General features: G+C 56.7%; 203 protein-coding genes, 5 tRNA genes, 1 pseudogene and 1 riboswitch (1 of these 210 running past the window's edge). Of the genes and pseudogenes, 104 read left to right on the top strand and 105 right to left on the bottom strand.

Translation table 11 applies throughout. The features are described from left to right. The 6 genes in view from gloA to glyQ are tightly spaced (at most 29 nt apart) and all read right to left on the bottom strand, a layout consistent with a single transcriptional unit that may run on beyond the window. On the bottom strand, positions 1-135 hold the 5' end (the start) of the coding sequence (gloA, locus tag D0C27_RS17460) for a lactoylglutathione lyase (protein ID WP_035271035.1). Its footprint begins 261 nt before the window's first position; 135 of the gene's 396 nt are visible here — the first part of the coding sequence; the start codon lies at positions 133-135; its stop codon lies off the left edge, out of view. 29 nt (positions 136-164) lie between these two features. Next, on the bottom strand, positions 165-1,046 hold the full coding sequence (locus D0C27_RS17455) for a M48 family metallopeptidase (protein ID WP_060185621.1): 882 nt from the start codon (positions 1,044-1,046) through the stop codon (positions 165-167). After that, complete coding sequence (locus D0C27_RS17450; protein WP_009454973.1) at positions 1,012-1,761, bottom strand: lysophospholipid acyltransferase family protein; 750 nt, start codon at positions 1,759-1,761, stop codon at positions 1,012-1,014. Before D0C27_RS17450 ends, D0C27_RS17455 begins: the two co-directional genes overlap by 35 nt. A gap of 1 nt (position 1,762) precedes the next feature. Beyond that, positions 1,763-2,302 carry a D-glycero-beta-D-manno-heptose 1,7-bisphosphate 7-phosphatase gene (gene gmhB, locus D0C27_RS17445; RefSeq protein WP_026485199.1) on the bottom strand — a complete coding sequence of 180 codons (540 nt, stop codon included), beginning with the start codon at positions 2,300-2,302 and terminating at the stop codon, positions 1,763-1,765. Next, entirely contained in the window at positions 2,302-4,434 is a 2,133-nt protein-coding gene (glyS, locus tag D0C27_RS17440) for a glycine--tRNA ligase subunit beta (protein WP_137431390.1), read from the bottom strand. The genes gmhB and glyS overlap by 1 nt, the downstream gene beginning before the upstream one ends. Beyond that, positions 4,434-5,339 (bottom strand): glycine--tRNA ligase subunit alpha, encoded by a 906-nt coding sequence (gene glyQ, locus D0C27_RS17435; RefSeq protein ID WP_137431389.1) that lies wholly within the window; start codon positions 5,337-5,339, stop codon positions 4,434-4,436. Before glyQ ends, glyS begins: the two co-directional genes overlap by 1 nt. Here glyQ and D0C27_RS19330 point away from each other — a divergent pair. The 3 genes from D0C27_RS19330 to D0C27_RS17425 are packed head-to-tail and all read left to right on the top strand — an operon-like array spanning position 5,286 to position 7,909. Beyond that, on the top strand, positions 5,286-5,531 hold the full coding sequence (locus D0C27_RS19330; protein WP_162473396.1) for a hypothetical protein: 246 nt from the start codon (positions 5,286-5,288) through the stop codon (positions 5,529-5,531). The two genes, glyQ and D0C27_RS19330, sit on opposite strands and share 54 nt — an antisense overlap. 50 nt (positions 5,532-5,581) lie before the next feature. Continuing rightward, the gene (locus D0C27_RS17430) at positions 5,582-6,349 is read left to right on the top strand and encodes a crotonase/enoyl-CoA hydratase family protein (RefSeq protein ID WP_115634197.1); all 768 of its coding nucleotides are present in this window, start codon (positions 5,582-5,584) and stop codon (positions 6,347-6,349) included. 39 nt (positions 6,350-6,388) lie between these two features. Continuing rightward, entirely contained in the window at positions 6,389-7,909 is a 1,521-nt protein-coding gene (locus D0C27_RS17425; protein ID WP_022983469.1) for a fumarate hydratase, read from the top strand. A 325-nt stretch (positions 7,910-8,234) separates the two neighbouring features. Here the strand turns inward: D0C27_RS17425 and D0C27_RS17420 are convergent, their stop codons facing one another. Then, positions 8,235-8,822 carry a TetR/AcrR family transcriptional regulator gene (locus tag D0C27_RS17420; protein ID WP_035271028.1) on the bottom strand — a complete coding sequence of 196 codons (588 nt, stop codon included), beginning with the start codon at positions 8,820-8,822 and terminating at the stop codon, positions 8,235-8,237. 133 nt (positions 8,823-8,955) lie between these two features. Here D0C27_RS17420 and D0C27_RS17415 point away from each other — a divergent pair, with 133 nt between their 5' ends. The 5 genes from D0C27_RS17415 (at position 8,956) to D0C27_RS17395 (ending at position 14,786) form a co-directional block, all read left to right on the top strand. After that, complete coding sequence (locus tag D0C27_RS17415; protein ID WP_137431388.1) at positions 8,956-10,158, top strand: MFS transporter; 1,203 nt, start codon at positions 8,956-8,958, stop codon at positions 10,156-10,158. A gap of 24 nt (positions 10,159-10,182) precedes the next feature. Next, the gene (locus D0C27_RS17410; protein ID WP_137431387.1) at positions 10,183-11,370 is read left to right on the top strand and encodes an MFS transporter; all 1,188 of its coding nucleotides are present in this window, start codon (positions 10,183-10,185) and stop codon (positions 11,368-11,370) included. A 219-nt stretch (positions 11,371-11,589) separates the two neighbouring features. After that, on the top strand, positions 11,590-11,868 hold the full coding sequence (locus tag D0C27_RS17405) for a hypothetical protein (RefSeq protein WP_022983473.1): 279 nt from the start codon (positions 11,590-11,592) through the stop codon (positions 11,866-11,868). A 139-nt stretch (positions 11,869-12,007) separates the two neighbouring features. Beyond that, positions 12,008-13,213, top strand: coding sequence for a putative DNA modification/repair radical SAM protein (locus tag D0C27_RS17400; protein WP_009461276.1), 1,206 nt, complete (start codon positions 12,008-12,010; stop codon positions 13,211-13,213). Positions 13,214-13,265: 52 nt separating this feature from the next. Continuing rightward, a complete protein-coding gene (locus D0C27_RS17395) occupies positions 13,266-14,786 on the top strand; it encodes a UdgX family uracil-DNA binding protein (protein ID WP_137431386.1) in 1,521 nt (506 codons plus the stop codon). Here D0C27_RS17395 and folK read toward each other — a convergent pair. The 4 genes from folK to hda are packed head-to-tail and all read right to left on the bottom strand — an operon-like array spanning position 14,770 to position 18,045. After that, positions 14,770-15,222: a 2-amino-4-hydroxy-6-hydroxymethyldihydropteridine diphosphokinase gene (gene folK / locus D0C27_RS17390; protein ID WP_035271452.1), complete on the bottom strand. Its 453-nt coding sequence runs from the start codon at positions 15,220-15,222 to the stop codon at positions 14,770-14,772. The genes D0C27_RS17395 and folK overlap by 17 nt on opposite strands. A 29-nt stretch (positions 15,223-15,251) precedes the next feature. Continuing rightward, entirely contained in the window at positions 15,252-16,631 is a 1,380-nt protein-coding gene (gene pcnB / locus D0C27_RS17385) for a polynucleotide adenylyltransferase PcnB (protein WP_009461279.1), read from the bottom strand. Positions 16,632-16,641: 10 nt separating this feature from the next. Continuing rightward, positions 16,642-17,343, bottom strand: coding sequence for an HAD family hydrolase (locus tag D0C27_RS17380; RefSeq protein WP_009461280.1), 702 nt, complete (start codon positions 17,341-17,343; stop codon positions 16,642-16,644). Positions 17,344-17,346: 3 nt separating this feature from the next. Further along, the gene (hda, locus tag D0C27_RS17375; RefSeq protein WP_137431384.1) at positions 17,347-18,045 is read right to left on the bottom strand and encodes a DnaA regulatory inactivator Hda; all 699 of its coding nucleotides are present in this window, start codon (positions 18,043-18,045) and stop codon (positions 17,347-17,349) included. Positions 18,046-18,099: 54 nt separating this feature from the next. Here hda and purM point away from each other — a divergent pair, with 54 nt between their 5' ends. Next, complete coding sequence (purM, locus tag D0C27_RS17370; protein ID WP_022983476.1) at positions 18,100-19,149, top strand: phosphoribosylformylglycinamidine cyclo-ligase; 1,050 nt, start codon at positions 18,100-18,102, stop codon at positions 19,147-19,149. 285 nt (positions 19,150-19,434) lie between these two features. Further along, a complete protein-coding gene (locus tag D0C27_RS17360; protein WP_137431383.1) occupies positions 19,435-20,895 on the top strand; it encodes an NCS1 family nucleobase:cation symporter-1 in 1,461 nt (486 codons plus the stop codon). 100 nt (positions 20,896-20,995) lie between these two features. On the opposite strand, the gene miaA is transcribed toward D0C27_RS17360, so the two are convergent. Both miaA and mutL read right to left on the bottom strand, forming a co-directional pair. Continuing rightward, positions 20,996-21,934 (bottom strand): tRNA (adenosine(37)-N6)-dimethylallyltransferase MiaA, encoded by a 939-nt coding sequence (gene miaA / locus D0C27_RS17355; protein ID WP_115634191.1) that lies wholly within the window; start codon positions 21,932-21,934, stop codon positions 20,996-20,998. Beyond that, entirely contained in the window at positions 21,931-23,802 is a 1,872-nt protein-coding gene (gene mutL, locus D0C27_RS17350; RefSeq protein ID WP_115634190.1) for a DNA mismatch repair endonuclease MutL, read from the bottom strand. The genes miaA and mutL overlap by 4 nt, the downstream gene beginning before the upstream one ends. A gap of 145 nt (positions 23,803-23,947) precedes the next feature. Here mutL and D0C27_RS17345 point away from each other — a divergent pair, with 145 nt between their 5' ends. Further along, entirely contained in the window at positions 23,948-24,598 is a 651-nt protein-coding gene (locus D0C27_RS17345) for a VTT domain-containing protein (RefSeq protein WP_026485215.1), read from the top strand. A gap of 635 nt (positions 24,599-25,233) precedes the next feature. Here the strand turns inward: D0C27_RS17345 and D0C27_RS17340 are convergent. The 3 genes from D0C27_RS17340 to D0C27_RS17330 are packed head-to-tail and all read right to left on the bottom strand — an operon-like array spanning position 25,234 to position 27,971. Then, positions 25,234-26,601: an N-acetylmuramoyl-L-alanine amidase gene (locus D0C27_RS17340; RefSeq protein WP_009461284.1), complete on the bottom strand. Its 1,368-nt coding sequence runs from the start codon at positions 26,599-26,601 to the stop codon at positions 25,234-25,236. Continuing rightward, a complete protein-coding gene (locus tag D0C27_RS17335) occupies positions 26,565-27,065 on the bottom strand; it encodes a bifunctional alanine racemase/tRNA (adenosine(37)-N6)-threonylcarbamoyltransferase complex ATPase subunit type 1 TsaE (protein ID WP_009461285.1) in 501 nt (166 codons plus the stop codon). The genes D0C27_RS17340 and D0C27_RS17335 overlap by 37 nt, the downstream gene beginning before the upstream one ends. Before the next feature lie 9 nt (positions 27,066-27,074). After that, a complete protein-coding gene (locus D0C27_RS17330) occupies positions 27,075-27,971 on the bottom strand; it encodes an AEC family transporter (protein ID WP_081055357.1) in 897 nt (298 codons plus the stop codon). A 208-nt stretch (positions 27,972-28,179) separates the two neighbouring features. Here D0C27_RS17330 and D0C27_RS17325 point away from each other — a divergent pair, with 208 nt between their 5' ends. Further along, the gene (locus D0C27_RS17325) at positions 28,180-29,118 is read left to right on the top strand and encodes a tripartite tricarboxylate transporter substrate binding protein BugE (protein ID WP_022983479.1); all 939 of its coding nucleotides are present in this window, start codon (positions 28,180-28,182) and stop codon (positions 29,116-29,118) included. A gap of 81 nt (positions 29,119-29,199) precedes the next feature. Here D0C27_RS17325 and D0C27_RS17320 read toward each other — a convergent pair whose 3' ends face one another. From D0C27_RS17320 to D0C27_RS17285, 8 genes are all read right to left on the bottom strand, one after another. Further along, complete coding sequence (locus tag D0C27_RS17320) at positions 29,200-30,015, bottom strand: glycosyltransferase family 2 protein (RefSeq protein ID WP_115634189.1); 816 nt, start codon at positions 30,013-30,015, stop codon at positions 29,200-29,202. After that, the gene (locus D0C27_RS17315) at positions 30,012-30,368 is read right to left on the bottom strand and encodes a DMT family transporter (protein ID WP_115634188.1); all 357 of its coding nucleotides are present in this window, start codon (positions 30,366-30,368) and stop codon (positions 30,012-30,014) included. Before D0C27_RS17315 ends, D0C27_RS17320 begins: the two co-directional genes overlap by 4 nt. Further along, complete coding sequence (locus D0C27_RS17310) at positions 30,365-31,201, bottom strand: sugar phosphate isomerase/epimerase family protein (protein WP_115634187.1); 837 nt, start codon at positions 31,199-31,201, stop codon at positions 30,365-30,367. Before D0C27_RS17310 ends, D0C27_RS17315 begins: the two co-directional genes overlap by 4 nt. Positions 31,202-31,203: 2 nt before the next feature. After that, positions 31,204-31,992, bottom strand: coding sequence for an NAD-dependent epimerase/dehydratase family protein (locus D0C27_RS17305; protein WP_137431382.1), 789 nt, complete (start codon positions 31,990-31,992; stop codon positions 31,204-31,206). Then, a complete protein-coding gene (locus D0C27_RS17300; RefSeq protein WP_137431381.1) occupies positions 31,985-33,631 on the bottom strand; it encodes a hypothetical protein in 1,647 nt (548 codons plus the stop codon). The genes D0C27_RS17305 and D0C27_RS17300 overlap by 8 nt, the downstream gene beginning before the upstream one ends. Then, a complete protein-coding gene (locus tag D0C27_RS17295; RefSeq protein ID WP_137431380.1) occupies positions 33,618-34,748 on the bottom strand; it encodes an FAD-dependent oxidoreductase in 1,131 nt (376 codons plus the stop codon). The genes D0C27_RS17300 and D0C27_RS17295 overlap by 14 nt, the downstream gene beginning before the upstream one ends. Positions 34,749-34,750: 2 nt before the next feature. After that, on the bottom strand, positions 34,751-35,764 hold the full coding sequence (locus tag D0C27_RS17290) for a glycosyltransferase (protein WP_137431379.1): 1,014 nt from the start codon (positions 35,762-35,764) through the stop codon (positions 34,751-34,753). 160 nt (positions 35,765-35,924) lie between these two features. Then, positions 35,925-38,213: an NADP-dependent malic enzyme gene (locus D0C27_RS17285; protein ID WP_035271015.1), complete on the bottom strand. Its 2,289-nt coding sequence runs from the start codon at positions 38,211-38,213 to the stop codon at positions 35,925-35,927. A gap of 143 nt (positions 38,214-38,356) precedes the next feature. On the opposite strand from D0C27_RS17285, the gene D0C27_RS17280 reads away from it, so the two are divergent. Next, positions 38,357-39,358: a LysR substrate-binding domain-containing protein gene (locus tag D0C27_RS17280; protein ID WP_083054089.1), complete on the top strand. Its 1,002-nt coding sequence runs from the start codon at positions 38,357-38,359 to the stop codon at positions 39,356-39,358. A 219-nt stretch (positions 39,359-39,577) separates the two neighbouring features. On the opposite strand, the gene D0C27_RS17275 is transcribed toward D0C27_RS17280, so the two are convergent. The 6 genes from D0C27_RS17275 to dctP (D0C27_RS17250) are packed head-to-tail and all read right to left on the bottom strand — an operon-like array spanning position 39,578 to position 45,583. After that, complete coding sequence (locus tag D0C27_RS17275; RefSeq protein ID WP_137431378.1) at positions 39,578-41,062, bottom strand: aldehyde dehydrogenase; 1,485 nt, start codon at positions 41,060-41,062, stop codon at positions 39,578-39,580. After that, the gene (gene dapA, locus D0C27_RS17270) at positions 41,063-41,950 is read right to left on the bottom strand and encodes a 4-hydroxy-tetrahydrodipicolinate synthase (RefSeq protein WP_009461293.1); all 888 of its coding nucleotides are present in this window, start codon (positions 41,948-41,950) and stop codon (positions 41,063-41,065) included. It abuts the gene before it with no gap. A gap of 35 nt (positions 41,951-41,985) precedes the next feature. Further along, on the bottom strand, positions 41,986-42,636 hold the full coding sequence (locus D0C27_RS17265) for a GntR family transcriptional regulator (protein ID WP_035271006.1): 651 nt from the start codon (positions 42,634-42,636) through the stop codon (positions 41,986-41,988). A gap of 24 nt (positions 42,637-42,660) precedes the next feature. Next, positions 42,661-43,980 carry a TRAP transporter large permease gene (locus D0C27_RS17260; protein ID WP_045930984.1) on the bottom strand — a complete coding sequence of 440 codons (1,320 nt, stop codon included), beginning with the start codon at positions 43,978-43,980 and terminating at the stop codon, positions 42,661-42,663. Next, positions 43,977-44,498: a TRAP transporter small permease subunit gene (locus D0C27_RS17255; protein ID WP_009461299.1), complete on the bottom strand. Its 522-nt coding sequence runs from the start codon at positions 44,496-44,498 to the stop codon at positions 43,977-43,979. The genes D0C27_RS17260 and D0C27_RS17255 overlap by 4 nt, the downstream gene beginning before the upstream one ends. Positions 44,499-44,524: 26 nt before the next feature. Next, positions 44,525-45,583: a TRAP transporter substrate-binding protein DctP gene (gene dctP / locus D0C27_RS17250; RefSeq protein WP_137431377.1), complete on the bottom strand. Its 1,059-nt coding sequence runs from the start codon at positions 45,581-45,583 to the stop codon at positions 44,525-44,527. Between the two features lie 552 nt (positions 45,584-46,135). On the opposite strand from dctP (D0C27_RS17250), the gene D0C27_RS17245 reads away from it, so the two are divergent. Together D0C27_RS17245 and D0C27_RS17240 are read left to right on the top strand one after the other, a co-directional pair. Then, positions 46,136-46,210: transfer RNA gene (locus D0C27_RS17245), tRNA-Arg, on the top strand. Positions 46,211-47,177: 967 nt separating this feature from the next. After that, positions 47,178-47,657, top strand: coding sequence for a low affinity iron permease family protein (locus D0C27_RS17240; RefSeq protein WP_026485221.1), 480 nt, complete (start codon positions 47,178-47,180; stop codon positions 47,655-47,657). 27 nt (positions 47,658-47,684) lie between these two features. Here D0C27_RS17240 and D0C27_RS17235 read toward each other — a convergent pair whose 3' ends face one another. Next, positions 47,685-48,296, bottom strand: coding sequence for a hypothetical protein (locus D0C27_RS17235; protein WP_137431376.1), 612 nt, complete (start codon positions 48,294-48,296; stop codon positions 47,685-47,687). Between the two features lie 325 nt (positions 48,297-48,621). Between D0C27_RS17235 and D0C27_RS17230 the strand changes: the two genes are divergently transcribed. Continuing rightward, positions 48,622-49,047: a PACE efflux transporter gene (locus tag D0C27_RS17230; RefSeq protein ID WP_009461311.1), complete on the top strand. Its 426-nt coding sequence runs from the start codon at positions 48,622-48,624 to the stop codon at positions 49,045-49,047. A 65-nt stretch (positions 49,048-49,112) separates the two neighbouring features. On the opposite strand, the gene D0C27_RS17225 is transcribed toward D0C27_RS17230, so the two are convergent. Next, positions 49,113-49,502 (bottom strand): winged helix-turn-helix transcriptional regulator, encoded by a 390-nt coding sequence (locus D0C27_RS17225; RefSeq protein WP_137431375.1) that lies wholly within the window; start codon positions 49,500-49,502, stop codon positions 49,113-49,115. A gap of 151 nt (positions 49,503-49,653) precedes the next feature. Here D0C27_RS17225 and D0C27_RS17220 point away from each other — a divergent pair, with 151 nt between their 5' ends. Both D0C27_RS17220 and D0C27_RS17215 read left to right on the top strand, forming a co-directional pair. Next, positions 49,654-50,265: an NAD(P)-dependent oxidoreductase gene (locus D0C27_RS17220; protein ID WP_009461315.1), complete on the top strand. Its 612-nt coding sequence runs from the start codon at positions 49,654-49,656 to the stop codon at positions 50,263-50,265. A 16-nt stretch (positions 50,266-50,281) separates the two neighbouring features. Beyond that, positions 50,282-50,761 (top strand): nuclear transport factor 2 family protein, encoded by a 480-nt coding sequence (locus tag D0C27_RS17215; RefSeq protein ID WP_137431374.1) that lies wholly within the window; start codon positions 50,282-50,284, stop codon positions 50,759-50,761. A 221-nt stretch (positions 50,762-50,982) separates the two neighbouring features. On the opposite strand, the gene D0C27_RS17210 is transcribed toward D0C27_RS17215, so the two are convergent. Further along, on the bottom strand, positions 50,983-52,206 hold the full coding sequence (locus D0C27_RS17210; protein WP_137431373.1) for an MFS transporter: 1,224 nt from the start codon (positions 52,204-52,206) through the stop codon (positions 50,983-50,985). An 853-nt stretch (positions 52,207-53,059) separates the two neighbouring features. Between D0C27_RS17210 and D0C27_RS17200 the strand changes: the two genes are divergently transcribed. Beyond that, positions 53,060-54,640 (top strand): phytoene desaturase family protein, encoded by a 1,581-nt coding sequence (locus tag D0C27_RS17200; protein ID WP_137431372.1) that lies wholly within the window; start codon positions 53,060-53,062, stop codon positions 54,638-54,640. Between the two features lie 9 nt (positions 54,641-54,649). Here the strand turns inward: D0C27_RS17200 and glcC are convergent, their stop codons facing one another. Continuing rightward, positions 54,650-55,414 (bottom strand): transcriptional regulator GlcC, encoded by a 765-nt coding sequence (glcC, locus tag D0C27_RS17195; RefSeq protein ID WP_051316371.1) that lies wholly within the window; start codon positions 55,412-55,414, stop codon positions 54,650-54,652. A gap of 195 nt (positions 55,415-55,609) precedes the next feature. Here glcC and glcD point away from each other — a divergent pair, with 195 nt between their 5' ends. Genes glcD through glcF form a run of 3 tightly spaced genes read left to right on the top strand, consistent with a single transcriptional unit; the run spans position 55,610 to position 59,399 of the window. After that, a complete protein-coding gene (glcD, locus tag D0C27_RS17190; protein WP_035268958.1) occupies positions 55,610-57,109 on the top strand; it encodes a glycolate oxidase subunit GlcD in 1,500 nt (499 codons plus the stop codon). Beyond that, the gene (gene glcE, locus D0C27_RS17185) at positions 57,109-58,194 is read left to right on the top strand and encodes a glycolate oxidase subunit GlcE (protein WP_137431371.1); all 1,086 of its coding nucleotides are present in this window, start codon (positions 57,109-57,111) and stop codon (positions 58,192-58,194) included. Before glcD ends, glcE begins: the two co-directional genes overlap by 1 nt. Beyond that, positions 58,179-59,399 (top strand): glycolate oxidase subunit GlcF, encoded by a 1,221-nt coding sequence (glcF, locus tag D0C27_RS17180; protein ID WP_137431370.1) that lies wholly within the window; start codon positions 58,179-58,181, stop codon positions 59,397-59,399. Before glcE ends, glcF begins: the two co-directional genes overlap by 16 nt. A 315-nt stretch (positions 59,400-59,714) precedes the next feature. On the opposite strand, the gene D0C27_RS17175 is transcribed toward glcF, so the two are convergent. Then, positions 59,715-60,149 carry a hypothetical protein gene (locus D0C27_RS17175; protein WP_060186829.1) on the bottom strand — a complete coding sequence of 145 codons (435 nt, stop codon included), beginning with the start codon at positions 60,147-60,149 and terminating at the stop codon, positions 59,715-59,717. Positions 60,150-60,454: 305 nt separating this feature from the next. Between D0C27_RS17175 and D0C27_RS17170 the strand changes: the two genes are divergently transcribed. After that, entirely contained in the window at positions 60,455-61,513 is a 1,059-nt protein-coding gene (locus tag D0C27_RS17170) for a DUF1176 domain-containing protein (RefSeq protein WP_170978595.1), read from the top strand. 327 nt (positions 61,514-61,840) lie between these two features. Here D0C27_RS17170 and D0C27_RS17165 read toward each other — a convergent pair. Beyond that, positions 61,841-61,916, bottom strand: a tRNA-Thr gene (locus D0C27_RS17165). A gap of 111 nt (positions 61,917-62,027) precedes the next feature. On the opposite strand from D0C27_RS17165, the gene D0C27_RS17160 reads away from it, so the two are divergent. Next, positions 62,028-62,411, top strand: coding sequence for an MAPEG family protein (locus tag D0C27_RS17160; RefSeq protein WP_021446846.1), 384 nt, complete (start codon positions 62,028-62,030; stop codon positions 62,409-62,411). Positions 62,412-62,515: 104 nt separating this feature from the next. Here the strand turns inward: D0C27_RS17160 and D0C27_RS17155 are convergent, their stop codons facing one another. Together D0C27_RS17155 and D0C27_RS17150 are read right to left on the bottom strand one after the other, a co-directional pair. Further along, entirely contained in the window at positions 62,516-63,604 is a 1,089-nt protein-coding gene (locus D0C27_RS17155) for an AI-2E family transporter (protein ID WP_035268966.1), read from the bottom strand. Between the two features lie 243 nt (positions 63,605-63,847). After that, complete coding sequence (locus D0C27_RS17150; RefSeq protein WP_170978594.1) at positions 63,848-65,425, bottom strand: Na/Pi cotransporter family protein; 1,578 nt, start codon at positions 65,423-65,425, stop codon at positions 63,848-63,850. 217 nt (positions 65,426-65,642) lie between these two features. Between D0C27_RS17150 and D0C27_RS17145 the strand changes: the two genes are divergently transcribed. Then, the gene (locus D0C27_RS17145; protein ID WP_035268971.1) at positions 65,643-66,089 is read left to right on the top strand and encodes an IrmA family protein; all 447 of its coding nucleotides are present in this window, start codon (positions 65,643-65,645) and stop codon (positions 66,087-66,089) included. Between the two features lie 114 nt (positions 66,090-66,203). Here D0C27_RS17145 and D0C27_RS17140 read toward each other — a convergent pair. Next, a tRNA-Asn gene (locus D0C27_RS17140) sits at positions 66,204-66,279 on the bottom strand. A gap of 546 nt (positions 66,280-66,825) precedes the next feature. On the opposite strand from D0C27_RS17140, the gene D0C27_RS17135 reads away from it, so the two are divergent. Next, a complete protein-coding gene (locus D0C27_RS17135; RefSeq protein WP_035268974.1) occupies positions 66,826-67,968 on the top strand; it encodes a porin in 1,143 nt (380 codons plus the stop codon). Between the two features lie 260 nt (positions 67,969-68,228). Here D0C27_RS17135 and D0C27_RS17130 read toward each other — a convergent pair. Further along, positions 68,229-68,304 (bottom strand) — tRNA-Asn (locus D0C27_RS17130). Positions 68,305-68,634: 330 nt separating this feature from the next. Here D0C27_RS17130 and D0C27_RS17125 point away from each other — a divergent pair. Then, complete coding sequence (locus D0C27_RS17125) at positions 68,635-69,555, top strand: DMT family transporter (RefSeq protein WP_026484585.1); 921 nt, start codon at positions 68,635-68,637, stop codon at positions 69,553-69,555. Positions 69,556-69,573: 18 nt separating this feature from the next. Here the strand turns inward: D0C27_RS17125 and D0C27_RS17120 are convergent, their stop codons facing one another. Both D0C27_RS17120 and D0C27_RS17115 read right to left on the bottom strand, forming a co-directional pair. Beyond that, a complete protein-coding gene (locus D0C27_RS17120; protein ID WP_137431369.1) occupies positions 69,574-70,797 on the bottom strand; it encodes a DUF3734 domain-containing protein in 1,224 nt (407 codons plus the stop codon). A 122-nt stretch (positions 70,798-70,919) separates the two neighbouring features. Further along, positions 70,920-71,825 (bottom strand): LysR family transcriptional regulator, encoded by a 906-nt coding sequence (locus D0C27_RS17115; protein ID WP_009456071.1) that lies wholly within the window; start codon positions 71,823-71,825, stop codon positions 70,920-70,922. A gap of 100 nt (positions 71,826-71,925) precedes the next feature. On the opposite strand from D0C27_RS17115, the gene D0C27_RS17110 reads away from it, so the two are divergent. Then, the gene (locus D0C27_RS17110) at positions 71,926-72,981 is read left to right on the top strand and encodes a YeiH family protein (RefSeq protein ID WP_026484582.1); all 1,056 of its coding nucleotides are present in this window, start codon (positions 71,926-71,928) and stop codon (positions 72,979-72,981) included. A gap of 230 nt (positions 72,982-73,211) precedes the next feature. Here D0C27_RS17110 and D0C27_RS17105 read toward each other — a convergent pair whose 3' ends face one another. Beyond that, positions 73,212-73,592, bottom strand: a complete 381-nt coding sequence (locus tag D0C27_RS17105; RefSeq protein ID WP_060186835.1) for a SirB2 family protein — start codon at positions 73,590-73,592, stop codon at positions 73,212-73,214. Between the two features lie 117 nt (positions 73,593-73,709). After that, positions 73,710-74,576, bottom strand: a complete 867-nt coding sequence (locus tag D0C27_RS17100; protein WP_137431368.1) for an MBL fold metallo-hydrolase — start codon at positions 74,574-74,576, stop codon at positions 73,710-73,712. A 74-nt stretch (positions 74,577-74,650) separates the two neighbouring features. Here D0C27_RS17100 and D0C27_RS17095 point away from each other — a divergent pair, with 74 nt between their 5' ends. The 3 genes from D0C27_RS17095 to D0C27_RS17085 are packed head-to-tail and all read left to right on the top strand — an operon-like array spanning position 74,651 to position 75,816. After that, on the top strand, positions 74,651-74,977 hold the full coding sequence (locus D0C27_RS17095) for an ArsR/SmtB family transcription factor (protein WP_009456065.1): 327 nt from the start codon (positions 74,651-74,653) through the stop codon (positions 74,975-74,977). After that, the gene (locus tag D0C27_RS17090; protein WP_371477493.1) at positions 74,964-75,395 is read left to right on the top strand and encodes a YeeE/YedE family protein; all 432 of its coding nucleotides are present in this window, start codon (positions 74,964-74,966) and stop codon (positions 75,393-75,395) included. The genes D0C27_RS17095 and D0C27_RS17090 overlap by 14 nt, the downstream gene beginning before the upstream one ends. A gap of 10 nt (positions 75,396-75,405) precedes the next feature. Further along, positions 75,406-75,816 carry a DUF6691 family protein gene (locus D0C27_RS17085; protein ID WP_115634896.1) on the top strand — a complete coding sequence of 137 codons (411 nt, stop codon included), beginning with the start codon at positions 75,406-75,408 and terminating at the stop codon, positions 75,814-75,816. 18 nt (positions 75,817-75,834) lie between these two features. Here the strand turns inward: D0C27_RS17085 and cadR are convergent, their stop codons facing one another. Beyond that, the gene (cadR, locus tag D0C27_RS17080) at positions 75,835-76,266 is read right to left on the bottom strand and encodes a Cd(II)/Pb(II)-responsive transcriptional regulator (protein WP_021446839.1); all 432 of its coding nucleotides are present in this window, start codon (positions 76,264-76,266) and stop codon (positions 75,835-75,837) included. Positions 76,267-76,344: 78 nt separating this feature from the next. On the opposite strand from cadR, the gene D0C27_RS17075 reads away from it, so the two are divergent. Then, a complete protein-coding gene (locus D0C27_RS17075; protein ID WP_230940664.1) occupies positions 76,345-78,666 on the top strand; it encodes a heavy metal translocating P-type ATPase in 2,322 nt (773 codons plus the stop codon). A gap of 353 nt (positions 78,667-79,019) precedes the next feature. Next, on the top strand, positions 79,020-80,720 hold the full coding sequence (locus D0C27_RS17070) for a SulP family inorganic anion transporter (RefSeq protein WP_115634898.1): 1,701 nt from the start codon (positions 79,020-79,022) through the stop codon (positions 80,718-80,720). 118 nt (positions 80,721-80,838) lie between these two features. Here the strand turns inward: D0C27_RS17070 and D0C27_RS17065 are convergent, their stop codons facing one another. From D0C27_RS17065 to glpK, 4 genes are all read right to left on the bottom strand, one after another. Next, the gene (locus tag D0C27_RS17065; RefSeq protein WP_115634900.1) at positions 80,839-81,948 is read right to left on the bottom strand and encodes a formylglycine-generating enzyme family protein; all 1,110 of its coding nucleotides are present in this window, start codon (positions 81,946-81,948) and stop codon (positions 80,839-80,841) included. Then, positions 81,935-83,656 carry an arylsulfatase gene (locus tag D0C27_RS17060; RefSeq protein WP_205717080.1) on the bottom strand — a complete coding sequence of 574 codons (1,722 nt, stop codon included), beginning with the start codon at positions 83,654-83,656 and terminating at the stop codon, positions 81,935-81,937. Before D0C27_RS17060 ends, D0C27_RS17065 begins: the two co-directional genes overlap by 14 nt. Before the next feature lie 506 nt (positions 83,657-84,162). Then, entirely contained in the window at positions 84,163-84,615 is a 453-nt protein-coding gene (locus D0C27_RS17055) for a TM2 domain-containing protein (RefSeq protein WP_035269009.1), read from the bottom strand. A gap of 27 nt (positions 84,616-84,642) precedes the next feature. Beyond that, positions 84,643-86,136, bottom strand: coding sequence for a glycerol kinase GlpK (gene glpK / locus D0C27_RS17050; RefSeq protein WP_035269011.1), 1,494 nt, complete (start codon positions 86,134-86,136; stop codon positions 84,643-84,645). 200 nt (positions 86,137-86,336) lie between these two features. Between glpK and D0C27_RS17045 the strand changes: the two genes are divergently transcribed. After that, positions 86,337-87,935, top strand: coding sequence for a glycerol-3-phosphate dehydrogenase/oxidase (locus D0C27_RS17045; protein ID WP_137431367.1), 1,599 nt, complete (start codon positions 86,337-86,339; stop codon positions 87,933-87,935). A gap of 124 nt (positions 87,936-88,059) precedes the next feature. On the opposite strand, the gene D0C27_RS17040 is transcribed toward D0C27_RS17045, so the two are convergent. Beyond that, positions 88,060-88,557 (bottom strand): C40 family peptidase, encoded by a 498-nt coding sequence (locus D0C27_RS17040; RefSeq protein ID WP_137431366.1) that lies wholly within the window; start codon positions 88,555-88,557, stop codon positions 88,060-88,062. Positions 88,558-88,994: 437 nt separating this feature from the next. On the opposite strand from D0C27_RS17040, the gene flhD reads away from it, so the two are divergent. From flhD to flhF, 14 genes are all read left to right on the top strand, one after another. Then, entirely contained in the window at positions 88,995-89,321 is a 327-nt protein-coding gene (gene flhD / locus D0C27_RS17035) for a flagellar transcriptional regulator FlhD (protein WP_009455187.1), read from the top strand. A gap of 30 nt (positions 89,322-89,351) precedes the next feature. Continuing rightward, the gene (gene flhC / locus D0C27_RS17030) at positions 89,352-90,002 is read left to right on the top strand and encodes a flagellar transcriptional regulator FlhC (RefSeq protein ID WP_035269018.1); all 651 of its coding nucleotides are present in this window, start codon (positions 89,352-89,354) and stop codon (positions 90,000-90,002) included. A gap of 191 nt (positions 90,003-90,193) precedes the next feature. After that, positions 90,194-91,069 (top strand): flagellar motor stator protein MotA, encoded by an 876-nt coding sequence (gene motA / locus D0C27_RS17025; RefSeq protein ID WP_026484570.1) that lies wholly within the window; start codon positions 90,194-90,196, stop codon positions 91,067-91,069. 12 nt (positions 91,070-91,081) lie between these two features. Beyond that, positions 91,082-92,020 (top strand): flagellar motor protein MotB, encoded by a 939-nt coding sequence (motB, locus tag D0C27_RS17020; RefSeq protein WP_009455181.1) that lies wholly within the window; start codon positions 91,082-91,084, stop codon positions 92,018-92,020. An 86-nt stretch (positions 92,021-92,106) separates the two neighbouring features. Then, the gene (gene cheA / locus D0C27_RS17015; RefSeq protein WP_137431365.1) at positions 92,107-94,206 is read left to right on the top strand and encodes a chemotaxis protein CheA; all 2,100 of its coding nucleotides are present in this window, start codon (positions 92,107-92,109) and stop codon (positions 94,204-94,206) included. A 16-nt stretch (positions 94,207-94,222) separates the two neighbouring features. Next, complete coding sequence (locus D0C27_RS17010) at positions 94,223-94,723, top strand: chemotaxis protein CheW (protein WP_009455177.1); 501 nt, start codon at positions 94,223-94,225, stop codon at positions 94,721-94,723. 127 nt (positions 94,724-94,850) lie between these two features. Further along, complete coding sequence (locus D0C27_RS17005) at positions 94,851-96,587, top strand: methyl-accepting chemotaxis protein (protein WP_035269028.1); 1,737 nt, start codon at positions 94,851-94,853, stop codon at positions 96,585-96,587. A gap of 4 nt (positions 96,588-96,591) precedes the next feature. Next, positions 96,592-97,434 carry a CheR family methyltransferase gene (locus D0C27_RS17000; protein ID WP_026484567.1) on the top strand — a complete coding sequence of 281 codons (843 nt, stop codon included), beginning with the start codon at positions 96,592-96,594 and terminating at the stop codon, positions 97,432-97,434. Positions 97,435-97,496: 62 nt separating this feature from the next. Next, positions 97,497-98,555, top strand: coding sequence for a protein-glutamate methylesterase/protein-glutamine glutaminase (locus D0C27_RS16995; protein WP_021446831.1), 1,059 nt, complete (start codon positions 97,497-97,499; stop codon positions 98,553-98,555). A 44-nt stretch (positions 98,556-98,599) separates the two neighbouring features. Next, positions 98,600-98,989 carry a chemotaxis response regulator CheY gene (gene cheY, locus D0C27_RS16990; RefSeq protein ID WP_009458133.1) on the top strand — a complete coding sequence of 130 codons (390 nt, stop codon included), beginning with the start codon at positions 98,600-98,602 and terminating at the stop codon, positions 98,987-98,989. 13 nt (positions 98,990-99,002) lie between these two features. Beyond that, entirely contained in the window at positions 99,003-99,644 is a 642-nt protein-coding gene (gene cheZ, locus D0C27_RS16985; RefSeq protein WP_021446830.1) for a protein phosphatase CheZ, read from the top strand. Between the two features lie 215 nt (positions 99,645-99,859). Then, on the top strand, positions 99,860-101,011 hold the full coding sequence (flhB, locus tag D0C27_RS16980; protein WP_021446829.1) for a flagellar biosynthesis protein FlhB: 1,152 nt from the start codon (positions 99,860-99,862) through the stop codon (positions 101,009-101,011). A 5-nt stretch (positions 101,012-101,016) separates the two neighbouring features. After that, positions 101,017-103,128, top strand: a complete 2,112-nt coding sequence (gene flhA, locus D0C27_RS16975; RefSeq protein WP_035269032.1) for a flagellar biosynthesis protein FlhA — start codon at positions 101,017-101,019, stop codon at positions 103,126-103,128. Beyond that, on the top strand, positions 103,125-105,473 hold the full coding sequence (gene flhF, locus D0C27_RS16970) for a flagellar biosynthesis protein FlhF (RefSeq protein ID WP_137431364.1): 2,349 nt from the start codon (positions 103,125-103,127) through the stop codon (positions 105,471-105,473). The genes flhA and flhF overlap by 4 nt, the downstream gene beginning before the upstream one ends. Positions 105,474-105,776: 303 nt before the next feature. Here the strand turns inward: flhF and flgN are convergent, their stop codons facing one another. From flgN to flgA, 3 genes are all read right to left on the bottom strand, one after another. Then, positions 105,777-106,226, bottom strand: coding sequence for a flagellar export chaperone FlgN (gene flgN / locus D0C27_RS16965; protein WP_060186847.1), 450 nt, complete (start codon positions 106,224-106,226; stop codon positions 105,777-105,779). A 16-nt stretch (positions 106,227-106,242) separates the two neighbouring features. After that, a complete protein-coding gene (gene flgM, locus D0C27_RS16960) occupies positions 106,243-106,533 on the bottom strand; it encodes a flagellar biosynthesis anti-sigma factor FlgM (protein ID WP_035269036.1) in 291 nt (96 codons plus the stop codon). 84 nt (positions 106,534-106,617) lie between these two features. Next, a complete protein-coding gene (gene flgA / locus D0C27_RS16955; protein WP_115634906.1) occupies positions 106,618-107,322 on the bottom strand; it encodes a flagellar basal body P-ring formation chaperone FlgA in 705 nt (234 codons plus the stop codon). Positions 107,323-107,497: 175 nt separating this feature from the next. On the opposite strand from flgA, the gene flgB reads away from it, so the two are divergent. The 16 genes from flgB (at position 107,498) to D0C27_RS16875 (ending at position 124,352) form a co-directional block, all read left to right on the top strand. After that, positions 107,498-107,914 carry a flagellar basal body rod protein FlgB gene (flgB, locus tag D0C27_RS16950; protein WP_009458122.1) on the top strand — a complete coding sequence of 139 codons (417 nt, stop codon included), beginning with the start codon at positions 107,498-107,500 and terminating at the stop codon, positions 107,912-107,914. 12 nt (positions 107,915-107,926) lie between these two features. Next, positions 107,927-108,331: a flagellar basal body rod protein FlgC gene (gene flgC / locus D0C27_RS16945; protein ID WP_009458120.1), complete on the top strand. Its 405-nt coding sequence runs from the start codon at positions 107,927-107,929 to the stop codon at positions 108,329-108,331. Positions 108,332-108,353: 22 nt separating this feature from the next. Further along, complete coding sequence (locus D0C27_RS16940) at positions 108,354-109,046, top strand: flagellar hook capping FlgD N-terminal domain-containing protein (protein WP_035269042.1); 693 nt, start codon at positions 108,354-108,356, stop codon at positions 109,044-109,046. Between the two features lie 54 nt (positions 109,047-109,100). Then, positions 109,101-110,489: a flagellar hook protein FlgE gene (locus D0C27_RS16935; RefSeq protein WP_060186850.1), complete on the top strand. Its 1,389-nt coding sequence runs from the start codon at positions 109,101-109,103 to the stop codon at positions 110,487-110,489. A gap of 8 nt (positions 110,490-110,497) precedes the next feature. Continuing rightward, positions 110,498-111,247 (top strand): flagellar basal-body rod protein FlgF, encoded by a 750-nt coding sequence (gene flgF, locus D0C27_RS16930; RefSeq protein WP_035269047.1) that lies wholly within the window; start codon positions 110,498-110,500, stop codon positions 111,245-111,247. Between the two features lie 44 nt (positions 111,248-111,291). Next, positions 111,292-112,077: a flagellar basal-body rod protein FlgG gene (gene flgG, locus D0C27_RS16925; protein ID WP_021446824.1), complete on the top strand. Its 786-nt coding sequence runs from the start codon at positions 111,292-111,294 to the stop codon at positions 112,075-112,077. A 19-nt stretch (positions 112,078-112,096) separates the two neighbouring features. Next, entirely contained in the window at positions 112,097-112,783 is a 687-nt protein-coding gene (locus tag D0C27_RS16920; protein ID WP_009458110.1) for a flagellar basal body L-ring protein FlgH, read from the top strand. Positions 112,784-112,809: 26 nt separating this feature from the next. Next, positions 112,810-113,940 (top strand): flagellar basal body P-ring protein FlgI, encoded by a 1,131-nt coding sequence (locus tag D0C27_RS16915; RefSeq protein ID WP_009458108.1) that lies wholly within the window; start codon positions 112,810-112,812, stop codon positions 113,938-113,940. Beyond that, positions 113,940-114,905 carry a flagellar assembly peptidoglycan hydrolase FlgJ gene (gene flgJ, locus D0C27_RS16910; RefSeq protein WP_137431363.1) on the top strand — a complete coding sequence of 322 codons (966 nt, stop codon included), beginning with the start codon at positions 113,940-113,942 and terminating at the stop codon, positions 114,903-114,905. Before D0C27_RS16915 ends, flgJ begins: the two co-directional genes overlap by 1 nt. A gap of 105 nt (positions 114,906-115,010) precedes the next feature. Then, complete coding sequence (gene flgK / locus D0C27_RS16905) at positions 115,011-116,726, top strand: flagellar hook-associated protein FlgK (RefSeq protein WP_009458104.1); 1,716 nt, start codon at positions 115,011-115,013, stop codon at positions 116,724-116,726. Positions 116,727-116,761: 35 nt separating this feature from the next. Further along, entirely contained in the window at positions 116,762-117,979 is a 1,218-nt protein-coding gene (gene flgL / locus D0C27_RS16900) for a flagellar hook-associated protein FlgL (RefSeq protein WP_137431362.1), read from the top strand. Between the two features lie 67 nt (positions 117,980-118,046). After that, positions 118,047-119,471, top strand: a complete 1,425-nt coding sequence (locus tag D0C27_RS16895) for a methyl-accepting chemotaxis protein (RefSeq protein ID WP_269508703.1) — start codon at positions 118,047-118,049, stop codon at positions 119,469-119,471. Further along, complete coding sequence (locus tag D0C27_RS16890; protein ID WP_137431361.1) at positions 119,471-119,908, top strand: hypothetical protein; 438 nt, start codon at positions 119,471-119,473, stop codon at positions 119,906-119,908. The genes D0C27_RS16895 and D0C27_RS16890 overlap by 1 nt, the downstream gene beginning before the upstream one ends. A gap of 21 nt (positions 119,909-119,929) precedes the next feature. Next, positions 119,930-121,636 carry a methyl-accepting chemotaxis protein gene (locus D0C27_RS16885; RefSeq protein ID WP_137431360.1) on the top strand — a complete coding sequence of 569 codons (1,707 nt, stop codon included), beginning with the start codon at positions 119,930-119,932 and terminating at the stop codon, positions 121,634-121,636. Positions 121,637-121,755: 119 nt separating this feature from the next. Next, positions 121,756-123,666, top strand: a complete 1,911-nt coding sequence (locus D0C27_RS16880; RefSeq protein ID WP_137431359.1) for a DUF294 nucleotidyltransferase-like domain-containing protein — start codon at positions 121,756-121,758, stop codon at positions 123,664-123,666. After that, positions 123,663-124,352, top strand: coding sequence for a 3'-5' exonuclease (locus tag D0C27_RS16875; RefSeq protein WP_026484548.1), 690 nt, complete (start codon positions 123,663-123,665; stop codon positions 124,350-124,352). Before D0C27_RS16880 ends, D0C27_RS16875 begins: the two co-directional genes overlap by 4 nt. On the opposite strand, the gene fliR is transcribed toward D0C27_RS16875, so the two are convergent. The 20 genes from fliR to D0C27_RS19325 all read right to left on the bottom strand — a co-directional run bounded on the left by fliR (position 124,349) and on the right by D0C27_RS19325 (position 140,515). Further along, the gene (gene fliR / locus D0C27_RS16870) at positions 124,349-125,134 is read right to left on the bottom strand and encodes a flagellar biosynthetic protein FliR (RefSeq protein WP_137431358.1); all 786 of its coding nucleotides are present in this window, start codon (positions 125,132-125,134) and stop codon (positions 124,349-124,351) included. The genes D0C27_RS16875 and fliR overlap by 4 nt on opposite strands. A gap of 95 nt (positions 125,135-125,229) precedes the next feature. Then, positions 125,230-125,499: a flagellar biosynthesis protein FliQ gene (fliQ, locus tag D0C27_RS16865; protein ID WP_003804652.1), complete on the bottom strand. Its 270-nt coding sequence runs from the start codon at positions 125,497-125,499 to the stop codon at positions 125,230-125,232. A 9-nt stretch (positions 125,500-125,508) separates the two neighbouring features. Next, positions 125,509-126,276, bottom strand: a complete 768-nt coding sequence (gene fliP, locus D0C27_RS16860; protein ID WP_240688273.1) for a flagellar type III secretion system pore protein FliP — start codon at positions 126,274-126,276, stop codon at positions 125,509-125,511. 7 nt (positions 126,277-126,283) lie between these two features. Beyond that, positions 126,284-126,586 carry a flagellar biosynthetic protein FliO gene (gene fliO / locus D0C27_RS16855; protein WP_235484243.1) on the bottom strand — a complete coding sequence of 101 codons (303 nt, stop codon included), beginning with the start codon at positions 126,584-126,586 and terminating at the stop codon, positions 126,284-126,286. A 3-nt stretch (positions 126,587-126,589) separates the two neighbouring features. After that, positions 126,590-127,093: a flagellar motor switch protein FliN gene (gene fliN, locus D0C27_RS16850; protein ID WP_035269079.1), complete on the bottom strand. Its 504-nt coding sequence runs from the start codon at positions 127,091-127,093 to the stop codon at positions 126,590-126,592. Then, on the bottom strand, positions 127,090-128,097 hold the full coding sequence (gene fliM, locus D0C27_RS16845; protein ID WP_009458081.1) for a flagellar motor switch protein FliM: 1,008 nt from the start codon (positions 128,095-128,097) through the stop codon (positions 127,090-127,092). Before fliM ends, fliN begins: the two co-directional genes overlap by 4 nt. Next, positions 128,098-128,583, bottom strand: a complete 486-nt coding sequence (locus D0C27_RS16840; protein ID WP_226349333.1) for a flagellar basal body-associated FliL family protein — start codon at positions 128,581-128,583, stop codon at positions 128,098-128,100. Between the two features lie 212 nt (positions 128,584-128,795). Continuing rightward, a complete protein-coding gene (locus tag D0C27_RS16835) occupies positions 128,796-130,142 on the bottom strand; it encodes a flagellar hook-length control protein FliK (RefSeq protein ID WP_240688272.1) in 1,347 nt (448 codons plus the stop codon). Positions 130,143-130,154: 12 nt separating this feature from the next. Next, complete coding sequence (gene fliJ / locus D0C27_RS16830; RefSeq protein ID WP_137431356.1) at positions 130,155-130,604, bottom strand: flagellar export protein FliJ; 450 nt, start codon at positions 130,602-130,604, stop codon at positions 130,155-130,157. Positions 130,605-130,606: 2 nt separating this feature from the next. Then, positions 130,607-132,049, bottom strand: coding sequence for a flagellar protein export ATPase FliI (fliI, locus tag D0C27_RS16825; protein WP_021446820.1), 1,443 nt, complete (start codon positions 132,047-132,049; stop codon positions 130,607-130,609). Further along, the gene (fliH, locus tag D0C27_RS16820; RefSeq protein ID WP_021446819.1) at positions 132,049-132,789 is read right to left on the bottom strand and encodes a flagellar assembly protein FliH; all 741 of its coding nucleotides are present in this window, start codon (positions 132,787-132,789) and stop codon (positions 132,049-132,051) included. The genes fliI and fliH overlap by 1 nt, the downstream gene beginning before the upstream one ends. 85 nt (positions 132,790-132,874) lie before the next feature. Then, positions 132,875-133,885, bottom strand: a complete 1,011-nt coding sequence (gene fliG / locus D0C27_RS16815; RefSeq protein WP_026484542.1) for a flagellar motor switch protein FliG — start codon at positions 133,883-133,885, stop codon at positions 132,875-132,877. Beyond that, entirely contained in the window at positions 133,872-135,605 is a 1,734-nt protein-coding gene (fliF, locus tag D0C27_RS16810) for a flagellar basal-body MS-ring/collar protein FliF (RefSeq protein WP_137431355.1), read from the bottom strand. Before fliF ends, fliG begins: the two co-directional genes overlap by 14 nt. A gap of 104 nt (positions 135,606-135,709) precedes the next feature. Further along, on the bottom strand, positions 135,710-136,045 hold the full coding sequence (fliE, locus tag D0C27_RS16805; protein WP_009458068.1) for a flagellar hook-basal body complex protein FliE: 336 nt from the start codon (positions 136,043-136,045) through the stop codon (positions 135,710-135,712). Between the two features lie 142 nt (positions 136,046-136,187). Beyond that, positions 136,188-136,508: an EscU/YscU/HrcU family type III secretion system export apparatus switch protein gene (locus D0C27_RS16800; RefSeq protein ID WP_035269091.1), complete on the bottom strand. Its 321-nt coding sequence runs from the start codon at positions 136,506-136,508 to the stop codon at positions 136,188-136,190. Continuing rightward, complete coding sequence (locus D0C27_RS16795) at positions 136,498-137,787, bottom strand: flagellar hook-length control protein FliK (protein ID WP_137431354.1); 1,290 nt, start codon at positions 137,785-137,787, stop codon at positions 136,498-136,500. Before D0C27_RS16795 ends, D0C27_RS16800 begins: the two co-directional genes overlap by 11 nt. Next, entirely contained in the window at positions 137,784-138,119 is a 336-nt protein-coding gene (locus tag D0C27_RS16790) for a flagellar protein FliT (RefSeq protein WP_137431353.1), read from the bottom strand. The genes D0C27_RS16795 and D0C27_RS16790 overlap by 4 nt, the downstream gene beginning before the upstream one ends. Positions 138,120-138,197: 78 nt before the next feature. After that, positions 138,198-138,629, bottom strand: a complete 432-nt coding sequence (gene fliS / locus D0C27_RS16785) for a flagellar export chaperone FliS (RefSeq protein ID WP_026484537.1) — start codon at positions 138,627-138,629, stop codon at positions 138,198-138,200. Between the two features lie 6 nt (positions 138,630-138,635). Continuing rightward, positions 138,636-140,024: a flagellar filament capping protein FliD gene (gene fliD / locus D0C27_RS16780; protein ID WP_137431352.1), complete on the bottom strand. Its 1,389-nt coding sequence runs from the start codon at positions 140,022-140,024 to the stop codon at positions 138,636-138,638. A gap of 89 nt (positions 140,025-140,113) precedes the next feature. Further along, entirely contained in the window at positions 140,114-140,515 is a 402-nt protein-coding gene (locus D0C27_RS19325) for a flagellar protein FlaG (RefSeq protein WP_170978593.1), read from the bottom strand. A 236-nt stretch (positions 140,516-140,751) separates the two neighbouring features. Here D0C27_RS19325 and D0C27_RS16770 point away from each other — a divergent pair, with 236 nt between their 5' ends. Further along, positions 140,752-141,513, top strand: a complete 762-nt coding sequence (locus D0C27_RS16770) for an RNA polymerase sigma factor FliA (RefSeq protein WP_083053875.1) — start codon at positions 140,752-140,754, stop codon at positions 141,511-141,513. A 121-nt stretch (positions 141,514-141,634) separates the two neighbouring features. On the opposite strand, the gene D0C27_RS16765 is transcribed toward D0C27_RS16770, so the two are convergent. The 3 genes from D0C27_RS16765 to D0C27_RS16755 all read right to left on the bottom strand — a co-directional run bounded on the left by D0C27_RS16765 (position 141,635) and on the right by D0C27_RS16755 (position 149,199). Next, positions 141,635-145,420: a sulfotransferase gene (locus tag D0C27_RS16765; RefSeq protein WP_170978592.1), complete on the bottom strand. Its 3,786-nt coding sequence runs from the start codon at positions 145,418-145,420 to the stop codon at positions 141,635-141,637. A 127-nt stretch (positions 145,421-145,547) separates the two neighbouring features. Beyond that, positions 145,548-146,645 carry a FliC/FljB family flagellin gene (locus tag D0C27_RS16760; protein WP_137431350.1) on the bottom strand — a complete coding sequence of 366 codons (1,098 nt, stop codon included), beginning with the start codon at positions 146,643-146,645 and terminating at the stop codon, positions 145,548-145,550. A 460-nt stretch (positions 146,646-147,105) separates the two neighbouring features. Continuing rightward, the gene (locus D0C27_RS16755) at positions 147,106-149,199 is read right to left on the bottom strand and encodes a PhoX family protein (RefSeq protein ID WP_137431349.1); all 2,094 of its coding nucleotides are present in this window, start codon (positions 149,197-149,199) and stop codon (positions 147,106-147,108) included. Positions 149,200-149,698: 499 nt separating this feature from the next. Between D0C27_RS16755 and D0C27_RS16750 the strand changes: the two genes are divergently transcribed. The 12 genes from D0C27_RS16750 to D0C27_RS16695 all read left to right on the top strand — a co-directional run bounded on the left by D0C27_RS16750 (position 149,699) and on the right by D0C27_RS16695 (position 167,979). Further along, positions 149,699-151,180 carry an SrfA family protein gene (locus D0C27_RS16750; RefSeq protein WP_137431348.1) on the top strand — a complete coding sequence of 494 codons (1,482 nt, stop codon included), beginning with the start codon at positions 149,699-149,701 and terminating at the stop codon, positions 151,178-151,180. A 16-nt stretch (positions 151,181-151,196) separates the two neighbouring features. After that, positions 151,197-154,415 carry a virulence factor SrfB gene (locus tag D0C27_RS16745; protein ID WP_137431347.1) on the top strand — a complete coding sequence of 1,073 codons (3,219 nt, stop codon included), beginning with the start codon at positions 151,197-151,199 and terminating at the stop codon, positions 154,413-154,415. Between the two features lie 5 nt (positions 154,416-154,420). Next, a complete protein-coding gene (locus tag D0C27_RS16740) occupies positions 154,421-156,991 on the top strand; it encodes a virulence factor SrfC family protein (RefSeq protein WP_170978591.1) in 2,571 nt (856 codons plus the stop codon). After that, positions 156,988-158,040, top strand: a complete 1,053-nt coding sequence (locus tag D0C27_RS16735; protein WP_137431345.1) for a hypothetical protein — start codon at positions 156,988-156,990, stop codon at positions 158,038-158,040. Before D0C27_RS16740 ends, D0C27_RS16735 begins: the two co-directional genes overlap by 4 nt. Further along, on the top strand, positions 158,037-160,031 hold the full coding sequence (locus D0C27_RS16730; RefSeq protein WP_088452407.1) for a vWA domain-containing protein: 1,995 nt from the start codon (positions 158,037-158,039) through the stop codon (positions 160,029-160,031). The genes D0C27_RS16735 and D0C27_RS16730 overlap by 4 nt, the downstream gene beginning before the upstream one ends. Before the next feature lies 1 nt (position 160,032). Next, a complete protein-coding gene (locus D0C27_RS16725) occupies positions 160,033-160,746 on the top strand; it encodes an ABC transporter ATP-binding protein (RefSeq protein ID WP_115634964.1) in 714 nt (237 codons plus the stop codon). Next, on the top strand, positions 160,737-161,945 hold the full coding sequence (locus D0C27_RS16720; protein ID WP_137431344.1) for an ABC transporter permease: 1,209 nt from the start codon (positions 160,737-160,739) through the stop codon (positions 161,943-161,945). Before D0C27_RS16725 ends, D0C27_RS16720 begins: the two co-directional genes overlap by 10 nt. Next, positions 161,935-163,491, top strand: coding sequence for a formylglycine-generating enzyme family protein (locus D0C27_RS16715; RefSeq protein WP_035269131.1), 1,557 nt, complete (start codon positions 161,935-161,937; stop codon positions 163,489-163,491). Before D0C27_RS16720 ends, D0C27_RS16715 begins: the two co-directional genes overlap by 11 nt. A gap of 47 nt (positions 163,492-163,538) precedes the next feature. Next, entirely contained in the window at positions 163,539-164,270 is a 732-nt protein-coding gene (locus D0C27_RS16710; RefSeq protein WP_035269133.1) for a hypothetical protein, read from the top strand. A 5-nt stretch (positions 164,271-164,275) separates the two neighbouring features. After that, positions 164,276-164,782: a hypothetical protein gene (locus D0C27_RS16705; RefSeq protein WP_137431343.1), complete on the top strand. Its 507-nt coding sequence runs from the start codon at positions 164,276-164,278 to the stop codon at positions 164,780-164,782. Between the two features lie 6 nt (positions 164,783-164,788). Continuing rightward, positions 164,789-166,375, top strand: coding sequence for a vWA domain-containing protein (locus D0C27_RS16700; protein ID WP_137431342.1), 1,587 nt, complete (start codon positions 164,789-164,791; stop codon positions 166,373-166,375). A gap of 287 nt (positions 166,376-166,662) precedes the next feature. Beyond that, positions 166,663-167,979: a DUF445 domain-containing protein gene (locus tag D0C27_RS16695; protein ID WP_137431341.1), complete on the top strand. Its 1,317-nt coding sequence runs from the start codon at positions 166,663-166,665 to the stop codon at positions 167,977-167,979. A gap of 164 nt (positions 167,980-168,143) precedes the next feature. Here the strand turns inward: D0C27_RS16695 and D0C27_RS16690 are convergent, their stop codons facing one another. Beyond that, on the bottom strand, positions 168,144-169,799 hold the full coding sequence (locus tag D0C27_RS16690; protein WP_021446811.1) for a methyl-accepting chemotaxis protein: 1,656 nt from the start codon (positions 169,797-169,799) through the stop codon (positions 168,144-168,146). A gap of 286 nt (positions 169,800-170,085) precedes the next feature. Beyond that, positions 170,086-171,816 (bottom strand): methyl-accepting chemotaxis protein, encoded by a 1,731-nt coding sequence (locus tag D0C27_RS16685; protein WP_137431340.1) that lies wholly within the window; start codon positions 171,814-171,816, stop codon positions 170,086-170,088. A 405-nt stretch (positions 171,817-172,221) separates the two neighbouring features. Between D0C27_RS16685 and D0C27_RS16680 the strand changes: the two genes are divergently transcribed. The 3 genes from D0C27_RS16680 (at position 172,222) to D0C27_RS16670 (ending at position 175,202) form a co-directional block, all read left to right on the top strand. Continuing rightward, positions 172,222-173,166 carry an NUDIX hydrolase gene (locus D0C27_RS16680; protein WP_035269142.1) on the top strand — a complete coding sequence of 315 codons (945 nt, stop codon included), beginning with the start codon at positions 172,222-172,224 and terminating at the stop codon, positions 173,164-173,166. A 94-nt stretch (positions 173,167-173,260) separates the two neighbouring features. Continuing rightward, positions 173,261-174,160, top strand: a complete 900-nt coding sequence (nadC, locus tag D0C27_RS16675; RefSeq protein WP_088452421.1) for a carboxylating nicotinate-nucleotide diphosphorylase — start codon at positions 173,261-173,263, stop codon at positions 174,158-174,160. Positions 174,161-174,182: 22 nt separating this feature from the next. Beyond that, entirely contained in the window at positions 174,183-175,202 is a 1,020-nt protein-coding gene (locus D0C27_RS16670) for a tripartite tricarboxylate transporter substrate binding protein (protein WP_137431649.1), read from the top strand. Positions 175,203-175,482: 280 nt separating this feature from the next. Here the strand turns inward: D0C27_RS16670 and D0C27_RS16665 are convergent, their stop codons facing one another. Together D0C27_RS16665 and D0C27_RS16660 are read right to left on the bottom strand one after the other, a co-directional pair. Continuing rightward, positions 175,483-175,755 (bottom strand): hypothetical protein, encoded by a 273-nt coding sequence (locus tag D0C27_RS16665; protein WP_060186879.1) that lies wholly within the window; start codon positions 175,753-175,755, stop codon positions 175,483-175,485. A gap of 203 nt (positions 175,756-175,958) precedes the next feature. Next, on the bottom strand, positions 175,959-177,362 hold the full coding sequence (locus D0C27_RS16660) for a GntP family permease (protein ID WP_115634980.1): 1,404 nt from the start codon (positions 177,360-177,362) through the stop codon (positions 175,959-175,961). A 316-nt stretch (positions 177,363-177,678) separates the two neighbouring features. On the opposite strand from D0C27_RS16660, the gene D0C27_RS16655 reads away from it, so the two are divergent. After that, positions 177,679-177,755 (top strand) — tRNA-Met (locus D0C27_RS16655). Positions 177,756-177,872: 117 nt separating this feature from the next. On the opposite strand, the pseudogene D0C27_RS19630 reads toward D0C27_RS16655, so the two are convergent. Then, positions 177,873-178,052 (bottom strand): annotated as a pseudogene (locus tag D0C27_RS19630) (tyrosine-type recombinase/integrase); the annotation flags it as partial. A gap of 475 nt (positions 178,053-178,527) precedes the next feature. Between D0C27_RS19630 and D0C27_RS16640 the strand changes: the two are divergent. Genes D0C27_RS16640 through D0C27_RS16630 form a run of 3 tightly spaced genes read left to right on the top strand, consistent with a single transcriptional unit; the run spans position 178,528 to position 181,791 of the window. Beyond that, positions 178,528-179,481, top strand: coding sequence for a Bug family tripartite tricarboxylate transporter substrate binding protein (locus D0C27_RS16640; protein ID WP_115634982.1), 954 nt, complete (start codon positions 178,528-178,530; stop codon positions 179,479-179,481). Positions 179,482-179,509: 28 nt separating this feature from the next. After that, entirely contained in the window at positions 179,510-180,478 is a 969-nt protein-coding gene (locus tag D0C27_RS16635; protein WP_115633534.1) for a Bug family tripartite tricarboxylate transporter substrate binding protein, read from the top strand. A gap of 11 nt (positions 180,479-180,489) precedes the next feature. Further along, positions 180,490-181,791, top strand: a complete 1,302-nt coding sequence (locus D0C27_RS16630) for a sulfatase family protein (RefSeq protein ID WP_137431339.1) — start codon at positions 180,490-180,492, stop codon at positions 181,789-181,791. A gap of 465 nt (positions 181,792-182,256) precedes the next feature. Here the strand turns inward: D0C27_RS16630 and D0C27_RS16625 are convergent, their stop codons facing one another. Next, positions 182,257-183,306, bottom strand: coding sequence for a LysR family transcriptional regulator (locus D0C27_RS16625; RefSeq protein WP_060186930.1), 1,050 nt, complete (start codon positions 183,304-183,306; stop codon positions 182,257-182,259). Positions 183,307-183,802: 496 nt separating this feature from the next. On the opposite strand from D0C27_RS16625, the gene D0C27_RS16620 reads away from it, so the two are divergent. The 6 genes from D0C27_RS16620 to tauC all read left to right on the top strand — a co-directional run bounded on the left by D0C27_RS16620 (position 183,803) and on the right by tauC (position 192,722). Continuing rightward, positions 183,803-185,029, top strand: coding sequence for an efflux RND transporter periplasmic adaptor subunit (locus D0C27_RS16620; RefSeq protein WP_060186931.1), 1,227 nt, complete (start codon positions 183,803-183,805; stop codon positions 185,027-185,029). A gap of 61 nt (positions 185,030-185,090) precedes the next feature. Further along, positions 185,091-188,258 carry an efflux RND transporter permease subunit gene (locus D0C27_RS16615; RefSeq protein ID WP_042489177.1) on the top strand — a complete coding sequence of 1,056 codons (3,168 nt, stop codon included), beginning with the start codon at positions 185,091-185,093 and terminating at the stop codon, positions 188,256-188,258. Between the two features lie 82 nt (positions 188,259-188,340). After that, positions 188,341-189,777, top strand: coding sequence for an efflux transporter outer membrane subunit (locus D0C27_RS16610; RefSeq protein WP_240688271.1), 1,437 nt, complete (start codon positions 188,341-188,343; stop codon positions 189,775-189,777). A gap of 248 nt (positions 189,778-190,025) precedes the next feature. Continuing rightward, on the top strand, positions 190,026-191,024 hold the full coding sequence (tauA, locus tag D0C27_RS16605; protein ID WP_115634986.1) for a taurine ABC transporter substrate-binding protein: 999 nt from the start codon (positions 190,026-190,028) through the stop codon (positions 191,022-191,024). Between the two features lie 5 nt (positions 191,025-191,029). Further along, entirely contained in the window at positions 191,030-191,815 is a 786-nt protein-coding gene (gene tauB / locus D0C27_RS16600) for a taurine ABC transporter ATP-binding subunit (RefSeq protein ID WP_137431338.1), read from the top strand. Between the two features lie 142 nt (positions 191,816-191,957). Beyond that, positions 191,958-192,722 carry a taurine ABC transporter permease TauC gene (gene tauC, locus D0C27_RS16595; RefSeq protein WP_137431648.1) on the top strand — a complete coding sequence of 255 codons (765 nt, stop codon included), beginning with the start codon at positions 191,958-191,960 and terminating at the stop codon, positions 192,720-192,722. Positions 192,723-192,980: 258 nt separating this feature from the next. Here the strand turns inward: tauC and D0C27_RS16590 are convergent, their stop codons facing one another. Beyond that, complete coding sequence (locus tag D0C27_RS16590) at positions 192,981-193,685, bottom strand: SDR family oxidoreductase (RefSeq protein WP_060186934.1); 705 nt, start codon at positions 193,683-193,685, stop codon at positions 192,981-192,983. 104 nt (positions 193,686-193,789) lie between these two features. On the opposite strand from D0C27_RS16590, the gene D0C27_RS16585 reads away from it, so the two are divergent. The 7 genes from D0C27_RS16585 (at position 193,790) to D0C27_RS16555 (ending at position 200,855) form a co-directional block, all read left to right on the top strand. Next, positions 193,790-194,662, top strand: a complete 873-nt coding sequence (locus tag D0C27_RS16585) for a LysR substrate-binding domain-containing protein (RefSeq protein ID WP_137431337.1) — start codon at positions 193,790-193,792, stop codon at positions 194,660-194,662. A gap of 4 nt (positions 194,663-194,666) precedes the next feature. Beyond that, entirely contained in the window at positions 194,667-194,849 is a 183-nt protein-coding gene (locus D0C27_RS16580) for a hypothetical protein (RefSeq protein WP_035269160.1), read from the top strand. Next, positions 194,846-195,190 carry a zinc ribbon domain-containing protein YjdM gene (locus tag D0C27_RS16575; RefSeq protein WP_009458410.1) on the top strand — a complete coding sequence of 115 codons (345 nt, stop codon included), beginning with the start codon at positions 194,846-194,848 and terminating at the stop codon, positions 195,188-195,190. Before D0C27_RS16580 ends, D0C27_RS16575 begins: the two co-directional genes overlap by 4 nt. A gap of 196 nt (positions 195,191-195,386) precedes the next feature. Further along, a complete protein-coding gene (locus D0C27_RS16570; RefSeq protein ID WP_009458412.1) occupies positions 195,387-195,881 on the top strand; it encodes an RNA polymerase sigma factor in 495 nt (164 codons plus the stop codon). After that, entirely contained in the window at positions 195,878-196,822 is a 945-nt protein-coding gene (locus D0C27_RS16565; RefSeq protein ID WP_137431336.1) for a FecR family protein, read from the top strand. Before D0C27_RS16570 ends, D0C27_RS16565 begins: the two co-directional genes overlap by 4 nt. Positions 196,823-196,923: 101 nt before the next feature. Continuing rightward, positions 196,924-199,641, top strand: coding sequence for a TonB-dependent receptor (locus tag D0C27_RS16560; protein ID WP_137431335.1), 2,718 nt, complete (start codon positions 196,924-196,926; stop codon positions 199,639-199,641). 191 nt (positions 199,642-199,832) lie between these two features. Further along, positions 199,833-200,855, top strand: coding sequence for a cytochrome-c peroxidase (locus D0C27_RS16555; RefSeq protein ID WP_240688269.1), 1,023 nt, complete (start codon positions 199,833-199,835; stop codon positions 200,853-200,855). Between the two features lie 92 nt (positions 200,856-200,947). Here the strand turns inward: D0C27_RS16555 and dctP (D0C27_RS16550) are convergent, their stop codons facing one another. The 4 genes from dctP (D0C27_RS16550) to D0C27_RS16535 all read right to left on the bottom strand — a co-directional run bounded on the left by dctP (D0C27_RS16550) (position 200,948) and on the right by D0C27_RS16535 (position 205,667). Then, complete coding sequence (gene dctP, locus D0C27_RS16550) at positions 200,948-202,045, bottom strand: TRAP transporter substrate-binding protein DctP (protein ID WP_137431333.1); 1,098 nt, start codon at positions 202,043-202,045, stop codon at positions 200,948-200,950. Positions 202,046-202,063: 18 nt separating this feature from the next. Further along, positions 202,064-203,386 carry a TRAP transporter large permease gene (locus D0C27_RS16545; RefSeq protein ID WP_035269167.1) on the bottom strand — a complete coding sequence of 441 codons (1,323 nt, stop codon included), beginning with the start codon at positions 203,384-203,386 and terminating at the stop codon, positions 202,064-202,066. After that, a complete protein-coding gene (locus D0C27_RS16540; RefSeq protein WP_009458438.1) occupies positions 203,376-203,876 on the bottom strand; it encodes a TRAP transporter small permease subunit in 501 nt (166 codons plus the stop codon). The genes D0C27_RS16545 and D0C27_RS16540 overlap by 11 nt, the downstream gene beginning before the upstream one ends. Before the next feature lie 384 nt (positions 203,877-204,260). Then, positions 204,261-205,667, bottom strand: coding sequence for an amino acid permease (locus tag D0C27_RS16535; RefSeq protein WP_088452440.1), 1,407 nt, complete (start codon positions 205,665-205,667; stop codon positions 204,261-204,263). A 378-nt stretch (positions 205,668-206,045) separates the two neighbouring features. After that, positions 206,046-206,135: riboswitch (glycine riboswitch) on the bottom strand. Positions 206,136-206,425: 290 nt separating this feature from the next. Here D0C27_RS16535 and D0C27_RS16530 point away from each other — a divergent pair. Beyond that, entirely contained in the window at positions 206,426-207,370 is a 945-nt protein-coding gene (locus D0C27_RS16530; protein WP_060186948.1) for a rhodanese-like domain-containing protein, read from the top strand. Between the two features lie 63 nt (positions 207,371-207,433). Here the strand turns inward: D0C27_RS16530 and D0C27_RS16525 are convergent, their stop codons facing one another. The 5 genes from D0C27_RS16525 to aqpZ form a co-directional block, all read right to left on the bottom strand. Further along, on the bottom strand, positions 207,434-207,850 hold the full coding sequence (locus D0C27_RS16525; RefSeq protein WP_083053841.1) for a DoxX family protein: 417 nt from the start codon (positions 207,848-207,850) through the stop codon (positions 207,434-207,436). A gap of 25 nt (positions 207,851-207,875) precedes the next feature. After that, positions 207,876-208,751, bottom strand: coding sequence for a DMT family transporter (locus tag D0C27_RS16520; protein ID WP_137431332.1), 876 nt, complete (start codon positions 208,749-208,751; stop codon positions 207,876-207,878). Between the two features lie 145 nt (positions 208,752-208,896). Further along, positions 208,897-209,835, bottom strand: a complete 939-nt coding sequence (locus D0C27_RS16515) for a LysR substrate-binding domain-containing protein (RefSeq protein ID WP_060186951.1) — start codon at positions 209,833-209,835, stop codon at positions 208,897-208,899. A 4-nt stretch (positions 209,836-209,839) separates the two neighbouring features. Further along, positions 209,840-210,259 (bottom strand): lysozyme inhibitor LprI family protein, encoded by a 420-nt coding sequence (locus D0C27_RS16510; protein ID WP_137431331.1) that lies wholly within the window; start codon positions 210,257-210,259, stop codon positions 209,840-209,842. 246 nt (positions 210,260-210,505) lie between these two features. Beyond that, positions 210,506-211,204, bottom strand: coding sequence for an aquaporin Z (aqpZ, locus tag D0C27_RS16505; RefSeq protein WP_060186952.1), 699 nt, complete (start codon positions 211,202-211,204; stop codon positions 210,506-210,508). A 243-nt stretch (positions 211,205-211,447) separates the two neighbouring features. Here aqpZ and D0C27_RS16500 point away from each other — a divergent pair, with 243 nt between their 5' ends. Further along, a complete protein-coding gene (locus D0C27_RS16500; protein ID WP_137431330.1) occupies positions 211,448-211,813 on the top strand; it encodes a DUF4440 domain-containing protein in 366 nt (121 codons plus the stop codon). Positions 211,814-211,908: 95 nt separating this feature from the next. Here the strand turns inward: D0C27_RS16500 and D0C27_RS16495 are convergent, their stop codons facing one another. From D0C27_RS16495 to D0C27_RS16445, 11 genes are all read right to left on the bottom strand, one after another. Further along, the gene (locus tag D0C27_RS16495; protein ID WP_137431329.1) at positions 211,909-212,874 is read right to left on the bottom strand and encodes a DUF3325 domain-containing protein; all 966 of its coding nucleotides are present in this window, start codon (positions 212,872-212,874) and stop codon (positions 211,909-211,911) included. Next, positions 212,871-213,167 (bottom strand): DUF3649 domain-containing protein, encoded by a 297-nt coding sequence (locus D0C27_RS16490; protein ID WP_137431328.1) that lies wholly within the window; start codon positions 213,165-213,167, stop codon positions 212,871-212,873. The genes D0C27_RS16495 and D0C27_RS16490 overlap by 4 nt, the downstream gene beginning before the upstream one ends. After that, complete coding sequence (locus tag D0C27_RS16485; RefSeq protein WP_240688268.1) at positions 213,164-214,825, bottom strand: PepSY-associated TM helix domain-containing protein; 1,662 nt, start codon at positions 214,823-214,825, stop codon at positions 213,164-213,166. The genes D0C27_RS16490 and D0C27_RS16485 overlap by 4 nt, the downstream gene beginning before the upstream one ends. A gap of 581 nt (positions 214,826-215,406) precedes the next feature. Next, positions 215,407-216,768 (bottom strand): SLC13 family permease, encoded by a 1,362-nt coding sequence (locus tag D0C27_RS16480; RefSeq protein WP_137431327.1) that lies wholly within the window; start codon positions 216,766-216,768, stop codon positions 215,407-215,409. A gap of 285 nt (positions 216,769-217,053) precedes the next feature. Next, on the bottom strand, positions 217,054-217,536 hold the full coding sequence (locus D0C27_RS16475; RefSeq protein ID WP_035269181.1) for an isochorismatase family protein: 483 nt from the start codon (positions 217,534-217,536) through the stop codon (positions 217,054-217,056). Between the two features lie 98 nt (positions 217,537-217,634). Further along, complete coding sequence (locus tag D0C27_RS16470; protein WP_060186968.1) at positions 217,635-218,639, bottom strand: YeeE/YedE family protein; 1,005 nt, start codon at positions 218,637-218,639, stop codon at positions 217,635-217,637. A 36-nt stretch (positions 218,640-218,675) separates the two neighbouring features. Next, positions 218,676-219,971, bottom strand: a complete 1,296-nt coding sequence (locus tag D0C27_RS16465; protein ID WP_170978590.1) for an NAD(P)/FAD-dependent oxidoreductase — start codon at positions 219,969-219,971, stop codon at positions 218,676-218,678. Between the two features lie 2 nt (positions 219,972-219,973). Beyond that, complete coding sequence (locus D0C27_RS16460) at positions 219,974-220,327, bottom strand: c-type cytochrome (RefSeq protein WP_052159242.1); 354 nt, start codon at positions 220,325-220,327, stop codon at positions 219,974-219,976. 165 nt (positions 220,328-220,492) lie between these two features. Beyond that, positions 220,493-220,819 carry a thiosulfate oxidation carrier complex protein SoxZ gene (gene soxZ, locus D0C27_RS16455; protein ID WP_137431326.1) on the bottom strand — a complete coding sequence of 109 codons (327 nt, stop codon included), beginning with the start codon at positions 220,817-220,819 and terminating at the stop codon, positions 220,493-220,495. 13 nt (positions 220,820-220,832) lie between these two features. Then, positions 220,833-221,336, bottom strand: a complete 504-nt coding sequence (locus D0C27_RS16450; RefSeq protein ID WP_088452464.1) for a thiosulfate oxidation carrier protein SoxY — start codon at positions 221,334-221,336, stop codon at positions 220,833-220,835. Then, positions 221,323-222,651 (bottom strand): FAD-dependent oxidoreductase, encoded by a 1,329-nt coding sequence (locus tag D0C27_RS16445; RefSeq protein WP_060186958.1) that lies wholly within the window; start codon positions 222,649-222,651, stop codon positions 221,323-221,325. Before D0C27_RS16445 ends, D0C27_RS16450 begins: the two co-directional genes overlap by 14 nt. A gap of 404 nt (positions 222,652-223,055) precedes the next feature. Between D0C27_RS16445 and D0C27_RS16440 the strand changes: the two genes are divergently transcribed. Next, entirely contained in the window at positions 223,056-223,265 is a 210-nt protein-coding gene (locus D0C27_RS16440; protein WP_009461028.1) for a cold-shock protein, read from the top strand. 93 nt (positions 223,266-223,358) lie between these two features. On the opposite strand, the gene D0C27_RS16435 is transcribed toward D0C27_RS16440, so the two are convergent. Next, positions 223,359-224,711: an ATP-binding protein gene (locus D0C27_RS16435; RefSeq protein ID WP_060186959.1), complete on the bottom strand. Its 1,353-nt coding sequence runs from the start codon at positions 224,709-224,711 to the stop codon at positions 223,359-223,361. A 12-nt stretch (positions 224,712-224,723) separates the two neighbouring features. Then, on the bottom strand, positions 224,724-225,386 hold the full coding sequence (locus D0C27_RS16430; protein ID WP_021446792.1) for a response regulator: 663 nt from the start codon (positions 225,384-225,386) through the stop codon (positions 224,724-224,726). Positions 225,387-225,638: 252 nt separating this feature from the next. Here D0C27_RS16430 and D0C27_RS16425 point away from each other — a divergent pair, with 252 nt between their 5' ends. Genes D0C27_RS16425 through D0C27_RS16410 form a run of 4 tightly spaced genes read left to right on the top strand, consistent with a single transcriptional unit; the run spans position 225,639 to position 229,815 of the window. Next, positions 225,639-227,234 (top strand): cbb3-type cytochrome c oxidase subunit I, encoded by a 1,596-nt coding sequence (locus tag D0C27_RS16425; protein WP_031232271.1) that lies wholly within the window; start codon positions 225,639-225,641, stop codon positions 227,232-227,234. Beyond that, on the top strand, positions 227,231-227,881 hold the full coding sequence (locus D0C27_RS16420) for a cbb3-type cytochrome c oxidase subunit II (protein ID WP_009461016.1): 651 nt from the start codon (positions 227,231-227,233) through the stop codon (positions 227,879-227,881). Before D0C27_RS16425 ends, D0C27_RS16420 begins: the two co-directional genes overlap by 4 nt. A gap of 8 nt (positions 227,882-227,889) precedes the next feature. Continuing rightward, entirely contained in the window at positions 227,890-228,705 is an 816-nt protein-coding gene (locus tag D0C27_RS16415) for a c-type cytochrome (protein WP_035269192.1), read from the top strand. A 21-nt stretch (positions 228,706-228,726) separates the two neighbouring features. Next, positions 228,727-229,815: a c-type cytochrome gene (locus D0C27_RS16410; protein WP_060186960.1), complete on the top strand. Its 1,089-nt coding sequence runs from the start codon at positions 228,727-228,729 to the stop codon at positions 229,813-229,815. Positions 229,816-230,063 lie beyond the last annotated feature (248 nt).

Here is a 230,063-nt window from a genome sequence, read left to right as displayed (position 1 = left end):
GCCAACAAAAGCCAGGGTGAAGCGGCCGTCCGGGTAGTCGGACTGGCGCAGCAATTTCATGCCCAGCACTTCGGTGTAAAAGGCCAGAGAACGGTCCAGATTGCCGACACGCAGCATGGTGTGCAGGATACGCATAAGGTAGAGCTCCTAGAGTTCAACCTGCCTTAAAGCAGGGGCAGGGTGCCTGGATCATATTGTCGTAACTGATTGCGCGCATTGACAAAATCAGGGTAGAGCGTTTCGACCAAGGCCCAGAAACGTGGGCCGTGATTCATCTCTTGCAGATGCGCGACCTCGTGAGCGACGACGTAATCAATGATGGATGGGTGAAAGTGTATCAGGCGCCAGTTCAGCATAATCGTGCCGTCACTGTTGCAGGAGCCCCAGCGTTTGGCAGGGGCCGCCAGCCGCAATTTGCTGGCACTCAAGCCCGACAGGTTCAAATAATGTTGCAGCCGCTGCTCAAACCACTGTTTGGCTTGTTTTTGCAGCCAGGCCTGAGTCAGTTCCTGAACACGTTGTGGTTCGGCATCGACGGGCAGGGGGAGTGACAGGCGTTGACCTCCTTGAACCTGACCGGCTCGTCCGTCGAAATGTACCTGCTGAATCTGCGGGTTCAGGCTAAGGCGGATGGGCTCACCCATAAAGGGCAGGGTGTCGCCATCGACCCATTGCAGGCTTTGCAAGGCCAGTTGTTCACGACGCTGCTGGTATTCGCGCAGCTTGCGCAGTATCCAGGCGCTTTTGCTGTGCAGCACCTGCTCGGCCTGACTGATCTTGACCCAGGAGGGCAGGGCAACGGTCAGGCCACTGTCGTTGATGGTCAGGCCCAGGGTACGGCGGCGGGAGCGTTTGAGCTGATAGCCAATGGTGTGGCCATCCAGCTGCACCTGCTGCCATTGCACGCCTTCCGGCAAGCTTTCGGGCCGGACAGTCAGGGCACTTTTGGGGGGCAGAGCAGAACCGGCGGGCGGCTTTTCTTGCCGCTGCGCCGGGTGGGGAAAGGCCGTGTCAGGAAACAGAGCCAGTTGTGGGGGGACCGTCATAGCGTTCCGGATTCAAGACGCGCATTTCGGTTTCAATCCATGTCTGTACGCGTTGGTTTACTTCTTCAGGGGTCAGCCCGGCAGGATCAATGGGAGGACCAAAAGAGATAGTAACCAAGCCCGGCGTCTTGATAAAGGCATTGCGACGCCAGCATTCGCCCGCATTATGCGCCACGGGAATAATGGGCGTGCCAGTACGGCTGGCCAGCAAGGCGCCACCCATCTTGTAGCGGCCGGTAGAGCCTGGGGCGGTACGGGTGCCTTCGGGAAACAACAAGGGCCAGCGGCCTTCGTCAATGCGCTGCTGCCCGATCTTGATCACCTGTTCAAAGGCATCCCGGCCTTTGGCACGATCAATAGGAATCATGCGCAGCAAAGCCAGCCCCCAGCCAAAGAAAGGGACTTTGTGCAGTTCACGCTTGTACACAAAGCACACCTGACGCGGCATGTAAGAAGGAAAGAACAGCGTTTCCCAGGCCGACTGGTGCTTGGACAGGATGATGGCCTTGCCATCGGGCAGGTTTTCCCAGCCCTTGGTTTGCCAGCGTATGCCCAGGATCGTGCGCGCACCCCAGACAGCCAGACGTGGCCAGCCAGTGGTAAAGCGGTAGCGTATATCCAGGGGCAGTGGCGCAATAATCAGGCAGGCAAAGGCGTAGGGGATAACGGTAATCAACAAAAAGAGTTGATAGAGTGAAGCGCGGATAATGCCCATATCAGTTTCCGTGGAGCCATTTGTCGACAACAGCGGCCAGATCGGCCTCGACGCGCGTGCCTTCGGGCAAGCCGCCTTTCTCTAGGGTACGCATGCCTTTGCCGGTCTGGACCAGCCAGGGGGCACAACCGGCTTGGCTGGCCGCTTGCAGATCGCGCAAGGAATCGCCCACCGAGGGTACGGCTTGCAGGTTCACTTCATAGCGATGTGCAATGTCGCGAAACATGCCGGGGGCCGGTTTGCGACAGGTGCAGCCATCATCCGGGCCGTGCGGGCAAATAAAGATGGCGTCGATAAAGCCACCCAGCAAGGCCAGTTCACGGCGCATCTTGGCATGGATGGCATTGAGCGTGGTCATGGAAAACAAACCACGCGCCAGACCGGACTGGTTGGTGGCAATGACCACCTTCCAGCCGTTTTCGGTCAGGCGGGCCAAGGCCTCCAGGCTGCCTGGAATGGCCTCCCACTCTTGTGGGCTTTTGATAAAGGCATCGCTGTCATGGTTGATGACACCGTCCCGATCAATGATGGCAAGTTTCACTAGTTAGCCAGCCTGGAAAGATCCGCAACCTGGTTCATCAGTGCATGCAGCTTGGCCAGCAAGGCCAGGCGATTGGCACGGACGGCAGGGTCTTCGGCCATGACCATGACGTCCTGGAAGAAGTTGTCCACGGCACCACGGGCCTGGGCCAGCGTGGCCAGGGAAGCATCAAATTCACCGGCTTCAAACTGGGCCTGGGCAACGGGCTGCAATTCCTGAATCTTGGTAGCCAGCTCACGCTCGGCGGGCTCGACCAGCAGTTGGTCGTCCAGTGTTGCCAGTTCGCCTTCGGCTTTCTTGAGCAGATTGCTGACGCGCTTGTTGGCGGCAGCCAGGCTCTCGGCTTCAGGGCGTTGGGCAAAAGAGGCGCAAGCCTGAATGCGGGCGTGAACCTGTTCCAGCGGTGGGTGCAGGGCCAGCACGGCATCGACCACGCTGCGCTCGTAATCGTTGCTGAGCTGATTGCGGTAACGCTCGTAGATGAAGGTCTGAACCGCATCGACCGTGTCATCGGCCAGAACCCCGTCCTTGAAGAAGGAAGCGGTGGTGTTCAGCAGCGTATCCAGATTCAGGCTATTGGCCTTCAATTGGGCACCGGCTTGCAGTTGTTCGTAGGCGCTGATCAGGCCCAGCGCCGCACGGCGCAGGGCGTAGGGGTCGCGTTCGCCAGTTGGAGCCAGACCAATGCCCCAGATACCGACCAGAACTTCGGCACGCTCGGCCAGGAACAGAATGGCTTGGGTCAGGCTGGCTTCTGTGACAGGCTGGTCCAGACGGTGACGGTATTGCTCGCGAATAGCCAGCACGATGTCCTCGGGCTCGCCATCGCCTTGGGCGTAGTAAGCGCCCATCACGCCTTGCAGCTCGGGGAATTCGCCCACCATATTGGAGTTCAAGTCCGCCTTGGCCAGCAAAGCGGCACGACGGGCGTGCTCTTCATTCGCGCCCAGTTGCTTGGCAATGTAGCCAGCCACGGATTGCAGGCGCTCGATGCGGTCCAGCTGCGAACCCAGCTTGTTGTGGTACACGCTGCCGGCCAGCGTAGGAACACGCTCGGCCAGAGTTTGCTTGCGATCGGTTTCAAAGAAGAACTGAGCGTCCGCCAGACGGGGGCGCACCACACGCTCGTTACCTTCGATGATGTTGCTGGGATCATCCACCTTCATATTGCTGACGATCAGGAAGCGATTGGTCAGCTTTTGTGTGGCGGGGTCAAACAGCGGGAAATACTTTTGATTCAGACGCATGGTCAGAATCAGACATTCGGATGGCACTTGCAGGAACTGCTCGTCAAACTGGCCCACGTACACGGTGGGGTATTCGACCAGAGCGGTGACTTCGTTCAGCAGGGCTTCCACTTCGGGATCGTTGCCCAAGGTGGAGTTCAGGCGTTTGGCTTCAGCTTCCAGGTCGGTGCGAATCTGCTCGCGACGAACTTCGAAGGAAGGAACTACCCAGCCTTGCTCCTGGACTTGTGCGGCCCAGCTGTCGGCATCACGGATGTCGAAGGGGGCATCGCACATGAAGCGGTGACCGTGTGTCTGGCGACCGGCTTGCAGGCCCAGGGCGCTGACGGGAACGATGTCCGACCCCCACAGGGCGACCAGGCCGTGAGCAGGGCGTACAAAGCGCACGCTGCTGACACCATCGGCCAACTGATAGCGCATCACTTTAGGGATGGGCAGGTGCGTAATGGACCATTCCAGAGCTTCTTGCAGCCCGTCTTTCAGGGCGGCGCCAGTGGCAATGCCGCTGGCGTACAGGTAATCCTGCTTGCCATCGGATTCGCGCAGCAGGTCGCTGGCCTTCAGATGCTCCAGGCCTTTGGCAGCCAGGCGCTTGGCTAGTGCCGGAGCGATCTCACCATTGGCATCCAGGCCAATATGGGCGGGCATCAGCTTTTCGGTATAAGGCTGGTCTTCGGCTTGCTGGTACGCAGCGCTGAACCAGGCCGCCAGACGGCGAGGCGTAGCATAGGCGCGCACTTCACAGTTCGGGGCCAGCAGGGCTTGCTCGCCCAATACTTTTTGCAGACCTTCGCTAAAGGCTTGCCCCAGCTGTTGCAGCGCTTTGGGGGGGAGTTCTTCGGTGAACAGTTCAATCAGCAAAGGCTGTGTCGTGGAGGCATTCATTACTTGGCCTCCGAGGATTTGTTGCTCAGCATGGGGAAACCTAGGCGTTCGCGGGAGTCGTAGTAAGCCTGTGCGACAGCGCGGGACAGATTGCGGATACGGCCAATATAGGCAGCGCGCTCGGTCACACTGATGGCGCCGCGGGCATCCAGCATATTGAAGGTGTGGGCAGCTTTCAGCGTTTGCTCGTAAGCGGGCAGGGCCAGCGGCACGTCAATGATGCGCTTGGCTTCGGCTTCGTAGTCGTTGAAGTGTGCAAACAGCACATCGGTGCTGGCGTGCTCGAAGTTGTAGGTGGATTGCTCCACTTCGTTCTGGTGGAACACGTCGCGGTAGTAAATGCGCTGGCCGTTGTGACCTTCGGTCCAGACCAGATCGTAGACGCTTTCCACACCTTGCAAGTACATGGCCAGACGCTCCAGACCGTAGGTGATCTCGCCCGTGGTTGGCGTGCAGTCCAGACCGCCTACTTGCTGGAAGTAGGTGAACTGGGTGACTTCCATACCATTGAGCCAGACTTCCCAGCCCAGACCCCAGGCGCCCAGTGTCGGGTTTTCCCAGTCGTCTTCAACAAAACGGATGTCGTGCGCTTTGGGGTTGATGCCCAAGGCTTCCAGCGAGCCGGTATACAAGTCCAGAATGTTTTCAGGTGCGGGCTTGAGCACGACCTGAAACTGGTAGTAGTGTTGCAGGCGGTTGGGGTTGTCCCCGTAACGCCCGTCTTTGGGGCGGCGCGAAGGCTGCACATAGGCAGCGCGCCACGGTTCAGGGCCGATGGCCCGCAAAAAGGTTGCCGTATGAGAGGTTCCGGCACCGACTTCCATATCGTAGGGCTGAAGCAGAGCGCATCCGTGCTTGTCCCAGTATTGCTGGAGCGTAAGTATGATTTGCTGAAAGGTGAGCATGAGCAATGGCCAGTAAAGCGAGAATCTGCAAAATTTTTCTATTTTAGCGTGAACTGCGCCCTTGCAGCAGAAAAGCGCCCGCAATGGGCTATTTTGGCCGTCCGGGCCATGGGCAAGGCCGCTGTGTACCGGGCGGTCAAGTTGTTTTTAGACGTATCATATGCGTTTGTCCAAATACTGCTTATTTGCTGACCTGATCTTGAAACAGAATCTCGGGCGGCAGTCTAAAGGAGGCTAGGTCCATGAGTGAACTTGTCACGCTTGAACGTATCGGCAAGGTGTTGTTGATTACTTTGAACCGTCCCGAGGCACGCAATGCCATCAACCTGGAAACCGCGCAGGCGCTGGCCCAGGCTCTGGATGAGTTCGATGCCGACCCCAGCATTGCCGTAGGCGTGCTGACAGGGGCCAACAATACCTTCTGCGCCGGTATGGATTTGAAAGCCTTTGCCAAGACTGGCCAGCGCCCTTATGTAGGCGACCGCGGCTTTGCCGGTATTTGCGAGCGTCCACCTGCCAAACCTCTGATTGCTGCTGTGGAAGGCTACTGCCTGGCCGGTGGTTTTGAAATTGCCCTGTCCTGCGATTTGATTGTGGCGGCCAATAGCGCCAACTTTGGCCTGCCTGAAGTGAAACGCGGCATTGTCCCCGGATCGGGCGGCATGGTGCGCTTGCCTAGCCGTATTCCTTACCACATGGCCATGGAAATGGTGCTGACCGGTGGTATGTACCCTGCAGCCCGCATGGCCGAACTGGGTCTGGTCAGCCGTCTGGCCGAACCCGGCAAAACTACCGAGCAGGCGCTGGCACTGGCCGAGCAGATCGCCGCCAACGGTCCTTTGGCCGTGCAAACCGCCAAGAGCATCATTTCCCAGTCGCGCGACTGGCGTCAGTCGGATCTGTTCGATCTGCAGCGTCCCCGTATCGCCGGCATTTTTACCTCTGCAGACGCCAAGGAAGGCGCGACGGCTTTTGCCGAGAAGCGCGAACCTGTCTGGCAGGGCAAATAGTTTTCCCTTGTTCATCCCGTTTTTTATATAGACGCCACCATGACCACGATCAAAGAAGACGATCTGATTCAGTCCATCGCTGATGCGGTGCAGTTCATCAGTTACTACCATCCCACCGACTATCTGGAACATCTGGCCCGCGCTTATGAGCGCGAACAGAACCCGGCGGCCAAAGATGCCATCGCCCAGATCCTGACCAACTCGCGCATGTGTGCCGAGGGCCATCGCCCCATCTGTCAGGACACCGGGGTGGTGAACGTATTCCTGAAAGTGGGCATGGGTGTGCGCTTTGATACCAAGCGCTCCTTGCAGGAGCTCTGTGACGAGGGGGTGCGTCGCGGTTATCTGAATCCGGATAATCCACTGCGTGCCTCCATCCTGAACGACCCCTTGTTCACCCGTAAAAACACGCGCGATAACACACCCTGTATTGTGAATGTGGAACTGGTCGCTGGGGATCAGGTTCACATTCAAGTGGCCGCCAAGGGCGGTGGTTCGGAAAACAAGAGCAAGTTCGTGATGCTCAACCCCAGCGATTCTCTGGTGGATTGGGTGCTCAAAACCGTTCCTACGATGGGCGCTGGCTGGTGTCCTCCGGGCATGCTGGGTATTGGCGTGGGCGGTACGGCTGAAAAAGCCATGCTGATGGCCAAGGAAGCCCTGATGGAAGATATCGATATGTACGAGCTGCTGCAACGCGGCCCGCAAAGCAAGCTGGAAGAGCTGCGTATCGAACTGTATGAGAAGGTCAATGCTCTGGGTATTGGCGCTCAAGGGCTGGGCGGTTTGACGACCGTGCTGGACGTGAAGATCAATACCTTCCCGACTCATGCCGCTTCCAAGCCTGTGGCCATGATTCCCAACTGTGCGGCAACCCGTCACGTGCATTTCTCGCTGGACGGCAATGGCCCAGCCGAGCTGGCACCTCCACCACTGTCGGCCTGGCCTGACATTCACTGGGCGCCGGACTACAACAAGTCCCGCCAGGTGAACCTGGACGAGCTGACTCCTGAAGAAGTGGCTTCCTGGACGCCAGGTCAGACCTTGCTGCTGTCGGGCAAGATGTTGACTGGCCGTGACGCCGCTCACAAGCGTATTCAGGACATGCTGGAAAAAGGCGAGTCCCTGCCTGTGGACTTCACCAACCGCGTGATTTACTACGTGGGCCCGGTTGATCCTGTGCGCGACGAGGCCGTTGGTCCAGCAGGCCCGACCACCGCCACTCGCATGGACAAGTTCACCGAGATGATGCTGGCCAAAACTGGCCTGATCTCCATGATCGGCAAGGCCGAGCGTGGCCCAACCGCGATTGAAGCGATTCGTGCTCACAAATCGGCTTACCTGATGGCTGTGGGCGGTTCCGCGTACCTGGTTTCCAAGGCCATTCGCAATGCGAAAGTGGTGGCTTTTGAGGACCTGGGTATGGAAGCCATTTACGAGTTCGAAGTTCAGGACATGCCCGTGACCGTGGCTGTGGACTCGCAAGGCGTATCCGTGCATAACACCGGTCCTGCCGAGTGGCGCAAGCGTATCGCAGAGATCTCGTTGGTCGCTGTGTAAGACGTCAAACGGGAAGCTTGGGCTTCCCGGCGCTATCGATACAAAACCCGCCTGAGTGTTTCTGGTCTGCTTGTAATAGCAGCGTCAGCACAACATTCAATGCGGGTTTTTTTATGTCTGTCGTTTGTATGAGCTTTGCTTGGCTGCCTGAATGTTCGGGTTTTAGGAGAGGTTCATTACCGCTATAGATGCCAGGGCCGTATATTTCTGGTGGCTCAAGAGGTCGCGTAAAAAAGAATTCGATCTGTTGATCTGCCTGCCGTTAGAAGCAGATGATCCCAGACCCGCTCTTTGCCTGGGTACTGGCTTTTTCAGCATCGCCCGTTTAGGACTTGATCAGCAAGCCGCGCAGTAATAAATCCAGTGCAGCCAGCCCTTTTACCAAGCGGGCATCCCCATCCTCTCCCTGCGCAATCCAGAAGGCGGCTTCGGCCAGACTGCCGTAAATCAGGGAAGCCAGGGCGTGGGGATCTGCCTGTTCAATCCGACCTTGATCCATCAGTGCCTGAATCAAGCCTTCCATGGAACCCACGCAATACTGATGCGATTCGGGTGATGCGCCCCCCAGCACGGCCTTGGCATCGCACAAGACAATGCGCTGCATTTCCGGTTCCAGCGCCATTTCCAGATAGGCATGGCAGCGGCGTACAAACCCGTCCCATGCGTCCTCGGCATTGTTGGAAATAGCCTGCAGGCGCTCGTCCATTTCCGCATCGATCTGGTCGACCACCGCCGCCAGCAAACCCTTTTTGTCACCGAAATGATGGTAGAGCGCACCACGTGTCAGGCCCGCTTGCGCTGTCAACTCGTCCATGGATGTGTCGGCATAGCCACGTTCCGCAAAGAACGTGCGAGCGGTGGCGAGCAGGGTGGCGCGGGTTTCTTCCATCTCGGCGCGGGTACGGCGTGCCATAGTTTCTCCTTACATACGAGCTGAATGTATATTTACATGCGCAGCGTATGTATATATCATTTTAAACATACGCCCTGTATGTATTGTCGACGCATCACCGTGTCGTGGCAAGCGGGCGCTCACGGAGAATGTAATGGCTCAGCCTTATCGAGAACTTTTTGCCGCGCCTGGCACACGGGGATTCGCCCTGGCCGGGCTGCTGGCCCGGATTCCGCTGCCCATGATAGGGATAGGAATCATCACCATGCTGTCGCAACTGCGGGGCAGCTATGCCTTGGCGGGGGCGGTGTCCGCCTCCTTTGTATTGAGCTATGCGCTGCTATCGCCACAAGTGTCCCGTTGGGTGGACCGGCGTGGGCAAAGCCGTGTTCTGCCGCTAGCAACAGCCATTAGTGTTCTGGGCCTGCTGCTCTTGTTGGGGGCGACCTGGTGGCAAGCGCCTGATTGGATCTTGTTTGCAGGCGCGGTGCTGGCCGGTTTCATGCCCAGCATGTCGGCCATGGTACGTGCCCGCTGGACGGCGATTTACCGTGGTCAGGATCGGTTGCAAACGGCTTATTCGCTGGAAACCGTGCTGGATGAAGTCACCTTTATTGCCGGGCCGCCTGTGTCGGTGGGTTTGGCAGTCCTGGTGTTTCCGCAAGCCGGTGTGCTGGCTGCTGCGCTATTGCTGATTGCCGGTGTGTCGGCTCTGTTGTTGCAAAAGGGGACTGAGCCGCCGATCCAAGCACAGGAGCAGGGCAGCCGCCCTTCGGTCCTGCGTCTGAATAGTGTGCGTTTGCTGGCATTGCTGATGGTCGCCATGGGTGTGATTGTGGGCACCGTGGATATTGTCAGCGTGGCCTTTGCCCAGCAAATGGGGCAGCCGGGGGCGGCCAGCCTGGTGCTGTCGGCTTACGCCCTGGGTTCTTGCGCAGCAGGTCTGGTGTTTGGTGGTTTGAAGCTGAACATCCCTTTGCATCGCCTGCTGCTGTTGGGCGGTTTGGCTACCGCCGCCACGACCTTGCCTTTATTACTGGTGGCCAGCGTGGCACAGCTGGCAGGGGCGGTTTTGCTGGCTGGTCTGTTTTTCGCCCCCACCATGATTGTGGCCATGTCGCTGGTCGAGCGTGTGGTGCCGGAGCAGCAATTAACCGAGGGCATGACCTGGCTGCTGGCTGGTCTGAATATTGGTGTGGCTATGGGGGCTGCCGCTTCGGGGCGGATGGTGGATCAGGGCGGAGCCAGCTCCGGCTTTATGGTTGCGCTCTATGCCGCTGCCCTGATCGTCTTGCTTGCCTTGTGCAGCTATCAAAGTTTGCGCGCACCCGTAGTAGCCCGCTCCTGCGCTGTTTAGCCTTCTTTTTTTGAGCATGTAGCGATGAATACCTCTTCTCTATCCATGACCGGGCAGCCCAGCAAGCGGCAGTCCTGGCTGGCCGTTATCGCCGTTGGCCTAGCCACTTTTTCTGTGGTCACGACGGAAATGCTGCCCGTAGGTTTACTGACTCCCATTGCAGACAGTTTGCAGACTTCCACGGGGACGGCTGCTTTGCTGATTTCCTTGCCTGCCTTGTTGGCAGCCCTGTTTGCGCCTCTGGTGGTGCTGGCCTCTGGTGGCGTGGACAGACGCCGCATTCTGTGCGGTTTGCTGGCCTTGCTGGTGATGGCCAATATAGCCTCCGCCCTGGCTCCCAGCATCGCCTGGATGCTTGCCGCCCGTGTTCTGGTTGGTTTTTGTATGGGAGGCATCTGGGCCATTGCAGGTGGCTTGGCATCCCGTCTGGTTCCGGCTCAGTCTGTAGGTTTGGCAACCTCGATCATCTTCGGTGGGGTTGCCGCCGCTTCTGTGTTGGGCGTGCCATTGGGCGCATTGATGGGTGAACTGGCTGGATGGCGCTGGGCGTTTGGCGGCATGGCGCTGCTGAGCGCTTTGGTGTTGATCTTCCATCTGGCCGTGATTCCGCCCCTGTCCGTGTCGCGCTCGACCACATGGCGTCAGTTCGCTGAGCAGTTTGGCAATCGGCAGTTATGGTTTGGTTTGCTCTTGACCCTGATTCTGGTCGCGGGGCATTTCAGCGCATTTACCTTTGTGCGTCCGCTTTTGCTGGCTGTTTCCGGCATAGGTGCTCAATGGATAGGAGCCTTGTTGTTTGCTTATGGAGTGGCCGGGATTGTGGGCAATTTCCTGATCGGGATGTCGGCGGCCAAACGCACTGAAGCCAGCTTGATGACCATAGCGTTGGGTCTAAGCATCACTGCTTTGCTTTTCTTGACAGTGGGTAGATCACCGCTGAGTGGAGGTGCGATTTTGCTGCTTTGGGGCCTGGCGTATGGCGGGGTGTCGGTAGGGCTGATGAGCTGGATGATGAAGGCCGCTGCCAATGCTGTTGAGGTGGCTACGGCGTTGTACGTGGCTGTGTTCAATATCGGCATAGCGCTTGGCTCCTGGCTGGGCGGGCAGACTGTGGATGCCTACGGTTTAAGCGCGAATCTGGGGTTGGCTGGAGCCGGATCGTTTGTTGTGTTTTTGCTGCTTTTCGGAACAATTTTGCATCAAAAAAAATGAGCAGAAAAAACGGGCCCGGACTGATTTTTCCGGGTTTGCCAGGGCGCAAGCGCGGGTTATTGCTTATTGGAGTCTTGGAGGAGCGCTGCGACGATGTCTGTCAGAACTCCTTGAAATATTCTGTACATCGTTATGTTGTACGGTATAGGGATGCTTTCTGGCTGACCTCCCTTATGGGCACACAACGTCGGTATGGGTGGTCTTAATTAAGGGCCTTGTATGACGCAACTTCAGCGCTCCATCACTATTCCGCAGCTCAACCCCACAATCTGGAACACTCTTGAGCTCGTGCGCTTACGCCAAACCCCCTGGCACAAGAAACAAGCAGTTTTTGAACAATTACAGTCGCTGGGATTAGTCCAAGCCATCCCGCAAACGACGCAGACTCCTTCCCCTTTCCCCGCTCCCCTGATAGCCATGTTGACCGAAGAAGGGCGGCAATTGCTGGAAGCTCGATCCAATCATCAAGAGGCCTTGATCAAGCTTTTGGACGCGTGATCCTTTAGCTTGAGCTAGTTTGGCTGGCTTGTCCTTTGCCGGACAGGCCAGGCCGCTTGCCCTCTTTGAACGTTTTCTGGATAAGTGACGCCTTGAGCGAAAACTGTATAATACTGTTTTTATATACAGTATTTCGATCATGGAGCTATCGCGCAAACTCGAAATTCTGGCCGACGCGGCAAAGTACGATGCCTCTTGCGCCAGCAGTGCCGCGCCCAAACGGGATTCCCGTGGGCGTACGGGTCTTGGGGCCAGTACGGGGGCCGGCATCTGTCATAGCTTTACGCCTGACGGGCGCTGCGTATCGCTGCTCAAAATACTGCTGACCAATTTTTGTCAGTATGACTGCCTGTATTGCGTGAACCGGCGCTCCAGCAACGTGCCACGCGCGCGTTTTCGGCCTGCCGAAGTGGTTGATCTGACGCTGGATTTTTATCGGCGTAACTATATAGATGGTCTGTTTCTGAGCTCGGGCATCATACGAAGTTCGGACTACACCATGGAGAGCCTGGTCGAGGTGGCGCGCTCCTTGCGCGAAGATCACCATTTTCGCGGCTATATCCACCTTAAAACCATTCCTGATGCTGATCCCCAACTGATTACGTTGGCTGGTCTTTATGCAGACCGCCTCAGCGTCAACATCGAGCTTCCTACAGACGCTGGCCTGAGTCGTCTTGCGCCCGAGAAAAGTGGGCATACGATCAAGCGCGCCATGGGCGTCATTCGTCTGTCCCAGGAACAGGCTCAGGAGGAGAAGCGGCCTAAAGTGCCTGCCGGGCAAAGTACACAAATGATTGTCGGTGCGGATGCAGCGGATGACCGCAATATCTTGCAAACGGCGCAGACCTTGTACGGAGCCTACAAGCTCAAGCGGGTGTATTACTCGGCATTCAGCCCCATCCCGGACAGTTCGTCGGCGCTGCCAGCCCAGCCGCCGCCGCTCTTGCGGGAGCATCGTCTATATCAGGCCGATTTCCTGCTGCGTAGCTACGGTTTCCGGGCCGAGGAGCTGTTTCAGGATAAGGGCGATTTACCCTTGGATATTGATCCCAAGCTGTCTTGGGCCTTGTCCAATCGAGCGGTTTTTCCGGTAGATCTGAATCGGGCGCCCGAGCGTCTGATTGCGCGTGTTCCGGGTATAGGCATACGCAATGCCAAGCGCCTGGTCGAGCTTCGTCAGATGCGGGCGATCCGATATCAGGACTTGATTCGCTTGCGGTGTTCCATCAAGACATTGCAGCCGTTTGTAGTGGTCCAGGATTACCGTCCCGGCCTTGCTGAGGCTGCGTCAGACAAGCTGCGACGCATGCTCTCGAGCAATCCGCAGCAACTGAGCTTGCTATGAATCCTCCTTGTGTGACGACCTTGCTTCTTTCTGGCAGCAGGAGCCAACAGTCATGATGACTCTGATGGTGAACGGCGGTTATCTGGCCTGGCGCGAGCAGGCATTACGCGCTTTGGCCGAGGGCTGGTCGCCGGAGGAGCTTTGTTGGGCAGAAGCAAGCCCGGATTTAGGGCGGCAAGGGCAGCAAATCGGGTTGGAGTATGAAGCGTCCCATGCGCCGCTTCCCTCTCCTGTTTCCTTGCAAGAGCCCCAGGCGCAGCAGCCCGTTTCCAGTGTGTCTGTGCGTATTTCCAAAGGGCTGGCTGCCTTGCTGCAGGATGCGGCCCTGTGTCGTGCGCCGGCGCGTTGGGCTTTACTTTACCGTGTCCTGTGGCGCTGGCATCAGGGTGATCGCAGTGTGGAGTCTGTAGCAGACGAAGATGGTGCCCGTTTGTACGAGATGGCCAAAGCGGTGCGTAAGGAAAAACACGACATGATGGCTTATGTACGGTTCCGCCATTGTGGCAAGGGCATGCAGCCCGAGTACTGGGCCTGGTTTGAACCCGAGCACGATGTGCTGGAGTGGATTGCAGACTATTTCTCCAAACGCATGGGGGGCACGTCGTGGTGTATCGCGACGCCGCAAGGGCTTGCACTGTGGGATGGTCGGAATCTGCAGCTGCAGGATGCCCCCGACAATATAGAGGCGTTACGGGCTGGCCCGGCCGATGATCAGGTGGAGGCCTTGTGGTTGCGCTATTACCAAAGCATTTTCAATCCCGCGCGGCTGAATGAAACCGCTTTGCAGCAGAGCATGCCAGTGCGATTCTGGAAAGGCCTGCCCGAAGCCAGCTTGATTCCCGCCATGATTAGCGAGGCCCGTAATGGCGCCCGGCGAGTGGGGCAGTTTAGTGCGGTAGCCCGGATGCCGGGCAAGTCAGTCGCGGTGGAGGCCCACAGCGCACAGCCTCACCGCAGTGAACCGTCTGTACTGGAAGCCTGTCGTCGCTGCGGCCTATGGGAGCACGCTACGCAAGCCGTGCCGGGAGAAGGCCCGGCAACAGCGCGCATGATGTTGCTGGGCGAGCAACCCGGTGATTACGAGGATTTGGCAGGGCGTGTCTTTGTCGGTCCTGCAGGGCGGGTTCTGGATCAGGCTTTGCAGCGTGCCGGTATTGAACGCAATGCGCTGTATCTGAGCAATGCCGTCAAGCATTTCAAATGGAAAGGGCGAGGCAAGCAGCGTTTGCATGTCAGCCCCTCTCAAGCCGAAGTGCAGGCATGTGGGCACTGGTTGCAGGAAGAACTGGCGCGCCTTGAACCTGCTGTCATCGTTACTTTTGGGGTGACGGCCTTATCTGCTTTGCTGGGAACCCAAGTGCCGCTTGCTCAGTATTTGGCCAAGCCGTTTCTTTTAGGGCAGACGTGGGTAATTGCAGCTTGGCATCCTTCGTATGCGCTGCGTGTGGACTCTGCGGCCCGCCGCGAGGAAATTGTCAGCAGTATTACCCAGGTCTTGCAAATGGGATGGCGGCTGGCGACAGGCTCCGCTACGGACGAGGGCCTGGCCGCGGGTATCAACTCAGCCGCTTGATTTCCTGATCTTGCACGTTGACCAGTAACTCCCTGATGTGGCCTTGAGCCAGTTCAAGTTCAGGAGCCAGATCAGCCAGCGGTACCAGCACAAAAGCACGTTCATGCATGCGGGGGTGGGGGACGATCAGCCGCTCCGTGTTGATCTGCTCTTGCCCGTAAAGCAGCAAGTCCAGATCCAGAGTACGGGGTGCATTACGGTACAGGCGCGTGCGGCCGTGCTCTTGCTCGATGTGTTGCAGACGGTCCAGCAAGGTCTCGGGAGCCAGGGTGCAGGTGAAGCGAACGACTGTATTGACGTAATCCGGGCCACTGGAATCGACGGGAGCCGTGCTGTAGAAATGGGCCAGCGTCAGATCCTGGATGCCAGCAGTAGCGGCCAGTTCAGCCGCTGCTGTTTCCAGAGTTTGTCGTGCTTCGCCCAGATTCGCGCCCATGGCGACGAAAACGGTGGTGCTGCCTGGAATCACGATTCGCTTCCACCCGTTGCGTTGCTGCGCTTGGCGTTGGAGCGACGGCGGCGGGTACGGCGCTGGCCGCTGCGCGAGCCGGTAGCGGCGGTGCCAGCAGGTTTGCGCACGGCAATCATATTGCTGCGTTCTTCGTCACCGGCATCGGCCAGATCCATCCACCACTGTGCCTGCACGCTATCCACCTCTTTGGCTTCGGCGCGTAGTTGTAAAAAATCCACAGCGGCACGGAAACGAGGTTGTTCCGTCATGCGCCAGATAGCGCGATTGGCGATGCGCTCAAAACGGGGCTGCATGAACCAGATTTCGCGCATATCCGACTGGAAGCGCTTTTGAATCGGCATGATGCGGCTTTGTTTTTCCAGGATCAGGTCGGCGGCTTCCAGCAAGGCTTGCTGGGGATGCATGTCCTGGGCACTGCGTCGTTCCCATTCTTGCTTGACCAGCTTCCAGAGCAGGCAGGCATAGATAAAGCTGGGGCTGACCGATTTGCCAGCACGAACGCGGGTGTCGGTGCGGGCCAGGGCCATATCCAGGAATTCAGAGCCACCGGGCAGGCGTTGAACCGGCTCGACCATAGGCAAGAGCTTGCTGTGCAGACCCAGCGCCTGCAGGCGCTGGATGCAGTCCATGGCGTGGCCGCAGTTCAGCAGCTTGAGTGTTTCGTCAGCCAGACGGGACTCGGGTACGTTCTCGATCAGACGCGACAAGGAACGAATGGGCGCATCCGTTGCCGGTTCGATGGTGGCATCCAGCTTGGAGGCAAAGCGCACGGCACGCAGCATGCGCACCGGGTCTTCGCGATAGCGGGTTTCCGCATCACCAATAATGCGTACCTGGCGGTCTTTCAGATCGGCTACCCCGTTGTGGTAGTCGATGACGGTTTCAGTCAGGGGATCGTAGTACAGCGCGTTCAGTGTGAAGTCGCGGCGTGCGGCATCGTCTTCGATGGTGCCGTACTCGTTGTCGCGCAGGATGCGGCCATGTTCGTCCGTTTGCTTGCCGCTATCATCGGCCCGGAAGGTCGAGGTTTCGATGATTTCCTGGCCAAACACCACGTGAACCAGGCGGAAGCGGCGGCCAATGATGCGGGCACGACGGAACAGGGGGCGGATTTGCTCGGGTGTGGCGTTGGTTGCCACGTCAAAGTCCTTGGGCTCCAGGCCCACCAGCAAATCGCGCACTGCGCCGCCCACGACATAGGCTTGATAGCCTTCGTGGTTCAGGACCTCGCACACTTTGATGGCATGACGCGAGACCAGACGCCGGTCTATGCCATGTTCTTCTCGTGTGTAGCGGCGCGGCCCTTTGGGACGCGCGCTTTTGGCTGGTTTGAGCAGCCGGTCGACAAATGTTTTTATTGTTCGCTTGAGCATGCGTCTGATTTTACGATTTGCTGTCCATCATGTCAGCGAACAAATCGATGACGACCCAATTGCGTTCGGTGGCCACGGCACGCAGCTTGTCGCTGGGGTTGGTTGCCACGGGGTCGGTCACCACTTCCATCAGGGGCAGATCGTTGGGCGAATCGCTGTAAAACCAGCTGCGCTCGAAGTCGGCCAAAGTTTTGCCCATGGTTTGCAGCCACTGTTCTACACGGGTGATCTTGCCAGCCTGAAAGCTGGGCACGCCGCTGATCTTGCCGGTGTAGCGGCCGTCTTTCATTTCGGGGGTGGTGGCGATCAGGTGGTCTACGCCCAATGCCGCAGCAATGGGGCGTGTCACAAATTCGTTGGTAGCGGTCACGATCGCCACCAGATGGCCCTGGTCCTGATGCTGGGCCAACAGTTCGCGTGCAGCGGGGCTGATCGAGGGCAGGATCACGGCCTGCATGAATTCGTCCTGCCAGGCCAGCAACTCTTCCTGGCTGGCATTGGTGAGCAGGCCCAACATGAATTCGGCCGATTCCTCGGCCGTCAGCAATCCCTGGTTATAGCGTTCCATCAGGTCTTCATTCAGACGAATGGCTTCAGCGGGGTCACCGACGCGGCCGGTACGGGCCAGGAAGTCAGCCCACTGGTAATCGCTATCTAAAGGAAGCAGAGTGTGGTCCAGATCAAACAGGGCAATAAAAGAAGAAGCAGTCATGACTCAACTAGAAGATTGGGTCTGGCTGTTGGCCAGAAGTTCTTTGAGCAGGGGTAAAGTGATGGGGCGTTTCTTTACCAGTGAATAATTGTCCAGCGCATCGATCAGTGCGCTCAAGCGGTTCATATCGCGATCGTAGTGAGTCAGTATCCAGCTGAGCACTTCCGCTTGCAGCTGCAGACCGCGGGCAGCGGCTCGCTGTTGCATGGCTTCGGCCCGGTGGGCGTCCGACAGGTATTCCAGCCTGAATACCAGGTCCCAGCCCAGGCGTGTGCGCAAGTCCTCGCGCACGGACATGGTTTTGGGAGCCCGGTCGCCGGAGACCAGCAGCGTGAAGGCGTCTGGCCGGGTGGCCGACTCGCGCCAGCGATTGTACAGTGCAAATACGGCAGCCTGACCGTGCTCGTCAAAACGTTCGATATCGTCGATGGCCAAGAGGCTGGGGGGGGCTTTGTCATCGGTAGCGATGTCAAAGATGGGCTGGAAGGGTGTATCTGAACTAAAATAGCGGCTGTCGTCTTGACTGGCCATCGCCCGCAGCAGATGTGTTCGACCTGCGCCGGGCGGTCCCCACAGGTAAACCGCGCGTCCTGGACTGCATTGACGCAGAGCCTGCAACGCAGCCTGATTCGCTCCGGCAACAAAGTTGTCCAAAGAGGCAGGCGGTGCTGGAGATATATCCAGAATCAGTTGCTCGGTCATGTGTCGTACAATTTCGTCCAACTCGCAATTTTCACATATCCCACGGCTTTTCCCATGAAAAACACTACTTCTGTTTCCTTGACCTACCGCGATGCAGGCGTGGATATCGACGCGGGCGATGCCCTGGTCGATCGTATTAAACCACTGGCTGCCAAAACCATGCGTGCAGGCGTCATGGCTGGAATCGGAGGCTTTGGCGCTTTGTTTGAAGTGCCTACCCACCTTAAAGAGCCCGTTCTGGTGTCCGGCACCGACGGTGTTGGTACCAAACTACGCCTGGCATTTGACTGGCAGCGCCACGACACTGTGGGTATAGACCTGGTGGCCATGAGTGTCAACGACATTCTAGTCCAGGGCGCAGAACCCTTGTACTTTCTGGATTACTTTGCCTGCGGCAAGCTGTCGGTCGACACGGCTGCTCAAGTAGTTGGCGGCATTGCCAAGGGTTGTGAACTGTCCGCTTGTGCCCTGATCGGTGGTGAAACGGCAGAGATGCCCGGCATGTACCCCGAAGGCGAGTACGACCTGGCCGGTTTTGCAGTGGGAGCGGTAGAAAAATCGCGCATTATCGATGGCAAGTCCATTGTTCCTGGTGACGTGGTTCTGGGTCTGGCTTCCAGCGGTGCCCACTCCAACGGTTACTCCCTGATTCGCAAGATTCTCAAGCACGCCAACGCCAAGCCTACCGACGAGCTCGATGGCCGTCCTTTGGCTGACGTGGTCATGGAACCCACCCGCATCTACGTGAAATCCGTGCTGGCTGCCTTGGCTGCCCACGGTGCGGACATCAAGGGCCTGGCTCACATCACGGGCGGCGGCTTGCTGGAAAACGTGCCACGCATTCTGCAAAAGCACCTGACTGCCCGTCTGAAGCGTGATTCCTGGACCATGCCTGCCTTGTTCCAGTGGTTGCAAAGCAACGGTAACGTGGCCGACGAAGAAATGTACCGTGTGTTCAACTGCGGTATCGGCATGATCATCATTGTTCCTGCAGACAAGGCAGACGCCATCAGCGCCACTTTGTCCGAGCAAGGCGAAACCGTTTACCAATTGGGCGAAATCCTGGAGCGTCAGGAAGGTCAGGCACAGACTGAAGTGGTCTAAACACCTCTGATCTTTCCGTCAGTAAAAAAGCCAGCTCATCAAGCTGGCTTTTTTTATTCCTGCATCCTGCTTTGAATTGCCCTGTATTACCGCATCGAATCTGATGTATTTGATTTTCAAATAAATATTATATGGATTTGATTATGTCGTTTTTCGAGCTAATCCGAATTTAGGTATTACTCGTACATTCCATAATGTTCCCCGATCAGCAAGGCTCCTACAGTAGCGGCAAGCACATAGAAATTTCAGCTGAAATGTTAGAAGCAATTTCTTAGGGGGAAGAAAATGGAGCACAGCGATTTATCTTTGAAAGACCCGCATCCTGCTTTGCACAACGAAGACTTGGCGCCTTTGCCACGACAAAAACGCTTGTGGGGCTGGTTCGAGATTTTCAACGTCTGGTCTAACGATATTCAAAGTCTGTTTGGCTACACCTTGGCCGCCACCTTGTTCATTTCTTATGGTTTGAATGGTTGGGCCGTATTTGCTGGCATCTTGCTGGCCGGTTTTATTGTGATGGGGCTGGTGAATCTGAGCGGTAAACCCAGCGTGCTGTATGGCGTTCCCTATCCTGTGATTGCCCGTATCAGTATGGGGGTGAAGGGCGCCAAGTTTCCTGCTCTGGTGCGCGGGATTGTGGCCATTTTCTGGTATGGCGTGCAGACCTACTTTGCCTCCACGGCCTTGGCGCTGTTGTTCAATGCCTTGCTGGATCATCCCGGCGGAGCCTTGTTCCTGGGGCTGGATTGGGTGGGCTGGGTGTCTTACGTGGTGGTTTGCATCCTGCAGCTGGGTATTTTCCTGATGGGCATGAAGTGGATTACGCGCTTCCTGAACTGGGCGGGCCCGTTGGTGTATCTGGTGATGTTCGCCTTGCTGGCCGTGATCTGGTACAAGGCTGGCGGTGGTTTGCTCGATAAAGTGGGTGAGATCTTTGCCGGTAAAGGCTCTTACGAAGGCGGACCCTTGATGGCCTTTGGTGCGGTGGTGGGCACTATGGTGGCGTACTTTGCTGCCGTTGTGATCAACTACGGCGACTTCTCGCGCTTTGTGAAAGACGAGCGCAGCATGCGTATCGGTAACTTCATGGGCTTGCCTGTCAGCCTGGCCGTGTTCTCCTTCCTGGCCTTGTTCATTACCGCCGGTACAGCTGTGTTGTTTGGCGAAACCTTGACCAACCCTACCGATATTGTGGATCGCGTCGATAGTCTGGCTTTAACGGTGATCGCGGCTTTGACCTTCTTTGCCGCAACCGTGGGTATCAACCTGGTGGCGAACTTTATTCCACCGGCCTTTGATTTGGCCAACCTCAAGCCCGAGCTGATCTCTGCCAAGATGGGCGGCATTCTGACAGCCGTAATTGCTTTCTTTATCGGTGCCTTGTGGCTGCCCTTGATCAGCGCTATCGGCATTACGGGTTTTGTGGATACCTTGGGCGCTTTGCTGGCTCCCTTGTACGGCATCATGATTGTGGACTTCTACTTGATCCGCAAACAGCGTGTCGTGGTGTCGGATCTGTTCAGCCTGGCAGAAAGCGGTACCTACTACTTCCAGAACGGCTGGAACAAGCGTGCAATGGCCGCTTTCTTCCTGGCGGCGGTGTTCTCGGTAGCGACTGTTTGGGTGCCTGCGCTGGCGAATATGGCGGGTTACGGCTGGCTGATTGGTGCCTTGTTGGGTGGCGCGTTCCAATACGTGGCCATGCGCACCAAAGTTTTGCCCAAGCTGAGCGGCGCTTCGGTGTAAGAGGCGTTTCGGGTAAAAAAACGGTCTCTTTGAACGGCCCCTTGGCAGTCGGATACTATCCGGCCGTCAAGGGGCCGTTCCTACGAGCGAGCCTGGTGTATCAGGCTGGCCAGATCTGGCGTGCCGCTTGCACAATCTGCTCGGCGGCTTGCGGGCTCTGGCAGTTGAATTGCAGACGCTCGGGTTCGGAGCGTAGCCAGGTCAATTGACGTTTGGCTAGCTGGCGAGTCGCGGCAATCGCCTGTTCGATCGCCACGTCCAGGCTGACTTCGCCGTCCAGATACGACCACAGTTGCCGATAGCCCACACAGCGAATGGAGGGCAGACCGGGATGTAAATCAGGGCGCTGGTACAGCTTCTCCACTTCCTGCAGCAGCCCTTGCGCGATCATGTCGTGATAGCGAGCCGCAATGCGCTTATGCAGCCAGGATCTATCTTCTGGCTCCAGGCTCATGGTGACGTACTGGTGGCTCTCTTCTTGCGGCTGGGCTTTGTCCTTGAGCCAGTCACTCATGGTCTTGCCACTGATATGGAAAATCTCCAGCGCACGTTGAATGCGCTGGCTGTCGCGGGGAGCCAGTCGGGCAGCTGTCACCGGGTCGATGCGGGTCAGTTCCTCGTGCATGCCGGGCCAGCCAATCTCCTGGGCACGCTCATCCAGTTGCTGGCGAATGGCAGGGTCTGCCTGCGGTAAATCGTTCAAGCCTTCGCGCAAGGCTTTGTAATACAGCATGGTGCCGCCACACAGCACAGGGTAATGCCCGCGCGTCCGGATTTCTTGAATAAGACGGGTCGCGTCGGTGGCGAACTCTGCGGCTGAGTAACTCTCTACCGGGTCGCGTATATCCAGCAAGTGGTGGGGGATAGCGGCTTGTTCTTCGGCGCTGGGTTTGGCGGTGCCAATGTCCATGTCACGGTAAATCGTGGCCGAATCCATCACAATCACTTCAATCGGCCAGTGTTGCGCCAGGATATGCGTGCTTGCGCTTTTGCCGCTGGCCGTCGGGCCAGCCAGGCACAGAATGGGTAAATCGTTCATTGTCCACGCATAAAAAGTTTGTCCAGCTCGCTGAGCTTCCATTGGAACCAGGTGGGGCGGCCGTGATTACACAGGTCGGCCCGGTCAGTTTGTTCCATCTTGCGAAGCAGGGCGTTCATCTCGGGGATGCTCAGGCGACGATTGGCGCGTACGGCGCCGTGGCAGGCCATGGTGGAGAGCAGTTCGTTGCGTTGCTCATCCAGGTGGCGTGACGAGCCTACCTGGGCCAGATCGCGCAGTACGGCACGGGCCAGCGATTCGATATCGCCTTGGGCCAGGAGGGCGGGGACGGCACGCACGGCCATGGTGGTGGGGCCTGCCGGATTCATGCTCAGGCCCAGATCGGCCAGGGTTTCCTGATGCTCATCCAGCAAGGCGATATCACTTTCCGAGCAGCTGAATACAACCGGCACCAGCAGATCCTGACGGGGCAGTTCGCGGCCATCCAGAGCCTGCTTTAATTGTTCGTAGACCACGCGTTCATGTGCGGCGTGCATGTCCACCAGAATCATGCCCTGACGGGTTTCGGACAGAATATAGATGCCGTGCAACTGCCCCAGGGCCATGCCCAAAGGAAATTCGTCCGTTGTGCTGTCTGTCTCGCTTTGGTAGCTGGTGACTGGCGTGTTGCTGGGAGCAGGCTCAATCGGGCGATATATGCTTTTCCAGTCGACATTGCCACCTCCAGAGGGCTCGCGCAGGCTGAAACTGGATTGCCAACCTTGACGGGCCGGATGGCTATACGGCATGGCGGGTTCGCTGCTGGTGTAGGAGCTGCTGGGTGCGCCAGGCGTGGCCGAAGGGTAGGGGGTGCCCGTTATAGGAGGCTGGGTAGCGCCTTCAGGTAAAGGCATGGCGGCAACTGGCGTTTCCCCGGCCATGCTGCCTTGCGCCAAGGTTTGTCCGACAGACTGCAGCACAAAGCGGTAGACGGCACCGCTGTCACGGAAGCGAACCTCGTGCTTGGCGGGGTGTACGTTCACATCCAGCGTGGATGGGGCAATGTCCAGAAACAAGGCATAGGCAGGCTGGCGATCTCCATGCAGTACATCGGCATAAGCACTGCGTATAGCATGTGACACAGTACGATCACGCACAAAACGGCCATTCACGAACAAGAACTGTTTGTCTGCACTGGGGCGAGCATGGGCGGGGTGAATCACCAGACCACGCAAGCTGATCAGGCCTTGTTCCTGGGCGACAGGCAGGCTTTGCTCAATAAACTCTTTGCCCAAAATATCCAGCAGGCGTTGCTCCAGTGTGCCGCTGCGCCAGTGGCGTTGGGGCTTGTCATTGTGAAACAGTCGGAAAGCGATCTGCGGCTGTGCCAGGGCAATGCGCTCCAGCGCGGTCACGCAATGGCCGTACTCCGTGCCTTCCGTACGCAGGAACTTGCGACGGGCAGGGATTTCGTCAAATAGCTGACGTACATCCACATGCGTGCCAATCTGCCCGGAGGCGGGCTGGGGTTCGCTTTGACCCAGTGAGTACTCCCAGGCGTGCGGGTCGTCCTGAGTGCGCGAGTTAATCGTCAGGCGGGCTACCGAGGCAATTGAGGGCAGGGCTTCACCCCGAAAGCCCATGGAGGCCACGGACTCCAGTTCTTCCAGCGAGCGAATCTTGCTGGTGGCATGTTGCAGCAGCGCCAGGGGCAATTCTTCCTGGGTGATGCCGTGGCCATCGTCGCTGACAGAGATGCGGCGTATGCCGCCGCCGTCCAGGCGAATCTCGATGGCACTGGCTCCGGCGTCAATCGCGTTTTCCAGCAATTCCTTCAGGACAGATGCCGGGCGCTCGATAACTTCACCGGCTGCAATTTGGCTTACAAGCAAGTCCGGGAGTGGGATAATACGGCGTCTTGATGACATAGGGCGGCTGGCCTTGTGTGTATTCAGGGTTGAACATTACACGTTCAACGGGTTTCAAACGGTAGCGGCTTATTTTAACCGCTTGCTCTATGGTGTCGGTCTGACCAGTATCGGACTGGCTGGATTGTTATTTTGGTGTGGAACTATGCCCGATTTACTCAGCATGATCCTTCATATTGACCAGTACCTGGGTGTGTGGGTCGAGCAGTATGGAGCCTGGATTTATCTTGTTCTGTTCTTGATTATATTTGGCGAGACCGGGCTTGTGGTTTTGCCCTTCCTGCCGGGCGATTCCCTGTTGTTTATTGCTGGAGCCTTTGGCGCTTCGGGCATGCTGGACCCGGTCATGCTGGGTGGCCTGCTGATCGTGGCAGCCGTGCTGGGTAATACCGTGAACTATCACGTGGGTCGGTATATAGGCCCGAAAGTCTTTACCCAGGAATCCCGATTCCTGGATCGTCGTGCGTTGGTCAAAACCCATGCTTTCTATGAAAAGCATGGTGGCAAGACCATCGTCATTTCCCGCTTTTTGCCTCTGTTTCGCACCTTCGCGCCTTTTGTGGCCGGGGTGGGCCATATGAATGCCATGCGCTTTCAGATGTATAACATTACCGGCGCGGTGCTGTGGATTTGCAGCTTGATTACCCTGGGCTACTTCTTTGGTAATGTGCCTTTCATCAAGGCGCATTTGAACACCATTGTGCTGATTGGTATTGCGGCAGCGGCAGTGCCTGTTGTGGCTGGGGCCTTGTGGAAGATCTTCAAGCGCAAGAGCAAGGGTGATGCGACTTTGTAGGATTTGAGATCGGATTGTTTGCTTGTTAAAGGTTAAGGAAAGGACGCCAGTAGGCGTCCTTTTTTATTTCGGGAACCTGTCAGATATCGCTGTTGTTGGCGAGGGGGTAAAAGCCGTCGCAAAATCTGGGTTCAAGTGTTCAAGTGTTCAAGTGTTCAAGTGTTCAAGTGTTCAAGTGTTCAAGTGTTCAAGTGTTCAAGGTAACTATTGGCACTCTCGGTATTTTTGAAAAAGCTGCCTCTGTTTCAGCCTTTAGCGAAGAATGCCTCAGTTTTCTTGAGGGGGAGCCGCTAGTCTGCAGGCGGGGCCCTGGCCCGTGCTGCGCACGGGTACCCTTGTCTCTTGAGCTATCCAGGCGCCCCGTGAACTCGCGCGATAGCTCGTCCCCCGGACGAGCTATAAGCGTCGCGCTCAAACAGCACGGGGCTTGTATCCTGGATAGCTCAAGAGCCTGCGGCCAGCACCCTGACTCGCCTGCAGACTAGCGGCTCCCCCTCAAGAAAAGGCCATGCCGATTCAGGTTCAAACAGGTTCTTGCCCAAAGATGCTCTCTTTTCTGAACAGCCTCAGACTCTACGGAAACAAAAAAAGCGCAGCAAAAATGCTGCGCTTTTTTCATCGAACCAAGCAGATAGTTAGCTACGGCTGGCCAGTGCCGGAAACTCGGCAAAATATCCCCGGATGCCGGTCAGAATGGCTTGGGCAATTTTGTCCTGATGCGAAGAACTACGTAGCAGACGCTCTTCTTCCGGATTACTGATAAATGCCGTTTCGATCAGAATCGATGGAATATCGGGTGCTTTCAACACAGCAAAACCAGCGCGTTCAACATTGCGCTTGTGCAGGCGGTTGATCTTGCCGATCTCGCCCAGCAGGCGCGAGCCCACTTTCACCGAGTCGTTAATCTGTGCGGCTGTGGACAGGTCCAGCAGAATCTGTGCGACCTGACGGTTGTGGGAACCCAGGTTCAGACCACCGATCAAGTCAGCATCGTTCTCTTTCTTGGCCAGCCAACGGGCCGCCGAGCTGGTTGCACCGTTCTGGGACAGGGCGTAGATGGACGAGCCACGCGCACTGGGCTTGATCCAGGCGTCAGCGTGAATGCTGATGAACAGGTCAGCTTTCACCCGACGGGCTTTTTGCACACGCACTTGCAGCGGCACGAAGAAGTCCGAGTCGCGCGTCAAATAGGTACGCATATTGGGCTGCGCATCAATCAGGCGCTTCAAGCGACGGGCAATGTTCAGCACCACATCTTTTTCACGGGTACCACCGGGGCCGATGGCACCGGGGTCCTCACCTCCATGGCCAGGGTCCAGTGCGATTAGCAAAGGACGATTGGGTGTACCAGGCGTGGCCGCAGGCGAAGGAGAGCGCGGTGGAGTTGTAACGGGAGGCGGCGTACGAGCGACGGGCGGCAAGGTCTGCCCCTGTACTGTAGGCACAGGAGCGTCAGGCGAGTTTTGAGCCAGGCTTTCCAGGACGGAAGCCAAGGGGTCGTTATCGTCCTGAATTTGCAAAGCCAGCAGCGGGTCTTGCGCCACGCGCGGGTACAAGTCCAGCACCAGACGGTACTTGTATTCGCCAACGGGCTTAAGGGTAAAGATCTGGGGAGCGACGGCCTGTTTCAGATCCAGCACCAGACGCACGACGTCGGGGCGGTTCTGGCCCACGCGCACGGAGCGAATGTAGGGGTCATTGGGGCGGACCTTGGAAACCAGCTCCTCGATGGTGCGGTTCATGGTCAGGCCCTGGATGTCCACCACCATGCGATGGGGGTTTTCCAGTGTGAAGTGCTCGGCCTTGAGCTCGCTATCCATTTCCAGGGTGACGCGGGTGTATTCGTCTGCCGGCCAGGTACGGACGGCCACGATGGTGCTGGCGTTCGCCAGCCGCGGTATGACGGGAAGCAGGAACAGGGTGGTGGCCGTGGCGACGAATCGGCGACGGGCCTTGCCGGCTGGGGCTACTTCTGCAGGCTGGGGGCGAGTGTCGTAATCCATAGCGTTCCTTTGGCGCTGCGTGCATCCAGGGTGGCCAAACGACCGTCACCGCAATAATCCAGGTGTAAATCCAGATCGGGCTCGGGCAATAAATCCCCTGCTTTTTCGGGCCATTCGATCAGCACAACAGCATTGTCTTGCAAAATATCGCGAAAACCTGCGTCGACCCATTCTCGTGGATCGCTAAATCTATAAAAATCAAGATGATAGAAGTATAAGCTAGAAACTTTATAACTTTCAAGCAAAGCGTAGCTAGGACTTTTGATACGACCGGTAACGCCACAAGCCCGTAACAGGGCCCGAACAAAGTGGGTTTTACCGGCGCCCAGGTCACCATGAAGATGAATTCGGCCACCCACAGGCACACCGGGAACCTGACCGCTTAGCAGCGGGGCAAGGCGCTCGGCCAAGGCGGTGGTAGCGTCCTCGTCAGGCAAGGACAGGGTTAAAGCTTGCGGATTCATAGGCTTGGATCAGGTAGCGAGGGATAACCACAATGGAATGGTCAAGCCCGCTAGTATAGTGCCGATCGACATGGTCAGCGCGACCAGACGGCTATCGGCCCCCATGCGGGCAGCCAGTACGTGGGCAGAAGAGGCCGTAGGCAGGGCAGCAAATACCAGTAACATCTGGCGCTCCAATGTGCTCATATCCAACACCCAGGCAATCGCCAGCGCCGCCAAGGGCAAAGCCAGCAGCTTGATGGCCGTAATCCAGCCGATCAAGGCCCCGGCACGCCGCGAGCCTTGCAGGGACAAGGTGGCGCCTACACACAACAAACCAATCCCCAGGGCACAAGCCCCCAAGCGGCTAAAGGCCAATTGAACCGGGCCTGGTACGGACAAACCAGCCAGATTCCAGGCCAGTGCAGCAACAGTAGACAGAATCAGGGGATTTTTAAGCAGCTCGATGGCGATACGGCCTTGCTGCCCCCGCGCCAGCACGGTCACTGCCACCATATTGGCCATGGGAACAGAAAAGCCCACCAGCAAAGCCATGACAGCGACACCCGATGGCCCGGCAATCGCACTGGCCAGAGACATCCCCAAATAGGTATTGAAGCGAAAGGCGCATTGAGTCAGGGCCGCGTGCTGCAAATGTTCGGGTTTCAGAATGGGCAGGGCCAGCCAGGCCAGAACCGTGCCTACGGCAATTAAAACAGCCGCAGCGACCAATAAAGGCCAGGTATCGCCCAGATTGAGCGGAATGCGGGTAATGGAATCAAACAGCAGGGCTGGAAACAGGACGTAATAGACTAGCTTCTCCGCACCCTGGAAAAAATCCCGGCTGAAATGAAAGTGATGCAGCAGTAAAGCCCCCAGTGCAATTAACAGGAAATCGGGCAGAATCAGCGGGAATATTGTGGCCATGATGAGGGTAAATAGAAGCAGATATAGGTATATCCCCTGTAGGTATCTGCTTTCAGAATTAACAATTGATGGGGATTAGCTGCGCTATTATTGGTTAGTTCCCCTTACCCAGGGGATGGATCTACAAAAAGACTAAAGAGGAGATGTTCCCATGATAGAGAAGTTTCCCAAGAAATTTGCGCTGCTATCCCTTTGTGCAAGTTTGTCCATGATCGGCACGGCTAATGTCGCTCATGCTCAAGCGGATTATCCTAATCAAGCGATTCGCGTCATTGTTCCTTTTGCGCCAGGCGGCTCCACCGATATTGTGGCGCGCATTGTGACCAAGGGCATGAGCGAAGTGCTGGGCCAGTCCATGGTGGTAGAAAACAAGGGTGGTGCCGGTGGCGCTATTGGAGCGGCAGAAGCGGCTCGCGCCAAACCTGACGGCTATACCTTGTCAATTGCCACCATTTCGACTTTGGCTGTGAATCCCGCTTGCCGCCCTAATGATTTGCCTTACGACCCCTTGAAAGACTTTGTGCCGGTCAGCAACTTTGCCAACCTGCCCAACGTGATCGAGGTCAACCCCAAATTCCCGGCACAGAACTTCAAGGAGTTCGTGCAGCAACTGAAAGACAATCCAGGTAAGTATTCTTACGGCAGCTCGGGCACTTGCTCGGTGCTGCACTTGTTTGGCGAAGCCTTCAAGCTGGAAACTGGCACCGACATCGTGCACGTTCCTTACCGTGGTGCCGGCCCGGCTGTAACGGATGCGGTCGGTGGCCAGATCAATGCCATGTTTGATAACCTGCCTTCGTCCATGGCCCAGATCCAGGCTGGCAACTTGCGCGCATTGGCTATTGCCTGGCCCGAGCGCCTGCCTGCTCTGAAAGATGTGCCGACCTTGGCCGAAGAAGGTTACCCGCAGCTGAACAGCCCGGCCTGGTATGGTCTGCTGGCTCCCAAGGGTACGCCGCCTGAAATCGTTGCCAAGCTGCATGCCGCTGCTGCGGAAGCCTTGAAGAAACCCGAAATTATTTCGGCTCTGGAAAAGCAGGGGGCAACACCGTCGGGTAATTCGCCTGAAGAGTTCGCCAAGGAAATCAAGGAGCAGTACGACTGGGCCCACGACGTGGTCAAGAAAGGTAATATCAAGCTGGAATAAGCTCGTCTCAGTCTTTTCTCGCCGACTGGCAAGGAACAGCACCCCAAGTGCCAAGCTCATTTTGGTGCTTGGGGTATTTTTTTATGGCTCCGTCTTATCCGGGTTATAGCGACCTAGACATGCCTGTATCAAAACGGTCAGGAGTCCCAGGTTTCCGCGTACGCTGCTGATTTTCGTTGGGACCTGTCCTTTGGGGTAAAGTCGGCTGGTGGGTAATTCAACACAGGTATAGCCAAGCTTGGGTATCCGATAGGACAGGTAGGCCAGTAGTTCGTAATTAGCAAAAATATCGCGGAAAGGAGCGACACGAGGGTCTAGCAAGATACGTCGGCTATAGGCTCGAAAGCCTTGCGTGGTGTCGGTCCAGCGGAATCCAGAAAACAGGCTCAACATGGGCGCATGGATTAGACGTATCGCCAAATCGCGAGACAGAGGCGTGTTTTTTGCAAACCCACCCGCAATGTAGCGAGAGGCCTGAACGAAATCGGTTCCTTGTTTTAAGGATTGAATAAATTCGGGGATGGCTTGCGGGTCGTCCTTGTCGTTCCCGTCAATAGTGATGATGCCTTCATAGCCGCTTGTCAGACAAAAGGCATAGGCGCAACGCAATTGAGCACTCAGTTTTCCGCTACCCGTTTTGACAAGCAGGCCGCGTACTCCCAGTTGCTGTAATAGCATGGGTTCCAGTGAGCCGTCAGTACTGCCCCCGTCAATAAGAATGATGTCAGCGTGCTTTTCGATTTGAGCATCTGCCATGCGTTGCAGAAGGCTATGTATGCGAGCCCCTTCATTGATTACGGGGATAACGACGCAATAGTCATGTCGTTTTCCTTGCCAGAAGGTACATTCGTAAGCAGGCACTTGCCAGTTTGCGGGCGCGGGTGAAATGGGGCTCATGTGCTTCGGAAAGTGATGAAAATAACACCGACAATGACCAATACGATGCCGATGAGTGTGGTGGTGGGGAATGCTTCACGAAAGAGCAGGTGAGACATGATTGCAACGCTCGCAATGGCCCCAGAGGTCAAAATGGGGTGCGCAACATTCAGGGGCAGTCTTGTCAGGGCGGCGGCATAAAGCAGAAAAGCTATTCCATAGAGAACTAGTCCTAGCCAAAATGGCCAGTTGCTCAAGGCGGCCATGGGGTCGGAGAGCGATGGAAAGCGGCGGGGGGGCATCATGGCCAATTTGACGAGCACACTGGCGCTGGCGTTCGCTGCAATACCCAAGAAAAGAATCAGCCATTTCATAGCGGCTGCTCAAGTGCGGGGTTGCGATAAGCCTGAATGGCAACGTGCAAGGCTCGTGAAATGCTTTGCAAGGCAGGTTCTGTTTCGGTAGCCAACATTTCTATGGTGACGATGGCTTTGGGCAGGGATTGGGCCAGGGCTGATGCCATTTTCCCATGGTCTGTTCCGTTATCGCCTAATGGCACCAATTGTGGTTCGCTTGCATGGACATGGCCGATCAGCGCTGCGTAAGAGTTCAGCACCTGGGCTACATCCTCCTGGTTGATGGTAATAGCCCCTGTGTCCAGTTGCATGCGTAAAGCCGGGTGGTTGACGGCTTTGACCACTAAGGCTGTTTCCTGACTGTTAGTCATGAAGTTGGCACCATAGCAGACTGGATTAGGCTCCAGGCATAGCAGAACGCCCTCATCGGCGGCGTAGTTGGCTGCTTGCTGGAAAAACTGGATTGCGCTGTCTGTGGCCTCTTGGTCGCTTAGACTATGACGATCCCGGTTGCGGGGGGAACCAAAGACCAGACGTGTTGCGCCCAGTATGCCTGCAATCCGAAAAATGGCCTGGAGGCGGGTAAGCAGCCCTGAGCGAGATGCTTTATCGCCAAAGACATTCAGGCCAGTGGTGCCAAACAACAAGGACTGCATGCCGATGATGCTGATACCACGTTCATGCCACCACTGTTTCACTGCCATGATTTCGGCTTTGGTCGCCAGCTCAGGGGATGAGAAGTATTTGCCCGGCGCAATATCGATGGCGTCAATCTGATGCTGTTCAAGCAATGTGGCGATACGCTGATCTTCTTCAGGCTGCCAGGCGATATTGGAAATGGACAGTCGCATAGTTAGCCCTTCTCCTGAGATAGCGTGACAGGCTCGGTTTGGACATAAGCCCGTATAGCTTGGATGGACTCTTTGCGACTGTATTGGTAGGCACCATGAGCCTCATACAGTTTGGTGTGCAAGCTTCGGATGTCGTAGTGGGCAGGAGGGTGGTCCGTCACGTTTTCAAAGAACTGGTTAAAGCCGTGTGTGGCAACCTCTGCGACGCTCACGGGCTCAGCACATAAATGCAGTAGCTCCAAATCTGCTTTTAGTGCCGTTTGCAAGTCATACCAAAGGTTGATCATAGGGTAAAACTGGAACAGCGCCCGGCTATCAATCGCTTGTAGATTATTGTTGTTTAGAAAATCGAACAGGATATTTTTACTAAGGCCAGGCCCAACCAGACCAGGAAGACGGACAATCAGGTGATTCTCGAATCGTTGGGTAACGAATTTCTCCAGCATGCGACGGTGCAGGCCGTAAGGGTGCAGATTGCTTTCATCGACTTCGCTGGACTCATCGACATGAATCGGGCTTTTGAATACATCTACCGTGCTGATGAGTACAAATTTTTTGCAGGTAATCCGGTCCAGATGCGCAATCAGTTGTTCAATGACTTCTTTGTCATGGGCAGGCTCCTTGTTGGCCAGCCATTTTTTGGCGGGAGCAGCGCAGCAATAGACGGTGTCATATGGTTGAGTGCCGATTTGATCGGCATTGGTGCTACGAAAGTTGTGCCCGAAAGCACGCTGACGACTGAGTGTCTGGCCTACAAAACCGGAGTATCCGATCAGGGCATCTTCATTCATGGTCTCTGAGTCCTTCTTGGTAGCGTAAGCAGAGCGTGGCTCTGCATGTCTCTATGGGGTAGTGCTGGATGATAAAAGCATCCAAGGCAGGAAAGCGCTGTTTCATTGAACGGCCATCAATGTTGTAGGACCAAAAGGTAGAGGAGTAAATCAACACCGGCACATTGCTGAGCTTTACGTCATTGATCAGCTCGTCTTCATAGTCCGCTGATGCATAGACGGGGTAGGTAAAGCGGCTGCAGGCGGGTAAACGGGTAAGGCCGTTGATCAGACCATGATTGGCAAGATCAAACACGCAGTTAGCTTTGTGGCGCTGCAATTCGGCACTCGCCCACTGTATGTCGGGTGCAACGGTATCTTGATCCAGCTGTTTTTTGACCAGGGGGGTGACCCATCCATATCGGCTTTGCGTAAGTTCAGGGTCAACGTCCTGGCTCAGGGCAAATATATAAACTGAAAATAGCAGTGAGGCGCACAAGGCCAGATTGGCGACGAAGCGCTGCCCGGTGTAACGAGGCGTGTTCGCCTGCAGCAGGCAGGCGGCAGCAAGAGCTGGGACGAAAGTAGTGTGTTCTAGTCCGATCAGGAAGCTTTGCCACAGCAGCCAGATTGCTGCTGCCCCAAACAGCCATTGCATTCTGGATTGGATGCAGGGGGTTCGAATCGCCAGCAGCATCGGAATCCATAACGCGTAATGAATATGCTCCGGATCTGCCCGGTTTGTCCCTATTTTGGTGAAGAGTGCCGCAAGCAAGGACAGAGCAATCAGTTCCGACAAGGCTTTTTTCAGACTATGGGCGCGCCAGTGCGAGAACCAGCAGCCGAGTACGGCCAGTATATTGAGTTGTACGGCAAACTCGATGAGAGGTGTGGTTTGTGGCCCGGCGGCCAGGCGCCATTGCGCTGATGTGCGCATTAGTACCAGAATATTTTCCAGTAGCGAAGCAGGGGAAAGAATAGGATGTATCAGGCCCGCCAAAGCAAGGGTCAGCACGAACATAGCCAACGCGATCAGGTAGTCTCGCTGACGAGGTAAGAGAACGAGGGTTGCCGTACCCAGAGCCAGGCAAGCCGCGATACCACGGTCAAAGCTCCAGACCAGCCCCAGGGCCATGCTCAGACCGAATGCCACTTGCTGTGCTCTCCGTATTTGTCGGCTGTATCCTGGTTTGATCAGCAAGTAGAAAAGCAGGAGGCAGAGCAAAAGAAACAGATCTCGGTAGCCGACAGTAAAGGCCGCTGACAAAGCCAGGCACAGTGCGGGTAATCCTGGACGTGGCTGGTCTGATAGGCGAATTCCTAAAATAGAGACCAGCAAGCAGGCTATCAAGCCTAAAAGACAATACAGAAAGAAGGTAGGCAGAAAGCTGTAATGGGTGTCGCTCAGGCTGGAGACGAGTAAATACGGGATGTAATCCAGGGCCCCATGAATGGATAGTGCGGGAAAGGGGGAACCGGCTGTGTCCGACAAAGACTGTGCAACGGCGAAATACTCCCCTTGGTGAAAAGGGTCCTGGAAGAAATAGTTTGAGCCCTGGACAGTGAAGCGGCCGGAGAATTTTTCAATTAGGGCAGCGGGCAGACACAAGGCAAGAATGGCTGGTGCAGTGATGCGGTGTTGGAGGTCAACGGATTTCATCTTCTATTTTTTCCAGGACATCATAGATGTTGTCGACTTTTCCACCCAGTATTGACCAGCAGCCCGGCAAAGTATGGTGGCGCTCGAACAAGATGGGACGGCCATCGTCTGTCTCATTACGGCTGAGTACGGTCTTTACTTCGAACAAAGACTCTTTATATTGGGCTTTGGCCATCGCTGGCATATAGCGTTGTACGTCCCGAATCATACGATCAAAGCGAGACTGGTAATCATAGGTGCGCAAGCGTTGATAAGGGTCTAACGTAGGTTGATCCTGCCAGTGAAGGTGCGGTGTGTAGCGTACATGCGATAGCGTGTGGAGTTGGCGAGCGGGAAAGGGCATGACCGAGAAAAAGGGGCCGTCCATGACGGTGATGCCCAGTGAAGCCAGTTCTGAAGGCATTTGAATCAGTGCCATCTCCGTGATTTCATGTTTGAGTTTGCTTTGGATAGGCGGAAAGTCTCCCCCTAATTGGTTCAAGCCGCTGTAGGTGCAGTTCAGAATGCGTTGCGTTTGAATATTTTTTGGGGTGGCGTCCTGATCGGTGATCTGTAGGCTCAGGCGGCCAGGATTATCTTGGCTAACAGTGCTTGCTTTAACTCCGCAAAGGACGGTGACTCCAGCATCGCTCAGGGCCTGCCTGGCCCAGGAGGCTAATGTGGTGCTATCAAACGCATACTCATCCACCAGAAAAACGTTTTCGATGAGTTTGGGATTAAATAGGGCAAGCAAGGTAGGGGGGGCATTTTCGATGCGGGCGTCAATTTGTTGGCAAAATTTGATAAATTGCCTGGCGGTGACTTTCGAATTGCGACGAGCAATGGCGTAGAGCTTGACATGCTCTTTGTAGATGGCTTGCGGCCATTCTTGCAGAAAACGGGGCAGATTGATTCTGCTTCTATAGGCAGTGACGAAACTGCGTGGATAGTGGTAACCATTATGTACTCGAGCCTGGTTGTTGTATGAGGCCCGCGTCATTAACGCTTTTTCTTGTTCTACCAAGCATACCCGCCAGTTTCGTTGACGAGCCAGGAAGACGGCAATGGCACATCCATAAAAACCGCCCCCAATCACCACCGCATCCCACGATGAATTGTCCCCGGTCGTTCTTTCCATGGTCACGACTGCCCGCTTGAGCGCGCTGTGCTGGATTCTTGTTCCTGGATGTTGAGTTTTTCGCGGCGGCTTATGCGGGCGCTGGTGAACTCTTGGGCAATATGATAAAGCGGTCCTTCGTTGGATAGGCTGGCCATGTTCAGTATGTACTCGCCCAGTACAAGCAGTACCAGGGAAATTAAGAAGAACATGCCTGATTGTTGCAGCGAAAGGCTGATCCAGCCTTCGGCAATATTGTCTTTGTAAAACGCAATAAACAAGACATACAGGGAATACAGCAGATTGGCCACCGCACCGAACAGGGACAGTGTAGTAACCAGGCGCATAGGGGCGCGGGTGGTTGAAACCAGCAGGCGCATGCCTCGGTCTACGCTGTGGCCCAGTCGTCTTGGCTTGGCGGTTCCGGCTAATACGCTTTTGTAATGCAATGTGGTTTTGGCAAAGCCCCCGGTAGCGGGCAAGTGGCGGTATGTGATTGCAGGTTGGGGGTGCTGCAATATGAAGTTCACGACTCGTTTACTGAGCACGCGATATGGTGGCGCCTCATTTGCCAGATTGATTCCACTAAGACGTTTGTACAGAACGTTGAACGTGGTAAAGGCCAAGCGGTAAGCCAAGGTTCTTGGGTAGGGGTGCTGGTTCAGGGCGAAGACGACATCGGAGCCACTGACGGCATGCGCTAACATTTCAGGCAGGAAATCGAGGTCATCAACGACAGGATTGAATACAGCCACAAAATCACCCAGGGCGTTTTCAAGTCCCACCCATGACGCCGTGTCAGTATCCACTTCTTTGGTTAGTGCATAAACCTGCAAGTTCGGCAAACCTTGTTCGCTGGCAAGAGCCTGAAGCGTGCTGATGCTGTTATCAGTAGATGCATTGTCAACCACGATGAGCTCGTAGTCGCTGACCAAGGGGGACAGTTTTTCCGAGATATGGGTCAGCATAGGTTCAAGTTGCTCTGCTTGATTGCGTACTACACAGACCAATGACAAGAAAACAGGATAAAAGATCATGTGGCTCCCGGCAGATCTGTGACGGAGGTAAAAACCAGAAATGCAAGACAAGGACGGAAGGAATAGGCTGAATGTAGCATTTTATGTCCAAGTCTAATTGGGAGAGTAGATATAAAAAAACCGGCCTGCACAGGCCGGTTTTTCATTTCAGCCCTCAGGCCTAGCCACGATTGGCTTGCAGCACGGTCAAGGCCGTCATATTAATGATGCGGCGTACGGTCGAGCTGTAAGTCAGGATGTGTACAGGAGCATTGGCGCCCATCAGGAAAGGACCGATGGCCACGTTGCTGCCAGCAGCGGTTTTCAGCAGGTTGTAGCTGATATTGCCAGCGTCCACGTTCGGGCAGACCAGCAGGTTGGCCGAGCCTTTCAGCGAAGAGTTAGGCAAGGTGCGGCTGCGCAGGGCTTCGTCCAGCGCGCAGTCGGCGTGCATTTCGCCGTCCACTTGCAGTTCGGGAGCCTGTTCCTGAATCAGCTTCAGGGCCTCGCGCATCTTGGGACCGGAAGCAGCCGAGTCCGAACCGAAGTTGGAGCGCGACAGCAGGGCGACCTTGGGTTCCAGGCTCAGCGTGCTCAACATGCGGGCGGCTTCAATCGTGTATTCCGCAATTTCCTGTGCGTTCGGGTCGTCGTTGACGTGCGTGTCAGTCAGGGCAACGGTGCGCTCGCCCAGCAGCAGGATGTTCATGGCGGCGTACACGCTGGAGTCGGGTTTGCGACCGATCATCTCGTCGATGTAGCGCAGGTGGTTGTGGTAGGAACCGATCGTGCCGCAGATCATGCCGTCGGCATCACCCAGGTGCACCATGGTCGAGCCAATCAGGGTCAGGCGGCGACGCATTTCCACGCGAGCCATTTCCTTGCTGATACCGCGACGGCACATTTTTTCCCAGTACGTGGTCCAGTACTGGTGGAAACGGTCGTCAGACTCGGGGTTGGTCACTTCCACATCCACGCCCAAGCGCAGGCGCAGACCAAATTTCTTGATGCGGGACAGCAGCACGGCAGGGCGGCCAACCAGAATCGGGTGGGCCAGCTTCTCGTCCACAATCACTTGCACGGCACGCAGCACACGTTCTTCTTCACCTTCGGTAAAGACGATACGAGCCTTGCCGCCTTCGCGCACCAATTGCTTGGCTACGGCAAACACGGGCTTCATGAATGCGCCGGAGTGGTAGACAAACTGTTGCAGCTTGGCGATGTAGCCTTCCAGGTCAGCGATAGGGCGGGTTGCCACGCCTTCTTCCATGGCGGCCTGGGCCACAGCGGGGGCGATGCGCACGATCAGACGTGGGTCGAATGGCTTGGGGATCAGGTAGTCGGGGCCAAAGCTCAGGCCGTAACCACCGTAGGCAGCGGCCACGGCTTCGTCTTGCTCTTCTTCAGCCAGAGCCGCAATCGCGCGGGCAGCAGCTTTTTCCATGCCACGGGTAATCGTGGTGGCGCCCACATCCAGCGCACCGCGGAAGATGTAGGGGAAGCACAGCACGTTATTGACCTGGTTCGGGAAGTCCGAACGGCCGGTTGCCATGATCACGTCATCGCGAGCGGCTTTGGCCACTTCAGGCAAAATTTCGGGGGTGGGGTTGGCCAGCGCCATCACGAAGGGACGGTCTGCCATTTTCTGCAGCATTTCAGCTTTCAGTACGCCACCGGCGGACAGGCCTACGAACACGTCAGCATTTTCGATGACATCAGCCAGCTTGCGTGCTTCGGTTTCTTTGGCGAAACGGGCCAGTTCAGGAACCTGGTGACCAGGGCGGCCTTTGTAAACCACGCCGTCAATGTCGGTGACCCAGACATTTTCTTCGGGCAGGCCCATGTCCACCATCAAGTCCAGGCAAGCCAGTGCGGCCGCACCGGCACCGGAGGTCACAACCTTGATCTTCTTGATATCTTTGCCGACCACTTTCAGGCCGTTCAGGAAAGCCGCCGTCACGCAAATGGCGGTACCGTGCTGGTCGTCGTGAAAGACGGGGATGTTCATGCGTTCGCGCAGCTTGCGCTCAACTTCAAAACACTCGGGTGCCTTGATGTCTTCCAGGTTGATGCCACCGAAGGTGGGCTCCAGACCGGCGATGATATCCACCAGCTTGTCGGGATCGGTTTCGTTGATCTCGATGTCAAACACGTCCAGGCCAGCAAATTTCTTGAACAGAACGGCCTTGCCTTCCATCACGGGCTTGGAAGCCAGGGCACCAATATTGCCCAGACCCAGCACAGCGGTACCGTTGGAGATCACGCCCACCAGATTGCCCCGGCCGGTGTAGCGGAAGGCGTTTTTCGGGTCGACCACGATTTCTTCGCAGGCGGCAGCAACACCAGGGGAATAGGCCAGGCCCAGGTCACGTTGGCTGACCAGGGGTTTGGTCGCGGCAATGGTGACTTTGCCGGGAATGGGGAACTCGTGGTAATCCAGGGCGGCTTGTCGATCTACAGGTGAACTCATCGTGTCCTCTTGCTCAGGCGCCAAACAGGTGTTTGGTGAAATCCAGGGAAGGCGTGGCGAATAGTGCGCCAGCGCCGGCTTTCAACAAGTGTAGATAATTAAACAGTCCGCAGTATTAGGGCTTATTATTGCCCTATTAGTAAATGCTTATAGATAGGGGTAAAGGCTTGGAAACAAACGATATCGCCCATCGCCTGGTACAACGACTCAGGTTGCGTCACCTGGCTCTGCTGATCGAAATCGACCGCTTGGGCTCGCTGACCAAAGTGGCGGATTTAATGGCGATGACTCAGCCTGCGGTCACTCAAGCCTTGGCCGAGGTGGAGCAAGTCTTTGGCACACCGCTATTCCTGCGTTCATCGCGTGGTATGGAGGCAACAGCGCAAGGGCAGATCGTGATTTCACGTGCTCGGGCCATGGTGCAGGACATGGAGTTGTTGAGTCTGGACTTGCAGGCGCACAGCATGGGGCGGCAAGCACATTTGCGGCTGGGGGTGATTCCCCTGGTGTCCGGCAAGCTGGTTTCCACGGCCTTGCGGGCAACTCGCCCTCAAGGGCAGGTCGTGTCCGTCAGCATCACCGAAGGGCTAACGGAAACGCTGCTGGAACAACTGCGTGATCACGCTTTGGATGCAGTGGTGGCGCGCAGTTCTCCGGACTTGAATATGAAAGGGCTGCGCCATGAAGCCTTGTACGCGCAGCAACCACGCTTGATTGCCAGCCGGGAACTGGCGGGGCGATTGGGCCGACGCAAGTTGGATTGGGCGCAATTGCAGGATCTGGACTGGATTCTGGGACCGCGCAATACCCCGATGCGGCGGCAGGTGGCGAATCTGTTTTTGCGGGCAGGCTTGTTGGAGCCGGTGCCTAGTGTGGAAACCTCTTCACCCAAGCTGATCGGTGAACTGATCGTGAATCACTCCCGTGCCGTGTCTGTGGTCCCGACCGAAATTGCTGAAGAACTGGTGCGCGTGTCCGGCGTGGCGATTGTGCCGTACTCCTTTGAGTGGGGCTTGTCGCCTATTGCGCTCTTTACGCGGGTGGCCGGCCAGCAGCGTCCGGTAGACAAGCTGTTCGCGCAGGAGCTGAAACGGGTGTGTACTGATAAGACGGTGCCTTTGGAGCGGGGGGCTTTTTTCTACTAATGTCGTTCTGTCTGCTGCGGGCTGATTGCTAGTGTTACACCGTGAGCGCCCTATGTTGAGCTTGCCGGGCAAGAGCTGGAAGCAGGATGTCATACCTGCTCAAAAAACCGGAGCAGCTCAGTGGTAAGAACCACCCCCCGCTTGTATGCCCAGGAGTCTGGAAGGGGGGGCGGTGTGCAGCGCCCGGTTTATTGATGCCGGGGCTATGCAAGCAGTGGCTTACTGGTTCACATACCAGATGGCCTTGGTTTGCTGGTACTGATCCAGGGCTTCCATTCCCTTGTCCTTGCCGCCAAAACCGGACAGTTTGAAGCCGCCAAAGGGCGCGGTGATATCACCTTCGGAAAAGCCATTTACCGAAACGGTGCCTGCCTTGATTTTGCGCGAGACACGCTGCGCCCGCCGTACATCAAGCGTGTAGAGGGAGGCGGCCAGGCCATATTGGGTATCGTTTGCCAAGGCGATGGCTTGCTCTTCTGTCTCGAAGGTCGTGATGGCCAGAACGGGGCCGAACACTTCCTCCTGGAACAGGCGGTCTTCCGGGGTGATGTGATCGAAGATGGTGGGCTCGATATACCAACCACTGCCCAGGTTACTGTGAATGCGCCCCCCATGAACCAACTTGGCGTTTTTGCCGGGGTTCTGCAGAAAGCTGGCCACTTTTTCAAAGTGCGCTTGTTCTACCATCGGCCCGATAGACACATCCGGGTCCGTAGGCAGACCTACTTTCCAGGAGCTTAGCCCCTGTTTGAGTTTTTGCAGTAGCGTATCTTTCAGGCTGCTGTGTACGATCAGGCGGGAGCCGCAGCTGCAGTTTTCGCTCATGTTCCAGAATGCGGCCGCCAGGATGGACGGAACTGCTTCGTCCAGCAGGGCATCCTCAAAAACGACCTGGGGGCTTTTCCCGCCGCATTCCAGCACGACCTCCTTCAGATTGCTTTCTGCGGAATACTTCAGAAACAGGCGACCCACTTCGGTGGAGCCGGTAAACGACACAATGTCCACGTCCCCGTGGCGTCCCAAAGGCTCTCCGACTTCCTCGCCTGTGCCTGTGATCAAGATCAGGGCTCCTGCGGGAACGCCTGCCTGATGTGCCAGCTGTGTCATGCGGTAGGCGCTCAGGCTGGTTAGCTCGGACGGTTTCACAATGACTGAATTGCCGCACACCAGCGCAGGGGCAACTTTCCAGGCGTACATTTGAGCCGGGAAATTCCAGGGCAGGACGGCCGCCACCACACCAATGGGCTCCTTGGTGATCAAACCCAGTGCTTCGGAGCCGGTTGGGGAAATTCGACCAAAGCATTTATCGGCCGTCTCTGCATACCAGCTGAAGGTATCGATGGTGGCGGGCATGTCGGTATTCAGACATTCGGTGATGGGCTTGCCTGCATCCACGCAATCGAGTGCGGCCAGTTCCTCGGCGTGTTGCTCCAGCAAGGCTACCCATTTGAGCATGATCTTTTTGCGTTCTGCCGGAGACAGTTCAGACCACTCGCCGGACTCAAAGCTTGTGCGCGCGGCAGCCACCGCCGCTTCTACATCCGAGGCTTGGCCGGCAGCGATTTTGCCAATTACGGCCAAGTCGATAGGGCTGACGTTATCGAGCAGGGCCGAAGCCGTGGTTTGATAGCCAGGAATTAAATGGGAAGCGTGCAGCTTTCCGGCGCGGGCCAACTCAAAGACAGTCTCTTGTTGCGTGGGCATTCAAGCCTCCTGTTCTACTTGATAAGCGTTGATCTGGGCCAGGAAGTCATCTCGTTCCTGCGCGTCGACTGGCAGCAGAGGCAAGCGTACCGAACCGACATCAATGCCGTGACGCACGCAGCCCAGTTTGGCTTTCTGGTTGTAGTTGCCAGACTCCATGGCGGCAATGGCGGGCAACATGGCGGCCATCATGCGACGTACCGTGTCCCAGTCTCCTTGCTCGGCGGCTTTCAGCATTTGGACCTGCTCGGCAGGAAACACATTGGCCCCGCCACTGATCCAGCTACGCACTCCCCAGAACAGGAAATCGGCTGCCTGGTCATCGCAACCACAAACAACCTGAAAATCGGGCAGATTGGCATTGACCATGGCAACCACCCGGCTGAAGTTGCCGCTGCTCTCCTTGATGCCCACAATGTTCTTGACCTTGGCTAGTTCGTAAACGGATTCAAGCTCGATCTGGATGCCAATGCGTGCCGGGAAGTTGTACATGACGATGGGCAGTTCAGTGGCCGCGGCGACCTCCTTGAAATACGCCACCACTTCATTCTGGCCGGGCAGGCTGTAAGGGGTGGGAGAGAGCATCAGTGCCTCATACCCTAGCTCTTCCGCTTCACGGATTCGGCTGATGGCTTCGGCAGGCGACATGGAGTTCACGCCGGCAATCAGTGTTGTGCGGCCACGGCCAGTTCTGGCAACAATCTCCAGCACGCGGCGACGCTCCTGTGCACTGAGCGCGTAGTATTCGCCCGTGGTTCCACAAGCCACGATACCGCCTACTCCGGCTTCAATAAAGCACTCAACCAGACGCTCCAGCGCAGCTTCGTTTAACTGGTTGTTGGCGTCAAACGGGGTAACGATGGGAACGAGGATTCCGTTCAGATTCATGATGTCTCCAGATTATTAATAGTTGATCTATCGGTTTATTCAATGACTTTGCGGGTGAAGGCGCTGAGGTAGGCCATCAGCGTCTCGGAGCCCTGCAAGGCCTGTTCGGGGTTTCCATCCTGGATGCCTTCGGCCAGGGTCAAATGAGCTTGGGCTCCGGCCTCCAGGTCCCCTTCATATTGATAGGCGTACCAGAACCGTCGGCACTGAACGATCATGGGTGTGACCGCTTGCACAGCAAAGGTGTTGCGACAGGCCTGGTGGATGACTTCGTCCAGATGCTGGTCGGCCAGCATGTAGGCGTCGATATCCTTGGCGTCGGCAGCATCCACCATGGCCTGGGCGTGACCGAGCAAGGCGCTGCGCTGGGCTGGAGTCGCCCAGCGGGCGGCGCCCTGCACAATCAGGCGCTCCAGGACACGGCGCGTTTCAATCAGAGTCAGATGTTCAGCCACACGGATTTCACTGACACGCAGACCGCGGCGGGGCTGTTGCTCGATCAATCCCAAGGCCACCATGCGCATCAGGGCTTCACGCAAGGGGGTGCGTCCCAAACCTGTCATTTCCACCAAATCACTTTCTACAATGGCCTGACCAGGCTCCAGTTTGAGAGTGGCAATTAACTGCTCAATCGCTTGATAGGCGATTTCAGCGGCACGAGAAGAGGGGGTGGGGGCGCTACTCACGGAGACTCCAATATAAAAATTGCGTTAAAAGCCGGATACTTGCTGGGGTAGCCAGGTGGCAATCGCCGGAAACAGGGCGACGATCAGCAAGGTCAGCAATTGAGCAAGAATAAACGGCACTACACCTCGACAAACTTGTCCGTAGGTCATGTCTTTCGGGGCAATGGACAGCAGGTAAAAAATGGAAGAGGCCAGGGGCGGTGTCAGATAGCTGGTCTGAATGACAACGATCACCATCACGCCAAACCATAAGGGGTCCAGCCCGGTAGCCACAATAAAGGGCAGGAAAAGCGGAACGCAAATCAGCACGTTCGCTGTCCAGTCCAGTACAAAGCCCAGCAGAAAGACGATGCCCAGGAACAGAATGATCGTACCTGTACTGCCCAGTCCCAAGTCGCTGGTCAGCATCTGTACCAGCTTGGCACCACCATTGGCCGCGAAGGCGCCGGTAAACATGGTGCCTCCCGCCACGATCAGCATGATCATTGCCGTAATGCGTACCGTGATTCGCAAGGCTCCACTGAAAACTTCCCAGTTGAACTGACGGTAGAAGATGCACAGAACAGCGGCGGCAGCAGCGCCCAAGGCGGCGGCCTCGGTGGGTGATGCGATGCCTTTCATCAAGGAACCCAGAACAGCGATGATCAGCAGCATCATGGGAACCAGACCACGCATCGTGATACTGATTTTTTCTCCCAAAGGTCGGCGCATATCCTCGTCATCTGCCCGTGGGCCCAGCTCCGGCTTGAGCGTGGTGGCGATCAGGATGTAGGCCACAAAGAGCGTGGTCATCAACAGGCCCGGAAAGAGCATGGCAGCAAACAGCTCGCCAACCGGAACCTGTGCCAGAGAGGCATAGACGACCGCGACCACCGAGGGAGGAATCATGGTGCCCAGGGAGCCCCCGGCGCAGATCGTGCCCGCGATCAGCGAGTTGTTGTAGCGAAAGCGCTTCATGGCCGGGATGGCCATCAGCCCCACCATGATTTCTACCGCGCCAACCACGCCTGCTGCAGCGGCAAAGGTCGCCGCCATGGCGATGGTTGCAATGGCCAGCCCGCCTGGCAGGCCGCCCAGCCATAACTGCATGGTGCGAAACAGGCGTGCTGCAATGCCTGAGCGCTCCAGCAGAGCTCCCATCAGCACAAACATGGGAATCGCTGACAGGATATGGTTGGTAGCCGCTCCGTACAAAGCACCATACATCTGGTCAAAGACCATGGGGCCAAAGGCGTACCAACCGGCCAGAAAGGCGGGCAGGATCAGCGCAAAAGCCACGGGCATGCCCTGAAAAATCAGCAGGAACAGAGCAGGGAACATCAGTCCGGCGATCCATAAATTCATGGGCTCACCTCGACGTCAGCAGTGTTCTGTTCTTTGACCGCACAGCGCAAGCCATGGGCCAGCAGTTGCAAGGTAAAGGCGATCAGGCCAATGGCAATGCAGGCGTAGAAGGGCCACATCACCGGGGCCCAGGGGCTGACCATTTCGACTTCGTTCAGCTTCCAGGCCATCCAGGCTTTCTGTATCCCGACTTTGCTCAAGATGGCAAACAGCGGAAACAGCACCAGCAGGTACAGGAGCACGTCAGACATACGGGCCAGGGACTTGGGCAAGTGCTTGCGAACCACATCAATACTGATGTGTTCGTTCTGACGCATCACCCAGGCCATGCCCAGCAGAAAAATAGCCCCATTCATCATGTACGCCACATCAAAGGCCCAGACGGTGGGGGCATGCAGAACATAACGGGCAAACACTTCCCATACCATGGCGGTGACCAGGATTGCCGCCGCCATTTCCGCCAGCCGAGCGCTTGCAAGAGCGATAAAGTCGATCAGTTTTGAAATAGGCTGCAGCATGGCAGCTCTCCTTCAGAAAGTGGGACTTAGTCTCGGATCAGGTAATTGCTTTCACTGCGCCAACGGTTCAGGAATCCGTCGTAATCAGTCAGCAAATTCTTCATGTAGTCGTTGCCCGATTGCGCTTGCGCTTCGGCTTTCTTGTATACCCAGTCATTGCCAGCATCCGCTAACTGCTTGATGAAGGCAGGGTCCAGAGTGATGACTTCATTGCGGCCCTGGCGGTACTTCTCCATGGCTTTGATGTCGGCGTTGTAGAAGTAGTCCAGGGACTGGTGGGTGGTCAGTTCGGCAGCGGCCTCGATCAGTTGCTGCAAATCGGCCGGCACTTTGTCCCAGGTTTCCTGCTTCAGGACGACTTCCCACATAAAGGTGGGCTGATGCACGCCAGGGACCACAATGTATTTGGCGGCTTGATGAAAACCTTCGGGGGTATTGGAGGAGGGGGTAGCCCATTCCACGGCATCGACCCCTTTGCGTTGCAGCAGGGTGTATGTGTCGCCGGGTGGAACCACGGTGGGAACGGCTCCGAAATAGTCTTTCATTACGTCCGCCCAGGCACCGGAAGTGCGATATTTCAGGCCTTTCAAGTCCTCTGCAGTTCGGATGGGGGTGTTGGAGTGGGCCAGCACTTCCGTCGAACCCAAACCGACAATCATGGTTTTGAGACCGTTTTTGGAACGCAGCTCCTGCAGTTTTTCCTTGCCGCCGCCTTCATACAGCCAGACGCGATAAGCATCAGGTCCCATGCCACCGGGGTAGCCAGCAAAAATGGCATTGGCCGGGTCCTGGTTGACCAGGTAGCTGGAGGTGGAGTGCCCCGCCTCTACCACGCCGGTCTCTACCGCTTCAAAAACTTTAAGGGCGGGAACAATAACACCTGCTCCAAAGGGCTGAATCTCGACACGATCCCCCGTCATGAGCTTCACGTTCTTTGCAAAACGCTCCAGAAAATTCTGATAAAACGGGGAGCCTTCGGGTACGGAAGTTGGTACGCGCCAACTGATTTCGGCCGCTTGCGCCGAGGCCATGCTGCCCAGCAGAAACAGGCCGGCCAGGGTGGATGCAACAAGTTTGGATTTCATGTTTGTCTCCGGTGGTTTTTTTATAGTCCAGCTCCGTCGCAGGCTGGCGGCCAGCGTCAAAGCATGGGATGGATCTTAATATTTTCTAAATATATTAACAACATATTTAGATTGGGGTTTGTCCTAGAAAGAGCCGGAGGTGGCTTGCTGATTGGGTTACGGTGTTCGTTTTGGATGGTGGAAGGACAGGGTAAGGGCGTTCCAGACCTGGTTTTGACGCGGATTTTCAGCGGTGAAATCATTCGTGATGCGGATTTTTTCATGCTTGTTTGAAGCACTGCGGGGCAGCCTTGTTGAGCTGTTTCAATCCTTTCGTCTCCGCGGTCTAGCTGGTACACTTTGCGACTGCTTTTTTAGAAGCGCACGGCGGCAGGACAGGGTCTTTGGACCGTTCTTTTGCTGTAGCACTTTCGGTAGCAGCAGGCAGGAAAATAGCTGGTTTTTTACGAACAAGAGAGGGCGTCGAATCTACTCTTGCGTGTTGTAAAGCCTGGATTCCTGCGGTGCATGTAGTGTCTGGCCCGCCTGGGCCCACTGCGCAGACAAGCCACCGGGCCCATAGTTAAATGGATATAACTTTCCCCTCCTAAGGGAAGATTGCAGGTTCGATTCCTGCTGGGCCCGCCATTCTTATGCATGACGCCTGCCCGGCTTCATGGTCCTGAAGGCTCGTTCTGATAGGCCGAGCTTTGATATCCCACTTGATGATTAGCATCCTGTGCTTTTTGCGCAGGGCTGTTCGTGCCCGCTCGTTTTCTTTTTTCGAGCCAGCCCTGTTTTGAGCAACAAGGCTGGCTTGAGCACCTGACTAATCGTTCATGATGACAATTCAAGAGTCATGCGCGCTATGGAATGCGGGAGGCGCTAATGGAACGGTCGATTGTCAAAACCCGGAGATGAGCTTCTGGGGTTCTGTTGCTGTCCCCATGCTTTGCCGGGATTTCTTGTTGAGGACAGATAGTCATCTACATTCCCGGTCCAGAGCTTGAATCCCAGACAACTTTTCCATTTGTCTTGTTGATAAAGCCAGTGAGTTTGGCAAACGGAGCAGCGAAACAGGCTCTGTGCTCCCTGGTCTCCATAGTCCTCTGTTTTGGTGACGCGTTCCATATAAGCATGCTTAGGTGTATGCGCTTTGGAAAGCGGCAGAGTCTGGCACAAAATACACATGGTTTTATGGTCAATCTTGCCCACTTCTTGCTCCTTTTTAAATAAAGGCTATGGGAAATAGCGTGTTTTAAAAAAAGACAGCAATGTACTTTCTACAAAAACTATCAAACTGAAAGCAAGATAGTCAGCCCGCATCTTACAAATCTTGTTGGGGCTTGGGTAGTGTCAGCTGTAAAAGGATATTTCGTTCGGAAATACCCGTAAAAAAAACAGAGGAGTTCTTGGCTATCCTTGCATCAGACAAGGGGATAAGGCTGGGTCAAATCGTTTGGCTGGCTTGTCGTCGGTGTGACTCAAGTCGGTGGCAGGAAAATCAGGTGTGTCCTTGATCGAGCTCTGTTTGAGTTTTGCCCAGTTTCGTTTTTATTTGAAATATATGAGGCGGGCTCCCGACTAAACTGCTTTTATTTATAAGGAATTTGCCATGAAAAACGACAAGCGTTCCTTGGAAAAAGATCCGTTTTCCTCCTCTGCGTGCAGGCAGGAGGAGCCACCCGTGGTCAAGCCTTGCAAGCCAGATTCTGTAGACAGTTTGTTTGACTGCTTTGCCAAGACCGTGACCCGCTTTGCGGGCTCGCCCATCATGTTCTCTGTTGCTGTTTTAGCCGTGCTGGTCTGGGCCTTGTCGGGTCCTTATTTCAATTATTCGGAGACCTGGCAGTTAATTATCAATACCGGAACCACGATTATTACTTTCTTGATGGTGTTTTTAATTCAGCAAAATCAGAATAAAGATAGCAAGGCACTGCATATAAAACTTGATGAGCTGATTATTTCACTGACCGATGCCAATGAGCGCTTGATTGATGTTGAGGAACTGGATGAAAAGCAGCTCAAGAAATTGGAGGCCTATTATTCCTCCATCGCGTTGAAAGCACGCCGACGTCTGGACGGCGATACATAAAGATAAAAGGGCCTTGCGGCCCTTTTTTTACAGCATCTTGTTGCGTTGCTGCTCGGCCCGCGAGGCCCCGATCGGCGTTTCGACTTGCTTTTGCTCTTCTGGCGGGGGCAGCACGGCAGGAAATCCCAAGGATTGAATCCACAGCTCGCGAGACCAACCCTGGGTATGGTACAGGTGATGGCCCTCATCGGGAGCGACGGCGTCATGAGCCTGTTTGAGTAAAGTCGCCAGTTTCTTGTCTTTGCTCTGCTCGCCAACCAGGCCAATCAACTGCCAATTCAGATGGTCTTTGGTTTCGGCCAGAATGACACATTCGGATGCGACCAGCTCTGCCGCTTTCGGATCCCCTGCCTGTTTGGCCAACTCCATGGCCTTGACCAGAGCCGAGGCGATTTGTTTCAGTACTTGTCGGCCGGGTGTTTGTTTGGCGGGGTCCAGTGCCAGCTCCTCAAAGATACTTTTCAGCACCTGTTGGTGTGTCAGTGTTTCTTCCAGGTAGCCTTCCCATTCTTTTTTCAGGTCCGCGTTATTGGCACAGGAAATGGCTGCTTTATAGACTTGCTCCCCACCCAATTCAGTTTCCAGGGCTTGATACAAGAGTTCATGCAGCTGTTCGGTGTTGGCTTTATGTAATGTCATTGTTCGCTCCAGTCCAGAGGTTGAGGGTTGGAACTGACACCATAAATGCTGCGGGGCGTACAGATTATGCGATTTGATGAGGAGTGATACGGGCTGTGAATGGCGTAAGGCTTGGGTAACAATATTGCCCGATCGGGTTTGAAAAGGGTTATTGGAGCTGCCCTGCAAACCGTCTGCTTGCCTGTGGTAGGATTGTGCGCTTTATCGCAGCTTCGATGCGGGCTGAGGGCCTGTGCATCGGATTTGCCACTCCATTTTTGAACGCATCGTCTCGTCCGGCTGAATCTCTTTCAGTGCCAGGCTGATGCACCGCAGCAGGGTAGTCATGACACTCCAGGGTTGGAAACGCCGCGTTTTTTACGTGGGTTTGTTCGAGTTTTTTGCCATTGTTTTTTCTTCTTTCTTGCTGGCGTACTTTGCCGGTGGGGAGGCTTCAGAGTCCGCGCCCATTGCTGTGGCGATCTCGGTGATTGCGATTGTTTGGAACTACGTGTTCAACACGGCGTTCGAACATTGGGAATCCCGCCAAGCTGTCAAAGGCCGCAGTCTGTTGCGCCGCAGTGTGCATGCCATCAGCTTTGAGGCTGGTCTGGTGATTGCTATCGTGCCTTTGTATATGTGGTGGTATCAGGTCGGCTTGCTGGAAGCCTTGCGTATGGAAGTGGCCATTCTGGTGTTCTTCCTGATCTATTCCTTTATCTTCAGCTGGACCTTTGACCGGGTGTTTGGTTTGCCTGCCAGCGCAGCCTGAACCCCAGCGTTCAATAAAAAAAGCCGCGTAATGCGGCTTTTTTTGTTTCTGCTGGATTGGCTTTATCACTCCACCTGAGCTTCCCGCCGCGCCTGATAGATACGGGCGTGGTGTACGTCTGCCCACTTCACCAGTTCTCGCATAGGTACCAGAAAAGACTGCCCCAATTCGGTCAGCGTGTATTCCACGCGGGGCGGTACTTCGGCGTATAAGGTCCGTTGTACAAACCCATCGGTTTCCAGCCTTTTGAGCGTACGCGAGAGCATTTGACGGGAAATATCACCGATTTCCCGACCCAGCTCATTAAAGCGCAGGGTGCCCGGTGCCAGCGATTCCAGGATCAGCAGGCTCCATTGGTCGCCAATCCGATCCAGTACATCCCGGATGGGACAAGGTTGTTCAAATTCTTCCTGAATGGGGCTGGAAGCCAATGTGGCTGCGCTTGATGAGGACATGGCGGCTTGCTTTCCTGTGTTCAATAGTCACTTCCGTGTGACCTGGTATGGCCTGCGTGACTTCTTGTGGACTGTCAAAAAACTGTCTAGCATCACGCTTAATGGTCTACTTTATAGACCAGGTCTTTATTTGAGCACACAAGGAGCTGTTATGTCTCGTATTGCATTGATAGGTGCTTCTGGCGAAGTCGGTTCGCGCCTTTTGAAAGAACTCTCGGATCGCGGTCATACGGTGACAGCGATTGCTCGCCACACTGAAAAAATTGCCAGCCTGCCCAATGTCACCGCGGTTCAGGGCGATGTGAATGATCTGGATGGTTTGATTGCGCTATTGAAAGGGCACGATATTGCAATTAGCGCGGTTCGTTTTGCGTCGTCAGATCCCTCCAAGCTGATTACGGCGGTTCGTGCGGCCGGTGTGCCGCGTTATCTGGTGGTAGGCGGTGCCGCCAGCCTTGAAGTGGCCCCCGGTCAGCGATTGATTGATCAGCCTGCGTTCCCGGACGCTTACCGGACCGAGGCCTTGGGTGGCATTGCCTTTCTGGATCAGTTGCGTCAGGAAAAAGAACTGGATTGGACTTTCCTGTCGCCCTCGGCAGAGTTTGGCCCCGGTCAGCGCACAGGCAAATTCCGTATCGGCAAAGACAGCCTTTTGGTCTCCGACCAAGGCAGCAAGATTTCTTATGAGGATTACGCCATCGCTTTGGTGGACGAGATTGAACGTCCTGCCCATTCGCGCCAGCGCTTCACCGTAGGTTATTGAATAGGGAGTGGGACTGATGAAAGGTTTAATCCGATGGGTATCTCCAGTTTTATTAGCGGGCTCTTTCTTGTTGAGCACAAATGCAGCGTTGGCTGCCAATTCGCCGACTCGTAATGTGGCTCAGGAAGAGAGCAATCGCAAGCTGGTGATCGATTTTTACGACAGCTTCTTTAATAAGCATCAGGTGCAGGAAGCGGCGGCGGTCGTAGCTGAGGACTATATCCAGCACAACCCGGAGGTGCCGGACGGAAAAGCGCCTTTCGTGGGGTATTTTGATGGCTATTTCAAAGAGAACCCGCAGTCTCGCGCACGGATTGTGCGTAGTGCCGCAGACGGCGATCTGGTTTATCTGCATGTGCATTCGACCAATGGCAAGGCCGATCGCGGGCAGGCTGTGATGGATATTTTCCGGGTGCAAGACGGCAAGATTGTGGAGCACTGGGATGTGATTCAGGCCGTGCCCGAGCAGGCGGCCAACAGCAATACCATGTTCTAAGCTCACTATTCGGGCAACCCGTTCTTTACCACCGATAAGGCAGCAGCCTTGCGCGGCTCCGTAAGGGGGCAAGACTTTGCCCCGTTATAACGAGGACTTATGCTTACACCAAATAAAAGACCCGCCAGCCATGGCGGGTCTTTTTGATAAGGGGGTAAGCGGAGTTCTTCTTTGGGCAACCGTTTGTGCTGTTGCTTGGTGAAGTTTCGATTGCGAGTTGTCTAAGCCGCCTGCATCTTGATCTTGGCTTCGCGAATTGGCAGATTGACGATGGCCGCCAGTACGGCCAAGACAATATCAGCCCACCACATCCAGCTGTAGTCACCAAAGCGGGTCAAGGCGATCCCCCCCAGCCATGCGCCCAGAAAGCCGCCGATCTGGTGCGAGAACAAGGCCAGACCAAACAGGGTTGCCAGATAGCGCGTGCCAAACAGCTTGGCGACGATATTGGCGGTAGGGGGCACGGTAGCCAGCCAGGTCAGCCCCAGGCCGATGGCAAAGACGTAAAACACCAGATCGGTTTTAGGCATCATCAAGTACCACAGGATCAGCACGGCGCGCGAGGCATACATCAGGGCCAGCACGTATTTGCTGCGCCAGCGGGCAATGCAGGAGCCGGCGGCAATACTGCCAAAGATATTGGCCAGGCCGATCAAGGCCAGCGACCAGCTTGCTACCGAAGGTGGCAGCCCGCACAGGTCAATTTCCCCCGGTAAGTGGGTGACCAGAAAAGCAATGTGAAAACCGCAGGTGAAAAAGCCCAGACTCAGCAGCAAGTAGCTGCGATCCTTCATGGCGCTTTTCAGTGTCTCGGCCAGACCGGGACCGCTGACAACAGGAGCTGGGGTGGCTGCGGCTTTTTCGGGCTTGCTGCCCGGACTTAGCTTGCGAATCAGAGGCAGGGTCAGCAGGGCGGTCAGGGCCAGAACCCAAAAGGTCGACATCCAGCCGACCCAGCCGATCAGCTTTTGCACCACGGGGGCAAAGACGAACTGCCCGAAGGAGCCGCCGGCATTGATCAGGCCCGAGGCCTGACCGCGGGCGTGATCCGGAATACGTTGGGCGGCAGCGCCAATCAAGGTGGAGAAACTGGCCGCGCCCGAACCAATATTGGCCAGCAGGCCCAGCGTCAGGGTCAGCCCTAGCCCGGTACCAATAAACGGCGTTACCGCACAGCCCAGTGCCAGAATCAGAAGGCCCGCGATCAGAACCCGGTCCGGGCCCCAGCGGTCGGAGCAGGCACCGGCAATAGGCTGGATGGCCCCCCAGGCAAGTTGGCCCACGGCCATGGCAAAGCTGATGGACATGATGCCCATGCCGGTAGCCTTATCAATGGGGCCAACGAACAGGCCAAAGGATTGGCGTATCCCCATGGTAACCATCAGGATGCCAGCAGCCGCCAAAGTCACCGTCATGACGGCGGGCTGGCGCAAGGATTGAAACATGGGGTCCCCTCTTATTATTCAGGTTTGAATTATCTGGCGAAATGTCAAAGAGGTGCAATCACCTGCTTTTGTGAAGAGCGATGGAGCGGACAGTGTTGTAGTCCGCTGCTATCCAGGTCCAGTTGCGGGAGGAGGAGGAGGAGGAGGAGGAGGAGGGGCTACCGGCCTGTCTCGGATTGCTCGAAGGCCTGACCCTGGACCGCCCGGTTCAGGCGTACCGCCCCCCCTCCTGGCCCGTTCTGGGCTGCGTGTATTCCTTATTCTTACCGACGCCGTTTGGCCTAAGCCTAGTAGGTCGGCCATGGCATTCTGTCCCTGCACCAGAGGATTGACGTTCAATGCGTTGCTGCTTATCTGCAGGGTGGTCGGTCGCTCCACTCTTGCTGTGCCGACTGTTTGTTGTTGAGACGCGGCGACAGACCACTTCTTCTCCTTCTTCTTCTTCTTCTTCTTCTTCTTCTTCTTCGTCTGCTGCTGCTGCTGCTGCTGCTGCTGCTGCTGCTGATTGCCCCGGGTAGTGACTCTGATCGACATGAGGGGAGGCCTGCTCTATGATTGGTGCGCATAGCGCGTTTAATGCTTTAGTTGCAGACAACGTGGCTGGATCATCGCTGCAGAGTGGCCGCTCTACTCTTCGCGCTTGTAGCATTAGCAGCTGAGCTTTTCGCACCAATCAGCTTTGTCTACCAAGATTGGCGCCTGCAACTGCCAACATCTGTCTCCTTAGCTTAGGGCTGTAGCGTACTTAGTCACTGCCTGTATTCGTCCCCCCTGATCCTCCTGAAATTCCTACTCAGTTTTCTCTTTGCGCCGTAGAATACGGGTAAATACTTTAGAGCTAAAGGAGTTGCCCGTGGGTGCAGAGACAGTAGTAGACGCGATTGTGGTTGGGGCAGGGCACAACGGCTTGGCAGCAGCGGTTGAACTGGCCAGTAAAGGCTGGAAAGTTCAGGTTGTGGAAGCCAAAAGCTCGGCAGGTGGTGCGGTCAGCACTCAGGAGTTGACCTTGCCAGGCTTCAAGCATGATGTGTGCGCCATGAACTTGTCCTCCTTCGCAGGCTCTGCGTTCTTCCAGCGCCATAAAGAAGCTTTGGCTCGCCATGGCTTGGCATTCGTCCCTGCAGAGCATTGCTTTGCCAGCGTGTTCCGGGATCAAAGTTATTTGGGCGTCAGTACAGACCTGGAAACGACCTTAAAGCGTATTCGAGCTGTTTCTGAGAAGGACGCTCAGGCTTGGCAAGCCATGCTAGATGACTTCCAGAGCAAGGCTCCCCATCTGTTTGCTGTGCTCGGTAGCCCTATGCCTTCGTGGGGCCTGATGAAAAGCGCCTGGAAGAGCTGGCGGGAGCTGGGCAAGGATGGCGTTGCAGAGCTGATGCAATTGCTGCTGGCGACGCCTCGTGACTTTCTGGACCGCCATTTCGAGAGCGACTCAGTGAAAGCCATGATGGCAGCCTGGGGGCTGCATGTGGATTTCACACCAGACACAGCAGGCGGTGCCTTGTTTCCTTATCTGGAGTCCATGGCCAACCAAGCCTTCGGCATGGTGATCGGGCAGGGCGGTGCTGACACGATTATCCGTGCCATGACGAGCTTGCTGCAGGAGTTGGGCGGTGAGCTGCTGTTGAATGCCCCCGTGCAGACAATTGAACAAGAGAATGGTCGCGCCAGTGGTGTTGTTTTGGCCGATGGTCGCCGCTTGAAGGCACGCAAGGCGGTCATCGCGAATCTGAATCCTCAGCTCGTCTTTGGTCGTCTGGTGCAGTCTGCTACCGTTCCCAAAGATTATCAGAAGAAAGTCGATGCCTTCCGCCCCGGATTGGGCACCATGATGATCCATTTGGCTCTGGATGGCTTGCCTGATTGGACAGCTGGCACCGAGCTGCAGCGTTTCTCCTACGTCCATCTGGCACCCGATATGGCCATGATGAGCCGCGTCTATGCCGAAGCAGCTGCAGGTTTATTGCCTGCCGAGCCAGTTCTTGTGGTTGGACAAGGTACAGCACTGGATCCTTCGCGCGCCCCGGAGGGGAAACATACTTTGTGGATTCAAGTGCGTGTGCTGCCCGCCCAAGTCAAAGGCGACGCTTCTGGCAAGATTGCCGCTGGCGATTGGTCGCAGCTTAAGGATGCATATGCAGAGCGCGTCCTGGATCTGCTTGAAAGTTATGCGCCGGGCCTGCGTAGCAAGATCCTAGCCCGCCATATCATGTCGCCCCAGGATCTGGAGCAGTTCAATGCGAACTTGATTGGCGGTGATAACCTCTCGGGCAGCCACCATCTAGATCAGAACTTCTTCTTCCGTCCAGTGGCCGGTTACTCCAAATACAAAACGCCGATCAAGGATCTGTATTTGTGCGGCGCCTCGACCTGGCCCGGTGCAGGGACGGGGGCCGGATCAGGTTATATGCTGGCCAATCTGTTGGCGAAGTAAGTCAAAGAACTAAAGGCCATTCAGACGTTGCCGGGCATGTTCCAGGCGCAGCTGTTTGGCCTCCATCTCCTGTAGTTGTCGTCGTATCCCATCGATATGTTCTTTGGCGGCGCGTCGGGCCAAGTCAGCTTGGCCTTGCGTGACGGCATTGCATAAACGCGCATGTTGTCTGTCCAACCTGCGTTTGGAGTCATGGTCGGGATACAGGTGCTGCACGGACACGCGCACCGTAGATAACATCAAATCGTTGAACAGGCTGATCATATGTACCAGCACCGGGTTGTGCGAGGCCTCACAGATTGCCGCATGAAAAGCATGATCTGCCCGCGCAACCTGTTCAGGCGCTGCATCCTGCATTTGCAGATCCTCCAGTTCCTGAAAGCGTCGTCGTATCATGATGTGATCGGCTTCCGTCCCCCTGGAGGCGGCTAGTTGAGCCGCCTCGCTTTCCAGCAGTTCACGCACTTCCAGCAAGTCATATAGAGTGCGCCCTTGCGCTTGAAGCAGGTGCTCCAGCGGCTTGCTGACGGCTGAATCAATGAGGTTGGCGACAAAGGAACCTTTGCCATGCCGGGTTTCAATCAAGCCGCGCACGCGCAGGATTTGTAGCCCTTCGCGCAGGGCCGATCGGGACACCGCCAGCCTTTGCGTCAGTTGCCGCTCGGAGGGCAGGACTTGTCCCGGTTTCAGGACGCCATCCATAATAAAAGTTTCGATGCGTTGGGCGACCAGCTCGGCGGTGACTTCCAAACGCTTGGGTTCCTGCATTTTCATTCGTGGTCAGACCAGTTTTATACCTGTGGAAATGATAACAAGCTGATTATCTATCTGTCTGATTTATAAGTATAAAGATAAACCCTAATACTCTCTTAGGGTAAAAACTGGTCGGACCAGTAGCCTGACGGCTGGACAAGCCAGCCCGCATCAAAGACCATCCGTTTCAGGAGACTTTAAAAGACAGGAGGCGTCATGAGCTTGCGCTACGACGAAAAACTGGACGGTGTGCTGCCCCGCGTGGACAGGATGCAGCTGCTTAGCCGTTTGCGTGATGATATTCCCGGCCTGGATGTGCTGCACACTGATGAGCAACTGCATCCTTACGAGTGTGATGGACTGAGTGTTTATCGCGCCAAACCCTTGCTGGTCGTTTTGCCCCGTAATGTGGAGCAGGTTCAGGCCGTGATGCGCTTGGCTCACGAAGTCGGCGTGCCGGTGGTGGCCCGTGGTGCGGGTACCGGCTTGTCGGGCGGTGCCATGCCTTTGGAGCAGGGTATTTTGCTGGTGATGGCGCGCTTGAACCAGATTCTGGATCTGGACCCTGTAGCCGGTATTGCTCGCGTTCAGCCCGGCGTGCGTAATATCGCGATCTCTCAGGCGGCCCAACCCTTTGGCTTGTATTACGCGCCGGACCCGTCTTCGCAGATTGCCTGTTCAATTGGTGGCAACGTAGCGGAAAACGCGGGCGGTGTGCACTGCCTGAAATATGGTCTGACCGTACACAATATCCTGCGCCTGGAAGTGATTACCGTCACAGGCGAACGATTGATTTTGGGCTCCGAAGCTCTGGATACGCCCGGCTTTGATTTGATGGCCCTGTTTACGGGTTCCGAAGGAATGCTGGGGGTAGTCACGGAAATTACTGTCAAGTTGCTGGCACGTCCCCCCTGTACGGTAGTGCTGCTGGCCAGCTTTGACGAAGTGGAAAAAGCAGCTGATGCCGTGGCGCAGATTATTGCCCAAGGCATTGTGCCGGCAGGGCTGGAGATGATGGATCAAATGTCCATCCGCGCAGCCGAGGACTTTATCCACGCTGGCTATCCCGTTGATGCACAAGCGATCTTGCTTTGCGAGATTGATGGCGCTTTGGAAGACGTGCAGGACGATGTGGCTCGTGTTGAGCAGGTTCTTTTCAAGGCCGGCGCGCAAGAAGTGCGGGTTGCGCGGGACGAGCAGGAGCGACAACGCTTCTGGGCCGGTCGTAAAAACGCCTTTCCCGCTGTAGGCCGGATTTCTCCCGACTATTACTGCATGGACGGCACCATTCCGCGTCGTCAGTTGGCTTATGTGCTGAAGAAAACTGCGGAGCTTTCCGAAGAGTACGGCCTGCGTGTCGCCAACGTGTTTCATGCAGGCGATGGCAATATGCACCCGCTGATTCTGTTCGATGCCAATCAACCTGGCGAGCTGGAGCGAGCCGAAGCCTTGGGCGGCAAGATTCTGGAATTGTGTGTGGAAGTCGGCGGCACAATTACGGGCGAGCACGGCGTAGGCAGAGAAAAAATCAATCAGATGTGTGTGCAGTTCAATGAAGACGAGCTGCAGTTTTTCCATGCGATTAAAGCTGCCTTTGATCCCAAAACCATGCTGAATCCCGGCAAGAACATTCCCACTTTGCATCGCTGTGCAGAAATGGGCGGCATGCACATCCATCACGGGCAATTGCCTTTCCCAGAGTTGGAGCGTTTCTGATGAGTACCGTAGAACATAAAAATCAGGATCGCAGCGCTGAATTGCTGGAGCAGGTCCAGCAAGCCTTGGCCACTAAAACCCCCTTGCGTTTGCAAGGCGGCAATACCAAAGCTTTTTTAGGCAAAGCCGTGCAGGGGCAAGAGCTGAGCCTGGCAGGCCATGATGGGGTGGTCGATTACGATCCGGCGGAATTGGTCGTCACGGTGCGTGCCGGGACTTCCGTGCAAGCGCTGGAAACGATCTTGAACGAGCAAGGCCAATGCCTGCCTTTTGAGCCGCCTCTGTTTGATGGCCGCGCCACTGTTGGTGGAGCCACCGCCTGTGGTCTGTCGGGACCGCGTCGTCCCTGGGTGGGCTCATTACGAGATTATGTACTGGGCTGCCGTTTGATCAGTGGCATGGGCACACATATGCGTTTTGGAGGCCAGGTCATGAAGAACGTCGCTGGTTATGACGTATCGCGACTGATGGTCGGCGCACAGGGTTCTTTGGGTGTGATTACCGAGGTGTCTTTCAAAGTCTTGCCTCGCCCACGTAGCCGTGCCAGCCTGGTTCTGGAGGTAGCCCAGCAGGAAATCGCCGGTTTATTACGCAGTTGGCGTGACCAAAGCCGTCCCATTACGGGCGCAGCTTGGCAGGACGGACGTTTGCATTTGCGTCTGGAAGGTGGCGACAGCTCGGTGCAATTGGCTCAAGAGCAAATCGGTGGGGAGGCTTTGGACTTGTCCTATTGGGACGATTTGTGCGAGCAGCGCCTGGAGTTCTTCAAGCAACCCGGCACCTTGTGGCGGATCGCCTTGCCAGTCGATGCCCCAGTGCACACATGGCCCGGCCAGGTTCTGGTGGATTGGGGTGGGACACAGCTGTGGCTGAAGTCCGATGCTGCTGCCGAGCAGATTCACGCGCAGGCTCAAGCTTTGAAAGGGCATGCCCGTTGCTGGTCCGGATCAGGTGCAGGGCAGGATGTCTTGCCCGAGTCCTTGTTGATATGGCATCAGCGTTTGAAACAACAGCTGGATCCTGCTGCCATTTTTAATCCAGGTCGTCTCTTTCCTTCGGCGGAGTCCACATGCAAACACAACTGACACCATGGGCTCAGCAACTACCGCAAGCCGAGCAAGCTGAAGCTATTTTGCGCTCCTGTGTGCATTGTGGGTTTTGCAATGCCACCTGTCCGACTTATCTGGACCAGGGCAACGAGCTGGACGGCCCCCGTGGCCGGATATACCTGATCAAGATGTTCCTGGAAGGCAAAGCGACCTCGGAGCTGACCCAGCATCACCTGGATCGTTGCCTGAGCTGCCGCAATTGTGAAACCACCTGTCCTTCGGGGGTGAAGTATCACAACTTGCTGGATATAGGTCGGGCCGCACTGGAGCCCAAAGTAAAGCGTCCCTTGAAGGACCGTGCCATGCGAGTCGCACTGACGCAGATTCTGCCAGAGCCTGCTCGAGTCAGTGCCTTGCTGGGGGTAGCGCGAACCATGCGTCCCTTGCTGCCATCTTCTTTACAGGAAAAAATCCCGCCCAAGCAAAATGCGGATTTGACACGACCCGCACAGCGGCACAGCAAGCGTGTCCTGATGCTGGAAGGCTGTGTTCAGCCAGCCATGGCGCCTTCCATTAATGCTGCGACGGCCCGGGTGTTGGATCGCTTGGGCATCAGCGTGACGCCCATCGCTCAGGCAGGCTGCTGTGGCGCTTCGTCTTTTCACTTGGGTGCGCAAGAACAGGGCCTGGAGCAGGCGCGTCGCAATATCGACGCCTGGTGGCCGCAGATCGAGCAGGGAGCTGTGGCGATTGTGCAGACCTCCAGCGGTTGCGGCGCTTTTGTGAAAGAGTACGTGGACCTGTTCAGGAACGATCCGGCCTACGCCGAGCGCGCTCGCCGCGTCAGTGAACTGGCCAAGGATCTGGTCGAAGTGCTGGAAGAGCAGCCTTTGGAAGAATGCCTGAACACGCAAACCCGTCCACGCCTGGCTTTCCATTGTCCGTGTACTTTGCAGCATGCGCAAAAACTGGGGGGGCGAGTTGAGGCCGTGTTGACTCGCCTGGGTTTTGATCTGGGCGCGGTGCCGGATAGCCATTTGTGCTGCGGTTCGGCGGGCACCTATTCATTGACTCAGCCCGAGATCGCAGGACGCCTGCGGGATCGCAAGATGGATGCGCTGGAAAGCAGCAAGCCTGACCTGATTGTCACGGCCAATATGGCCTGCGGGAATCATTTGAATGGAGCGGGTCGGACTGCGGTCAAGCATTGGATTGAGTTGGTGGATGAGTTTTTGAGCTGAGTTCGTTGGTCCGTCAGTGCTTATGTTCGTACGGGCTTCCAGTTAGACCAAACAGCATAGAGGGGGCGAATGCCCCCTCTGTTCGTTTGAATCCAAGATACAGGAAAACCATGGCATAGACACGCTGTTCTGACCTGTAATGGTCTTCAGTTCTACGTGCTTATATTCGGCACGAGCGCGATAGCGGATGAGCTTGTTGTCACCGCCCTGGATGCGTATCTAGGCTTATACCTCTGGCTAGTCTATCAACCATGACACGCAATCAAGGCTTGCCCCTGAAAGTAGCGTGCGAATTACAGGCTTGGACTGGGGGGGCTACTTCAGCTCACGTACCTTGCAACGAGTCTTTCCTAGCTCGTCCTCTCGGCAAGAGGTAGCCGCGGTGCCGTCGGCATCAAAATAAATTCCCATATTTTCTTTCTTGTTGTTGGGCGGGCCGAAGCGATTGGCCGGGTTTCTATTCTGCTCAAGCTGGGGCAGGCGGTTGCGCTCCAGTTGCTGTTCTCGTGCTGCTTGGCGAGCCTTTTCCTCATTGTTCATCGCCTTCTGGAAGTTTCTGCTGAACTCCGAGTCCTTGGCCGGATCTTTGGGTGTGGCTGCCGAGGGATTCGCTTCGCGCGGCATGACGGAGGTCGAGCGCAGCTTTTTAAGATCTTCAGTCGTGACGGAAAAGTCCGGAGAAGCCGCATGGCTGGCAACGGCGAGGAGACTGAGCAAGCCAACTGCAATAGGGTTCAGATATTTGCGCATCAGAATTTACTCGACGTGGATGAGGTTTGATTATCTATCGTTTAATGGACATTGCATGTTTTTTCGTCTGCATTCTATACAGAGGATTGATACGAGCACAAACGGAAACAGGGTGAGCCAGGTGCCTGTGGCTTAGCTAGATAGCACCATGCCTTGCAAGAGGCGATTGAACAGAATAATGTCACGAACGCACGCGGTCAGACGTTTAATGTGGTTTTCTGACATGGGCTTGGGAAAACGCATTTAGCCTTGCCGCGACGTAATATGTGCTGTGTATCCAGATAACACTTTAGGGAGGAGAGAAAATGAGCGGGCAAAAACAAGATCACAGTGCGTTTTTTTTAGTACGAACAGCCGCCATATCGCTAGTGCTTTGTATCGGAGGTGCAGCGGCTAATGCGGCGCCAGTGACGTTTTCTCATAAAGATTGGGATCTACGTTGCGATAACACGCTAGCCTGCCGCGCTGCCGGTTATGCGGCTGATGGTGAGGAGCTGGGTTCAACGGTGTTATTGACGCGTAAAGCGGGCAGTGGAGAGCCGGTGGCAAATAGAGTCATGCTTGCACACTACGACGATCCCGAGTGGCCAAAAGACTCATTGCCAGAACTTGTTATTGCGGGCCGTAAAGCCGGTTCACTGAGTGTTGCGGGTGACGAGTCTTGGCAAATGAGTGAGGCGCAGTTAGCCCAGTTTTTGGCAGCCTTGAAAAAAGACGCCGTAATTTCCTTTCGTGGGAATGGCAGCACTTATGCATTCTCGGGGGCTGGTTCAAGTGCCGTCTTGTTGAAAATGGATGACGTTCAAGGACGTGTCAATACGCCGGGGGCTATTCTGCGTAAGGGGAAGGGCAGCGAGTCTACGGTCAAGGCACCTATTGCTGCGCCAGTCATCAACCGTGCCCCGGTAGTGGATAAAAGCTTGCGCCCCATGACAGCGCAAGAGGACGCCCTGATAAGGCCTGTGCTGTTGAAGGTACTTGCCGCTGATGAAGAGCAATCCTGTAGTGCTGACATGCTGTCCGAGCCATGGGAAATCGCACGATTGAATCAGCAGTTCTCCCTGGTTGGCGCGCCTTGCTGGTTAGCCGCTTATAACGGTGGGGCAGCCTATTTTGTGATCAATAACAATATGCAGTCTGCTCCGGTGTTAGTGAGTACCAGCGCCACTGATTACGATAATGGAATGATCTCGTCCAGCATGAAGGGGCGGGGTTTGGGCGATTGCTGGAGTTACGAGGCATCGGTCTGGGATGGAACCGACTTTGTTGAAAGTGAACGCGGCGACACCGGGCGCTGTGCTCTGATTCGCGCTGGGGGTGCCTGGAATATTCCGGAGCATGTCAGCCAAGTGGTCGGGCCGTGAAGTTATAAAAACGTCACCGATGTGGCCTTGGAGTACTGATCCCCCCAGCTTTCGAGCCTGGGGGTTTATTTTTTTTTGTTCTCAGCTCGGCAATGGTATGTTGGTGAGCGGAGAAACCTAACGGTTTCTGGGCTGGCTTGCTATGGCCGCTGCATGTTTGGCATTGCTTGCTATATGCCAATTTTCATGAGGCCAGTCGTGGGGCTTTTTGGGGCCGTCTATGTGGAATAGCTGAAAGCGGGCGATTAATTGCTTCGGATGTCAGGAAGCTAAACCATTGATTCGATTAAATTATTGATTATTTTATTTCAATGGTTTTAGATTAGCTGGTGCCGATGAAAGGAATCGAACCCTCGACCTTCTCATTACGAATGAGCTGCTCTACCGACTGAGCTACATCGGCTAACCTAAGACGATAAGTATATCCTGTTTTTTTCGGGTTTGTAAATTCTGCGCACGCATTTGGGCTGCGGCGTGCTATGTTGGGCGTTTTCAGCCTGTGAAGGGGACGATGATGCTGGGGATCAAGATCAGTTTGGTGGTAGCGGCTTTCTTGCCTTGGTTGGCGGCGATTTGTGCCAAAGCCGGTGGGGCGGGCTTTACGAATCATGAGCCTCGTCCGTGGCTGGCCAGCCTGTCGGGCTGGCGTGGTCGGGCCAATGCAGCGCAGGCCAATGCGTTTGAGGCCTTACCGTTCTTTTACGCGGCTGTCTTGCTGGCCTTGTGGTCGGGGGCGGACGCTTTGCGCGTGCAAAACCTGATGATTTCCTGGATTGTGCTGCGCGTGCTGTATTTGCTGATGTACATAATGGACAAGGCCACCTTGCGTTCGCTGGTGTGGTTCCTGGCCTTGGCCGTCAATATATGGATTGTGTTCCTGCCCGTGCTGCGGACTTGATGAAATGAAGAAGGGCCTGTTCTGTGCTTTTGATCAAGCATGGAACAGGCCCTGGGATTGTTTGCTTGGACTATTGGCAGGCCAGCCGCAAAGCTGGCCTGTTTTTATTTGCCGTTGCTTTCTTGCTCTTCCGCTTCCACGCGGGCGCTGACGGCCGAAGGGAACAGGTCCCAGCAGGCAATGAACATGGCGGCGATCAGCGGGCCAATCACAAAGCCGTTCAGGCCGAAAATCGACAAGCCGCCCAGGGTGGAGATCAGGATCACGTAGTCCGGGATCTTGGTGTCTTTACCCACCAGCAGGGGGCGCAGCAGGTTGTCTACCAGGCCGATTACCAAAATACCAAAGGCGGTCAGGATGATGCCGGGAACGTAGTGGCCCGAGACAAAGAAGTAGATGGCAACCGGAGCCCAGATCAGCGAGGCGCCCACGGCAGGCAGCAAGGACAGCACGGCCATCAGCACACCCCAGAACAGTGCGCCTTGAATGTCCAGGAACCAGAACATGACCCCGCCCAGCGCACCTTGGGTGGCTGCCACAGCGATATTGCCTTTGACGGTAGCGCGTACCACAGTGGTGAATTTGCGGAACAGATGGGTTTTCTGGCCTTCGCTCAGTGGGATCAACTGGCGGTAATGACGACCCAGCTCCACGCCATCGCGCAGCAGGAAGAACAGCATGTACAGCATGATGCCCAGGCTGACCAGGAACTGGAAGGTGTTCTGGCCAACGTTCAGGGCTTGTTTCGTCAGGAACTGGCCGCCTTGCACGGCAAACTCAGAGAACTTCTCTTGCAGGGATGCAAAGTCATGCAGACCAAAACGAGCGGCAAAATCCGTCACGCTAGGGGGCAGGGCATTCAGTATTTTTTGCAGGTAGGCGCCCGGATTGAGCTGACCGCTATTCATCAAATCGTACAAAGAGGCGATTTGTTGAACCAGGGAAATGGAAATCAGGATGACCGGAATAATGACGATCAAAATGATGACCAGCAAACTGATCAGGGCAGATAGAGACCGCCGGCCTTTGGTTTTAGCCAGCAGTTTGCGTTGCAAAGGGGTAAACAAGATAGCCAGAACGGCACCCCAGAATACGGCCCCATAAAAGGGAAGAAGTATCCAGACAAAGGCAGCGGATACAGCGGCCAGCAAAAGCAAAAAGGTATGGAATTGTAGATTTGGCCGGGTGGACATGGAGTTTTTCCATTAGCGTGAATTTGAGCCGATTGTAAGGGGGAATCCTTACTATGAGCGTGAATCTTGGTATCTGTTTATTGGGTTTCTGTGGGCTTTAAAACACGCTTGTTTTGCATATTCTTGTCATATGAGTTTTGCGCGGCAGGAGAGCCCCAAAAGCTGCTTTAAGTATGAAGGGTAAGCTGGGGGCGCCTGCTTGCGGGTAGCGGCGCCAGCCGGGTTGATGCATGGGCTTGGGGCTTATTGCTCCGGTTGGCGAGCCAGCTGCAAGTAATAGCTGCTGCGCCAGACATGCTGGCTGCTGCGTTCGAACCAGCGATGGGTGTCTGTGATGCGCAAGGTGCGTGAGACATCATCATGGCTTTGTGGCGCGGCTAGAAGCTGACTGCGAACGGCGCTTAACAAATCAGCCAGGGCCTGGGCTCTGGCTTGTACTTGCTCCAGCCAATCACCAGGGGCTTGTCCGTGCAGGCCTTGCTGCGCCAGGGTATTTAGCTCTGTTGCCAGGGTTTGGGCTTGCTGGTAACGATTGTCCTGCAGGTCCGTGCTGGGCGGATGTTGCAGCCGGCTGCGCAGGCGCTGCATGTGGTCAATGGTGTGCAAGAGCGCGCTGATACGGGCGGCAACGGCGGGATCATCGGCAGCGCTGGGGATGCGTAATACAAATTCGTAGGCTTGATCCAGGACTGTCTCGATTTGCTGCAGGTCGGCAGTGGCGGTGCTGGGGGGGCTCATGTTCAGACTGTGCTGATACAGGTTCAGCAGGCGCTGGGCCAACTCTTCCAGGGTGCGTTGTGTGGTTTCCAGGGCCAGGGCCGGTACTTGCAGCAAGCTGTCGTCCAGATGGTGCTGGGGGCGGGCAGCCCGATCGGGTACCAGGCCTTGTACCCAGCGAGCAAACTGCTGGGTAAAGGGCAGGCACAAGGCAGCCCCCAGGCCGATGAACAGGCTGTGAAAGGCCGCCAGTCCCAATGCACCGGGAGGAACGTTGATATAGGAGCCTGTGGCGTACATGGCTTTCAGGAACAAGGGCAGGATCAGCAGCCCCAATAGACCGGCAATAACGTTGAACAGAATGTAGGCGATGGCCGTGCGTTTGGCGTAAATGGTGCCACCGATCGCAACCAGTACGCCGGTCAGGGTGGTGCCTATGGAGGCGCCCACGACAATGGCGGCGGCCTGGTCAAAGCTGACGGCACCGGCATCCAATGCGGTCAAGGTCATGGCGATTGCGGCGGTCGAGGATTGCAGCACGGCGGTTAGAGCCAGGCCAGTCAGCATGATCAACAAGTGTGCGCCATAGCCTCCTGTCGGCATATGGGCCAGGCTGAAGCTGGCTGCCAGCCCTTGCATGCCGTCTTGCAGCATGCCCAATCCAAGAAACAGAGTGCCAAAGCCTGCCAGTGCCCGACCCAGCTCTTTATAGCGACCGGGGGCGAGCAGTTTGAGCAGGGCACCCAAGCCGATCAACGGCAGGGTGTAAAAGCCCAGATTCACTTTCAGCCCCAGACCGGAGATGATCCAGCCGGTAGCGGTATTGCCCAGACTGGCGCCGATGACTACGCCTATGGCTTGTGTAAAGGAGATCAGGCCCGCACTGACAAAACCAATCAGTGTGACGGTGGTGGCGGTGGAGGATTGGGCCAGTGCGGTAATCAGGGCGCCGGAAACAAAGGCCTTGATGGGCCTGCCGGTAAACGCCAGCAGGATCTGCTTGAGAGAACCACCCGCAAAAGCCACCAGTCCTTCGGACAGCAGCATCATGCCAATCAGGAAAAGGCCAAGCCCCCCTAAAAAGGGGAAAAGAGTATCAAGCATAAAAGAGTGCAAGCAGCGAAATAATCGGCAGGTTCCGGCGCGACAGAGCGGGATAGAAATCAGGATGCTGCATTATCGCCAGTTACGCAGCCTATGGAGTGAAATACTTCAGTGTTGCAAACTGGACGTTTCTGGAAGCGTATGTTGCAAACACAGCGGTCATTCTCTTTTTTGTGTATAAGAGCGCTTGGGCTTCTATTGCAAAAGAGAGGGCAATGTGGATTTTCGTAAAAGTGTGAAGCTGGCTGCAGGGGCCATGCTGCTGGGTAGTTTGATGGCTGGCCAGGCACAGGCGGTGCAGATGTGGCATTCCGATACGGTCTTTGCGAATCAGGGAATGTGCGCTGCGAACTTTACTTTTGATTCCCAAATGGAGCCGGTGCAGCAGCTGAGGGTTCATATTCAGGTGCTAAGCAAGAAGAACAATAAGCTGGTGGCCGAGGATGTGATCGAGGTGGACGATTTTGGAAGTTCCAGTGCCGATCGCTATGCCACTGGTTATTGGTATAACGAAATCGCTTGCGATCAGAATTTGCGGGTGGTGGTGACGGGGGCGACTGCAGTGATGAATGGCGAGCGTGTTGATTTGTTGGCCAAGGATCTGCTGGAAGTGGAGAACTTCGTGCCGTATGAGATCAGCATTACACCCGCAGGAGCCAAGTAAGCGATTCTGGATAGTGATCTTGCAGACAAGGCCTCTTGAGCAATCAAGAGGCTTTTTTCATGAGGCCAGACGTAGAAAAGCCCAGCTACTTGCGTAGCTGGGCTTTTGTATTTTTGGCTCCCCGACCAGGGCTCGAACCTGGGACCTGCGGATTAACAGTCCGTCGCTCTACCGACTGAGCTATCGGGGACCAGCAAAGAAAATGATTATAGGGTAGGGCTACCGAGATTGTAAAGAGGTATTTTTTGAGAAATGTATTTTCATATACGCAAAACCGGATATGGCCTTGGCAATAGGCGTAAATCCTGATTTTTTCATTGGGAACATACCGTCTGGTCAATAAGGCTCATGAGCCCGTTTTGTAGCAAATGGTTGCAAGCCTTTTGTTTATTGGCTTTGCGACCGTTTAGCCCATTTTTTGCTGAATTCTCTGTAGGTGAAAAACTAGGGAAAATGCGTATGAAACCCAGTAAACACGCTGGATTCGGTTTATTGACACCAATATTGTTTATGTCTGAAATATAAATGCTTGCAGTATATGTGTCTCAACTATCAAGCCCCTTTCATCCCTGTCTCAGGGCTGATCTGTTGAGCAGTTTTGCTTCAAGAAATAGGAGGGGGTGCAGGGGATTGACGTCGGGAAATCAGCTTTTCAGGCGGTGGGACCCAGCACTTGATCAAGAGCCGGACAACGATAAGAAATCCGGCATTCAGACGTTTACAGAGAACAGAGAACATGAAAAAAACTATCTTGGCAGCCATGTTGATGCCTGTGTTGGCGGTTCCCGCATACGCCGCATCGAACGTGACCTTGTACGGCGTGGTGGATACAGGCCTGGGCTACGAGCAGTGGAAAGGGAGCGACCTGAAAGGCGGCGCAGAAAAACAAAGTCGTTTTGGTCTGTACGATCAGGGCTGGATGGGTAACCGCTGGGGCCTGATGGGCAGTGAAGATCTGGGTGGCGGTCTGAAAGCCAACTTCATGCTGGAGAGCGGCTTTGATCTGAGCGATGGCAATATGCGCCAGAACCGCTTGTTTGGTCGTCAAGCCACCTTGGGCCTGAGCGGCGAATCCTGGGGTCGTGTGGATCTGGGTCGTCAAACCACTGTGACTTCCCTGTACGTTGCCGGTGTAGCCAGTCCCTTTGGTGGCAACGGCTACCAGTACGGCGTGGGTGCTGCATTTGATGCGGCCAACACGGTTCGTTACGACAATATGGTCGCCTACCAGAGCCCCGAGTTCTCCGGCTTCCAGTTCGGTGCTGGCTATTCTTTCAACACCAACGGTGCACAAAAGTGGGATCGTAGCGGTTTGACTGGCAATGCCATCAACAGCGATGACGCTAACGTGAAAGCCTTTAGCGTGGCCATGCGTTACACCAATGGTCCTTTGAAAGCGGCCTTGAGCTTTGACCAGGCCCGTTATGGTTCGGCTCGTGAGCAAGGCGGCAACCTGGTTGCGGCTGAAAGCGGCAATGTCAGCGCCTGGAACCTGGCTGCCAGCTACAAATTCAGCTTTGCTACCTTGCACGCTGCTTTTGGCCAAAGCCGTAATGGTTACATCGGTGGCTCGCTGCAAACCGAACAGTTTGGTCCCGGACTGCACAAAGACCTGAAGGTTAACTCCTACGCGCTGGGCGTGACTGTTCCTGCAGGCAAGGCCGGCTCGGTTCTGGCTTCCTGGACCATGGCTGATCCACGCTCGACTCCACGCAGTACTGATGATGCCAAGACCCAGCACGTATTTAGCGCTGGCTACCTGCACAACCTGTCCAAGCGCACCAATCTGTACGCGATTGGCTCGTACGCTCGCAACATCGGCTACTACAGCGATCTGAAGAGCACGGTTGCCACGGTCGGTATCACGCACCGTTTCTGATCTTTCTGACTGATTCTGCCAGCTCCGGGTCGACGTAGTGCGTTAGCAGCGGCGGCATCGTCCCGGGCAGGGGCTAGGTCAGGGGAAAAGAGCCACAGCGGGGCTGCATCAACATGCAGTCCCGCTGTCTTTTTGGCTGAAGGATTTTGTTTGTCCAAATGTTAATGGCGCCGTTGCTTCGTGATGGGATAGACGCGTTTTGCAGGGACAAAAAAAATCAGCCCAAAGCAAATGCTATGGGCTGATTTCAATGGTTTTCTTGGCTCCCCGACCAGGGCTCGAACCTGGGACCTGCGGATTAACAGTCCGTCGCTCTACCGACTGAGCTATCGGGGACCAGAGAAAAAGAATATAGCATGTATTTTGCGAAATGTGCAAGTTTTCATGGAGGGGCAGCACAAAAGTTTTGGCATGTTGGTGCTGTTTTCACGGGCGGGCAGGCTAAGTCCTTGTCTTTATTGGGGAGTTGGCTCGACATCGTGTCATTCGCGATATTCGGTTTTGGAGACTCGTGCACTCTAGTGGGCCATTGGCTGCAATAGTGGCAGGGTCAACGTGGCCGCTGCCAGAAGCAAAGAGTAGAATCGACGGCTTGTTGACTCTTTTTTTCGCTGGGGCCAGCAGCTCTTGTGCTGACGGTGTCGCCCTGCAAAGTGATGAATTCCCATGCAAGCTAGTCAAAGCTCCAGTGCGCAGCGCAGTTCCTTTTTAATTGGACTGGCCCTGTCGGGGGGCGGCTCTATTCTTTTTTCCGCCAAAGCGGTGGTTGCCAAGCTGACCTACCAATACGATGTCAACGCCCTGACCGTTATTGGCTTTCGAATGCTCTTGTCGCTGCCTTTCTTTCTGGCTATTGCCCTTTGGCAAGTGAAGAAAGTACGGCAGGGCAAGCTGGCCGCACTGACTGGTCGTCAGAAGCTGGAGCTGGTGGTGCTGGGCTTTCTGGGCTATTACCTGGCCAGTTTGCTGGACTTTATCGGCCTTGAATATATTTCGGCAGGGCTGGAGCGGCTGATTCTGTTTTTGTCGCCTACCTTTGTGCTGATGTTCTCCGCCATCTTTCTGAAACGACGCATTCTGCCCAAACAATGGCTGGCTTTGGCGCTGGCCTATTTAGGGGTAGGGCTGGTCTTTGTGCAGGACTTGAGCCTGACCGGCGATGATGTGCTGCTGGGTGCGCTTTGCGTGTTGGGTTCGGCCATTTCCTATGCCATCTACCTGATTGGTTCGGGCGAGCTGCTCAAGGCCATTGGTTCTACACGGCTGGTGGCGTATGCCATGTCCTTCTCGGCGGTCTACACCCTGATTCACTTTTTTGCCGTGCTGGGCTGGCAGGGGCTGGTGCAGCCTGCGCCGGTCTATGGCCTGTCCATGATTCACGCCGTCTGCAATACGGTTTTGCCGACCTTTATGACAATGTGGGCGGTGGAGCGCATAGGCGCACCCATGAGTGCTCAAATGGGGCTGATCGGCCCAGTTTCGGTTCTGTTTCTGGCGAACTGGTTTCTGGGGGAACCGATTACGCTCATGCAATTGCTGGGTACGGCCTTTGTACTTAGCGGCGCGATGGTCTTGAGCCGCCGCTAAGTCCCGGCACAGGCTGGCTTACTTGCCGTTGCTGGCCAGCCGTTTTTCGATTTCGTCGCGGTGCACGTCGTAGGTGGTGAAGCCGGCCAAGTTCTCCGGCATGTTCAGCTTGTCTCGATGGATCAGCGTCTGGCGAATATCATCCAGACCGCTACGCCAGTGCTCGCGCATGGTCATGCGACCAAACTGATAGTCCTTGTAGTGCTGCTCGTAGGGCTGGTTGCGGTAAATCAGGTGCACCACGTTGTAGCGCTTGTTGCTGGCCAGCTCTTCGGCCAGGCGGCACGGCAACAGGTCTTTGCGTTGATCTTCGGGGATCAGGGTGAGCAGCTCTGACAGGATATGACGCATGTACTGCGAATGACGCATGTCCTCGGTCACCATACGGGTACGGCTGGAGTAGCGGATCTCGTTCAAGCGGTCGCTGACTTCACCCATATTGTTGGGTACCGGGCCACGCGCACTCCACAAATCCACTTGAAACACCAGGGTGTCTCGGCGGGGTGACTGATCCAGCACATAAGAGAGCGGCGTATTGGAAACCAGACCGCCGTCCCAGTAATACTGACCATCAATTTCCACGGGGGCGAAAGCCGGAGGCAGGGCACCCGAGGCCATGAAGTGTTCGGCTCGCAAGGTGATGCGATGGTTGTCAAAGTAAACAAAGTTGCCCGTGCCTACATTGACCGCACCTACCGAGATGCGCTGACGCTTGTCGTTGATGCGATCAAAGTCACATAAACGTTCCAGCGTGTCTTTCAGGGCGCTGGTGTCGTAATAGCTGGCACCTTCGGGCACGCCCGGTGTGGCTTGCATTGGAGGGGGGAAACGGGGGCGGAAAAAGCCACGCTGTCCCAAGACCAGGGCGTTGCTGGCATTGAAGGCGCTGATGGCCTCACGCATGACATCGTTGATACCAAAGAGGGCACGCTCCAGGCAGGCTGGGCTGGACCAGCCATAGTAGGGCTCGCAAATGGTATTCCAGAACTCCCGCAGGCGTTCTACCTGCCGCTCGGGGGGATTGCCCGCAATAATCGCGGTGTTCAAGGCCCCAATTGAAATCCCGGATAAACAGTCTGGCTCGATTCCTGCTTCCAGCAAACCTTCATATACACCGGCTTGATAGGCTCCCAAAGCGCCGCCGCCTTGCAATACCAGGGCTACCGTTTCGTAGGGTGGCAAATAAGAGGGGCGGGCAAAAGCGGGGACATCTTGCGCTTGTGGCGTAGGAACAGTGTTCATGGCATCACTCGGTTCAAGAGGTGGGCAGGAGAGCGGGACTTATGGTCCCTTCTGTTTGTGCTGCGCTGCAGCAAGAATAGCATTGCTGCGGGTGTCAACCATCATCAGAATGCAAACTTGCGTCAAGTTTCCGATGCGTTTGAACCGGACTCCGGGCTGTGTACATGTTCCGCAAAAGCGCTTAACACCTGGCTACGGTAGCGTTCTTTATGCAGGACCAGGGACAGGCGGCGCTTCAAATCCAGAAAAGGGGTGTCCAGGATGCGTAGTCGCTGATTGGCAACAGCATCCAGGGTAGCTGCCTGTGGCAGGCAAGCCAGGCCCAGTCCGGCGATGACCGCCTGTTTGATGGCTTCTACCTGACCCAGCTCCATCAGCACATGGCCGCCGGGCAGCACATTCAAGGCTTGTTCGGTCAGCGCTCGGGAGGCCGAGCCACGTTCGCGCATGATCCAGCTCATGCCCGCAAAGTCCTGTTTTTCCAAGGTGGCCTTGGTAGCCAGCGGGTGATCGGGGGCGGCGCAGACGACCAGCGCATCTTCGCGCCAGATCCAGGTTTCCAACTGAGGGTGATTGACCGGGCCTTCCACGCAGGCAATGTCGCAGCCATGTTCCAGCAATTGATTGATGATGTTGGCCGTGTTGTCCACGGACACATGCAGGGACACGCGCGGGTGCTGGCGCACAAACTGCCCCACCAGATCCCCAATCAGATAGTTGCCGACGGTATTGCTGGCCCCGATGCGGATTTCACCACGCAACTCGCTTTCTTCCTGCTGGCTTTGCATCTCCCGCAGGCGCTCCAGAATTTCGCGAGCGTGCGGCAGCAATTGCTTGCCGCGGCTGGTCAGTTGCATGCGCCCCGGCGTGCGTTCAAACAGGGGACAGTCCAGCTGCTTTTCCAGTTCGGCCAAGGCCATGCTGGCGGCGGGTTGGGACAAGTGAATCTGGGCTGCGCAAGCACGCACGGTGCCCAAGGTGGCAATGCCTACGAACACTTCCAGTTGTCTGATGCTGATCGCATTCATGATAAATAAAATTGATACTTACGATAAGTAATAATGAATTTTTTAATACTCGGGGTCAACCTAAAATTACTTTTACTTATTACATATCTGGAATGACGAGATGAGCAGTGTGACCGATTTACCAGCAGGAAGCACGACCCTGAAGGCACAGGGCAAATCGGGTTTCTCTCTGAAGCCGTCGCGTTGGTGGGGTTTTTTACTGGCGGTGGCCGTAGGTGTTGCGGCTATGGGCCTGGGCAAAGTGTGGCCTTTGATTGGCGGTCCGGTTTTTGCGATTGTCTTGGGCATGGTACTGCGTAACAGCATGGGCGTGGCTACGGTGTTTCAGCCCGGTTTGCGCTTTTCGTCCAAGGTGTTGTTGCAGTGGTCGATTATTGGTCTGGGTTTTGGTTTGAGCCTGCCGCAAGTGATGCGTACCGGTATGGATTCGCTGGCGGTGACCCTGGTGACCTTGACGGTGGCGTTTGTGACGGCGCTGGTGCTGGGCCGAGCCTTGGGGATTCCTTCCAAGCTGCGCACCTTGATTGGGGTGGGGACAGCGATTTGTGGTGGCTCGGCCATTGCAGCGGTCACACCTATTCTGAAGCCTGAGGAACATGAAACCGCACTGGCGATTTCCACCATCTTTATCTTCAATATTGTGGCCGTGCTGATTTTCCCCTTGGCCGGTCACATGATGAATATGTCGGACGCAGGTTTTGGGGTGTGGGCGGGAACTGCCATCAACGATACGTCTTCGGTAGTGGCAGCAGGCTATAGCTACAGCCGTCAGGCGGGTGACCACGCCACTATCGTCAAGTTGACTCGGGCAACCTTGATCATCCCGATTTGCCTGATTCTGGCGGGTCTGGAAGTGTGGCGCTCACGTCAGGCTGGTCGGGACTTTGACTTGATGCGTGTGTTTCCCTGGTTCATCGTCTGGTTCATGGTGGCCTCGGCTCTGCGCTCGCTGGGTTGGGTGCCGGTGGAGTGGCTGGAACCGCTGCGTTTTCTGGCTGAGTTCCTGATGGTGCTGGCCCTGGCTGCTATTGGTTTGTGTTCGGACTTGCGTGTGATGGCCCGAGCTGGCGTGCGGCCTGCCTTGCTGGGCTTGGGAGTCTGGATCGCGGTGGCGGTCAGCAGTTTGCTGGTACAGCGTTGGATAGGTGTCTGGTAAGACAGGTATGTAAAAAGCCCCTGTCAGTGGAAGATAACTTTCACTGACAGGGGCTTTTTTGTCGCCGGGCCGTCCCGAGACAAAAACTCCCCCTCGGGGGGCAGCAAGCCGAAGGCGTAGCGTGGGGGCTTTTTTTGTCGCCGGGCCGTCCCAAGACAAAAAGCTCCCCCTCGGGGGGCAGCAAGCCGTAGGCGTAGCGTGGGGGCTTTTTTTGTATGTGGGCTACTGGTTTAGACGAACCAGGACGCCGGGCTGCGATTCAGCGCCACGCCTACGATATAGGCAAAGATGGCAATCGCAATCAGGGCTGCCACGCCGCGGCTAAAGGCGGTTTTACCGCGCTTGATGGCATAGCTGCCTACCACGATGTAGACCACCAGCAGCACAATCTTGGTCAGCAGCCAGGGCTGGTTGGCGGCTGCGCCCAACATGCCGGCCAGCGCCAGACCACAGACCAGCAAGACGGTATCGATGACATGCGGGGCAATGCGCACAAAGCGATTCTGCAAACAGGATGATCCGCTGACTGACCAGAAGGCCCGAATAATGAAAAACAAAATGCTCAGCCCGGCGGCTGTCATGTGCAAGTGTTTGATGGCCACGTAAGTCATGCCTGTTATTTCCTTCTGAAGTTCAGGGTGCAGAAAAGGGCAGTATACGCAGGCTGAGCCTTAAAAGTTTTTCTACGTCCGAGCCAGTGTCTGTTCGGACGCAAAAAACAGTTGTATTTAAAGTTGATTGACGGGCAGTTTCAGATAGACCTGACCATTGCTTTCTGGTTCGGGAAAGTGTCCGGCGCGGATATTGACTTGAATGGAAGGCAGGATCAGGCGCGGCATGCCCAGGGTTTTATCGCGTGCGCGGCGGCGCTCGCAAAACTGTTCCTGGCTGATGCCGTCGTGTACGTGGATGTTGCCGTCCTTCTGCTCCTGAACCGTGCAGTGGAACTGGGGCTCCCGTCCTTCAGGCGGATAGTCGTGGCACATGAACAAGACCGTATCTGCGGGCAGGGCTAGCAGGCGCTGGATGGATTCATAAAGCTGGCTGGCGCTGCCGCCCGGAAAGTCGCAACGGGCGGTACCGACATCGGGCAGGAACAAGGTGTCGCCCACAAATACGCCCAGACCTTGAACGTGATAGGCCATATCTGCCGGTGTATGACCGGGCACGTGCAAAGCCTGCACCTGAATGGCGCCGATCTGGAACGGTTCCTGATCCTTGAACAGCGTATCGAAGGGTGTGCCGTTGGCCTGAATTTCGGCCTCTATATTAAAGATGCGGCTGAACGTGGACTGCACTTGCTTGATGTGTTCGCCAATGGCTATTTTCCCGCCCACCTGTTCTTGCAGCCAGACCGCAGCGGACAGGTGGTCGGCATGGGCATGGGTTTCCAGAATCCATTGCACCTCCAGCTGATGCTGGCGCACAAAGTCCACGACCTTCTGGGCAGACACGGTGCTGCTGCGGCCGGAGGCGGCGTCGTAGTCCAGCACCGAGTCAATGATGGCGCATTCGCGTTGATCTTCGGCATAAACCACGTAGGTGAACGTGGACGTGTCCGTATGAAAGAAGCTGGCGACCTGGGCTTGGAGCATGTCAGACCTCTTGTTGCTTATAAAATATGAAAAGATATTATATAATAATATATATTGTATTTTTGTAGAACGTTATGAATCAAACCGAACTGGAAGCCCTGCGACAGGTAGCGGGCCGAGCCAGCAGCTTGCTGGGCAGCCTGGCCAACCCCGACCGCCTGATGATTCTGTGCACGTTGGTGCAGGGCGAATGCAATGTGGGGGAGCTGGCGCAGCGCAGTGGAATTTCACAACCTACTTTATCCCAGCAATTGACGGTTTTGCGGCGCGAAGAGCTGATTGCCAGCCGCAAAGAGGGCAAGTACGTCTATTACCGCCTGGAAAACCCGGCGGTGTTGGCTGTCATGCAAACTTTATATGGAATTTTTTGTGCCCCAGGAGGCATTGATGATCGCAATTGACTGGAGTTCCTTTACCCCGTGGAGCGCCTTGTTTGGCGGCGCTTTGATTGGTTTGGCGGCCGCTGTGCTGGTGCTGTTCAATGGTCGGGTGTTTGGCATATCCGGCCTGCTGTCGGGCACCTGGAGCGGGGAGGCGGGTGACAAGGGCTGGCGCTGGATGGCCTTGTTGGGTCTGGCGGCGGCGCCCTGGCTGTATCGCCTGGCCGGGGAAACCGTACCTGTCGTGCAGCCGCAGCCCTGGATGTGGGTGGTGGTAGCCGGTTTGCTGGTGGGGTTCGGAACCCGTTTGGGTTCGGGGTGCACCAGTGGTCATGGTGTGTGTGGTTTGTCGCGTTTGTCGCCCCGTTCTTTGGTGGCAACGCTGATGTTTATGGCCAGCGGCTTTCTGACCGTGTTTGTCTTGCGTCATCTGATCTAAGGGGCCCGCCATGCATTATTTCATCGCTTTAGTTTCCGGCCTGATTTTTGGCTTGGGTTTGTTGATTTCCGGCTTGGCCAACCCCAGCAAGGTGCTGGCGTTTCTGGATCTGGCCGGAGCCTGGGACCCGTCTTTGGCCTTGGTAATGGCCGCGGCAATTGCGGTGGCGATTGTGCCGTTCAGTCTGGCACGCCGTCGTCCTTGTGCTTTTGTGACTGGCCAGCCCATGGATCTGCCCAAGCAGCGTCAAATAGACCGTCCCTTGGTGTTGGGTGCTTTGATTTTCGGCGCTGGTTGGGGTGTGGCAGGTTTCTGCCCTGGACCGGCCATTGTGCTGGCTGCGTCGGGCGCACCGTTGGCTATTTTGTTTCTGGTCGCGATGCTGATCGGAATGTGGGCGGCAGGGCGGGTGCGTGGCTAAGGACCACGTCACACCGCCTTAGCCCAAATGGGTAGTGGGAGCCGGGACTTGATCCGGCTCCATATTCACCAATCCCTGCAAAATGCCGCAATGCTCCAGGCCACCGGCCTGTCCGCAGCGGTGACGCAGTTCAATCAGTTGTTTTTGCAGGTGTTCCAGCTCGGCAATGCGTACGGCCACATGCTCGATGTGTTCATCCAGCAAATCGTTGACCGGGGCGCAGTCTTGCGCTGGGCCGTCCATGAATGCCAGCAGGCCGCGAATTTCTTCGTGCGTCATATCCAGGCTGCGGCAGTTGCGAATAAAACGTAGCCGTTCCAGGTGGATACTGCGGTACAGGCGGTAGTTGCCCTCGCTGCGCTCCGGCTCGGGCAGCAGCCCAACTTTCTCGTAATAGCGGATGGTTTCCGTGTTGCAGTGGCTTTTTTCCGCCAACTCACCAATTTTCATTGCTTGGCCTCCAAAGGGCTTGACCTTGTAGTTACTTTAGGCTTTCTACTGGTCCCATGCAAGAAGCGAGGAACTGCTATGACATCAGCTAACAACACATCAAAGCTCGGCGTGGGGCAGTGCACAACATCAGCCTGCCAGACCGAGCACGTACATGACCATAGTCATGATCACGACCATGCGGCGGGCGATCACAGCCACGAGCATAGCCATGATCACGATCACAGCCATGCAGAACAAGCGTCGCACTCCCACGAGGGGGCGTGCTGCTCGGCACCCGCATTTGGCCCATCGGTGACCTTGGCGGCCAGTACCTCCACTCGTCTGGTCGTGCATATTGCTGATATGGACTGCCCGGCGGAAGAGAACATGATTCGCTCCGGCCTGAAAAAGCTGGATCAGGTGCAGAACCTGGGTTTTGACCTGATGCAACGTGTGTTGACCGTAGACCACGTGGATGGTGCCCGTGACAAGGTGCTGGGCGCGTTGCGCGGCCTGGGCTTTGAACCCCGCATGGCCGATGAAGAGCCTGTGAAGCAGGTATCGCCCAAGCAAGGTCTGATTCGCATTGCCGGCGCTGTGGTGCTGGCTTTGGCCGCCGAGATCAGCCACTGGCTGGCGGCCCCCGAGTGGCTGGTGATTGTTCTGGCTCTGGCCGCGATTCTGTCCGGCGGCGTGCAGGTCTACAAGAAGGGCTGGATTGCGCTGCGTAATGGTCAACTCAATATCAATGCCTTGATGAGTATTGCCGTTACCGGCGCGGTACTACTGGCCCAATGGCCTGAAGCCGCCATGGTGATGTCCTTGTTCAGCCTGGCTGAGTGGATTGAGGCTCGTTCCCTGGACCGCGCCCGTAATGCGGTGGACAGCCTGCTCAAGCTGGTTCCGGATGAAGTGCTGGTCAGTGCCGATGGCAAGGATTGGCAGCGTGTACCGGCCAATCAGGTGCAGGCAGGCTGGCAAGTGCGTGTGGCCCCTGGGGAGCGTTTTGGCCTGGATGGCAAAGTTCTGCAAGGGCTAAGCACGGTTAACCAGGCTCCTATCACGGGTGAAAGTGCCCCCGTGGACAAAGCGCCCGGTGACGAGGTTTTTGCAGGCACCATCAATGGCATGGGCGAACTGGTGTATCAGGTCCAGGCCGCGCATGATGAAACCTTGCTGGCCCGTATCACACGTTCGGTTCAGGAGGCCCAAGCCAACAAGGCTCCGATTCAGCGCTTTGTCGACCAGTTCTCCCGCATCTACACCCCGCTGGTTGTGGTGGCAGCGGCCTTGATGGCTGTGGCCTTGCCCTTGATCTGGGGTGTGAGCTGGTCGGAGTCCGTGTACCGTGCTCTGGTTCTGCTGGTGATTGCTTGCCCTTGCGCCCTGGTGATTTCCACGCCTGTGGCCGTAGTCAGTGCCCTGGCCAGTGCCGCACGTGCCGGTATTTTGATTAAAGGTGGCGTGTATCTGGAGCGGGCTCGTCAGTTGCGGTACTTGGCCGTGGACAAGACCGGCACCCTGACCTTGGGCGAGCCTTCCTTGAGCGAATATGGCAGCCTGCGTCCAAGCCTGTCGGATAGCGAAGTGCTGGACATGGCCGTTGCTCTGGCCGAGCGTTCGGATCATCCTGCCTCGCAAGCGATTGCCCGTGGCCGTGTGGCATCGGGTCTGGTGCGCCTGGATCAATTCGAAGCTTTGGCGGGTAATGGTGTGCAAGCACAAGGCACGACTGGCCAATTGCGTCTGGGCAAGCGTAGCTGGGTGCTGGGGCAGAACAAGGCTGAGTCCAGCCAGGCCGAGCAGCAAGCGGTAGAGAGCGGTGCCACCATGGTGTATCTGGGTGACGAGCACGGTCTGCTGGCCTGGTTCGCCATGATGGATACGCTGCGTCCCACCACCAGCCAGGCGATTCGCGATCTGCAAGCGCAGGGTGTTCAGGTGGAAGTGCTTTCGGGCGACCACGAGCAAGCCGTGCGTCATGTCGCCCAGCAAGCCGGAATCAAGGATTTCCGAGGTGGTTTGCTGCCACAGGACAAGCTGGACCGTATCGAGGAAAAACTGGGTAACGGTTTGGTGGCGATGGTGGGTGATGGCATCAATGATGCACCCGCCCTGGCTCGTGCCGATGTGGGTATCGCGATGGGAGCTTTGGGTTCGGACATTGCGATCGAGACCGCTGACGTGGCCTTGATGGACGATGATCTGGGCAAGATTGCCTTGCTGATGCGTCAGTCCCGAGCCTTGCATGCCGTGTTGTGGCAGAACATCAGCCTGGCTTTGGGTATCAAGGCCGTGTTCCTGGTGATGGCCCTGACCGGACAAGCCACCATGTGGATGGCCGTGTTTGCCGACGTGGGTGCCAGCTTGCTGGTGGTGCTGAACAGTTTGCGTTTGCTGCGCGCCCGCAACCCTTGAACTCCGTGTTCGTTGTCACTGAGCCCCACCTCAAAGAGGTGGGGTTTTTTTTCGCCGGGCCGTCCCAAGGCTCGGCGCCCCCGGTAAAAAGCGCCCCCTCGGGGATGAGCCTGGACACACAGTAGTCCATTGCGGACTGCTGTGTGCCTGGCGAATCCGAGCGGCATGCAGGCCGCGAGGTGGAGCGCAAGCCGCAGGCGCAGCGTGGGGCCTTTTTTATGCCGCATCAAATAAGCCCATCACTAACGTGAAGTTTTTTTGACACGCAGTAGTATCATTAAGGCTTCATTTGGGTTGAGGCCCTGCTTGTTTCTCATCTGTGTCGAGCAGGCTGGGCATGACAAGGACGCGCGATGATTGCACTGCTGGAAGCGGGTCGAGCCGGACTCCTGGGGCGAAAACACTGGCTAAATAACCTGTTGGCTGGTTTGGTGGTGGGGGTGGTGGCCTTGCCGTTGGCCATGGCCTTCGCCATTGCCTCCGGGGTCAAGCCCGAGCAGGGTTTGTATACCGCCATTATTGCCGGTTTGGCGGTGTCTTTATTTGGCGGCAGCCGGGTGCAGATTGCCGGCCCGACGGGGGCCTTCATTGTCATTCTGTCCGGGGTGGTGGCCCAACATGGGGTGGCGGGCCTGCAAATTGCCACGCTGATGGCCGGGGTGATCTTGCTGCTGCTGGGCCTGCTGCGCCTGGGAGCCGTGATCCGCTTTATTCCCGATCCGGTCATCGTGGGTTTTACCGCCGGTATCGGGGTGATCATCTGGGTGGGCCAATGGCGGGACTTTTTTGGCCTTCCCGTCGTCGAGGGCCAGCACTTTCACGAGAAACTCTGGTTCTTGCTGCAGAACCTGCCGTCCCTGGATTGGGCAACCACACTGCTGGGGATTTTGTCTCTAGCGATTCTGATTGTCGTGCCCAAGATCCCAAGTCTGGCGCGTTTGCCCGGACCGCTGGTGGCCCTGGTGGTCATCACGCTTATCCAGGCGATTTTCCGTTTTGAGTCGGTGGCCACTATCGGCTCCAGCTTCGGTGCCTTGCCCAGTGGTTTGCCGTCGTTTCAATGGCCGGAAATTACGCTGACTCGCGTGGTGGAGCTGATCGGGCCTGCGTTTGCAATTGCCATGCTGGGTGCGATCGAGTCCTTGCTGTCCGCTGTCGTGGCCGACTCCATGACAGGGACCCGTCACGACTCCAATCAGGAATTGGTGGGCCAAGGGATTGCCAACGTGCTCTCGCCCTTGTTTGGCGGGATTGCGGCTACCGGGGCCATTGCCCGTACCGCTACCAATATCCGTAATGGCGGTGACAGCCCCATTGCCGGCGTGGTGCATGTCATTTTCCTGGTGCTGGTTCTGCTGTTGCTGGCCCCGCTGGCGGCTTATATCCCGCTGACGGTGTTGGCGGCCATTCTGTTCATGGTGGCCTGGAATATGAGTCAGGCCAAGCTGGTCGTTCGCCTGCAGCGCCGTATGCCTACCGCTGACTTGTTCATTTTGTGGGTGACTTTCGCCCTGACGGTATTTGCGGATCTGGTCGTGGCCGTCAATATTGGGGTGATTCTGGCCATGCTGTATGTGCTCAAACGCACCTCGGATGGGGTGCAAGTGCGGGCCTTGGAAGGCCGCCGTTTACAGCGGGCACTGGATTTGTCCTTCAGCCAGGAGTTGCGCCAGGATATTTCGGTGCTGACTCTGGAAGGACCATACTTCTTTGCCAGTGTGGAAGCGGTGAATCGTTCCTTGCTGACGGTGCCGGAGCAGGTTCGGGCCGTGGTCTTGCGCCTGAATTACGTGCCTTTTGTGGATGCGACGGCCATGCAGGCTTTGGAGACTGCCTTGGCGGAGCTGGAACAGCGCAATGTCATGGTGGCGCTGTGCGAGGCGAACGAGAAAGTGGGTCGCAAGCTGATTCGCATGGGTCTGTTCAAGCAGATTCACGCGCATCGCGTTTTTGATAGCTTGCAGAATGCGTGGGAAAGCGTCAGCGAGACCCTGGACCATCAGGCCGTCAAGCAAAAAGAAACGGCCACGCCTGAAACGGGAATGGCATCGTAGGCCTTGATGCCTTGCTTGTCTGCCCTGAAAGAACTTGATAGTGAACAATCCTCTCGTCAAAAGCGAGGGGATTGTTGTTTGGTGCCGGGCTTGGCAAGGGTGAGCCCGGCTTTTGAGCTTAGTTTTTTATTTCATTAAGCACCGTACGAAAGCCCACATGCTGGGTAGACATGGTGGTTTCCTGGGGTTGCCGTGAAGCTGGGCGATAGCGTACGCAGAAGTTCGCCGCACACAGAAACGAGCCGCCCTTGATGACGCCTGTTGCCGGATTTCCGTTGGCATCCGTTGCTGCCACGAGAAGGGGTTTGGGCGCCAGGGGGCGATGCTGGGGCTGCCATGCACTGCGTGTCCATTCCCAGACATTGCCGACCGAATCCCACAGGCCATAGTTATTGGCCGGGAAGCAGCCTACGGGGGCGGTGCCTTCGTAGCCATCGCGCAGCAGGTTCTGGGCGGGGAAATTACCTTGCCAGGTGTTGGCCATCAAGCGGCCGCGCACTTCAGGCGTATTGCCCCAAGGGTAGGTAGCGCCTTCCAGTCCGCCGCGCGCTGCAAACTCCCATTGCTCTTCGGTGGGCAGATCGCGTCCCAACCAGCGGGCGTAAGCCAGCGCATCCTCGTAGGCGATATGGACGACGGGATGATTGTCACGGCCGTTCAGATTGGTATCGGGACCACCGGGATGCCGCCAGTTGGCACCCGGCACCCATACCCACCAGTTGTAATTGCCGGAAGGGGCGTGCTGATTGTGTCCTTCGTGGTGATCGTGATCATGCGTTGCTGCTGGTGGTGTGAAGACGGCAGATCCGGGCTGACGATACTGCTCGGGAACCTGAACATGCGGCGGAAATTCCGGCACCCGTTCCGCCTGGGTGACATAGCCTGTGGCCGCCACAAATTGTGCGAATTGGGCATTGGTGACTTCGTGCTGGTCTATCTGAAAAGCCTGGACCTCCACGGGATGTACCGGCTTTTCTTCCGGATAGCCTTCGTCGGACCCCATCAGAAAGCGCCCCCCCGGAATGGTGACCAAACCAGCCTGATTGGCGGCTCCTTGCCTGGCCGGGCCGAAGCCTGTTGGTATGCCGTTATAGGCTTGGCAATCGTGGGCCGGAACCGGAGGAGGGAGGGTATCGGAGCCGTCTGCCGTTGCAGGCAGCGGGGCTGCTGTCAGCAGCCCGCATACCGTCAGCAGTGCCTTGGCTCGGGAGAGCTTAAAGGACTTCATCCAGATCCTTGTAGTAGTTCAGGCTGTTGCTGTAGCCAGGGCGCGAAGCCAGACCTTCAAAATCCTCCACCCCGTTGCGCTTGGCATATTGCTCGTACTCGGCAATCAGCTCTTTCAGCTTTTCAGGATGTTTTTCGGACAGGTCATTCAGCTCGGAGCGGTCTTCGACCACATTGAACAGTTCCCAGCGGTCTTTGCCCCACGGTGCATTGGCGTACACGATTTTCCAGTCACCCACGCGCATGGCGCGGCGGCCATTCAGCTCCCAGCCTTGGCGGAAGGTTTCATGGACCTGATCGCTGCGACCGGTCAGCACATCGACCATGGAGTTGCCTTGCATGGGGATGACCTGGCGGCCGCGGTACTCGCCCTTGGGCTGTTCGATCTGGGCCAAGGCCAGAATGGTGGGGGCGATGTCGGTTACATGGGCCGGAGCGCGCACAAATTCGCCCTGACGCTTGCCACCGGGTACGCGCATGATGCTAGGTACCGAGATACCGCCTTCATACATGAAGGCTTTGTACAGATTGAAGGGCGTGGAGCCAACTTGCGCCCAGCCTGGGCCGTATTCCACAAAGGAGCCGGGACGGCCCGTGTTTTCATAGCTGTTATCACGATGCTTGTGGGCCCAGGCGCGGGTTTCACCTTCATCCAGCACGGTATTGCCGTCGGCACCGTTATCGGACATGAAGATCACAACGGTGTTGTCGTACTGGCCGGTTTGCTTCAGGTGCTCGATGACACGGCCAATCTGTGCATCCATGGCTTCCACCATCGCGGCGTAGACGGCCATACGTTTGCTTTCAACACGTTGCTGTTCAGGACTCAGCTCTTTCCAGCGTGGCCAGGCCGGATTGCCCACATAGCCTTGCATATCCTGGGGCACCAGACCCAGCTTCTTCATGCGCTCCAGACGCTCCTCACGCAGCACGTCATAGCCTGCGTCATAGCGGCCTTCATATTTGCGTATGTATTCCTCGGGTGCGTGCAAGGGCCAATGGGGAGCCGTAAAGGCCAGGTAGGCGAAGAAAGGCTGGTCCTTGCGCTTGTCCGCATCGATATAAGACATCAGGCGCGAGGCAAAAAACTCGCTGGAGTAGAAGTCTTTGGGCAGTTGCACTTCCTTGCCGTTCTCGCGGTACAGGGCAACCGGTGCTTTATTGGCATCAAAGGTGATGATGCCGCTTTGGTCAAAGTGGCTGGCGCCGCCGTGCATCAAGGCGTAGGACTGGTCAAAGCCGCGATTGGGTGGGGCGACTTCCTCTTTCACGCCCAGATGCCACTTGCCCGCCATATAGGTGCGGTAGCCATTGTCTTGCAGGACCAAGGGGAAGGGCAGGGCCTGGTCGCTCAGAAAGCCTTCGTAGCCGGGCAGGGCGCGCTGCTGGGGCGTCATCAGTTCGGCCATGCCACCAAAGCCAACCTGGTGGTTGTCCGCGCCTGACATCAGCATGGCGCGGGTGGGGGAACAGAAGGGGGACGCGTAAAAGTCGGTCAGTGCTACGCCGTCTTTGACCAGGGCATCCAGGTTAGGGGTGGAAATTTCCCCGCCAAACGCGCCAATGTCTGAATATCCCAGATCATCGGCCACGATCAGCAAAATATTGGGGCGTTGTTTCTCTGTGGCTGCGTGACTGCTTAGCGTACAGGCGGCCAAAGCCAGGCCCAGCAAGCTGCGCAGTAAATAGCTAGTTTTAGTGCGTCGCATTTTCTTGTGTCTCAATCTAGTTATGTTTGTAGTGACCCTCGTCGTCTGCAGGCCTCCGATGCAAGTCGGAGATGTGTCTCTACATAAAGCCGTGGACGCGAGTGCCATAGGGCGTATTGATGGGTTTTTATACGTAAAACCATCGGGTAACGGATGTGTAGACAGAGCCAGCAACAATGGCCTCACACTTTTGATCTGAGCCGCCGCTGCCAGTCTTTTAGAGGCTTGGCGTGTCTCCCCCAATTCGATTGAACACGAAGCCGCTTGGGGATTTCCAAGACTAAAAAGGTTTGCTTGCATACCTGGAAGGTATGGTGGCTAATATAAGCATTGGAAATCAAGGAACTAGGCTTGCAAGCGGCATGGGCTGTGGTTTTCCCTGATAAGTCCACAAAACGCCCTGAGTGGAGCCTGTTTATTTGACGTAGCCAGGCTTCTGGCATGCGTGAAGGGGGCAGCCATAAAAAAAGCCCCAGCAAGTGGGGCTTTGGTGAGCAGTCTGGAAATTAACGGGCCAGCTTGAACTCGTCGTCGCCCATGAAGGCGTAACGCAAGGCGTCGATCAAGGCCAGGAAATAGGCCAGCGGCGACCAGATGGCAAACAGCACTAGGAATAACAAGCCCATGCCGATCTGGCCCAGGTAAAAGCGGTGCACGCCCAGCCAGCCCAGGAATATCGCCAGCACAATCGCGATCTTGCGGTGGCTGTTGGGCTTGGACATTTCGTCTTTCTTGTTCTTGGAAATCCAGATCACCAGCGGGATGGTAATGATCAAGGCGATCAGCGCCTTGCCCCAATGTACGGTCAGGTAGCGCTGAACTTGCTGCATCAATTCGATGAAGTCATGGAACAGGAATCCCAGGTACGAGGAAATGTAGTGGAAAATGGCCTCGCCAAAGGTCAGGCCCAACATCACGATCAGGAAGATGGCAATGCCCAGAATGATTTTTTGCAGCATGGTGTTTCCGTCAAAAAAACAGCAAGTTCAATAAGTGCGTGCCTGACGCACGGCTTGTTCCCAACTGAGCATCAGGTTTTGGGCTTCATCGCGCGACATGATGGGCTCGAAAACCCGGTCGCATTGCCATAGCGCCGCAATCTCAGGCAGACCTGAATACAGACCGCTGCCCAAGCCCGCCAGATAGGCGGCGCCCAGCGCGGTCGTCTCAATAGTAACGGGACGCACGACAGGCAGGCCCAACAAGTCTGCTTGAAATTGCATCAGAAGATTATTGGCGCAGGCCCCACCGTCCACACGCAGCTCGTGCAAGGCCGGGCCGCCGTTGGCCTGTACATCCCGATTCATGGCTTGCAGCACGGCGGCGCTTTGGTAGGCAATGCTGTCCAGAGCAGCGCGGGCGATGTGGGCCATGGTGGAGGCGCGTGTCAGGCCGGTAATGGTGCCGCGGGCTTGGGCATCCCAATAGGGGGCGCCCAGGCCGGTGAAGGCAGGGACCAGTCGTACGCCTTGTGCATCCGGTACGCTGCGAGCCAGCTCTTCGACTTGCGCGCTATGTTCCAGTGCGCCCAGACCATCGCGCAGCCATTGGACCACCGCCCCCCCAATAAAGACGCTGCCTTCCAGCGCATAGGCGGGAGCATCGCCATGATGGGCGGCGCTGGTTGCGATCAGGCCGTTATGGGATTGGGGGACTTGCGAGCCACAGTGCATCAACAGGAAGCAGCCTGTGCCATAGGTATTCTTGGCCATGCCGGGTGTTGTGCAAGCCTGGCCGAACAGGGCGCTTTGTTGGTCGCCCGCCACACCACAAATGGGAATGGGGCTACCCAGAATTTCGGGGCTGCAATGGCCAAACTCGGAGGCGGAGCTCTGTACCTGGGGCAAGACGCTGGCCGGGATGTTGAACAGGGCCAGCAACTCATCGTCCCATTGCTGGCTATGAATGTTGTAGAGCAGAGTGCGCGAGGCATTGCTGACATCGGTGGCGTGAACTTTGCCGCCACTTAAATGCCAGATCAGCCAGCTATCAATGGTGCCGAAAGCCAGTTCACCACGCGCTGCACGTTCACGGGCGCCGGGTACGGAGTCCAGCAGCCAACGCAGCTTGGAGGCCGAAAAATAGGCATCAATAGGCAGGCCGGTCTTGCCGGTAATGGTGGCTTCGTGCCCTTGTTCGCGCAACTGGGCGCAGAAGTCCTCGGCGCGTCTGTCTTGCCAGACGATGGCCTTGTGCAGAGCCTGCCCGGTTTGCCGATCCCATAGCACTGTGGTTTCACGCTGATTGGTAATGCCAATGGCGTGTATGTCCTGAGGGCGTAGCCCTGCCTGCTCAATCGCTTGCCGGGCGGTCCGGAACTGGGTGTCCAGGATTTCCTGGGGATCATGCTCCACCCAGTCTGTACGCGGGTAGTATTGCTGAGTTTCCTGCTGCGCCTTGGCCAGAATGCGGCCGTCTGCCGCTACCACAAGGCTGCGCGAGCTGGAGGTTCCCTGATCAAGAGCAAGTATGAATGTCATGCGAATGAGGCAGTAAAAGCGGAGCAGACCACAGTGTACTGGCTCTGTGTGCTCTGTGTCCGGTCGCAGAAGGGGACTTGATACGCGAGCAAACAAGTTTCACTGGACGGTAAAAGTTCAGGGGCTAAAATCAGGGTAAATCCCGAGCCAGTCAGTGTTTTTTTCGGGTGTCTGCTAATTTCAGGTCCAAAGCTCATCTTATGACTACATTAAGTTCCCCCTTATTGACCGACAGAGCCCAGATGCTGGGCGCCTTGGCGCGCACCACGCAGGTGGATATGGTCGTGGTGGGTGGTGGCGCTACCGGCTTGGGCGTGGCTCTGGACGCGGCCTTGCGGGGCTTGAGTGTGGTTGTGCTGGAAGCCTGGGACTTTGCCAAAGGCACGTCCTCGCGGGCGACCAAGCTGGTACACGGCGGGGTGCGATACCTGGCCCAGGGTAATGTCAGTCTGGTGCGTGAAGCCTTGCGCGAGCGTATGCATTTGCTCAGCAATGCGCCCCATCTGGCGCAGCGCCTGCCTTTTGTCATGCCCAGCTACAAGTGCTGGGAGACTCCGTTTTACGGGGTGGGCCTGATGGCCTATGACGGTTTGGCGGGGCGCGAGGGGTTGGGTCATACCCAATTTTTGAGTGCTTCCAAGATCCGGCAGCTTCTGCCCGGTGCGCGGCAAAGTGGCCTGAAAGGTGGTGTGAAATATTGGGACGGCCAGTTTGATGATGCCCGTCTGGCCTTGGCCCTGGCCCGTACGGCGGCACTGAATGGGGCCTTGCTCATCAATTACTGTCCGGTTGTGGATGTGATGCACAGCGAGGGCAAGGTCTGCGGGGTGCGCTGCCAGGACAAGGAAAGCGGTCAGACCTACGAGATCCAGAGCACATGCGTGGTCAATGCCACGGGCGTGTGGGTGGATCAGGTGCGACAACTGGATGCGCAGGAAGCCGGGCGTGAACTGCGCCCTATGGTTTCGCCCAGCCAGGGTGTGCACTTGGTGGTTGATCAGGAATTCCTGCCCGGTGAACACGCCTTGCTTGTGCCACGGACCAAGGATGGCCGGGTCTTGTTTGCCGTGCCTTGGTTGGGCAAGCTGATTTTGGGCACGACGGATACTCCCCGAGACGATATTCCGCTGGAGCCGCACCCCTTGGCCCAGGAAGTGGATTTCATTCTGAAAGAGTCCGCGAATTATCTGCAAAAAGCGCCCACGGTGCAGGATGTGCGCAGTATCTGGGTGGGGCTGCGACCGCTGGTGCGCCCTGCAGCCGAGTCGGCCGCGGGGCAGACGCAATCCATCAGCCGGGAACATAGCATTACGGTTAGTGCGAATGGTTTGCTGACAGTCACTGGCGGCAAATGGACGACGTATCGTGCCATGGCCGAAGATGTGCTGGAACGCTGCCAGCAGTCCGGCTTGCTGGGGCCTTTGCCAGCCTGTCGGACTCAGGAGCAACGTTTGGTCGGTGCTTCTTATGTAGGTGACCGGCGTTCTCTGGGGCGTACAGCCGGTCTGGATGCGTATGGCAGCGAGGCCGATTGGGTGCAGACCTTGCCGGGAGCGGATCAGGAATTGGCGCCGGGCTTGAGTGTGGCCATGGTGCGCTTTGCTTGCCGCTTTGAATATGCCCGTACCGTTGAAGATATGCTGGCCCGTCGTTCGCGCCTTTTGTTCCTTGATGCGCGTCTGGCGCAATCGCTTGCCCCAGCGGTGGCGGCAATTATGGAAGAAGAAACCGGGCGCTCGCCCGAGCTGGAGGCCTTTCTGGAACTGGCCGAGCAATACGCCACCGTGCCTACGCGTTAAACGTATGGCAATAAGAAAGGGCCCGTTCATCACGGGCCTTTTTGCTTTTTGCGCTCAATGAAATTGGGCCTGGTGAAAGACCAGACCTGCTTTCTTTCAATGCCTGCGCTGGTTTGCCGATGAGTCAATCAAAGAAAGTGCGAGCTGTTTCAAAGCGTTTGGCGAAATAGGGATTGTCCAGTGAATCAATCCGCACGCGTCCACCACTGGAGGGAGCGTTGATGAATTGTTGCTTGCCTATATAGATGCCTACATGCGAGTTCGGGGTACCCAGCGTATTGAAAAACACCAGATCACCCGGGCGCAGCTGTGAACGACTGACACGCCGGGCCGCGCTGGCCTGGTCGCCGGTGCGGCGTGGAATGGGGGAACTGGATTCCTGGCTGAATACATAGTGCACCAGGCCGCTGCAATCAAAGCCGGTAGACGGTTCGCGTCCGCCGTAGCGGTAAGGCGTATCCAGCAAGGTCAGGGCAGACAGGACTACGGCTGAGCGGCGTTGTTCATCCACACCAATGGGTTTGCCGGCGGGTAGGTGGGACGAGGGCGTGTGCGCACAAGCCGCCAGGATCAGTGTCAGGCACAAGGCAAACAGACGTTGCGTAAAAGCAGCAGGAACCATGGGCTGTTACAAAACGGATGTGGGGGCGGCGGGGAAAGCTGTTACCAGAAGATTATCCGATATTTCGACGCTTTTTAGGCAGCGCGTGAGATGGATCGTCGAAATATGCATTAATTAATGGCTAATGTATGCAACAAAACATAATTTTGATACAGACGCTTTGATCTTTGTCATGTTACATCTCGTTTATAACTACAACATTAAGTGAGCATCTGATAATATTCTGCTGTGTCTTGATACGTTTATTGCATATATTTGATGTTTTCCATGTTTTTAGGGCATTAAAAGAGGGTATGTGTCGGAAACATCGAGAATGTAAAAATTATATTCATGCAATAGATTGCAAGGCATGATACATATTTATGTAACTTTATATATTTTAAATGTGTTTTGTTACAAGAAACTGGCTGATTAACAGATTTACAAGGATGGCTGACATGCCCGTATCGGAAAATTCGCTGCTGAATGATATTCAGGAAGTCAATTTGTCGTACTTGTTACTCGCGCAGCGCCTGCTGCGGGAGAATTTTTCGGCAGGTATGTTCCGTTTGGGCTTCGATACCGATGTGGCAGAGACCTTGTTGCGTCTGTCGCCGGCCCAATTGGTCAAGCTGGCCAGCTCCAGCTCGTTGATTTGCGGCTTTCGCTTCAATGACTACGACCTGCTCACCACCTTGACGCAGGATGTGCTGGGAGGGGTATTGCAGCAGGCCCACTCCACCATTCTTCTGTCACAGCGCGCGACGGCAGAACAAGCCGGTTAAACCGGCTGCGAATTTATTACATCAAGAACTATGGCTATAAAAAGCGTCGCCAAAGAAGCTCAGGAAATTGGGCTTGCTTCCGACATGATTGAGCTGGGGGCGCGTTTGCAGGTCCTGCAAGCAGAAACATCATTAAGCTACGACCGGCTGGCCCGTTTGTACCGTGAAGTCAAAGGCTGCTCGCCACCCAAAGGGATGCTGCCTTTTTCTGTCGACTGGTTCATGACCTGGCTGCCCAATATTCATTCCAGCCTGTTCTACAGCATTTACCAGTTCATGGCCGTGCATACGCCGTGCGATAAAAGCCGTGCACTGGTCGAGGCTTATCGCCTTTACCTGGAGCAATCGTCGGCCGGGCGTCTGGACGTGGGGCCGGATGAAGAGCCCGTGCTGAGTTTTACTCGTGCCTGGATGCTGCTGCGCTTTTTTGATAGCGGTTTGTTGCAGCTGTCCCAGTGCGAGCGCTGCAAGGGGGGCTTTGTGGCCCATGCGCACGATCCTGAATCAGGCTTTATTTGTGCCATTTGCCGTCCGCCACCACGGGCTGGCAAGACCCGTGCCAGCAAGGCACGCAGTACACCTAAATCTCCGGGCGGCAAAAGTCGAAAATCAGAGCCGGTCAAGGAGCCGCAAGCCAGGGTCACGGGGCACGTCAACGCACAGGTAGACGTGCCCATCTAGCAATAGCTTTTGTCGTCAGTGTGCAGCAAAGCCGGATAGATGCTGGTTTTTGATGTGGATCTGATAAGAATCTGAAAGTGTCAAGGTAACTGGAAGCGTCGATCTAGGCTGGAAAAAGGCCATTAACGCGTCGTTTTAGCCCGGTTGCTTGCCGCCATCATTAGCAGCGTGTATTTGAAGAAGGCGTATCCGTGCTTATTATCCTTGGATATATCATTGTTTTCGTCTCCGTTTTCGGGAGCTTTGTGGGGTTGGGCGGGCACTTGGGTGCGCTATACCAGCCTTTTGAATTACTGCTGATTGGTGGCGCGGCCCTGGGGGCCTATTTTGCGTCCAACAGCGGCAAGTCCATCAAGCTGCTGGCCAAAGCGTTGCCGATTGCATTTCGCAGCAGCCCCTACAACAAGCAGTTGTACATGCAGTTGATGGGCATGTTGTCTGTGCTGCTGAACAAGGCTCGACGCGATGGCATGATGTCCATCGAAGCGGATATCGAAAACCCCGAACAAAGTCCCATCTTTGCCGATTACCCCAATGTGGTGAAAGATCCGGCTTTGATGAACTTTGTGTCCGACTACCTGCGTTTGATGATCAGCGGCAATATGAGCTCGTTTGAAATCGAAACGCTGATGGACCAGGATATCGAGACCCACCAGCACGAACGCAACGTGCCGGCACGCGCCTTGCGTGAAGTGGCTGACGCCTTGCCCGCTTTCGGGATTGTGGCGGCGGTGCTGGGTGTGGTGAAAGCGCTGGCCTCCGTAGACCAGCCGCCTGCCGTGCTGGCAGACCTGATTTCCAAGGCCATGGTTGGTACCTTCCTGGGTATCTTGCTAGCCTACGGCTTTGTCGCTCCCTTGGCCGCTACCATCGAACGCCGTACCTCGGATTCGGTCAAGGTGCTGGAGTGCATCAAGGTCACTTTGCTGGCCAATCTGAATGGTTACCCGCCCCAGCTTGCCGTGGAATTTGGTCGTAAAGTGCTGTTTTCCTCCGATCGCCCTTCGTTCCAGGAGCTGGAAGAGCATGTACGTCAGGCCCGCTCGGGTGCTGGTCGCAAAGCCTAAGCGGATGCGTTCATGAGCAATCATAAAGATCGCGTGGTCATCCGTCGCAAGAAGACGGCCCATGCCGAGCATCATGGTGGTAGCTGGAAAATTGCCTACGCTGACTTCATGACGGCGATGATGGCTTTTTTCCTGGTGATGTGGATTCTTTCCCTGGTTCCCAAGCAGGACTTGAAGGAAATTGCCGATTACTTCCGCATGCCCTTGATGGACGCCGTTTCGGGCGGCTATCAGGCCGACTATTCGCGCAGCGTCATTCCTGGTGGCCAGCCCAGCCTGGTTCCCAATCCCCATCCCGGCACGAACAGCAGCCAGGCGGCCGATGATCGCCAGGATGTGGAGCGTCTGGAAGATTTGAAATCGGCTCTGGAAGAACTGATCCGTATCGATCCCGTGCTGAAAGAATTCCGTCCGCAACTACTGCTGGACATGACTCAGGACGGTTTGCGCATCCAGATTATCGACCGTCAAAGCCGCCCCATGTTCTCCACGGGCAGCGCACAGGTGCAGATTTACATGCGGGCCATTTTGCGCTCGCTAAGCGCCCCCTTGAACGAGATGCCTAACCGTATTCTGATTTCCGGCCACACCGACTCGCTGCAGTACGCCAGTGGCGAGCGTTTGTACAGTAACTGGGAGCTGTCAGCCGATCGTGCCAATGCGGCTCGACAGGAGCTGGTGGCTGGTGGTCTGGCCGAGGCCAAGGTCAAGCAGGTCGTGGGTTTGGCCGATAGTGTCAGCCTGGTTAAAGATAACCCCGCCGCAGCCGTAAATCGACGTATCAGCCTGCTCGTGCTCAATAGCCGGGCCGAACGACGCATGGACGAGCAAGCCGCAAGCGGTTCGGAAGAGTTTGATTTGCGCGAAGCCATGCAGGAGACCGAGGGGCCAATCAGTATTCATATTCCCGGTCTGCCTGAAATGCCTTCTGCCTTGCCAGTGGTGCCCTAGCGCTTGTTAACAGGCCCGACGGCCCAGGTGTTTGGGCTGTGCTTTTTGTTTTGTTGTTCTAAGCCATAACCAGGAAGGAAGTGTTCATGAGCTCCGGCGTAGATCTGAGTCAGTTTTACGAAACCTTTTTCGATGAAGCCGATGAGTTGCTGGCGGACATGGAGCGCTTGCTGCTGGAGCTGGATCTGGACGAGCCTGATCGCGATCAGCTCAATGCCATCTTCCGGGCCGCGCACTCGATCAAGGGCGGTGCAGGCACGTTTGGTTGCTTCGGTCAGCTGGCTGAAACTACCCACTTACTCGAAAATCTGCTCGATCTGGTCCGTAATGGCGAGATGCAATTGCGCAAGGACATGATTGACCTCTTTCTGGAAACCAAGGACGTGCTAACCGGACAAGTCAATGCCTACCGCGAGGAACAGGAGCCTGACGAGGAAGCCTATACCCGTATCTGCGCGCAATTGAGGCAACTGGCCCTGGAGCAAAAGGGCATTCTGGCAACGGACGCCAAAGGAACCGAAGCGATTCTGCAAGCCGAAGCGGAACCCGAGCCGGAACCGGCCGCCAATACGGATGGCTTGCCACTGTGGGTGTCCATGGGACCGGTATCGGATAAAGATGCGGAGGCGCTGCAACAAGAAATGGAGTTGATGGGAACCATCGTCCATCAAACCCGTGAAGGCGATCGCCTGGATATCTGGGTGGAAACCACAGGTTCAGCGGACGACATCCTGGCCGTTTGCTGCTTTATTCTGAATGCCGATCAGGTGTCGGTAAAACCGGCCGCAGCCCCAGGACAAGCGGCGGCTCCAGCCGCTGCCGCAGCAGCCTCGGCCTCAGTTCCCGCCGCAGTGGCTGCCGAGCCTGCAGCCCCCGTCGCTGCACCGGCTGCTCCGGCTCCCGCAACGGCCTCTGTTGCCGCTGAACTAGAAAAAACCGAAACGCCTGCTCCTGCTGCTGCCCCTAAAGCTGCCGACAAACCCGCCAAGGCCGCGGCTCCCAAAGAGTCCGGCACGATCCGTGTGGGCGTGGAAAAAGTTGACCAGATCATCAACCTGGTGGGCGAGCTGGTGATTACGCAAGCCATGCTGGTGCAAACCGCCTCGACGCTGGACCCGGTCGTGCATGATCGTCTTTTGAATGGCATCGAACAGTTGGAGCGCAATGCGCGCGACCTGCAAGAGTCCGTGATGTCCATTCGCATGATGCCGATGGATTACGTGTTCAGCCGCTTTCCGCGTGTGGTGCGTGAAAGCGCGGCCCGCATGAACAAGAAGATTCGTCTGGTCACCAAAGGGCAGGCCACCGAGCTGGACAAGAGCCTGATCGAACGCATTATTGATCCGCTCACGCACCTGGTGCGCAACAGTATCGATCACGGCATTGAAATGCCCGAGGATCGTCTGGCTGCGGGCAAGGAAGAAGAGGGCGTGCTGACCTTGTCGGCCCAGCACCAGGGCGGCCATATCATCATTGAAGTGGTGGACGATGGCGCTGGTCTGAACCGCGAACGTATTTTGAAGAAAGCCATGTCTTCGGGCCTGCCGGTCACCGAGACCATGCCGGACGACGAAGTGTGGCAACTGATTTTTGCCCCCGGCTTTTCCACCGCCGACAAAGTCACGGAAATTTCCGGACGTGGTGTGGGCATGGACGTGGTGCGACGCAATATCCAAAGCATGGGCGGCCATGTGCAGCTGTACTCGCGCGCAGGCAAGGGAACGACCACCCGTATTGTTTTGCCGCTGACGCTGGCGATTCTGGACGGCATGTCGGTCCAGGTGGGCAATGAGGTGTTCATCCTGCCGCTGGCTCACGTAACCGAATCCATGCAGCCCACTGAAGAACAGTTGCGCAGCGTCACCGATACCGATCACGTCATGTTTGTACGTGGCGAGTATCTGCCCCTGATTTCCCTGCGTGACATCTTCTCGGTTGAAGGGGCCGAGACCGATGTGACTCGTGCGATTGCCGTTATCTTGCAGGCCGAAGACATGCGCTTTGCCTTGCTGGTCGATCACCTGATTGGTCAGCATCAAGTCGTGGTCAAGAACCTGGAAGCCAACTATAGAAAAATTCCGGGTATTTCCGCTGCCACCATTTTGGGCGATGGCAGCGTAGCCCTGATTGTTGATGTTTTTGCCTTGCAACGTCTGGCGCGGGACCCCGCCTCGACGTGGGCCTGATTATTCGGAGATCTTTATGTCCAACGACTTTACTTCCCACTCCGAAGCTGCCGAGGCTGGCGGCAAGGAGTATCTGGTATTTACTCTGGGCGACCAGGAATACGGCATCGATATTCTGAAAGTTCAGGAGATCCGGGGCTACGACTCCCAGACCGTCACTCGTATCGCCAACGTGCCCAATTTCATCAAGGGCGTTACCAATCTGCGTGGCGTGATTGTTCCTATCGCAGACTTGCGGGTGCGTTTCAACATGGAACGGGTGGAGTACGACCACCAGACCGTCGTGGTGATTCTGAACTTACACGACCGCGTAGTGGGTGTGGTGGTGGATGGTGTCTCGGATGTACTGGTGCTGCAATCGTCCCAGATCAGCGCTGCCCCCAGCTTCGGCACCGCCTTCTCGACCGAGTACCTGACCGGTATCGGTACGCTGGGCGAACGTATGCTGATTTTGGTGGATATTGAAAAACTGATGACCAGTGAAGAGATGGCTCTGGTTGACAGCGCAGTGGCCTGATCGCCCGAGTCTGCAAAGACTTGCCAGGCGGGGACTTGTTTAACGGGTCCTTCAAGGAATGTTCGGGCCGGGGGAGGCGTCACAAGCGCCTCTGATGTTCGGATCTACTCTAGACAAGGTGCTTGCAATGCTGGATGGATTACGTTTAGCCAATCTGAAGGTGCGGACCAGTCTGATTCTGGTACTGGTGTTTTTTTTAGCAATGCTGGTGGCAGGCGCCGCTCTGGGGATTTTGTCCCTGCGCGCCAATAACGGTGCGCTGCAAAGCATCGTGGTCAATCAGCGTGTAGGCTCGGCCATGTATCAGGCCATCGAGCGCTACAAAGAGACTCAAACCCTGATTGGACGAGCGGCCATCAGCTATGTGGTCAGCAATGATCTGCAAAACCAGGACTTGATGGCCGAGTGGAGCGATGTGGCTCCCAAAACCTCGGCGATCAGCTCGGCAACCCGGGATGCCCTGGATGCCACGCGCAAGCAGTTTGAACTGGCCCAGGAAGCCTTCTTTGAATACCAGGGTGTTGCCACCCAGCTGGAAGGCACCAACGATTACTACCAGCGTGTCGATGCGGCGTTCATGTCCCTGATGCAAGGTGGCGTGCTGCCCTTGATCGCCTATCTGGAGCAAGGTGATATTGCGGGTTTCCGCAGCTATGTGGCGACTACCACCAAGTTCCTGGAAGAGGATCTGTACAGCGCCTTGAACACCTTGCAGGAAGCTCAGCAGCGTTCTATCGACTCGCAATACCAGAAAGAAAACGACCAGTACAACATGGTGATCCGCCTGGTGGGTCTGGCCATGGTGCTTTGTCTGTTTATCTCCTTGGCCGTGTATGTGTTCTTGAATCGCATGGTGTTGCGCCCCTTGCGTCAGGCCGGTGCGCACTTTGATCGCATCGCCAGCGGGGATCTGACCCAGCGCGTGGAAGTGAAGTCCACCAATGAAATTGGTGTGCTGTATGACGCCGTGCGTCGCATGCAGGGCAGCTTGCAGTCCATGGTGCAGACCGTGCGCCAGGGCGTGGAAGAGATCACTTTTGGCTCGCATGAAATCTATGTGGGCAATACGGACTTGAGCAGTCGTACGGAAGAGCAGGCCGCCTCCTTGCAGCAGACTGCGGCCAGCATGGAGCAGTTGGCCAGTACGGTTCGTCAGAACTCGGACAATGCCCAGCAAGCGGATCAGGTTGCCAAGAATGCTTCCGAAGTGGCTCTGCGCGGTGGCCAGGCGGTCTCTACCGTGGTGCAAACCATGGAAGACTTGTCGGCCAGTTCGGGACAGATTGCCCAGATCGTGAACGTGATCGACGGCATTGCCTTCCAGACCAATATTCTGGCCTTGAACGCCGCGGTGGAAGCCGCCCGTGCAGGCGAGCAGGGCAAGGGTTTTGCGGTGGTGGCCGGTGAAGTACGCAGTCTGGCCCAGCGCAGTGCGCAAGCGGCGCGCGAGATCAAGGGCTTGATCGAGCAGTCGCTGGCCAAAGTGAAAGAAGGGACTCGACAGGTGGATGAGGCGGGCAAGGTGGTCATGGAAGTGGTCAGCTCGGTACAGAGCGTAACGACCATCATGGCGGAAATCTCCTCGGCTTCAAACGAGCAGTCCGAAGGAATTGAGCAGGTGAACCGGGCGGTTGCGCAAATGGATGTGGTTGTGCAGCAGAACGCGGCCCTGGTCGAGCAGGCTACCGCTGCGGCGGGCTCCTTGCAGGATCAGGCGACCCGTTTGTCCGATGCGGTGTCGGCGTTCAAAGTCAGTGCGCAAGACATTATTGATGATCCGTTTGAAGCGCCCGAGCCGGAACGATTACGTTCTACCGAGCGTCTGTCGGCGGGGCCTTTTAGCGGGACCTTGGCCAGCCTGTAGTTATATGAGCACATCTGTGGAACCTTTTGTTTATACATTGCCCTCGATCCCGCAAGCCTCGAGGGCCGACTGTGAGCGAGCCGCGCGCTTGCTCAAGTCGTATGCGGGCATCATCTTAGGTACCCACAAAGAAGATATGGTGGCCCGCACGCTGGGTATGCGCAGTCAGAACGCGGGCATGCGCGAGGTACGCCAGTACCTGGATATTCTGGAACAGGACACGCATAGCCAGGAGTGGCAGGACTTCGTCAACGCTTTCACCATCAATCACACCGCGTTTTTTCGGGAGCAACATCACTTCGATATTCTGGGCAAGTTTGTCAGTACACGCGGCAAACCCCTGGATATCTGGTGCAGCGCCGCCTCTACGGGCGAGGAAGCGTATTCCATTGCCATGACGGTGCGCGAACACTGCCCTTCACCGGATGTGAACGTATCCATTCTGGCTAGCGATATTGACTCGGCAGCTTTGGACAAGGCCCGTCAGGGCGTGTATACCCTGGAGCGCATTCAGCCCGTGCCCGATTTGTGGCTGCCGCGTTACTTTCAGCGTGGCGTGGGCGCTCGCAAGGGGCTGGCACGCGTCAAGCCCGTGTTGCGCAATATGGTGGAGTTCGAGGAGTTCAATCTGGTGGGGCCGGCCTGGCCGTCTTCCAGCCGTTTTGATGTGATCTTCTGTAGAAACACCATGATTTATTTTGACCGGGACGATCAGACACGCATCCTGGAGCGATTCGCCGCCGTCACCAAGCCTGGCGGACTGCTGTTTGTGGGGCATTCCGAGAACTTCTCCTATCTGACCAAGGCCTTTCGTTTGCTGGGTCAGACGGTGTATGTCCGGAACTAGGGCCCATTAGTTTCACCCCGCCCCAAGCTCTGTTGGCGTTTGAAATCGGGATTATGAGTAGCATGAAGAAAATTCGAGTTTTGTGTGTAGACGATTCCGCCCTGGTGCGCAGCCTGATGGTGGAAATTATCAACAGTCATGCGGATATGGAAGTGGTGGCCGTGGCCCCCGATCCGCTGGTGGCGCGCGAGCTGATCAAAGAACACAATCCGGATGTGCTGACGCTGGACGTCGAGATGCCGCGCATGGACGGGCTGGACTTTCTGGAGCGACTGATGCGCTTGCGTCCCATGCCCGTGGTGATGGTGTCCTCGCTGACCGAGCGCAATTCGGACGTGACCTTGCGTGCCCTGGAGCTGGGCGCGGTGGACTTTGTGACCAAGCCCAAGCTGGGCCTGCGAGATGGCTTGCTGGATTACTCGGACCTGATTGCCGACAAGATCCGCGCCGCTTCCATTGCGCGTCCACGTCGTGCGACCCCGGCCCCGGCAGGGTCCGCCCCGGCTCGTCGCCTGACGCACAACTTTTCGACCACTGAAAAACTGATCATGATCGGTGCATCCACAGGCGGCACCGAGGCCATTCGCCAGGTGCTGGAGCCTTTGCCGGCTAATTGTCCGGCCATCATGATTACCCAACATATGCCAGCCGGTTTCACGCGCTCGTTCGTGAACCGTCTGGATGGACTGTGCTCCATGCAGGTGCACGAGGCCGAAGATGGTCAGCGCGTGTTGCCCGGCCATGTGTATCTGGCTCCCGGTGGCGTGGCGCACATGAAGCTGGCCCGCTCGGGTGCCAACTATGTGGTCAAGCTGGTGGACAGTGAACCTGTCAACCGCCACCGGCCCTCGGTTGATGTGCTGTTTCACTCTGCCGCCGAGCTGGCCGGACGCAATGCCGTGGGTGTCATTCTGACCGGCATGGGCAAGGACGGCGCGCAAGGTTTGCTGGCCATGAAACAGGCCGGTGCCATGACTTTTGCCCAGGACGAAGCCACCAGCGTGGTCTTTGGCATGCCGCGTGAAGCCCTGCAAATTGGCGCGGCGGACATCGCCTTGCCCTTGGGGCAGATCAGCGAACGAATTCTGGCCAGTGTGGGGGCCTTTGGGCACCGTGTATAAACGGTCCTGAACGCACTGGCATGCTACTCATTTGGAGAATGTAAATGGTACAAAAAAATATAAAAATTCTCGTCGTCGATGACTTTCCCACCATGCGCCGGATCATCAAGAACCTGCTCAAGGATCTGGGATACGAGAATGTAGACGAAGCAGAAGATGGTCAGATGGGCCTGGAAAAACTGCGCAACGGCAATTTCGAGTTTGTGGTCTCTGACTGGAATATGCCGAATCTGGATGGGCTGGAAATGCTCAAGCAGATTCGTGCCGATGCCAACCTGTCCTCTTTGCCTGTGCTGATGGTGACCGCCGAAGCCAAGAAAGAGAACATTATTGCCGCCGCCCAGGCGGGCGCCAATGGCTACGTCGTCAAACCCTTTACCGCCGCAACTCTGGAAGAGAAGCTGAACAAGATCTTCGAGAAAATGGCCGGTTAATACGGAGTACGTCATGGATCCACAGCAAACACCGAATCATCCCGACCCCCAAAGCGTACCGGTTGATCTGGTCTACCGCATCGCCAATCTGACCCGCCTGCTGCGGGAAAGCATGCGCGAACTGGGTCTGGATCAGGCCATTAAAGATGCCGCGCACGCGATTCCGGATGCCCGTGATCGTCTGCACTATGTGGCTCGCATGACTGAGCAGGCCGCCAACCGGGTACTGAACGCGGCCGAGCAGGTGCGTCCTTTGCAGGAGTCCTTGCAAGAGGACGCCCAGGCCCTGGATGCCGAATGGGAACAGTGGTTTGAACAGCCTCTGGACCAGGACCAGGCCCGCGAACTGGTCAAGCGTACCCGCGGCTTCTTGCGCGATGTGCCCGTCAAGGCCCAGCAGACGCAGGACAATCTGCTGGAAATCATCATGGCCCAGGACTTTCAGGATCTGACCGGGCAGGTGATCACGCGCATGCTGGGTGTGGTTGGCACCATCGAGACCGAACTGGTCCAGGTGCTGGTCGATAATGTCCCCACAGAAAAACGCGAAGAAACTCAAAGTCTTATCAACGGTCCGGTGGTCTCGCCGGTAGCTTCGGAAGTGGTCACCAGCCAGGACCAGGTGGACGACTTGCTGGCGAATCTGGGCTTTTAATCCCCGCCCAAATTCGATCATCGCGTTCGCTTCAGAAAGGCGCTGCACCTTGCAGCGCCTTTTTGCTTGTGGGGAACAGCCTGCTTTTATCGGGCTTTCTCCGCGCTATCAGAGCCGCGGTGCTCTTTTAGAATGACCCCGCGGCCTGCAGTGCGAACGCGACATTCGTGCTGGGCGCGTGATTCATTCTTTCAATTCCTGCGTCTTGGCAGTCCATGGCAGAAGACAGCGATCTCGAAAAAACGGAACCGGCCTCACCCCGGCGCCTGGAAAAGGCGCGGGAAGAAGGGCAGGTGGCGCGTTCCAGAGAGCTGACGACATTCCTGATGCTGCTGGCCGGGATTGGCGGAATCTGGGCCGGGGCCAGCTATTTGTACGAGACTTTTGGCGGCATTGTGCGTCGCAGCGTCTGGTTTGATCCGCGCGTAGCGCACGATCCCAGCGCCATGGTTGTGCAGGCGGCCGGTCTGGCAGGCGAAGCATTAAAAGGTCTGGCACCGCTGTTCCTGCTGCTGGTTGTGGTCGCGATCTTTGCCTCGATCGCGCTGGGCGGCATGAGCTTTAGCGGCAAGGCCTTGCAGCCCAAGTTCGAGCGCATGAATCCGGCCAAGGGCATCAAGCGCATGTTTTCCATGCAGACCGTGATCGAGCTGATCAAGACCCTGGCCAAAGCCGGTCTGGTGGGTTCGGTGGCGGTGTATGTGATCTGGACCGAGCGCGAGCAGATGACGGCCTTGATGTATGTGCATCCCACGGCGGCCATTGCCACGGGGATGACACTGATCATCAAGTGTTGTGCCCTGATCGCCGCCAGCTTGCTGGTGATTGTCTTGATTGATGCGCCCTGGCAGTTGTGGAGCTTTTACAAAAAGCTGCGCATGTCGCGCCAGGATGTGAAAGAAGAACATAAGGAAAGCGAGGGTGACCCGCATGTGAAAGGGCGCATCCGGCAGCAGCAACGGTCCATGGCCCGTTCGCGCATGATGTCCCAGGTGCCGGGGGCCGATGTGGTGGTTACCAACCCTACGCATTATGCGGTGGCCTTGAAGTATCAGGACGGCAAGGGCGGTGCCCCCCGTGTGGTTGCCAAAGGCACGGGGCTGATTGCTGCCAAGATTCGCGGGCTGGCCGCCGAGCATAAGGTGGCCATGCTGGAGGCGCCAGCGCTGGCACGGGCCTTGTACTTCAACGTGGAGCTGGAGCGCGAGATTCCTGTGGACTTGTACTCGGCCGTGGCCGAAGTGCTGGCCTGGGTTTATCAGCTTCGTAACTGGAACAAGGGGCAGGGCGAGCGCCCGATCATGCCCACCCGATTGAAAGTGCCGACAGGCATGGATGAAGGGCCACTGCGTTCGCGCAAACACTAAAAGCAATGAACAATTTTTTTGCCTTACTGAAACAAAACGGTGGTCAACACGCCCGGCTATTAGCCGGTCCGGTGCTGATCCTCATGGTCATGGCCATGATGATTCTGCCCTTGCCACCGTTTCTGCTGGACCTGCTGTTTACCTTTAACATCGCCCTGGCCGTCATGATTCTGCTGGTGGCCATGTTCACCAAAAAGCCGCTGGACTTTGCCGCTTTCCCGGCAGTGCTGCTGTTTGCGACCTTGTTACGTCTGGCCCTGAACGTGGCCTCTACCCGAGTGGTACTGATGAACGGCCACAAAGGCCCGGACGCTGCTGGTCAGGTGATTGAGGCTTTTGGTCACTTTCTGGTGGGCGGTAACTTTGCCGTTGGTCTGATCGTGTTCGTGATTCTGGTCATCATCAACTTTGTGGTGATTACCAAGGGTGCAGGTCGTATTGCGGAAGTGGGAGCACGCTTTACCCTGGACGCCTTGCCGGGCAAGCAGATGGCGATTGACGCCGACTTGAACGCCGGCCTGATTGGCGAAGACGATGCCCGTCGTCGCCGTACCGAGGTTTCGCAGGAAGCCGAGTTCTACGGCTCCATGGACGGTGCCAGCAAGTTCGTGCGCGGGGACGCGGTGGCGGGCTTGTTGATCATGGTCATCAACGTGATTGGTGGTCTGATTATTGGTGTCCTGCAGCATGACTTGTCTTTCTCGGAAGCCGGTCGCGTTTACACCTTGTTGACCATTGGTGACGGACTGGTCGCCCAGATTCCAGCCCTGATCATTTCTACTGCCGCTGGTGTGGTAGTGTCGCGTGTGGCGACGGATGAAGACGTGGGCCAGCAAATGGTCAGCCAGCTTTTCCGTAATCCCATGGTGCTGTATATCACCGCCGGGATTCTGGGTTTGATGGGTTTGATTCCCGGCATGCCCAATCTGGTGTTCCTGCTGCTGGCCGCGATATTGGGTGCTGGAGCCTGGATGATGCAAAAGCATCAGCTCGAACAGCAGCAGCAAGCCAGCGAACCCAATGATGAAGTGCTGGCCGCAGCCGATTCTGCCGCCAGTGAAGCCAGCTGGAATGATGTGTCCATGGTGGACCCGCTGGGTCTGGAAGTGGGTTATCGCCTGATCTCTTTGGTGGACCATGCGCAAAACGGCGAGCTGCTGCATCGTATCCGCAGCTTGCGTAAAAAGTTCGCACAGGAAGTGGGCTTTTTGCCGCCTGTGGTTCATATTCGGGACAATCTGGAGCTCAAGCCCAACGACTATCGCATCCTGTTGGCCGGGGTGGAAATTGGCCGGGGCACCGCCACGCCAGGGCAGTGGCTGGCCATTGATCCCGGTGGCGTCACCATGAAGCTGCCCGGCACACCTACTACGGACCCAGCCTTTGGCCTGCCCGCCGTCTGGGTGGATGTCAGCATGCGCGAGCAGGCCCAGATTGCGGGCTACACCGTGGTGGATGCCAGCACGGTAATTGCCACGCATATCAACCACTTGCTGCATCGCCACGGGGCCGATTTGCTGGGCCGTCAGGAAGTGCAGCAATTGCTGGATCACGTGGGCCGCGAAGCGCCCAAGCTGGTCGAAGATTTCGTACCGCAAACCTTGTCCCTCAGCCTCTTGCTCAAGGTCTTGCGTGGTCTGTTGGCTGAAGATGTGCCGATTCGCGATATGCGCAGCATTGTGGAAACGCTGGCTGAACATGCGCCGCGCATTCTGGCTCCCGGTGCGGTTCAGCCCGGCCAGGAGGCAGGCGAATTGCTTGCGGTTCTGCGCGTGGCCTTGGGGCGCGCTATTGTGCAGCAGTGGTTCCCTGGCGAGGGCGAGTTGCGTGTGATTGGTCTGGATGCCCGTCTGGAGCGGGTCATGACGCAGGCGCTGACCAGCAGTGGTGCACTGGAACCAGGTCTGGCCGAGTCGGTACTGACTGATGCCATGCGTGCGGCCCAGTTCCAGGAGGAACATGGGGATCCGCCCGTGCTGGTTGTGCCGCCTGTTTTGCGGGCCACCTTGTCGCGTTTCTTGCGTCACCACATCCCACAACTGGGTGTCTTGTCCAACGCTGAAATTCCTGAAGAACGCATCCTTCGGGTCACCACCATTATTGGTCAGTCTGAATGAATATAAGTCGCTTTTTTGGTAGTACCAGCCGTGAAGCCATGCGCCAGGTGCGTATCGCTTTGGGCCCCGATGCCTTGATTGTGTCCAACCGTCGCGTGAATGGCGGGGTGGAGATTCTCGCTACCGATTCCAGCTCCGTTCCCGGTGGTGCCACTGAACGTGCACCCATGCCCAGCAGCACACCGCATCAAGCCGCGGGGATACGTCAGCAGGAAATGGCACCACCGCCCGCTGCCGACAATGTGATGGGTGCGATTGGGGCATTGCGTGGTGCCCTGGAAGGCCGCATGGACGATCTGGTCTGGAGTCATCAGATGCGGCGCTCGCCTGTAGCGGTCAATCTATTTCAGAGTCTTTTATCGCAAGGCTTCAGTACTGCCTTGTTGCGTGCCATGCTCAAGCGCTTGCCCGAAGAACTGGGCGCGCGGGCGGCCTTGCAATGGGTGCGGACCGAGCTGGAAACCCATTTGCCGGTACTGCGTTCCGAGGACTCCTTGTGGCAGCCCGGCTTGGCCTTGGCTCTGGTGGGCCCCACGGGTGTGGGCAAGACCACCACGCTGGCCAAACTGGCTGCGCGTGCTGTGCGCCGTTTTGGTCCCGATAAGGTCGTTTTGCTGACGACTGACACCTATCGGATCGGTGCGCACGAGCAACTGAAAATTTATGGCGATCTGATGCGGGTAGCCGTGCATATTGTTCAGGACGTGGCGCAACTGCGTAGCGTGATGCTGGGGGTGCGGCCCGATCAGGTGATCCTGATCGACAATATGGGCATCAGCCAGCGCGACCGTTATGTGCGAGAACAAGCTGCATTGCTGGCCAGTGCCGGACGCCGGGTGCAACGCTTGCTGGTCCTGAACGCTGCCAGCCAGGGCGATACCTTGGATGAGGTCGCCCGCAGCTACACGCAAGATGGTGGCACACCGCTAAGCGGTTGCATCATCTCCAAAGTGGACGAGGCGATCAAGCTGGGTGGGCCGCTGGATACGGCCATTCGCTTCAAGCTGCCTATTCATTACGTGTCCAACGGCCAGAAAGTGCCCGAGGATTTGCGTTTCATGAGTGCCGCCGAACTGGTCGACTCTGCCTTGCAGGTGCGCGAGAACCAGCGCCCCTTGTACGCGCCCAGTTCCGGTGATCTGGCTGCCTTGCTGGAAAGCGGTGGCCAGTCCGCCCAGGAGCAACAGGCTGAAGAAGAACGCCGTGCGCGTGTCTTGCCGCGTTTGTTGTCGGCTGCCTCTGCGGGTGGCCCTATCGCCCTGGAGCAGGCACGCCGTGCAGCCGCCGATCTGGACGAGCGTCTGGCCTGCGCGGAAGCCTACGACTTCTGGCGCGATCTGCATGCGCAAAATGCCCCTGTTCAGGATGGGGCGGCGGCACAGCGTGCCGAAGGCCTGATGCGTGCCGCGTGTCAGGAAGTCAGTGAGGGCAATGTGTCCCGCTTGCTGGTGATCCATGCCGATCATCAGCTTGCCGGTAGCCAGGAGCAATGCTCGTTCAGTTTCCTGTTCAGTCCTAAAGGTCAGGCCTTGAGCGTGCCGTATTATCAACGCCAAACGCCCTCCCAATGGTCGGATGTACGGGGCGTGCGCTGCATGGAACGGCCGGGCCCGACACAGGCACTGAACCAGGCCATGCAGGTCTTGAATGCCCAGGCCCAACCGGTAAACTTGCTGCATATTTTTGAAGGTGGTTCGCCCACCATGTGGCGTCAATGGGCTGATATGGAAGCCGACTGGCTGGCCCTGATTCCGGGTGCGACTTCCTTGTGGCACAAGGACGGCAAGACCACGCCTAATGCCCTTGGCAAACAGCTGGCATTCCACGCGATTCCCGATCTGGCAGCACGCTTGCATCTGGAAACGTTGGGCCGCGCCAAGCAGGGTGAAATCGCCCTGTGGTACGCCGTCGAGCCGGTGCAGTTGCGACAACGCAATGCCGAGCCTGTGCATCTGGACCTGATCATCCTGCGCACCGTGCGTCGTCACGACGGCAAAGTGTTGAAAACCCGTTTTGCCTTGATGCACCAACGCGCAGGCTCCGAGGCCATCGCCCCGGCCAGTCTGGCCTGCTACATGATGCTGCGTAGCGAAGTGCAGGAAATGGCGCGCTTGCTAAGCACTGTGCGTGGCATTTTGCCTACCAGCAATTCCGAGTTTGAAGAAGAACTCAACTTGCTGGCCGCCGCCCAATTGACGCTAGCCGCCTGGGATTTGCTGCAGGCACCGGACAATCTGGGTGTGCGACAACTCAGCGCACGCTTGCTGGGCAAACCGGGGCTGAAGTCCAGCCACGCGGTTGATGCGCTGGTGAAGATGCTGGTGTTGAAGGAAGCGATGAGCTAAATTCAGCAAGATTGAAAAAGCCTGCCGTGTGGCAGGCTTTTTTTATATCTGTCAGAGCGGGAATTGGTTTGTGGTTTTGTCAGTTTCTGAATGGCAGGGCATCCCGAATTGGGGATTACAACAAATATCGTGTATTCGCCAAATACATCGTATTTGTTGTGAGTTTCTCGCTGTGAGCGGTTCAGGCTTGTGGTTCGGTTCTGCAGACGAATTATCAATAGCCTTTGATCAGACAAAAAAAGCGCCAACTAAATAGTTGGCGCTTTCAATCTCCAGCATGACGCTACTGGCGTCTGCTCGGTTCTAAACCTTCAAGCTCAAGGAAGACTGCGTATTCTGTGTTTTGCCGGACGCGTCGTAAAAGGTATTGCGACCCGTGAAAGCTTCCAGGGCATCCAGGTTTTGTTGGGTGTCGACCAAAAAGGTATCCACCAGAATGCGGTTGTTGTCGCTGGCGTTGCGTACTTTCTCGCTCAGTTCGATCAGTTGGTCCAGCTCGTGTTCCAGTTCGTCTTCTTCGGCGGCGTAGCGCAGGCCCTGGATGTTGTTTTCCAGTTCGCGCTCTTGCAGGAGCTGGGCGCGAGCCTGGTCCTGTTGCTCGATACGTTCAACCAGCTGATATTTGCGCAGGGTGATCTGGGCCAGTTCTTGTGGCTCGAAGCTGCGCAGCAGCAGGGTGTTTTCTTCTGCCAGTAGCTGCTCGAAGTCCAGCAGGGTTTGGCGTTGATCGGCAAGACAGGTTTGCAAAGACATGGCCGTTTCAGGTGAGTTACTTGAGAAGATCGCGCACAGAGGCAATCAGGGAGTCGGCGATCCGACTGGTGTCAATTTTGAGCTCGCCGGCTGCAATGGCCTCGCGCAAGGCCTCGACTTTTTTCATGTCGACATCGGCACTGCTGTCTTGCAGGGAATTGAGCTGGCGGGCTGCAGCGCTGAAGTCCACTTCGTTGGTGCTGCTGCTGTTGTTGTACGCGTGGCGCGCACGAGGGGATGCCGTGCTGCGTTCTGCGGCAGACGTTTCAGCAAGGGGTGTCTTGAGGGGGGAGGGGCTGATCTTCACGTGTTTCTCCGTGCGGCCTGTTCTTTGCGTTGATCTTGTAACGGCGCTCTGGACGCAAACTTTAGCATGCTCATCCGATTTAGTTTAGAGAACGACCTGAACCGTGGATGCATCCAGTACCGTGGCGGAAATCACTTGCCCCGAACTGGCCTTGATCTGAATCTGGGTGCCTGGTGAGCCGCTTTGCAGTGCCTGGCCCTCGCCGGTAGCCACAAACCCCATACCGCGCGCAATGGTGCGTACCATCTGGCCGCGTGTCACCGACTGCGGATCGCGCAGGGCCGAAGCTCGTATCGCATTGCCCAAAGGAATGCGCTGGCTGGCGACGTAACCAATGATCTGGTTGGGATCAATCACCACGCCATTGGCCAGAGCCAGCAAATCCCCCTCGCGCTCGAGCAGATCGTCCTGATTGATGGTCTCACCCGGATTGATGCGGCGGTTGGTGACGTAATAGTGTCCCTGAATAGAGAGTGTGGCACCAATGGAGGTGCTCCAGCTTTGTGGGCTCAGGCAGCGTACGCCAATACTCATGCGCGATCGCAGGCGTTGACCGCTGGGCAGAAATATCTGGTTCTGGGTGCAGGCAGGCATGGCGTTCAGGCGCGCGCTGTCCAGGGTGATCGTGGCGATACCGGGATACATCTGCGCCAGCTTGAGCAGATAGTCCTGCGCCTGGTCCTGCATGGCTTGCACGCTCAGCGCCTGAACGCTCTCTTGAGCGCGCACGTTCGCTGTTGCACCCAGGGCGAACAGGCATACGCAGATCAGGAGTCTATATAAGGTCATGACTGAATTTTACGGACTCAGTCGCCAGGTCAAGAGCTGAACTGGCCGATAAATTGCGTTTTGTTCCCTGATTTGTGAAGCAGTGCCTCTGGCTACCATTCTGTTATGGCGGTGAAAAGGCGTGCGCGCGTTCACCTGGATCTCAAACTTGAACACAGAATATTGGCTTGACTCCATGATTGATCGCATCGGTGAGCACCTGAAGTTTTACCAGACGGCCCTGGCTGTGCGCCAGGAGCGCCAGGAGGTGCTGGCCTCCAATATTGCCAATGCCGACACGCCTAACTACAAGGCCAGGGATATGGACTTTACGGCCACCTTGAAGGCCGCTTTAGGGGGGCAGGGCCAGATGGCTTTGCCCAATACCAGTTTGTCCTTGACCTCGGCCCGTCATATTCCCGCCCAGGCAACCCGTCCGCCCAGCACGGACGAGTTGCTCTATCGCGTTCCTGTACAACCTTCTCTGGACGGCAACACGGTCGAGATGGATGTGGAGCGCATGCAATTTGCCGATAACACCTTGCACTATCAAAGCACGATCAACCTGGCTTCCCAGCGCTTGAAAGGCTTGATGGCGGCCTTGCAACAGTAATAGCGAGTCTTCATGTCCAGTTTCAGTATTTTCCAGATTGCCGGTTCTGCTCTGACGGCACAATCGCAGCGCTTGAACGTGTCGGCCAGCAACCTGGCTAACGCCGATAGCGTGGTTGGACCCGATGGCCAGCCCTACAAGGCCCGCCAAGTGGTGTTTCAAATGACTCCTCAGGGCAACAGCCCCGTGGGTGGCGTGCAAGTGGTGGGCGTGCAGGAAAGTGATGCGCCCGGCCGTTTGCAATATGACCCCGGCAATCCCTACGCCGACGAACAAGGCTATGTGACTCTGCCCAATGTGGATGTGGTGGCCGAGACCGTCAATATGCTGGCTGCGTCGCGCTCCTATCAGGCCAATGTGGAAGTGGTGAACACCTCCAAGAATCTGATGTTGCGCACCTTGACCATTGGCCAGTAAGCCGGTTTACGGAAGATAGAACATGAGCACAGTCAATAATGATCGCACCGCCCTGGACCCCACTGCAGGGACCATGGCTGGTGTGGATGCCCGCAACAAAAGCGCCATGGCGGAAACGGAAGACCGCTTTCTGACCATGCTGATTACGCAGCTGCGTAATCAGGACCCGCTCAACCCCATGGATAACGCCCAGGTCACGACCCAGATGGCGCAAATGTCCACGGTGGCGGGGATTCAGCAATTGAATAACACCTTGCTGGCTGTGGCCGGGCAAATGGACGTCAGTCAGTCCATGCAGGCCGCCAATCTGATCGGCAAGCAAGTGCTGGTGCCGGGCTCGAAAGTGTCCCTGGGGACCAGCCAGGATGGCGAGAAAGTGGCCATGCCCTACGGCATTGATCTGGTCAGCGGAGCGACTTCGACCGTGGTTCAGATCAAGGATAGCAGCGGCAAAGTGGTTCGTGAATACGATCTGGGCGCCAAAGACGCGGGCGTGTACTCGTTGGAGTGGGACGGCCTGGATAACGATGGTTCACCGCTGGCCGACGGTTCGTACACCGTCAGTGTCTTGGCCAGTAATGACGGCACGGCCGTCACAGCCAGCCCATTGACGCATGGCAAGGTCGATAGCGTGGCTTACACCTCCAGCGGTTTGATGCTGGACCTTGGCCTGGCGGGTTCGTTCTCCCTGCTGGATATACGCAAAATCATGTAAGCGCCGCTTGCCCCAACAGCGGGCTGGGCCAACACGACATTAAAAGGAAAGTTCATGAGCTTCGGACAAGGATTGAGTGGCTTGAACGCCGCCTCCCAAAACCTGGATTCTATTGGTAATAACATCGCCAACTCGGGCACGGTGGGCTACAAGGCCTCGACCGTGCAGTTTGCGGACGTGTATGCCAACTCGCGCATCGGTCTGGGTGTGCAGGTATCGCGGGTCAGCCAGCGTTTCTCGGTAGGTAACGTCAGCAACTCGGGTAACCAGTTCGACATGGCGATTGACGGTGCAAACGGTTTGTTCCGCCTGGAGCAAAGTAACGGCGCTGTCCTGTTCTCGCGCAATGGCCAGTTCTATCCGGACAAGGCGGGCTATCTGGTTAACGCCCAAGGTCATTACCTGACCGGTTACGGCCCAGGTGGTAGCCAGCTGGAGCGCTTGCAAGTGCCTTCGGCCAACGTGCCTCCCAAAGCCACGACAGCCCTGGATTTCAAGCCCAACCTGCCCGGCGGTGCCGAAGCAATTCCAACGACCAAAACACAGCAAAAAGTGGATGCCAACGGTGATCTGGTATTCAAGCCCAAACTGGATGCCAACGGTAATCCTGAAATGACTCCCAAGCTGGACGGTAATGGTGATCCCGTTCTGGATGGCAGCGGTAACCCCGTCATGGAGCCCGTGATGGAACCAGACATGGAAACCGTTGCGGTCAATGTGTTTGATCCCAAAGACCCCACCACTTACAGCAACGCATTCAGCTACTCCGTCTACGATTCGCTGGGTAACAGCCACGAGGTTTCCCAATACTTCGTCAAGCGCCCCGCCAATGCGGCCGGTGAGAGTGTGTGGGACGTGTATTACATGGAAGGCAGCACGCCCTTGTCGCCTGCCAGCGCGACCCTGACCTTTAACGGTTCAGGCGTGATGACCAGCCCCAATCCGGCTACCGTCAATCTGACACTGGCCAATCCCGGTGGCAATGCGTCGCCAGCGGATGATCTGGTGTTTGATGTGCGTTACACCGGCACCACCCAGTTCGGTGGCGAGTTTGCCAAGGGCAAGCCTTACCAGGATGGTTACGCCACGGGTGAGTACGCTGGCATGAGCATCGACAAGGACGGCACCATGGTGGCTTCCTACACCAACGGTGTAACGCAGCGTCTGGGTTCCCTTGTTCTGGCTGATTTCAGCAACCTGCAAGGTCTGAGCCCTGTAGGTGGTAATGCCTGGGCTGAAACCGGCGCATCGGGCCAGCCTATCCTGGGTCGCCCCGGCGAGAACGGCTTGGCCACGATCAAGGGTCAGGCGGTGGAAGATTCCAACGTGGATATGGGTCAGGAACTGGTCAATATGATTATTGCCCAGCGTACCTACCAGGCGAATGCCCAGACCATCAAGACGCAGGATCAGGTTCTGCAAACCCTGGTCAACCTGCGTTAAGAGCTGTCATGGATCGCCTGATTTACACCGCCATGAATGGCGCCCAGCGCACGCTGGAGCAACAAGACGTCATTACCAACAACCTGGCCAACGTGAACACGTCCGGTTTTCGCCAGCAGTTGGCGTATTACCGTTCCGTGCCCGTCACAAGCGATGTGGGTTCGCAAACCCGCGTAGGCACGGCCACAGTGACGCCTGGCAGCCGTTTTCAACCTGGCGCCATGGCCGAGACCGGCAATGCGCTGGATGTGGCCATTGCGGGCGAGGGCTGGTTTGCCGTCCGTGCGCTGGATGGTCAGGAAGCCTATACGCGGGCAGGCGATCTGGTGGTCAATGCCCAGAACCAGCTGGTGACACAAGGTGGCTTGCCCGTGCTCAGCGCCGATGGGCAGGTCATTGAAATCCCGGATCGCGGATCGATCACGTTCTCCAGCGACGGTCAGTTGACCGCGCTGGGTGCGGGTGACAACCCACGCGATATCCAGGTGATGGGGCAATTGAAGATGGTCAATCCCCCTTCTGCTGATTTGTTGCGGGGGCAGGATGGTTTGTTTCGCATGAGCAATGGCGCGCCGGCCCCGGTTGATCCGTCGGTACGCATGGTTTCGGGCTTTATCGAGAAAAGCAATGTGAACCCGGCTGAAGCGATGGTGGCCATGATTGCCAATGCGCGCCGCTTTGAAACCCAGATGAAGGTCATCCAGGACGCCAGCGCACGCGAAGATCGGGCCAACTCCCTACTTTCTTTTAATGGCTAAGCCGCGCTGATTGCGCAGGCGCTAGCTGCAAGGATTACACACACATGATTCGCTCTCTGTGGATTGCCAAGACCGGTCTGGAAGCCCAGCAGACCAATATGGACGTTATCTCCAATAACTTGGCCAACGTGAATACCACCGGCTTCAAACGTACCCGCGCGGTGTTTGAAGACCTGATGTACCAAACCATCCGTCAGCCCGGCGCTCAAGTCGGTGCCGCCAACCAGCTGCCTACCGGCTTGCAGGTTGGTACCGGTGTGCGCACCGTGGCGACCGAGCGTATCCATACCCAAGGTGACATGAAGCACACGGGCCACAATATGGATATCGCCATTCAGGGCAGCGGTTTCCTGCAAGTGGAAATGCCGGACGGCACGTTTGCCTACACGCGCGACGGTAGCTTGCAGCGTGACCAGAATGGTCAGCTGGTGACTGCTGGCGGTTACCCCATTCAGCCCCCCATCAATATTCCCGACAACGCGCTGGAACTGACGATTGGCCGTGATGGCACCGTGTCGGTGACTCAGCCTGGTGCAGCCGGTACCAGTGTGGAAGTGGGCCAGTTGCAACTGAGCACCTTCGTGAATCCGGCCGGCCTGCAAAGCATGGGCGAGAACCTGTACATCGAAACCGATGCCTCGGGTGCCGCCAACTTTCTGCAACCCGGTATGGACGGTGCAGGTCTGGTCATGCACAAGTACAACGAAACCTCCAACGTCAATGTGGCCGAAGAACTGGTCAATATGATCAGCACCCAGCGCGCCTACGAAATTAACAGTAAGGCCGTTTCCACGGCTGACCAGATGCTGGCTCGCCTGACACAGCTGTAAATCTAAAGAGATCGTGACAATGTTCCAAGCTCTGATGAGCCGTCTTGCCTTGTGTGCGCTTGTAGCCCTGTCCGGTTGTGCGCTGGTGCCCCCTGAAGATGTGGTAACCGGCCCCCTGACGGCCGCCCCGCCACCGGCGGTGCCTGCCGCCGTGGTGGCCAATGGCTCTATCTACCAGCCCTCGGCTTACGGTAACTATCCGCTGTTTGAAGACAGACGACCACGTAATGTGGGCGACATTGTCACGATCATGATCCAGGAGCGGACCAACGCGGCCAAGAATGTCTCGACCAATACGGATCGGACCGGAAGCGGTGGTCTGGACTTTACCGGCGTTCCAGCTTTCCTGCCTAACGAAGTGGGTAGCAAGCAGAACTTTGAAGTCAGTGGCTCGAACAAGGCTCAGGGCAAGGGTTCCAGCCGTGCCGACAATACTTTTAGCGGCACCTTGACGACCACCGTGGTCGGCGTTTTGCCTAACGGCAATTTGCAGGTGGCCGGTGAGAAGCAGATCGCCATTAACCGTGGCAGCGAGCACATCCGCTTTTCTGGTGTGGTGGACCCACGCTCCATTACTGGCAGCAATACGGTGTCTTCCACCCAGGTGGCTGATGCCCGTATCGAGTTTCGTAGCAAAGGGGTTATGGACGAAGTCCAGACCATGGGTTGGCTACAGCGTTTTTTCCTGAATATTTCTCCGTTCTGAGCCTTTTGCTTGCTATGGCGTTTTCCATGAGTCGTACTCGTTTTTCTTCTTGTCGCCATGTGCTGCAAGCCGCCATGTTGGCGGCGGGCCTGTTGCTGGCTCCGGTCAGCCAGGCCGAGCGTATCAAGGATCTGGCATCCATTCAGGGCGTGCGAGACAACCCGCTGATCGGCTACGGTCTGGTCGTGGGTCTGGATGGCAGCGGTGACCAGGTGCGTCAGGCTCCCTTCACTCAGCAAAGCTTGACCAATATGCTGTCCCAGTTGGGGGTGACCATTCCCCAGGGCAGCAATATGCAGCTCAAGAACGTGGCGGCTGTCATGGTGACGGCCCGTCTGCCCGCCTTTGCCCGTCCTGGTCAGGCCGTGGATGTGGTCGTGTCCTCCATGGGTAATGCCAAGAGTTTGCGTGGCGGGACCTTGTTGATGACGCCCTTGAAAGGTGCGAACGGTCAGGTCTATGCCATTGCCCAAGGCAACTTGCTGGTGGGTGGGGCAGGGGCCGAAGCAGGTGGTTCCAGCGTACAGGTCAACCAGCTCAATGGCGGCACCATTCCAGGCGGCGCAACGGTCGAGCAAAGCGTACCCACGACTTACGCTCGGGATGGCGTGATCAATCTGGAAATGAATTCCTCGGATTTCGGTACAGCCCAGAACGTGGTGGCGGCCTTGAACAAGCAGTTCGGCCCATCCACCGCAACAGCGCTGGATGGTCGCTTGATTCAGGTGCGCGGTCCCTTGGACCCCCAGGCTCAAACCGCCTTTATTTCGCATGTTGAAAACCTGCAAGTGAATCTGCCACCGGCACGTGCTCGCGTGGTGATCAATGCTCGTACCGGCTCGGTGGTCATGAACCGCACGGTCACGATTGATGAAGCCGCCATTGCCTACGGCAATCTGTCCGTGGTCATCAGCCGTCAACCGCAGGTCAGCCAGCCGGATACTCCTTTTGGTGGTGGTCAGACCGTAGTGGCTGACAGCACCCAGATTGAAATGCGCAGTGATAGCGGCTCCCTGCAACGCGTAAAGACCAGTGCCAACCTGGCCGATGTGGTGCGCGCTTTGAACGCTTTGGGTGCCACCCCTCAAGACTTGTTGTCCATCTTGCAGAACCTGAAAAGCGCGGGCGCTTTGCGGGCCGATTTGGAGATCATCTAATGACGGTGCAGTACTTCCCACGTCCGGGCACGGGAACGCAGGTTTCGATGTTTGACCCCCAGCAACTGGCTCAACTGCGTCGGCAAGCCGGGCAGGACGGTCAGAATCAGGCCACTCAGCTGCAAGTGGCGCGTCAGTTCGAGTCCCTGTTCATTCAAAATATTTTGAAGCAGGCACGGGCTGCCAATCCCGAAGGCGGCCTGTTTGATACGCAGTCGGTGCGCATGGCGCAAAGTCTGGGTGATGAGCAACTGGCCATGCAGTTGGCTGACCCCGGCATTGGTTTGGCCAAAGCCTTGCAGGCCCAGATGAGCGGGCAGAACAGCGAGCCATTTGGTGTCGCGTCCCATGATCCGGAAGCGGCCCCTTCGCGTCGGGCGGATTTGCGTTCGCGCATGCCTAATGACCGTTCCATTGATGCAGCATCGATTGCCGAGCTGATCGACAAGCTCAGCAATAACAGTACGGTGCAGCGTGTGTACTCGTCGATTCAGGGCGCGCCCAATCATATTCGCCAGTTTGTGGACCGCATGAACACGGCCGCCAAATTGGCTGCCGAGGACAGTGGCGTTCCGGCCCAACTGATCTTGAGCCAGGCGGCGCTGGAGTCGGGCTGGGGCAAGCGTGAAATCATGCACGCAGATGGCTCCACCAGCCATAACCTGTTTGGTATCAAGGCTACGCCGTCCTGGAAGGGCAAAACGGTGGACGTCATGACGACGGAGTATCAGAACGGCGTGGCGCGCAAAATGACGCAGACCTTCCGTGCTTATGACTCCTATGCCGAGTCGTTTGCGGACTACGCGCGCCTGATCGGTAATAACAAACGCTATGAAGGCGTAAAACAAGCGGCTTCGCCTCAAGAAGCGGCGCAACGCATTCAGGAAGCGGGCTACGCCACCGACCCCTCCTACGCCAAAAAGCTGATCTCCATCATGGCCTACTTTGATGGCGGCAAGTCTTAATTATTGATACAGGTCTAAATATTGCACCAAGGTGGTCGTTAAAAAGCAGCATGTTCATTTTTCGCCTTGGACACTACGGGCCGGGCAGGACAGAAAGGATTTGATATGAATCTCGCCAACCTTGGTATTACCGGCTTGTTTGCCGCTCAAAAGCGCATGCAGGTGACGGGCCACAATATTAATAATATCGATACCGCTGGCTATAACCGCCAATCGGTCCTGGTTGAGACGGCTGGCTCGGTAGGAAGCGGCAATGGCTATTACGGCCGTGGCGTGCAGGTGGTTACCGTTCAGCGCTCCTACGACAACTTTCTGTATCAGCAGTTGGTGCGCTCGCAAACTACCGGTGCGGCTCTGGTTAGCTACGGTACGGAAATTGCCCAGCTGGACAATCTGTTCTCGGACCGCACGGTCGGCGTCAGTCCCGCCTTGCAAAACTTTTTCAATGGTCTGGAAGCCGTGGCATCGCAACCTGCGGATCCTTCGGCTCGCCAGGAACTGCTGGGCCGTGCAGAAAGCCTGGCTACCCAGATTCGTGACGCGACATCCTACATGAACCGTGTCAACGAGAACATCAATACCCAGGTGGGTACCACCGTTACCCAGATCAACAGCTATCTGGAACGGATTGATAACGTCAACAAACAGATCGTGGCTGCCAAAGGCACCACGCCCGGTCACGAACCCAATGATTTGCTGGACCAGCGCGAACAACTGGTGTCCGAGCTGGGGCAACTGATTGATGTGCGTACCGTCGAGCAGGATGGACGGATGAGCATCACCACCGCTGGCGGCCAGATGCTGCTGGGTGGCGAAAGTATTTACCCCTTGCACGCCGTGCGTTCGGCTGAAAACCCTGAGCGTATGGTGGTCGGCTTTACCTCCGCACTGAATGTGGACGGCAAGATGGTGGTGTCCGAGTTCCGCGAGGGCACCATTAAAGGCGGCACCTTGGGGGGTTTGTTGCAGTTCCGTCAGGAAAGCCTGGAGCCGGCTATCAATGCGCTGGGGCGCTTGGCTGTGGGTCTGGCTCACACGGTGAACGATATTCACCGTCAAGGTGTGGACCTGAAGGGTGAGGCGGGCAAAGACATGTTCAGCGTCAGCGGCCCGAAAGTGATTGCCAATGGCAATAACCCGGTCAGCAGCGGTGTGCCTGGTGTGTCTTTCTACAAAGACCCTGTTGATCCGGCTGATCCCAGCAAGGGCTACACCCAGCCAGTCGACAAGCTGACGGGCGACAACTACCGCATCGAGCGCGTGGATGGTCGTTTCCAGCTGCGTAACTTGAGCAGCAACGACGTTACCCCCTTGAACGGTCCGGACAAGAACGGTGGCATTACCCGGGTGGATGGTCTGGAAATTGATGTCTCTGGCTTGAAGACCCAATCTCAGGATGGCGACTCCTGGTTGCTGCAGCCCACCGTCAATGCAGGCAGCAGCTTGCAGGTGGAGATCAAGCGTCCACAGGATATTGCTGCAGCCGACAAAGACACCGGTTCGGCTAACGGTGCCATCGCCCAGAAACTGGCGGACTTGCGCAATAGCAAGGTGCTGGCCGACGGCTCCTTGAGCCTGAACGATTCTTTTGGTCAGATCGTGAACCGTATTGCGGTGCAAACGCAGCAAAACGGCACGGCGGCCAAAGCCCAGTTAAAGCTGATCGAGCAAAACTATGCCGCTCAGCAAACCTTGTCCGGCGTGAACAAGGACGAGGAATACATCATGCTCCAGCGTTATCAGGAGCAGTATCAGGCCGCTGCCCGTCTGATTGACGTCAGCTCCCAGATGTTTGACACCCTTTTAGGCCTGCGTAGTTGAGTACGGCTCTTTAGTCTTGAAATTGGAACCTTGCTATGCGTATCAGTTCTTCTCTTTTCTTTCAGACGGGCCTGACTTCGATCAACAAGCAGCAGTCCGATCTGATGCGGGTTTTTCAGCAAATGGGCTCGCAAAAGCGCATGATCACCCCATCGGATGATCCGCTGGCCTCGGCCCAGACCATTAATCTGGCCCAGTCCCAGGCCATGGACAAGCGTTACGGTGAAAACCGTGAAGTGGCCATGCGTGCCCTGGGTGAGGAAGAAAACCTGCTCAATGCCGTCAACCTGCAGTTGCAAGGCGTGCAGACCCGTCTGGTGGAAGCCTCTACCGGAACCATGTCCGATGCGGATCGCAGCACCTTGGCCACGGTGGTGGAAAGTGCGCTGGATACTCTGTTTGGCTTTGCCAATACCAAGGATGGTTCGGGGCAATACCTGTTCTCCGGTGCCAAGGGCACGACACAGGCCTTCGAGCGTACGGGCAATACCTTCAGCTACACGGGCGACACCAACAGCCGCAATATTCAGGTTGAGCAAACTCGTCAAATGGATTCGGCCGATCATGGCCGCACCATTTTCGAGCGCGCCAATCCCGGCTCGACCGCCTATTTCACCCAGGCCAATGCCAATACGGGCTCGGCTGTAGTCAGTGCTCCGAATGGCAATTCCTCGCTGGCCGGTGCCGAAGCCCATTACACCATTCGCTTTACTTCGGAAACCGAGTACGACATCGAAGTGAATGGCGCGGTTGTCAGCCAGGGCGTACTGGACGAGAACGAGCGTCAACGCATTAATTTGCCCGGTGGCGTCAGCGTCCAGATCGAAGGCAAGCCTGCCGTCGGTGACAGTTTCGAGGTCAGCTCGGTAGACAGCACCAGCTCGGCAGACATGAACATGTTCAACACCTTGCAATCGGTGGTTGAGGCCCTGCGTAAACCTGTCAGTGGCGATCCCGCTGGGCAGGCAGAGTTCCGCAACACGATGAACTCGGCCATGCAACGTATCGGGGAAAACTTCGATAACGTGCAGACCGTGATTTCCTCGGTGGGTACGCGCATGAACGAGATTGATGCCTTGAGCGCCAACGGCGCGGCTCGTGCCTTGAACTACACCAATGAGCTCTCGCGTCTGGAAGATCTGAATATTTTTCAGGCTTCCACGGATCTGGAGTTGCGCAAGGCCGCGCTGGAAATGTCGGCCATGGCGTTTCAGACGATTCAGAGCATGAGCTTGTTCAATCTGAATCGCTAAGTCTGCGTTCCTTTTTTGGGTGGTTTTTCCTTAACCGGCAGTCAAGCACCACGTGCGGGAATCTTCTATGCTTTTTAAGAATTTGAGTCTGAAGGTCGGCATGACCTTTTGTATTGCTGCTCTGATGGCATTGACAGTGGCCATGGCAGGTTGGGCACTGTATTACTTTCATGGCCTGTTGGCCCTGGGCTCGGGCGACAAGGTATTGCGCACCCTGCAAGAGCAACAGAGCACGTTCAATATCGTCCTGACCGTTGTGCTGGTGCTGGCCGTGTTGTTGGGTCTGGCTGCGGTCAGCTACTTCTTCCGTCGTGTGGTGCGTCCTTTGGGTGACTTTGCCGCGTACTTTGATGCGATTGCCAAAGGCGATCTGACTCAACGTATTCGCGTGCTGACCGCCAATGAGATCGGTGATCTGTTCGAGTCCTTGGGCCGCATGCAGGAATCCCTGGTCAAGACCACCACGACGGTACGTCTGGGCCTGGAAGAGATCCATGCCGGTGCGCAGGAAATTGCCCAGGGCAATACCAATATCAGCAGCCGTACCGAAGAGCAGGCCGCTTCCTTGCAGCAGACCGCTGCCAGCATGGAGCAGTTGGCCGGCACTGTTCGCCAGAACGCGGACAACGCCCAGCAAGCCAACCAGTTGGCCGCCACAGCATCGGATGTGGCTCATCGTGGTGGTAGTGCCGTCAATGAAGTGGTTGCAACCATGCAAGGCATTTCGGCCAGCTCCAACAAGATTTCCGACATTGTGGGCGTGATCGACAGCATTGCGTTCCAGACCAATATTCTGGCTTTGAACGCGGCTGTGGAAGCCGCTCGCGCAGGGGAACAGGGCAAGGGTTTTGCGGTGGTGGCCGCTGAGGTGCGAGCCCTGGCTCAGCGCAGTGCCCAGGCCGCGCGTGAAATTACCGCCTTGATCGAAGACTCGGTGCGCAAAGTGACGGAAGGTTCCTCGCAAGTGGAGCGTGCCGGCGCCACCATGCAGGAAATTGTGGATTCCGTGCGTCGCGTGACCGACATCATGGGTGAGATTACCGCTGCCACGATTGAACAGTCCTCCGGGATTGATCAGGTGAATCGCGCAGTCTCGCAAATGGATGAAACAACGCAGTACAACGCCCGTCTGGTGGAGCAGGCCGCTCTGGCATCCTCTGGCCTGAGCGAGCAGGTGACCAAGGTCAACCAGGCCATCGCTTTCTTCCGTTCGCCCGGTACGGAAGTCATTGACGTCAGCGCGCGCCGTGTGGCCAACCGCCGCAGTGTGGCCGCTGCCTCCTCTGAAACAGAACACCGTCGCAGCCCCGCCTTGAACGGCAGTGCCGCGGCAACCAAAGCCAGCCCCGCCACCAAAGGCTTGTCGGCGCCTGCCAAGGCTGCACCGGCCGCCAAGGCTACCGCTGCCCAGGATGATAGCCAGCGCCTGCTGCGCCCGGACCTGAGCAAAAGCAGCAGCGCTGCTTCGGATGATGATTGGGAGGAGTTTTAATGTCTCGCTCCCGACTGAGTACCTGGGTCGGGCTGGGACGTAAGACGCTGATAGGCTTGTGCTTGCTTACCCTGGTGGCGTGTGCCACCCAGGGTTCCTCCTTCAAGGCCTCGGGGTTGAATGATCTGATCCTGGGCCAAAGTACTCGTGCCGATGCCGAGCTGTCCTTGCAAGGTCGTCCTCATCAGGTCTACCGACAGCTCGATGGCAGTGAAATGGCCGTGTGGTTCCAGGGCACAAGCCTGGCAACGGATGCGGTCTATTTTCGACAGGAGCTGTGGCTTCAATTTGATGCCCAGGGGCGTTTCCAGCAAGTGGTCAAACGCAGTCATATTCCTTCCATGTATCGCGAGCAAGCGCGTAGTACCACGACAGGCTCGGTCACGATTGAGCACCCTGGCACGGACATGATCACCATCTTGCCGGTCAGCCACTAGAGTTTTCTTTGGATTTAGCAAATGCTGGGTATTGAAAGCAGTCTTCCGTCCGCGTCCCGCGCTTCTAAACGTCGTTCCTCAAAATCGTTTCGCCCCAGTCTGAAGTCCGCTTCGGGTCTGAAGATCAGCACCATGCTGATGATCTGCATGGGCTTGTTCATGGTTCTGATTGTGGCCGTGGGTGGCCTGGCGGTTTACTTCCTGCAGCAAAGCGGTGATGCCTTGCGCACCATTAATGGCCAAAGTGACCGTTCAGTGCAAATTCTGCAGCTGAACAACAATATGATGGAGGCGCGTCTTAGCTTGATGAGCGCTGCTCGCTTTTATCAGGAAGCTGGCATCGATAACGACGCCAATATGCTGCAAAGCGCAGACAACCTGGTGATTATGGCCAACCAGAAGCTCGATGAAGTCCGCAAGGCCTTTGCTGATATTCGTGCCAATATGCCCACGGAGCCCGAGCTGCGCCGTCTGGCCATGGGCTTGGTGGCCTCCTATCAGGCCTATCTGGATGACGGCATCGAACCGATGGTGCAGGCCCTGGAAACCCGCGACTACAGCACTTTTTACTTCGTCAGCGAGGGCTTTGGCGTGCTGCGTGCCGCCACCTTCCAGTTCCGTATTGAGGAGCTGAGCAAGTTCTATAACGATCAGACAGACTTTTTGCTGGAGCAATCCGAATTGCAAACCAGCGTTGCCATTAGCGCGATTGGTTTTGGCTTGCTGATTGGCCTGATCATTATTGTGGTGCTGCGCTTGGTACTGGGTCGTACCGCTTTGACTCCCCTGCGTGAAGCCGGTATGCACTTTGACCATATTGCCAATGGCGATCTGACCAAGAAGATTACCTACCGTTCGGCCAATGAAGTCGGTGTTTTGTACGACGCCATGCGCCGCATGCAGCAAAGCTTGCAAGGCATTGTGCTGACCGTGCGTCAAGGGGTGGACGAGATTGCTTCGGGTTCCTCGCAGATTTTTGCAGGCAATACCGATTTGAGTTCCCGTACCGAACAACAAGCGGCGGCCTTGCAGGAAACGGCGGCCAGTCTGGAAGAGTTGGCCAGCACAGTGCGCCAGAACGCGGACAATGCTCATCAGGCAGACCAGTTGGCTCATAATGCTGCCAAGGTTGCGCGCCAGGGGGGGGAGTCAGTTGGTGCCGTAGTCAACACCATGAACCAGATTTCTGCCCGTTCCGGACAGGTGGCTGACATCGTCAATGTGATTGACGGCATTGCCTTCCAAACCAATATTCTGGCTTTGAACGCCGCCGTGGAAGCCGCCCGGGCCGGTGAGCAGGGCAAGGGCTTTGCGGTGGTAGCGGGCGAAGTACGCAGCCTGGCGCAGCGCAGCGCGCAAGCGGCCAAGGAAATCAAGGGCCTGATTGAAGCCTCGCAAAATGAAGTCCAGACCGGTACACAGCAAGTGGCCAGCGCGGGCGACATTATTCAGGAAGTGGTGCGCGCGGTAAATAGCGTGACCACCTTGATGAGCGAGATTTCCTCGGCCTCTCAAGAGCAAACGGCGGGTATCGAGCAGATCAATACTGCCGTGGCACAAATGGATGCTGTGGTGCAGCAAAATGCCTCGCTGGTGGAAGAGGCTGCTGCGGCAGCAGGCTCTTTGCAGTCTCAATCCGAGACCCTGGCCGAGGCGGTTTCCCAATTCAAGGTTCAGGAAGGCGATGTCATCGATATGGCCGAGCGCGACTACGATCGTTTGCGTTAAGCGCTTTGAGGGGAAAAAAAGGCGCATGCCTATAGTTGAAATCCCCTAGAAAAACAGGGTCCGCGAGGGCCATGCTGCATGGCACAATAATTCTTTGCCTATAGCCAGCAGAGACGCCCATGTCCTTCGCGATTCCCGGTGAATCCGTGGCCAAGACGGCGGTGCGCCAAAAGGCGCCCGGCATCTTGGCCTGGTTGATTGCTTACCCGCCTTTCGATCAGATGCAGGCGCAGCACTGCGATTACCTGATCGAGCATAGCGAGCTACGGTTTTTTTCAGCCGGACAGGTGCTGTTGGAAGAAGGCGCGCGTGTTGACCAGCTCTATCTTGTTCGCCAAGGTCAGATCTCCAGCCAGGAACACGGTGAAACTCACGAGTATGTGGAAGGGGATCTTCTGCCCGTGCGTGAACTGGTCTCGGGTCAGGCTCTGGACAGTGATTACCTGGTGCAGGAAGACTGTTTTACCTTGTGCGTGGCTGGTGAAGCCGTTGCCCATCTGCTGACCATCAGCGAGCCTTTTCGGGATTACTGCTTGCGTGGTGCCAGCAGCCTGCTGGCCTCGGTCTGGCGCAGTGCCCAGAAAAGTGCCAGCGCCGACCTGGGTGCCAGCTACACGCTGGACATGAGTCTGCAAGCCCTGACAGAACGCGGTTTGCTCAGCTGTTTGCCGGATTGTCCGGTCGAGCAGGCGGTCAAGGACATGCACGAGCGTCAGGTCAGCAGCATGGTGGTGGTCAATCCGGACCAGCATTTGCTGGGCATCTTCACCTTGCGAGACTTGCGCCGTTTGGTAGCCGGTGGTCAATACGATCCGACCCAGGCCATGTCTCAAGTCATGACACCGGACCCGGTCTGGCTGGCTCCCCAATCCTCGGCCTTTGATGCGGCTTTGCTGATGGTAGAGCATCAGATTGGCCATATCTGTCTGGTTCAAGACCATAAAGTCGTGGGCATGGTGTCCGAGCGCGATGTGTTCTCCTTGCAGCGCGTGGACCTGGTGCATTTGTCGCGTGCCTTGCGCTGTGCCCAGGACGTGTCCGTGCTGGTACGTCTGCAGTCCGATATTGGTCGGCTGGTGGACGCCATGCTGGCTCACGGTGCGCGTTCTGAACAGCTGACTGCGGTGATTACGCGTTTGAATGATCACACGGTTCAGCGCACGATTGAACTGAGCTTGCCCGGCTCCGGGCTGGATGGCATCGAGTTCTGCTGGTTGGCTTTTGGTAGTCAGGCCCGTGGCGAGCAAACCCGTCATACCGATCAGGACAATGGCATTTTGTTTGCCGCCCATTCGCCCGAACAGGCCCAAGCCCATCGCGCCTTGCTCCTGCCTTTTGCGCGTCGGGTGAATGAGGCTCTGGACCGCTGCGGGATGGCGTGGTGCACCGGCAATATCATGGCCAGCAATCCTGACCTCTGCCTGTCTGAAGCCGAATGGCTGCATCGTTTCCAGATCATGATTGAACGGCCTGCGCCCGAGCAATTGCTGGAGTCCACGATTTACTTTGACTGCCGCGCCATCTGGGGCCAGAGCAGTATGCTGCAACGCATGCAGCGCCGGGTATTGGGCATGGTGAACGATAACCCTGTGTTCCAGCGCATGCTGGCTCAAAGTACCTGTCAGACCCGTATTCCCAGTGGTAAAAAGCGCAGTCGTCTGGAAGCGCTGATGGGGCAGGGCGATGACAAGCTGGACATCAAGAAACAGGCCTTGGCACCGATGGTGGATGTGCTGCGGGTGCTGGCCCTGGCGCATGGTTGCGAACTGGCCTCGTCCATGGACAGGCTGGCCGTGCTGACTCAGCGCGGTGTCTTCACAGACGAGGAGTCAGAGGGCCTGTGCGAGGCCTACCGCTATTTGCAATTGCTGCGCTTGCAACATCACCAAACCCAGTTGCAGCAGGGGCAGGAGCCCAACAATCTGGTGCGTTTGAGTACTTTAGGTGCACTGGATGCACGTGTCTTGCGTGAAGCCTTGTCGCAAGTGCGCCGTGCCCAACGTATTCTGGCTTTCCGGTATCGCTTATGAAACTGCTTTCCTGGCTTCCTTGGCGTAAATCCTCTTTTGCCGCACGCAGTCCCTCCTTGTCCTGGAGCGGGGTGGACGAACTGGCTTTGGACGAAGCGGCCTTTACGGTGCTGGATCTGGAAACCAGTGGTCTGGAACCCAAGCGCCACCATATCGTTCAGATGGGTGCGGTCCGCCTGGAAAACGGTTCGATTGCCTTGGGCAATATCTGGTCCGGTCTGGTTCGGTCCCAGGGTGAGCGCAGTCATGAAAGTCTGCTGATTCATGAGATCAGCCCGCAACAACAGGAAGAAGGCGAGCCACTACCCCAGCTGATGCGGGACTTTGCCCGCTATTCCGAAAACACGGTATGGGTCGCCTGGGATGCTGACTTTGATCTGGCGTTTCTGGATCGTGCCTGGCCGAAGGCGGGCCTGGAACAGGCCCGGCCTTTGGCTCTGGATTTGGCTGAACTGGCTGCCTGTGTATTGCCCGACTGGCGTGGTCGTCGTCTGGGCCTGGACGATTGCCTGAAATATTGTGGCCTGCCCGTAAGTGACCGCCATGATGCGTTGGGAGATGCCCTGGTCAGTGCACAGTTGATGCAATTACTGATTGGGCGCGCCAAGCAAAAAGGCATCCTGACCATAGGCCAGGCTCGGCGCTTGATGCAATCGCACAAGCAGCGGCAGGCGCACGCGTTTTAAGAGCCTGCCAGCCCCAGCGCGACCCGCATCATGGCTTCGTAGCCGGAGTTGAATAGCTGGGTCAGGAAGGGCGTAGTCTGAGGAATGACCACGGTCAGCAAGGTCAGGCCGACTGTCAGCGTAATTGGGAAACCCACAGCAAAAATCGTCAATTGCTGGGCGGTACGGTTCAAGATCCCGAAGGCCAGGTTAATGGTCAGCAGCACAATAATCAGTGGCAGGGCCAGCAACATGCCTGATACCCACAATTCGCTGCTCCAATCAAGCAAGGCACCCCAGCCATTGATGTGCAGGTCCGCGCCGATGGGCAGCACATGGAAGGTGCGCACCAGCACACCCAGCAAGAGCAGGTGGCCGTTCAGGGCCAGAAAGGTCAGCACCGCAATCACGTTCAACAGCCGCGACAGCACGGCGGTATTCGCGCCGGTAGCGGGGTCAAAGAATGAGGCAAAAGACAGGCCCATTTGCAGGCCGATAAACTCGCCCGCTGTCTGTACCGCTGCAAACACGATGCGCATGGTCAGACCCAACGCGACACCGATGAACACTTGCTGCGCGGCAATCAGCAGGGCCTCGTAAGAGGCCGTAGGTAGATCGGGTAGAGGCGGTAGCGAGGGCGCGACAATCAGGGTCAGGACAAAGCCCAGACCCACTTTGGCCCGCTTGGGGATGGCCGATTCGCTGAAAAAGGGGACCGTGGCCAGAGTGGCCAGAATACGGATGAAGGGCCACAGGAAAGCATTGAGCCAGGCATAGAGCTGGGCGGAGTTCAGGTCGAGCACGGCAAGCCTAGGGCCTGTTCAGTGGGCAAGGCATTGCACTTTGCCAGTCACGGATTTGCGTACTCACGGAAGGCTCCTTGTCGCGCTGGTCAGTCTTAGTTGACCAGCCCGGGAATGCCACGCAACAGGCCCTGCATGTAGTCGACCATATTGTTGATCAACCAGGGGCCCAGCAGCACCACCGTAATGCCCATGGCCAGTAGCTTGGGGATGAAAGACAGCGTCATCTCGTTGATCTGGGTGGCTGCCTGGAAAATACTGATGCCCAGACCGACCACCAGCACCACGATCAACATGGGACCGGCCATGGACAGGGCCAGTTTCAGGGCGGTATAGGTCATGGACATGACGGTTTCGGGAGTCATGACAGTCCTTTATTGGTAGAAGCTGCGGGCGAGGGAACCCAGCAGCAGATGCCAGCCATCGGCCAGCACAAACAGCATGAGCTTGAAGGGCAGCGAGATGGTCACGGGTGGGACCATCATCATCCCCAGGGACATCAGGACGCTGGCAATCACCAGGTCAATGATCAGAAAGGGGATAAAAATCGTAAAGCCGATCTGGAAGGCGGTTTTCAGCTCGCTGGTTACAAAAGCCGGCACCAGTACGCGCAAGGGGACATCTTCCGGGGATTCCAGTTCTGCCACGCCCGCCATATCGCCAAACAGCTTCAAGTCCGCTTCGCGGGTCTGGTGCAGCATGAAGGTTTTCAGGGGTTGGGCACCTTGCTCCAGCGCGGTTTCAAAGCTGATCTTGTTTTCCGACAAGGGCTTGTAGGCGTCCTGATACACCTGATCAAACACCGGTGACATCACAAAGAAAGTCAGAAACAGGGCCAGACCCACCAGCACGGTATTGGGCGGCGCTGTACCGGTACCCATGGCATTGCGCAGCAGCCCCAGCACAATGATGACGCGGGTAAAGCCGGTCATCATCAGCAAGGCCGCTGGCAGGAAGGACATCATGGTCAGCATGGCCAGTGTCTGGATGCTGAGTGACCAGGTTTGCGAGCCGTTCGGGCCTGCTGTGCTGGTAATGGCCGGAACAGCCTGGGCCCAGGCCTCGGAAGGCAGGAGCAGGCTGATCAGGGCCAGAAGCAGCATCAGGCCGATGCGCTGGGCGGGAGAGAAGAGTGCGGTCATGATGCGGTCAGCGGGGCGCACGGTGCTGGTCCAGATGGGCCTGGAAGTCCGGCTCGGAGCTAGCGGGCGTTGTGGTGTGCAGCAGGCTGATCTGCTGAGGGGTGATGCCAATCAGAATTTCGCGGTCATCAATCTGGACCAAGGCCACGCTGCTGCGCGGCCCCAGGCGTTGATTGTCCAGAATCTTGATGCGTTGCTGGTTTTTGTTTTTCAGCAGCCCGCCTCGGCGGGCAACCCAGGCTGCCGCCAGAATCAGGCCTACAACCAGCAGCAGGCTGAGCATGATTCTGACGAGCTGGGCTTGTTCCATGTTCTAGCGGCGGCCGTTCAGGCGTTGGATACGATCCGATGGAGTCACGATGTCGGTGACGCGAATACCGTATTTATCGTCCACCACGACCACTTCGCCTTGGGCGATCAGGTAGCCGTTCACGTAAATATCCAGCGGTTCGCCCGCCAGACCGTCCAGCTCCACCACGGAGCCCTGGCCCAGTTGCAGAATGTTCTTGATGGTCAGACGTGTGCGACCCAGCTCCACCGACAGCTGGACCGGGATGTCCATAATCATGTCGATATCGGTGGTGGCGTTCGCCTCGGCGTGCTCCATGGGCGGGAACAGATTGCTGGCCGGGCTGGGTTCGTGCACAGGCGCGGCTGCGCTTTGCTCGGCCAGTGCCGAGGCCCAGTCATCCTCCAGGGGCTGTTCCAGTCCTTGGGCTTGGGTGCTGCTTTGGCTGCCAGCCTGTTGCTCAGCCATCGCGGCTGCCCAGTCGTCCTCGGGCGCAGACCGGTCGTTAGGGTTGTGAGGGTCGCTCATAGGGACTTACCTTTAGTCAAATCGCTGTCGTTGGTGGCCAAGATGTTTTCTACCCGCAAGGAGTAGCGGCCACCGGAGGTGCCGTAGCGGCATTCCAGAACCGGCACGCCATCCACGTGGGCTTCAATAAGAGTGGGGATTTCAATCGGCAAGACATCATTGGCCTTTAACTGGGTCAGCTCGGCAATGGTCATGTCTATATTGACGAAGTTGGCAATCAGTTCAACTTCGGCGCTGCGCACTTGTCGTGACAATTGCTGGGTCCAGCGCTGGTCGATATCGTTGGTGCCTTTGTCCTGCAAGGGGCGGGTCAGCAGATCGCGCAGCGGCTCGATCATGGAGTAGGGCAGGCAGATATTCAGATTGCCACCCTGGGCACCAAATTCAATATTGAAAGAGGTCACCACCACGATGTCATTGCTGCTGCTGATGCTGGCAAACTTGGTATGCATCTCCGAGCGCATGTACTCCGCTTCCAGCGGGTAGATGGACTCCCAGGCACCGCAGTAGCTCTCCAGCGTCAGGGTCAGCAAACGCTGGATGATGCGCTGCTCGGTCGTGGTGAAATCCCGGCCTTCGACGCGGGTGTTGTAGCGGCCATGGCCACCAAACAGGCTGTCGATAATCAGGAAGACCAGGTTCGGGTCGAAGGTAAACAGCGACACGCCCCGCAAGGGCTTTAAGGCAACCATGTTCAGGTTGCTGGGCACGGGCAGGTTGCGCTCGAAATCCGAGTACTTCTGAATACGAATGGAACCGACGGTGATGTCTGCGTTGCGGCGCATGAAGCTGAGCATGGTCGAGCGCAAACGACGGGCAAAGCGCTCGTTGATCAGCTCCAGGGTCTGCATGCGGTGACGCACTACCCGGTCTGGCGAGGTCAGGTCATAGGCCCGTACGCCAGTCAGGTTTTCGTTCAAGGGCTTGGTGTCAGCGCCTTCGCCGGTAACACCGGCCAGCAGTGCATCGACTTCGTCTTGGGATAGGAAGCTCTGATACGACATTTATTGGATGACAAAGGCGGTGAACAGGACATCATTGATGTTCGGTACAGCGGTGTTGGGCGCGTAGGGCTCTTTCAGGCCGGCGCTCAGCTGTGCAACCAGGGCTTGACGCCCTTCGGAGGTCTGGATGTAGGTGGGGCGCTGTTCAGCCAGAATCTTGAGCACGCGATCACGCACCATGGGCATGTACTCCACCAGCATGGAGCGCGAACCATCGTCCTGGACACGCAAGGTGATGCCTACGTACAAGATGCGCGAGCGGCCATTCTCGTTCAGGGTGACGGTAAAGGGGTCCAGCGGCGCAAAAATGGGTTTGGCATTGACCTTGACCACCGGCGGTTCGTCCGGGGCAGGGGCCGCTTCAACCGATTGGCCTTTTTCTGCCCAGGCCAACCAGGCAGGCGTGCTGCTTTGTTGCAGGGAGTAGTACAGCGTTGCGCCCACGCTAGCGGCGATAATAAACAGAACCAGCAGACCGGTTTTCATCAGGCGTGCAAGTTTGGTGGGTGCTTTTCGGGCCATGTGATGTGAGCGATGTATTTTCTAGCGTATTACAAACAGACAAACGCATGTCGGGCCTGAGCCTGACTGCATGCCTGAGCTATTGTGCCGGAGGACAGACAGGACAGGCCCGGCGAATAGACGCTGCTTTTCGAGCTTAATCATGCTTTTTGCCGGGCTGTCTGTGGGACTGTGAATCAGGCGAAGGTATCAACCAGCGCGTCGGGGTTCAGCGAGCGTGTGGCGCTGCTGTTCACCAAGGGGCTGCTTTCGTCAGTGGAAGCCACGCCGTTCAGGCTGAGGGCGGGTTGATCGCCTTGATTGCCCTTGGCGGCCAGTTGCTCGTGAAAGGCCTGGTGCGAGGCGTGCTGGTCGCCTACGTCAGCCTGTCCCAAGGTCAGCCCGTTTTCTGCAAACTGCTGTTGCAGCTGCTGCAAGGATTGTTCCAGGGCGTGGCGGACTTGAGCATGGGGCGAGGTGATCATGGCGTGGGCCATCCCATCCTGCATTTGCAAGGTAATGCGCAAGGGGCCCAGTTCGGGTGGGTCCAGACGAATGTCGGCGCTTTGAACGCCGCTTTGAGCCTGCTGGGCCAAGGTAATCATTTGACGACCCATGGCCGCCCCCCATTCGGGGGACTGGACCGGTGTGGCAATGGCCAGCGTCAGGGGGCTGGGCAAGGAGGCCGGGCTGTTGGCCTGGACTGCGCTGGGTGCGGCGCCAAGTTGCGCTAGCAGGGAAGCATCCAGAGCGGGCAGGTTCAGATTCACGCCGGCACGGGCATCGTCAGCAATTTGTCGGCCAAAGCTAGCCAAGGAAGCTGACGCTTCATCCATCAAACGTGTCTGGGATGAGGGCACATTAGCGGCGATGCCAGTGCCTGGCGGGTTGTTGTTCAGTACTTGTGCTGTGTTCACCGCTGGTTTGCGAGCAGTGGTGGCAGCCAGCGGATTGCTGGTTTCAACGGCTTTAGGCAAGACCAGTTCGGCGCTCAGATCAAGCTCGGCTTCTGCTTCAACAGCGGTCAATGGCGCGGTCTGAGCTTGACGGCTACTTGGCTCGGCGGCCAGATTCTGGCGTGTGTTGAGAGCGCTCAGTGGCAGTTTGCTATCGGTTTGGGCACTTTTGGGGTCGACCTTGCTGCTCTTGATGGCCTGTACTTGCGAAAGAATCGACAAGGCCATGGCAGGCAGGCCGCTATCGGCCGGGGCATCCGTGTCAAGTTCCAGATCGCTCTGATCGGCAATCAGCAGGGCCGGGTCTTTGATCAAGGGGTCCAGCTCGCTGGCACCAGCCTGTTCGGCCACGGCGTCAGCCAGCTTGGGGCTATCGGCGGGAACCTGGGTTTTGGTGCTGTCCTGCTTGGCGGCTGCCGGTGTCTTGCCAGCCCCTTTGTGTTGCACCTGCTGTTGTTGGGTTTGCAGATGCTGGGCAAAGCCTTCGTCTTTGGGCGCATGCGCAGCCGCAGGCCCGGCCGTGTTGGTAACGGGGGCCGAGGGTGCGGCAGGGGCCGCAGGTAAAACCGAAAGAGTGGGCGAAGTCATGGCGGCGCTTGTTTAATAGGCGGTCTGGCTACGGGTAAAGAGACGAGCAGCGATTTCATCGCTGTTACGTTGTTCCATTCTTTGTTGCTGGATTTGCTGGGTCTGGAGACGGCGGTCGATCAAGGTTTCATACGCTTTCAGGCGCTGCTGATGGCCATACCAGACCTGGCGTCCCTGTTCCATTTTCTCTTCCAGCGCTTGGATGACACTATTTTGCTGGGAAATGGCCTGGTCCAATGTCACGATAAAGCGCCGGAAATTGTGGTAGTTCGCCATGGTTACCCCAGTTTGGCCCACATCCAGCAGGCGCTGGGCGTAGTCCTGGCGATAGGTCTGCAACATTTCCAGCTGCGACTGGGCCGCATCGCGTTCTGTTCGCAGCTCCTGCAGATGGCGGGCCGCGTCGTCCACATTGTTCTGACTGAGATCGACCAGCGTATGTAAAGAGGCGTTGGCTTTCATGGCTATTGCTCGCTATTGAGAACGGCGTTCAATTCATCGAAGGCGCGTGGCACGTCCACACGTTGCTGCATGCCCTGGCGCAGATAGGCTTCCAGCCAGGGGAAACGATCAATGGCCTGATCAATGGCAGGATCATTGCCACGGGTATAGGCGCCCACGGCAATCAGGTCGCGGTTGCGTTGATAGCTGGAGAGCAGGCCCTTGAAGCGGTGCACCATCTTGATCTGTTCTGGCTCCACAATGCTGGGCATGACCCGCGAGATGGACGCTTCGATATCAATGGCCGGGTAATGGCCGGTTTCCGCCAGACTGCGCGACAGCACAATGTGACCGTCCAGAATCGCCCGGGCCGAGTCGGCAATCGGGTCTTGCTGGTCGTCGCCCTCGGTCAGCACGGTGTAGAACGCGGTGATCGAGCCGCAACGGCCTTGTGCATTGGGTTCGCCATTGCCGGCGCGCTCCACCAGGGCCGGCAGCTTGGCAAAAACGGAAGGAGGGTAGCCCTTGGTGGCGGGCGGCTCGCCAATTGCCAAGGCGATTTCGCGCTGAGCCATGGCATAACGCGTCAGTGAATCCATGATCAGCAAGACGTTCTTGCCTTCATCGCGGAAAAACTCGGCCAGACGGGTGGCGTACACCGCGCCTTGTAGACGCAGCAAGGGCGAGACATCAGCCGGAGCAGCGACAACAACCGAGCGTTGCAGGCCCTCTTCGCCCAGGTTGTGCTCAATAAATTCTTTAACTTCTCGGCCCCGTTCACCGATCAGGCCCACGACAATGATGTCGGCCTGGGTGTAGCGGGCCATCATGCCCAGCAGCACACTTTTACCCACACCGGAACCGGCAAACAGGCCCATGCGCTGACCACGGCCTACGGTCAGCAAACCGTTGATGGCACGTACTCCTACGTCCAGAACCGTGTCGATGGGACTGCGCTTCAGTGGGTTGGGTGTGGTGTGGCTGAGCGAGACGCACGCTTGCGCGTCGATCGGGCCCAAACCGTCCAGCGGATTGCCGCTGCCATCGACCACGCGACCCAGCAGGCCGGGGCCGACCGGAACATGGCGCGAACGCGCCTGGGCAGGCAGGCTGTCCGGTTGATCGGAGTCGGGCAGCGGAACCGGCGGCTGCAGTTGAGCTTCAACCGGTACAACACGTGCACCGGGAGGCAGGCCGGAAATTTCGCTCAAGGGCATCAAATACAAGGATCTGCCTTCAAACCCTACAACCTCGGCTTCGGCCCAGATGTTTTGCGCGGCAGACAGCTCCACTTTGCAAGCGGCCCCTACCGCCAGCTTCAAACCTGTGGCCTCCAGCACCAAACCCGTGGCGCGGACAACGCGGCCACTGCGCAAGCAGGGCTCAATGGCCTGGACCCGTTGCTGTGCCGACAGCATCTGGGCGCGCCAGCGTTCGGGGGAGGAGGCCAAAAGGGGCGTTGCCATCAGGGCTCCGATGAGACGGGCAAGCCCAGGCTGGCCAGGGCGCGTTTCCAGCGGGTGGCAAAGGTGGCGTCAATATCGCCGTAACTGGAGCGCACACGACATTCACCGCGTTGCAGCTGGGGGTCTTCTTGCAGACGCCAGGCGCGGGGCTCGCCTTGTTCAATCAGAAACTCACGCACCAGGCTGATGTCGTCCGGGTGCAAGCTCAGTTCCAGGGCGCTGGTATCGCCTGGATCACTACGCAGTACTTCGGCAACCAGATCGCGGATGCGGCTGGGTTCGGCCTTGATGGTGCTTTGCAATACATGCTCGGCAATACGTGTCGCCAGCTGAATCAGGGATTGGCCCATTTCCTGATCCATCAGTTCAATGGACTGGGCGCAGTTCTGGTTCAAGGCGACAAATTCCTTGATGTACTGGTCAATCTGTTCTTGTGCCTTGGCCATTCCAGCCGCCATTCCGGCTTCATAGCCCTGGGCATGACCACTTTCCTGGCCTGCTGCCAGACCAGCAGCGTGGCCTTGGTTGTAACCGGCCTGATAGCCCTGGGTATGGCCTTCTTCCTGCGCCTGGCTGCGCTGGTTTTCCAGATCGCGCTGCAGTTCTTCCGGGGTAGGAGGGACGAACTCGGGCTCTTCCGGTTCCGGGGCGACGACAGGATCATCCAGCCCCTGCATTTGCCAGCGGCTCCAGCTTTCCTGAAGTTCCGAGTAGGCCGAGGCTTTACGGTGGCTGGACATTTACAGGCTCCTGCGCAGGCGGTTCGTGCCTGGGCACAAGCGAATAACGGCTTGGACGGGCAGGAGCTGCCCAAACGAGGCCGTCTTAGACATATTCGTCCCCACTCAGGCCACCCAGCGTAATCTGACCGGCTTCGGCCAGGCGACGGGCTACCTGCACAATGGCTTTTTGTTCCTGTTCCACCTTGGACATGCGGATCGGGCCTTGGGCGTCGATGTCTTCGCGCAGCATTTCGGCAGCACGGTTGGACATATTGCGGAAGAACTTGTCGCGCAACTCTTCGGGCGCGCCTTTCAGGGCAATCGTCAATGCAGAGGTCTCGATTTCCTTGAGCAGCAGCTGAATGGCAATGTCTTCCACATCGGCCAGGTTCTCGAACACGAACATCTCGTCCACGATGCGCTGGGTCAGGTCGGCGTCCATGCCGCGCAGACTGGTCAGGACGGACTCTTCCAGGCTGGCGTTCATGTAGTTCAGCATCTCGGCTGCCGTGCGTGGACCACCCATCTTGCTGCGTTTGGCACCCTGGCCCGATAGCATGCCGTTCAACACTTCGGTCAGCTCGTTCAGGGCCGTGGGCTGCACGCCGCCAAAAGTAGCAATACGCAGGACCACATCATCGCGCAAACGATCCGGAATGTAGCCCAGAATGTCGGCGGCGCGATCACGCTCCAGATGCACCAGAATGGTGGCAATAATTTGGGGGTGTTCGTCGGCAATCAGCTCGGCCACGCTGGAGGCATCCAGCCAGTTCAGGGCATCAATACCGCTGCTGGAGCCTTCGCTGTTTTCCAGCAAGTCTTCGATCAGGCCAGCGGCTCGGTCCGAGCCCAGCGCCTTGTTCAGGACGGAGCGGATGTAGGCGTTGGAGTCCAGCGCCACCGCCATGAACTGGTCGGCCTCCTGGCGAAAGCTCTCCAGAGCCTCGTCCATATCGGCACGGGTCAGTTGCTTCAGGGACGCCATGGCGGTACTGAGCTGCTGCACCTCACGAGGCGAGAGGTGGCGAAACACCTCGGCGGCGGCATCTTCCCCCAAGGACATCATCAAAATCGCACTGCGTTCGATGGAATCGTCCGGTTTAGCCGTTTTCATTTTTTTCATCTTTGTTCAACCAGGAGCGCAACACCATAGCCACGGCACGTGGGTCATCGTGAGCCATCGTGCGGGCGGTGTTCAGATTCTCTTCGTAGCGGCTCATTTCGGCGGCACGTTGTTCAGCAGCCTGTTCGCGAGCAGATTCTTCTTTCTGGCGCTCGACGCGGGCGTCAGCCACCGCCTTGGCCTGGATCAGGCCCTGGATGATGGGGTTGATGACGATGCGCCATGCCATGAACAGAATGAATGCAAAGACCAGATACTTGACCAGTTCCATAGCGAGCTCGCGGTACTCCGGATTTTTCCAGAAGGGGGTATCAATATCGCCTTGTTCGTTGAACTGTCCGTTCACCACGCTCAGGCTATCGCCTCGATCAGCCGAGTAACCCACGGCTTGTTTGACCAGATCGCGGATCTTGTCCAGTTCTTCCTGCTCCAGCGGCTGTTGGTCCTTGTCCGTATTGCGATAGTTCACCACCACGGCTACCGACAGGCGGCTTAGCTGACCCAAAGGACCTTTGACGTGGCTGATGGTGCGATCCACTTCGTAGTTCACGGTGGAGTCGTTACGCGCATTGCCGGTGTTTTGCAGCAAGCGGGCCTGTTCGGCCAGGGACACCAGTGAAGGGTCTGTACCGGCCGCTGCAGCGTTCGCAGCGTTGGCGGTTTGTGCGGCGGCATTGGCCGGCTCAGTTGCCGGAGCAGCCGGGGCTTGGGGCTGATTCGGTGCAGCAGGCGGGTTGACCAGATTGGCGGTGGCATTGTTGGGAGCCTGATTGCTCAAGGCACCGGGCACGCCTTGGGGTTGCTGCGGGTTGCGTTGCAAGGAAGAGCTGGTCTGCTGGCTGCGTACCGCGGCCTGACCGGGTTGCTGATTGGGCTTGTAGACCTCGGACGTCTGCTCGCGGCGCGAGAAGTCCACCTCGGCCGTCACCTGGGCGCGGACGTTGCCAGCACCGACCAAGGGGTTCAGCAAGGTCAGGATGCGCTGCACGGCTCGGTATTCAATATCGTTTACAAAATTGCGCTGCTGATTATCAGCACCCATCTCGCCAGTGGGCGCGGTCAGCAAGCGGCCATTCTGGTCAATGATGGACACCTTGTCGGCATGCAGATTGGGCACGCTGGAGGAGATCAGCCAGCTGATGGCGGAAACCTGGCCTTCGCTCAGGTCGCGGCCCGGATACAGCGACAGCACTACCGAAGCGGTCGGAGACTGGCGGTCACGTACAAACAAGGTTTCACGCGGCATGGCCAGGTGAACGCGCGCTTCCTTGACGGCATGCACGGCCTTGATGGAATTGGCCAGCTCGCCCTCCAGAGCGCGCTGATAGGTGACTTGCTCGGTGAACTGGCTGGCGCCAAAGCGACTTTGATCCAGCAGCTCGAAACCGGCATTGCCACTGCGCGGCAAGCCTTGCGAGGCCATTTGCATGCGCACATCATGCACACGATCTTGCGGCACCAGAATGGCGGTACCGTTGCTGTTGAACTGGTAGGGCACGTTCATCTGGCCCAGGGCCGAGACAATCGCACCGCCATCGCGGTCGTCCAGATTGGAGAACAGTACCTGGTAGGTAGGGCCGCGGCTCCACAGCAAGAGGGCGACAATCAGAGCAATCAGTGCGGCACCCAGCCCGATCAGCGCTACCTTGGGCAAGGCGCGCAGTGTGTCGTAGCCAGGAAGTTTGTTCAGCAACTGTGCTGTCTGACTCATGGGTGAGGCAGAGGCAGGGTTCTGCATGGAATCAGGGGAGTTCAAATCAGGACGTGCTCAGGCAGCATTAAGGAAAGGGCGGCGGGCATGAAAGAATCAGGCGCTTATACCGGCATACTGGCAATTTCTTGGTAGGCGGCCACTAAGCGGTTGCGTACCTGGACGGTGGCCTGAAAGCCAACGCTGGCTTTTTGCAGGTCAATCATCACGTCGTTCAAGGAAATTCCGGGCTCGCCCATTTCAAAGGCCTGAGCCTGGGCATTGGCCTCGTTCTGTGCCTGGGAAACCCGGTTCAAAGAGCGGGCCAGCTCGGCGGCAAAACCACCGGGAGCGGCGCTGCTGGCCGAGGAGGACACAGAACTGGAAGCCCCGGCCGCTTGCGCAACTGCGCGCATCTGGGCCAAAAGGTTTTCAATGCTGGAGAGATTGGAAATCGACATATTCGCTTGCCAGAAAGTCAGGATGGGCCACGCGCACAGGTGCGGGCAGCTTGCCGTGCTTAATGTAACGTTTAGAACGCGAGGCTAAGCAGGGTATCTAAGCCCAAAAACAGGGGCTTTTCAGCCCTTATAAATAGCAGGCTCAAGTTTTTGGGGCGTCGTGCAAAGCCTGCAAGGCTTGTGTGGCCTGGGGATGGCCTTGTTCCAGGGCGTAGAGCCAGGCCAGCAATTCAGCCACGGCTTGATAGAGCTGAGGGGGGATATGACGGTCCAGATCCACCTGCATCAGCAGGCCGACCAGTTCGGGGGACTCGTGTACGTACAGACCGTGCTCGCGGGCGGTCTCGACAATTTTTTCGGCCAAGGTGCCGTAGCCTTTGGCAACGACACGCGGGGCTCCGTCTTTGGGCTCGTAGCGCAAGGCCAGGGCCTGCGGGCGATGGGAGGGGGAATCATGACTCATCGGGCAGGTCCTGCGGCAGGGTCGGGTCGGCTTCAATCTGCAATTGGCTCAGGATCAGGCCCTGGTCTTGCAGACGTTCGCGCAAGGGCAGGCTGTTTTCGTCCAGATAAGGGGCGGATTGATCGGCCTGAATATGGACCAGCAATTGCTGGTTCAGGAGGTTGAGCCGTAGGGTGATCGGCCCCAACGTGGGCAGGTCCAGTTGCAGGGTGCTGGACCAGTGTTCGGTTTCGTCCTCTGACTGGGCCTGGTGACGTTGCACGCTCCAGTTCATGTCGGCCTCCGGCCAGGCCTGACCTTGCCATTGCAGGTTCTGATGGGCCAGCGTATCCAGTTGCTGACGCACCAGCAGGCTATTGGCCGGGTCCTGGGCGCTGGCCTGAGTCTGAGGATTCTGGCTCGTGCTGGTATGTGTTTCGGCAGCGGGGCGATTCAGGTTTTGCGGCTCTTGCTGTAATTCGCCAACGCTGCGTTGCCCAAAGTGCAGATCACTAAGATGAGACTCGTAGAATAGCCCGCTTTGTTGCAAGGCCTGGGGCAAAGCCTGGCTGAAATGCTGGGCCAGAGCAGCCGTGCTGCCTGTAGGCAGGGGGCTTGGGGTTGCGGCGCCGGTGGTCGTAGTGCCCGTGCTGGGCGTGCCTGCGGCAGTGCCTGTTCCCACAGCACTGCTGCCTGTTGTCATTGCATTGGCAGAGCCCGCGTTTGCGCTGCCCGTTGCTGTGCTACCGGGCAAGGGCAGCCGCTGCTGAGCCACGGTGGCGATTGTGCTGGCGGTACTCTGTGCTGTGTTTGCGCGTCCCGCCGTCTGGGTATCACTGCCGGGGCGCGTGGGTTCCTTGCCGTCTGCCTGCATCGTGGGGCGGCCAGGTAACAAGGCCTGTCGTCCCTGGATCGCAGGGGCACGATCCGGAAAGCGCTCCAGCAAGGACAGGATCAATTGGGCAGTGCGCCCCAGGGTTGTGGGGGCCGAGCTGGTGGTGGCCGTATTGGGGCCACGTGCATTCAGAGCCGGGTCGGTCGAGGTTTGACCGCTTTGTGTGCGGATATTCCGGCTATCGCGACCCTGGGTGTGGGCGCGGGCTTGATCTACGCTCTGGCGTTGATCACGAGCCGTTTGGTTTTCGGCGCGCTCGGGGCGTTGGCTGCCCGGTGTCTGGCTGATGGCGTCCGGCCGGGCGCCCGTGGCGATATTGCTTTGCTGTCCAGTGCTGATACCCAGAACGGCATCGAGCCGTTGAATAAGCAGCGTCCCCAAAGGGGAGGGGCCGCCTATGCTCATGGATGAACGCTAGGGCTGTAATACGCTTGCAACACGGTTTGCTGGCGCTTCATATTGCCCAGCAGTGCACCCAGACGCCCCAGTTCGGGGGTGGCCAGATGGCGGATCTGGGCGTCGTCTTCCAGAATTTGGGTCAGCAACTGACGGCGTGCCTGTTTTTCAGTAATAGACAGGTCTTCCATGTTTTTGAGCTTTTCCACGGCGAGTTGATAGTGTTCGGATTGTTCAAACACATCCTCCCAGCGAGCCGTTTGGGCAAGCTCCAGCATGTGACGGGTGATGTTGGCGATAATTTGATATTGATCGACGATCGGGTTAGAGGTATCGCTCATGTTCGTACCAGGCGCTAAAGGCGCAAAGGAGGTTGGAGGTGCAGGTCAGGAACAGAACCTGTCCCGCGAGCCCCGGAGTCAAGCTGGCTGCTTGGCACGTTGGGTATCAACATTGCTGCGCCAGGCATCGGCAATATCGGTCAGCAAACGCTCGGCCAGCGTCAGCTTTTCCGCGTCATTGCGAAGGTTGGCCAGCATCAGATTGTGCAAAATCAGGTCATAGGTAGCGACCAGATTGCGGGCCAGCTCTCCGCCCTTTTCGGTATCGACCGCCATTTTCAGGCCGCTATCGACAATATCAATAGCCTTCGATAAAGACTGCCCCCGCCCGGCAATATTGCCCTGTTCCATATGCAAGCGCGCTTGCAGCATGGCGGTGCGAGCACCGTTAAATAACAGGGTAATCAGATGTTCGGGGCTCGCGCTCAGGACCTCGGTTTCCAGACCTACTTGAGCGTAGGCGCGAACCGATTGTTGGCCAAAGCGACGGGAAGGGGCAGGATAGCTCATAGGGGTTTATTTATTGCTGTTCATATTGCCCAGCATGGACAGTTGCTGGCTTAGGTAATTGCTGGTGCCTTGCATGCGGTTGATCATGACGTCCAGTTGGACGAACTGCTTGCGATAGGTTTCCATCTTGTTCTCGATGCGCTGGTCAGCGGCTTCGAACTGATCTTGCAGTTTTTTGCCGACTTTCTCAGCGCCTTCCTGGGCATTATCAATACGGCCGCCCTTCTTGATAAATTCCTCTGCTGCGGCCTCAACGCGACCGGCAACGCTGTGTTCGCCCACAAACATGTTCTTGACGTCGACCATATTGGTCTTCAAGACTTCGTTCAGCTTTTTCTCGTCCAGCTGCAGATCACCTGTCTTGGGATCGATATTGATGCCCAGACCTACCATGGAGCGGATCTCGCCTTCGCTGGGAACGTGCCCCAGAGTGGCGTCACGCATGGCATTTTGAGCCTCACGTGCCATGGAGTCGCCCGTCAGGGCGGCGCCTTTTTTCAGCTCGACGTTATAGGCTGTCAAGGAGCGAATCGACTTGTTGAACTTGTTGTACGCCTCGACATAGTCCTTGATTGCCTTGGCGGCCACGCTGTCATCTTTGGCAACTTCTACATTGACCGGGTCACCGCCAGCCTTGTTCAGCGTGATCTCCAGACCCTCAATAGTGTCTTTGAGGGTGTTGCTCTGGCTTGTGATGGCAATGCCGTTCACTGTCAACTTGGCGTTGAGTGCCTTGGTTTGCTCAAAGCCGCTGGCAGCCGGGTCGGCAGCATCAAAGGTAAGCACCTCGGCCAGTTCATCATTGCCACTGACGCTGATGGAGCTGATCGACGCTGCTTCACCCGTTGCACCGGCTGACAGTTGCAGGCGGTATGGCTCGTCCGGATCGCCAGTGTTGATAATGGTCGCTTTCATGCCCAACTCAGTGTCGGCATTGATCGCGTTCATCACGCCTTGCAAGGACGTGTCCTTGCCTTTCATGTTCAGGACGTGTTCTGTGCCATTGGCCAGGCGAACGGTAATTTCCCCGCCTTCGCCCATGGCCTCATCACGCGAGCTTTGAGAGGCCGCCGTCAAGGTCTGGCGGGTAGCCAGATTATCAACCTTGATCACGTACTGACCGGGCGCTGCTTTGGAATTGCCGGTCACTTTGATGTTTTCGCTATTGGCGGTGACTTTGACCGCGCCAAACGAGTCTTCCGAGTTCAAGGCCTTGGCGGCGGTTTGCAGCTCTGCCAGACTGCTTTTGAGCTGACCGTAGGCCGAGATCTTGTTGGTATTGGCCACCTGGCGGTTCTGGATGACAGCAAGACTCTTCTTTTCCGTCTTGCGCAAATCTTCCAGCAGCTCGTCCAGCTTCAGACCTGAGCCCACGCCAATTGAAGAAATAGCCATATCAAATACTCCTGTAGTGTCCTATTTTGTCGCGAATGTGTCGCGCGCAAAGCCCATGTCAATGGGAAGTTTCGATGCCAGTTTGGTTTTTAAACCTTCACGCTGACCGCGTTGCCCTGCAATTGCACGATCATCTTGGCAATCTGGATCACCGCGTCAGATGGGACGGTGCGCAGAACCTCGCCGGTCGAGTTGTCCACAATCGAGACCACCAGACGCTGGGCCTCGTCGTCCATATTGAAGCGAATGCCGGTGGACCAGGCCTGCAAGGAGTTGTTGATCTGGTCCAGGGTGTCGTCCAGCGTGTTGACCATGCCGGGCACGGGTTCGCGTTTGTCGGGCCAGCGTTGCTGCAACTGGGTATCGGTACTGCTTTCCTTGATGGGGGTCACCGTGGTGGCCGCCGAAGGCGTAGGGGTGCCGGGATTTTGCTCCACTGGGGAGGCTAGGGGCACCAAGGCCGTCGTTTGAGATGAAACTGAGTTGATCATGACATCACTCCAGAAGGGGCTTGGTGGCAGGCCTGCTCAATGGGGGGGCTTGGCACCTGTAACGATCCAATTACGGCACCTGCGCCTGTATCTTTAGGAGATATTTTGGTTTTTGGCCGCTTCAGACCCGTTTAAAGCCTGAATAAGATGGCGAAAGACTGTTTGATTTGGGGACTGTCGGGCAGGGCGGGCAGGCAAAATAGCTCAATCTTTATTGTCCGGATTCTTGCCTGTCCATGCCTCGTTCAGAAGACGTCCTGGTTGAGCAGTACGCCCCATTGGTGCGCCGCCAAGCGCTCCAGCTTGTGTCGCGCCTGCCTCCCAGCGTTGAACTGGATGATCTGATGCAGGCGGGCATGATGGGCCTGCTGGACGCCGTGCGTCGTTATCAGGTGGTGGCCGAGGCCCAGTTTGACACCTACGCGGTCACCCGAATTCGTGGCGCTATGCTGGATGAGTTGCGCAGCCAGGACTGGCTGCCGCGTAGTGTGCGCAGCAAAGCGCGCCAGATCGAAGTGGCCGTCAGTACCTTGCGTCAGGAACTGCTGCGCGAGCCCACCGAGCCGGAAATCGCTGAAGCCTTGTCCATGAGCATGGACGATTACTACGAACTGCTGGATGAGGCGGTCGGCGTGCAGGTGATTCATTACGAAGACCTGAAACGTCATGCCGATCCTTCCGCTGATGCGCTGGAGTTTCTGGAAGACAGCACGCGCGAGCAGGCGTACTTCGATAATCCCTTGAACCTGCTGACTTCCCAGGGGCTTCGGCAAGCCTTGATTACCGCCATCGACCAACTGCCTGAACGTGAGAAATTGCTGTTCGCCTTGCAGTTTGAGCAAGATTTGAATCAGAAAGAAATTGCTCTGGTGCTGGGCGTAACAGAAGGGCGCGTATCCCAACTGCGTAGCCAGGCCGTGGCCCGTATCCGCGCCAGTCTTGCCAAAGACCAATGGGATGCCATTTCCGATAGCGCGGAATTTCAGGTTCTTTTGTAGCTTTTTGAGCTCGCGGTTTATCTTCTCTGGGCTGAGTTCACTCGGCCTATGTTTGTGGAATATTCTTTAGGAAGTAAAAAGCCAGCCCTAGGGCTGGCTTTTTTGCTGCAGAGGATGCTGCTTACTTCTTGCGCTGCAAAATCCAGAACTCCCGGTAGTTAATGCCGTCATCGCACAGGCTGCCTTTGCGAATGACGGTAAATCCGGCACTGGCCATGGTGGTGGCTTTGGCCTCGAAATCCACTTCCGTACGTGTGGTCTCGCGTGTGCCCTGACTTTCCAGCAGGACCAGGCCGCCGGGTTTGCAGAAGTTGAACAGCTTGGTGCCGAATTCTGACAAAGGCACGCCAATCCAGTGATGCACCGCGCAGGCAATGACCAGGTCAAAGCGCTGTTTGGATTTGAAGTCATCAAAGGGCTGGCTGCTCAGTTCAATGTGCTTGTGCCCCAAATGTTCTGCCACCGCCTTGCCAACGTCAATGCAGCTTTGGCTGATATCAAATCCCAAGCCATGGGATAGATGTGGAGCCAGGCCCATCAGCAAGAAGCCATGGTTGCAGCCAATATCCAGGGCGCTGGCATTGGCGGGCAGCAGTTCTTGCAGGCCGTAGGTTTCAAGTCGCTGCATGGCAGGTCGTGAGCCTGCCAGTTTCAGCGGCTCAAAGCCTTGATAGGGCAGGCCGAAGTCGCCGAAGGCGTACTGCAGATTATCTTGCTTGTAACCTGCCCAGATTTGCTCGATCTTCTGGTGCAGGGCGGCAATGCTCTGCAGATCTGCCTGCGTGCTTTCGGGCAGGCGCGCATTGAGCTTGCGGTAGGCGTGGACGGTGTAGGGCGAATAGCGGTAGGTCGCGCAGGCTTGCCACAGGTGCTCGCAGCTTTCATTGACCTGGCCTGCTTCGTACAGGCTATCGGCCTTGGCAATCAAGGGGCGGGCCAGTTCGGGACCCTGGCTGTTCTGCGCCAGAAGCAAGGCTTGTTCGTGCTCTTGCCAAGCCTGCTCCCATTGCTGGCTGTGCGCGAGCAAGCGGCCACGGGTGGCATGGTGCTGTATCTGCTCCGCTGCTGTCATGTGTGGCTTGGCAGACTGGCTGCGGGACAGGGCCTCGTTCAGTTCTTCCGTGTCGGGCTTGACCTGTGCAGCCAGTGTGTCCCACCACTGTGCCTGAACGTCTTGTTGATCGGGGTAGCGAGCATACAGCGCGCGGGCGAGGTCTGTGGCCTCCCACCACATGCCGGCGCGATTCATGATGTCTATATAGGTTTGGCGCAGGATCAGTTCGTCTGGAGCTTTGGAGATGGCTTCCTGAATCGTCACAATGGCTGAACGATGATGCCCTGACCAGGACAGGCATTCGGCGTACAGACTCTGAACGAGTGGGTCGGCTGGATATTGCTCGATCCACTTGCGTGTCTGATGGCGGGGGACAGGCAAGTCACTAGTGTGCAGCATTTGACGGATATGCTGAATTTCGCGCAGATCCGGCCCATTACGTTTGAGCTCAAAGTAGCCTCGGGCTTTCAGGTAGCCTTCGGCTAGTGTCGGGTCGATTTGCAGCAGTAGCTCGTAACTGAAATCATGGATGTCGTGCACCGTATCCAGCAGGAAAGCCTGCTTGAGGATTTGTGTGGGGCTCAACTGGGCCTGGCGTTGATAGCTGGGGACCAGCAAGGCAGAGGCTCGGCGCAGTTGGTTGCCGGCAGGTTGCACAGCCAGATCCTGGCGTGCGGGCATGTGTTGTTCGAACTGCTCATCGATCAGACGCAAAAGACGGAAACCATGTTGCTCGGCCCATTGCAGCAAGGCGGCCAGATCCGTTTGTCCCTCTTGTGTTGTGACCAGGGCGACGCTGACCTGGATCAGCAAGGCATTGGCCAGGCGCTCAGTGCCATGTTCCAGGATCTTGGCATGGTCGTAGACGCCGTCAAGGATCAGATAGTCCAGCCAGTCCAATCCCTCAATGGCGTCCAGCGCATAGGTGGTGACGGGCAACTGAGCCAGCGTCATGGTTTTTTGGGTCAGATAGGCCGGGCCTTGTTGCTTGGCGACAGGAGGCAGGGTGCTGTTATAGGCCGCGTCCAGCGCCAAATGCAAGGTGCCGGGCTGACCATCTCCCAGCAGCGCCTGGGAAATGTAATGCAGGGATGGCTTGCTCAGTGCTTGCGCCAATGGGGCAAGTTCGCCGGAGGGATCGAAGCTGAGCAAGGTGCAGGCACCAGACTCGACCAGGTCCTGCGCCTTTTGCTGACGCAGCAGATACGAGGTGTTGTCCGCTACGGTGATCACCTGTGACAGCTGCCAGCTGAAGTCGGCTTCTGCCGGGCTGTTGTCGGGCTTGGTGTTGCGGACCTTCAGTTGGGCGGGCAAGTCGGCCATGTTGGCCTGCTGCTCCTGGGCCAGTTCCTGACAGGTGGACTGATAGCGCTGAACCATAGGTGCCAATTGTTCGCGGAAGCGCTCGCCAAAGCCGATGAAGCGGTCGGTCATGGGCATGGCAACGTCAAAGGAGCTGATCGGGCCAATCTCGGCAGCCATGCTGGCGTTGGCTGCAACGGCATCTGTATAGGACTGCTGGCGCTCCAGGCCCAGCTGCTCAAACAGATTGTCCATGACAGTCTGGGGATCACGGACCAGGGCTTCATAATCAACCAGAAAGACGGGGTTGGGCAGGACCTGTGCCCAATGCGCCATCATGTGCTCGTAAAGTGCGATATGTTCGCCCAGGGTTGGCAGGTCGTAGCTGTAGTGGTTGCCCTCGAAGGATTTGTATTGCTGGCAGTACACCGTGGCACCCAGATCCAGCAGGCCGCGTACACAAAAAACAATAGGGGCTTTGGGTAACCACAGGCCGATAAAACCCAGGTTCCACAAGTCTGAGGGCAGGGTGGAGATGCTGACCTTTTCTTCATTTCCCAAGCTGCTCAGGTAGGTGTGCGCATCGTGCTGAATAGAACTGGGAGTCTGAGCGGTCAGATAGTTTTCAAGATTGTTTTGAAAGCGGGCCAGGACGTTTTGTCTATATTGGTCCAGTTGCAGGCTCTCGCCTGTCAGGCGCACCTTGGCGGCACTGCGGAACAGGGATTCGACCAGGCTTTTTCCTGAGCGGGAAAAGCCCGTGATGAAAATCTGTGGGGCGGACTGCACGCCAAACGGGGACAGAGCGTTGAACAGCTCCGCCGTAAAGTTCACTCGCAGCCCGTTAACTTGAGGGATCAAGCTTTTGTGAGGGCTGGCAAATGCCCCTTTTATGAGATTATTCGCTTTTTGATAATACGCGAATGCCTTGTCGGTCTCTTGCGCATCCAGCCAGATCTTGCCCAGGGTGGCCAGTACATTGGCACGGTCATTAATGGGCTGCTCTGCATCGTTCGTAAACGCTTCCAGGGCTTGCAGAATGCCGGGTTCGGGCGCCAGTTGAGTGAAAGGGGCCAGCTTGACATAGAGCAGCGCATCCAAGGGAGCGACGGCGTGCTTGAGAGCTTCCAGATAGGCATCGCGGGCCTGTGCCAGCAGCTCCTTATCTTTATAGATATCCCCTTGCAAAGCCCAGGCGCCTGCGTAGTCGGGGCGCACCTGAAGAACCTGACTGGACAAGTGCAAGGCCTCATCCAGTTGGCCCTCTTTGCGCAAACACATGGCCAGGCTCAATGTCAGGCTTTCATTGTTCTGTGGCTCCAGCGCCAGTGCCTGGCGATAAAGCCCAATTGCTTCTGGGAAACGCTCCAGGCCTCGCAGCGCATCGCCATGCCAGACCAGCAAGCGAAAATCGTCACCGTGTTTTTGGCGCAGTTTGATCAGCAGGGGCTCGACCTGGTCCCATTGATTGCGATCAAGCAGATTCAGGATGGTTTGTGCCGTCTGGGGAGAAATACCGCTTGCGGAGCAGTGCTGCTTGGGGCGCGTCATGGGGCTGAGTTCCTGCGGGATAAAAAGGCTCATTACATCAAAAAAAAACGCTCCCTTATCCGTGGATAAAGGAGCGTAATACCTGCTTGATCAAGCAGGACTAGCCAAGGCTAGACTATCGAGCGGCTTAGCGCAGCAGCGACAGAACAGTTTGTGGAACCTGGTTGGCTTGAGCCAGAACCGAGGTGCCAGCCTGTTGCAGGATCTGAGCACGAGTCATGTTCGAGACTTCGACTGCGTAGTCGGCGTCTTCAATACGCGAACGCGAAGCGGACAGGTTGGTCACCGTGTTGTTCAGGTTGGCGATGGTGGACTCGAAACGGTTTTGCACCGCACCCAGGTCGGAACGCAGGTTGTCCACGTCCTGGATAGCCTTGTCGATGGCTGCCAGTGGGGTGACTTTGGCCAGAACAGCTTCGTCGGTGATGGCGTCGCCGTTAACAGCGGCAGTCACGGTGTTGGTTGCAGCGTCACCGGTAACGGTGGCAGCGTAAGCTTTGCCGTCTTTAACGATGTAGTGGGTATCAGCACCAGCGGTACCGCCGGCAGTTGGCTGACCCTTGATGGTCATCAAGGAGCCACCGCCAGTGACGGTTACGGCAGTTTTGGAGTCGCCCATTTGAGCTGGAGTGGCAGCGGTGCCAGTACCCGTAGCAGCAGCCAGTTCGAACGAAGATGCGTCGAATTTCTTGGCCAGGCTGGCCACGTCCAGACCGTCCAGGTCCAGGGTGCCGGAATCGATCTGCTTCAGGTTAACCGAGATGGTTTCACCGTCGTTAGCGCCAACTTGAATGGCCAGGGACTGGTCTTTGGCCAGAACTTTCACGCCGTTGAACTGAGTTTGCTCGGAAACGCGGTTGATTTCGGCCAGACGCTGGTTGATTTCAGCCTGGATCGAATCCAAGTCGGTTTCGGAGTTGGTGCCGGTGGTCGCTTGCACGCTCAGAGTACGGATGCGCTGCAAGTTGTTGTTGATTTCGTTCAGCGAACCTTCGGTTGTCTGAGCGATAGAGATACCGTCGTTGGCGTTGCGGGCAGCTTGGGTCAGACCGTTCACGTTGGCGGTGAAGCGGTTGGCAATAGCCTGGCCGGCGGCGTCGTCTTTGGCGCTGTTGATGCGCAGGCCGGAGGACAGACGCTCAATGGCTTGACCCAGTGCGCCTTGCGATTTGCTCAGATTGCCTTGGGCAACGAGGGAAAGCGAGTTCGTATTGATAACAGACATGGTAACTCCCAATGTTGAGTAGAACGGCGAAACGGTTTCGCCCTTTGCCCAGGAAAGCGTTGGCGTTCTGCTAGGCCCCGTGGGGCTGATCGCGCATTCGACACACTGCGTTCTTCCTGTACAGCACCATTAACGGATGGGGCAAAAAACTCTTTAGGGGCCGGTTGAGAAAATTTTCGCCACTTTGTCTTGAAGCCTTGATTTCCGCGGCTTCAAGCATGGTGTCTCGGTGTGCCAAGCAAGCTGTTTGCTTTCGTTTTCTGGCTCTGAGTCCAGATTTTTCCCTGTCCGGTGATCGGAAATGGAACAGAGGGCTTCGTGCCGCAGCAAACAATCCAGAGGCCTTGTTTAAATTGCAGGATCTAAAAAAGCAGCGGGGCCATCTATTGACGGCCCCGCATTGAAAAAACTTAGCTAAAACAGACTCGGGCGGATTCAAACCGCGAAGCCGCCCTTGCGTTTACACAGCAATAGGTTTGCCATCCGCACGCTGTATCACCACGGTCGAAGAACGTGGGCGTACCGTATTCATGCTGACCACGGTTGCGTCATGCGTATCGTAGGCTGGCCAGTTCACCGGGTGCTGAATGTTCAGGAACAGGCTGGTGTGGTCCGGCGTCATGGAAAAGCCCGTAATTTCGGCTTCGTTCGGACCTACAAAGAAGCGACGCAGATCGGACTGGTTGCTGGCGTTGATGGCCGGGCCAGTGCCCGAGCTGTCCGCCAAGGCACCTGGAATCACGGCCAGCATCTGGTCGTTGGTGGCACGCGCAACATTGTTCTTGCGTCCGCCGTCGATGCCGTTGTCGGTCTGAATCCACAGAATGCCACGGCTGTCGAAGCCCAGGCCGTCGGGGCTGGCCAACTGGTTCAGGTCGGTCAGGCCGGAGCGGTTGGTATCTGCGTCCGCACCCGAGTCCGAGCCGAATACGAAGATATCCCACTTGAATTTGTTCGAGCCGGGTTCGTCGTGCCAGCGGATGATGTGACCGTTGACGTTGTTCAGGCGCGGGTTCGCGGGGTTGGTGCCAGTGGACGCGTTGCGGCTGGTGTTATTGGTCAGCGTCAGGTAGATGTCGCCATTGCTGGGGTGGGTGGCCGTCCACTCGGGGCGATCCATCGGGGTGGCACCGACAAAGTCAGCGGCGCCACGGGTATTGATCAGGATTTCTTCCAAAGTTTTGAATTTGTCAGCCAAGGTGCCGCCATCCTTGCCTTTGGTAGAGCCCGTCAGGGCCAGCCATTCGCCCGAACCGTCTTCGTTGAAGCGGGCGACATACAAGGTGCCTTTGTCCAGATACTTGGCGCCCACGGCCAGGCGATCCGTGCGCTGGGCGTCTTTCGGGTCCCAGTTGGCTTCGGACACGAAGCGGTACACGTATTCAAAGCGCGAATCGTCGCCACTATAGAAAGCCAGGGGTTTGCCGGCTTCGGGCTTGCTGTAGGCACAGCCTTCGTGAGCGAAGCGACCCATGGACGTGCGTTTGGTGGCAATGCTGCTGGGGTCGTAAGGGTCGATCTCGACCAGGTAACCAAAACCGTTGACTTCGTTGCGCCAGTCCTCGGTGGCACTGGCGCCTGTTTCGGTCACGTTAAAGCGGGCGAATTCGCCCAGGACTTCCGAAGGATCCTTGGCAGCCGTTTCCCACTGGTAGCGGCCAACGGGGCCAGCCGATACGCCCACACGCTGCTGGTGAGGCGGGCGGATACCGGTGTTGACAAAGCAGGCCGCCCAGTTCTCTTCAGCGGTGATGTAGGTGCCCCAGGGTGTGGTGCCGTTACCGCAGTTATTGTTGGTACCGCGCACTTGCGTGCCGTTGGGCGAGAAGGGGGTCTTGACCCAGTCCGTGCCACCCACAGGGCCAGCCAGTTTCATGGCAGTGGCAGAGGTAAAGCGACGGTTGTAGCGCGAGTTCTGAACGATGTCCCAGCGGCCATTGGTGCGACGAATATGGATGATGGCCACGCCGTGGGCGTTGATTTCCTTGCGTACTTCTTCTGCCGGCCGCTTGCCATTGACCAAGGTTGGCCCATTGGGGTGCAGGGCTTTTTCATCAATGTATTCGTGGTTGACGGCCAGCAAGCCCTCGGTAGAGCTTCCTTCCAGGGGGAAGAAGTGCATGCCGTCATGGTGCATGCCCATGGAGTTGAGCAAGTCGTTGGAGCTGTTATTGCCGTTCTTGTCCCAAGGCAGGGCATTGTCATTGATTGGCGTACCCCATGGGGCCAGTACATGGGCGATGTAGCCGGGAGGTACGACACAGCCGTCGGTCATGGAGGTGGGCAGGGATTCAAAACCCAGTTTGACGCTTGCTGGTGGTTCCGGATCAGGGCCGGGACCGGGGTTCGGGTTCTCGCCGCCGTTATCAGTGGAATTGCCTCCTGTGCTGCTGCTATCGCAACCAGCCAGACCAAAGCTGCTCATGGTGGCCAAGGCGGCTGCCAGGCCACCGCGCATCACGGCGCGGCGGGTCATGCTTCGTTCCAGGATTTCACTAAAAGGGGTGTTCTGACTAGCGTTACGAACAGTCTTGTCGGAGATATGTTTGCTCATAGTGATAAATAGCGCCAAGGCTGAGTTGTGGGGGTAGCGCTCATGCTAGTGGCCCAAGGTGAAAGGACTATGACAACAAGCTGAATATCCGGGATGGTGATTTTTTGGCGGCTTACCCGTATCTGGTGAGGCTCGTTGGCAAGCGGGCAGGGTCAGGCGCCGTTTTCGCGATGCAGGTTTGGACGCCGGATCAGGCCGGAATTGGACTTTTGTTTTAATTAAAAAAATCAGTGCCTTGGCTATTGGGCGAATATCGATTTTGTTTCATGTACAGAGTTGTACATTTTTTATGTTTTTTGCCGTAAACCTGTTTGCTTATTTCTCTATCTATTTAGTACACAAGGACTAAAGCGACCTTGAGTTCTTTTTGGTGTTCAGCAATCTTTAAGGTTCAAAGCTTGTTTTTTCCCTTGTGTACGCCCTATGAATGGGCATTTCCCACAGGCTTTGATACTTCCTATTTGTTGTACTATGTTTCTTTTTTTTCTTCGGGAACTCAATGAAGCAAGGGGTTTTACTGCGCAGTGGCCGTGCCGATGCTTTCATGGCTTTAGGTGAGGGCGGCCGACCGGTATTTCGCTCCGCTTTACAGTTGCGAGAAGCCTTGCGCCGTCGGGCAGGCAACTTTGCCGACCATCTGGCAATTCCGCAAAGCAATGAAACGGGTTCCACGCTGGATTGGTACAGCCCGGTCTCCGGTCAGGTCGTGCCCTGGACTGCAGCCACCGAGCAAGAACGCGAAGAAGGCTTGAAGCAATTAAGTGCTTTTCAGGCCCGGCTGAACGAAATGGCCCCAACGATGGATGCCCAAGAGCAAGAGGCTCTGGGCGACAAGGCTCTGTTTTCCAGCTTACTGCGCCGCGTGCTTTATTTCCCGGACGACAACTTTGTTTATCTGGTCAACGGCAAGCCCGTGTTGACCTTCTGGGGATTTCTGCACCATGGTGCGGATCAGAACCAGGACCCCTTATTGCCGTTGAGGCCCACGCCTAAGCCCGCAGCCGTGGTGGCCCCGCCGGTAGTGCCGCCTGTCGAGCCTGTGGTAGCCCCTGTTGTGGCCCCGGTTGCTGCCAGTTGGTGGTCCCGCTGGTGGTGGCGTTTGCTGGCTTTGCTCTTGTTGCTGGCCTTGCTCTTGTTTGGTTTGCGCTGGTGCACCACGCCGGTCGTGCCTGACACACCGTTGGGTTCTTTCACCTCCAGCGTAGGCAGCTATTTACCCGAGAAAGTCCGTAATTGGCTGGGCTGGTCCTTGCCCAAACTGGATGCAGGCGCCTTGCTACCGAATGGTCGTGTGGATGCGACAGGCCTTGCTCCCACGGGCACCGTTCCAGTGGTTCCAGGCGCTACAGGTGCTGGCACTGCTCCCGGTGTTGAAGCACCAGGGGTTGCTGCTCCGGGGGCGGATGCTCCTGCCGCGCCGGGTGCTCCGGATGCGGGGCAAGCTCCCGATACCACGCCGCCTGCACCGCCAGCCGAGCCCGGCACGGACGCCAATCCTCAGCCGCCTGAATTGCCTCAAGACCCGGCAAGCCCGCCTGCTGATCCTGCCGCGCCCCCAACACCGGATGCCAACCCAGCTGCTCCGGCCACGCCTGCTGCCCCTGCCGGTTCCTTGGTGGTGCCGCCTGATGCCTTGCAGTCCGGCAAGATGGATTTCCTGAATGGCCAATGGGCCGCCCGCATGGGTGTGCAAGACAGCCAAACCGGCAAACCCGTGCAACTGCAATATCAGTTGAAAGACGGGGCAGGCAATGTGCAGATCAAGCGGGGTGATGGCGTTCAGTGTGAAGCCCCCGTGTCGGCTTCGTCTGAGCAGGGTCGCTTGATTTTGAATGCCAATTCCGCCGCAAAGTGCACGGACAATGCCGCTTACGATATGCCCAAGATTGTGTGCGACCCCGGTGCGGCAGGTGCTGCCGCCCAATGCGCGGGCATGTACGGCTCCAATGCCTTTCCTTTGATCTTGCAGCAATCCGAATGATGAGTGCTTGAATCTTATGTTGCCTGAATTACTCAAACACGATGGCTTGGTTACCTTGATTGAAAACACCGGAGTCCAGTTCATGGACTTTGGTTTTGACATCAATGCTCCCACTGTGGGCAGCAAGAAGCTGGGCACCTTGAACCATTCTTTCTTCAGCACGAACGGCCAGAACTGGCGCTTTCTGTTTGAAGGCTTGCAGTTTGGTCAGGAGCAAACCCTGTTCCATCAGCCCGAAGGCGAGGTTGGGGTGTACCAGGGCGGTGGCCGCAATGATCAGGAATGCGATGTCTCCCTGAGCCGTACCCTGGACCTGTTCGATGGCCTGTGGCTGCCTGTGCCCTATGTGCGCTTTGTGGCGCCGCATCGCTTTGACCATGGCCCGGCCAGTTGGAGTCGCCTGCGCGTGGTGCGCCTGGAAACGCCTGATCGCGACGGCAATACGCACCGAATTACGCTTGCCTGCGATACCAGCGTGGTGGACCTGACCGAGGGCGCGGCTTACCTGGCCCCCTTGCGTGAAGATATCAATGCCGGGGCCTTGTTCCGCATTGCCTGCGACAGCGCCCATATGGACTGGTTCCTGAACCGTGACTGGGTGCAGGAATGGTTGCTGGAAGTCTATAAAGACAACGTCAATAAAACGCGCAACATCGATTTTGGTGAAGATGTCAGCGCCTTGCACTCGGCACAGCTGCATTTCCTGAATTTGCTCAGCCTGTTCGCCCCACCGCATGAGTGCGTGGATGGCCGCTCCGAGGCCTGGGTGCGTCTGCCGGACATCAAGGTGCTGGCCGCTAACTGGCAAAGTGAGCAGGTCATTCCTGTGGATCTGGTGCTGGACGTGGGGAATTCGCGCACTTGCGGGATTCTGATTGAAAACCACGGTCAGGACGATTCCGGCTTGCGGCAGAACTATGTGCTGCAACTGCGGGACTTGTCTCATCCGCATCAGGTGTACAGCAAGCCTTTTGAAAGTCGCGTGGAGTTTGCGCAGACGGATTTTGGCAAGAACCACTTGTCCCTGAAAAGCGGACGCCCCACCGCCTTTTCCTGGCCCACTTTAGTGCGTGTCGGGGATGAGGCAGCGCGTCTGGCTGCCCGCCGTCGCGGCACCGAGGGCACGACCGGGCTGTCCAGCCCCAAGCGTTACTTGTGGGACGAAAACGAATACAAGCACGGCTGGCGGTTCAGCCAGCAGTACGACCGCTCCGATGCAGAACCGCGTGCCCTGGCGGCACCGTTCTCCCTGCATATCGACGAGCGTGGCGAAGCCCTGTACACCCTGGACGAAGCCGATCGTCTGCCGGTGTTCGAGCCTTTCTATTCACGCAGTTCGGTCATGACCTTCATGCTGACCGAGGTGCTGGCCCAGGCGCTGCTGCAAATCAACAGCCCGGCCCAGCGAGTACGCCAAGGTCACTCCAACAAGCCACGTCGCTTGAGTAATATCGTTCTGACCGTGCCGCCCGGCATGCCGCTGGTAGAGCGCAGCCTGCTGGCAGAGCGTTTGCGTCAGGCCATTGGTTTGCTGTGGACCAGCATGGACTGGTATCAAGGCGAAGAAGACCCTTATGGTCTGGAGCCTTCCGAGTCGGGCCGCATGCCGGAGAACCTGCTTGTGCCTCTGCCCGAGTTCCGGGTGGAGTGGGACGAAGCCACCAGCTCTCAACTGGTCTACCTGTTTACCGAAATTACCCAGAACTTTGCTGGCCATGCTGACGAGTTCTTTGACGCGGTTGCCGCTCCCTACAAGGAAGATCGGGAAACACTGACAATAGGCATTATTGATATTGGTGGCGGTACCACCGATATCGTGATCAGTGACTACACCTTGCGTCGCCCGGCAGGGGCGGGCGGTGGCAGCAATCTGACCATCTCGCCCAAGCAGCGTTTCCGCGACAGTTTCCGCGTGGCTGGGGATGACATCTTGCTGGACGTCATTCAGCGTTATGTGCTGCCTGCTTTTGAAGACGCCTTGAGCCATGCGGGTGTGGAAGACACGGATGTGTTCTTGTCGCGACTGTGTGGCAATGAAAAGGCCGATGCTGATAAAGCCGTTTTGCGTCAGCAACTGGCCCTGCAGGTTTTTGTACCATTGGGCCTGGAGTTCCTGAAACGCTACGAAGCCTACGATCCGCATGAAGACCCGCGCGCCGTCCAGTCCTTGCCGTGGGGCGAACTGCTGGAGTTCGAGCACTTGCAGGTCGATCAGGCCAATGCACCGCTGTCCCATGCTTCGGCAGGTTCGGCGGATGCTTTGCCACGAGTCTCCAGCAAGGTCGTTCAGTACGTTCTGGACGAGCTGCACAAACATGCCGGTCAACGCGTCGACCTGGAGTTGGCCAAGGTTGAACAGCCTTTTGATCTGGCTCATTTGCATCAAGGTCTGGTCAGCGGTTCCTTGAATATCAACGACCCCTTGCGCGCCTTCAGTGAGGTGCTGAACTACTACGATTGCGACATTGTGCTGATGGCCGGACGTCCTTCGCGTCTGCCGGGTGTCCAGGCCTATATGCGCTCGCAAATGCCGGTATCGCCGGCGCGTTTGCTGCCTTTGCACAATTACCGCACGGGTAGCTGGTATCCCTTCCATACTAATGGTCGGATCGACGATCCCAAGAGCACGGCCTCGGTGGGCGCCATGTTGTGCCTGCTTTGCTACAACATGAATATTGACCAGTTCAATTTCAAAGTATCGAATCTGCGTCCGCGTTCTACCCTGCGCCACATCGGGATTATTGACTCCAATAATCAGATCAAGGATCAGGACATCGTCTACAAGGACGTGCTCCAGATGGACCCCGATACCCGCGAGGAAATGGTGACGCTGGAGAGCGTCAGCAGCGAAGACTCGGACGGTTATCACCTCTTGATGCAGGGCAGTTACCTGCGCCTGGGTTACCGACAGCTGGATGTGGAGCGCTGGCCCGCTTCGCCCTTGTACTACCTGCACTTGAACGAAAAGGTGCGTCGTCAGATGGCCGATGCGCCCGACGACGATGGCCAACTGCCATCCATGGAAGTGACCTTGATGGTGGATAAGGCTTCCCAAGGTGGGCAAGGCCGCCGTTTGATCAGCGATCGTCTGAAGATCAAGAACTCGGCACCCCGAGACTTCAAATTGAGTGGCGTGTCCAAAGGGGCCGTCCGTATCCAGCTCAACACCATGCTGGAAGCAGGCCTGGGTGATTCTCCATATTGGCTCGATAGCGGGAGCGTAGTGCTCAAATGATGGACATGACGACCTTACAGCAGGATTTGTGCCAGGACTGGCAGAACGTATATCAAGGTGCCGGAGAGGCGATTGACTGGGTGATGCAGGCGCGCGCTTCGTCGCAACGCCTGAACGCACAGGCCGATAGCCTGGTGCTGGAACTGCGCCGTGCCCGCAATACCGCCCGCAGTCTGGGTGTGGTCTCGGGCCGCCCCATGACGATTGGCTTTTTTGGCCTGTCGCAGGCGGGCAAGTCTTATCTGATTTCCAGCCTTGCTGCGGGTGGCAATGGCCGTCTGGAAACCAATTACGGCGGTGAAACCATCGACTTCCTGCGCCACGTGAACCCGCCAGGGGGCGGTAAGGAGGCTACGGGTCTGGTAACGCGCTTTAGTCGCAATGCCACCGCAGGCCCTGATGCCTATCCCGTCGAACTGCAGATTTTCTCTGAAGTCGATATGGTGAAAATCCTGGTCAACAGTTATTTCAATGACTTTGACAAGGAACAGATCGGCTACACCTTTGCCGCAGACCGCATCAAGGCCCTGATCGAATCGCTAAAGAGCCGTGCCGGTGCCAATGATGCTGGTTTGAGCGCCGATGACGCCGTGTCCTTGTGGGACTACGTGCGCAGCAGCTTTGGCAATACCACTCGCTTGCTGGACAGTACGTACTGGCCGGAGGTCATCAATCTGGCCCCTGCCTTGCGTCTGGAAGACCGGGCACAGCTGTTCTCCATCTTGTGGGGCGAGCAGACTGAGCTGAGCGAGCTTTATATCGGCCTGGCCAAAGTGCTGCAGGCTCTGGGTCACCCCAGCAAGGTTTACGCACCACTGACAGCGCTGATCCGTCGCGAAGGCGATGGCTTTGTGCAGCAAGACAGCATCATGAACGTGGATGTGCTCGAATCGCTGGGCAGCCCCACGGAGAAAAGCCTGAGCGTCTTGCCCGTGCGTGAACAGGATGGCCAGCCCGTCGTTGCCGCCCAAGCGGTGGAAGTGCCTTTGGCTCATCTGGCGGCGTTGACGGTGGAGCTGACTTTCCCCCTGATTGGTGAAACCCAAGGCGGCGGCGTGGACAAGGTCGATCTGCTGGATTTCCCCGGTTACCGTGGTCGCCTGAATATTCGCTCCGTGCAGGACGCCGGTGCGGCGTCGGAAAGCAGTGGCGGCAACCCCGCCTCGCAACTGATTCTGCGTGGCAAGGTGGCTTATCTGTTTGAGCGCTATACCGATCAGCAGGAAATGAACGGTCTGGTCATGTGTACCGCTTCGGACAAGCAAAGCGATGTGAAAGATGTAGAGCCCGTGCTGACACGCTGGGTCCATCGCACTCAGGGTGCCACGCCGCAGGAACGCCAGAACCGTAAAGTGGGTCTGATGTGGGCCATCACCATGTTCGACAAGCGTATCGGTGCCTCCCTGATTCAGGACGACGCCCAGGTACGTGACAGCTGGGACGGTCTGATGAAGATGAGCTTCAAAGAGCGTTTCGGCCACTGCGAATGGTTGCAGCAATGGCGTCCGGATCAGCCCTTCTCCAACACCTTCCTGGTGCGCAAGCCCGGCATGCCCACACCCTTTATTGATCTGGACACCGAAAGCCGGGAGCTATCCATTACGGCATCCGTGGCCGACAAAATGGATCGCATGCGTGGCAGCTTTATTGAAAATCCGCTACTGGCGCAGCAATTAAGCGATCCGGCCGAAGCCTGGGATGCCATGCTGGCCTTGAATGATGGCGGCATGCAGCGTTTGCGTGCGTATGTGGCTCAAATCGGTGGTCTGGACTTCAAGCTGATGCGCTTGCAGGAACAGTTCCGCAGCTTGCATGACAGCCTGGTCAAGAAGTCCCTGCATTCCTGGTACAGCCAGGACGGCGATCAGCAATCGGTGGTCAAGGAAGCCCTGGCCAAACAGTTCCGGGAGGAGCTGCCTGCTTACCGCGCCATTGTGGGCGAGCTGCTGGCTGCGCTGCACCTGCCGCAAGATACCTTGCGGGATCTGTTCCTGAGCCTGGGTTCCAGCAAGTCCGAGCCGGACGAGCCGGGCGTTCTGACCCAGGAGCAGCCCTTCGAGCAGCAGTACGCCGATCTGGTGTACCGCAGCTGGGTCAGCCAGTTGCGCGAGCTGCCAGCCAGTCGTACCAACCAAAACGTGCTGCGTATGCCGGTGGACTTGCTCTCCAGCCTGGTTGAAGAGCTGATTGTGGCCTCGGACCGTTGGGCCTTGCGTGACAAATTGCTGGCTGTGTTGACCAAGCGCCGCCAAAGCGGTGTGCGTCGTGAGCGTCTGGCTGATCGCCAGGTTTGCAATGTGGCCATGACGATCAGCGAGTTTGTGACCTGGTTCTACCTGAAAGGCGGCAGCGACGACTTCTTCAAGAGTCCCAAAGCCTTTGCCCAGGATGGCATGCCGGTCCTGCCGGCAGAGCCCCAGGATCACGGCGCAATTTTCTTTGAACAATGGTTGGCCGCTTTGGCCCATACCACTTTGCATAACGCCGGTTATGAAGGTGGCCGCGAACTGAGTCTGGAACAGAATCAGGCTTTGGGACGCATTCTGGAACGATTTACCGATAAGAGCGTGGCATGAAATTAAGATTTAGTTTGCAGGCTTTGGAGCCCGCGGTCCCTGGCCGCGCTCGTCTGTATGTGCGGGATCTGGATGAAGAGCTGGACCTGGGCGAATACTCGATCGCCATTCAGCGCAGTCAGAATAGCTATTACTTGCACTCGGCCCAAAGCTGGGATGCGTCCTTGCGCTGGTTGCCGCAACAAGGCTGGACCGAGCATGAAGAAGGTATTGCCGTTCTGCTGAACGCTGACATTGTGGATTCGCTGCTGGCCAATGCCAGTGATGCGTATCAAATCACTCTGGCCGATAGCAGTGGCGAAGAGCTGGGTCGCAGCCCGCTGAAGCTGGACAAGGCGATCTTGCCTTCCACGGCCGGTGGCAATGCCCAGGCCATGGAATTGACCATGCCGGCAGTTGCTGCGCCCGAGCCTCCCGCTCCGGAGCCAGTTGTTGAAACACCGCCCGTGGTTGAGGTGGTGGAACCTGTGCCCGAGCCCGAGCCCGAGCCGGTCAAGGTAGAAGCACCTGCTCCCAAAAAGGAGACGGTTGCTCCTGTCGCGCCTCCCGCCAAAAAAGGTGGCATGGCCAAATGGATCGTCTTGCTTGTTCTTTTGTTGATTCTGGCAGGCGCAGCAGGCTACTGGTTCTACAGCCAATCCGCCAAGGACGACAGCCCGGCCGTGCCCGATGCTCCAGAGTCCAGGCCTGCGGTGGTGGAAACAGACAATTGCACCATGGACAAGTTGGCAGACCGTCCCGGCCTGCAATTTGTGCAAGAGTGCGTCAAGGAGAGCAAAACCTCCGAGCAATGGCTGGCCGTGATCGAAGAAGCCAAAAAGGCGGAACAGTGTGACGTGGCCCAGCGTTTGTACGTGAACAAGGCACAGTCCGGTGATGTGAAAATTGCCATGGCTTACGCCCGTGAATACGATCCCAAAGATCACCAGGCCAACACCTGCTTTAGCAAGCCCAATCCTGCTACCGCTGCATACTGGTATGAAACCGTCTTGCTGTCCGAGCCTGATAACGCGCAAGCCAAGGCCCGCTTCCAGGAGTTGAGTCAATGATGATGCGTCCCCTTGTTCGATTCAGTTTGCTTGGTGCTCTCCTGTTGGGCGCAAGCCAGGCACAGGCCGCGGCTCCCTTGCTGCAAGAGGGCAAGAAGACGCTGTATCAACGTGTTCTGACCACACCGTCCTGCCGCCTGTTCTCTTCGGAAACGGATCAGCAGGGCAAGCCGGTTCCTGCGTTCAGCCGCTTTTATATTTATCAGCGTACCGAGCAGGGCGGGGCAGAGCGCGTGCAAGTTGGCCCGGATAGCCAGGGCAAGACCGTAGGTTGGCTGGACAAGGCCTGCACGGTGGACTGGAAAATGCAGTTGACCCTGGCCTTCACCAATCCGGCCAACCGCGATCGCATGCTGTTTTTCAAGGATCGCGCCTTGCTGGAAAAAGTGCTGGACACGCCAGACCCGGCCACTTTGGTGGCCCCTATGCGCCAGGCTTTGCGTAAGGACGCGCAAACAGAGGGCGTATTGGCGCAAGAGCCCGAGTACTTTGTGGATGTGCAGGAACAGTTCTACCTCTTGCCCGTTTTGAGTGGCGAAGAGGTCATGACTGAAAACGGCTTCCGTACTCGTTTGCTGAATGTGGCGTCTGTCACCAAGCACACCGCAGATCAAAAAGAGCCGGAAGCCGCCAAACAAGAATCTGAGCAAACCCAGGATCAGGACGCTGCCCAACGCACGTCCCAGATCAAGGGCTTTAGTGCGGCCGTGGTCTTTGTAATTGACTCCACCATTTCCATGGACCCCTACATTGATCGCACCCGCGAGGCCGTGCGCAAGGTCTATAGCAAGGTGGAAGAGCAGGGCTTGTCCGATCAGGTCAAGTTTGGTCTGATCGCGTTTCGCTCCAATATGGAAGCCGCGCCAGGGATCGAGTATTTGACGCATGTATATGCGGACCCTAATACCGTAACCAGTAGCGAGGACTTCTTGTCCAAAGTGTCGGACTTGAAGCAGGCCAAGGTATCCACCGTTGCTTATGACGAAGATGCCTACGCAGGCGTGCTGGAAGCGCTGGACAAGGTGAACTGGAACAATTTCGGCGCACGTTATGTGGTGCTGATTACCGATGCCGGGGCGCTGGAAGGCAATAACAAGTACTCTTCGACCGGATTGGACGCACCGCAACTGCGTATTGAAGCGGCCAAGCCCGGTGTGGCGATTTACACCCTGCATTTGAAGACACCATCGGGCAAGAACAACCATGCCAAGGCCGAAGACCAGTACCGAGAGCTGTCCACTTACGGTGGCACACAGACCTCGCTGTACTACCCGGTTAATGCCGGTGACGTGAACCAGTTCGGCAAGATGGTCGATAATCTGGCGACCGCGCTGACCGAGCAGGTCAAAGTGGCTTACCAGGGAGGGGATGCGATTGGCAGTGCGGCGCGTGCCCAGGAGACCGGCGACTCCACCACCGACCAGATGCTGACCGACGCCGAGCTGATCGGCCATGCCATGCGCCTGGCGTATTTGGGCAAAACCACGGGCACCACCGCGCCTGAAGTGTTCCATGCCTGGATCAGCGACCGTGATCTGGTGCGCCAGAACATCCCGACAACCGACGTCCGTGTCTTGCTGACCAAAGCTCAACTAAGTGACTTGAGCGATGTGGTCAAACAGATTCTGGATGCGGCTAATGAAGGCATGATCTCGCCCACTGATATGTTCAACCGCTTGCGTTCCGTAGCAGCGGCGATGGGGGCGGACCCCAGCACCCTGAAACAGGAAAAGGGCACCAAGCTGGCCGAACTGGGCCTGATGAGCGAGTACCTGGAAGATCTGCCTTACCAAAGCGCGGTGCTGACTTTGGATGAAGATACCTGGACCAGCTGGGATGCCTTGAGCCAGGAGAAATTCATTCGCGATCTGAGCACCAAGTTGCGCCACTACGAGCGCTATAACGCCGATGCGGATCGCTGGGTGTCCTTGGCTGAAGGCGCGGATGCACGTGATGACGTTTATCCCGTGCCTTTGGAGATGATGCCCTGACATGCTCCGCATTCAGCAGCTAGAGGTCTCCCGGGGGCAACGCTCCCACGCTTTTCGTGTGCAACTGCCCGAGCTTGCTCTGGACGCAGGGCAGATTGTGGCCGTAACCGGCGTCAGCGGTTGCGGCAAAAGCACCTTGCTGGAAACCCTGGGGCTGCTCCTGCGGCCCGCTCAGGCCCAGGTTTTCACCTTGGGTCAAGAGGCCAGGGATATCAAGGCCTTGTATGCCAGCGGGCGCGAGTCTGAATTGGCCCAATGGCGGGCCAGAAACCTGGGCTTCGTGCTGCAAAACGGTGGTCTGCTGCCGTATCTTTCGGTTTGGGAAAACATGGTTTTGCCGCGCCGTTTGCTGGGCTTGCCGATCAAGGCGGACCATCTGGATGCGGCCATTGCTACCCTGAAACTGGAGCGGCTACTGAATCTGTACCCTTCAGCCTTGTCGATTGGGGAACGACAGCGGGTGGCCTTTTCTCGCGCTATTGCACATGCTCCCGGTCTGGTGCTGGCCGATGAACCTACTGCCGCTCTGGACCCTGAAACGGCTCACAATGTGTTCCAGCTGTTTTTCAGTCTGGCCAAGGAGCTGAACTTGGCGGTTTTGTTGGTCTCGCACGATTGGGACAGTTTGAGCCAGTTCGCTATTCCGCGTTTGCAAGCCAGGCTGGAACCGGGTTTGAGCATTTTTGTTCCCGAGGTTGCCGCCCCATGTTTGTAAACGTCTTTCGTCTGGCCTGGGCCGACTTGCGTTTTGACTGGCGCATCTCGTTTTGCATGGTTGCAGCCATGGTGGCCGTAGTGGCCCCTTTGCTGCTGCTTTTTGGCCTGAAGCACGGTGTGGTCACCCAGTTGCAGCAGGAGTTGCTGCAAGATCCGCGCAATCTGGAAGTGAAGATGTTGAGTAGCGGCAGCTTTGACCAAGCCTGGCTGAACACGCTGCGTGAAATGCCCGGCGTGGGCTATGCCATTGGCATGACGCGCTCCTTGAATACCCAGGCAGATCTGCGCCTGGATCGACGCCGCTTTCTGGAAAATGTAGAAGTACTGGCCAGCGCACAGGGCGATCCCTTGTTGCAAACTCAGGCCCGTGACTTATCTCCCAATGAAATCATCCTGACTCAGGAAGCCGCCCGTCGCTTGAATTGGACAGCGGGCGAGTCCGTGTATTTGCGCCTGAGCCGCCGTTTGGATGGACAGCTGGAGCAGGGCAATAAAGCCATGACAGTGGTGGATGTGCTGGCGGAACACCGCTATTCGCGTCCCGCCGTGTTCGTGGCCCCTGAAACCTTGCTGGCTCTGGAATACGCCCGCGATGGTTTTCAAATCCCCGACTTTTCCCTGCTGACTGGCAAGCCTTTGGCTGCCGATATGCCCGTGCTCTACGCCCGCGCCCGTGTCTATGCCAGCACGATTGATCAGGTTGGCGAGGTGGCACACGGACTGGAGCAGCAAGGCATTCCGGTCGCCAGCCGTTACGCCGATATTGAAAACGTGCGTGCTATCAACCGGGTACTTAGCCTGATCTTTGGTGTGATTGCCCTGACCGCCATCGTGGGCTGCGCCGCCTCCTTGGGTGGGGCCTTTTTGGCGAATGTGGATCGCAAGCGCAAAGATCTGGCAGTCCTGCGTTTGCTGGGTATTGATAGCGGTGGCGTCATCCGCTACGTGCTGATTCAGGCCATTTTGCTAAGCCTGATCGCCTATGCCTTGGGACTGGGCCTGTATGGCCTGGGCAGCACCTTATTCAATCAACTACTGGTGGGAGATGGCCTGCAGACGGACTTCGTGTGTCGCATTACCGTAGCCCATGCCCTGTACGCCTTATTGATGGTGGCAGGGTTGGCGTGTGTGGTGGCGGCGATCGGAGCCTGGCGGGCCGTTCGTGTTCAACCTGCGGAGAGTTTGCGTGAAATTTAAACTTTTGTTCAGTGCAGCCAGCTTGCTGCTGGGTTTTAGCGCTGTGGCGCAGGCAGCGCCCTGGGACGAGAAGTACTACAACCCCAAGCCAGCCGAAGGTGATGTGGTTCTGCCCATGCCTTGCGAAGGCGCCATGGTATTTCGTCGCGTGGCCGTGCCCGTGGCTGGACCTTTAGACGATATGCGAGTGGTGGTAGGACAGGAAGCCGAGGAATGGGGCTATATCGAACACAAGCGCCCCGAGTTCATTGCAGGCAGCTTTACCGATAGCAAGGCGGGTTCGTCGCGCTACTACCTGATGGCCAAGTACGAACTGAACAAGTTGCAGTACCAGGCCTTGACCGAGGCCACTTGCCCTACGCCCAAGAACAATTTGGTGGTGCCGCAGACCGACATCAGCTGGATGGATGCGGTGCATTTCTCCGATCTGTACAACCAGTGGTTGCGCGAGAACGCCGCCGACAAGCTGCCCAAAGAGGATGGTTTGGCCGGTTTTGTACGTCTGCCTACCGAAATTGAATGGGAATATGCCGCCCGCGGCGGCTCAGCCCTGTCCTCGGCCGAGTTCCGTGATGTGCGTTACCCCATGCCTGAAGGCATGAATGACTACGAGTGGTATGCCGGTGCCCAGTCCTCCAATGGAGCGGTTCAGTTGATGGGACGGCTCAAGCCCAACCCGCTGGGCCTGCATGACATGCTGGGCAATGTAGACGAGATCATTCTGGAGTCTTTCCGCCTGAACAAGCTGGATCGTCAGCACGGACAGGCCGGTGGCTTTGTGGTGCGTGGCGGCAATTTCCTGTCCAAGCCCGAAGCACTGCGTTCTTCGGCTCGTAAAGAGCTGGCGTACTACGGACCTAAAGGACCAACAAAAGCCAAAACAACCGGCATGCGTCTGGCCCTGGTGTCGATTGCCTTGACCTCACGCGAGCGTGTGCAAGCCATCGAAAAGAGCTGGCAAGCCCTGGGCACCGAGCAAGGCACGGTGAACCCGAATGAGCCAGCAGAAGAGTCCGCGGTGCAGCGCCTGGGCTCCTTGGCCAGTACGCTGGAGGACGACAAGCTCAAAGCCCAGTTGAAGCAGTTGGAAGGGGATTTGCGAGCGGCCAATCTGCGTCAGGAAGAGATGCGTGACCAAGCCATTCGCGCCAACCTGGAGCTGGGCTCGTTCCTGTGCACCAAGCTGAAAGACGATGTGCTCTTCGTAGAATTGCTGCACCGAAATTACGATGCCTTGTGTGAAGCCGATACGGACGACAAGCAATGTGCCAGCCGCAAGGTGAAGTTGGACGAACAGGAAGACCGTGTTGCCAAATTGGCCCGCTATTATGCGAGCAATTTGATTGACGCCTCGTCCTTGTATGGCCTGAATTTGCTGGAAAAACAGGTGCCGGTAGAGCGCCAGATGATGGAACAAAACAAGAGCCTCAGTGCCTTGAAACCCTACCTGGAAGTGCATTGGAAAAATCAGAAGGATTATCTGAAAACAGATGCCATTGATATCAATGCCTGGAAAAACAGTTGTAAATCCGTGCCCAACTCGTAAAACACGAGTCAATAAAAATAGACGTACTTCAAATGGAAGAGGAAGTTATGCAACACGTGCGCCGTTTTACCCCTAGAACTTTGCTGGGCAGCCTGATGCTGGGCGTGGCCTTGCTCTCGGGTTGTGCCAGTACTGGCAGTAGTTTGCTGGGCGGTACCCAGGCCGATGACCGTCTGACCAGTGGTCAGGATGCGAAATTCTTTAGCCGCTCGGGCTTTCAGGCGTGTGCTGGTGCTGCGGCAGTGGGTGTGCTGGCTTGCATGTTGTCCAACTCCAGCAATAAAGCGGCTTGCGCGATTATTGCGGGTGTGGCCGCTTGCGGTGTCGCCATGGGGACCAACTACTATCTGGACCAGCGTCGCACGGAATACGCCAATACCTCGGATCGTCTGGCCGCCATGCAGCGCGACGTAGAAGCCGATACGGCCAATATCATTGAGCGTACCAATACGGCTCAACAAGTGATTGCTGACGACAAGCGGCAGATTGCTGAAATCGAAAAGCACATGAAAGAAAAAACGATGGAGAAAAAACAGGCCGAGAAGCAATTGGCCCGTATCGATAAAAATATCGAAGTGCTCAACCGTGATCTGAAAAACATGAACGAAAAGGTCAGCCTGTACCGCGACGTGGCCGATGCTGAACGCAAGGACGGGGGCAAGAAGTCCGAAGTCCAGCGTCTGGATCGTCAAATTGATCAGATGAATGTGAAAGTGGCCGTGCTGCAGAAAGAAGTAGACGACCTGTATTCCATGCGTTCCGCCGTTACTTTGGGTTAAGGATTATGCGAGTATTTCTGTGTTGGACCCCATTGGCAGCCAGCCTTTTGCTGGCCGGTTGTGCCACCACCATGAGCGAATGCGATCCTTCTGATCAGGACGCCGGCTTTTTTACCAAAATCAGTTGCGACACCTCGGGTGCGTATCGTCAGCATATTGATGCGCGCGAACAAAGCCTGCTGAGCGCGCAGGAAGCCAATGCGTTGTTTCATCAGGTTTACAAGGATATTCAGACACAGCAAAGTCTGAGCAAGGCCAGTCTGGCCCAGCAACGTCAGGCACAGACGGCGTTGAACCGCTCCATGGGGCAACTGGTTCGCAGTTTGCAGGCCAGCAAAGGCAAGGAAGCCGGTTTGCAAAACCAGCTCAAGGACCTGGATAAAGGCCTGAAAGACGTGAACCGCTCTACCGAAGACAATAGTCCGGCCGCGATCGCCCAAAAGCAGCAGCAATTGCAGAAGCTGCAAAAAGACGTCAGCCGCCTGCAGTCCAGTTTGGGATACGACGAGTAAAAGCCTATGCAGCGCGTCATTCTTGATTCGGTTGGACCATCCTCGGCGTATCAGCAGCATCAGCATGCGCTCAATGTACTGAAACGCCAGGACGAACCCTTAACGCATCTGTTTTCCACCTATCAGGCTGATGGTTCCGAGACCACCGCCTGGTGGACGGGCATGCAGGGCCAGGCCGTGCCCAAAAGTAGCTTGTCTGCGGCACAGCAACAGGCTCTGGATGCGCGTTACCAGCAATCGCTGGACCGGATCGAGGTCCTGAGCCGCCAGCTGCAAGAGCAGGGGGCGACGCAGGACGCGCAAGCGCTGCAAGCTTTGCTGAAAGACGTGTCGGCCAAAGGCGCGGTTTACAGCGTAGGCGGCAAGCCTTTGCTGCTCATGAGCGAGAACCCGGCGCTGTCGCCCGAGCCCTTGTTCGAGTCCTATCAGAAGCGGGTGTCACCACCACCGCCTGTGTCTTCTGCGGTGCCTGCGGCAGCAGCCGTGGGGGCAGGGGCTGCGGCGACGACTGTGGCCACCTCCAAAGGTCGTCCGTGGCTGTGGTTCTTGCTGGCTGCTTTGCTGGCTTTGTTGCTGGCGCTGTTCTTGTCCTGGTGGTTCAAGTGGCCCCCAGGTTGGTGGGATAAGGATGTGGTTCCGGTAGAGCCACCCGCTGTGGTCAAGCCTGATCCCGTAGTGGAAGAGCCTGTTGTGCCTCCTGCTCCACCGCCAGAAGAGCCGGTGACGCCTGTTCCCGAACCGGAGCCCGAACCAGTCAACGTCGAGCCTGTGCCCGAGCCCGTGGTGGAAGAGCCGCCTGCGCCGCCTCCTGCACCGGAGCCACCGCCCAAGCCCGAGCCACCACCCAAACCTAAGCCTGAACCCAAACCGGGTCCCAAGGTGTCGTCTGATCCTAACTTTGTGTGTGCTCAGGACGAAAAGGGGGAGGTACTCAAGCCCGAGGTCTACATCATTTTTGATTCCTCCATGTCCATGTTGCTAAGCGTCAATGCCAAGATTCAGGACGAGGAGTGGTTCTTTAGCCAGGATCTGGACGATATGGGCTCCTGGAGTGATTACGCTACCCAACGTGCTCGAACCTTGTTTCAGGGCACCTCGCGTATCGATGCGGCACGCAGTGCTTTCTCCAGCATGGTGGACAGTTTGCCGGCCGGGCAGGATCTGCACTTGGTGACCTTTGCGCAGCAGTGTGCAGCACCCAATTACCAGGGCCGCTTTACGACCGCACAGCGTGGACGCTTGAAGAGCTTGATCCAGAATATCGAGGCCAAGGACAGTACCAACCTGGTGCAGTCCCTGAATCTGGCGGCCAGCCGGGTCGATGGGGTGAACCGGGATGCCTTGATCGTCTTGTTTGTGGATGGCAATGACGGTTGCGATCAGGATATTTGTGCCGTGTCGCGCAGCATTGCGCGTGCCAAGCCACGTTTGCGTATCAATGTGGTGGATATCACCGGCCAGGGCTTGTCGGCCTGCGCAGCAACAGCAACCGGCGGGGTCACACTGGCTCCCAAGCAGTCTGGTCAGATTGCCAAAGCCCTGCGTGATGCCACAACGGACTTTGTGAAGCGCGCCGAGCAAGCCTGCAAATAAACACATAGCTTGTTGATGTGCCGTGATCAGCCTGGGTTCGCCCAGGCTGATTCGTTTCTGGACAGGCAGAAAAAGACAGGGTCACAATAAGGGCCTGGTGACTATGTGTGAACCTGCCAAGAGGGCTGAGGTCTGGCTCTGTCCGTGTTGACCGTCAGTGATGCCCAGCTTGTGATGAGATTTCTGTGGCAGAACGGGAGGTCTGAGGCCTGGAATTGTTTTCCCCGAGACTTGGCTCCGCACTATTCAATACCGCTTTTGCGCTGAACTACGCATAGACTGTGGAAATGTCTACATCGTCCTCTCGCCCTGACTCGCCCGAACGCCGCCTGCGTCGCATGAAGCGCAGCGCATTGGCTTTGCTGGCGCTGACTATCTGCCTGTTCCTGCTAAGCCACGCCATGATGCGGCAGGGCGAGGCGGCGCCCATTGCCGGATTTTGGCCCTGGCTGCGTGCCTTTAGCGAGGCCGGCACCGTCGGTGCGTTGGCAGACTGGTTTGCCGTCGTGGCCTTGTTCCGCCACCCGCTGGGCCTGCCGTTTCCACATACTGCGATTATTCCCAACAAGAAAAACAGCCTGGGTGAAAGCCTGGGCGTCTTTGTACGCGACCACTTTCTGGACTCTGCCATGTTGCTGGAAAAGCTGCGCAGCCTGGACCCGGCAGCGCGTTTGGGGCAGTGGCTGTCGCAACCTGAACAAAGCGAACGTGTCAGCCGTGCCTTGCAAACCGCCATGGGCGAGGCTCTGCGCTTGCTGGACGAGCGCAGCGTTAAACAAGCACTGACCGATGGCGTACGCGGTTACTTGATGCGGGTGGACATGGCTGGTTCCAGCTCCCAGATTCTGGGCTTGTTGACGCGCAATGCCCGACACCAGCGCCTGCTGGACGAAGTCTTGCAGCAATTGGGTGGCTATTTGTCCAACGAGGCAGTCAAACAGCGTGTGGCTGATGTATTGGTGCGCTACGCTCAGCGGGAGTGGCCCAAGCTGCTGGCCATGGTCGGGGTAGTGACCTCGGTAGACGAGTTGTCGGGCAAGATGGCCGACCGTCTGGCGCGGGCTCTGGTGGATGAAGTGCAAACCATTTTGAGCGAGCCCGAGCACCCCTTGCGCAAGGATTACGAGCAATGGGTACACGACTATATTCAGCGCCTGGGTCAGGACCCGGACTTGATGGAGCAGGTAGAGGCGATCAAGCAGCGCTTTTTGCACCATAAAGATGTGGGTGAGTACGTTGATGGCGTCTGGACGGACGTCATGCGTGTTGTACGCAATGATCTGGCCAAAGAGGATTCGTCTGTGGCGGCCCATCTGCGTCAGATGGCGCAGGATTTGGGGACACGCTTGAATACGGATGCGACGCTGCGTGAAACCTTGAATGAACACATGCTGTCCGCAGCAGCGGGCCTGGCCGAGCAACTACGTGAAGGGGCCAAAGACCATATCTCGCGCACCGTGCGTCAATGGGATGACAGGCAACTGGTGCGCGAGCTGGAACTGACCGTGGGCACGGATCTGCAATACATACGCTTTAATGGCACGGTGGTGGGCGGCTTGGTTGGCGTAGGCCTGCACGCGATTCTGTTACTGGGTTTGGTTTAAAAAGAGCCTGCCAGATCAGCGTCCTGTCAGCGCCTTGGCCGTGCTTGGAAAACAGGGCAGAGCATTTCTGATCAGGGTTAGCTGAATCCGCAGCCTTATCGAGGCAGGAGTAGGAGGGGGCGGGGCAGCGAGACGCTCAGCGCTTTGCCCCCACGGCTTTCTTATCAGGCAACTTTCAGCAAGGGAACTGGCTCCTGGGTGGCATTCGGGTCGGGGGCGTAGGTAGAACGGCCAGTCGACCCCGTATTCAGAAGCTGGATGGACAGTTTCAGCTCTTGTGCCTGACGGCTGAGCTCATGCACTGTCACTCCCAAATTTCGAGCCAGATCGGCGTTGTCATTGGTATCGCTGTCCATGGTGGAGACAGCGTCGTTAATCTGCGCCAAACCGCTGGCTTGCTCATTGGAGGCCGTGGAGATTTCGCTGATCAGATGTGTCACATCGGAGACGGACTGCATGATTTCATCCATGGTAGAACCGGCCCGTTTGGCATGGTGGGCGCCGGTTGCCATGCGCTTCAAGGAGTCTTCCACCAGGTTTTTGATTTCCCCGGCGGCCTGCGCACTTTTCTGCGCCAGACTGCGTACTTCACCGGCCACGACCGCAAACCCTTTGCCGGCCTCGCCCGCACGGGCGGATTCCACGGCGGCGTTCAGTGCCAGAATATTCGTCTGAAACGCCAGCCCTTCAATAATCGACACAATATCGCCAATGCGCTCGGAGCTATTGTGGATGTCCTGCATGGTGCTGACCATGTCCTGCACCACTTCGCCCCCACGCCTTGCGGTAGACAGGCTTTGGTCGGCCAGCTGATTGGCCAGCCTGGCATTGTCCGCGGTCTGCTGCACATTCATGGTCAACTGCTCCATATTCGCGGCCGTGCGCTGCAAGGAGCCCGATTGGGCGGCGGTACGGTGGGATAGTTGGCGGTTGCCGTCCTCAATTTGTGTGGACACATCCAGCGAGGCCTGTATGCCCTGATGCACATCGCGGGCAAGGCTCAGCAGGCTCTTGCGCATCATGTCCATATAGAAATACAGCTGTGCAATTTCCTGGCTACGGGTGTGTTGCGGGTTCAGGTCGATCAGCAGATTGCCCGTCGCAATTTGTTGAGCAATATGGGTGGCACTGTGCAGGGGCTGCATCATGCGCTGGGTCACGATCCAGCCGTAGGCCAAGGTGGCCAGACTGAGCACCCCCAGCGAGGCCAGCCCGGCGGTCAGATAGGTGCCGGATGCGCCACTGCCCAATAGCAAACCGACGCTCAAGGTCACCAGGCTGCCCGTCAGAATCCCGAAGCGTAGCAAGCTGGCGCGCAGGCTGCGGTTCAAGGGTTGGAGCAGGGTATTCAGGGCAGAGCGCCAGCCTCTGGCTTGCAACTGACCTTCATGTAGACGAAAGCCGCGCAACCCTTGCTGCTGGATGGAGTGGTACAAATATTCTGCTTCCTTGATCTCTTTGGGCTGGGCGCGTACTCGTACCGAGGCATAGCCATTGACGCGGCCATTCTCTATTAAAGGAATGACGCGGGCCTTCACCCAGTAAAAGCCGCCGTCTTTGCGGCGGTTCTTGATCAGCCCCGACCAGGATCGTTGTTGCTTGAGGGTCTGCCATAAATCCTGAAAAATCACGGCCGGCATGTGGGGGTGACGCACGATATTGTGGGGCGCCCCGATCAGCTCATCATGGCTGTAGCCGCTAACCTCGATAAAGACCGGATTGGCGTAGATGATGCGCCCCTTCAGGTCTGTTTTGGAGATTAAATAGGTTTTTTCGGGTACCTGTGTTTCATGAGACGTAATGGCTTGGTTTTCACGCATGATCTGGCCCTGTTAAAGACGTAGGCGGAAAAGGACAGATCATTATGTTGCATATTGACTCAATTTTGTTACCTAGTATTTGCATTAGAGTCAAAATGTGTCAAGGTAATGACAAACAAAATCCAGGGTTTCAGAGCAAGGTTCCCGTGGTCTACTTCCTTGATTTTATTATTAATTATTGTTTTCAAGTATTCCGGGTATCAAAACCGATCCCGGAATTATTGTTTTGTCTAGCTGTCAGTTTTATCAGGATCAGCAGAGCCGCTGCCGATCCTGATTTTATGGTTTAGCGGCGAATCGCTTCCAGGCGGGTATTCGCTGTTTTGGCACTTTGAGCCTGAAAGGGCTGCGTGTTCTGGTAGGACAGTACCTGCATGGTGGGAGCCTTGCTCAACTGAGCCAAAGCAGGAGCACTTTGGTTGGAATCGACAGAGCCGGTATTCAAGGCCTTGATGGCATCGGCCAGCTCGGAGGCTTCGGAGGCCAGGTCGCTCATGGTGTTGCCCAGATCCTGTACCAGGGCGGCATTCTGCTGGGTGACCCCATCCATCTTGGCCATCGCTTCGTTGATCTGATCCAGACCGCTGGCCTGCTCGATCGATGCGGTGGAGATCTCGCCAATAATATCCGTGACACGTTTTACCGAGTCCACGACCTCGCCCATGGTGGCGCCCGCGCGGGCAGCTTGTTCGGCACCCACGGCCATACGGCTTACCGAGGCATCAATCAGGTTCTTGATCTCGCCAGCAGCTTGGGAACTCTTCTGGGCCAGACTGCGCACTTCACCCGCCACCACCGCAAAGCCACGGCCAGCCTCACCGGCACGGGCCGATTCCACCGCCGCGTTCAGCGCCAGAATATTGGTCTGGAAGGCAATGCCTTCAATGACGGTGACGATATCGCCAATGCGGCGCGAGCTGTCGTGAATGCCTTGCATGGTCTGCACCACTTCATTGACCACTTCGCCGCCACGCTGAGCAATCTGCATACTGGCATCGGCCAACTGGCTGGCCTGATTGGCGTTATCGGCGTTCTGACGCACGGTTACCGTCAGCTCTTCCATGCTGGCGGCGGTTTCCTGCAAGGACGCGGCCTGATCTTCGGTGCGCGATGCCAGATTGGTATTGTTGACTTCCAGAATGCGGGCCGCATGGATAGAGGCATCAATCCCGGTGCGGGCATCACTGGCAATTCCCACCAGACTCTTGCGCATCAAATCCAGACAGAAGTAGAGCTGGCCAATTTCCGAATTGCTTTCGCTGGAGTTGATGTCAATATCCAGCTGCAAGTTGCCGGTGGCAATCTGCTGGGCGATCAGGGAGGCCTGGTCCAGAGGGCGGATTACACGCTGGGCAATCAGCCAGCCGTAACCCATCATCACGGCACTGGCCAGGCACAAACCACCTGTCAGCCACAAACCCGAGCCTTGAGGTACGCCACCTGTCAGGGCGAAGTACAGGGCGGTGCCGGTCGTGGCCAAAGCCAGGGCGCCCATACGGAACAGGCTGGCACGCAAGGAATTGCTGAAAGGGCGGCGCAACTGACTCAAGGCCTTGCGCCAGCCGGTAGGCACAGCACGGCCTTCATGCAGGCGCACACCTTTGGCGCGGCCTTCATTAATGGCGGCGTACAGGCTTTCGGCCTCGTCGATCTGTTCCTGGCTGGGTTTTACGCGCACCGAAGCATAGCCAGCGACGGTGCCATTTTCGTAAATAGGCACCGCCATGGCGTACACCCAGTAAAAACCACCGTCTTTGCGGCGATTCTTTACCACACCCATCCAGGGGCGTTTATTTTGCAAGGTGTCCCAGAAGTCCTGGAAGGCCTCGGGCGGCATGTCGGGGTGACGGACCAGGTTATGGGCCTTGCCAACCAGCTCCTCACGGGTGAAGCCACTGATCGCAATAAAGGCTGCGTTCGCGTAGGTGATCCGACCTTTCAGGTCGGTCTTTGAAATAAGGTACTGATCGGCCCGGACGCGAACCTCGTCCTGGGTAATGGGGAAATTCTTACGCATTCATCATCCTGGAGGAGAACAACAAAGGGGACGCGGGGGGCCGTCAAGCCCGCATGGGCCATGCAAAAACGGGGCATAGGCTTCTGTCTGTCCGTGATCGACCTGAATTGTCAGAAACCTTCTATTTTTGCGAATGGCGGAGCAGAACAAAGCGTGAAACTGTTGTCTGATCCGGCCTCTGACTGAGCGCTTGCTTGTCATTTATGGCAAACACATACAGTTCGAACGCTTAACGACAGGCAACTGAATTTCTTTAGGCTTAGATGTTCATGGGTCATAATTTGATCATCTGAAAATAAGGTACCCACTGTATTTTCGGGTAGCGCCCCTGCCGCCCGCCGGAGCAGGGCGGGCCTCGCTTATAATCCGCCAGATGCGCGCTGGCGCGATTCAGAAGGAGAATATGTGATCGATACGCAGGAACCTGTAGTCAGTGCTGAACTGGTAGCTGTTTTAGTAGCTGTCAGCGACGGCGAGCCCCGTGTCTTGACCACGGACGCCGGCCAAGCCTTGCCCGCCGGGCCGTTTCAGCACACGCACCGTTCTTTGCAAACGGGGCTGCGCGATTGGGTGGAAACCCAAACCCATCACCCGGTGGGGTATGTGGAGCAGCTGTATACCTTTGCAGACAGGGATCGTTTTGACGCGCAGGGCACGCGTATTGTGTCGGTCAGCTATGTCGGGCTGACGCGTGAAGTGGGCCAGCCGGATGTGGCCCAGGTGATCTGGCAGGACTGCTACCGTTACTTCCCGTGGGAAGACCGACGCGATGGTGCACCGGACATTATTCAGAAAACCATTGTGCCTGCCTTGCTGGACTGGTGCGAGCAGGACGAATCCTTGCGGGCCTTGCGCCGCCAGCGCGTCAATTACAGCTTTGGCCTGGAAGGGGCGATCTGGAACGAGGACTTTGTTTTGCAGCGTTACGAGCTGCTGTATGAAGCGGGCTTGTTGCCCGAGTCCTGCCGCCGTCGCCAGCGTGAACAGCAAGAGCTGGGCAAGCATTACGAGCTGGGCCTGGGCATGCGTCACGATCATCGCCGTATTCTGGCCACAGGTCTGGCGCGTCTACGCGCCAAAATCAAATACCGTCCTGTTGTGTTTGAACTGATGCCGCCAGAATTCACCTTGCTGCAATTGCAGCAGGCCGTGGAAGCCCTGGCAGGGCGGGGACTGCATAAGCAGAACTTTCGCCGTTTGATTGAACAGCAAGCCCTGGTGGAAGAAACCGGCGCCATGAGTGTGGGTGGTTCAGGCCGACCCGCCAAATTGTTTCGCTTTCGTGGAGACGTTTTGTTTGAACGGGCCATCTCGGGCAGTAAATTGCCGCTGGCGAAACAAGCGCGTTAAAAAGCGGGCCTATGGCTTGACAGTGCTTATGCTCAGGAATAGCATAAATGCACCGTGCCATTAGGCCTTATTTTTAGCGATTTAAATACTCATAATGAGCATAATTAATGCCCCCGAGCCGACAGCGCAAGCTGCAGAGACACGAGCTCACCGTATTCCTTCCTTGCCCGACGTCATCCTGGAACCCTTGGTGCGCGCCACCTTGCAAGAAGACTTGGGTCGCGCTGGTGATCTGACGACGGACTCCATCGTTCCCGCAGCAACGCGCACGCAAATGCGCCTGGTGGCCCGCGAGGATGGTGTGTTGGCTGGCCTGGATCTGGCTCGTCTGGCCTTTACCTTGCTGGACCCTACGTTGCGCTTTGAGGCTCAACTGCAAGATGGCGATGTCCTGACTCCGGGGGCGCAGATTGCGGTCATTAGCGGCTCGGCCCGTTCCATGCTGACGGCAGAGCGCTGCGCCTTGAATTTCCTGGGGCATTTAAGTGGCGTGGCATCGGCTACTGCCTCCATTGCCCGCGCGATTGCGCCTTACGGCACTAAAGTCACTTGCACCCGTAAAACCATGCCTGGTCTGCGCGCTGTGCAGAAATACGCAGTTCGAGTCGGGGGCGGCAGCAACCATCGCTTTGGTCTGGATGACGCGGTACTGATTAAAGACAACCACATTGCCGTTGCCGGGGGCGTCAAAGCCGCCGTGGAAGCAGCCCGTGCTTATATTGGTCATCTGGTTTGCATTGAGGTGGAAGTCGATACCCTGGAGCAACTGGACGAAGTGCTGGAACTGGGTGTGGATAGTATTCTTCTGGACAATATGGACACCGCAACCTTGACCGAGGCCGTGGCCCGCGTCGCAGGCCGAGCCAAAACAGAAGCCTCTGGTCGTATCACTCCGGAAACAGCCGTAGAAATAGCCCGTTGCGGTGTAGACCGAATCGCAGTGGGCTGGATTACGCACAGTGCCCGTGTGCTGGATATTGGTCTGGACGCTTGAGTAGAGAAACGTGTTAGCTGTCATGGCGGGTTTTCAGGTGGGGAAGCGGGCGGCAGCAGCCACCTTGCTGGGAATGGTGGCGCTAGGCTTGGGTAATCCAGCGGCGCAGGCAAGGGAGGTGGCAGCCGAGCAGGCTGTGAAATATCCCCTCAAGCCGATTACCGTGATCGTCACCTTTCCGCCTGGCGGCGGGACCGACTTGCTGGCCCGCAAACTGGGCCCCAGGCTGGAAAGAGCGCTGGGCCAACCCGTTATTATCGACAACCGACCTGGTGCCAGCGGCAATATTGGTGCGCGGGCGGTAGCTTATGCCCGCGCTGACGGCTACACCTTGCTGATGGCCAATAGCTCTTTTGCCATCAATCCTGGCGTATTTCGTAACCTGGGCTTCAAACCCAAAGAAGACTTTGCGCCGATTGCGAATATAGGATTTGTGCCCTCCGTGATCGTGACTGGACACGGCTCGGATATTCAGAATCTGGAACAAGTTCTGGAGCAGCAGTCCGAACCGGTCTTGGCTTATGCGTCCTGCGGAAATGGCACTCCTCAGCATCTGGCCGGAGAGATGCTCTATGACTTGCGAGGCACGGCCTTGCTGCATATCCCGTATCGCGGCTGCGGCCCCGCTTTGAACGATGTGGTCGCGGGCCAGGTGCCTTTAGGCATTGTGACCTTGTCCAGCGCGGCTACCTTGATCGAGTCCGGACACTTGCGCGCCTTGGCCGTCACCTCTGCCCAACGCAGCCCCGTTCTGCCTAAAGTGCCAACCGTGGCTGAAGTCAGTCATAGTGATTTCGAGCTGGACCAATGGCACGGCCTGTTGGCTCCGTCTCACACGCCTGAACACATTATCAATACGCTGAACCGCGTCGTGCAAAAAGCCCTGACGGACCCGGCCATGCAATCGCAATTGCTGGCATTGGGTTATACGCCGCAAGAAGGCAATGAATCAGCACAAGCCAGTGGCTTCAAGGCCATGATCTGGAACGACATCGACCGATTTGGGGCTTTGGCCTACAAGATTGGTTTGCAGGTGGATTAGGGCGGGTAGGGCCCTGCTTTGCGGACTCGTTGACTCCTGGAACGCAAGCGACGGGTTTTCCTCTGATGGTGTTCCGGCACCCGCAGGCATCAGATCATGCGGCAATATGCCCAGTTTCTATATGAATCTTATTGGCCCCTCAGACAGTTTGAGGCCCAGGCAGCTGTTTGGGCTTACCTGGGTCAATATCTATAGAGAGACGAGGGGCAGATAGCTGAGCTTGTGTCTGTCTAACAGTCGGTCAGTCGATTGTGAACTCACAGATAAACCCAGCTTCTATTTAGAAGAAGCTGTCTTCACTGGGCGCCTCAGGAACTGGCTGAGTCGCAAACCAGTGTTTTTCCAGCAGCAGGGTATGCGTTAAACCATCCTTGCTGCAGTTGGAATCGATCTCGATCTGGCCGCGCTGGCTGCCATCCGCATTGAAATTGTCGGCCTCTACCTCGGCAGCAGCAATGTAAGCCTGCAGGTTCAGATCAGGCTGACCACGATCCAGAACAAACTGACGAATCGCTTCAGTGCCTAACTCATTAAGGGTGTAGGTGTAGTTCATGGTGTGCTCCTGATTATTGACCTGGATAATACGGGACCATCTGCCTGAATCCTAGCACGCTCAGGGCCGATGTCGGATAGCAAAGCGTTACGGGTTTTCGCGGAAGAAAACGAAACACGCTTGTGGTGATCTGAGGTCAAAAAAAGCAGCTATGCGCGAATCTGCACATAGCTGCTTATATAGAGCTTGTCTCCTAAACTTGCTTAGAAGCTGCCAAAAATCGTACCCAGCGTAATCACGGTGATCAGCGCAAAGATAGGAGCAGCCATTGTCACCATGGCGATATTGCCATAGGACTGACGGTGGTTCAGCTTGCAGATGGACAGCAAGGTAATGATCGCGCCGCAATGGGGCAGGGTATCCAGACCACCCGCTGCCATCACCGCCACACGGTGCAGCAGTTCAGGGCTGATGCCAGCTTGCTGGGCCATCGCCAAATAATCCGAACCCAGCGTCTGCAAGGCAATACTCAAACCGCCCGAAGACGAACCCGTAATCCCGGCCAATGTCGTCATGGCAACTGCTTCAGAAATAAGCGGATTACCCGGAGCCACGTTCAACACAAAGTCCCGAATAATCGCAAAGCCTGCCAGGCTGGCAATCACCGCGCCGTAACCAACTTCAGAAGCGGTATTGAACAAAGGCAGCATGAAACCAAACACGCCTTTGTTGATGCTTTCACGCAGACTCTTCCAGTGACCTAAGCGGCTGATGATCAACACCAGGTTCGCGGTAATCAAGGCAATAATCAGCGCCCACAGACCCGTAATCTTGGCGGGATCAACCTGAGGGAAACGCTCGGCCATGAACTCGAAGTTCGTGCCGGGGAAAATCCCATAAGTGAACAAGGCATTGACGCCAATCACCAGAATCAGCGGCAAGATGGCCAGGAAGATAGGCATGGGTTTCTGACCATGCGTGCTGTGATCGTCGCTGGCATCGAAATGATCCTGACCGTGATCGCCATAGGTTTCACCCTTGGCTGCTGCTTTGCGCGCACGCGACTGCAGCCACCACAAGCCGCCCAAAGCCATGATCAAACCACCAATAATCCCCAGCCCAGGTGCAGCAAACACGTTAGTGCCGTAGTAAGGAATAGGAATCGCGTTCTGAATGGCAGGCGTGCCAGGCAGAGCAGTCATGGTGAAGGTAAAGGAACCCAGTGCAATTGCCGCAGGAATCAGACGCTTGGGGATACCCGCTGCGCGAAACAGATCCTTGGCAATCGGATAAATGGCAAAGGCCACCACGAACAAGGACACACCACCATAAGTCAGTACGCCGCACACCATCACAATGGTGGCAATAGCATGACGATGCCCCAGCTTGCGCGTAATCCACTGAGCAATCGCCTGAGCCGCTCCGGAGTCCGCCATCAACTGACCAAACAAGGCACCTAACAAGAAGATGGGCAAGAACTGAAGCACATAGCCGCTAAGCGCGCTCATGAAGGTGGAGGTGTAGATGGGCAACAAAAACCCGGAGTCCCCCGAGAGCAGCACAGCCAGGGCGGCCATCAAGGGGGCCAGCAACAGAACCGTCACCCCCCGATAAGCGAAGAACATCAGCAGCAAAAGCGAGACAACAATAGCAAGCGTACTGGCCATAAACAAAGTTCCTGTGGAAAGTCCGGATCACGGACGTCAGTCAATTAACAAGGACGGATCAAACGCCAAGCAGGCAGTGTAGCAATAGGGGATGACAAACAGGCTTGATAGGGCGCAAGGGGGAGGAGTAGCAGGGAATGGCTAGCGTGTTTACTTTTTGTATCATTTGATTGGATGGCCGGAACCGGCATTGAAGAAGGGAAGCTCAATGAATACAAGGGCTTAGCGTTTTCATAGGAGAGAATCGTTAAAAAGATGAAAAAAGATCGAGATAAGTGCTTGCTAAAAGACGAAACCTTGCTATAATTTCTTCTTCGGCGCATTAGCTCAGCAGGTTAGAGCGACGGAATCATAATCCGCAGGTCCCCTGTTCGAATCAGGGATGCGCCACCAGAATACCCCTGTTAAATCAGGACAAAAAAGCCACCCAATCGGGTGGCTTTTTTGTTGTTTGCTGTGACCTAAACGTGGCGTGATTGCGTACTGTGCCAGATGATCAGCGTCCAAGTGGGCGTACTTCTTTACCATGTCCAGCGTCTCCCAGTCGCCACGCTTCTTCAATACAAAGAGCAGGGTACCGTTGTGAGCATGCCAGCTCGCCCAGATATGGCGCAGATTGTGAAAGCGGACGTTCCGCAATCCAACTTCCTTCCTTGTTGCCGTGAATGCCCTGCGGTCAACCTGCTCAATTCTTGAGCCCGTTCAAACCCGAGAAAAGACTAGGCTTGCATGGGTTCCTCCCCGGCGCTGGACCACTTCCAGCATGTGCCCATTTAGCGGAGCTGCTCTGGCGCTGCTGCAGTTCGGGCGGCGTTAAGGCAGGGGGCCCGGGCAGAGCAGAAACAAACAAAGGTGGATGTGGCCGCAGCGGAGGTAGGATGTGATGCAGCTCAAACGATTGAGCGCCTGGATGATGAGGCTGCGCGTGGTCGCGCTCGTCAGCGGATGCGGGGCTCTGAGAGGCGATAGCTACTGTGCCACCGCCCAGCGCCCGTTCCAGTGGCGTTTGGATGTTGAGATAGAGGCTACGCCGATCAGAGTGCTGCGTTAAAGAGCGTCAGTGTTGGCGCCTAGCATTAGGGAAACCAAGTATGGAGGAAATTGAGTAGTTTTTTTAATCTTAAAAATATACCGCAGTATATTTTTAAGATTAAAGGAGTTGGCTATGAGCACGACGAGTTTACGGATGCTGCTAGGTGTTCTCTTGATGTGCTTAATCCCGCTAACGGCAGGGGCGGGCTCTATCAATCTAGTTTTGCCGTTTCCGCCAGCTGGCGCTGTAGACCAATTGGCTCGGGATCTGGAGAAACCTTTGGCCCGTTATCTGGGTGAACCTGTTGTTGTATTAAATAAACCGGGAGCGGGTGGCATGGTCGCTATCAGAGCTACGTTGACGCAACGGGCTGGCGAGCAGAGTTTTCTTATGGCCCACACCGGCCTGCTATCTTTGAACCCCTTTTTATTTCGCAGTGTTGACCAGCGGATGGCTGCGAAGCAGTTGAGGCCGGTCACGCTTTTGGCGCAAGCGCCCTTACTACTACTGGTGCGTGCCGATAGCGGTCTAACTTCCTTAGAAGACTTACGTGCTGTTGGGAAGCAACGTCGCTTGCGCTATGGATCAGCAGGCATCGGTACAGTGGCTCACCTTGCAGGCGCCCAGTTCGCTCACGATCTTGGCGTCGAGGCGGATCATATTCCCTATCGTGGTGCTATCCAGGCTTTGACAGACCTTGTTGGAGGAGAAGTGGATTTCATGTTCGAGCTACTGGTGGGTAGTTCCCCCTTGCTGAGCGATGGGCGGCTACGGGCTTTGGCTGTAGCCGCCGATTCACGCTTAGCTCAGGTGGAGCAGGTGCCGACATTAGCTGAACTGGGCCAGCCTTTAGTGTTCTCTAGTTGGTTTGGCGTGGTCGCGCCCCGTAATGCGTCAGAGCAAGATATTGCCGCGATGCAAGCTGCACTTGCTCTGGCGATGGAGGGCGACGGCATGCGCAGTCAGCTGGCTGGCAAAGGCATGGTGGTGGATTTGCGGGCGGGGTTGGATTTTGAGAATTTTATCCAAGCACAGTCACAGTTTTACGGCCCCATGATACAGCGCTTGGGTATACAGCTGGATTAGCTTCCACATTTAAACAGAGAGCGAGACAATGAAAACTCCATATTTTTTGAGCATGCTTGCCTTGGCGAGCGTGATGCCGGGAGGGCACGTTCAAGCGCAGTATCCTGAGCGACCTATTACTATGGTTGTGCCGTTTGCTCCTGGTGGTGGCTCGGATACCCTGTCACGTCTGGTGGCCCAAAAGGTTGCAGAGCAGCAAGGGGCATCTCTCGTGGTGGAAAACCGGCCCGGTGGCAACACGACTATCGGTGCGCGATACGTTGCACGCGCGAAGCCGGATGGCTATACCGTTCTGACGGCGATCGACGCCACTATGCTCTTTAACCCTGTTCTGTACAAAGAGCTGTCCTATGAGCCAAGTGGGGACTTTGATCCAGTAGCCATGGCTACCTATATGCCGTTGGTGTTAAGTGTGGCACCTGATTCCAGCATTCAGACAGTGGAGCAGTGGATCGAGAGCCTTAAGAAAGGGCAGACAGACTATGCCATGTATGCGCATGGGGCTATGCCGGGCCGCATTGCCATGGAAATCATAACGCGCTCGGCTGGCATCACGCTTACGCCAGTGCCGTTTAATGGCAGTACTCCGGCGCTACAGGCAGTTCTGGGCGGCCACGTGCCTGTGTTGATTGATGCGTTGGCACCATCGCTGCCTCATCTTAAAGCTGATAAGTTGCGCCCTTTAATAGTCACGACTCAGGCGCGTACGCCGATTCTGCCTAACGTCCCCGCTGCTGGAGAGGCGGGATTTTCGGGCGTGGATTTGGCTAGCTGGACTGGGTTTTTTGTCCCGGCAGGCACTGATCCCGCCAAGCGACAGTGGCTGGAGGATGCCTTTGTGCAGGCATTGTCTGATCCGGATTTAGTGTCCAAGTTACGCCAGCTGGGTATGGACGTCACTATTAAGCGTGGGGCAGAGTTTCAACAACAGATCGATCGGGATGGTGTTAGATATAAGCAGGTCATTACCGATGCTGGTTTAGCGGGCACTTTGTAAAAGGGTACCGGATGACGAATTTTATTTTTATCTTGGCGGATGATCTGGGGCACGCGGATTTAGGCTGCTACGGAGGGCTGCTTGACACCAGTCCTAACTTGGATCGCCTGGCTCAAGAGGGTGTGCGTTTCACGAGAGCCTATGCTAATTCGCCGGTGTGCTCGCCGACACGATTTGCATTGATGACGGGTCGTTACCAATATCGTTTGCATGGCGGAGCCCACGAGCCTTTAACACCGCTTTTTAAGGGGGATAAGGTAGCTGGACTGCCGCCGGAGCATCCTACTTTGCCGTCATTGTTGCGCGACCATGGCTACAAGACTGCTCTCATCGGTAAATGGCATCTGGGCTATCCGCCGTATTTCGGACCTTTAAAAAGTGGTTACCAAGAACATTGGGGAATTCTCTCTGGGGGGGCCGATTACTTGCGTCACACCGACAACAAAGGTGAGGGAGCATTATTTGGCAATGGCGAACCTATCCAGGCCGAAGGGTATCTGACCGATCTGTTTAGCGAGCAAGCTGTGAAATTTGTACGTGAGCGTGGTCGTGATGGAATACCGTTTTTGCTGAGTCTGCACTACACGGCCCCGCATTGGCCTTGGCAGACACGTGATATGCAACATAATTCAGAATATCGCTTTCCGACATCGCTGAGTGATCTTGAAAGTGGTTCTATCCATGTTTACCAACAGATGATTCGCGAAATGGATGAGGGGATAGGCACGTTGATGCAGGAGTTGCGTGAACAGGGTCTGCTTGATGACACGGTAGTGGTTTTTACTAGTGACAATGGTGGCGAACGCTACTCGAACAACTGGCCACTGGTTGGTGGGAAAATGGATCTAACCGAAGGTGGTATTCGGGTTCCCCTTATTGTGCACTGGCCAAGAGAGGTGGGCTCGTGGGAGTGTGCGGTGCCGTGTATGACTATGGATTTGACGGCGACGATCTGGGATATCGCTGGGGTTCAGCCGCCCGGGGCCTTTGCACCTGATGGGGTGTCGCTCGCCTCGTTGTTGCGTGGGGGCCAGGGCCCGGACATTCAGCGCCCCCTCTATTGGCGGATGAAGCACAGGGGACAGCGAGCTTTGATTGAAGGTGATTGGAAGTATTTGAAGGTGGACGAGCTAGAATATTTGTTTAACCTGGCATTGGACGAGAGAGAGCGTGCAAATTTATCGCGTCTCGATCCGGAACGTTTAAAGGCTATGCGTGATCGCTATTTGAATTGGGAGCGTAGCATGCCACCGATTCCGCTGAATGCGCGTGCGGACCTAGTCTACGGTTTAGCTGATATGCCTGCGCGCTGAAGCCTTTTAGTGGAAGAGGATCATCGCTACATATTGGCTATCGATTGCTGGCATTGTCTTTTTGTGTTTTACCTAGCAGTGGTAGGTGTTGTTGCGAGCGCAAAAAAGCCCGCTCTATGGCGGGCCTCTTTATCTGTGCTGTGATCCATCAAGATAAAGAAAACAGCCCACAGCAATGTGGGCTTTTTTTGTCGTCTGGCTTGGAGCGAGAGTCTGTTTTGGGCAGGGACTGTCTTGTTCGCGCGATGGCTTGGCAGAAAGAAACGTGATTGATGTCAGTGCAGGCCGACGATTTGGTCTGAATGGGCCAATAGCTATCTACGCAGAATGAGCAGCCCAATCCTCCCTGCTAAAAGGAGCGCTACATGCGCTCCTTTTAGGTTTCTAATGACTTGAGAGGCTTCCCCCAAGACTGGTGTGAGCCTGAGTGCTGCGTTCCGGCGGCTGGCTTGCTTAATTAACAGTTCAGGGCAGGGTCGCTACTTCCGGAATGCACTTGCCGATTTCGATGGCCTGCAAATCATCGGCGCTGGTCCGCCTTTTTAGCTCAGGAGGTGCTGCAGCGATCGACGCCTGCTCGTCCTTCTGCATCAACGGGCAATACGCCGACATATAGTCAATTTCCAGGTTAAGGCGTTCGAGCAAAAAGTCTACAAATACCCTTACCTTCGGAGACTGTCCGTGACCTCTTGGAAATACGGCATTCAATGTGTATTCGCCACCGCTCCAGCCTGCCAGGACTCGCTTGACTAGTCCGTGCTCGACATATGATTTGACCATCACATCCGCACCGATGATCAGACCCTCTCCACATAAAAGAGCGCCTTTCCAGGCCGCCGGATCATTGGCAACCAGAATAGGATTGATGGGAAACGCACGTTTTCCAGTGCCGTCGTCCAGTGTCCATTGATAGTCATTGCCATTGCGGTTCTTGCTCATCGCGATAGTGCGGTGATGCCAAAGCTCATCAGGATGTGAGGGCTCGCCGTATCGAGTGATATACGCATTGCCCGCAAATACCTGTGTGGTCAGGACCCCCAGCTTGCGTGCGACCAGGGTGGAGTCGGGTAGATCGCCAATGCGCAGGGCCAGATCAATCTCATTGTCGATCAGATCGACCTGCTCGTTATTTAGCAGCATTTCAACGCGCACTTCAGGGTAGCGCATATGGAACTCGCCTAATAACGGAGCGATTTTGTCGATACCGATGGAGTAGGGGGCAGAAAACCGTAGCCAACCTCGCGGCCCGGCCTGCAACTGGCCGACGGCGCTTTCAGCTTCGTTCAGTTCGCGTGCAATGCGTTGCGCATATTCCACGTAAACGTTGCCCGCCTCTGTCAAACCCAGACGGCGTGTAGTGCGATGCAATAACTGCACGCCCAGCCTGGCTTCAAGCTCCTGCACTTTACGGCTGACCGTTGTTTTGGGCAGGCGCAGGGCCTTGGCAGCTCCGATAAAACTGCCGTGCTCGACTACCTTGCCGAAGATAAGTGTGTCATTCAGATCGTGAGACATGGGAATTGCATCCGAGCAAAACGCCTATATTAGCCCACCTGAAGGACAATCTTTCCCTTAATTCATGACTAATCAATTCAGTTGTTCACTTGTAGAGTATCAACCTGGATGCAGGGAAGTGCCCGAATGAGTTGCCCGTCATTGTCCAAGAGGCTGTAAACGCCACGGGAAGAGTTCACTTAAGCCTGCTGAAAAACTTTTCATCATTAAAAATATATTCAGGTTTAACAGGGGGTTATATGAAAGCAGAACATCGTATCCGGCAGGTGGGGGCCGGGCCATTTATCGTGCAATCCGGAGCTTGGCTACCCGTTCCCCAATTCTCCTATCGCTACCTGGCTGAGGCTCAATGTCCCACTGCTGGGAGAAACTATCCCAGCAGTGGGGCAATCGAAAACGGGATAATCCTGCCGTTGACTCCTGGTAGATCTACGCCTGCGCCACTGCCACCGATTCGTCGCCTTATTCCTTCTGCTTTAAACAGGATGTCGCCTTGATGTCTCATCACACTCGCTCCATTAATTTCGTTACACGGTCTCGTCGATGGCTTGCTCCTGCCTCCCTGGTCTTGTCGGCTGTTTTGCTGACGGCTTGTTATAGCCAGGCAGCATCTGATCAAGCCATGCCTGCTCCGTCTGTCAGCATCATGTCGGTAGCGGCTCAACCGATTCAGCCATGGGAGGGATTCACCGGCAGGGTGGCAGCAGTTGACTCTGTGGAACTGCGCGCGCGCGTCAGTGGCTACATTGATCATGTCGCTTTCACGGAAGGGCAAACTGTCAGCAAAGGGGATCTTCTGTTTGTGATTGATGCACGGCCATATCGTGCGGCCTTGGATCAGGCTCAGGCAGAACTGGCGCGTGCACGCAGTAATGCGCAGTTTGCGGTGACGCAGCAACGGCGGGCTAAAGTGCTGGTGCAGTCCAAGGCGATTTCTCGTGAAGAGTTCGATAGCCGCAATGCGTCGGCCTCACAGGCCTTGGCGGCTGTCCGTGCTGCTGAGGCCACGGTGGCGGCGGCGTCGCTGGATTTGCAATATACCGAAGTGCGTTCGCCAATCACAGGCCGTGCCAGCCGTGCTTTCCTTACGACGGGTAATCTGGCCCAAGCCAACCAGACGGTTTTGACGACGGTAGTGTCTCAGGATCCTGTGCATGTGCTGTTTGACGTGGACGAGAGTACATGGCTGCGCTATGCACGCCAAGCTCGGGACGGGCAACGCAGCACGACACAAAGCCCTGTTCAAGTTGGGCTGGCCTCGGATGAGATGTATCCGCATGCGGGCTATGTGGACTTTATTGATAACCATGTTGACCCCGCTACGGGCACCTTGCGGGCCAGAGCTGTGTTGCCTAACCCGGATGGCGTACTGACCCCTGGCCTGTTTGCTCGTGTGCAGTTAGGGGGTAGCCAAGCGTACACAGCCATGCTGGTCGATGAGAAGGCGGTACTGACGGATCAAGACCGTAAGTATGTGTTGATCGTAGATCAGGACAACCGTGTTCAGCGGCGTGATATTGCGCTGGGGCCCATTGTTCAGGGACTGCGCGTGATCAAGAAGGGGTTGGCTGAAGGCGACCGAGTTGTTGTCAGCGGTCATCAAAAAGTTCCCATGCCCGGCATGGCGGTGTCGCCGACTTTGGTTGATTCGCCTGCTGTGGCCCAGCTTCTCGGCACGCCCGTGCCGCAAGCCGCCTCCGCACTCGCGGTGATGCCTGGCTGATTCACGTTCTCTTATGAGGTCGGCACATCGTTCGATGGCTGCCGATGCACAGGACATTTTCATGAATTTTTCAAAATTTTTCATCGATAGGCCGATTTTTGCGGCTGTCATGTCGATCGTGATATTTATCGGAGGGCTCATTGCGATTCCCTCCCTGCCAATCAGTGAGTATCCGGAAGTCGTGCCACCGGCCGTGATGGTGCGCACTGTCTATCCTGGCGCCAATCCCAAGGTGATTGCGGAAACAGTCGCGACGCCTTTGGAGGAAGCTATTAACGGCGTGGAAAACATGATGTACATGAAGTCGGTGGCAGGTTCGGACGGTGTATTGCAAATGACCGTTACCTTCGAACCCGGCACAGACCCGGATGATGCCGCTGTCAAGGTGCAGAACCGGGTTGCCCAGGCTCAGGCACGTTTGCCCGAGGATGTACGCCGGCAAGGGGTGACGGTTCAAAAGCAGTCGCCCGTATTTTTGATGGTGGTTCATTTGACCGCCGAAGACGATCGTTATGACACCTTGTACTTGCGTAACTACATGCGCCTGCATGTTAAGGACGCAATGGCGCGCATACCGGGGGTGGGGGATGCTCAGCAGTTTGGCGGGGGCGACTATGCCATGCGTATCTGGTTGGACCCGGACAAAGTGGCTGCGCGTGGTTTGACGGCCAGCGATGTTCTGCGTGCCGTACGTGAACAGAATATTCAGGTGTCGGCTGGTCAGCTAGGTGCCGAACCTATGCCAAATCCCAGTGATTTCTTATTGCCGATCAATGCCAAAGGCCGTTTAGAAAGCGTGGAGGAGTTTGGCGATATTGTGTTGAAGAGCGGTGCGGCTGGCGAGATTGTGCGACTGGCGGATGTAGCCCGGATTGAGTTGGCGGCGGGCGATTACACCTTGCGAGCACGTTTGGATGGCAAGAGCGCGTCAGCCATTGGTATTTTTCAGGCCCCGGGCGCTAATGCCCTGGAAATTCGCGATGCAGTTGTAGCCAAAATGGAAGATATCCGCCAGAAGTTGCCGCCGGGCATTGAGATCCAGTCCATTTATGACACCACGGTCTTTGTGCGTGATTCCATCAAATCCGTAATCACTACCTTGCTGGAGGCCGTGCTATTGGTGATTTTGGTTGTGATCCTGTTCTTGCAGACCTGGCGTGCCTCCATCATTCCTTTGCTGGCGGTTCCGGTGTCTATCATCGGCACGTTTGCGGTGCTGCATGTATTGGGATTTTCAATCAATACCCTGACGCTGTTCGGTTTGGTCCTGGCGATCGGTATTGTGGTGGACGACGCCATTGTGGTGGTGGAAAACGTTGAGCGCCATATCGAGAATGGCGAACCTCCCTTGCAGGCTGCCCATCTGGCAATGCGGGAAGTTTCAGGTCCGATTATCGCCATCACACTGGTGTTGTGCGCCGTATTCATTCCTATGGCTTTTTTGGATGGAGTCATTGGCGAGTTCTATAAGCAGTTTGCTGTGGCCATTGCTATTTCTGTGGCGATTTCGGGCTTGAACTCCTTGACCTTGTCTCCCGCGTTGGCGGCGCGATTACTCAAGCCGCATGACGCTCCCAAAGATGCCCTGACCCGTGGTATCGATCGGGCTTTTGGCTGGTTGTTTGTTCCTTTTAACCGCATGTTTCAGCGTAGCGCTGAGCGCTATCAAAGCAGCATTGGCCGTGTATTGGGCCGTCGTGGTGTAGTGATGGTGGTGTATGTGGGTTTGTTGGCTGCAACGGGCTTGATGTTCAATCTCGTGCCGTCTGGTTTTATCCCCGTTCAAGACAAGCAATACTTGATTGCGGGCGTCAAGATGCCCGAGGGGGCGTCTATTGAACGCACCGATGTGGTCCTCAAGCGTATGACTGAGATCGCCATGAAGGTTGATGGTGTGTCCAACGAAATCGCATTTCCAGGCCTGAATCCATTGCAGTTCACCAATACGCCTAATAATGGTGTGGTGTTCTATGTGTTGGAGCCATTTTCCGAGCGTAGTCGCAGCGCAGAGGATATTTCTGCAGAGCTGAATCAAAAGTTTGCTGAGATTCAAGAAGGTCTGGCTTTTGCTTTTATGCCGCCTCCTATTCAAGGTTTGGGTAATGGGTCTGGCTGGTCCCTGTTTATTCAGGATCGAGAGCAACTGGGCTACGGATCGTTGCAGCAGGCGGTTCAGGCTTTCCAGGGGGCTGTGGTCCAGACGCCGGGAATGGCTTATCCCATCAGCAGCTATCAGGCGAATGTCCCTCAATTGGATGCGGTGGTCGATCGTATTAAGGCCAAGGCGCAAGGCGTACCGTTGACCGAGCTGTTTGATACTTTGCAAACGTATTTGGGCTCGTCTTACGTCAATGACTTCAATATGTTTGGCCGAACCTGGCAAGTAATCGCCCAGGCTGATGGCGCTTTTCGTGCCAGTACTGAAGATATTAGTCGCTTGCGCACTCGCAATGATCAGGGCGAGATGGTCCCGATTGGCTCGCTATTGCAGGTTCAAAGTACGTATGGCCCCGATCCGGTTATTCGCTTTAATGGCTATCCTGCGGCTGATTTGTTGGGCGATGCGGATCCGCGTGTCTTGTCGTCAGGTCAGGCGATGGCGTATGTCGAGCAGTTGGCAAGTCAGGTCCTGCCAGCAGGCATGGGGATTGGGTGGAGTGACCTGAGTTATCAGCAGGCCAACCAAAGTGGTGCTGCCATGATCGTGTTTCCTATGGCGGTCTTGTTGGTTTTTCTGGTTCTGGCCGCTTTGTACGAGAGCTGGACATTGCCCTTGGCGGTCATTCTGATTGTGCCGATGTGCCTGTTGGCGGCTTTGTTTGGCGTGTGGTTAACGAACGGCGATAACAACGTATTTGTTCAGGTCGGACTGGTTGTATTGATGGGTCTGGCCTGTAAAAACGCGATTTTGATTATCGAGTTCGCTCGTGAGTTGGAGCAGGAAGGCTTGGATATTGTGCATGCTGCCTTGCAGGCTTGCCGTCTGCGTCTGCGTCCTATTGTGATGACGTCCATTGCGTTCTGTGCTGGTGTGGCGCCATTGATGGTGTCCTCGGGAGCCGGCAGCGAGGTGCGCGCAGCCACGGGTATTACCGTATTTGCAGGCATGGTTGGAGTGACGGCATTTGGCCTGTTCCTGACTCCTGCCTTTTATGTCGCACTGCGTAAGCTTGCCAGCCGTTCATCGGTGCAGCGCGCTCAGGCTCCTATACAGGTATCTCATGATTAAACTTATCTTTGCGACTGCTTTTTTTCCCACAAGTCGCGCCAGACGTGTGCTCCGTTCTTTATCGTTCCGACGACTGTGGCGCGTGACTGCCTCAACTCTTGCTACGCTGTACCTAGCTGCCTGCGCAGTGGGTCCTGACCACCAGCAACCGGATACGACGATCCCGGATGAGTTTGGAACGACTTTGTCCGATAAGCAGGATGTGCCGCTGTCACAGAGTGCGGATCAAGTCATGGTCGAGGGCTTGGGCGATCCCACATTGGCCGGGCTGGTGCAGGATGCCTTACGCACCAATTACGATTTGCGTGCGGCTCTGGCTGGACTGGACCGTGCGCAGGCCTTGTTACGCAATACGCGGCTGGAGGCTTTGCCCAGTGTGACGGCACAGGGGGAGGCAGGGCATCACCGTAGCAGTGTCGATCAAATGCCCGGTGTCAGCGCTTCGGGCCGGGACAATCAGAATTGGCAGGCCAGTCTTGTTGCTGGCTGGGAACTGGATGTATTTGGTCGTGTCCGTCGCCTGATTGAAGCCGGTCAGGCGGATACCTTCGCAAGTACTGCGGATTTGCGTGCCTTGCAGGTGCTGATTGTGAGCGAAGTCATGCAGAGTTATACGCAATTGCGGGGTACGCAGGCCAGGCTGCTGGTGGCACAAGCCAATCTGCTTAATCAGCAAAATACGTTGTCCTTGGTTCAACAGCGGCTGGATGCTGGTACCGGCACGGAGTTTGACACCGCGCGTTTGCGTGCGCAGGCAGAAACCACTGCATCGCGTATTCCGGCTTTGCAAGCTCAGGCTGCAGTGCAGATGCATCGTCTAGCCGTTCTGACGGGCCGTCAGCCCTTGGCCTTGGTCAAGCAGTTGACTCCGTTCCAGGGGATGCCTGTACCAGCGCGTCTGGATGCAGGCTCACCGGGGGAACTGTTGCGTCGTCGTCCTGATATTGCCGCTGCCGAGGCGCGCTTGCATGCAGCAACGGCACGGATTGGCGTTGCGACAGCCGATTTGTTCCCACGCTTTACATTGGGTGGCTTGATAGGGAGTCATGCCATTGATAGCAGCCAGCTGTTCTCCAGAGAGAGTGAGACGCGCCTGGTGGTACTGGGCATCGATTGGTCTTTCTTGGATGTGGGCCGTGTGCAGTCACGCATCGCGGCCGCTGATGCCGATGCGCAAGCGGCCTTGGCGCGGTACCGCCAAACCGTATTGCTGGCCCTGGAGGAAACCGAGAATGCCTTGGTCCTGCATGCACGTACTCGTATTGAGGACGCCCATCTGGAGCGTGCTGCTGCTGATAGCGAACTGGCTGCGCGCATTGCCCGTACTCGTTTTGAGGCTGGGGCTGCCGGTTTGTTGGAGGTGTTGGATGCAGAGCGCACGCAACTGCTTGCCCAGGATGCCTTGGCTGAGGCGCGTACCCGTACCATGCTCAGTGCGGTTGCCTTGTATAAGGCGCTGGCAGGCGGGTGGCCCTCTTCCTTGCCTGAACGGGAGGCTCTAGCGGCCCGTTCGAATTAATGGCTTTAAGCCTTTATCTTGTTACCCACCACTCCTGTCAGACAAGGGTGGTGGGGGCGCTTTAGTGGAATAGGGGCATGGTTTATGCGGTAGTTGGTGCAGGTGCCCAAATGCTGTGTTTACAGACTTCATAAATTCGCGCACTAACAATAAGCGAAATCGTTCTTTTGCCTGCCGCCTTGCTTTGTCTATCCTGATTTCTCGACCTAACGGCTTATCGGGCCGCAAAAATAATCGAGGAATGCTCCATGTCGTTGACGAGAACTCTGCAGTATCTGGGCCTGGCATTGGCGGCCAGCGTCGTATCTTTGACAGCTCAGGCCACCAGTCTGACGGTCGCCTATCAAACCATTCCCACTCCGTCGAACGTGCCTCAGGCAGACGGTTCTTATGAAAAAGAAACCGGCGCGAAAATCGATTGGCGCAAGTTTGATGGTGGGGCAGAAGTCATCAATGCCGTCGCTTCAGGCGATGTGCAGATTGCCTATTTAGGTTCCAGCCCCCTGGCCGCTGCGGCCAGTCGTAAATTACCTATTGAGACCTTTCTGATTGCGGCCGAACTGGGTACCAGCGAAGAGCTGGTTGTGCGTAATGCTTCGGACATTGCGTCTCCACAAGATTTGGTTGGCAAGACGATTGCCACGCCTTTTGTGTCGACCAGTCACTACAGTCTGCTGGCTGCGCTCAAGCATTGGAAGATCGACCCCAAGCAGCTCAATATCATTAATCTGACTCCGGCCAATATCGTAGCAGCCTGGGCTCGCGGTGATATTGATGGTGCTTATACGTGGGACCCGGCCTTGAGCAAGGCCAAGGAAAGCGGCAAGGTGCTGATCAGTTCCGGGGAACTGGCCAAGCTGGGTGCTCCGACTTTCGATGTGTGGTTGGTGCGCAAGGATTTTGCGGAAAAACATCCGGATATTGTGTCTGCTTTTGCTCGTGTCACCTTGGCTGCGTACGAGAGCTATACGCATGATCCTGCTGCCTGGGTTGCCAATGCTGACAACATCAACAAGCTGTCTCGCCTGACTGGCGCGACGCCTCAAGAAATCCCCAATGTGCTGGCTGGCAGCGGCTTTTTATCTGCGGCTGATCAGATCAAGACCTTAGGTCAGCCCACTGCCAAGGCCTTGGCCGATACCTCTGCTTTTTTGAAAGAGCAGGGTCGTATCGACGAGGTTTTGCCTGATTACGCCGGTTACACCACCGGCAAATATGTCGAGGCGGCTGCCTCGTCGGCCAAGTAATTCTGATGGCGCAGTTAACACTGAATCGCGTCAGCGCACGTTATCCCGGTGCCGATCATTTGGCGCTGCGAGATGTGTCGCTGCAATTGGGGCCGGGGCAGTTGGTGGTGGTGCTGGGGCCTTCGGGCAGTGGCAAGACTACCTTGTTGAACCTGATCGCGGGCTTTACCTTGCCCAGCGCTGGGACGATTACGCTTGACGGCGAACCTGTGCGCGGCCCTGGGGCTGATCGCGGTGTGGTGTTCCAGGACGATGCCTTGCTGCCTTGGCAGACGGTTCTGGAAAATGTGGCTTTTGGTTTGACGCTGCGGGGTGACTCCAAGGAGCAGCGGCAGGCGGTAGCTCGTCATCAATTGGCCTTGGTGGGGCTTGAGGGCTTGGAGCAGCGCCGTATCTGGCAATTGTCTGGAGGTCAGAAGCAGCGGGTAGACATTGCACGTGCTTTGGCGTCGGACCCGCGTGTGCTCTTGCTGGATGAGCCTTTTGGGGCGCTGGATGCCTTTACCCGAGAGCAGGCGCAGACGCTTTTGTTGAATGTCTGGCAGCGTAGCGCCAAGCCTGTTTTTCTGATTACTCACGATATTGAGGAAGCTGTGTTTCTGGCTACCGATCTGATTATTTTGGGTGGTACGCCTGGGCATGTGGTGGAGCGTTTGGTGCTGGATTTTGGGCGACGTTACACCGATGGGCAGCCGGTGCGTCAGGTGAAGTCCTCGCCGGAGTTTATCGCGGCGCGAGAGCGCGTGCTGGAGCATGTGTTCTCGGCGCATCCTGTTGCCGCTTCGGCCTGAACTTAGGAGATTGTTCATGAAATCCTCTGTCGCTGGCGAGGTTCTGCAGCCGGGTGATGTTGCTGGCTTGTCGGGCGTTTCGTCTTTAAGCGTGGGTGGCGATTCCAAGCCTCATCAGTCAACGTCCACTAAGCCTCGGCAAATGTCTATTGCCGTGATCAGTTTGCTTACCCTAAGTGGAGTGCTGTTCTTGTGGTGGGCCGTTACTGAGTGGGGCTATGTGGATCCGCTGTTTCTCCCATCACCCCAGGCCGTGCTGAGTCGCGTTTTTCGTCTGTTCACTGTGGGTTATATGGATGCCACGGTGCAGCAGCATCTGGCGGCCAGTTTGTGGCGGATTAGCTTGGCATTGTTTGCCGCTGTCTTGTTGGCGATTCCTACGGGTATCGCGATTGGTCGTAATCGCATTGCCCAGGGCATTCTGGATCCTTTGATTGAATTCTATCGTCCGATTCCGCCGCTGGCGTATTTGCCGCTGATCGTGATCTGGTTTGGGATTGGTGAGTTGTCCAAAGTGCTGCTGATTTATCTGGCAATTTTTGCGCCGATCACGATTGCGACGGCAGGTGGTGTGCGTAATGTGGATCCGGTGAAACTGCGTGCGGCTCAATCTTTCGGGGCGACGCGTGCTCAGTTGCTGCGTTACATCATTATCCCCAGTGCCTTGCCTGATATTTTGACGGGCTTGCGCATCGGTTTGGGAGTGGGGTGGTCAACCCTTGTGGCTTCGGAGCTGGTTGCTGCCACGCGTGGTTTGGGATTTATGGTTCAGTCAGCAGGGCAGTTTCTGGCAACTGACGTGGTGATGGCGGGGATTCTGCTTATCGCCTTGGTGGCGTTTGCGCTTGAAATCGGTTTGCGTCGATTGCAGGCCAAGCTTGTTCCGTGGCACGGACAAGCGCGTTAGCAGCTGGGATGTGATTGTTCGCCTGGGGTTTTTGGTGCAGAGGTTCAGAGTTGATGTTGTGCGGTGTGAGTAGGTCGGCTCTCGTTCGAGCCGACCTGGACGTCCAGGCACCGTAGCATTGCGTCAAGACATGATTACTGCTTTGCTGGTTTATGCCTCAGCTGCTGGATTGAACTCATGGATCCCATAAGGCCCTTGGTTAGTGTGCGCACAGCGGCCTTAGTGTGAATACAGCCAGTCAGCTCAGCGCTTGGCAGTTCACACTGACCGAGTCAGCCCACCATCCACCTTGATGTTCTGTCCCGTAATGTAGCCAGCCCCATCCGACAACAAAAACGCAATTGTCGCGGCAATTTCCTCGGCTTTTCCATAACGTCCCATAGGCACGCTTTCTCGCCGTTCTTCGGTCGCCGGCAGGCTATCAATCCAGCCAGGCAGCACGTTGTTCATGCGTACATTCTTGGCTGCATAGCTGTCTGCAAAAATCTTGGTGAAGCTGGCCAGCCCGGCGCGGAATACCGCCGAAGTGGGGAACATCTCCGCAGGCTCAAACGCCCAGGCTGTAGAAATATTCACAATAGCCCCACCACCTTGCGCGGCCATGATGGGCGCTACCAGTCGTGCTGGACGCACGGCATTCAGAAAGTAGACATCCATGCCCTTATGCCAGTCTTCGTCGCTGATCTCCAGAACCGGGCCGCGTGGACCGTGTCCGGCGGAGCTGACCAGGGCGTCGATACGCCCCCAGCGCTGCATGGCCAGGTCAACCAGGCGCTGTAGATCTTCGTTAGATTGATTCGAGCCAGTCAGGCCCACCCCGCCCAGTTCTTTAGCTAGTGCCTCGCCCTTGCCGGACGAGGACAGGATGGCGACGCGATAACCATCTTGAGCCAGCCTGCGGGCCGCAGCGGCGCCCATGCCCGAGCCGCCTGCGCTAATCAGTGCTACTTTTTCTACAGTCATGAGAGCCTCCGTGTGCTGAGATTAATACTATTATTTCAGCTGTAAATGGAAAAATCATGCGATAAATAAACCTTCCAGGATGTAGAAAAACTACTGTCAGAATAATGATGAAATCTCGCCGTTCATTGCCTCCGCTCAATGCCTTGCGTGCTTTTGAAGTGTCTGGCCGTCGTTTGAGTTTCCGTGCCGCTGCTGATGAGCTGGGCGTGACTCAAGGTGCGGTCGCCCAGCAAGTTCGGGCCTTGGAAGAGCATCTGGGGCTGGCGCTGTTTCAGCGTCATCCGCGTGGTTTGCAGCTGACTTTAGCGGGCGCGGCCTATTTGGCCGAGGTGACTCGTGCTTTTGACACTTTGGCTGATGCAACAGGGCACTTGTTGGTGCGCCCCGATACAGTCACGATCAGCGTCACGCCCACGGTGGCGGCCAAATTGCTGATTCCCCGCCTGGGGGATTTGCAAGCGGTCTTGCCCGATGTGGAGCTGCGTACCGTGGCAACCGAGGCCTTGTCGGATTTTGAGCGCGATCAGGTTAATATTGCCGTGCGCCTGACTCGTCCACCGTTTGCTCCGGATCTGGAGGCCCAACTGCTGTTTCGTCAGGATCTGGTGGCCGTGGCCAGTCCTCGTTTGATAGGGAACATGACGCTTCCATTGTCGATTGAGCAACTGAGTGCTTTACCTTTATTGCATGATGCTCACGATCATTGGGCTACGTTTTTGAAAGGCAGTGGCAGATTGCCGGGCCCGGTGTTCAACCAGACAACGCTGGCATTGGATGCAGCCATGGCGGGTCAAGGTGTGGCTTTGGCGTGCAGGGCTTTTGTGGCAACAGATCTGGCCGCTGGGCGTTTGGTTCAGGTGGCGGAAGCAGGGGCTTTAGGGCCGGATTTCTATCTGGTACGCAAGCGATCAGCCCCGGTCAGACAGTCGGTGGAGGCAGTATGGGATTGGTGTTTGAAGAGATTGTTAATTCTGTAGCCTGATGCGCAGCTTGTTTGCCCTTTTTAAGGGGGCTGACGTTGCTATGAATGAGGTACGGCTTGGCCGCAAGCCCATTGCCATGGTTGATGTGAATCTTGCGTTTTTGGTCTTCCGGATGCAAAAGGCTAAACTGGCCGCACTTCTGGTGCAGCAGCACCCAGCTTTTTACAGGAAAAAAATATGAGCACACCGCTTCCCTGTCCTCAGTGCACCTTGGAAAATACCTACCATGACACGGAGCAATGGGTATGTGCCGATTGCGGCTATGAATGGCAAGATGCGGACCCGGCTGCCGAATCAGACACCGATGACGATGAGCTGATCGTTAAAGACAGCAACGGTAACTTGCTGGCCGCGGGTGACGATGTGATTCTGATCCGCGACTTGAAGGTCAAAGGCTCCAGCACCTTGAAGAAAGGTGCCAAGGCCAAAGGCATACGTCTGGTTCGTGGTGACCACGAAGTCGATTGCAAAATTGATGGCATCAGCTACTTGTTGAAGGCCATGTATTTGAAGAAAGCCTAAGTACCCAAACTTGGTTTTTTTGCAGGCGCAGCGTATAGACACGCTGCGCTTTTTTTATGTCTGCAGACAGAATAAGGCATCCAGGCGACAGCAACTATCAGCTAGCGTATTGATGGCAGGTAGTAGCAAACAAGGCGCCGGACGTGTATATAATAATGAGAATGATTATTAATTAGTTATTAACCTGATTGTCTCTATGTCCAAGCTGACGGCGGCGTTCCTGACCCATTACCCGGATTTGATCCGCTATCTGCGCAGGCGTACTCACTGCTCTGAACTGGCGCAAGATTGCGCGCATGACACCTGGCTGCGTTTACTGGAGAAGGGCAAGCAGGTCACGGCAGACAACCACCGGGCTTATGTGTTCAGAGTGGCTGCCAATATTGTGGCGGACTGGTATCGGCGTCAAACACGTGAGCAGGCTGCTTTCGATGGCTATGCCTTGAGTGTCGCCCATCACCATGCCCCGGATACGTATGAGGAAGTGCTGGCCAAGGAAACCTTGCAGCGCCTGGAGCAGGCCTTGATGGCCCAGTCCCAGCGCAGTGTGCGGATTTTCATGATGCATCGCTGTGAAGAGATGAGCTACGCGCAGATCGCCCAGAAGTTGTCAGTGTCCGAGAGCACGATTGAGAAACACATGATGCGCATTTTGCTGGTGGCGCACCAAGTCTTTAATTCCGCAGTATGAACGCGCAGTCAGATTCGGCCTGGAGCCGTGTAGACGAAGACGCCGCCCGCTGGGTGGTGCGCAAAGAAGGCACCAAGCTGGAGCCGGACGCCCAGGCCCAGTTCGACGCCTGGTATGAAGCCGATCCGTTGCATGCCCAAACCTACGATGCCTTGGCAGCCAGTTGGCGGAGGCTGGATCAGGTTTCGGTGTTGCCTATCGCCCGTAAAAAGAGAAAGTCACGCGTCAAAACCCTGGCCAGTGCCTGTGTCTTGATGGGTGCGTCTTTTTACGCCTGGCAGATGTTTGAGCTGCAAGGCTCGATCCGCAGCGGGGTGGAGATCACTCAGTTGAGTTTGCCTGATGGTTCGGTGGCGATTCTGGACGCACAGACTCGTGTGCGTCTGAATTTTGAAAATGGCCAACGACAAGTCAGCGTGGAGTCGGGGCGTGCCTTCTTCCAGGTGGTGCCTGCTTCGCCCCAGACAGGTCCGTTCACCGTGCAGGCCGGTCCGGCACAAGCGACGGCTTTGGGAACGCGCTACGAGGTCAGCCTTAAAGATCAGATCAGCGCCGTGGCGGTATACGAACATACCGTGCAGGTGCAGTGCCAGTCTTGCGAGAGCTCGCAGCCAGTAATCTTGCAGCCGGGGGATAGCGCCACGGTAGCGGGCGGGCAACTGCGGGCGCAGTTGGCTCAGTCTACGGCTTCCACTCAAGCGGAAGCGGCACCGGCCTGGACCAACGGTTTGTTGAGCTTTGATGATGTCAGCTTGCGGGACGTAGCCCGCCAGTTGGGCGAATACACACATCGAGTGATCTGGATTGGCAGCGAGCAGGCGGGCTCAATGCGAGTGTCCGGTGTGGTGCAAGCGGCTCGCCCAGCCGCTGCCCTGAACTTGCTGACCTCGGGCCAAGGCTTGCAAATCAAGGAGTTACCAGGACTTATAGTTATTTACTAATGATAATTATTAACAATTAAAAAATACGATGGCAATCAGGGGTGAGGGGAGAGGGGTAGCACAGCGTCCTGAGGGTAGTTGTTTACATAGGATGCTCAATCATGAAGTGCGCTTTGCAGGACACGCCGTCTCTTTTTGCCTTGCGCAGGCAAGCTCGCCCCGGCGTGACAACCAAGTCTCTTTCTTCTTCCCAAGGCTCGCGCTTCAAGCAGGGGCAACTGGCTTTCTTGATGGCCGGTGTTTTGCTCGTGATGCAGCCCATGCCGGCACACGCTGCCGGGCCTATTGTGCTGGATATGGCCTCTCAGCCTTTGGCGGATGCACTTTTGCAAATTGGCCGTCTGGCCCAGGTGGAGATCGCGTTTTCACCGGGACAGGTTCGGGAAAAGCGAGCCGTAGCCTTGCAAGGCGAACTGACGGTTGAGCAGGCCTTGGATACCTTACTGGCCCCTTGGGGACTGGCGGCCAGAGCCCAGGGCGATCAGCGCTATACGATTGTGACGGCTACTGTTGCCAAAGGTTTGTCCGTGCTGGAGCCCGTCCGTGTACAAGGCCAGCGTGTTGGTGAACGCAACTATACCCGCGAGGAACTGGATCAACGTGCTGCAGGTAACCGTGATCTGTCCAGCCTTCTGGCCGATAACCCGGCCGTGCGTCAGAACGAGGCCGCAAAAACCAGTGCCAACCGTGGCTCTCTGGCGCTGGAAGATATCAGCTTTTACGGGGCTAGTCCGTTCCAGAATCAGTTCCAGATTGATGGCATCAGCTCCACCAATCAGATTGACCCTGCCAGCCGCAATTTGAATTTGCAGGTAGGCAATGTGCCCGCCTACTCCCAGGCCTACAACCTGGACACGAATATGCTGGAAAGCGTGACGGTGCTCGATAGCAGCATTCCCGTGGAATACGGCCGCTTCACTGGGGGCGTGGTCGATGCCAAGGTGCGTGATCCCAAGGGCAATAACAGCTTCCGTGCGGACTTCAGCTACAACTCCTCCGGGTTGACCTCCCAGACTGTACCTGAAGAGCAAAAGAAAAAGTTTGGGGCAGGCGAACCGGGTTTTACCCCTGCCTGGACCAAGCGTTTTTCGTCCGCCATGCTGGATGTGGGTATTACGGACAATACCTCGGCCTTGATCAATGTGTCCCGGCGTGAATCCAGCATTGATCGCACCATGCGGGTCTTGCACGAGAAGGAGTTCAGTGATGTGAATACGAACTCCAAAGACCGTGTCGATAATGTGTTTGCCAAAGTCCATACCCGTTGGAGTGCCAGCACGGATTCCGCCTTGACCTTCAAGTACGCGGACCGGCGCGAGGATCTGGTCGATTCCGGCATGATGGCCAATCGTGTTCAGTGGCAGCATCAACAAAAAGCCTATGGTCTGGGTTTCGACCTGAACCATGACTTTGGTTGGGGGCAAGGGCGGGTTCAGCTGGGTTACGACCAGATGAACAGCTACCGTAATTCAGACGGCACGGAATATATGGTCAATATGGTGTTTCTGCCCAATGGCCGTCCCGACTACACCTATATCAGCGGTGGTTTCGGGCAGGAGTCTACCGAGCAACGCAATCTGACCATGAAGACCCGACTGGAGTTCAAGCCGTTTCAGACCGGGGCAATCGAACATACGCCCTACGTAGGTTTTGAGCTGGCCCATACCAAGGGAGAGTTTGTCCGAGATCGGGATGCCTACGGGGGGCAGAAACGCCATTACAGCGATGGGCAGCCCAGCAAGGTTCAGGTCTTGAATTATTACCGCGCTGGAGAGGTGGGCGTCAGCTATACCAATGCGTCCGTTTATGTATCGGACCGCATGTCCTGGCAGCGTCTGGCCCTGACAACGGGCTTGCGCATGGATAAGGACAATTACTTTGGCAATACCAATCTGGCTCCGCGCACCTTGCTGGAATGGGATGTGCTGGGAACGGGTGAAACCCGTCTGTCGGGTGGCTGGTCGCGCTATTACGGCATGGATATTCTTGGAATTGCCATGCGCGAGCGCAAGAGCCAACTGCACACCTTGCTGGTGACGGGAGGCAATCCGGTAGACCGTCCTTCGCACACGGCCTACAAGCTGGATGGCCTGAAAACCCCGTATGACGACGAGTGGGCCTTGCGTTTGCAGCAACAGCTGACGAACAAAGTGGCCGCCGAACTGGCCTATGTGCGCCGCTATGGCCGTCAACAAGTCTCTATCGAAGGGCTGGCGAAGACAGGCTACACCTACACCAATAATGGCAAGTCCAAAACCGATGCTGTTACCTTGAGTTTGATGAACACGGCCCCTTGGACCTTGGGCGAGAGCTTGTGGACGGGGCGTGTGGATGTGACCTATCAGCACAGCAAGCGTAATAACAAGTTGGCCGACGGTTATGACGGTGAAGCCGAGGCACAGGAGGAGAACATCTATTACAACGGCGACCTGATACGCCGTGGTGATCGTCCAGTGGGGGACTACAACCTGCCTTGGCGAGTCAGCGCTGGCGTAACCGGCATGTGGGCGCGGTATGGCTTGCAGATGAACAACCGGATCAATTGGAACAGCGCTCGCATGGATGTGCACTATGTGGGTCTGAATCGGGGTGATGGGCTGGAGAAGTATGAATCCGGTCGGGTCGGTTCCTATTGGACCTGGGATATGCGTCTGGACTGGGAGCCAGCCATGCTTAAAGGTCTGGGCCTGGGGCTGGATGTGCTGAACGTGCTGGATAAGCAAGCGCCAGTGGTGGTCTCGACACCGACCTCCGTGCTGAACCCTAACCTTTATCGCACAGGACGAGAGTTGTGGCTGCGCGCTTCCTACCGGTATTAACAGGAGGACGAGCGGGCGCAAGTTTGCTGATGGTAGCACTGGCAACAGTGCTGTCAGGGGCAGCCTGCGCGGCGGGGGGAGTGGAGACAGGAGCGGACCAGAAGCTTGGCTCAGGTTTAGCTTCTGCTCCTGTGGTCACTACGGGGCTTTCCGCGTCGGAGACAACAGAGCAATCCTGTGGAGCTAAGGACATGCTTGAGGCCAGGTGTCTACGCGCCCTCTATAAAAATGTCCCCGCTCAATGGCCTGCGCCCACTATTGATCCGGGGCAGCCCTGGCAAGAGTGGGGGCCCGTGCCTGGGCCGGGCTCCAGCGCCCAGCCCGAGGCGGCAGAGGATGCCAGGAACACGCAGATCGTCTCCTTGGGCGCCCGATTGTTTTTTGACACGCAGCTGTCGCGTAAAAAACAGATCTCCTGTGCGTCCTGTCATCAGCCCGACAAGTCCTTTACCGATGGCAAGGCATCAGCGGTAGGGGAGGACGGCTTGATGGGCAAGCGCCGTACTCCACCCTTGTTTGCTGCGCCTTTTGCTAAAGATCTGTTCTGGGATGGCCGTGCTCGAACCTTGCAGGAGCAAGTTGTCGGCCCCATAGAAAACCCGGTAGAAATGAACCATGCCTTGAGTGACTTGATCCCACGTTTGCAGGACTCAGAAGACTATAGACAGGCATTTCAACAGGCCTATGGCGCATCCTCATCTAATCCCATCGACGTCGACCGATTGGCCCGTGCCTTGGCCGCCTATGTAGTTACCATTCGCCCGGCAGCAACGCGCTTTGATGATTTTATCGCCGGGGATACGGCTGCCTTGAATGATCAGGAACTGATCGGCCTGCACTTGTTTCGTACCAAGGCGCGCTGCATGAATTGCCATAACGGTCCCATGCTGACAGACAACGGTTTTCACAATATCGGTCTGTCTTTTTATGGGCGTCGCTTGCAGGATCTGGGACGATTTGAATGGACCCGAGACCCTGCGGATCTGGGGCTGTTCCGAACACCCAGCCTGCGCAATGTTGCCAAGGCAGGTCCCTGGATGCATAACGGTTTGTTCCCCACCCTGGATGGCCTGTTGCGTATGTATGACGTGGCAATGGGGCCGGACCCCAAAGAAACCGGGCTTTTGGTGCCGCGTAAATCGGAACGGATACAGGTCTTGAACTTGAGCGATGAGGAACTTCAGGCTTTGCTGGCCTTTCTGCAGGTCCTGTAGCGATCAAAGCGATTCAGACTTAATTGCGGGGCGCATAAAAAAGCGATAGTGGCGGACCACTATCGCTTTTAAGCTCACTGGAGGAGGGCGTTTTATTTCAGGCAGGCTTTGATTTTCTCCAGATCCGGGCCATCAATCGGACGTCCCAGATTGAAGGGCATGGAGGTTTCGCGCCAGTCCTTGTAGTCATGCAGATACTCCATCTGGCTGGCATATACCTTGGCCGCATCAGGGTTGCTGCAGGCCATGGAAATCATCACCTCGTTGGTGACTTGCTGAATAGTCTTCAGGCTTTCATCATCCATGCGGTGGATTTCCACGCCAGCTTTCTGGAAGGTGCGCAGACCTTCCGTCGCTTTTTTCTCTGTAAAAGCAATGGACCACATCATGGTGGCGTCGGCGGCAATTTGCAGTTTCTCCTTGGCCGAATCACTGAGCGCATCCCAGGCGGTTTTATTGATCATGACGCCAAACACGGAAGCGGACTGGTGCCAACCCGGCGTGGTCCAGTGCTTGGTGACCTGATGCAGCCCGGCAGAAACGTCCACGTTCGGAGTGGAGAACTCGGCTCCCTCGATCACGCCACGCTCAAGCGATTGATACAGTTCCTGGCCAGCCATGGACACCTGCGTACCACCAATTTTTTCCAGCACCTTGCCTTGTTCGAGGCCAGAGAGGCGCAGACGCTTGCCCTTGATTTCTTCCAGGTTGCGAATCGGCACATTGGTATGGAAGCCGGATTCGTTATTGGTGATGGCGTAGGGGAGGTACACCATGCCGTACTTGCCGTAGATCTCGTTATAAAGCTCGGCGCCACCCCATTCCTTGATCCAGTTTGCGTAGTCAACCGCGTTGAACAGGCTGGAGTGTGTTCCTAAAGGGGAGAAAGCCGGGTTGCGGCCGGCCCAATAGCCTGGCCAGTCGGCTCCGGCTTGTATGGTGCCGGACTCCACCGCGCTGAAGACTTCGCCGGTTGGAACCAGTGCGCCGCCTTCAAAGAACTCGATCTTCAGCTCATCACCGACCAGCTTGTTAGCCAGCTCTACCCATTTCTTGTCCAGTTCGACCAGTTCGATCGAAGCGGGCCAGGTACTGGTCATGGTCCACTTCTGTGCCGCCTGGCTCAGGCTTGTCATGCCCAGCAGGGCAAAGCCGCTCAAGGCGAAGAGTGCCTTCTTTGTTAGCTTCATGGTGTCTCCTTGTTTTATTTAAGTTCCGTACAAGACGGTGGGTAGCCAAGTGGCCAGGCCAGGGAAAATGGCCAGCAAGATGCACATCAAAATAATCAGGCCAATGAATGGAATGACCCCGGTAATGATCTCCATGGTTTTGACGGATTTGGGCGTAATGGCCCGCAAATAAAACAGTGCATAACCAAAGGGAGGGGTCAGGAAAGAGGTCTGCAAAACCACGGCGACCAGAATCACAAACCACAGCAGGCTGATGCCCATCTCTTGCACAATGGGCAACAGAATCGGGAAGGAAAGCAGGACAATACCGGTCCAGTCCAGAAAGCAGCCCAGCACAAAAATAATCAGCAGCATCACCACGATAAGTAGCCAGGGTTCCATATCCAGGCCACGCATCAGATCCTGTGCGGCACCCAGACCGCCGGTGATATTAAAGACGCCGGTAAAGGCGGTGGCACCCACCACGATAAATAAGATCATGGAGGAAGTACGGCCCGTTTCGTAAAGCGCATTCAGGAAAATGGACCATTTGAACTTGCCCCGGAAAATAACAATCAGCAGGGACAGCAATACCCCAATGGCCGAGGCTTCGGTGGCCGTTGCAATACCGGCCAGCATGGAACCCAGAATGCCCAGAATAAGAAAGATGGGTGGCACGGCTTCCACCAGCAGCATGCGGATCAAGGCGGGCTTGGAGATCTTTTCATCAGGCTCCACCGAGGGGGCACGTTCCGGGTGACGCCATGCAACAAACACGACCCAGACGGCATACAGCAGGCCCAGCAGGACACCCGGTATCAATGCGCCGGCGAACAATTCACCGATGGACAGGGGAGAGTAGCTGGCCATCAGGATCAACATGATGGACGGTGGAATCAGAATGCCCAGACAGCCGGAGGCCGCAATAACACCGGTGGTCAGCTTGGGGCAGTAGCCGTAGCGCAGCATGGGGCGCAAGGCCATCATGCCGGTAACGGTAATGGAGGCGCCAATAATGCCGGTGGTGGCCGCCAGAAGGATGGAGATGAACACCACGGCCAGTGCCAGCCCGCCACGAACGCGGGACATGAGCAGGCGCAAGGCTTCGAACATCTTGTCAGTCACTTCCGAGTCGGACAGAAAGCGCGCCATCAGGATGAATAAAGGAATGGCGATCAGGGTGTAGTTGTCCAGAACATCGCCGTAAATGCGGTTGACGACAATGCCCAGAACCATGGGTTTTCCCGCGACCAGCGCACCGATAACGGCTGTGCTGCCCAGAACAAAGGCCAAGGGATGGCCCATGAATAGCCCAAGCAGGAGCAGGCCACCCATGACAAGTGCAATCAGTTCAGGCGTCATGGTGAGCGGCTTCCTTCTGGGTCAACAAACGAATAACTTCAGCAATGCCCTGGAGCAGCAAAAGCGCGGCGGCCAGGACCATGGACATCTTCAAGGGATAGACGGGCAACTGTACTGCGCCGTACGTGGTTTCGCCTTGCGCCAGCGAGCGCATGGCGAAGTCGTAGCTGCGTGTCAGAAATACCCAGGCAAAAGGGAAGAAGAAAATCAGATAACCCGCAATCTCGGTCCATTTGCGAACGGTGGGGGAAAAGCGGTTGATCAGCAAATCCACCCGGACATGGGCCTGATGTTTAAGTGCGTAGGCGCCCAGCATCAGAAAGTAGAACCCATATAGCTGCTTGGTGACGTCAAAAGTCCAGCGAGTGGGCTGATTCATCACATAGCGCATGAACACTTCGTAAATAATAATGGCGGAGAAAATGATGGCAATAAAGGAAATGAGCTTTCCTATCCATTCATTGATTGAGTCGATTAGACGCAAAACCATGCTTGTCCCTTTTGTACGTTTTTATTGGCCACACACCGGGTTTAGTCTATGAGTAAGCTCTAAAGCGCCACAACTTGGGTTTACCCTTACGTAAACTTGAGTTTAATAATTAAGGGTAATAAGGCGTAAATAAGGGTGATTTTCTTGGGAAATCGTGCTGGGCCTGAAGGTGAAAGCCAGACTTTCGGGGCGACAATGAGCATGAAAAAAGCCACCCGTTTGGGTGGCTTTTTGCTGCCGGGCTCCAGCCTCGTTCCAGATCTGCTGTCCAGGGACAGCAAGGTGGAGTGTTGCCAGTGTGTGCCAGCCAGGTTTTGTAGAACGAGGCCAGACCCGACTGCGGCAACACGGTTCTTGGTAGAACCGTGTTGTGCCCATCACAACTTAGCGTACGCTTTGCGCCGCCAGGCCCAGGGCCAGATTCTGCTTCATGCGTTTCTTGTAGAAAGGCAGGCACAGGAACAGGGCCAGGAACCAGAAAGGCGTCGCAATCAGACCGATCAGAGTTTCTTCTTCCTGGCTGAACAAGTACAGCGCAAAGGCAAAGAACGCCAGGGTCAGATAGCACATGGGAATCGCAAAGGGCATTTTGTAGCTCGATGCAGCATGGGCCTCAGGACGAATGCGACGGTACTTCAGGTAGGTGATCAGAATCACGGCCCAGACAAAGATAAAGCAGATGCTGGCTACCGTTGTCACAATCGTGAACACGCGCATGACGTCGCCTTCTGCATAAAGCAGGAACAGGCTGGACAGCAAGAGGGCGCACGAATAGATCAGACCATTGCGGGGAGTGCCGTTACGCGACAACTGGCTGAAGGCTTCAGGAGCCAGCTTGTTCTTGGACAGACCGTACAACATGCGACCGGTCGAGAACATGCCACTATTGGCCGACGACAGGGCCGAGGTCAGCACTACAAAGTTGATAATGGCTGCTGCGGCACCCACGCCAATCAGCAAGAACATGTTTACAAACGGGCTCTTGTTGGGCGCCACAATGTCCCAGGGGGTGACGGTCATGATGGCGGTCAGGGCCAGCACGTAGAACACAATCACGCGAACGGGAATCTTGTTGATGGCTTTGGGCAGGTTCTTGGCAGGGTCAGCCGTTTCAGCCGAGGCCGTACCCACCAGCTCGATCCCTACGAAGGCAAAGATGGCGATCTGGAAGGCCGCAAAGAAACCATGCAGGCCATTGGGGAACATGCCGCCGCGATCCCACAAGTGGGTCAGGCTGGCTTTTTCGCCGGTTGGGCCGACAAAGCCGGTGAACAGCAGGTAAGCACCCACACCAATCAGGGCCACAATGGCGATGATCTTGACCAGGGCAAACCAGAACTCCAGCTCGCCAAACAATTTGGCCGACAGCAGGTTAAAGATCAGCAAGAAGGCGATACACGCCAGGCCGGGTAACCAGAGCGGAATGTCCGGCCACCAGAACTGGGTATAGCCGGTAATGGCGACAATATCCGCAATACCAATCACCACCCAGCAGAACCAATAACTCCAGCCCAAAAAGTAACCCATGGTGGGCCCGAGAATATCGGCGGAGAAATCCACAAAAGATTTGTATTCCAGGTTATGCAGGAGCAATTCCCCCATCGCCCGCATCACAAAGAATAAAAAGAACCCAATGATCATGTAGGTAAACAAGACCGAGGGTCCGGCCAGGCTAATGGTGCGGCCTGATCCCATAAATAGCCCTGTACCGATAGCGCCTCCAATTGCTATCAGTTGCAGGTGCCGGTTTTTCAACGAGCGCTGCAGTCCAGATGAATGTTGCTGAGACACACTGTTCTCCTAATTTTTTTTCGTTCAAATGCGTAATTATGACTGTGCTGCGAGAAAACAAAGGGCACAACCCGTCCTCAAGGACGGTTTTCTTGATGCCGATCTAGATAAGCTGAGGAGCGCACAGCAGTCCTCCTTGTTCTGACGACATGAAATGTCAAAACAGACCTGTGTGCGATTAAAAATGGGAATAGGGATGTGGTATGCCAGGCGGCCAGAAAAGGCGCCTGACTATCTGCTCATAAATAGGCTCCGGACGAATAGGTGAACACAGGCCATATGGCCTCTGTACCCCCTCTGTCCGTTTACCTGAGAGCTTATCCATCGGTTCGCGATGGTCCCCTTCGGTGGGCACGGGTGTGCCTCTCTCCAGATGGTCAAAGGTTCAGGATTCTTTTGCCTGAGAGATTCCGGGGTCGTTGCTCCGTCGGCGCTTCATCAAAGTGAAGACTCTCACCTGAACCGTTATTGACGCCGCTATTGTATAGACAGGTAAAAAGCGATGACTACTAGCGTTAACCTGTAGGCTTTTAATGAGAATAGTTCTTGTTTGTTGAGCGGTTTTGTGGCTGCAGAGCCAGCCTCGGGGATAGTGCAGGGGCGTGATGAAAGTGGCGGCGTCGAGTCTGGCCAGATGCCCTTAAAAGGGACCGTGTTTTTTGCATGGAAGCTATGCCGGAATGCTTTAGCGTTGAAACAGAAATCGGCCGACACCAGCCTACAATATCGGCTGTCTGGCAATTTTTGTACCTCGCAATATGGTCGAATCGATTCTGCAACTTATCGAGCAACACGGTCTGTTGATCGTGTTTTTCAATGTCCTGGTGGAGCAGGCAGGGGCGCCGGTGCCGGCCTATCCGGTGTTGGTGGTAACGGGTGCCTTGCACGAGTCCGGTGGTTACAGCCTGTGGGGCTTGCTGGGTTTTGCCGTGCTGGGCGCGATGATTGCGGATTACGGCTGGTACCTGGCTGGGCGACGCTATGGTGGCAAATTGCTGGCTTTGCTGTGCAAAATCTCACTGTCGCCGGACTCCTGTATTCGGCAGACCGAATCCATTTATATGCGTTGGGGGGCACCGTCCTTGATGGTGGCCAAGTTCATACCCGGCTTTGCTTCCATTGCCAGTGTGTTGGCCGGTACGGTGGGGACGCCCAGAAGAAGCTTCCTGCTTTACGACATCATCGGGGCTACGGTCTGGGCCGGTTCTGCCGTGTTCCTGGGCTCCTTGTTCAGCTCGGCGGTGGATGAGCTGCTGAATGTGCTGATCAGTCTGGGGGTGGTGGGTGGAATCCTGTTGGCGCTGGCTTTGGCGGTATTCATTGCCAGAAAGTGGTGGCAGCGCCATCGCTTCATGAAATCCTTGTGCATGGAGCGTGTCAGCGTGCAAGAGTTGCACCAGATGCTGTCCTCGGATACGCCCCCCACGATTGTGGATGTACGTTCGACTCTGATGCAGGCGCAAGGACGTATTCCGGGGGCCATCAGCCTGGCCTTGGGTGAGGCCACATTGAACCTGATTACCGACGGGGAAATTATTGTGTATTGCGATTGCCCCAATGAAGTGTCAGCGGCCTTGGTGTCCAAACGCTTGCTGCAAAGTGGCTATAGTCGGGTGCGCCCTTTGGAAGGCGGATTGGAAGCCTGGCGGGCCGCTGGTTTTGATATACAGCGCGACCCTGATCAGCCCGAACCGGCCCTGTAAAGGAAAACGGCAGACATCAAACCATGTCTGCCGTTTTTGCAAGAAGAACGCTTGATACCGCGCTTACTGGCGCGCCTGCCGGTAAGCATGGGCCAAAGCGGCGGCCACCGCCAGTCCGCCGATCACACTGATATGATCCTGCACCAGAGCTTGTTCCAGAAAGGCTTCCAAGCCCTGCATTTCCCAGAACCGATGCGCCAGGGGAATCGTGGACAAAGTAAAGACACTCAGCATCAGCGCTCCCAACCAGGCCAGGCGACTCGCGCTGATAATCAGCCAGCTGCCCAGCAATTGAACTGTGATAGTCAGCACGGCGAATAAAGCCTGGGGCTCCAGTCCGAAGTGGGCCATTTCCTTTTTTGCAGCGCTGAAGTCCCAAACCTTGTTCACACCGCTCCACCAGAAAATGTAGGTCAGGAGCAGAGTAGCCAGTACAAAATACACTCGTGAACGCAGTAATTCTTGTATGACGTGGTTCATGATGCCTCCTCCTTGGGTGGGGCGTTCAGGGCTTGTGGACAGATGCTTCCAGCGTGGAGCGTGCGACGGCCAGTGTTTGCTGGCTCAAGACCAGTCCACCCATGACCAGTGCCACTCCCACCAGTTGCAGCGTGGTGGGCCAGATGCCCTTGATCAGCGCGTCCAGAATAAAAGCGGTCACAGGCACCAGCAGCATGAAGGGGGCAACAGTGACGGCGCCCAGTTGCTTGATGGCACTGAACCACAGCGCGAAGGGACCAGCCGTCAGTACAGTTGCCAGCAGGAACAGGCCCAGCCAATGCACAGGGATAAGATGGCTTGGAATGTCCTGCGTCAGCAGCACAACCACACTCAGTTCCACACCGGCAATCAAGAGCTGCCAACCGGTAAAACCCAGCAAAGGGATAGGTGGCGCACCCCATTTGTTCATCAAGACCCCGCCCGTCGCAATGGACAACATGCTGCCCAAAGCGGCGGCAATGCCGATCAGATCCAGAGTGGCATTGCTGGACAGGACAACCAGCGACACGCCCAGCGCACCCAAGAGAACGGCTCCAATCCGCGTTAGGGCAGGGCGAGCACGCAAAATGCCCCAGGCGATAAAGATGGTGGCCAGTGGTGTCAGCGCCTGGAAGATGGCGGCCACGCCACCGGGCAGACGGGTGGCAGCGATAAAGAACAGACCAAAGAACAGGCCGGTGTTCAGGGTGCCCAGCACGGCCAGGCGCCCCCACCAGGCACGGGGCGGCAGGCTGCGTACCAATGCCAGCAGGACGATGGCGCCTCCCAAAGCCCGGACAGCAGCCAGGAACAAGGGATTAGGTGGCAACCAGGTTGTGGTCAGAATGTAGGTAAAGCCCCAGAGAATAGCGGCGGTGGCCGCAGCCATTTTGGCGTTCATGTTGATGTACTCCCCATCATGAATAGTGTGATGAAGAGACTATATAAGTGCAACGATGGCTTGAATAGATATGAATATGGCCATCAGCGTTCCATAATTAGAACGACTGCTTGGAAGCTGGCTTTGGGTAATTTGCAGCAGGGATTCAGGGGGCGGGCGTATGCAAAATAGTGACGAACTCCTGGCCCAGAAAATCCAGCAGAGCGCGTACCGCAGGCACCAGGCCTCGGCGTGAAGGAAAGACGGCATGTACCACGCCAGAGCGGGGGTTCCAGCCGGGGGCCACATCCACCAGTCTGCCGTCCTGCATGTACGGAGCGATCAGCATGGCCGGCATCTGAACGACGCCAATTCCCTGCAAGGCTGATTGCAGCAAAGTCATGCGGTCGTCGCAGACCAGACGGGGTTGGTAGGGCACGTCCATCAGGGTGTTTTCTGCGGTTTGCAGTTGCCAGGTGGGATTGCGTTGCAGATGCTCGTCGCTCAAGGCGGGCCAGTTCCCTAATTGGTCCAGCTTGGGCAGCCCGCCCATGCGTTCGATCAGGGCCGGGCTGGCAACCAGATACTGTGTACTCTCGCCCAGGACTTTCATCACCAGACCGCTGTCTTCCAAAGGAGGGAAGCGGACGCGCAAGGCCACATCAAAGCCTTCGCGAATCACGTCCACGCGGCGGTTGGTGCTTTCCACTTCCAGCTTGACCTGCGGATAGGCCGCCATATAGCGGGCCAGCAATTCATTGACGCCGTAGTCCAGCAAAGCCAGGGGGCAGCTGATGCGTACTGAGCCTTGCGGCTCGCTGCGATGGCGCTCGATGATGTCCTGAGCGGAGTCGGCTTCCACCAGCATGGCTACGCAGCGCTGGTAGTACATCTGGCCAATTTCCGTGACGCTGAAATGGCGGCTGGAGCGCTGAATCAGACGCACACCCAGGGATTCTTCCAGAAAGGTGATGCGTCGGCTTAGCTTGGATTTCGGGATGCCCAAAGCCCGTCCGGCCGGTGCAAATCCTCCGTGGTCCACGACCTGTACAAAGTAGTAAAGGTCGTTCAAATCGCGCGTGGATGGGTGTTTGGTGTCGGGCATGTCATTACATGGCCGGTGGAACCGGGCAGCTCATATCGCCTTCTTCGCAGGACAGGTAGGTGTTGAAGTTCTTGATACGGGCCTGGGTCAATTCGTTCCGGCAAGTGGTGATCAGCATGGAGTGAATGCTGCCGCCTTCGGTGTTGATCGCTGCAAAGTCGCATTCTGCATCCTTGAAGCTGATCCAGGCCCGTTGGGCGTTACGCAAGGCTTTGAGGGTGTCGGCATCATCTTTCAGACGATGGCTGATTTCCTTGTAGAGCTTGTTCAGTTCGGCGTCCGAGTTCTTGTACTCGTTGCTAAAGCACTGGTTCATGGCATTTTGATTGCTCATGCTGTCGCAGTCGGCCGCCTGAACGGAAGAGGCGCTTGTCATCAAGCTCAGTCCTAAAGCGATCAGGCCGGTATTCAATGCTTTTTTCATGGGGGTCTCCGGTTTTGTGGGCGTTGATAAACGTATGAGGCTCAGTTGAATCGCCAGATGCAGTGCGTACTGCCCATTTGCTCGGTGCAGGGTGTAAATCCTACTACAAAGGGCGGCAAGCCTGATGCTTTGCCGGGTGATAACAGGGTTCCATAAATAGCGTTGAGCCGCATTGTCTTGAACGGGCCATATGCTCGATTCAAGCCAATGCGGCTCAAGGGTCCTGCCAGCAGGAGTTAGCGCAGCTTACTCGTCGTTGGCGTGCAGAAAGCGATACACCAGCGCGCCGATCACCCCACCAATCAAGGGAGCTACCCAGAACAGCCACAGCTGCTCCATGGCCCAGGTGCCCTGGAAGAAGGCCACGCCAGTAGAACGCGCAGGGTTCACGGAAGTGTTGGTGATAGGGATGCTGATCAGGTGAATCAAAGTCAGTGCCAGACCAATGGCTACGCCTGCCAGGCCAGCGTGACCACGCTTGTGGGTTGCGCCCATGATGATGAACAGGAAGAAGGCGGTCAGCACAATTTCTGCGATCAGGGCAGCGTTGCGGCTGTAGTTGTCGGGCGAGTGCTCGCCAAAGCCGTTGGAGGCAAAACCTGCCACGGGATCAAAGCCGGTTTTGCCGCTGGCGATCAGGTACAGAACACCGCCGGCCAGCAGACCGCCGAGAACCTGGGCAATGATGTAGGGAATGGCATCACGAGCGGGGAAGCGTCCCCCAGCGACCAGGCCCAGCGTGACAGCCGGGTTGATGTGACAACCAGAGATATTGCCGATGGCATAGCACATGGTCAGCAAAGTCAGACCAAAGGCCAGGGCTACCCCGGCAAAACCAATCCCCAGTTCAGGGTAGGCAGCGGCAAAGATCGCACTCCCGCAGCCCCCAAAGACCAGCCAGAAAGTGCCCAGCGTTTCTGCGGTGCATCGTTTTAATAAAGACATGATATTGCCCTGTTAGTCATTTAACACGGCTGGATTCTAGCGATAAGCGGGAAGCGCTAAGTGCTTGAAAGGAAAACAACTGTCAAAAATTTTCCTTTGTTTAGGGTGGTGTTTTTTTATAGTAAATGTGAGAAATATCGGTGGCGTGGCGGCTTGTGTCAGGTGTAGGATTTTGTCTGGTTTATGAAGAATTGTGTTGACGATTCTGACGCTGAACATCACTCCCAATTCCCTCACATCCACATGCCTCACTCCCTTGAATCCTTGATCCTGTCTCTTGAAGAGCGCCTGTTTGAGCGTGCCACTCGTCAGGATGTGGCGGCGCTTGGCGCTTTACTGGCCGACGAGTTTGTAGAGTTCGGAGCCAGAGGCGCGGCGTGGGGTAGAGCAGAAGTGCTAGGCGATCTGCCTGAACAGGATTTTGTGCAGCGCCACCTCAACAACTTCAAGCTGACCATCCTGTCAGAGGATGTCGTCCTGGCGACTTATGTGTGTGAGGTATCAGGTGATGAAAAGCCGCAGCAATCCTTGCGCAGCTCCATCTGGAAGCAGAGTCAGGGGCGTTGGCAGATGGTGTTTCATCAAGGAACCCGCGTGGCCCAGGAATAAAAAAGGGTCGGAATTTGAATGGCCCACCAAAGCGTGAATTGTTGTTCAACACTCGGGGGGCGGTTCAATCTTGGCCCTTTCTATTCGGATCGCGCTTACGGCTGTTGCTGGATGAATGCCGCCGTCATGGGGGATACCTGGTGGAAATCAAAAGCCTGATGGTAGATCTCTCCACTCTTGGCTTCCACGGTTAGCCATAGTTGATGTTCTAGTTCGCTATTGGGCGGAATGACGATTTCTACCGCTCGTGTCCAGCGCGTGTTGCTGAAAGCTTGACGGGGCGCAGGCATAGGCTCGGGCTTGCTCACTTGCAGATAGGCGCGGCGTATATGTGGGTCGCAGGCCTGGCAAAAGCGAATCTGAAATGCTTTGCGATGAGCGCCGGTGGGCCCGCTGATGGGGGCTTTGTTATTCGTCTCAGCCAGAGCAAACGACCAGGGGCCAATCTGGCCTTGCAGGGCATGGTTGCCAAACACAGGCTCGGGGCCTTGTTGCGCCAGATAAATCATGAAGGCGGCAGGGATGGCCAAAAGGCCGCTGACAAAAACCAGGCTGCGTGTGGAAAACCGTGATGTTGTTGGTGCCGTTCCAGCGTGAGTTGGCTCTGTACGTGTAGCCCCAGCGCTAGTTGAAGCAGCGCTTGAATTTGCCGCCGCCACTCCATTTTTCCCAGCTATAGCGTCACTTGATGTCGATGCAGTGTTGCCCGCTCCAACCGCTTTAGGCGCTGCCTTCGCAACTGGTGCAGGTTTGGCCCGCACAGGTTTCTTTTCCTGCCAAGGCCACCAGGGCAAGTAAAAGGTCAACCCGGCACCGGCCATGGTCAGCCAACCCAGCCAGGCAACGGTGCCCCTGCTCCAGCCCCAGCCTTGCCAGCATAGAGCTAAAGCCACAGCCAGCAAGGGCCAGCCGAGCAGACGAAAGATCCGTCTTTCCTTCTCGCTGGGCATGCGATGCAGCAGGAATTCCCCCTGGCGATCACTGGCCAAAGCCAGGCAGATAAAGCCTGCCAGGCTGATGATAAAAACGGCCAGATTCAGCCACAGACTGGTATTAATCATGGCAGCACTCCTGCTGGCATCAACAGAACGCTCAGCAAGGCGATCAAAGCCGTCGGTAGAACCATGCCCACCCAAGCGCGAGCGGCACTTTTGGTGCTGAACACCCACATCACGGCGATGGTGTACCAGACAAAGCTCAACATATTCGCTGCCAGAACGGCCTGGGCTTTGGGCAGAGGCCAGAGCAAAGTCAGCAATACCGTGGCAGCGGCTGCCAGGGCGTAGCCGCCGACAGTGGCTGCCACAATGCGCGAGAGCACTTGCAGGCGGTAGCGGGAAGTCAGTCCACTCATCCGTTCACTCCCGCAGTTTGCAAGCTGGCCGGGGCAGCGGCTTTTTTAGGCACGCTGGCCATATCCCATTTGTGTTTCATTTTGATGACGATATAGACAAAGATAGCGGCCAGGCCAAACATGGTCAGGTCAAAGCCTGCCAGGCCCCAGTCACCATGGATGACGGTGACACCCAGGTGACGGTCGGTCGTCAGCAGGTTCAGGACAGGAATCAAGGCGTAGGCGGAGGCTGTCAGGTACAGCAGCTCCAGCCAGGCGCGTTTTAATGGCCGCCAGGAGGCATACAGGAAGGACCAGCCCCAGACCAGGAACAGAGCATGAAACTCCCAGGCGGCGCGGTCGGCCATATTCACAGGCAAAAGGCGGTTGGCCCAGAAGTAGGCCGCCAGTCCCAAGGGCAAACCGGCCAGAGTTCCGGCATTTAGGATTTCTACTAAACGCAGGCCAGCGGCATCAAAACGCTCGGATGCGCTAAGCGGGGCGGCTTTGGCCTTGCGTTTTTGATGCTGGGTACGACGCTTTACCGTCCACAGCACCAGACCTGTCCCAATGACGGCGCAGCCCAGCAAGCCTGAAATAAAGTACAGCCAGCGCAACCACCATTCGGCAAACACACCTTCATGCAGGGCCAGTAGCACGCGGTGAGTGTCTCCGGTGACATTGCTATTGTCCTCCGGCTCCATGAGGCTGCCATTAGAGGCGTTAAAGCGCAGGGTCTCGGCACGGGTCCAGTACACGCCCGTGACGCCGGTGCGACGCAGTTCTACATAGGCTTGGCTATCTGCCGGATGGGTAATCTGCACCGAGGCAATGCTGTTCTTGCCCCAGGCTTGTTCTGCGCTGTGCATCATCTCGCCCAGGGGAGCCTGCGGCATGCTCACGGGCAGGAAGTCGCGTTTTTGCTGACGAATATCCTGGAAGTAAGCCTGCCGTCCTTCTTCTGTCGCGCCATACATGACTTCTCGCCCGGTCGGCATGTAGATGGACATGAAAAAGATCAGGCCCGTGTAGGTAATCATCAGGAAAAAGGGCAGGGACATCACGCTGACGATATTGTGCGCGTCCAGCCAGGAACGCTGCCCCTTGCCGGGCCTGAAGGTGAAGAAGTCGGTAAAGATTTTCTTGTGAGTCACCACGCCCGTAATCACGGCCAGCAGCATCAGCATGGTACAGATACCGACCAGCCAGATAGCGACCGGATAGGGGAGGTAGTGCAAGGCGTAATGCATGCGGTACAGGCCGGTGCCACCAGCAGTTGCGCGGGGTTCCACTTCCGGCTGAATCTGGCCAGTGACAGGGTCCAGTTCTTCTCCCCCGCGACGGCCGCGTTGACCGGGCTGGGGCATTTCTTCCCAGGCAATGGACAGCCCTTGCGTGGCACGCGGGTTCAGGGCTTGATGCGGCAGGGTAATGGTCCAGGCTTTGGACTCTGCCGGGGCATGCGCTTGCAACTGCGCCAGGGCCTGATCCAGCATCTGGCTGGATTGCTCGGGCAGGACTTGCATGGGCAAGGGGCGCTCCGGCTCCATCCAGCGAGTGATTTCATCGTCCACATAGCCAGCCGTGCCAGTGACGAAGACGAAAAACAGGATCCAGCCCACCACCAGACCGACCCAGGTATGCAGCCATGCCATACATTGGCGAAATGACTCTTTCACGCTGACGCGCCTCCTACTACAACACCGTCTCCGGATGCTGGATTGATGATCATTAAACCGAGAAAAGCCGTGCTTGCTTGGCAACGGTGGGTGACGGATGGAGTCCGCCATTCTTGTACGCTGCGCTCATCACGCAAGCTTCGCTTTTCAGTAAGCAAGTTCTTGGTGACAGAGAGGGGAAGAGGGCATCAGGCTTGAAACAACGGCAGAATAATAGCAATCATTCTCATTTCGGTGTTGGGAATTTCCAGCTTTCAAGGCTTTATTCAGAAATTAATGCGGCGCCATAGCTGTTTTGGCGTTTTCCATAGGGAAAAACGCGGTTGAGAGGGAGGCGGGGCGATGAGCTGGTGAGACTCGGGCGGGAATAAATCTTGTCGGTTCCGGGCTGAGGGCTGAACGCCGGGATGAGGCAGAAGGGAATATGCCTTGCAGGCATTCCACGCCACTCGCAAATCTTATGGTCTATGCAGTTGGACCAGAGAGCGTTAACTGCCGGTTGATGAGGTCAGAATTCCCATCAAAAAGGCCCCGGCTAGCAAAGTGCCGGGGCCAGCTGGATTTCTGCTTCGCCAGGAGTTTTAGAGCACCACAAACAGCAGCCAGACGACGACTGGGGCAATAACCGTGACGGCAGCACCGTACAGCAATAGCTGACGGAAGAAGGCATCACGCGACACTCCCTGGGCATTGGCCAGTACCAGTGCGCCATTGGTGGAAAAGGGGCTGACGTCCACAATGGTGGAGGACACGGCCATAGCCGCAATAAAGCCCACCGGCCCCACGCCGCCATCGCCTTGCAGAAAGGGCACCGCCAGCGGAATCAGTGAACCCAGCACGGCGGTGGAGGAGGCAAACGCTGACACGACCGCGCCCACAAAAAGCAGCAGCAAGGCCGCCATCAAGGGAGAGGTCAGCTGGGCAACACTATGGCCGACAAAATCAATCGTGCCCATGGATTCCATCACGCCCACATAGGTGCTGACACCCACAATCAGCATGATTTCAGGCCAGGACACTTGGCCCAGCGCGCGTTTTTGCAGATTGGGGGCCATCAAGGTCAGTACCAGGCCGATGGTGATCGAGGTAAAGCCAATATCCTGTTTGAAAAACAAAGTCAGCACGGCCAGGATGAACAGGCCGACCAAGGTAAGAACGCGATACCAGTGGGGGGCCTCGTTGGCACCATTACCGGCTTCGACCAGGGCATCGGGGCTTTTCCGGGCGGTCTTGCGCTCTTCACCAAAGGCTTCGGCTTCAGCGTCGCCAAACACTTGCGGACCACCCGAGCCATGGGCCACGCGGGCAACGTTTACGTCTGCCGAACTTAAGTCCACTTTCTGGCGCATCAGCTTCAAACCGCCCATCCACACGAATAGCAAAATGGACACGGCCAGGTTGATGCCAAGGCTGGCCATCATGGTGGCCATTTCATTCAAGGGCAAACCGGCGGCGCTGACCACACGGTTGGTGATGCCACCGTAAATACTGATGGGGGAGAAGCCGCCCCCTTGGGCGCCATGAATCACCAGCAAACCCATCAAGAGCGGGTTGATGCCGTACTGGCGGGCAAAGCCCAGCGCAATCGGGGCAATGATGGCAACGGCGGCCGGGCTGACGGCACCCACAGCGGTCAATGCGGCCGTGATCAGAAACATGATCCAGGGAATGGCGGCGATGCGGCCACGCACGGCTCGCACGGCCATGCTGACCAGCCAGTTGATCGTGCCATTGTTTTGAGCCAGCGCGAACAAATAGGTAATACCGGCCAGTGTTAGAAACAGGTCAGCCGGAAAGCCGCCCATGATTTCCTTGGCGCCCATGCCCGCCACTAGCGTACCCACCAGAAAAGCGCCTACAAAAGCAATCAGCCCCATATTGATGGGTAGGGCGGTCGCCAGTACGAATATGCCTCCTAAAACGGCAATGGATAGCCAATGCATATGTCTCGTCTCCTTGTAATTGAACCTTTTGCAGGTTTCTGGAAACGACCATATCAGTGGCGGTATAGGGCTATCAATAAAGCTTATGGGTGAATGATTACGCTAAACGTAATGATTAATCAGGGGCGCGATGGTTGAATGTTCAATCAGCATTTGTCTGATGCAGCAGAGAGAACAGGGGGGCGGATTTGATGAGCGGTTCGCTGTAGAGTAGTGGCTTGACGCGTGTGGGCGCTACCTTTGGGTTGCTGAGCCAAGTCCGGCTTTACCCGCCCATGCGCGTGATTATTGCCGGTCCAGTTCAGCCAGTAGTTCGCTGCTGTGGATCGTGCTCCCGAAGTGATGTTTCCACAATTTGATACCCAGCTCGCCGGAGCGATCCAGGGACGAGCCAACCGTCAGATCCGTAATCAGGGTGGGGTGCAGCCCGGCATCAAACAAGGCAAACCCGGCAGCCAGCACGCAGGTATCGGTTTGAATGCCGCAGACCAGAATGCGATCAGCCTGACATTGCTGCAAATATTCCATTGCAGCGGGGCTGGGGGCGTAGCCGTGCTTGATGAAGATTTGTTTGGCATCGACCAGACAGCGATCGCTGCGCGGCGGACACCAGCCTAGCTGACTGGAAAAAGGGGTTTGAGACTCGTCGTGCAGTTCAATCAAGGCCGCGCAAGGCAGGCGGGTGCTCAGGGCGTTAATGCCGTCGATCAGCCAGGGGGGCGGTGAAAAGCAGCTTTGCACATCGACAACAAGGAGGATCTGTCGCATTGCAGTGGGCTCGGTAAGAGTGCTTCAGCGAATGTCAGGCGGAGCTCACCAGGGCCATTCTGAAGCGCCGTCAATCAAGCCCTTATTGAAACACGGAGTCAGGCGCTTGGGCGGGTCCAGGTCAGACGTGCACCGACGATAATGCCCAGCACCGCCAGCAAGGAGGTGGCCGACAAGGTGGACAAGCCGCTTAAGCCCTGGCCTATGGTGCAGCCCAGGGCCAGCACGCCACCTACGCCCATCAAGGCACCGCCTGCCATGGAGCGCAGCATGTGGCGGGGCGACTCAAAACCTTCCAGCTTCCAGCGGCGACGCAGCAGGGCGCTCAGCAAGGAGCCAGCCACCACACCCACCACAATCATGATGGTAAAGCGCGGGCTCATGCCGGTGGAGATCATGGCGTATTGAATGCTTTCCCCAATCGGGGCGACAAAGCTTAGCGAGCTGACGGGTAAAGGCTCGAAGGGATCATCGCCCAGCCAGCCGGTAGTCAGCCAGCCTGCCACAATCAGCAGCCCTACAAATGCTCCGGCCAGCAGGTCATTCAGGCGTTGGCCGTCCTGGCGACGCAGTAAGGCAAAAGCGATCAGGGCGGCGACGAGGAGGGCAATCACCATAGAGCGGAGGGGACCCTCGGACAGGGTCGCTGCGGGCAAGGTGACACTGCTGGCTTGGGCGATGCTCATGCGCAGCGGCGCCAGCAGGCCCGTCAAGGTGACATAGGCGGCGATACCCAGACAAAGCACGACGACAAAGGAGCGCAGATTTCCCTGTCCCAACAGAACCAGAGCTCGGGCGCCGCAGCCATTAGCCAGGGTCATGCCTGCCCCAAAGAGCACACCTCCAAGCGGCACCAGCAGCCAGGAGAAAGTGGGGTTCAGGTACAGGACCTTGTCCAGACTGATCAGCCCGTAGCCCGCCGCCAGTTGTGTCCCGGCCAGGGCCACGGCCAGCGCCAGGGCAAAGCCCTGAAGCTTGTAGCCGCTACGCCCGGACCAGCGCTCGGTCAAGCCACGATAAAAGCAAAAACCACTGAGCTGGCCACTAATGCCAAAGAGCAGGCCAATGGCCAAGCTGACCCACAGTACAAGTTCTGTATTCATCATGTGTGCTGGATGTTAGGACCGGGTTGGAACAACTTAGCCTTTGGTGCCCCAGATGTCGCGACTGATCGCGGCATACCAGGCCTCGCCATACTGGGCTTCCTGCTTGCGAAAGGCCGGGCTGGCTTCTTTAGGGCTGACCCCGCCGGACGCTTCAGCCAGCTTGTCATCGGCAAAGGCGTACAAGTGCCCCACAGAAATGCCATAGTCGGGAGCGATCAAACTGTAGCAGGTATTGCTCAGTGTGGCCTGTGGCGCAGGCTTGCCGCTCAAGGCATTAATGATGGCAGCCGCTGCCAGCTTGGCTTGCGTATTGGCAGAGAAACCGGATTTGGGCATGGGTGAGGCAATGGTGGCATCGCCCACCACATAGATGTCCTTGACCTGTTCGGACTCGAAGGTATGCGGGTCAATTGGCACCCAGCCGCTGGCGTTGGTGACACCGGCCTGTTCGGCAATGGCTCCGGCTTTTTGTGGCGGGATCACGTTCAACACATCGGCTTTGTGGATCTCGCCAAACTCGGTTTCCACGCTCAGCTTGGCGGCATCCACGCGAGTGACTTTGCCGTCTTTGGAGAAGGGCACCCATTCGATCATGTCGCCATAGACTTGTTTCCAGCCATCCTGGAACAGGCCCTGTTTGGAGAAGCTGTCTTTGGCATCCAGAAGCAGGATCTTGGACTTGGGTTTGTTCTGCTTGAAGTAGTGAGCCACCATGCTGGCGCGCTCGTAAGGGCCGGGCGGGCAGCGGAAGGGGTTTTCGGGGGCCACCATAATGAAGGTGCCGCCGTCGGGCATGGCATCCAGCTGACTTTTCAGCAAACGGGTTTGATCGCCCGCTTTCCAGGCGTGCGGGGCCAGCAAGGAAGCGGCTTCGTCATAGCCTTCCAGCGTGTTCCAGCGAAAATCAATACCGGGTGAGAGCAGCAGCTTGTCGTAAGACAGCTTCTGGCCCTTGGCCAAGGTCAGGGTTTTGGCCTGGGAGTCGACCGCGGTGGCCAGGTCGTGAATGACATCGATACCGGCTGCGCGCAAATCATCAAAGCCGTGGCCTTGCTGTTCAAAACGGCGCAAACCGGCCAGATACAGATTGGTGAACGGGCAGGTGTAAAAGGTGGTGGCCGGTTCAATCAAGGTGACTTTCAGGGATGGATCACCGCGCTTCAAGTAACGGGCAGCGGTTGCACCGCCAAAGCCGCCACCGACCACAATCACATGGGCCGAGCTGCTGCGCGCGTACACAGGCAGAGTGCTCAAGGCCAGACCAGCCACACTGGTTTTACCGACACGGCTCAGCCACTGGCGACGGGAGGAGTTCAAGGGTGTGCTCATTCTTAACGTCCTTCCGCAACGCTGCGAGGGGTGGAGGAGACTGCAGAGAAATAACGTGCCAGGGCTTCCAGATCCGCATCCTGGTAGCCTTTGACCAGGCGACTCATGATGGTGGTGCCAGCCGGAGGCGTATCGGAGGCAAAGGCGCGCAGTTGCTCCAGCAACACCGCTTCGGGGCGGCCAGCCAGCGAGGGAATGATGGTCGTGGAACGCCCATCCGGGCCGTGACAGTTCGCACAGGAGCTGGCCACCGTTTTGATGTCCAGCGTGGAACTGGCCCAGGCCGGTGCGGTAGCACTGCTGGCCACGAGCAAGGCGGGGGCAAAAAGGAGACGACCTACCAGAGAGAGGGACATGGGCATTCTTCTTGTCAATGTGCATCGTTGTAGGAAAGGACGCTCAGCGTAGCATTCCCCTTACGCCCACCTTGTATGACTATATAGAACACTGTTATGAACTCAGCGCCCGTTAAGGGCGCTGAATGGGGCAGGTCAGGGGGCCGGGCTGGAACTGGTCCGCAATCAGTCGCTGATGCTCAGCTCCGTCTGGCCGGTAATGACAGCGCCTTGATCGTCCGTCCAGCTCATTTCCAGCACTCCGGAACGTCGTGCGACAAAGGTAAATTCAATGTACGGGTTTTGGGAAATCGCGGTTTCCGGCTGCCAGTTGAACAAGGGCTCGCCGTTAAAGGTGGCCTTGAATTCGTGGATGATGTTGCGCGGCACAACCTGGCCTTCCTTGCTCAGGCGCAGACCGCTTTCCATACGGTGTTCGACCAGGGCGCGCACGCGCACCATGTCGCCCGCCTTGGGCTTGGCATTGCTGATCCAGATACGTGGTTTACTCATGAGTGCCCCTTGTTTACATGCCGCAGCCGCCAGCAGTCACCGTGATGTGATGCTGGGCGCTCAGGACGCGGCCATCGCTTAACCGTGCCAGGGCGCGGATGGTTTGGGTTTCAATCAGGCGCAGGCGAACTGCGACTTCTGTTGTTCCGGCCAGGGCGGTGAAGTTAAAGCGGCAGGCCAGCGGATGCGGGTTGCCCTGGGCCAGAATGATCAGTTCCTGGCAGTACACATCGTCGCTCGCGGGCAAGTCCAGCACCACTTTGACGGGCACTGCGGCGGGGTTGTCGCCCAGAGCGGGCATATCCAGCTTCATGCCTTTTTCTTCTGGGCTGGCGCCTTTCAGGAACTCGTCCACAATGGCTTGGACCTGGGCCGCAGTGGCCGGTTTCAGCAATTGATCAAAGGCAACTTGCGCATGCAGATTGAGGGGCAGCCACGCGGCACCCAGTCCGGCGGCACTGCCCAGTACAAGCTGGCGGCGGCGGACAAAACGGGAGGGAAGTTTAGAGGAAGTCATTGAAACGGGTCTTGATCCACTGGAAGTCTTCTTGAACAAGGTCGGAGGTACGGACATCCATATCGATCTGGGTTTGCAGAACCTTGCCGCTTGCGTCCAGCTCGTATTCAAACTTGACCGAGATTTCTTCTTGCGGATCTCCGTTGACCATCATGTAGCAAAGATTATCCGGCAGCACGGGCACCACTTCCTTGCCCGCGATACGTTCGGCCAGGTTCTGGGAAACAATCTTGGCTACGGCGTGTGCCACGTGGGCGCTCTTGGGGTAGTGGCCGAACTGGTCGGAAATAAAGCCCATGGAGTCCCCCACCACGTAGACATTGTCGTCGTCGCGGGCAGTGAACAGGCGTGGGTCAATATTGGCCCAGCCCGTGGGTTTGCCATCGGGGCCTGTACCGACCAGGCCTGCGTTCCAGACCATATCGGCGGCCTGGTGCGGGGGCATCAGCACCGCGTCGTCAAAATCAAAATCGCCGGCGGTGGTCTTGATGTGCTTCTTGAAGGGATCGACCTCACGCACTCGGGCATTGGGGACGTGGGTGATGATGTCCGGGTACAGCTCCTGGAAGGCTGCGCGGTATCCCTCGCCAATCGGGGCAATGGTGGGCTTGGGGTCCAGAATGATGATCTTGCCCGGAATCTTGTTGGTCTTGATATGCCAGGCCATCAAACAGGCGCGCTCGTAGGGCGAGGGCGGGCAGCGATGCGGTGGCGGGGGCAGCGTCATCACAATGGTGCCGCCCTTGAAGGCTTTGAGCTTGTTCTTCAAGGCAAACATCTCGGCATTCGGGATGTAGGCGTTGGGAAAGTGCTGGCGGGTGTATTCCGCCGCGTAAGTGTCATTGCCAAACCAGGCATCGTAGGCATTGCGTATGCCGCCCGACAGGATCAGGTAGTCGTACTCCAGCGCGCCTTGGGTCGTGCGCACGGTTTTCTTGTCGCGCTCGATGGCGGTGACTTCGGCATGAACCAGGCTGTAGCCGTACTTGATGGAGGGCGCCAGCATGTCGTGGTTCAGGAAATCCGTGTTGACGATGTCAATCAGCCACTTGTTGCTCATGGGGCCGGACCAGAACGTGGGGTTGCGTTCGATCAGCACCACTTGTGCCTGGGGCACCAGCTTGGACAGGTACTTGGCAGCTGTCATCCCACCCCAGCCGCCCCCACAAATGACAATGCGCGGGCCCTTGGTGTGGCGCGGCAGGATCTGGCTGGTGTTGGTAATGATGGAGGGGGCCGAGAGGCTGGCAGAGGGCAGAACCAGGGTTCCAAATGCGGCAGCCGGCGTGGCCAGCAGGAAGTTTCTACGATTCATTGTATGTTCCTCGTGATCATGACATGACACACGTCAATCAGGATAAGTAGACCGCTAAGTGCGAGCCAGTATAGCCAAGAGTGCTTTGATTGCGTGGGGATTTTTTATAGGCTGAAGTAAGTTGTTCAGGCCTCAAATACCGTTTGGCGCTGAAATGGCGGCGCTTTTCCCCAGGCGTTCTTGTGTTGGAGATGGCAGGGGCAACTGGCCCGGACATGGTGCGCAGTGGCATCCCGGATGCAAGGGCGGCGCTAGACAAACAGGATGGACAGGCTCAGGAAACAACAGAATTTCCGGATTTTTACAATTAAAAAGTAACGGAGCTATCTTTGTGGACGCAATCGGAGGATAGTTCAGGGAGAGAAAATTTTTTTCTCTGATCGTTATTACATTTAGGACTTATTTTGAAGACAGAAATTGGTATTGTGAAGTGGTTCAACAGCGAAAAAGGCTTCGGATTCATCGTGCCGGAGAACGGCGGCAAGGATCTCTTCGCACACCACAGTGAAATTCAGGGAACCGGGTTCAAAACTCTGGAAGAGAACCAACGCGTTTCCTTCATCGAAGGTGCAGGCCAAAAAGGCCCATGCGCAACTAAAATCCAAATTCTTTGATGATGGGCTTGCCTGAAACAGGCAAGCACCTCGTCAAACAGAAAAGGCCGGACCCTGATGGGCTCCGGCCTTTTTTTATTGCGTGGCTTGGTTTTAGTTGCCCTGGTCGGCAAGGGGCACGGTCAGACGCGCTTCCAGCCCGCCACTTTTGCGATTCAGCAGCTCCAGCGTTCCGCCATGCTGGGTGGCGATCGCGTTCACAATCGACAAGCCCAAGCCGTAGCCCGCCTGTTGTTGCGAGCCGCGCCAAAAACGGTTCATGGCCAGATCCCGTTCGCTGTCGCTTAATCCGGGACCGTGGTCCAGCACCCTGAGACGCAGATAGCCCGGCTCTCCTGCTTCAATCCGCAGGCTGATCGGTTGCTGGGCTTTGGTATAGCGCAAGGCATTGTCGATCAGATTCTGTACGGCCACTGTCAGCAGGGATTTTTCAATCTGCACCGGGCCGGGTTTGCTGCGTATATCCAGCGTGATCTGGTCTATGGTGTCGCCGTAGATGGCTTTAAGGGCATGCAGGGCAGCGTATACCGCCTCGTCGGCCTGGCTACTTTCCATTCGGGCGCTTTGCCCGTCCAGCCGTGCCAACTCCAGCAGCCGCTGCAAAATGTTCTGTAGCTGTTGCACGCCCTGGTCTGCCTGGCTCAAGGCCGTATCCAGCGTGTTGCGTTCTCCAGGACGCTGGGCAGCCAGATGGGCAACTTGAATATGGGTTTTGATTCCGGTAAGGGGTGTACGCAGTTCGTGGGCAGCGCTATCGGTAAAGCGGCGTTCGCGCATGATGGCGGCTTGTTGCCGCTCCAGTAGTTCCTCAAGGGTTCGCAGCAAGGGTTGCAGCTCAACCGGGACGTTGACTTTGGGCAGTGGGCTGTCGTCCCCGGGACGACGGCGCGACAGCATGTCCCGAATTCGCTCCAGGGGAGCCAGGCCGTGACCGATACCAACCCACAAAAGCAGCAGGCTACCAAACAAGGCCACGACAAAGGGCAGGCCAGCCGAGAGCATGATTTCCCGTACCAGTGCTTCGCGTATTTCTATGCTGTCGGCGGCGGCAATCTGAATATGGCCTTCGCGCAGCACAAAGGTGCGCCAGCGCTTGCCACCATGCACGTGCGTGCCAAAGCCCAAAGCCACTTGTGACATATCCGGGCTACCCGCAGTTCGGCTGACCGCCTGAATTTCTACTTCGCTGCGCACCACACTGATTTCGCAAGCCACCCCATCTCGGGCAATGATGTCCAGGGGGCGCTCTGCGGATTGGGCCAACTCCTGCAAGTTTGGAAATTGGGCAACCAGTCCAGCCACCATGCGGGCCGATGCTGCCAGTCGGCTATCCAGCGCTTCACGCAAGGAGTGGCGTGCATCCATCAGCATCCAGGTGGCGACTGCACTCCAGAGCACGGTCAGGGAAATGCCGATAACCAGCAGCAATCTAAGGCGTAGGCTCATGGTGTGAAATACCTAACCGGCAGGCCCCAGTTTGTAGCCCAGGCCCCGCACGGTCTCGACAATATTGCTGCCCAGCTTGCGGCGCAAATGGTAGATGTGCACATTGATGGCATTGCTTTCCAGATCCTGATCGTAGCCGTAGACGCTGTCGCACAGTTGTTCGGCACTCAGGATGGTGTGCGGTTTGCTGAGCAGGGCACGCAACAAGGAGAGCTCACGTCGCGCCAGACTGACTGGCTTGCCGTCCAGGGTGACATGGCCGGTGGAGGCACAGAAACTGAGTCGCCCATATTCAATGCAATCTGTTTCGTGGCCCGCCACACGTCGTGTCAATACATGCAGGCGTGCCAGCAGCTCGTCCAGGTCAAAAGGTTTGATGACATAGTCATCGCCCCCACCCAGCAGCCCTTCAACCCGGTGATGCAGGGCGTCGCGAGCCGTCAGAATCAGAATGGGCAGTTTACGGCCTTGTTCGCGCCAACGCCGCAGCAGCGTCAGCCCGTCCTGATCAGGTAAACCCAGATCCAGAATACAGACATCAAAGTGCGAAGACAGCAAGGCCGTGTCGGCCAGGCTGGCCGTGCCCACGTGGTCCACGGTCAGCCCATGCAGTCGCAAGCCCGCCACAATTCCGCTGGCGACGAGCGCATCATCTTCAACAAGTAAAACGTGCATTCTCCCCCCTGTGGTAAATGCGGCTTGTGCAGGCAAAGCCTGATGTTTATTACGTTTCGGCGTTCATGTTAGCAGCCTTGAGGGCAGGGGCGAGAGGGAAAGTTCTCTTAATTTGGCCTTAATCCTGATCCTCTACTGTGATGTAGATTGCATTGCATTTGTATCTCGGTACTTACTTTTTTAATAAAACCGGCTTGGGCAATGACGTTTCTTTAGGCTTAGCCGCATGACAGATATCGGGCATTTATTCACATGACTCCTATATTAGGAATATTACTGGCGACCAGTTTTGTCGCCTCTTTGGTGGCACTGGGCATTCTTGTCTGGGCCGTGGCAAACAAGCTGATCTTCGTTGGGAAGAACGAAGCTGAGACCATCTTCATGAAAGGTGAGCTTGGTCAGCCGGATGATAGTGCTTCCTTTGGGGGGGAGAACGAAGCACAGACACATCGCTTTGACGTTTTGCGTGCCGGTATTGACCGTAGTGGTCGGGGGCCGGTTCTGCTTCTGGTCACGGTCGGGATTACCTGGCTGCTGATCGGTTCGGTGTTTGGCGTGATGGCCTCGCTGAAATTGCATTGGCCCGATTGGCTGGCCGACGTGGCACAAGTGACCTTTGGTCGTGCGCGTACCTTGCACCTGAACATCGTGGCTTACGGCTGGTTGTCGGTGACCGGGATTGGCGTGGCCCTGTGGTTGTTGCCGCGTATTTTTCATACGCCTTTGCGACGTCCCAATATGGTGTACTTCGGCGCCGCCTTGTGGACCCTGGGGGTACTGGGCGGCACGATTGCCGTGGCCAATGGCTGGTCCGACGGGATCGAGTGGCTGGAATTCCCCTGGCAGATCGACATTCTGTTGGCAGTAGGGGGCTTTTTCCTGGCCTGGCCTGCCATTGAAACCGCCGCCAACCGCAAATCGCGCCACATCTATGTGTCGGGCTGGTATTTCCTGGCCGGCATGGTCTGGTTTCCGTTCCTGTTTCTGGTGTCCAACATCCCCGGTCTGCACATCGGTGCTCAGCAAGCAACCGTGAACTGGTGGTTTGCTCACAACGTGCTGGGTCTGTGGCTGACGCCTATGGGTGTGGGGGCGGCGTACTACATCATCCCCAAGATCATCGGCAAGCCCGTGTATTCCTACAACGTGTCCTTGCTGGGTTTCTGGAGTCTGGCGCTGTTCTACAGCCAGGTCGGTATTCACCACTTGATGGGCGGTCCGGTGCCAACCTGGGCCGTCACCTTGTCCGTGGTGCACAGCATCATGATGTTTGTGCCGGTGATTGCCGTGGCCATTAACCAGCACGTAACCGTTGCGCAGAACCTGTGGGCCTTCAAGCAATCCATGGCCCTGCGTTTCGTCTGGATTGGCGCGCTGATGTACACCTTGTCCTCCTTCCAGGGTTCGCTGGAAGCGATCCGCTCGGTGAACTCGGTGACGCACTTCACACATTACACCGTCGGTCACGCTCACCTGGGCGCCTACGGCTTTGTGTCCATGGTGATGTTCGGCACGCTGTATTACATGATGCCGCACATTCTGGGACGTCGCTGGCCCTTCCCGGCTCTGATCAAAACCCATTTCTGGCTGGTGACGGCAGGCTTCACGATCTACGTGCTGGCTCTGAGCATTGCCGGTGTGGTGCAGGGCATGGGCTTGATGGACCCAGGTTCAAGTTTTGGCGAGATCACTCGCAAGATGGTTCCGTATCTGGAAGCCCGCTCTATTGGCGGCACCATGATGACACTGGGCCACTTTGTCTTTGCGGCTCACTTTGCCTTGCTCTTGCTGCGCAAAGGTTCCGCTGTTAATGCGACTCCTACACTTGCTCGGGCAGATGCGTCATGAATCGACTCTTACCTTTACTAATCGGGGCCATTGGCGTGTTGCTGCTGGCTACCTTGATGCTGGTGATTTTGCCAGCCTGGCAATTGCGTACCTCGGAACCGCCGGAGCAGTTGCAACCCTATACCGCCCAGCAACTGCTGGGGCGTGACGAGTACGTGGCCAACGGCTGTTTGTACTGTCACAGCCAGCAGCCACGCTCTACCGGTCAAACCCTGTTTGATACGGCACGTGGCTGGGGCCGTGCGTCCACACCGGGCGATTACTTTTACGATTCGCCCCACCTGCTGGGCACCATGCGTACCGGTCCGGACCTGTTTAACGTCGGTGCGCGCATGAAAAGCCGTGACTGGCATTTGACCCACCTGTATCAGCCCCGTGCGATTTTTGACTGGAGCCTGATGCCGTCCTATCCCTATATGTTCGAGCTGAAAGACCAGGTTTCCGAAGGCGATGTAGTGGTGCGTTTGCCAGAGTCCCTGCAGCCTGCGGGCAAGCATGTGGTTGCTCGCAAGGAAGCGCTGGACTTGGTGGAGTACCTGCTGGCTCTGGATCGCACCTATGCGACCAGCGCGCAGGAACTGGATAAACGTGACCGTGGCTACGATCGTCGCCCCGCTGAAGCCTCGACGGATTCGGGCGCTAAATAGGACAAGTCATGACAATGGAAAAAGTTTCTAGTTCGCCCCAGGTCGAGAACATCGACCCCACCTTCGAGCCGTGGGAGCCGCCGCGTCCCATTCCGATCTTCCTGTTGGCTGTGCTGTTCGCGTTGGCCTTGGCCGGTGTGGGTCTTTACCTGCACGATCTGGCGCCACATGCCGCAGCGGACAAGCCGACCGCCGCTATCGTTGCTTCCAATGCAGGCGGCACCCCTGTGGTGCCAGCCATTCCCGCATTGAAGGATGCGCCCGTACTGGTGCATTCGGGGCAGGGCAGTGTGTGGAGCTGTGCTTCCTGCCACGGCGAGGCCGGTGAAGGCGCAGGCATCACTCCTCGTTTGGCCGGTATACCCGAGGCGTATCTGCTCAAGCAGCTGGAGGATTTTGCTCAAGGTACACGCCTGAACGAGTCCATGCAGTACGTAGCTCGCGGTTTGAAGCCTGAGGATATGAAAGAGCTGGCTGCTTACTACGCCAAGCTGCCTGCTCCCGCCATTAATGTGCCCAGTTCGGAAGCGAACCTGGCCCGTGGCGAAGCCCTGTTCCATAAAGGGGACTGGAAGCAGAACGTGCCTGCATGTATCAGTTGCCACGGCAGTCAGGGTGAAGGCGTAGGTACGTCTTTCCCGCCGTTGGCTGCGCAACAGGCCGAGTACTTGTTCAGTCAGTTGTCGGCCTGGAAAGGCGGCCATCGTCACAACTCGCCGCAAAGCCTGATGGATGACATCGCATCGCGCTTGTCCTACGAGGACCTGTATGCGGTTTCCTATTACGCCGCCTCGCTGCCAGCCAATGGCAAGCAGGCGAAATAAGATCAGAACAGAGAGCTTTTTATGAAAGACACTCAAAAAAATGGTCGCAGCAAATCCACCATGTCGGGTGGACGCAGACTGGCCTGGGGGGCCGGTATTGGTGTGCTGCTTTTTGCGATTGGCTACGGTTTGAATGCCAAGGGCTGGTTGTCCTTTTCCTTGGGTTCGCCCGACAAGGGCACTATCCAGCTTGGCGAGGCCACCTATAGTCGTGAGGCCATGGAAGCCGATCGCAAGGCACAGAGCAAGGACAAGCATTCGGTCACGGCTGGTATGCCGGTAGGCGCAGATGGTTATTACGTGCCACCGCCAGAGAGCAGCATTCCGGATACGCCGTATGGCGAGGCGGTTCGTCGCGGTCACAAGATCTTTATGGAAACCTCGACCACGGTGTCGGATCACGTGGGCAATACCTTGGCTTGTGTGAACTGCCACCTGGACGGTGGTCGTCGTGAACACTCTGCGCCTATGTGGGGAGCCTATGTCAGCTATCCCGCCTATCGTGCCAAGACCAAGGCGATCAGCACGCTGGAAGATCGCATCATTGGCTGTTTTACCTATTCCATGAATGCGCAGGCTTCGCCCTCGGGTGTTGCGCCGCCCGCTGGCAGCGACGTGTATCGTGACTTGATGACTTATATGTACTGGATGTCCGATGGGGCGCCTACGGGTCAGAAGTTGCCGGGTGCTGGTTTCCCCAAAGTTAAGAAGACCGAACTGGGCTATGACGTAGCACGCGGTAAAGAGGTCTACACCAACAACTGTGTCTTGTGTCATGCGGTCGATGGCCAGGGGCAGAAGGATGCCGAAAGTGGCGTGGTGTTCCCGCCTTTGTGGGGCCCCAACTCGTATAACTGGGGTGCAGGGATGGCTCGTATTGATACGGCTGCTGGTTTCATCAAGGCCAATATGCCTTTGGGTAAACCGTTCTCCTTGTCCGATCAGGATGCCTGGGACGTAGCGGCTTACATCAACAGTCATGAGCGTCCCAAGGATGCTCGTCAGAAGGGGACGGTTGAGCAAGCGCGTGTGGAGTTCCATGATGGCGAGGAAAGTTACTACGGTAAGGAGGTGAACGGCGTGATTTTGGGTGGGGGCGTGGAGAAGTAAGCCTTTGGCCTGTTTGCTGTTTGTTTGAAGATGAGACCGCCTCAGTTTCTTTTGGGAACTGAGGCGGTTTTGTTTTGGGCTTCTTCTTCTTCGTTTTCCTGAGTGTTGAGGAGTGGGGGGGGAGCAGGAGGGTTGGGAGATAAGGAGTGCGGAGAGCCTGCATGTTTAGATAGTGACTCGTGAAAACGCCGGTCTGGGCCGGGGGGCCGTCCTCCGGGCTTGGCTCCTTGCCGGTGCTGCGCACCGGT

This window comes from Alcaligenes faecalis, from assembly GCF_005311025.1.
In the GTDB taxonomy this organism is placed as follows: Bacteria; Pseudomonadota; Gammaproteobacteria; order Burkholderiales; family Burkholderiaceae_B; genus Alcaligenes; species Alcaligenes phenolicus.
The sequence above is the reverse complement of the archived record's forward strand: the minus strand, read 5'-3'. Positions and strand labels throughout refer to the sequence as shown.

Bases quoted from the DNA above. Each gene is read 5' to 3' on its own strand.
- D0C27_RS16760 (WP_137431350.1), bottom strand. From the start codon at position 146,645: ATGTCTGTTATCAATACGAACTCGCTTTCCCTCGTTGCCCAAGGCAAT.
- D0C27_RS17160 (WP_021446846.1), top strand. From the start codon at position 62,028: ATGCTGGGGATCAAGATCAGTTTGGTGGTAGCGGCTTTCTTGCCTTGG.
- D0C27_RS17155 (WP_035268966.1), bottom strand. From the start codon at position 63,604: ATGTCCACCCGGCCAAATCTACAATTCCATACCTTTTTGCTTTTGCTG.
- D0C27_RS17305 (WP_137431382.1), bottom strand. From the start codon at position 31,992: ATGAATGAAGATGCCCTGATCGGATACTCCGGTTTTGTAGGCCAGACA.
- D0C27_RS16745 (WP_137431347.1), top strand. From the start codon at position 151,197: ATGTTGCCTGAATTACTCAAACACGATGGCTTGGTTACCTTGATTGAA.
- D0C27_RS16915 (WP_009458108.1), top strand. From the start codon at position 112,810: ATGAGTCGTACTCGTTTTTCTTCTTGTCGCCATGTGCTGCAAGCCGCC.
- D0C27_RS16445 (WP_060186958.1), bottom strand. From the start codon at position 222,651: ATGAATCGTAGAAACTTCCTGCTGGCCACGCCGGCTGCCGCATTTGGA.
- D0C27_RS16690 (WP_021446811.1), bottom strand. From the start codon at position 169,799: ATGCGTGAAAACCAAGCCATTACGTCTCATGAAACACAGGTACCCGAA.
- D0C27_RS16545 (WP_035269167.1), bottom strand. From the start codon at position 203,386: ATGACGCCTGAACTGATTGCACTTGTCATGGGTGGCCTGCTCCTGCTT.
- D0C27_RS16525 (WP_083053841.1), bottom strand. From the start codon at position 207,850: ATGAACCACGTCATACAAGAATTACTGCGTTCACGAGTGTATTTTGTA.
- miaA (WP_115634191.1), bottom strand. From the start codon at position 21,934: ATGAACGATTTACCCATTCTGTGCCTGGCTGGCCCGACGGCCAGCGGC.
- D0C27_RS17135 (WP_035268974.1), top strand. From the start codon at position 66,826: ATGAAAAAAACTATCTTGGCAGCCATGTTGATGCCTGTGTTGGCGGTT.
- D0C27_RS16555 (WP_240688269.1), top strand. From the start codon at position 199,833: ATGCTTGAGGCCAGGTGTCTACGCGCCCTCTATAAAAATGTCCCCGCT.
- D0C27_RS17380 (WP_009461280.1), bottom strand. From the start codon at position 17,343: ATGACTGCTTCTTCTTTTATTGCCCTGTTTGATCTGGACCACACTCTG.
- D0C27_RS17405 (WP_022983473.1), top strand. From the start codon at position 11,590: ATGACGCAACTTCAGCGCTCCATCACTATTCCGCAGCTCAACCCCACA.
- D0C27_RS17425 (WP_022983469.1), top strand. From the start codon at position 6,389: ATGACCACGATCAAAGAAGACGATCTGATTCAGTCCATCGCTGATGCG.
- D0C27_RS16895 (WP_269508703.1), top strand. From the start codon at position 118,047: ATGCTTTTTAAGAATTTGAGTCTGAAGGTCGGCATGACCTTTTGTATT.
- fliP (WP_240688273.1), bottom strand. From the start codon at position 126,276: ATGACCGCACTCTTCTCTCCCGCCCAGCGCATCGGCCTGATGCTGCTT.
- cadR (WP_021446839.1), bottom strand. From the start codon at position 76,266: ATGAAAATTGGTGAGTTGGCGGAAAAAAGCCACTGCAACACGGAAACC.
- D0C27_RS16800 (WP_035269091.1), bottom strand. From the start codon at position 136,508: ATGAGTCATGATTCCCCCTCCCATCGCCCGCAGGCCCTGGCCTTGCGC.
- D0C27_RS16465 (WP_170978590.1), bottom strand. From the start codon at position 219,971: ATGAGCACACCCTTGAACTCCTCCCGTCGCCAGTGGCTGAGCCGTGTC.
- fliS (WP_026484537.1), bottom strand. From the start codon at position 138,629: ATGAGCTATCCTGCCCCTTCCCGTCGCTTTGGCCAACAATCGGTTCGC.
- D0C27_RS17065 (WP_115634900.1), bottom strand. From the start codon at position 81,948: ATGAAGTCCTTTAAGCTCTCCCGAGCCAAGGCACTGCTGACGGTATGC.
- D0C27_RS16695 (WP_137431341.1), top strand. From the start codon at position 166,663: ATGTCTACATCGTCCTCTCGCCCTGACTCGCCCGAACGCCGCCTGCGT.
- D0C27_RS16665 (WP_060186879.1), bottom strand. From the start codon at position 175,755: ATGAACTACACCTACACCCTTAATGAGTTAGGCACTGAAGCGATTCGT.
- D0C27_RS16720 (WP_137431344.1), top strand. From the start codon at position 160,737: ATGTTTGTAAACGTCTTTCGTCTGGCCTGGGCCGACTTGCGTTTTGAC.
- D0C27_RS17455 (WP_060185621.1), bottom strand. From the start codon at position 1,046: ATGACGGTCCCCCCACAACTGGCTCTGTTTCCTGACACGGCCTTTCCC.
- D0C27_RS16435 (WP_060186959.1), bottom strand. From the start codon at position 224,711: ATGAGCCTACGCCTTAGATTGCTGCTGGTTATCGGCATTTCCCTGACC.
- D0C27_RS17275 (WP_137431378.1), bottom strand. From the start codon at position 41,062: ATGCCCACGCAACAAGAGACTGTCTTTGAGTTGGCCCGCGCCGGAAAG.
- dctP (WP_137431333.1), bottom strand. From the start codon at position 202,045: ATGAAGCTAACAAAGAAGGCACTCTTCGCCTTGAGCGGCTTTGCCCTG.
- flhD (WP_009455187.1), top strand. From the start codon at position 88,995: ATGCCCGTATCGGAAAATTCGCTGCTGAATGATATTCAGGAAGTCAAT.
- cheA (WP_137431365.1), top strand. From the start codon at position 92,107: ATGAGCTCCGGCGTAGATCTGAGTCAGTTTTACGAAACCTTTTTCGAT.
- D0C27_RS17420 (WP_035271028.1), bottom strand. From the start codon at position 8,822: ATGGCACGCCGTACCCGCGCCGAGATGGAAGAAACCCGCGCCACCCTG.
- D0C27_RS16570 (WP_009458412.1), top strand. From the start codon at position 195,387: ATGTCCAAGCTGACGGCGGCGTTCCTGACCCATTACCCGGATTTGATC.
- D0C27_RS17345 (WP_026485215.1), top strand. From the start codon at position 23,948: ATGCCCGATTTACTCAGCATGATCCTTCATATTGACCAGTACCTGGGT.
- flgC (WP_009458120.1), top strand. From the start codon at position 107,927: ATGTCCAGTTTCAGTATTTTCCAGATTGCCGGTTCTGCTCTGACGGCA.
- D0C27_RS17295 (WP_137431380.1), bottom strand. From the start codon at position 34,748: ATGGAAAGAACGACCGGGGACAATTCATCGTGGGATGCGGTGGTGATT.
- glcC (WP_051316371.1), bottom strand. From the start codon at position 55,414: ATGAAAATGCAGGAACCCAAGCGTTTGGAAGTCACCGCCGAGCTGGTC.
- glpK (WP_035269011.1), bottom strand. From the start codon at position 86,136: ATGACATTCATACTTGCTCTTGATCAGGGAACCTCCAGCTCGCGCAGC.
- D0C27_RS16660 (WP_115634980.1), bottom strand. From the start codon at position 177,362: ATGGCCAGTACGCTTGCTATTGTTGTCTCGCTTTTGCTGCTGATGTTC.
- D0C27_RS16630 (WP_137431339.1), top strand. From the start codon at position 180,490: ATGACGAATTTTATTTTTATCTTGGCGGATGATCTGGGGCACGCGGAT.
- glyQ (WP_137431389.1), bottom strand. From the start codon at position 5,339: ATGCTCACCTTTCAGCAAATCATACTTACGCTCCAGCAATACTGGGAC.
- D0C27_RS17330 (WP_081055357.1), bottom strand. From the start codon at position 27,971: ATGGCCACAATATTCCCGCTGATTCTGCCCGATTTCCTGTTAATTGCA.
- dapA (WP_009461293.1), bottom strand. From the start codon at position 41,950: ATGAATCTGAACGGAATCCTCGTTCCCATCGTTACCCCGTTTGACGCC.
- D0C27_RS16765 (WP_170978592.1), bottom strand. From the start codon at position 145,420: ATGACGCGCCCCAAGCAGCACTGCTCCGCAAGCGGTATTTCTCCCCAG.
- D0C27_RS16575 (WP_009458410.1), top strand. From the start codon at position 194,846: ATGAGCACACCGCTTCCCTGTCCTCAGTGCACCTTGGAAAATACCTAC.
- glcE (WP_137431371.1), top strand. From the start codon at position 57,109: ATGAGTACCGTAGAACATAAAAATCAGGATCGCAGCGCTGAATTGCTG.
- D0C27_RS17260 (WP_045930984.1), bottom strand. From the start codon at position 43,980: ATGAATTTATGGATCGCCGGACTGATGTTCCCTGCTCTGTTCCTGCTG.
- D0C27_RS16835 (WP_240688272.1), bottom strand. From the start codon at position 130,142: ATGACTTCGCCCACTCTTTCGGTTTTACCTGCGGCCCCTGCCGCACCC.
- D0C27_RS16425 (WP_031232271.1), top strand. From the start codon at position 225,639: ATGACTCCTATATTAGGAATATTACTGGCGACCAGTTTTGTCGCCTCT.
- D0C27_RS16500 (WP_137431330.1), top strand. From the start codon at position 211,448: ATGCCTCACTCCCTTGAATCCTTGATCCTGTCTCTTGAAGAGCGCCTG.
- D0C27_RS16995 (WP_021446831.1), top strand. From the start codon at position 97,497: ATGAAGAAAATTCGAGTTTTGTGTGTAGACGATTCCGCCCTGGTGCGC.
- dctP (WP_137431377.1), bottom strand. From the start codon at position 45,583: ATGAAATCCAAACTTGTTGCATCCACCCTGGCCGGCCTGTTTCTGCTG.
- D0C27_RS16560 (WP_137431335.1), top strand. From the start codon at position 196,924: ATGAAGTGCGCTTTGCAGGACACGCCGTCTCTTTTTGCCTTGCGCAGG.
- flgK (WP_009458104.1), top strand. From the start codon at position 115,011: ATGAATCTCGCCAACCTTGGTATTACCGGCTTGTTTGCCGCTCAAAAG.
- D0C27_RS16515 (WP_060186951.1), bottom strand. From the start codon at position 209,835: ATGCCCGACACCAAACACCCATCCACGCGCGATTTGAACGACCTTTAC.
- D0C27_RS17175 (WP_060186829.1), bottom strand. From the start codon at position 60,149: ATGCGCAAATATCTGAACCCTATTGCAGTTGGCTTGCTCAGTCTCCTC.
- flhB (WP_021446829.1), top strand. From the start codon at position 99,860: ATGGCAGAAGACAGCGATCTCGAAAAAACGGAACCGGCCTCACCCCGG.
- flgG (WP_021446824.1), top strand. From the start codon at position 111,292: ATGATTCGCTCTCTGTGGATTGCCAAGACCGGTCTGGAAGCCCAGCAG.
- D0C27_RS16670 (WP_137431649.1), top strand. From the start codon at position 174,183: ATGGCGGGTTTTCAGGTGGGGAAGCGGGCGGCAGCAGCCACCTTGCTG.
- fliF (WP_137431355.1), bottom strand. From the start codon at position 135,605: ATGAGTCAGACAGCACAGTTGCTGAACAAACTTCCTGGCTACGACACA.
- glcF (WP_137431370.1), top strand. From the start codon at position 58,179: ATGCAAACACAACTGACACCATGGGCTCAGCAACTACCGCAAGCCGAG.
- D0C27_RS17125 (WP_026484585.1), top strand. From the start codon at position 68,635: ATGCAAGCTAGTCAAAGCTCCAGTGCGCAGCGCAGTTCCTTTTTAATT.
- D0C27_RS17070 (WP_115634898.1), top strand. From the start codon at position 79,020: ATGATTGCACTGCTGGAAGCGGGTCGAGCCGGACTCCTGGGGCGAAAA.
- D0C27_RS17100 (WP_137431368.1), bottom strand. From the start codon at position 74,576: ATGCTCCAAGCCCAGGTCGCCAGCTTCTTTCATACGGACACGTCCACG.
- D0C27_RS16415 (WP_035269192.1), top strand. From the start codon at position 227,890: ATGACAATGGAAAAAGTTTCTAGTTCGCCCCAGGTCGAGAACATCGAC.
- D0C27_RS17055 (WP_035269009.1), bottom strand. From the start codon at position 84,615: ATGCTGCAAAAAATCATTCTGGGCATTGCCATCTTCCTGATCGTGATG.
- D0C27_RS16590 (WP_060186934.1), bottom strand. From the start codon at position 193,685: ATGACTGTAGAAAAAGTAGCACTGATTAGCGCAGGCGGCTCGGGCATG.
- D0C27_RS16770 (WP_083053875.1), top strand. From the start codon at position 140,752: ATGCCTCGTTCAGAAGACGTCCTGGTTGAGCAGTACGCCCCATTGGTG.
- D0C27_RS16735 (WP_137431345.1), top strand. From the start codon at position 156,988: ATGAAATTAAGATTTAGTTTGCAGGCTTTGGAGCCCGCGGTCCCTGGC.
- mutL (WP_115634190.1), bottom strand. From the start codon at position 23,802: ATGTCATCAAGACGCCGTATTATCCCACTCCCGGACTTGCTTGTAAGC.
- D0C27_RS17280 (WP_083054089.1), top strand. From the start codon at position 38,357: ATGCTTATAGATAGGGGTAAAGGCTTGGAAACAAACGATATCGCCCAT.
- D0C27_RS16640 (WP_115634982.1), top strand. From the start codon at position 178,528: ATGAGCACGACGAGTTTACGGATGCTGCTAGGTGTTCTCTTGATGTGC.
- D0C27_RS17285 (WP_035271015.1), bottom strand. From the start codon at position 38,213: ATGAGTTCACCTGTAGATCGACAAGCCGCCCTGGATTACCACGAGTTC.
- fliO (WP_235484243.1), bottom strand. From the start codon at position 126,586: ATGGAACAAGCCCAGCTCGTCAGAATCATGCTCAGCCTGCTGCTGGTT.
- D0C27_RS17340 (WP_009461284.1), bottom strand. From the start codon at position 26,601: ATGGATTACGACACTCGCCCCCAGCCTGCAGAAGTAGCCCCAGCCGGC.
- D0C27_RS17225 (WP_137431375.1), bottom strand. From the start codon at position 49,502: ATGTCCTCATCAAGCGCAGCCACATTGGCTTCCAGCCCCATTCAGGAA.
- motB (WP_009455181.1), top strand. From the start codon at position 91,082: ATGAGCAATCATAAAGATCGCGTGGTCATCCGTCGCAAGAAGACGGCC.
- D0C27_RS16790 (WP_137431353.1), bottom strand. From the start codon at position 138,119: ATGAGCGATACCTCTAACCCGATCGTCGATCAATATCAAATTATCGCC.
- flgL (WP_137431362.1), top strand. From the start codon at position 116,762: ATGCGTATCAGTTCTTCTCTTTTCTTTCAGACGGGCCTGACTTCGATC.
- D0C27_RS16935 (WP_060186850.1), top strand. From the start codon at position 109,101: ATGAGCTTCGGACAAGGATTGAGTGGCTTGAACGCCGCCTCCCAAAAC.
- D0C27_RS17290 (WP_137431379.1), bottom strand. From the start codon at position 35,764: ATGATCTTTTATCCTGTTTTCTTGTCATTGGTCTGTGTAGTACGCAAT.
- D0C27_RS17320 (WP_115634189.1), bottom strand. From the start codon at position 30,015: ATGAGCCCCATTTCACCCGCGCCCGCAAACTGGCAAGTGCCTGCTTAC.
- fliN (WP_035269079.1), bottom strand. From the start codon at position 127,093: ATGAGCGACCCTCACAACCCTAACGACCGGTCTGCGCCCGAGGACGAC.
- D0C27_RS17045 (WP_137431367.1), top strand. From the start codon at position 86,337: ATGACTACATTAAGTTCCCCCTTATTGACCGACAGAGCCCAGATGCTG.
- D0C27_RS16725 (WP_115634964.1), top strand. From the start codon at position 160,033: ATGCTCCGCATTCAGCAGCTAGAGGTCTCCCGGGGGCAACGCTCCCAC.
- flgJ (WP_137431363.1), top strand. From the start codon at position 113,940: ATGACGGTGCAGTACTTCCCACGTCCGGGCACGGGAACGCAGGTTTCG.
- aqpZ (WP_060186952.1), bottom strand. From the start codon at position 211,204: ATGTCTTTATTAAAACGATGCACCGCAGAAACGCTGGGCACTTTCTGG.
- fliE (WP_009458068.1), bottom strand. From the start codon at position 136,045: ATGTCGATTTCCAATCTCTCCAGCATTGAAAACCTTTTGGCCCAGATG.
- D0C27_RS16755 (WP_137431349.1), bottom strand. From the start codon at position 149,199: ATGAGCAAACATATCTCCGACAAGACTGTTCGTAACGCTAGTCAGAAC.
- D0C27_RS17315 (WP_115634188.1), bottom strand. From the start codon at position 30,368: ATGAAATGGCTGATTCTTTTCTTGGGTATTGCAGCGAACGCCAGCGCC.
- D0C27_RS16420 (WP_009461016.1), top strand. From the start codon at position 227,231: ATGAATCGACTCTTACCTTTACTAATCGGGGCCATTGGCGTGTTGCTG.
- D0C27_RS16585 (WP_137431337.1), top strand. From the start codon at position 193,790: ATGATGAAATCTCGCCGTTCATTGCCTCCGCTCAATGCCTTGCGTGCT.
- purM (WP_022983476.1), top strand. From the start codon at position 18,100: ATGAAAAACACTACTTCTGTTTCCTTGACCTACCGCGATGCAGGCGTG.
- D0C27_RS17115 (WP_009456071.1), bottom strand. From the start codon at position 71,825: ATGAATGCGATCAGCATCAGACAACTGGAAGTGTTCGTAGGCATTGCC.
- D0C27_RS17215 (WP_137431374.1), top strand. From the start codon at position 50,282: ATGAAAGGTTTAATCCGATGGGTATCTCCAGTTTTATTAGCGGGCTCT.
- D0C27_RS17220 (WP_009461315.1), top strand. From the start codon at position 49,654: ATGTCTCGTATTGCATTGATAGGTGCTTCTGGCGAAGTCGGTTCGCGC.
- D0C27_RS17040 (WP_137431366.1), bottom strand. From the start codon at position 88,557: ATGGTTCCTGCTGCTTTTACGCAACGTCTGTTTGCCTTGTGCCTGACA.
- D0C27_RS17255 (WP_009461299.1), bottom strand. From the start codon at position 44,498: ATGCTGCAGCCTATTTCAAAACTGATCGACTTTATCGCTCTTGCAAGC.
- fliH (WP_021446819.1), bottom strand. From the start codon at position 132,789: ATGTCCAGCCACCGTAAAGCCTCGGCCTACTCGGAACTTCAGGAAAGC.
- D0C27_RS17400 (WP_009461276.1), top strand. From the start codon at position 12,008: ATGGAGCTATCGCGCAAACTCGAAATTCTGGCCGACGCGGCAAAGTAC.
- D0C27_RS17150 (WP_170978594.1), bottom strand. From the start codon at position 65,425: ATGCTTGATACTCTTTTCCCCTTTTTAGGGGGGCTTGGCCTTTTCCTG.
- D0C27_RS16430 (WP_021446792.1), bottom strand. From the start codon at position 225,386: ATGCACGTTTTACTTGTTGAAGATGATGCGCTCGTCGCCAGCGGAATT.
- fliI (WP_021446820.1), bottom strand. From the start codon at position 132,049: ATGGCAACGCCCCTTTTGGCCTCCTCCCCCGAACGCTGGCGCGCCCAG.
- D0C27_RS16565 (WP_137431336.1), top strand. From the start codon at position 195,878: ATGAACGCGCAGTCAGATTCGGCCTGGAGCCGTGTAGACGAAGACGCC.
- flgB (WP_009458122.1), top strand. From the start codon at position 107,498: ATGATTGATCGCATCGGTGAGCACCTGAAGTTTTACCAGACGGCCCTG.
- D0C27_RS17240 (WP_026485221.1), top strand. From the start codon at position 47,178: ATGAAAAACGACAAGCGTTCCTTGGAAAAAGATCCGTTTTCCTCCTCT.
- D0C27_RS16635 (WP_115633534.1), top strand. From the start codon at position 179,510: ATGAAAACTCCATATTTTTTGAGCATGCTTGCCTTGGCGAGCGTGATG.
- D0C27_RS16490 (WP_137431328.1), bottom strand. From the start codon at position 213,167: ATGAGTGGACTGACTTCCCGCTACCGCCTGCAAGTGCTCTCGCGCATT.
- D0C27_RS17300 (WP_137431381.1), bottom strand. From the start codon at position 33,631: ATGAAATCCGTTGACCTCCAACACCGCATCACTGCACCAGCCATTCTT.
- hda (WP_137431384.1), bottom strand. From the start codon at position 18,045: ATGACCGAGCAACTGATTCTGGATATATCTCCAGCACCGCCTGCCTCT.
- D0C27_RS17235 (WP_137431376.1), bottom strand. From the start codon at position 48,296: ATGACATTACATAAAGCCAACACCGAACAGCTGCATGAACTCTTGTAT.
- D0C27_RS16890 (WP_137431361.1), top strand. From the start codon at position 119,471: ATGTCTCGCTCCCGACTGAGTACCTGGGTCGGGCTGGGACGTAAGACG.
- cheY (WP_009458133.1), top strand. From the start codon at position 98,600: ATGGTACAAAAAAATATAAAAATTCTCGTCGTCGATGACTTTCCCACC.
- glcD (WP_035268958.1), top strand. From the start codon at position 55,610: ATGAGCTTGCGCTACGACGAAAAACTGGACGGTGTGCTGCCCCGCGTG.
- D0C27_RS16520 (WP_137431332.1), bottom strand. From the start codon at position 208,751: ATGAACGCCAAAATGGCTGCGGCCACCGCCGCTATTCTCTGGGGCTTT.
- D0C27_RS17120 (WP_137431369.1), bottom strand. From the start codon at position 70,797: ATGAACACTGTTCCTACGCCACAAGCGCAAGATGTCCCCGCTTTTGCC.
- D0C27_RS16940 (WP_035269042.1), top strand. From the start codon at position 108,354: ATGAGCACAGTCAATAATGATCGCACCGCCCTGGACCCCACTGCAGGG.
- D0C27_RS16840 (WP_226349333.1), bottom strand. From the start codon at position 128,583: ATGAAAACCGGTCTGCTGGTTCTGTTTATTATCGCCGCTAGCGTGGGC.
- D0C27_RS16615 (WP_042489177.1), top strand. From the start codon at position 185,091: ATGAATTTTTCAAAATTTTTCATCGATAGGCCGATTTTTGCGGCTGTC.
- D0C27_RS16710 (WP_035269133.1), top strand. From the start codon at position 163,539: ATGCAACACGTGCGCCGTTTTACCCCTAGAACTTTGCTGGGCAGCCTG.
- tauA (WP_115634986.1), top strand. From the start codon at position 190,026: ATGTCGTTGACGAGAACTCTGCAGTATCTGGGCCTGGCATTGGCGGCC.
- cheZ (WP_021446830.1), top strand. From the start codon at position 99,003: ATGGATCCACAGCAAACACCGAATCATCCCGACCCCCAAAGCGTACCG.
- D0C27_RS16795 (WP_137431354.1), bottom strand. From the start codon at position 137,787: ATGAGCATAGGCGGCCCCTCCCCTTTGGGGACGCTGCTTATTCAACGG.
- D0C27_RS16510 (WP_137431331.1), bottom strand. From the start codon at position 210,259: ATGAAAAAAGCATTGAATACCGGCCTGATCGCTTTAGGACTGAGCTTG.
- folK (WP_035271452.1), bottom strand. From the start codon at position 15,222: ATGGGCGCGAATCTGGGCGAAGCACGACAAACTCTGGAAACAGCAGCG.
- D0C27_RS17410 (WP_137431387.1), top strand. From the start codon at position 10,183: ATGAATACCTCTTCTCTATCCATGACCGGGCAGCCCAGCAAGCGGCAG.
- pcnB (WP_009461279.1), bottom strand. From the start codon at position 16,631: ATGCTCAAGCGAACAATAAAAACATTTGTCGACCGGCTGCTCAAACCA.
- D0C27_RS16470 (WP_060186968.1), bottom strand. From the start codon at position 218,639: ATGAATACAGAACTTGTACTGTGGGTCAGCTTGGCCATTGGCCTGCTC.
- D0C27_RS17325 (WP_022983479.1), top strand. From the start codon at position 28,180: ATGATCGGCACGGCTAATGTCGCTCATGCTCAAGCGGATTATCCTAAT.
- D0C27_RS17110 (WP_026484582.1), top strand. From the start codon at position 71,926: ATGAGCAGTGTGACCGATTTACCAGCAGGAAGCACGACCCTGAAGGCA.
- D0C27_RS17430 (WP_115634197.1), top strand. From the start codon at position 5,582: ATGAGTGAACTTGTCACGCTTGAACGTATCGGCAAGGTGTTGTTGATT.
- flhC (WP_035269018.1), top strand. From the start codon at position 89,352: ATGGCTATAAAAAGCGTCGCCAAAGAAGCTCAGGAAATTGGGCTTGCT.
- D0C27_RS16625 (WP_060186930.1), bottom strand. From the start codon at position 183,306: ATGTCTCACGATCTGAATGACACACTTATCTTCGGCAAGGTAGTCGAG.
- D0C27_RS17095 (WP_009456065.1), top strand. From the start codon at position 74,651: ATGAATCAAACCGAACTGGAAGCCCTGCGACAGGTAGCGGGCCGAGCC.
- D0C27_RS17395 (WP_137431386.1), top strand. From the start codon at position 13,266: ATGATGACTCTGATGGTGAACGGCGGTTATCTGGCCTGGCGCGAGCAG.
- D0C27_RS17010 (WP_009455177.1), top strand. From the start codon at position 94,223: ATGTCCAACGACTTTACTTCCCACTCCGAAGCTGCCGAGGCTGGCGGC.
- D0C27_RS16580 (WP_035269160.1), top strand. From the start codon at position 194,667: ATGCGCAGCTTGTTTGCCCTTTTTAAGGGGGCTGACGTTGCTATGAAT.
- D0C27_RS16875 (WP_026484548.1), top strand. From the start codon at position 123,663: ATGAAACTGCTTTCCTGGCTTCCTTGGCGTAAATCCTCTTTTGCCGCA.
- fliD (WP_137431352.1), bottom strand. From the start codon at position 140,024: ATGGCTATTTCTTCAATTGGCGTGGGCTCAGGTCTGAAGCTGGACGAG.
- D0C27_RS16530 (WP_060186948.1), top strand. From the start codon at position 206,426: ATGGTCGAATCGATTCTGCAACTTATCGAGCAACACGGTCTGTTGATC.
- D0C27_RS17310 (WP_115634187.1), bottom strand. From the start codon at position 31,201: ATGCGACTGTCCATTTCCAATATCGCCTGGCAGCCTGAAGAAGATCAG.
- D0C27_RS17335 (WP_009461285.1), bottom strand. From the start codon at position 27,065: ATGAATCCGCAAGCTTTAACCCTGTCCTTGCCTGACGAGGACGCTACC.
- D0C27_RS17060 (WP_205717080.1), bottom strand. From the start codon at position 83,656: ATGCGACGCACTAAAACTAGCTATTTACTGCGCAGCTTGCTGGGCCTG.
- flgN (WP_060186847.1), bottom strand. From the start codon at position 106,226: ATGTCTTTGCAAACCTGTCTTGCCGATCAACGCCAAACCCTGCTGGAC.
- D0C27_RS17450 (WP_009454973.1), bottom strand. From the start codon at position 1,761: ATGGGCATTATCCGCGCTTCACTCTATCAACTCTTTTTGTTGATTACC.
- soxZ (WP_137431326.1), bottom strand. From the start codon at position 220,819: ATGAGTAAACCACGTATCTGGATCAGCAATGCCAAGCCCAAGGCGGGC.
- D0C27_RS16705 (WP_137431343.1), top strand. From the start codon at position 164,276: ATGCGAGTATTTCTGTGTTGGACCCCATTGGCAGCCAGCCTTTTGCTG.
- D0C27_RS16460 (WP_052159242.1), bottom strand. From the start codon at position 220,327: ATGTCCCTCTCTCTGGTAGGTCGTCTCCTTTTTGCCCCCGCCTTGCTC.
- D0C27_RS17090 (WP_371477493.1), top strand. From the start codon at position 74,964: ATGATCGCAATTGACTGGAGTTCCTTTACCCCGTGGAGCGCCTTGTTT.
- D0C27_RS16410 (WP_060186960.1), top strand. From the start codon at position 228,727: ATGAAAGACACTCAAAAAAATGGTCGCAGCAAATCCACCATGTCGGGT.
- D0C27_RS16495 (WP_137431329.1), bottom strand. From the start codon at position 212,874: ATGATTAATACCAGTCTGTGGCTGAATCTGGCCGTTTTTATCATCAGC.
- D0C27_RS17360 (WP_137431383.1), top strand. From the start codon at position 19,435: ATGGAGCACAGCGATTTATCTTTGAAAGACCCGCATCCTGCTTTGCAC.
- fliM (WP_009458081.1), bottom strand. From the start codon at position 128,097: ATGTCGTATCAGAGCTTCCTATCCCAAGACGAAGTCGATGCACTGCTG.
- D0C27_RS17000 (WP_026484567.1), top strand. From the start codon at position 96,592: ATGAGCACATCTGTGGAACCTTTTGTTTATACATTGCCCTCGATCCCG.
- flgA (WP_115634906.1), bottom strand. From the start codon at position 107,322: ATGACCTTATATAGACTCCTGATCTGCGTATGCCTGTTCGCCCTGGGT.
- fliQ (WP_003804652.1), bottom strand. From the start codon at position 125,499: ATGACTCCCGAAACCGTCATGTCCATGACCTATACCGCCCTGAAACTG.
- D0C27_RS17075 (WP_230940664.1), top strand. From the start codon at position 76,345: ATGACATCAGCTAACAACACATCAAAGCTCGGCGTGGGGCAGTGCACA.
- D0C27_RS17230 (WP_009461311.1), top strand. From the start codon at position 48,622: ATGACACTCCAGGGTTGGAAACGCCGCGTTTTTTACGTGGGTTTGTTC.
- D0C27_RS19325 (WP_170978593.1), bottom strand. From the start codon at position 140,515: ATGATCAACTCAGTTTCATCTCAAACGACGGCCTTGGTGCCCCTAGCC.
- D0C27_RS17105 (WP_060186835.1), bottom strand. From the start codon at position 73,592: ATGACTTACGTGGCCATCAAACACTTGCACATGACAGCCGCCGGGCTG.
- D0C27_RS16620 (WP_060186931.1), top strand. From the start codon at position 183,803: ATGTCTCATCACACTCGCTCCATTAATTTCGTTACACGGTCTCGTCGA.
- fliJ (WP_137431356.1), bottom strand. From the start codon at position 130,604: ATGAAAGCCAACGCCTCTTTACATACGCTGGTCGATCTCAGTCAGAAC.
- flgF (WP_035269047.1), top strand. From the start codon at position 110,498: ATGGATCGCCTGATTTACACCGCCATGAATGGCGCCCAGCGCACGCTG.
- D0C27_RS17170 (WP_170978595.1), top strand. From the start codon at position 60,455: ATGAGCGGGCAAAAACAAGATCACAGTGCGTTTTTTTTAGTACGAACA.
- fliG (WP_026484542.1), bottom strand. From the start codon at position 133,885: ATGAAAACGGCTAAACCGGACGATTCCATCGAACGCAGTGCGATTTTG.
- nadC (WP_088452421.1), top strand. From the start codon at position 173,261: ATGAGCATAATTAATGCCCCCGAGCCGACAGCGCAAGCTGCAGAGACA.
- D0C27_RS16885 (WP_137431360.1), top strand. From the start codon at position 119,930: ATGCTGGGTATTGAAAGCAGTCTTCCGTCCGCGTCCCGCGCTTCTAAA.
- glyS (WP_137431390.1), bottom strand. From the start codon at position 4,434: ATGAATGCCTCCACGACACAGCCTTTGCTGATTGAACTGTTCACCGAA.
- flhF (WP_137431364.1), top strand. From the start codon at position 103,125: ATGAATATAAGTCGCTTTTTTGGTAGTACCAGCCGTGAAGCCATGCGC.
- D0C27_RS17085 (WP_115634896.1), top strand. From the start codon at position 75,406: ATGCATTATTTCATCGCTTTAGTTTCCGGCCTGATTTTTGGCTTGGGT.
- D0C27_RS16480 (WP_137431327.1), bottom strand. From the start codon at position 216,768: ATGCATTGGCTATCCATTGCCGTTTTAGGAGGCATATTCGTACTGGCG.
- D0C27_RS16475 (WP_035269181.1), bottom strand. From the start codon at position 217,536: ATGCGACAGATCCTCCTTGTTGTCGATGTGCAAAGCTGCTTTTCACCG.
- D0C27_RS16750 (WP_137431348.1), top strand. From the start codon at position 149,699: ATGAAGCAAGGGGTTTTACTGCGCAGTGGCCGTGCCGATGCTTTCATG.
- D0C27_RS17415 (WP_137431388.1), top strand. From the start codon at position 8,956: ATGGCTCAGCCTTATCGAGAACTTTTTGCCGCGCCTGGCACACGGGGA.
- D0C27_RS16700 (WP_137431342.1), top strand. From the start codon at position 164,789: ATGCAGCGCGTCATTCTTGATTCGGTTGGACCATCCTCGGCGTATCAG.
- tauC (WP_137431648.1), top strand. From the start codon at position 191,958: ATGTCTATTGCCGTGATCAGTTTGCTTACCCTAAGTGGAGTGCTGTTC.
- D0C27_RS17005 (WP_035269028.1), top strand. From the start codon at position 94,851: ATGCTGGATGGATTACGTTTAGCCAATCTGAAGGTGCGGACCAGTCTG.
- D0C27_RS16540 (WP_009458438.1), bottom strand. From the start codon at position 203,876: ATGGTTTTGCGTCTAATCGACTCAATCAATGAATGGATAGGAAAGCTC.
- D0C27_RS16730 (WP_088452407.1), top strand. From the start codon at position 158,037: ATGATGATGCGTCCCCTTGTTCGATTCAGTTTGCTTGGTGCTCTCCTG.
- D0C27_RS16920 (WP_009458110.1), top strand. From the start codon at position 112,097: ATGTTCCAAGCTCTGATGAGCCGTCTTGCCTTGTGTGCGCTTGTAGCC.
- D0C27_RS16450 (WP_088452464.1), bottom strand. From the start codon at position 221,336: ATGACTTCCTCTAAACTTCCCTCCCGTTTTGTCCGCCGCCGCCAGCTT.
- D0C27_RS16880 (WP_137431359.1), top strand. From the start codon at position 121,756: ATGTCCTTCGCGATTCCCGGTGAATCCGTGGCCAAGACGGCGGTGCGC.
- tauB (WP_137431338.1), top strand. From the start codon at position 191,030: ATGGCGCAGTTAACACTGAATCGCGTCAGCGCACGTTATCCCGGTGCC.
- flhA (WP_035269032.1), top strand. From the start codon at position 101,017: ATGAACAATTTTTTTGCCTTACTGAAACAAAACGGTGGTCAACACGCC.
- D0C27_RS16685 (WP_137431340.1), bottom strand. From the start codon at position 171,816: ATGCGTAAGAATTTCCCCATTACCCAGGACGAGGTTCGCGTCCGGGCC.
- D0C27_RS17210 (WP_137431373.1), bottom strand. From the start codon at position 52,206: ATGTTTCAATCCTTGCGCCAGCCCGCCGTCATGACGGTGACTTTGGCG.
- D0C27_RS16740 (WP_170978591.1), top strand. From the start codon at position 154,421: ATGACGACCTTACAGCAGGATTTGTGCCAGGACTGGCAGAACGTATAT.